This is a genomic window from Obesumbacterium proteus, from assembly GCF_001586165.1.
Taxonomy (GTDB): domain Bacteria; phylum Pseudomonadota; class Gammaproteobacteria; order Enterobacterales; family Enterobacteriaceae; genus Hafnia; species Hafnia protea.
Window position 1 is genome coordinate 2351576 of record NZ_CP014608.1, and the last position, 230686, is coordinate 2582261.

The 230686-nt window shown below is 49.2% G+C and carries 202 protein-coding genes, 11 tRNA genes, 2 other RNA genes, 7 pseudogenes and 1 other annotated feature (2 of these 223 cut by a window edge); of the genes and pseudogenes, 127 read left to right on the top strand and 95 right to left on the bottom strand.

Annotated features, from left to right (window positions below; translation table 11 throughout):
* The 24 genes from DSM2777_RS11190 to DSM2777_RS24960 form a co-directional block, all read left to right on the top strand.
* On the top strand, positions 1 to 962 hold the 3' portion of the coding sequence (locus DSM2777_RS11190; RefSeq protein ID WP_061553981.1) for a phage portal protein. It extends 298 nt beyond the left edge of the window; only the last 962 of its 1260 coding nucleotides appear in the window; its start codon lies beyond the left edge, outside the window; the stop codon is at positions 960 to 962.
* A complete protein-coding gene (locus tag DSM2777_RS11195; protein WP_061553982.1) occupies positions 952 to 1761 on the top strand; it encodes a phage head morphogenesis protein in 810 nt (269 codons plus the stop codon). The genes DSM2777_RS11190 and DSM2777_RS11195 overlap by 11 nt, the downstream gene beginning before the upstream one ends.
* A gap of 12 nt (positions 1762 to 1773) precedes the next feature.
* Entirely contained in the window at positions 1774 to 2874 is a 1101-nt protein-coding gene (locus DSM2777_RS11200; RefSeq protein ID WP_061553983.1) for a DUF2213 domain-containing protein, read from the top strand.
* Positions 2874 to 3389, top strand: a complete 516-nt coding sequence (locus DSM2777_RS11205) for a structural cement protein Gp24 (RefSeq protein WP_061553984.1) — start codon at positions 2874 to 2876, stop codon at positions 3387 to 3389. The genes DSM2777_RS11200 and DSM2777_RS11205 overlap by 1 nt, the downstream gene beginning before the upstream one ends.
* Before the next feature lie 9 nt (positions 3390 to 3398).
* Positions 3399 to 4337, top strand: coding sequence for a DUF2184 domain-containing protein (locus DSM2777_RS11210; RefSeq protein ID WP_061553985.1), 939 nt, complete (start codon positions 3399 to 3401; stop codon positions 4335 to 4337).
* 33 nt (positions 4338 to 4370) lie between these two features.
* A complete protein-coding gene (locus DSM2777_RS11215) occupies positions 4371 to 4574 on the top strand; it encodes a hypothetical protein (protein WP_004094691.1) in 204 nt (67 codons plus the stop codon).
* Positions 4574 to 4981, top strand: coding sequence for a DUF4054 domain-containing protein (locus tag DSM2777_RS11220; protein WP_061553986.1), 408 nt, complete (start codon positions 4574 to 4576; stop codon positions 4979 to 4981). The genes DSM2777_RS11215 and DSM2777_RS11220 overlap by 1 nt, the downstream gene beginning before the upstream one ends.
* Complete coding sequence (locus DSM2777_RS11225; protein WP_025796645.1) at positions 4972 to 5433, top strand: hypothetical protein; 462 nt, start codon at positions 4972 to 4974, stop codon at positions 5431 to 5433. Before DSM2777_RS11220 ends, DSM2777_RS11225 begins: the two co-directional genes overlap by 10 nt.
* Positions 5430 to 5777 (top strand): hypothetical protein, encoded by a 348-nt coding sequence (locus DSM2777_RS11230; RefSeq protein ID WP_004094694.1) that lies wholly within the window; start codon positions 5430 to 5432, stop codon positions 5775 to 5777. The genes DSM2777_RS11225 and DSM2777_RS11230 overlap by 4 nt, the downstream gene beginning before the upstream one ends.
* Positions 5770 to 6309, top strand: coding sequence for a phage neck terminator protein (locus DSM2777_RS11235; protein WP_061553987.1), 540 nt, complete (start codon positions 5770 to 5772; stop codon positions 6307 to 6309). Before DSM2777_RS11230 ends, DSM2777_RS11235 begins: the two co-directional genes overlap by 8 nt.
* An 18-nt stretch (positions 6310 to 6327) precedes the next feature.
* A complete protein-coding gene (locus tag DSM2777_RS11240; protein WP_061553988.1) occupies positions 6328 to 7668 on the top strand; it encodes a DUF3383 family protein in 1341 nt (446 codons plus the stop codon).
* Positions 7669 to 7670: 2 nt separating this feature from the next.
* Positions 7671 to 8117, top strand: coding sequence for a phage structural protein (locus tag DSM2777_RS11245; protein WP_061553989.1), 447 nt, complete (start codon positions 7671 to 7673; stop codon positions 8115 to 8117).
* A gap of 42 nt (positions 8118 to 8159) precedes the next feature.
* Positions 8160 to 8591 (top strand): phage tail assembly chaperone, encoded by a 432-nt coding sequence (locus DSM2777_RS11250; protein ID WP_061553990.1) that lies wholly within the window; start codon positions 8160 to 8162, stop codon positions 8589 to 8591.
* Positions 8592 to 8752: 161 nt separating this feature from the next.
* Entirely contained in the window at positions 8753 to 10396 is a 1644-nt protein-coding gene (locus DSM2777_RS11255; protein WP_061553991.1) for a tape measure protein, read from the top strand.
* A gap of 1 nt (position 10397) precedes the next feature.
* Complete coding sequence (locus tag DSM2777_RS11260) at positions 10398 to 11108, top strand: phage baseplate protein (protein ID WP_039189911.1); 711 nt, start codon at positions 10398 to 10400, stop codon at positions 11106 to 11108.
* Positions 11108 to 11449: a phage baseplate plug family protein gene (locus tag DSM2777_RS11265; protein ID WP_061553992.1), complete on the top strand. Its 342-nt coding sequence runs from the start codon at positions 11108 to 11110 to the stop codon at positions 11447 to 11449. The genes DSM2777_RS11260 and DSM2777_RS11265 overlap by 1 nt, the downstream gene beginning before the upstream one ends.
* Positions 11424 to 12359: a phage protein gene (locus DSM2777_RS11270; RefSeq protein WP_061553993.1), complete on the top strand. Its 936-nt coding sequence runs from the start codon at positions 11424 to 11426 to the stop codon at positions 12357 to 12359. The genes DSM2777_RS11265 and DSM2777_RS11270 overlap by 26 nt, the downstream gene beginning before the upstream one ends.
* Positions 12359 to 13033 carry a Gp138 family membrane-puncturing spike protein gene (locus DSM2777_RS11275; RefSeq protein ID WP_061553994.1) on the top strand — a complete coding sequence of 225 codons (675 nt, stop codon included), beginning with the start codon at positions 12359 to 12361 and terminating at the stop codon, positions 13031 to 13033. Before DSM2777_RS11270 ends, DSM2777_RS11275 begins: the two co-directional genes overlap by 1 nt.
* Positions 13033 to 13374 carry a contractile injection system sheath initiator gene (locus DSM2777_RS11280; RefSeq protein ID WP_061553995.1) on the top strand — a complete coding sequence of 114 codons (342 nt, stop codon included), beginning with the start codon at positions 13033 to 13035 and terminating at the stop codon, positions 13372 to 13374. Before DSM2777_RS11275 ends, DSM2777_RS11280 begins: the two co-directional genes overlap by 1 nt.
* A gap of 65 nt (positions 13375 to 13439) precedes the next feature.
* Complete coding sequence (locus DSM2777_RS11285; protein WP_061553996.1) at positions 13440 to 14858, top strand: baseplate J/gp47 family protein; 1419 nt, start codon at positions 13440 to 13442, stop codon at positions 14856 to 14858.
* Positions 14851 to 15606 (top strand): hypothetical protein, encoded by a 756-nt coding sequence (locus DSM2777_RS11290; protein WP_237087837.1) that lies wholly within the window; start codon positions 14851 to 14853, stop codon positions 15604 to 15606. The genes DSM2777_RS11285 and DSM2777_RS11290 overlap by 8 nt, the downstream gene beginning before the upstream one ends.
* A gap of 7 nt (positions 15607 to 15613) precedes the next feature.
* The gene (locus DSM2777_RS11295) at positions 15614 to 15850 is read left to right on the top strand and encodes a hypothetical protein (protein WP_061553998.1); all 237 of its coding nucleotides are present in this window, start codon (positions 15614 to 15616) and stop codon (positions 15848 to 15850) included.
* Positions 15850 to 16494 carry a phage baseplate protein gene (locus tag DSM2777_RS11300; RefSeq protein ID WP_061553999.1) on the top strand — a complete coding sequence of 215 codons (645 nt, stop codon included), beginning with the start codon at positions 15850 to 15852 and terminating at the stop codon, positions 16492 to 16494. The genes DSM2777_RS11295 and DSM2777_RS11300 overlap by 1 nt, the downstream gene beginning before the upstream one ends.
* Positions 16494 to 18527: a tail fiber/spike domain-containing protein gene (locus DSM2777_RS24960; RefSeq protein WP_061554000.1), complete on the top strand. Its 2034-nt coding sequence runs from the start codon at positions 16494 to 16496 to the stop codon at positions 18525 to 18527. Before DSM2777_RS11300 ends, DSM2777_RS24960 begins: the two co-directional genes overlap by 1 nt.
* 15 nt (positions 18528 to 18542) lie before the next feature.
* Here the strand turns inward: DSM2777_RS24960 and DSM2777_RS11310 are convergent, their stop codons facing one another.
* The 3 genes from DSM2777_RS11310 to DSM2777_RS11320 are packed head-to-tail and all read right to left on the bottom strand — an operon-like array spanning position 18543 to position 21257.
* Entirely contained in the window at positions 18543 to 19976 is a 1434-nt protein-coding gene (locus tag DSM2777_RS11310; protein WP_061554001.1) for a glucosyltransferase domain-containing protein, read from the bottom strand.
* Entirely contained in the window at positions 19969 to 20895 is a 927-nt protein-coding gene (locus DSM2777_RS11315) for a glycosyltransferase family 2 protein (protein WP_061554002.1), read from the bottom strand. Before DSM2777_RS11315 ends, DSM2777_RS11310 begins: the two co-directional genes overlap by 8 nt.
* Positions 20892 to 21257 carry a GtrA family protein gene (locus DSM2777_RS11320; protein WP_025796609.1) on the bottom strand — a complete coding sequence of 122 codons (366 nt, stop codon included), beginning with the start codon at positions 21255 to 21257 and terminating at the stop codon, positions 20892 to 20894. The genes DSM2777_RS11315 and DSM2777_RS11320 overlap by 4 nt, the downstream gene beginning before the upstream one ends.
* 241 nt (positions 21258 to 21498) lie before the next feature.
* Between DSM2777_RS11320 and DSM2777_RS11325 the strand changes: the two genes are divergently transcribed.
* On the top strand, positions 21499 to 21876 hold the full coding sequence (locus DSM2777_RS11325) for a HumD family translesion DNA polymerase (protein WP_061554003.1): 378 nt from the start codon (positions 21499 to 21501) through the stop codon (positions 21874 to 21876).
* Positions 21877 to 22291: 415 nt separating this feature from the next.
* Here DSM2777_RS11325 and DSM2777_RS11330 read toward each other — a convergent pair whose 3' ends face one another.
* From DSM2777_RS11330 to megL, 5 genes are all read right to left on the bottom strand, one after another.
* Positions 22292 to 24022 (bottom strand): flotillin family protein, encoded by a 1731-nt coding sequence (locus DSM2777_RS11330; protein ID WP_156088354.1) that lies wholly within the window; start codon positions 24020 to 24022, stop codon positions 22292 to 22294.
* A 35-nt stretch (positions 24023 to 24057) separates the two neighbouring features.
* Positions 24058 to 24696 carry an OB-fold-containig protein gene (locus tag DSM2777_RS11335; RefSeq protein ID WP_061554004.1) on the bottom strand — a complete coding sequence of 213 codons (639 nt, stop codon included), beginning with the start codon at positions 24694 to 24696 and terminating at the stop codon, positions 24058 to 24060.
* Positions 24697 to 25138: 442 nt separating this feature from the next.
* Positions 25139 to 26656, bottom strand: coding sequence for a sigma-54 interaction domain-containing protein (locus tag DSM2777_RS11340; protein ID WP_237087838.1), 1518 nt, complete (start codon positions 26654 to 26656; stop codon positions 25139 to 25141).
* A 135-nt stretch (positions 26657 to 26791) separates the two neighbouring features.
* Complete coding sequence (locus DSM2777_RS11345; RefSeq protein WP_061554006.1) at positions 26792 to 28075, bottom strand: amino acid permease; 1284 nt, start codon at positions 28073 to 28075, stop codon at positions 26792 to 26794.
* Between the two features lie 164 nt (positions 28076 to 28239).
* Complete coding sequence (gene megL, locus DSM2777_RS11350; protein ID WP_061554007.1) at positions 28240 to 29433, bottom strand: methionine gamma-lyase; 1194 nt, start codon at positions 29431 to 29433, stop codon at positions 28240 to 28242.
* A gap of 485 nt (positions 29434 to 29918) precedes the next feature.
* Between megL and DSM2777_RS11355 the strand changes: the two genes are divergently transcribed.
* On the top strand, positions 29919 to 30635 hold the full coding sequence (locus DSM2777_RS11355) for a GNAT family N-acetyltransferase (RefSeq protein WP_061554008.1): 717 nt from the start codon (positions 29919 to 29921) through the stop codon (positions 30633 to 30635).
* 104 nt (positions 30636 to 30739) lie between these two features.
* Here the strand turns inward: DSM2777_RS11355 and DSM2777_RS11360 are convergent, their stop codons facing one another.
* Positions 30740 to 31249 carry an RrF2 family transcriptional regulator gene (locus DSM2777_RS11360; RefSeq protein WP_025800590.1) on the bottom strand — a complete coding sequence of 170 codons (510 nt, stop codon included), beginning with the start codon at positions 31247 to 31249 and terminating at the stop codon, positions 30740 to 30742.
* A gap of 234 nt (positions 31250 to 31483) precedes the next feature.
* On the opposite strand from DSM2777_RS11360, the gene DSM2777_RS11365 reads away from it, so the two are divergent.
* Positions 31484 to 32686 (top strand): NAD(P)/FAD-dependent oxidoreductase, encoded by a 1203-nt coding sequence (locus tag DSM2777_RS11365; protein ID WP_061554009.1) that lies wholly within the window; start codon positions 31484 to 31486, stop codon positions 32684 to 32686.
* Between the two features lie 365 nt (positions 32687 to 33051).
* On the top strand, positions 33052 to 34506 hold the full coding sequence (locus DSM2777_RS11370) for an EmmdR/YeeO family multidrug/toxin efflux MATE transporter (protein WP_061554010.1): 1455 nt from the start codon (positions 33052 to 33054) through the stop codon (positions 34504 to 34506).
* A 55-nt stretch (positions 34507 to 34561) separates the two neighbouring features.
* Here DSM2777_RS11370 and lldD read toward each other — a convergent pair whose 3' ends face one another.
* The 4 genes from lldD to DSM2777_RS11390 form a co-directional block, all read right to left on the bottom strand.
* Positions 34562 to 35707: an FMN-dependent L-lactate dehydrogenase LldD gene (gene lldD, locus DSM2777_RS11375; protein WP_025800593.1), complete on the bottom strand. Its 1146-nt coding sequence runs from the start codon at positions 35705 to 35707 to the stop codon at positions 34562 to 34564.
* A complete protein-coding gene (gene lldR / locus DSM2777_RS11380) occupies positions 35704 to 36495 on the bottom strand; it encodes a transcriptional regulator LldR (protein WP_061554011.1) in 792 nt (263 codons plus the stop codon). Before lldR ends, lldD begins: the two co-directional genes overlap by 4 nt.
* Entirely contained in the window at positions 36492 to 38147 is a 1656-nt protein-coding gene (gene lldP / locus DSM2777_RS11385; RefSeq protein ID WP_046458603.1) for an L-lactate permease, read from the bottom strand. Before lldP ends, lldR begins: the two co-directional genes overlap by 4 nt.
* A 243-nt stretch (positions 38148 to 38390) precedes the next feature.
* A complete protein-coding gene (locus tag DSM2777_RS11390) occupies positions 38391 to 39284 on the bottom strand; it encodes a LysR family transcriptional regulator (protein ID WP_046458602.1) in 894 nt (297 codons plus the stop codon).
* Positions 39285 to 39469: 185 nt separating this feature from the next.
* Between DSM2777_RS11390 and DSM2777_RS11395 the strand changes: the two genes are divergently transcribed.
* Positions 39470 to 39865 (top strand): (R)-mandelonitrile lyase, encoded by a 396-nt coding sequence (locus DSM2777_RS11395; protein WP_061554012.1) that lies wholly within the window; start codon positions 39470 to 39472, stop codon positions 39863 to 39865.
* Between the two features lie 128 nt (positions 39866 to 39993).
* Positions 39994 to 40407, top strand: coding sequence for a hydroxyisourate hydrolase (gene uraH, locus DSM2777_RS11400; protein WP_061554013.1), 414 nt, complete (start codon positions 39994 to 39996; stop codon positions 40405 to 40407).
* A 61-nt stretch (positions 40408 to 40468) separates the two neighbouring features.
* Here the strand turns inward: uraH and DSM2777_RS11405 are convergent, their stop codons facing one another.
* A complete protein-coding gene (locus tag DSM2777_RS11405; RefSeq protein ID WP_061555385.1) occupies positions 40469 to 41083 on the bottom strand; it encodes a TetR family transcriptional regulator in 615 nt (204 codons plus the stop codon).
* A 579-nt stretch (positions 41084 to 41662) separates the two neighbouring features.
* Here DSM2777_RS11405 and DSM2777_RS11410 point away from each other — a divergent pair.
* Positions 41663 to 42826 carry an efflux RND transporter periplasmic adaptor subunit gene (locus tag DSM2777_RS11410; RefSeq protein WP_061554014.1) on the top strand — a complete coding sequence of 388 codons (1164 nt, stop codon included), beginning with the start codon at positions 41663 to 41665 and terminating at the stop codon, positions 42824 to 42826.
* Positions 42827 to 42864: 38 nt separating this feature from the next.
* Entirely contained in the window at positions 42865 to 45978 is a 3114-nt protein-coding gene (locus DSM2777_RS11415) for an efflux RND transporter permease subunit (RefSeq protein WP_061554015.1), read from the top strand.
* A gap of 722 nt (positions 45979 to 46700) precedes the next feature.
* Here the strand turns inward: DSM2777_RS11415 and DSM2777_RS11420 are convergent.
* The 6 genes from DSM2777_RS11420 to rhaB form a co-directional block, all read right to left on the bottom strand.
* Positions 46701 to 47306 (bottom strand): transglycosylase SLT domain-containing protein, encoded by a 606-nt coding sequence (locus tag DSM2777_RS11420; RefSeq protein WP_061554016.1) that lies wholly within the window; start codon positions 47304 to 47306, stop codon positions 46701 to 46703.
* Between the two features lie 188 nt (positions 47307 to 47494).
* A complete protein-coding gene (gene rhaM, locus DSM2777_RS11425) occupies positions 47495 to 47809 on the bottom strand; it encodes an L-rhamnose mutarotase (protein WP_061554017.1) in 315 nt (104 codons plus the stop codon).
* A 9-nt stretch (positions 47810 to 47818) separates the two neighbouring features.
* A complete protein-coding gene (gene fucO, locus DSM2777_RS11430) occupies positions 47819 to 48967 on the bottom strand; it encodes a lactaldehyde reductase (RefSeq protein WP_061554018.1) in 1149 nt (382 codons plus the stop codon).
* A gap of 78 nt (positions 48968 to 49045) precedes the next feature.
* Positions 49046 to 49870, bottom strand: coding sequence for a rhamnulose-1-phosphate aldolase (gene rhaD / locus DSM2777_RS11435; protein ID WP_046458596.1), 825 nt, complete (start codon positions 49868 to 49870; stop codon positions 49046 to 49048).
* A 25-nt stretch (positions 49871 to 49895) separates the two neighbouring features.
* Complete coding sequence (locus DSM2777_RS11440; RefSeq protein ID WP_061554019.1) at positions 49896 to 51152, bottom strand: L-rhamnose isomerase; 1257 nt, start codon at positions 51150 to 51152, stop codon at positions 49896 to 49898.
* Entirely contained in the window at positions 51149 to 52573 is a 1425-nt protein-coding gene (rhaB, locus tag DSM2777_RS11445) for a rhamnulokinase (protein ID WP_237087848.1), read from the bottom strand. The genes DSM2777_RS11440 and rhaB overlap by 4 nt, the downstream gene beginning before the upstream one ends.
* Before the next feature lie 392 nt (positions 52574 to 52965).
* Here rhaB and rhaS point away from each other — a divergent pair, with 392 nt between their 5' ends.
* The 22 genes and pseudogenes from rhaS to DSM2777_RS11555 all read left to right on the top strand — a co-directional run bounded on the left by rhaS (position 52966) and on the right by DSM2777_RS11555 (position 75552).
* On the top strand, positions 52966 to 53787 hold the full coding sequence (rhaS, locus tag DSM2777_RS11450; protein WP_061554021.1) for an HTH-type transcriptional activator RhaS: 822 nt from the start codon (positions 52966 to 52968) through the stop codon (positions 53785 to 53787).
* A 137-nt stretch (positions 53788 to 53924) separates the two neighbouring features.
* The gene (gene rhaR / locus DSM2777_RS11455; RefSeq protein WP_046458593.1) at positions 53925 to 54785 is read left to right on the top strand and encodes an HTH-type transcriptional activator RhaR; all 861 of its coding nucleotides are present in this window, start codon (positions 53925 to 53927) and stop codon (positions 54783 to 54785) included.
* Positions 54786 to 54920: 135 nt separating this feature from the next.
* Complete coding sequence (locus DSM2777_RS11460; protein ID WP_046458592.1) at positions 54921 to 55838, top strand: aldo/keto reductase; 918 nt, start codon at positions 54921 to 54923, stop codon at positions 55836 to 55838.
* Positions 55839 to 56379: 541 nt separating this feature from the next.
* Positions 56380 to 56919 carry a fimbrial protein gene (locus DSM2777_RS11465; protein WP_046458591.1) on the top strand — a complete coding sequence of 180 codons (540 nt, stop codon included), beginning with the start codon at positions 56380 to 56382 and terminating at the stop codon, positions 56917 to 56919.
* A 77-nt stretch (positions 56920 to 56996) separates the two neighbouring features.
* Positions 56997 to 57554, top strand: coding sequence for a fimbrial protein (locus DSM2777_RS11470; RefSeq protein WP_064645460.1), 558 nt, complete (start codon positions 56997 to 56999; stop codon positions 57552 to 57554).
* 64 nt (positions 57555 to 57618) lie between these two features.
* Positions 57619 to 60092, top strand: a pseudogene (locus tag DSM2777_RS11475) (fimbria/pilus outer membrane usher protein).
* A 114-nt stretch (positions 60093 to 60206) separates the two neighbouring features.
* Positions 60207 to 60907: pseudogene (locus tag DSM2777_RS11480) on the top strand (fimbrial biogenesis chaperone).
* Between the two features lie 19 nt (positions 60908 to 60926).
* Positions 60927 to 61550, top strand: coding sequence for a fimbrial protein (locus DSM2777_RS11485; protein ID WP_052958382.1), 624 nt, complete (start codon positions 60927 to 60929; stop codon positions 61548 to 61550).
* Complete coding sequence (locus DSM2777_RS11490) at positions 61550 to 62605, top strand: fimbrial protein (protein WP_061554022.1); 1056 nt, start codon at positions 61550 to 61552, stop codon at positions 62603 to 62605. The genes DSM2777_RS11485 and DSM2777_RS11490 overlap by 1 nt, the downstream gene beginning before the upstream one ends.
* 9 nt (positions 62606 to 62614) lie before the next feature.
* The gene (locus DSM2777_RS11495; protein ID WP_061554023.1) at positions 62615 to 63157 is read left to right on the top strand and encodes a fimbrial protein; all 543 of its coding nucleotides are present in this window, start codon (positions 62615 to 62617) and stop codon (positions 63155 to 63157) included.
* A 22-nt stretch (positions 63158 to 63179) separates the two neighbouring features.
* A complete protein-coding gene (locus DSM2777_RS11500; RefSeq protein ID WP_061554024.1) occupies positions 63180 to 63854 on the top strand; it encodes a LuxR C-terminal-related transcriptional regulator in 675 nt (224 codons plus the stop codon).
* Between the two features lie 96 nt (positions 63855 to 63950).
* Positions 63951 to 64145: a DUF4762 domain-containing protein gene (locus tag DSM2777_RS11505; protein WP_025800623.1), complete on the top strand. Its 195-nt coding sequence runs from the start codon at positions 63951 to 63953 to the stop codon at positions 64143 to 64145.
* Between the two features lie 91 nt (positions 64146 to 64236).
* Complete coding sequence (locus tag DSM2777_RS11510; RefSeq protein ID WP_061555387.1) at positions 64237 to 64905, top strand: DsbA family protein; 669 nt, start codon at positions 64237 to 64239, stop codon at positions 64903 to 64905.
* 5 nt (positions 64906 to 64910) lie between these two features.
* Positions 64911 to 65861, top strand: coding sequence for a lysophospholipid acyltransferase family protein (locus tag DSM2777_RS11515; protein WP_061555388.1), 951 nt, complete (start codon positions 64911 to 64913; stop codon positions 65859 to 65861).
* Positions 65862 to 65870: 9 nt separating this feature from the next.
* Positions 65871 to 68009 carry a peptidase domain-containing ABC transporter gene (locus tag DSM2777_RS11520; RefSeq protein WP_061555389.1) on the top strand — a complete coding sequence of 713 codons (2139 nt, stop codon included), beginning with the start codon at positions 65871 to 65873 and terminating at the stop codon, positions 68007 to 68009.
* Entirely contained in the window at positions 68006 to 69166 is a 1161-nt protein-coding gene (locus DSM2777_RS11525) for an efflux RND transporter periplasmic adaptor subunit (RefSeq protein ID WP_061554025.1), read from the top strand. Before DSM2777_RS11520 ends, DSM2777_RS11525 begins: the two co-directional genes overlap by 4 nt.
* Positions 69167 to 69180: 14 nt before the next feature.
* Complete coding sequence (locus DSM2777_RS11530; protein WP_025800628.1) at positions 69181 to 71124, top strand: MacB family efflux pump subunit; 1944 nt, start codon at positions 69181 to 69183, stop codon at positions 71122 to 71124.
* On the top strand, positions 71121 to 72518 hold the full coding sequence (locus DSM2777_RS11535) for a TolC family protein (RefSeq protein WP_061554026.1): 1398 nt from the start codon (positions 71121 to 71123) through the stop codon (positions 72516 to 72518). The genes DSM2777_RS11530 and DSM2777_RS11535 overlap by 4 nt, the downstream gene beginning before the upstream one ends.
* Positions 72508 to 73761: a beta-ketoacyl-[acyl-carrier-protein] synthase family protein gene (locus tag DSM2777_RS11540; RefSeq protein ID WP_061554027.1), complete on the top strand. Its 1254-nt coding sequence runs from the start codon at positions 72508 to 72510 to the stop codon at positions 73759 to 73761. Before DSM2777_RS11535 ends, DSM2777_RS11540 begins: the two co-directional genes overlap by 11 nt.
* Positions 73758 to 74534: a hotdog family protein gene (locus DSM2777_RS11545; protein WP_061554028.1), complete on the top strand. Its 777-nt coding sequence runs from the start codon at positions 73758 to 73760 to the stop codon at positions 74532 to 74534. Before DSM2777_RS11540 ends, DSM2777_RS11545 begins: the two co-directional genes overlap by 4 nt.
* A 27-nt stretch (positions 74535 to 74561) precedes the next feature.
* Positions 74562 to 74813, top strand: coding sequence for a phosphopantetheine-binding protein (locus DSM2777_RS11550; protein ID WP_061554029.1), 252 nt, complete (start codon positions 74562 to 74564; stop codon positions 74811 to 74813).
* A 1-nt stretch (position 74814) separates the two neighbouring features.
* The gene (locus DSM2777_RS11555) at positions 74815 to 75552 is read left to right on the top strand and encodes an SDR family NAD(P)-dependent oxidoreductase (protein ID WP_061554030.1); all 738 of its coding nucleotides are present in this window, start codon (positions 74815 to 74817) and stop codon (positions 75550 to 75552) included.
* 33 nt (positions 75553 to 75585) lie between these two features.
* On the opposite strand, the gene DSM2777_RS11560 is transcribed toward DSM2777_RS11555, so the two are convergent.
* The 3 genes from DSM2777_RS11560 to DSM2777_RS11570 are packed head-to-tail and all read right to left on the bottom strand — an operon-like array spanning position 75586 to position 78051.
* Positions 75586 to 76851: an HD domain-containing protein gene (locus tag DSM2777_RS11560; RefSeq protein ID WP_335340656.1), complete on the bottom strand. Its 1266-nt coding sequence runs from the start codon at positions 76849 to 76851 to the stop codon at positions 75586 to 75588.
* Positions 76836 to 77309 carry a hypothetical protein gene (locus tag DSM2777_RS11565; RefSeq protein WP_061554032.1) on the bottom strand — a complete coding sequence of 158 codons (474 nt, stop codon included), beginning with the start codon at positions 77307 to 77309 and terminating at the stop codon, positions 76836 to 76838. The genes DSM2777_RS11560 and DSM2777_RS11565 overlap by 16 nt, the downstream gene beginning before the upstream one ends.
* The gene (locus DSM2777_RS11570) at positions 77302 to 78051 is read right to left on the bottom strand and encodes a winged helix-turn-helix domain-containing protein (RefSeq protein WP_046458577.1); all 750 of its coding nucleotides are present in this window, start codon (positions 78049 to 78051) and stop codon (positions 77302 to 77304) included. The genes DSM2777_RS11565 and DSM2777_RS11570 overlap by 8 nt, the downstream gene beginning before the upstream one ends.
* A gap of 169 nt (positions 78052 to 78220) precedes the next feature.
* Between DSM2777_RS11570 and DSM2777_RS11575 the strand changes: the two genes are divergently transcribed.
* Both DSM2777_RS11575 and DSM2777_RS11580 read left to right on the top strand, forming a co-directional pair.
* Positions 78221 to 78586 carry a FaeA/PapI family transcriptional regulator gene (locus tag DSM2777_RS11575; RefSeq protein WP_061554033.1) on the top strand — a complete coding sequence of 122 codons (366 nt, stop codon included), beginning with the start codon at positions 78221 to 78223 and terminating at the stop codon, positions 78584 to 78586.
* 574 nt (positions 78587 to 79160) lie between these two features.
* On the top strand, positions 79161 to 79613 hold the full coding sequence (locus tag DSM2777_RS11580; protein ID WP_061554034.1) for a GNAT family N-acetyltransferase: 453 nt from the start codon (positions 79161 to 79163) through the stop codon (positions 79611 to 79613).
* Between the two features lie 27 nt (positions 79614 to 79640).
* Here DSM2777_RS11580 and rhaT read toward each other — a convergent pair whose 3' ends face one another.
* On the bottom strand, positions 79641 to 80675 hold the full coding sequence (gene rhaT / locus DSM2777_RS11585) for an L-rhamnose/proton symporter RhaT (RefSeq protein WP_061554035.1): 1035 nt from the start codon (positions 80673 to 80675) through the stop codon (positions 79641 to 79643).
* 505 nt (positions 80676 to 81180) lie between these two features.
* Here rhaT and DSM2777_RS11590 point away from each other — a divergent pair.
* Entirely contained in the window at positions 81181 to 81504 is a 324-nt protein-coding gene (locus tag DSM2777_RS11590; RefSeq protein WP_025800639.1) for a hypothetical protein, read from the top strand.
* 264 nt (positions 81505 to 81768) lie between these two features.
* Complete coding sequence (gene tatE / locus DSM2777_RS11595) at positions 81769 to 81966, top strand: twin-arginine translocase subunit TatE (protein WP_025800642.1); 198 nt, start codon at positions 81769 to 81771, stop codon at positions 81964 to 81966.
* A gap of 181 nt (positions 81967 to 82147) precedes the next feature.
* Here tatE and lipA read toward each other — a convergent pair whose 3' ends face one another.
* From lipA to leuS, 13 genes are all read right to left on the bottom strand, one after another.
* Positions 82148 to 83113: a lipoyl synthase gene (lipA, locus tag DSM2777_RS11600; protein ID WP_046458574.1), complete on the bottom strand. Its 966-nt coding sequence runs from the start codon at positions 83111 to 83113 to the stop codon at positions 82148 to 82150.
* On the bottom strand, positions 83106 to 83777 hold the full coding sequence (lipB, locus tag DSM2777_RS11605) for a lipoyl(octanoyl) transferase LipB (RefSeq protein ID WP_040045661.1): 672 nt from the start codon (positions 83775 to 83777) through the stop codon (positions 83106 to 83108). Before lipB ends, lipA begins: the two co-directional genes overlap by 8 nt.
* Before the next feature lie 153 nt (positions 83778 to 83930).
* A complete protein-coding gene (gene ybeD / locus DSM2777_RS11610; protein WP_025800645.1) occupies positions 83931 to 84194 on the bottom strand; it encodes a DUF493 family protein YbeD in 264 nt (87 codons plus the stop codon).
* A 109-nt stretch (positions 84195 to 84303) separates the two neighbouring features.
* Entirely contained in the window at positions 84304 to 85515 is a 1212-nt protein-coding gene (gene dacA, locus DSM2777_RS11615) for a D-alanyl-D-alanine carboxypeptidase DacA (RefSeq protein ID WP_061554036.1), read from the bottom strand.
* Positions 85516 to 85677: 162 nt separating this feature from the next.
* Complete coding sequence (gene rlpA, locus DSM2777_RS11620; RefSeq protein WP_061554037.1) at positions 85678 to 86784, bottom strand: endolytic peptidoglycan transglycosylase RlpA; 1107 nt, start codon at positions 86782 to 86784, stop codon at positions 85678 to 85680.
* Between the two features lie 8 nt (positions 86785 to 86792).
* Positions 86793 to 87905, bottom strand: a complete 1113-nt coding sequence (gene mrdB / locus DSM2777_RS11625) for a peptidoglycan glycosyltransferase MrdB (protein ID WP_061554038.1) — start codon at positions 87903 to 87905, stop codon at positions 86793 to 86795.
* A gap of 19 nt (positions 87906 to 87924) precedes the next feature.
* A complete protein-coding gene (mrdA, locus tag DSM2777_RS11630) occupies positions 87925 to 89820 on the bottom strand; it encodes a peptidoglycan DD-transpeptidase MrdA (RefSeq protein ID WP_061554039.1) in 1896 nt (631 codons plus the stop codon).
* 84 nt (positions 89821 to 89904) lie between these two features.
* A complete protein-coding gene (rlmH, locus tag DSM2777_RS11635) occupies positions 89905 to 90375 on the bottom strand; it encodes a 23S rRNA (pseudouridine(1915)-N(3))-methyltransferase RlmH (protein ID WP_004096425.1) in 471 nt (156 codons plus the stop codon).
* A gap of 3 nt (positions 90376 to 90378) precedes the next feature.
* Positions 90379 to 90696: a ribosome silencing factor gene (gene rsfS / locus DSM2777_RS11640; protein ID WP_046458570.1), complete on the bottom strand. Its 318-nt coding sequence runs from the start codon at positions 90694 to 90696 to the stop codon at positions 90379 to 90381.
* A gap of 176 nt (positions 90697 to 90872) precedes the next feature.
* Positions 90873 to 91544, bottom strand: a complete 672-nt coding sequence (gene nadD / locus DSM2777_RS11645) for a nicotinate-nucleotide adenylyltransferase (RefSeq protein WP_061554040.1) — start codon at positions 91542 to 91544, stop codon at positions 90873 to 90875.
* Positions 91534 to 92568 (bottom strand): DNA polymerase III subunit delta, encoded by a 1035-nt coding sequence (gene holA / locus DSM2777_RS11650; RefSeq protein ID WP_061554041.1) that lies wholly within the window; start codon positions 92566 to 92568, stop codon positions 91534 to 91536. Before holA ends, nadD begins: the two co-directional genes overlap by 11 nt.
* The gene (lptE, locus tag DSM2777_RS11655; RefSeq protein WP_046458567.1) at positions 92565 to 93302 is read right to left on the bottom strand and encodes an LPS assembly lipoprotein LptE; all 738 of its coding nucleotides are present in this window, start codon (positions 93300 to 93302) and stop codon (positions 92565 to 92567) included. Before lptE ends, holA begins: the two co-directional genes overlap by 4 nt.
* Positions 93303 to 93316: 14 nt before the next feature.
* Complete coding sequence (gene leuS / locus DSM2777_RS11660) at positions 93317 to 95899, bottom strand: leucine--tRNA ligase (protein WP_061554042.1); 2583 nt, start codon at positions 95897 to 95899, stop codon at positions 93317 to 93319.
* Positions 95900 to 96251: 352 nt separating this feature from the next.
* Here leuS and DSM2777_RS11665 point away from each other — a divergent pair, with 352 nt between their 5' ends.
* Positions 96252 to 96734, top strand: coding sequence for a zinc ribbon-containing protein (locus DSM2777_RS11665; RefSeq protein ID WP_046458565.1), 483 nt, complete (start codon positions 96252 to 96254; stop codon positions 96732 to 96734).
* Between the two features lie 51 nt (positions 96735 to 96785).
* On the opposite strand, the gene rihA (DSM2777_RS11670) is transcribed toward DSM2777_RS11665, so the two are convergent.
* The 12 genes from rihA (DSM2777_RS11670) to miaB all read right to left on the bottom strand — a co-directional run bounded on the left by rihA (DSM2777_RS11670) (position 96786) and on the right by miaB (position 109195).
* A complete protein-coding gene (gene rihA / locus DSM2777_RS11670; RefSeq protein WP_061554043.1) occupies positions 96786 to 97718 on the bottom strand; it encodes a pyrimidine-specific ribonucleoside hydrolase RihA in 933 nt (310 codons plus the stop codon).
* Positions 97719 to 97732: 14 nt separating this feature from the next.
* Positions 97733 to 98680, bottom strand: coding sequence for a pyrimidine-specific ribonucleoside hydrolase RihA (rihA, locus tag DSM2777_RS11675; protein WP_061554044.1), 948 nt, complete (start codon positions 98678 to 98680; stop codon positions 97733 to 97735).
* Between the two features lie 207 nt (positions 98681 to 98887).
* On the bottom strand, positions 98888 to 99613 hold the full coding sequence (locus DSM2777_RS11680; protein WP_061554045.1) for an amino acid ABC transporter ATP-binding protein: 726 nt from the start codon (positions 99611 to 99613) through the stop codon (positions 98888 to 98890).
* Positions 99613 to 100287, bottom strand: a complete 675-nt coding sequence (gltK, locus tag DSM2777_RS11685; RefSeq protein WP_061554046.1) for a glutamate/aspartate ABC transporter permease GltK — start codon at positions 100285 to 100287, stop codon at positions 99613 to 99615. Before gltK ends, DSM2777_RS11680 begins: the two co-directional genes overlap by 1 nt.
* The gene (locus tag DSM2777_RS11690; protein WP_025800660.1) at positions 100287 to 101027 is read right to left on the bottom strand and encodes an amino acid ABC transporter permease; all 741 of its coding nucleotides are present in this window, start codon (positions 101025 to 101027) and stop codon (positions 100287 to 100289) included. Before DSM2777_RS11690 ends, gltK begins: the two co-directional genes overlap by 1 nt.
* Before the next feature lie 259 nt (positions 101028 to 101286).
* Entirely contained in the window at positions 101287 to 102219 is a 933-nt protein-coding gene (locus DSM2777_RS11695; RefSeq protein ID WP_046458562.1) for an amino acid ABC transporter substrate-binding protein, read from the bottom strand.
* 415 nt (positions 102220 to 102634) lie between these two features.
* Complete coding sequence (locus DSM2777_RS11700; RefSeq protein ID WP_061554047.1) at positions 102635 to 103222, bottom strand: MSMEG_1061 family FMN-dependent PPOX-type flavoprotein; 588 nt, start codon at positions 103220 to 103222, stop codon at positions 102635 to 102637.
* Between the two features lie 150 nt (positions 103223 to 103372).
* Positions 103373 to 104896: an apolipoprotein N-acyltransferase gene (lnt, locus tag DSM2777_RS11705; RefSeq protein ID WP_061554048.1), complete on the bottom strand. Its 1524-nt coding sequence runs from the start codon at positions 104894 to 104896 to the stop codon at positions 103373 to 103375.
* 7 nt (positions 104897 to 104903) lie between these two features.
* Positions 104904 to 105788, bottom strand: coding sequence for a CNNM family magnesium/cobalt transport protein CorC (corC, locus tag DSM2777_RS11710; RefSeq protein ID WP_004096455.1), 885 nt, complete (start codon positions 105786 to 105788; stop codon positions 104904 to 104906).
* Between the two features lie 80 nt (positions 105789 to 105868).
* Entirely contained in the window at positions 105869 to 106342 is a 474-nt protein-coding gene (gene ybeY, locus DSM2777_RS11715) for an rRNA maturation RNase YbeY (protein ID WP_061554049.1), read from the bottom strand.
* Between the two features lie 26 nt (positions 106343 to 106368).
* The gene (locus DSM2777_RS11720) at positions 106369 to 107427 is read right to left on the bottom strand and encodes a PhoH family protein (RefSeq protein WP_025800665.1); all 1059 of its coding nucleotides are present in this window, start codon (positions 107425 to 107427) and stop codon (positions 106369 to 106371) included.
* 343 nt (positions 107428 to 107770) lie between these two features.
* The gene (miaB, locus tag DSM2777_RS11725) at positions 107771 to 109195 is read right to left on the bottom strand and encodes a tRNA (N6-isopentenyl adenosine(37)-C2)-methylthiotransferase MiaB (protein WP_061554050.1); all 1425 of its coding nucleotides are present in this window, start codon (positions 109193 to 109195) and stop codon (positions 107771 to 107773) included.
* Positions 109196 to 109438: 243 nt separating this feature from the next.
* Here miaB and ubiF point away from each other — a divergent pair, with 243 nt between their 5' ends.
* Positions 109439 to 110614 (top strand): 3-demethoxyubiquinol 3-hydroxylase, encoded by a 1176-nt coding sequence (ubiF, locus tag DSM2777_RS11730; RefSeq protein WP_061554051.1) that lies wholly within the window; start codon positions 109439 to 109441, stop codon positions 110612 to 110614.
* A gap of 199 nt (positions 110615 to 110813) precedes the next feature.
* On the opposite strand, the gene DSM2777_RS11735 is transcribed toward ubiF, so the two are convergent.
* The 12 genes and pseudogenes from DSM2777_RS11735 to nagB form a co-directional block, all read right to left on the bottom strand.
* A tRNA-Gln gene (locus DSM2777_RS11735) sits at positions 110814 to 110888 on the bottom strand.
* Between the two features lie 67 nt (positions 110889 to 110955).
* Positions 110956 to 111030 (bottom strand) — tRNA-Gln (locus DSM2777_RS11740).
* Positions 111031 to 111032: 2 nt separating this feature from the next.
* Positions 111033 to 111109 (bottom strand) — tRNA-Met (locus DSM2777_RS11745).
* 45 nt (positions 111110 to 111154) lie between these two features.
* A tRNA-Gln gene (locus DSM2777_RS11750) sits at positions 111155 to 111229 on the bottom strand.
* 40 nt (positions 111230 to 111269) lie between these two features.
* Positions 111270 to 111344 (bottom strand) — tRNA-Gln (locus DSM2777_RS11755).
* A 26-nt stretch (positions 111345 to 111370) separates the two neighbouring features.
* Positions 111371 to 111455, bottom strand: a tRNA-Leu gene (locus DSM2777_RS11760).
* Positions 111456 to 111483: 28 nt separating this feature from the next.
* Positions 111484 to 111560, bottom strand: a tRNA-Met gene (locus DSM2777_RS11765).
* Positions 111561 to 111800: 240 nt separating this feature from the next.
* Positions 111801 to 113468: pseudogene (gene asnB / locus DSM2777_RS11770) on the bottom strand (asparagine synthase B).
* A 354-nt stretch (positions 113469 to 113822) separates the two neighbouring features.
* On the bottom strand, positions 113823 to 114575 hold the full coding sequence (locus DSM2777_RS11775; protein WP_046457385.1) for an HAD-IIA family hydrolase: 753 nt from the start codon (positions 114573 to 114575) through the stop codon (positions 113823 to 113825).
* An 81-nt stretch (positions 114576 to 114656) separates the two neighbouring features.
* Complete coding sequence (gene nagC, locus DSM2777_RS11780; protein ID WP_025800670.1) at positions 114657 to 115889, bottom strand: DNA-binding transcriptional regulator NagC; 1233 nt, start codon at positions 115887 to 115889, stop codon at positions 114657 to 114659.
* A gap of 73 nt (positions 115890 to 115962) precedes the next feature.
* Positions 115963 to 117114 (bottom strand): N-acetylglucosamine-6-phosphate deacetylase, encoded by a 1152-nt coding sequence (nagA, locus tag DSM2777_RS11785; RefSeq protein WP_061554052.1) that lies wholly within the window; start codon positions 117112 to 117114, stop codon positions 115963 to 115965.
* 27 nt (positions 117115 to 117141) lie between these two features.
* Positions 117142 to 117942, bottom strand: coding sequence for a glucosamine-6-phosphate deaminase (gene nagB / locus DSM2777_RS11790; RefSeq protein WP_040045683.1), 801 nt, complete (start codon positions 117940 to 117942; stop codon positions 117142 to 117144).
* Positions 117943 to 118286: 344 nt separating this feature from the next.
* Here nagB and nagE point away from each other — a divergent pair, with 344 nt between their 5' ends.
* From nagE to DSM2777_RS11815, 5 genes are all read left to right on the top strand, one after another.
* On the top strand, positions 118287 to 120323 hold the full coding sequence (nagE, locus tag DSM2777_RS11795) for an N-acetylglucosamine-specific PTS transporter subunit IIBC (RefSeq protein ID WP_025800673.1): 2037 nt from the start codon (positions 118287 to 118289) through the stop codon (positions 120321 to 120323).
* Between the two features lie 250 nt (positions 120324 to 120573).
* Positions 120574 to 122241 (top strand): glutamine--tRNA ligase, encoded by a 1668-nt coding sequence (gene glnS, locus DSM2777_RS11800; protein ID WP_025800674.1) that lies wholly within the window; start codon positions 120574 to 120576, stop codon positions 122239 to 122241.
* Between the two features lie 557 nt (positions 122242 to 122798).
* On the top strand, positions 122799 to 124184 hold the full coding sequence (gene chiP, locus DSM2777_RS11805) for a chitoporin ChiP (protein ID WP_040045685.1): 1386 nt from the start codon (positions 122799 to 122801) through the stop codon (positions 124182 to 124184).
* A 57-nt stretch (positions 124185 to 124241) separates the two neighbouring features.
* A complete protein-coding gene (chiQ, locus tag DSM2777_RS11810; RefSeq protein WP_040045686.1) occupies positions 124242 to 124571 on the top strand; it encodes a ChiQ/YbfN family lipoprotein in 330 nt (109 codons plus the stop codon).
* A 19-nt stretch (positions 124572 to 124590) separates the two neighbouring features.
* Complete coding sequence (locus DSM2777_RS11815; RefSeq protein WP_061554053.1) at positions 124591 to 127263, top strand: beta-N-acetylhexosaminidase; 2673 nt, start codon at positions 124591 to 124593, stop codon at positions 127261 to 127263.
* Positions 127264 to 127533: 270 nt separating this feature from the next.
* On the opposite strand, the gene fur is transcribed toward DSM2777_RS11815, so the two are convergent.
* The 4 genes from fur to ybfF form a co-directional block, all read right to left on the bottom strand.
* A complete protein-coding gene (fur, locus tag DSM2777_RS11820; RefSeq protein WP_061554054.1) occupies positions 127534 to 127983 on the bottom strand; it encodes a ferric iron uptake transcriptional regulator in 450 nt (149 codons plus the stop codon).
* Positions 127984 to 128302: 319 nt separating this feature from the next.
* Complete coding sequence (gene fldA / locus DSM2777_RS11825) at positions 128303 to 128830, bottom strand: flavodoxin FldA (RefSeq protein ID WP_025800679.1); 528 nt, start codon at positions 128828 to 128830, stop codon at positions 128303 to 128305.
* Between the two features lie 121 nt (positions 128831 to 128951).
* Positions 128952 to 129227 (bottom strand): LexA regulated protein, encoded by a 276-nt coding sequence (ybfE, locus tag DSM2777_RS11830; RefSeq protein ID WP_025800680.1) that lies wholly within the window; start codon positions 129225 to 129227, stop codon positions 128952 to 128954.
* A 280-nt stretch (positions 129228 to 129507) separates the two neighbouring features.
* Positions 129508 to 130278: an esterase gene (ybfF, locus tag DSM2777_RS11835; RefSeq protein ID WP_061554055.1), complete on the bottom strand. Its 771-nt coding sequence runs from the start codon at positions 130276 to 130278 to the stop codon at positions 129508 to 129510.
* A 278-nt stretch (positions 130279 to 130556) separates the two neighbouring features.
* On the opposite strand from ybfF, the gene seqA reads away from it, so the two are divergent.
* Positions 130557 to 131096, top strand: a complete 540-nt coding sequence (gene seqA / locus DSM2777_RS11840; RefSeq protein ID WP_046457380.1) for a replication initiation negative regulator SeqA — start codon at positions 130557 to 130559, stop codon at positions 131094 to 131096.
* Positions 131097 to 131179: 83 nt separating this feature from the next.
* A complete protein-coding gene (pgm, locus tag DSM2777_RS11845; RefSeq protein ID WP_040045689.1) occupies positions 131180 to 132826 on the top strand; it encodes a phosphoglucomutase (alpha-D-glucose-1,6-bisphosphate-dependent) in 1647 nt (548 codons plus the stop codon).
* A gap of 169 nt (positions 132827 to 132995) precedes the next feature.
* On the opposite strand, the gene DSM2777_RS11850 is transcribed toward pgm, so the two are convergent.
* Positions 132996 to 136148, bottom strand: a complete 3153-nt coding sequence (locus tag DSM2777_RS11850) for a multidrug efflux RND transporter permease subunit AcrB (RefSeq protein WP_061554056.1) — start codon at positions 136146 to 136148, stop codon at positions 132996 to 132998.
* Between the two features lie 45 nt (positions 136149 to 136193).
* Positions 136194 to 137384, bottom strand: a complete 1191-nt coding sequence (locus tag DSM2777_RS11855) for an efflux RND transporter periplasmic adaptor subunit (RefSeq protein ID WP_061554057.1) — start codon at positions 137382 to 137384, stop codon at positions 136194 to 136196.
* A gap of 139 nt (positions 137385 to 137523) precedes the next feature.
* Between DSM2777_RS11855 and acrR the strand changes: the two genes are divergently transcribed.
* From acrR to mscK, 3 genes are all read left to right on the top strand, one after another.
* A complete protein-coding gene (acrR, locus tag DSM2777_RS11860; RefSeq protein WP_046457377.1) occupies positions 137524 to 138228 on the top strand; it encodes a multidrug efflux transporter transcriptional repressor AcrR in 705 nt (234 codons plus the stop codon).
* Positions 138228 to 138581, top strand: a complete 354-nt coding sequence (locus tag DSM2777_RS11865) for a DsrE/DsrF/TusD sulfur relay family protein (protein WP_046457376.1) — start codon at positions 138228 to 138230, stop codon at positions 138579 to 138581. The genes acrR and DSM2777_RS11865 overlap by 1 nt, the downstream gene beginning before the upstream one ends.
* 164 nt (positions 138582 to 138745) lie before the next feature.
* Positions 138746 to 142111: a mechanosensitive channel MscK gene (gene mscK, locus DSM2777_RS11870; RefSeq protein ID WP_061554058.1), complete on the top strand. Its 3366-nt coding sequence runs from the start codon at positions 138746 to 138748 to the stop codon at positions 142109 to 142111.
* Positions 142112 to 142257: 146 nt separating this feature from the next.
* Here mscK and DSM2777_RS11875 read toward each other — a convergent pair whose 3' ends face one another.
* The 4 genes and pseudogenes from DSM2777_RS11875 to priC form a co-directional block, all read right to left on the bottom strand.
* On the bottom strand, positions 142258 to 143766 hold the full coding sequence (locus DSM2777_RS11875) for a sensor domain-containing diguanylate cyclase (RefSeq protein WP_167669506.1): 1509 nt from the start codon (positions 143764 to 143766) through the stop codon (positions 142258 to 142260).
* Between the two features lie 482 nt (positions 143767 to 144248).
* The gene (rsmS, locus tag DSM2777_RS11880) at positions 144249 to 144428 is read right to left on the bottom strand and encodes a pleiotropic regulatory protein RsmS (protein ID WP_046457373.1); all 180 of its coding nucleotides are present in this window, start codon (positions 144426 to 144428) and stop codon (positions 144249 to 144251) included.
* Positions 144429 to 144437: 9 nt separating this feature from the next.
* Positions 144438 to 144686, bottom strand: coding sequence for a GlsB/YeaQ/YmgE family stress response membrane protein (locus DSM2777_RS11885; RefSeq protein ID WP_025799936.1), 249 nt, complete (start codon positions 144684 to 144686; stop codon positions 144438 to 144440).
* Between the two features lie 180 nt (positions 144687 to 144866).
* Positions 144867 to 145408 (bottom strand): annotated as a pseudogene (gene priC / locus DSM2777_RS11890) (primosomal replication protein PriC).
* A gap of 130 nt (positions 145409 to 145538) precedes the next feature.
* On the opposite strand from priC, the gene DSM2777_RS11895 reads away from it, so the two are divergent.
* The 11 genes from DSM2777_RS11895 to DSM2777_RS11945 all read left to right on the top strand — a co-directional run bounded on the left by DSM2777_RS11895 (position 145539) and on the right by DSM2777_RS11945 (position 158700).
* The gene (locus tag DSM2777_RS11895; protein WP_061554060.1) at positions 145539 to 145919 is read left to right on the top strand and encodes a DUF454 family protein; all 381 of its coding nucleotides are present in this window, start codon (positions 145539 to 145541) and stop codon (positions 145917 to 145919) included.
* 188 nt (positions 145920 to 146107) lie between these two features.
* Positions 146108 to 146659, top strand: coding sequence for an adenine phosphoribosyltransferase (gene apt / locus DSM2777_RS11900; RefSeq protein WP_025799929.1), 552 nt, complete (start codon positions 146108 to 146110; stop codon positions 146657 to 146659).
* Between the two features lie 346 nt (positions 146660 to 147005).
* Positions 147006 to 149006, top strand: coding sequence for a DNA polymerase III subunit gamma/tau (gene dnaX / locus DSM2777_RS11905; protein WP_061554061.1), 2001 nt, complete (start codon positions 147006 to 147008; stop codon positions 149004 to 149006).
* Positions 148339 to 148403: a sequence feature (DnaX frameshifting element), on the top strand. Its footprint overlaps the gene before it by 65 nt.
* Before the next feature lie 50 nt (positions 149007 to 149056).
* Positions 149057 to 149386: a YbaB/EbfC family nucleoid-associated protein gene (locus tag DSM2777_RS11910; RefSeq protein WP_004091772.1), complete on the top strand. Its 330-nt coding sequence runs from the start codon at positions 149057 to 149059 to the stop codon at positions 149384 to 149386.
* On the top strand, positions 149386 to 149991 hold the full coding sequence (recR, locus tag DSM2777_RS11915; protein WP_061554062.1) for a recombination mediator RecR: 606 nt from the start codon (positions 149386 to 149388) through the stop codon (positions 149989 to 149991). The genes DSM2777_RS11910 and recR overlap by 1 nt, the downstream gene beginning before the upstream one ends.
* A 295-nt stretch (positions 149992 to 150286) precedes the next feature.
* Positions 150287 to 152155: a molecular chaperone HtpG gene (gene htpG / locus DSM2777_RS11920; RefSeq protein ID WP_061554063.1), complete on the top strand. Its 1869-nt coding sequence runs from the start codon at positions 150287 to 150289 to the stop codon at positions 152153 to 152155.
* Between the two features lie 349 nt (positions 152156 to 152504).
* A complete protein-coding gene (locus DSM2777_RS11925) occupies positions 152505 to 154082 on the top strand; it encodes an MFS transporter (RefSeq protein ID WP_061554064.1) in 1578 nt (525 codons plus the stop codon).
* Between the two features lie 72 nt (positions 154083 to 154154).
* Positions 154155 to 155294 (top strand): beta-galactosidase BglB, encoded by a 1140-nt coding sequence (bglB, locus tag DSM2777_RS11930; protein WP_061554065.1) that lies wholly within the window; start codon positions 154155 to 154157, stop codon positions 155292 to 155294.
* A gap of 182 nt (positions 155295 to 155476) precedes the next feature.
* Complete coding sequence (gene adk, locus DSM2777_RS11935; RefSeq protein ID WP_025799917.1) at positions 155477 to 156121, top strand: adenylate kinase; 645 nt, start codon at positions 155477 to 155479, stop codon at positions 156119 to 156121.
* Positions 156122 to 156307: 186 nt separating this feature from the next.
* Complete coding sequence (gene hemH, locus DSM2777_RS11940) at positions 156308 to 157282, top strand: ferrochelatase (RefSeq protein ID WP_061554066.1); 975 nt, start codon at positions 156308 to 156310, stop codon at positions 157280 to 157282.
* A 116-nt stretch (positions 157283 to 157398) separates the two neighbouring features.
* The gene (locus tag DSM2777_RS11945; RefSeq protein ID WP_043494968.1) at positions 157399 to 158700 is read left to right on the top strand and encodes an inosine/guanosine kinase; all 1302 of its coding nucleotides are present in this window, start codon (positions 157399 to 157401) and stop codon (positions 158698 to 158700) included.
* A 553-nt stretch (positions 158701 to 159253) separates the two neighbouring features.
* On the opposite strand, the gene ybaL is transcribed toward DSM2777_RS11945, so the two are convergent.
* Positions 159254 to 160951, bottom strand: a complete 1698-nt coding sequence (ybaL, locus tag DSM2777_RS11950) for a YbaL family putative K(+) efflux transporter (protein WP_061554067.1) — start codon at positions 160949 to 160951, stop codon at positions 159254 to 159256.
* 351 nt (positions 160952 to 161302) lie between these two features.
* Complete coding sequence (locus DSM2777_RS11955; protein WP_025799909.1) at positions 161303 to 162526, bottom strand: MFS transporter; 1224 nt, start codon at positions 162524 to 162526, stop codon at positions 161303 to 161305.
* A gap of 312 nt (positions 162527 to 162838) precedes the next feature.
* Between DSM2777_RS11955 and ushA the strand changes: the two genes are divergently transcribed.
* The 3 genes from ushA to DSM2777_RS11970 all read left to right on the top strand — a co-directional run bounded on the left by ushA (position 162839) and on the right by DSM2777_RS11970 (position 166017).
* A complete protein-coding gene (gene ushA, locus DSM2777_RS11960; protein ID WP_061554068.1) occupies positions 162839 to 164500 on the top strand; it encodes a bifunctional UDP-sugar hydrolase/5'-nucleotidase UshA in 1662 nt (553 codons plus the stop codon).
* A 370-nt stretch (positions 164501 to 164870) separates the two neighbouring features.
* Positions 164871 to 165083, top strand: a complete 213-nt coding sequence (cspE, locus tag DSM2777_RS11965) for a transcription antiterminator/RNA stability regulator CspE (RefSeq protein ID WP_004091792.1) — start codon at positions 164871 to 164873, stop codon at positions 165081 to 165083.
* A gap of 214 nt (positions 165084 to 165297) precedes the next feature.
* Positions 165298 to 166017 (top strand): acid phosphatase, encoded by a 720-nt coding sequence (locus tag DSM2777_RS11970; protein WP_025799904.1) that lies wholly within the window; start codon positions 165298 to 165300, stop codon positions 166015 to 166017.
* A 44-nt stretch (positions 166018 to 166061) separates the two neighbouring features.
* Here the strand turns inward: DSM2777_RS11970 and ybaK are convergent, their stop codons facing one another.
* Entirely contained in the window at positions 166062 to 166541 is a 480-nt protein-coding gene (gene ybaK / locus DSM2777_RS11975) for a Cys-tRNA(Pro)/Cys-tRNA(Cys) deacylase YbaK (RefSeq protein WP_025799902.1), read from the bottom strand.
* A 259-nt stretch (positions 166542 to 166800) separates the two neighbouring features.
* Positions 166801 to 167613 (bottom strand): TraB/GumN family protein, encoded by an 813-nt coding sequence (locus tag DSM2777_RS11980; protein WP_061554069.1) that lies wholly within the window; start codon positions 167611 to 167613, stop codon positions 166801 to 166803.
* 271 nt (positions 167614 to 167884) lie between these two features.
* Between DSM2777_RS11980 and DSM2777_RS11985 the strand changes: the two genes are divergently transcribed.
* Positions 167885 to 168223 (top strand): DUF3861 domain-containing protein, encoded by a 339-nt coding sequence (locus DSM2777_RS11985; protein WP_061554070.1) that lies wholly within the window; start codon positions 167885 to 167887, stop codon positions 168221 to 168223.
* A gap of 3 nt (positions 168224 to 168226) precedes the next feature.
* Here the strand turns inward: DSM2777_RS11985 and kdpE are convergent, their stop codons facing one another.
* The 8 genes and pseudogenes from kdpE to DSM2777_RS12025 form a co-directional block, all read right to left on the bottom strand.
* Positions 168227 to 168916 (bottom strand): two-component system response regulator KdpE, encoded by a 690-nt coding sequence (gene kdpE / locus DSM2777_RS11990; RefSeq protein ID WP_040045709.1) that lies wholly within the window; start codon positions 168914 to 168916, stop codon positions 168227 to 168229.
* A 31-nt stretch (positions 168917 to 168947) separates the two neighbouring features.
* Complete coding sequence (kdpD, locus tag DSM2777_RS11995) at positions 168948 to 171653, bottom strand: two-component system sensor histidine kinase KdpD (RefSeq protein ID WP_061554071.1); 2706 nt, start codon at positions 171651 to 171653, stop codon at positions 168948 to 168950.
* Positions 171654 to 171683: 30 nt separating this feature from the next.
* Positions 171684 to 172280: a potassium-transporting ATPase subunit KdpC gene (kdpC, locus tag DSM2777_RS12000; protein WP_061554072.1), complete on the bottom strand. Its 597-nt coding sequence runs from the start codon at positions 172278 to 172280 to the stop codon at positions 171684 to 171686.
* 176 nt (positions 172281 to 172456) lie between these two features.
* A pseudogene (gene kdpB, locus DSM2777_RS12005) lies at positions 172457 to 173392 on the bottom strand (potassium-transporting ATPase subunit KdpB); the annotation flags it as partial.
* Between the two features lie 31 nt (positions 173393 to 173423).
* On the bottom strand, positions 173424 to 176393 hold the full coding sequence (locus DSM2777_RS12010) for a Tn3 family transposase (RefSeq protein WP_050110602.1): 2970 nt from the start codon (positions 176391 to 176393) through the stop codon (positions 173424 to 173426).
* 2 nt (positions 176394 to 176395) lie between these two features.
* Positions 176396 to 176953, bottom strand: coding sequence for a recombinase family protein (locus DSM2777_RS12015; protein ID WP_004213590.1), 558 nt, complete (start codon positions 176951 to 176953; stop codon positions 176396 to 176398).
* Positions 176954 to 177082: 129 nt separating this feature from the next.
* The gene (gene lspA, locus DSM2777_RS12020) at positions 177083 to 178162 is read right to left on the bottom strand and encodes a signal peptidase II (protein ID WP_050136658.1); all 1080 of its coding nucleotides are present in this window, start codon (positions 178160 to 178162) and stop codon (positions 177083 to 177085) included.
* The gene (locus DSM2777_RS12025; RefSeq protein ID WP_011638891.1) at positions 178159 to 180564 is read right to left on the bottom strand and encodes a heavy metal translocating P-type ATPase; all 2406 of its coding nucleotides are present in this window, start codon (positions 180562 to 180564) and stop codon (positions 178159 to 178161) included. The genes lspA and DSM2777_RS12025 overlap by 4 nt, the downstream gene beginning before the upstream one ends.
* An 85-nt stretch (positions 180565 to 180649) precedes the next feature.
* Between DSM2777_RS12025 and cadR the strand changes: the two genes are divergently transcribed.
* A complete protein-coding gene (gene cadR, locus DSM2777_RS23770) occupies positions 180650 to 181090 on the top strand; it encodes a Cd(II)/Pb(II)-responsive transcriptional regulator (RefSeq protein WP_071889901.1) in 441 nt (146 codons plus the stop codon).
* 43 nt (positions 181091 to 181133) lie between these two features.
* Here cadR and kdpB (DSM2777_RS12030) read toward each other — a convergent pair.
* The 3 genes and pseudogenes from kdpB (DSM2777_RS12030) to kdpF all read right to left on the bottom strand — a co-directional run.
* Positions 181134 to 182273 (bottom strand): annotated as a pseudogene (gene kdpB, locus DSM2777_RS12030) (potassium-transporting ATPase subunit KdpB); the annotation flags it as partial.
* Positions 182274 to 182284: 11 nt separating this feature from the next.
* Entirely contained in the window at positions 182285 to 183973 is a 1689-nt protein-coding gene (kdpA, locus tag DSM2777_RS12035) for a potassium-transporting ATPase subunit KdpA (RefSeq protein ID WP_061554073.1), read from the bottom strand.
* The gene (gene kdpF / locus DSM2777_RS25170) at positions 183973 to 184062 is read right to left on the bottom strand and encodes a K(+)-transporting ATPase subunit F (RefSeq protein WP_038502049.1); all 90 of its coding nucleotides are present in this window, start codon (positions 184060 to 184062) and stop codon (positions 183973 to 183975) included. Before kdpF ends, kdpA begins: the two co-directional genes overlap by 1 nt.
* A 258-nt stretch (positions 184063 to 184320) precedes the next feature.
* Between kdpF and DSM2777_RS12045 the strand changes: the two genes are divergently transcribed.
* The 6 genes from DSM2777_RS12045 (at position 184321) to DSM2777_RS12070 (ending at position 189663) form a co-directional block, all read left to right on the top strand.
* Positions 184321 to 184803, top strand: a complete 483-nt coding sequence (locus tag DSM2777_RS12045; RefSeq protein ID WP_061554074.1) for a hypothetical protein — start codon at positions 184321 to 184323, stop codon at positions 184801 to 184803.
* A 266-nt stretch (positions 184804 to 185069) separates the two neighbouring features.
* Complete coding sequence (locus DSM2777_RS12050; RefSeq protein WP_004096533.1) at positions 185070 to 185270, top strand: YbfA family protein; 201 nt, start codon at positions 185070 to 185072, stop codon at positions 185268 to 185270.
* A 202-nt stretch (positions 185271 to 185472) separates the two neighbouring features.
* Positions 185473 to 186420: a YbgA family protein gene (locus DSM2777_RS12055; protein ID WP_061554075.1), complete on the top strand. Its 948-nt coding sequence runs from the start codon at positions 185473 to 185475 to the stop codon at positions 186418 to 186420.
* An 18-nt stretch (positions 186421 to 186438) separates the two neighbouring features.
* Positions 186439 to 187869 (top strand): deoxyribodipyrimidine photo-lyase, encoded by a 1431-nt coding sequence (phrB, locus tag DSM2777_RS12060; protein ID WP_061554076.1) that lies wholly within the window; start codon positions 186439 to 186441, stop codon positions 187867 to 187869.
* A gap of 38 nt (positions 187870 to 187907) precedes the next feature.
* Positions 187908 to 188888, top strand: coding sequence for an MBL fold metallo-hydrolase (locus tag DSM2777_RS12065; RefSeq protein ID WP_043491874.1), 981 nt, complete (start codon positions 187908 to 187910; stop codon positions 188886 to 188888).
* A 31-nt stretch (positions 188889 to 188919) separates the two neighbouring features.
* The gene (locus tag DSM2777_RS12070) at positions 188920 to 189663 is read left to right on the top strand and encodes a type 2 GTP cyclohydrolase I (RefSeq protein ID WP_061554077.1); all 744 of its coding nucleotides are present in this window, start codon (positions 188920 to 188922) and stop codon (positions 189661 to 189663) included.
* A 79-nt stretch (positions 189664 to 189742) separates the two neighbouring features.
* Here DSM2777_RS12070 and DSM2777_RS12075 read toward each other — a convergent pair whose 3' ends face one another.
* The 4 genes from DSM2777_RS12075 to xapA all read right to left on the bottom strand — a co-directional run bounded on the left by DSM2777_RS12075 (position 189743) and on the right by xapA (position 193445).
* Positions 189743 to 190078, bottom strand: a complete 336-nt coding sequence (locus DSM2777_RS12075; RefSeq protein WP_025800696.1) for a zinc ribbon domain-containing protein YjdM — start codon at positions 190076 to 190078, stop codon at positions 189743 to 189745.
* 240 nt (positions 190079 to 190318) lie between these two features.
* Positions 190319 to 191254, bottom strand: a complete 936-nt coding sequence (locus DSM2777_RS12080; RefSeq protein ID WP_061554078.1) for a LysR family transcriptional regulator — start codon at positions 191252 to 191254, stop codon at positions 190319 to 190321.
* A 78-nt stretch (positions 191255 to 191332) separates the two neighbouring features.
* Positions 191333 to 192547 carry an MFS transporter TsgA gene (tsgA, locus tag DSM2777_RS12085; RefSeq protein ID WP_061554079.1) on the bottom strand — a complete coding sequence of 405 codons (1215 nt, stop codon included), beginning with the start codon at positions 192545 to 192547 and terminating at the stop codon, positions 191333 to 191335.
* Between the two features lie 61 nt (positions 192548 to 192608).
* Positions 192609 to 193445: a xanthosine phosphorylase gene (gene xapA, locus DSM2777_RS12090; RefSeq protein ID WP_061554080.1), complete on the bottom strand. Its 837-nt coding sequence runs from the start codon at positions 193443 to 193445 to the stop codon at positions 192609 to 192611.
* A 303-nt stretch (positions 193446 to 193748) separates the two neighbouring features.
* Between xapA and pxpB the strand changes: the two genes are divergently transcribed.
* The 4 genes and pseudogenes from pxpB to nei all read left to right on the top strand — a co-directional run bounded on the left by pxpB (position 193749) and on the right by nei (position 196915).
* Positions 193749 to 194405, top strand: a complete 657-nt coding sequence (gene pxpB / locus DSM2777_RS12095; protein WP_061554081.1) for a 5-oxoprolinase subunit PxpB — start codon at positions 193749 to 193751, stop codon at positions 194403 to 194405.
* Positions 194399 to 195328 (top strand): 5-oxoprolinase subunit PxpC, encoded by a 930-nt coding sequence (pxpC, locus tag DSM2777_RS12100; RefSeq protein ID WP_061554082.1) that lies wholly within the window; start codon positions 194399 to 194401, stop codon positions 195326 to 195328. Before pxpB ends, pxpC begins: the two co-directional genes overlap by 7 nt.
* Positions 195321 to 196052: pseudogene (pxpA, locus tag DSM2777_RS12105) on the top strand (5-oxoprolinase subunit PxpA); the annotation flags it as partial. The gene pxpC and the pseudogene pxpA, both read left to right, overlap by 8 nt.
* 71 nt (positions 196053 to 196123) lie before the next feature.
* Positions 196124 to 196915 carry an endonuclease VIII gene (gene nei, locus DSM2777_RS12110; RefSeq protein ID WP_025800703.1) on the top strand — a complete coding sequence of 264 codons (792 nt, stop codon included), beginning with the start codon at positions 196124 to 196126 and terminating at the stop codon, positions 196913 to 196915.
* Between the two features lie 122 nt (positions 196916 to 197037).
* Here the strand turns inward: nei and DSM2777_RS12115 are convergent, their stop codons facing one another.
* On the bottom strand, positions 197038 to 198318 hold the full coding sequence (locus DSM2777_RS12115) for a citrate synthase (RefSeq protein WP_040045725.1): 1281 nt from the start codon (positions 198316 to 198318) through the stop codon (positions 197038 to 197040).
* A 762-nt stretch (positions 198319 to 199080) separates the two neighbouring features.
* Here DSM2777_RS12115 and sdhC point away from each other — a divergent pair.
* The 27 genes from sdhC to ygjG all read left to right on the top strand — a co-directional run bounded on the left by sdhC (position 199081) and on the right by ygjG (position 223050).
* Positions 199081 to 199482: a succinate dehydrogenase cytochrome b556 subunit gene (gene sdhC, locus DSM2777_RS12120; RefSeq protein ID WP_025800705.1), complete on the top strand. Its 402-nt coding sequence runs from the start codon at positions 199081 to 199083 to the stop codon at positions 199480 to 199482.
* Positions 199476 to 199838: a succinate dehydrogenase membrane anchor subunit gene (gene sdhD / locus DSM2777_RS12125; protein WP_025800706.1), complete on the top strand. Its 363-nt coding sequence runs from the start codon at positions 199476 to 199478 to the stop codon at positions 199836 to 199838. Before sdhC ends, sdhD begins: the two co-directional genes overlap by 7 nt.
* 1 nt (position 199839) lies before the next feature.
* Positions 199840 to 201621, top strand: coding sequence for a succinate dehydrogenase flavoprotein subunit (gene sdhA / locus DSM2777_RS12130; protein WP_043491886.1), 1782 nt, complete (start codon positions 199840 to 199842; stop codon positions 201619 to 201621).
* Positions 201622 to 201672: 51 nt separating this feature from the next.
* Positions 201673 to 202389, top strand: coding sequence for a succinate dehydrogenase iron-sulfur subunit (locus tag DSM2777_RS12135; protein ID WP_025800708.1), 717 nt, complete (start codon positions 201673 to 201675; stop codon positions 202387 to 202389).
* A gap of 451 nt (positions 202390 to 202840) precedes the next feature.
* Positions 202841 to 205648, top strand: coding sequence for a 2-oxoglutarate dehydrogenase E1 component (gene sucA, locus DSM2777_RS12140; protein WP_025800709.1), 2808 nt, complete (start codon positions 202841 to 202843; stop codon positions 205646 to 205648).
* A 60-nt stretch (positions 205649 to 205708) separates the two neighbouring features.
* Positions 205709 to 206923 carry a 2-oxoglutarate dehydrogenase complex dihydrolipoyllysine-residue succinyltransferase gene (gene odhB / locus DSM2777_RS12145; RefSeq protein WP_025800710.1) on the top strand — a complete coding sequence of 405 codons (1215 nt, stop codon included), beginning with the start codon at positions 205709 to 205711 and terminating at the stop codon, positions 206921 to 206923.
* A 130-nt stretch (positions 206924 to 207053) separates the two neighbouring features.
* A complete protein-coding gene (sucC, locus tag DSM2777_RS12150) occupies positions 207054 to 208220 on the top strand; it encodes an ADP-forming succinate--CoA ligase subunit beta (RefSeq protein ID WP_025800711.1) in 1167 nt (388 codons plus the stop codon).
* Positions 208220 to 209089, top strand: a complete 870-nt coding sequence (sucD, locus tag DSM2777_RS12155; RefSeq protein ID WP_040045727.1) for a succinate--CoA ligase subunit alpha — start codon at positions 208220 to 208222, stop codon at positions 209087 to 209089. Before sucC ends, sucD begins: the two co-directional genes overlap by 1 nt.
* A gap of 857 nt (positions 209090 to 209946) precedes the next feature.
* Positions 209947 to 211509, top strand: coding sequence for a cytochrome ubiquinol oxidase subunit I (gene cydA, locus DSM2777_RS12160; protein ID WP_046457347.1), 1563 nt, complete (start codon positions 209947 to 209949; stop codon positions 211507 to 211509).
* Between the two features lie 14 nt (positions 211510 to 211523).
* On the top strand, positions 211524 to 212663 hold the full coding sequence (gene cydB / locus DSM2777_RS12165; protein WP_061554083.1) for a cytochrome d ubiquinol oxidase subunit II: 1140 nt from the start codon (positions 211524 to 211526) through the stop codon (positions 212661 to 212663).
* Between the two features lie 12 nt (positions 212664 to 212675).
* Entirely contained in the window at positions 212676 to 212789 is a 114-nt protein-coding gene (cydX, locus tag DSM2777_RS12170) for a cytochrome bd-I oxidase subunit CydX (RefSeq protein WP_020303871.1), read from the top strand.
* Positions 212789 to 213082, top strand: a complete 294-nt coding sequence (ybgE, locus tag DSM2777_RS12175) for a cyd operon protein YbgE (protein ID WP_025800715.1) — start codon at positions 212789 to 212791, stop codon at positions 213080 to 213082. The genes cydX and ybgE overlap by 1 nt, the downstream gene beginning before the upstream one ends.
* A gap of 146 nt (positions 213083 to 213228) precedes the next feature.
* Complete coding sequence (gene ybgC / locus DSM2777_RS12180; RefSeq protein ID WP_122974894.1) at positions 213229 to 213633, top strand: tol-pal system-associated acyl-CoA thioesterase; 405 nt, start codon at positions 213229 to 213231, stop codon at positions 213631 to 213633.
* Between the two features lie 5 nt (positions 213634 to 213638).
* Positions 213639 to 214313 carry a Tol-Pal system protein TolQ gene (gene tolQ / locus DSM2777_RS12185; RefSeq protein ID WP_202209954.1) on the top strand — a complete coding sequence of 225 codons (675 nt, stop codon included), beginning with the start codon at positions 213639 to 213641 and terminating at the stop codon, positions 214311 to 214313.
* A gap of 13 nt (positions 214314 to 214326) precedes the next feature.
* Positions 214327 to 214749: a colicin uptake protein TolR gene (tolR, locus tag DSM2777_RS12190; protein ID WP_004096609.1), complete on the top strand. Its 423-nt coding sequence runs from the start codon at positions 214327 to 214329 to the stop codon at positions 214747 to 214749.
* Between the two features lie 171 nt (positions 214750 to 214920).
* Positions 214921 to 216159: a cell envelope integrity protein TolA gene (gene tolA / locus DSM2777_RS12195; protein ID WP_025800717.1), complete on the top strand. Its 1239-nt coding sequence runs from the start codon at positions 214921 to 214923 to the stop codon at positions 216157 to 216159.
* A 182-nt stretch (positions 216160 to 216341) separates the two neighbouring features.
* Complete coding sequence (gene tolB / locus DSM2777_RS12200; RefSeq protein WP_025800718.1) at positions 216342 to 217634, top strand: Tol-Pal system beta propeller repeat protein TolB; 1293 nt, start codon at positions 216342 to 216344, stop codon at positions 217632 to 217634.
* A gap of 48 nt (positions 217635 to 217682) precedes the next feature.
* On the top strand, positions 217683 to 218198 hold the full coding sequence (gene pal, locus DSM2777_RS12205; RefSeq protein ID WP_025800719.1) for a peptidoglycan-associated lipoprotein Pal: 516 nt from the start codon (positions 217683 to 217685) through the stop codon (positions 218196 to 218198).
* 22 nt (positions 218199 to 218220) lie between these two features.
* A complete protein-coding gene (gene cpoB, locus DSM2777_RS12210; protein ID WP_046457346.1) occupies positions 218221 to 219024 on the top strand; it encodes a cell division protein CpoB in 804 nt (267 codons plus the stop codon).
* A 180-nt stretch (positions 219025 to 219204) separates the two neighbouring features.
* Positions 219205 to 219280 (top strand) — tRNA-Lys (locus tag DSM2777_RS12215).
* A 13-nt stretch (positions 219281 to 219293) separates the two neighbouring features.
* A non-coding RNA gene (locus DSM2777_RS12220) (RtT sRNA) lies at positions 219294 to 219415 on the top strand.
* 45 nt (positions 219416 to 219460) lie between these two features.
* Positions 219461 to 219536: transfer RNA gene (locus DSM2777_RS12225), tRNA-Lys, on the top strand.
* A 56-nt stretch (positions 219537 to 219592) separates the two neighbouring features.
* Positions 219593 to 219668: transfer RNA gene (locus tag DSM2777_RS12230), tRNA-Lys, on the top strand.
* Between the two features lie 28 nt (positions 219669 to 219696).
* Positions 219697 to 219772, top strand: a tRNA-Lys gene (locus DSM2777_RS12235).
* 44 nt (positions 219773 to 219816) lie between these two features.
* A non-coding RNA gene (locus DSM2777_RS12240) (RtT sRNA) lies at positions 219817 to 219941 on the top strand.
* 272 nt (positions 219942 to 220213) lie between these two features.
* Positions 220214 to 221281: a quinolinate synthase NadA gene (gene nadA / locus DSM2777_RS12245; RefSeq protein WP_061554084.1), complete on the top strand. Its 1068-nt coding sequence runs from the start codon at positions 220214 to 220216 to the stop codon at positions 221279 to 221281.
* A 368-nt stretch (positions 221282 to 221649) separates the two neighbouring features.
* Positions 221650 to 223050, top strand: coding sequence for a putrescine aminotransferase (gene ygjG / locus DSM2777_RS12250; protein WP_061554085.1), 1401 nt, complete (start codon positions 221650 to 221652; stop codon positions 223048 to 223050).
* A gap of 98 nt (positions 223051 to 223148) precedes the next feature.
* On the opposite strand, the gene zitB is transcribed toward ygjG, so the two are convergent.
* Positions 223149 to 224129 carry a CDF family zinc transporter ZitB gene (gene zitB / locus DSM2777_RS12255; protein WP_061554086.1) on the bottom strand — a complete coding sequence of 327 codons (981 nt, stop codon included), beginning with the start codon at positions 224127 to 224129 and terminating at the stop codon, positions 223149 to 223151.
* Positions 224130 to 224248: 119 nt separating this feature from the next.
* The gene (locus DSM2777_RS12260; RefSeq protein ID WP_061554087.1) at positions 224249 to 224902 is read right to left on the bottom strand and encodes a CPBP family intramembrane glutamic endopeptidase; all 654 of its coding nucleotides are present in this window, start codon (positions 224900 to 224902) and stop codon (positions 224249 to 224251) included.
* A 444-nt stretch (positions 224903 to 225346) separates the two neighbouring features.
* On the opposite strand from DSM2777_RS12260, the gene aroG reads away from it, so the two are divergent.
* Complete coding sequence (aroG, locus tag DSM2777_RS12265) at positions 225347 to 226399, top strand: 3-deoxy-7-phosphoheptulonate synthase AroG (RefSeq protein ID WP_040045735.1); 1053 nt, start codon at positions 225347 to 225349, stop codon at positions 226397 to 226399.
* Positions 226400 to 226469: 70 nt separating this feature from the next.
* On the opposite strand, the gene DSM2777_RS12270 is transcribed toward aroG, so the two are convergent.
* A complete protein-coding gene (locus tag DSM2777_RS12270) occupies positions 226470 to 226889 on the bottom strand; it encodes a Spy/CpxP family protein refolding chaperone (RefSeq protein ID WP_046457342.1) in 420 nt (139 codons plus the stop codon).
* Between the two features lie 225 nt (positions 226890 to 227114).
* Entirely contained in the window at positions 227115 to 227867 is a 753-nt protein-coding gene (gene gpmA, locus DSM2777_RS12275) for a 2,3-diphosphoglycerate-dependent phosphoglycerate mutase (protein WP_046457341.1), read from the bottom strand.
* 317 nt (positions 227868 to 228184) lie between these two features.
* Between gpmA and DSM2777_RS12280 the strand changes: the two genes are divergently transcribed.
* The 3 genes from DSM2777_RS12280 to DSM2777_RS12290 all read left to right on the top strand — a co-directional run.
* A complete protein-coding gene (locus tag DSM2777_RS12280) occupies positions 228185 to 228892 on the top strand; it encodes a GntR family transcriptional regulator (protein WP_046457340.1) in 708 nt (235 codons plus the stop codon).
* A gap of 8 nt (positions 228893 to 228900) precedes the next feature.
* Positions 228901 to 229872: a sugar phosphate isomerase/epimerase family protein gene (locus DSM2777_RS12285; protein WP_061554088.1), complete on the top strand. Its 972-nt coding sequence runs from the start codon at positions 228901 to 228903 to the stop codon at positions 229870 to 229872.
* A 103-nt stretch (positions 229873 to 229975) separates the two neighbouring features.
* Positions 229976 to 230686 carry the 5' portion of an MFS transporter gene (locus DSM2777_RS12290; protein WP_061554089.1) on the top strand. Its footprint extends 555 nt past the window's final position, so the window shows 711 of its 1266 coding nt (coding positions 1-711); the start codon lies at positions 229976 to 229978; the stop codon falls past the right edge of the window.

The window sequence follows — 230686 nt, forward strand, 5'->3', positions numbered from 1 at the left end:
AGCATTTCACTGATGCAGTGGCATGGGCTCGTCTCTATGGTGGATCGCTGATGTTGTTCGGCGTAAATGATGGCGGTGAGCTAACGTCAGAGATTGGCGAGGGGAGTCTAGAGTTTGTTCGGGTGTATGACCGCTATCAGGTTCAGCCTTTCCTCCGCGACTTAAATCCGGAAAGCCTGACTTACGGGGAAATCATCCAGTACCAGATTAACCCTATATCCGGCACACCGTACTACGTACACGCCAGCCGGTGCCACATCTTCGATGGTGAGCGGTTGCCAAACCAGATACGTCACCAGAACCAAGGATGGGGCGCATCCTGCTTACAGGGTATCTACGATGCACTAACCGATTACGGCATGAGCCATAACCATGCAACAAGTCTGCTGGAAAGAAAGCAACAAGGCGTATGGTCTGCTGCTGATTTGGCTGAACTGTGTAAAGACGGTGAAGGTAGGGACGTTGTTCAGGCACGTCTTAACATGGTGGATATGACCCGCAGTAACGGGAATACCATTGGCGTTGATGCTAATACTGAGAAGTATGAGCTATTGAATGGCGACTTGTCTGGTGTAGTTGATGTTCAGGATCGAAAGCAACTCCGTATCTCTGCATTAACTGGTATTGATGAGCAAATCCTTTTTACCAAGACACCAACTGGGCAAGGTGCTGACAAAACCACGGTGCCTGAGTCATGGAAGCAATTAGTTGGACGTAAGCAAAAAGATGAAGCGCGACCAGCTATTGAGAAAGCAGTTACCTTCCTCACGACAGATAAAACGTGGACTATCAAGTTTAACCCTCTATCTGTGCCGACCGACAAAGAGCGGGCAGAAACAGCTAATCAATGGTCACAGGCCGACGAGCGTTATGCTCAGCTTGGTTGGGTTAGTAATGATGAAGGTATTGCCACCCTCAAAAAACGCGGTGGGTATGTCTATCCGGAGATGAATGATGGCTAGAGTATGGCTTCATCCCTACGGTGTAGAGCGTGACTACACAAACGCTTTGGTAAAGGCTACACGGCAATTCAACAAAGAAATCGACTCATCATATGGTGACATACGTTTTGATGGGTGGCAGGACGATATGGCGGCTATTTTGGCTTATCTGCGCAATGCAGGTAACCGGATATTCCAACCAGTCATTGAAAGGCTTCCGTCCTTCTTCTCACTAACCAGCCAGTTCAACGATAAGCAATGGCGTTTAATCGTAAAGGGTGGGACTGGGGTAGAGCTACCCACATCACAAGCCATTATCGCAGGTCAAACAACGGTACCCACTTCATTCGGCGTACTCGGCGTTGACGCCTATAGAGCAGAGCCTTGGTTGCGCCAAATGCAAGAGCTATGGGTATCTGAAAACACTCGTCTGATTAAATCTATTCCTGCTGATGAGCTATCAGACATGGAAGGCATCATTCAACGTGGCGTGATGAACGGCTCCAGTGCTGACACCATAAAAAAGCAGATTCAGGAGCGCTACGGCGTCACTGAAAGGCGAGCAAAGCTTATCGCAGTTGATCAGATAGGTAAGGCCAACTCTGCACTAACAAAGCAGAGACAGGCAGACGCTGGAATAGATGGTTATATCTGGCGTGGCGTTCTCGATAATCGTGAAAGGCAAATTCATGTTGATCGGGAAGGGAAGCGCTTTAAGTGGTCAAGCCCACCATCCGATGGACACCCCGGGCAGCCAATCCGCTGCCGCTGTTATGCCGAACCTGACTGGTCGGGCTCAGTTTTCGATATCGGCGAATAAATAAGGCAATCAATGAAGACAGTATCTCGATTTGATGTGGGAGAACTCCGCGCGTCTGTAAATGAGGACAGATACCTTGAGGACACACCTGTAGTTGGGCGTGTCGGTATCCAAATTTACCGCAATCCAGACGGATCAGAACGTCGCGAGTTTCGCCCACCGGAGGAAGTGTTTAACGCAGACTCACTGGCAAGCTTCAAAGGAAAACCAATCACTATTGGTCACCCCGGAGCAGTCAACTCAAAAAATGCCAAAAAGCATATGGTCGGCACCATGCTGGAACCAGCTAGACAGGATGGTGAAAACGTTGTTGTGCCAATCATGGTGTATGACGAAAACGCCGTTACATCAGCGACCAGCGGAAAGACTAAGCAATTATCGCTTGGCTATCGCTTAGACCTCGATGAAACACCGGGTGAATGGAATGGACAGCGTTATGACGCCGTGCAGCGAAACATCCGCATCAATCATTTAGCTCTCGTCTCAAAGGCTCGCGCCGGAGACGTGGCAACACTAAATCTCGATGGTGATGAAGAAATCGCCCTAGATGATGACGACAACCAACCAAAAGGTAAAACAATGCAGAAGATCCGCTTAGACAGCGACCTTGAATATGAAGCAGCCCCCGAAGTGGTTGTTGCATATCTGGCGCTGAAACAGGATGCCGCTGACAAGCAGACAAAGCTTGATGAGGCTAATACCACAATCTCAACCATCACCGCAGAGCGTGACACTCTCAAGGCTGATGCAGCTGAGTTTGAAACGAAACTGAAGCAGGCTCGAGAGGATGCGGCTGTAACTATTAAAGCTCGCGCCGAACTGGAAGCTAAAGCAGAGAAGCACGGTATCAAGTGCGATGGGCTGGATGACATTTCCGTCAAGAAGTCGGTTGTAGCCAAGCTGAAGCCATCCATCAAGCTAGACGGTAAAGACGACACCTACATCAACGTCGCGTTCGATATGGCGATTGAGTCAGCTCCTATGGAGCAGCAGCGCAAAATCGTCAATCAGGATAAAGCGGAAACACGCAATGATGCATCTGAACTGAAAGGTTCTGCCGCAGCCCGCCAAAAGTATCTCGACCGCCTTCATGGCAAAAAGGAGGCTAAATAATGGCCGTTCAAACCTCATACGATAACAACATGCAGATCGCTATGCCGGGTATGCGTTCAGATGCAACTCATCAAATTACCGATGGTTGTAATGCTGCCCAAGGTGCTATTAAGCCCGGCTATGTTGTAGCTCGCGTATCAGTCGATAATGACAAGCGTGTAGTTAAACAGGTATCAGCCGCAGGCGGCGCCGCAAACCTGATGGGTATCTGCCGATTCAGCCACTATGGTTGCGTTACGGGTCAGTACGAGAATGGCGATGCCGTTAACGTAATGACATGGGGGCGAATCTGGGCGGTGACCACCTTGACAGCAGCGCCAACTATGGGGGCAGATGTAAATGTGCTTACCTCTGATGCTGATGCTGGGAAAGTGGCGGCAACTGGCGGCTCTCTGGCGCTTGGTTGGAAGTTCACAGGCCGATTCACCAACTACAAAAATAGCGCTGGTGAAACCATCCATCTGGCTGAAGTTCAGATCCGCAATCAAGCAACACAACCAGCAGCCTCAGAATAAGGAACGATAATGGAACAGATGAATTACGATGAAGCTGACTTGCAAGCTATTCAGCTTAGTGCAGCGGCTAATGGACTGCGACTTGACGAAGGGGAATCAATCTTCCTCGCTCGTGAGTTGGACTACGTTAAATCTAAGGTTTACGAAGTCGAATACCCTGCTTTGACAGCAACCACGCTTTTCCCAGTGACCTTTGAAATCCCTGCATACGCCAAAACATTCACTTACGGTGTAATGGACGCAACTGGTATGGCGCGAATCATCGCCGACTATTCAGATGATTTGCCAAACGTAGGGGTTAACTATCGCGAAGAAACAGGCAAGGTATTCAGCCTTGGTAACTTCTACGAATACGACCTGATGGAAATCCGCGCATCACAGGCAACTGGCAAAAACCTGCCAACTCGACTGGCCAATGCAGCCCGACGAGCTCATGACGTTAAAGTTAATGAGTTGGCATTCTTCGGTGATGACGCCTATCAGATTGTCGGGGTGCTTGACCATCCAAACATTCTAGTAACTACCTCTGCTGGCTGGACAACTGGTGAAATTGCGTCAGGTGAATTGGAAGATGCTGTATCTGCTATCGAGACCATCACCAAAGGATTGCATGCCGCTAACGTGATCGCACTTCCACCTAGCGCATTCAAAATCCTTTCTAAGCCGATGCCTAACACCAACACGTCTTACATGACCTACTTCAATACCCAATATCCGGGCATGCAGTGGATCCGTGTAAACGAATTGGAAGACATTGATGGAGCAGGTACTAAAGCTGCACTGGTAATGGAGCGTAACGCTGACAACGCCTCTATGGAAATTCCGCAGCCGTTCGAGCAATTACCTCCACAGGCGAATAACTTGGCAATCAAAATCCCATGCCATAGCCGCGCTACTGGCGTACAGGTATACCTGCCGCTGACTCTACATCTCATCAAAGGCATTTAAGAGGCTTCGGCCTCTTTTCTTTAAGGATTAACAATGAAGATCACTAACTCATCCGCACGTCTTTATTACATCGCTGGACAGAAACTGGCACCGGGTCAAACCGCAGAGATTGATGATAAATGGAAGGACAATAAAACCGTTCAGGCATCAATCACTAAAGGCGAACTACGTATTGCGGGAAAAGACGAAGAAGTAACCGCTACTGCTGTGGATAAGAAAGAGAAGGACAAAAAGTAATGAACATCGCCGCATTTGAAGGCCTAACGCCTCTGGAAATCTTCCGCAAGCTTGCGCCTGAATTTGCGGCTGTTCCCGATGAAGTGGTTCAGGGGTATATCGATTTTGCTACGTTTTATGTGTGTGTTGATGAATATGGAAAGGCCTATAACGTTGCACTAGCACTAATGGCAGCACATATCATGGCATCGCCGGGCGGATATTCTCAGGATGGATCATCTTCATCTGGTAAGGTTTTGTCACGCAAAGAAGGTGATTTGTCTATCACCTATGGCAATGTTTCCAGCGATTCCAGCTACCTCAGTGGCACCACATATGGAAACCTGCTCCAGTTGCTCCGTAAACGCATGGGGGCTGGTTTTTCTATTATGACGAGAGGAATAGTAGGAGGTTGCTTGTGTCCGTAAAGATAACGGATAACAAAAGGCTTTGGGATAACCTCAAGCAAGAGCTTAAAGCGACTGGAAGCAAAGAGGTAGTAACGGGCATTCAGAAGGGGGAGGTGAATGACGGCGTTCTTGTTGCCGATTACGCTACATGGAATGAGTTCGGGACTAGAAAGATCCCATCACGCCCATTCATGCGAACCTATTTTGACAATTCAGTATCACGACTTGAGAAATTCTCAGTGAATGGCGTTACTCAGGTATTGCTCGGAAAGGCCACGTTCATGCAATTTCTAAATGCAGCCGGTGTAGAAATGGTGAATGGAGTCAAGAAAAGCATTACTAATGGAGAGTGGGCTCCTAATGCTCCATTGACCGTGTCACTGAAGGGGTCATCAAAGCCGCTGATAGACAAGGGCGTGATGCTCAACTCAGTTACTTTCGCCATTCATCCTTATGGTAAATCGAAATGAGTAACCCATTCCGCAGACCTTACAAAGTGCTTACCCCTGCTCCATCTACGCTGGTTAACGGTGTGATTGTTGATGGTGAGATGGTGGAGTCTCAAGCCTATTTCAGCGTGCAAAGCATCAAAGACACGCAGGAGATTGAGAGTTTAGAGGCTGGGCGTAGGCTAACTGATTATCGCAGGCTATACAGCGATACCAAGTTGCAGATCACTGACGATTTCGACATGGCGCAGCCCGCCATTGTGGTGATTGACGGATTTAACTATGAGGTTAAGCACCGCGAACCATGGCAGAACGGCATCATCTCACACTATAAATATTATGTAGTAAGGAAGCGCGATGGCTGAAACCACGGTATCAAAATTTGTTCCTGATGCTGTTGAATCTGCCGCCTACCGTGTTCTATCTCAGTTAATCACCATCCCACTTTCCTACGCCAATCAGAATAACTCTCGCTTACAGCTACCCTATGCCACGTTGCGCGTATCCACACGCCTTACGGTCGGAAGGGATGAGCATGGAGAGGTTGATGATGGTGGCGTTATGCCCTCACATGGCGTTCGAGAGGGAACGGTGATGGTGAACGTTTACGGCGGAAGCGCCAGAGAGTATTGCGACGATCTGGTGAATAACATCAGAAAGACAACTAGCCGTTATCTCATGCGTAAAGAACGCTTCGTTATTAGCAACAATGCGCAGGTCAATGATCTGACAGGCCTACGTGATGAAGCAAACTTCGAAGCTATGGCAAACGTAGATTTAACATTTCGTTATACAGGCAAATATCTGGATGACGTTGGCCTTATTGAAACCGTTGATGCGAATGGCGACATCGGCGGCATAGAAACACACATCACTCTCGCCGTCACATCCGACTAATCAATACGGAGTTATCAAATGGCAGATTTGAGCCAAATCGCCAATGTGGTTATTTCGCTGGATACAGCGAGTATCGCTAAGGCGTCATTCGGTATTCCGCTCGCAGTATCGCCTACAACGGCTTTTAGTGAGCGGGTACGCAAATATTCAAGCTATAACGCAGCGCAACAAGATGGCCTAGATCCGCAAACGCTTAAGGCGCTTTCTGCTGTCTTTAGCCAAACACCAAGACCAAATCAGGCATGGGTTGGCCGTAGAAATGCTGTGTTAGTAAACCTAACGGTAACCATTCCATCGATTGTGGCAGGGAATATCTTTACGTTTAATGTAAACGGGACTGATATTACCTATACCGCGGCTAGCGGTGATGATGCTGAGGACGTTTATACCGGTCTGAATACAGCCCTTACCGCGCAATCTGTTATTGCTGCGCTGTTTACTGCAACGGCTAGTGCAGATGGGCTAAGTTTGACAATCAAAGCGCCAGACACAGCCACTGTTATTAAGCCGGTTACTAACTTGGGTATCTCATCCTCGGGGTCTGATGATGGATTAGCGGCTGATCTCAATGGCATTCAGCAAGAGGATTCAGGTTGGTATGGGTTTGCATTAGTAGAGCGAGGCGATGACCTCATCAGTGCAGCGTCGGCATGGGCAGAGACCCAAACAAAGCTGTTCTTTGCATGTAGTGACACTGCTGGCATTTGGGCTTCTGGTGATACAGATATCGCATCTCAACTGCAAGAACTGCAATATCTTCGCACTAGCTTGATCGCTCACAAGGCCGCAGCAACAGAATATCCAGAAATGGCATGGATGGGGCGTTGCTTTACTATCGCTCCGGGCGGCGAAACATGGGCGCTAAAAACTTTATCCGCAATCACACCAAGTAAATTCAGTGACACCGAACAGAGCTATGTATTCCAAAAGAATGCTAACGCGTATGAGAAATATGCGGAGAATACCTTCCTAATTAACAAAGGGAAGGTGGCCTCTGGTGAGTGGATTGATGTTGTGCGATTCCGTGACTGGCTGGTTGACACAATTCAGAAGAACATGGCGTCGCTGATGATCCGCCAGAAAAAAGTCCCTTATACCAACGGCGGAATTGCGCTGATTGTGAATAACCTGAACGGTTCGCTTATTCAGGGGCAGCAGGCTGGCGGTATTGCTCCTGATGAGCGGGATGCCGATGGCAATACAGTGCCAGGATTTAAAATCACCTATCCAAACGCGGCTGATGTGTCAGCAGATATTAAAGCAACACGCACTCTATACATTGAGTTCGTGGCGCTTTTAGCTGGTGCAATTCAACTGGTTGAGATTAACGGATCACTGACTTACAGCTATGAGGGCTAATTATGTCTGCTGAATTAACTGGCACTTATGACGGCTCTGAGGTGTTTGTCACTATCGGACCGCTACTGCTTACAGGGTTTAGTGATGGTGACTCTATCACTGCTCGTAAAAATGCAAACTTCTATGAATCAAAAGCGGGATTGGATGGTTCTGTCGGGCGCGCGCGCGTAACTGATAAGCGCGGTCAGATTGAATTACATCTTATGCAAACTTCAATTGCTAACGATGAAATCTCAGCACTGATGAATCTTGACTCGCTGACTGATGATGGCAAGGCCGTTTACCCAGTTTCGGTGACCGACTTCTCTGGTCGAACCGTTATTGCCGCAGGTCAGGCTTGGCTATACCAACTCGGTGATGTGGCTTTCTCAACCAATGAGGTTGGCGAACGTATTTACACCTTTGAGTGTGCAGACCTTAAATTCTCGCTAGGCGGGAACAACGTTTAAATAGGCCGCCTACGGGCGGTTTTTTATTGGGGATTAACGGAAATGGAATTAACCACATTTAGTATTGGCGATAAAGAGTTTAAGGCCGCGAAGATGAATGCTTTCGCCGCCGCAAAACATCTAGTGAAACTTAAGACACTTCTAGATAAAGGTCTGGCTTCAGGTGGTGATGCAAACGCCATTCAGTTGCTAGCCGGCATTGATGAAAAGACGCTGGAAGAGGTGATCATCCCAATTCTACGCGACTCATCCGTTATCAGTGTGAGCGATGAGAAGAAAATTGATAGCCCTAACGCGATTAACCTTGTGTTCACAGTAGACACGCTGTTCGACTTCTTCGAGCTGTGTTGGGAAGTGCTGAAGCTCAACTTCACCCCTTTTTTTACGAAAGTTCTCACCCTGTTTGGGTTAAGCCCAGAAGAGCTGGCAAATCGGGTTCAGTCACTGGCGAAAGGCGCGACACGGGAAAGCTAAGGGAAGATGTTGAAACAGAGCTATGGGTGTGGCGTCCAATAATGAGAAATATGTGTACGGTTGCAGAAGTGAAGTCAGGACTTATCACATGCGAAGACCTGCTCAAGCTTAATGCACTCATAGAGATGACCGACTATCTGAACACGCCAATGGAGAAGTAAATGGTTATTCGTGAATTACTTATCCGCCTCGGCCTTACCGGATCAGATAGCGTGGGGCGAGGACTGGACAGAGTAGACGGAAAGGTCGATAAAACCATTCAGTCATTCAATGCGCTTGGCGGTGTTCTTGCTACGGTATTCGGTGCTGTAACCATCTCAAACATTTCCAAAACTGCTGACACCATGCAATCGCTTGAGTCCAGGGTTGGCCTCCTTCCGCAAACTGTCGGTGATGTTGGTGAAGCTTTCGATGCGGTAGCTAAGAAGGCAACCGAAAACAGAATGGGAATACAGGCCTACGCGGAGGTATACACCCGTATTGGCAATGCAGCGCAGGACTACCTTAAAACCTCTGAAGAGGTCGAAAAGGTCACATCCACTCTGTCTCAGGCATTAGTAGTTGGTGGTGCTACCGCTCAAGAACAGGCATCAGCATTCCTTCAGTTTTCTCAGGCGCTAGGCTCAGGCACATTGCAGGGTGATGAGTTCAGGGCAATGGCAGAGGCTGCACCGCAGTATCTTGACCAGTTGGCTAAATCTCTGGGATACCCGAGAGGAGAACTGAAAAAATTAGCCAGCGAAGGGAAGCTGACAACCAAAGAAGTAATCCAGGCCACCATGAACATGAGTGATTACTTCAATAAGATGTACAAGCGGATACCAATGACCATTGGTCAGGCGCTCGTTCTGGTAAACAACAGGTGGTCGATGTTTATCAACAGGCTTAACCGCAGCAGCGGAGCGGTGACATGGGTAGCAAATAAGTTCCTGTGGATGGCAGACAAAGTAGAATATTCACTCGATATTGTTACCGACGCCCTCGGCGGCGCTGAGAACGCTGTAAAGATACTTGGGGTAGCGTTAGGCGCGGCTGGATTGGTCGGCGCTGTTTACCTTCTCTCTGCTGCATTTACTGCGTTAACTAGTCCTATCGCGTTAGCTGTTGGAGCAATAGCATTACTTTACCTTTTGTGTGATGATTTTGTTGCATGGTCGCAAGGTCGCCCTTCCATAATGGGCGATATTTTAGGCGATTATAATAATTATAAGAGTGGGATTGATAAATTCATAAATGCACTTGGCTGGATAAAAGACGCTGTTGGTGGGTGGAAGACGATATTTGAATCCTTTGCCGTATATCTTGCAGGTAAATGGTTAACTAGGGTGCTTGCTACGCTGGGTATAGCGACTAGAGCAGCCACTTCGACGGGAACCGCGATTGCTACAGCCGGTAATACTGGGGGGGCTGGAAAAGGAAGTGGATTTTTGAATAAAGCCTTGACAGCATCATTTTTATACCCAGCGGTTGAAGGGGCTATGGATAACTTGATCGGTGATACTTCATTCGGTAAATGGGCTAAAAATACGACTCTTGGTGATCTATACGGTAGTCGTGCTGTTGACTCTGCCACCTCAGTTAACCTAACTAGCCTATCCCCACCAAGGACGTATCTTGGTAATTCTATTGGCGGTGTTGGTGGTATTCCATCTATCGATTACAAACCAAACATAAACTTGACCGTGAATGCTGCAACTAGTGACCCGAATGATATCGCTGATGCCGTTGAAACGGCGATTGGAAATCAGGCTAGAGATTTTATTTCTGGATTTGGAAACACTCTAAACTTTAATACAGGGGGCTAGCATGGCGACTGATGTGCTTGGCTTTCTATGGAATACATCTGGAGACAGTACATTCCGACTTAATGACCCATCTATCGGCAATCTAGAATTCGACACGTTAGATCAGGAGACACACGAGTGGAATCGTGATGTAACAATGAACCCTGTAGAGAATGGTTCACCGATATCTGACCATATTATCAGGCAGCCAAGAAAGCTCACGGTTGCGGGCATGATCAGCAATGCGCCGGTAACCGGTGTTTTAACACAGCTATCAAATGCCTTAGCTAGCGGGTTTTCAGGTGAGGATCGGGTCAACACAGCAATCAAGCTACTTGATTCGCTTTACCAATCTAATGAATTAGTCACCATCTATACCAAAAATTACACCTACGAGAACATGCTTCTTCAAGCAATAAATATACCTCGTAGAGCTGGCGATGGGGATGCGGTTAACTTCACTATAGATGCCGTTCAATGCAATATCGTTAGCACTGCAACTACTGAACTTCCACCCGGTGTTGGCGTAAAAAAATCTGGCAATGGAACGTCTGGGACTTCGAAGGCTGGAACATCCAACTCATCAGATCCGGCAACGGCTAATCGAGCGACGCCCACTAAGGATAACGGTAAAAATACCGGTTCAATTCTCAAACAGGCATCTGATGGTTTATCTGGGGCTAGCGGAAAGTTGGGTGATTATCTAGGTAAAATTATAGGCGGTGTTACGTAATGACCCCATTAAATTTTCAAGCAGGGTTTACTGACCAGACGCTTCAGGCTGTGTTTGATGACACTCCTGTATCTCTAAGATTGCGGTGGAATGAGAGATTCGGATTCTGGTCGTTGGGTATTTATGATCGTGAATCTGTTCCCATCATAACTGGAGTAAAGCTTGTTCAGAATTACCCATTACTAAAGAACTTCAGTCTCGATAACTTTTCTGGCGATCTGTATTTCATTCGTACCTATGGCGAGAAAACCAGACCAGATATTGACTCCATTGGTGGAGATCACCTTTTGCTCTATGCCTCTAAGGAAGAGATAAATGAGTTTATTTCTACGAACGGGTGAGATAGTTGTTGGTCAGCCACAAGGCGATGCGGTTAGCATTAAAGACCTGAGATTTGAATTCGACATCACAAAAACAGCCAGCAAAACAGCCAATCAAGCCTCTCTTAAAATCTACAATGCAGCTCCAAGCACGATCACCATGCTCGAGACAATTAATAATATCGTTATCATCAAAGCTGGCTACGTAAACGATATTGGGGCTATCACCATATTCACGGGAACCAATTGCCGCAGCCTAACCTATCAGGACGGGCCAGATACCGTTACAGAAATGGAGCTGCTAGATAGCGTTATTCCTCTTCGTGACGCGAAGATCAGTGTTTCATTCCCCCCAAATACCTCTGCGATGACGGTACTTGATGGCGTCGCCAAAAACTTTGGATTACCCATTAAGAAAAGCATTAGCAAGGTACAGGATAAGCAGTATGTAGGAGGGTTCGCCTATAACGGCAGGGTGCGTGATGCTATGGATAGGATTTGTAACTATCTTGGGCTTGAGTGGAGCGCACAGGATGGGGAAATTCAGATCATCAAGAAGGGCGGAGTTTACGCAGATACGGCGGTTGTCCTGTCGAAAGACACTGGGATGATTGGATACCCACGCCGCGAAGCAAAGACGATGACCGAGAAGACTGCCGCTAAGCAGGGGATTAAGTACGGTCAAAAAGGGATTGTGCGCACCGTTGTTGATGTAGAAGACCCCACCGCGAAGTTGAAGGATAGGGTGACTCTTGAGGTGCAGGGCTACAGGGTGAAATCACTACTTAATCCGGCGATTTATCCAGGCGCTTATGTGCAGGTGAAATCGCGCGGGATTGATGGTGAGTTCTTTCGTGTGGAAGAGGCGCGTTATAGCGGTGATACACATGGGCAGGAATGGAGCGTAGAGGCGCTATTGAGGTTCATTTAATGGCTGATAACAGTGATGTGGTTGAAGCGTTAAGGCGGCTCGTAAGCACTGAAATGGACACGGTTAACACTGCATTGCCGTGTACAGTCGTCAGTTATAACGCTGGAAGGGTAACCGTAAAGCCGGATGGAGAGAAAATCTATTCAGATGGTGATACGAACGCTTACCCAGTTTTAAGCGACCTTCGAATGATCTGGCCACAGTTCGCCGGTGGTCAAGCTGGCATTAAAGGGCCAGTTATGGCTGGTGACCAGTGTTTCTTGATTGTTTGTCAGCAAGCAATAGATGGTAGTGATGATACTCGCCGTTTCGACATAATCGATTCTTACGTAATACCGGGAGCTGGCTATAGTGACGCCGTTCCAGGTAATGACGATATGCGCATGTATCATGGTGATGCATTTATAGCGATAGATGCCAATGGGAAAATAACGATAAATGCGCCGGGCGGAGTAGAGGAAACAACTCCACTTCATACCGTTAAGGGACAAATGACCGTTGAAAACATGTTCACATATCAAGGTGGAATGACTGGTTCTGGCGGAGTTGGTTCAGTGGCAAGCATTACTGGGACTATGAATGTAACTGGCGATGTAGTGATTAACGGCATCAAGATTGCCACACATAAACACCCTGGCGATAGCGGTGGAACAACAGGGGAGCCAGAAAACTAATGATTGATTTCAGACTAACCGACAACAAGATTGTATTCACTAATGGTCTTTTACAGTTTGTGGATGGTGCTGAGCGCGTCAGGCAGCAGGTCGAGTTCAGACTTAACATGTGGCGCGGAGAGTGGTTCCTTGATAGTCAATTCGGAACGCCGTACTTACAAGATATTCTCGGTAAGCAGGTAACGCTTAATGGTGCGCTATCAGCCATCCGTACAGAAATCCTCGCTGTAGAAGGTGTTACCGGCATAGTTGAGTTTACCTACAGCTTTGACCGGGCAGAGAGAAAGCTGAGTATCGAGTTTACAGCCAACACTGATTACGGGTTGGTGCAGTACCCCTGATAAATAACCCCTTCAATATGCCTCGCCATTGTGCGGGGCTTTTTTATGCCTGAAATAAGGTGCATATGGCTGATTACATTACTGCGACAGGCTTTGACAAGCCGACATTACCGGAGATGGTTCAGGAAATCGGTGATGCAATGGAGACGGTCGTTGGACCGATTAACAGAGAGGCTGATTCGACCACCGGACAGTGGATCGGAATTGAAGCTGAGCAAAATGCAATTCACTTTGAAACTGAAGAGGAGTTGTGGGCTAGCCGGTTTCTTGCTTCTGCTGAGGGATTCGCTCTTGATGCTCTTGGCGACTGGATGGGTGGCATTACCCGGCATGGTAAAACCACGACAAAAGTAAACGCCGTTATTTATGGCTCTGAATCACGACTTGTTCCTGCGGGCTCTTTAGCTTCTTTTGGTAATTACCAATTCAGACTGACGGCAGATTACACCATCTCACGCTCTACGCTTCTGGATGGAGAGGTGAGGGTGTCAAACAACACTCAAACCACCTACACGGTACGGATTGCCGGCGTTGACCATACCTACAACAAGATCGCTGGAGACACAGTAAACACTATTGCTACAGGCCTTGCTGCAGTAGTGGACTCAACAAGCCAGTATTCAGCTACAGCAAACGGCTCAGTAATCAGGCTCACCTCTGAAAACCTCATCGAAGGCTACGCAGTTTCGCTTAGCGCTGGACTGGCCTGGCAGCTTATTGGATCACCGGCAATCTTTGAGGCCACAGAAGCAGGTCCGATTGTCGTTCCTGTTGGCGGACTAAACAATCCGGTAAGTGCCATCACAGGATGGACTGCAGTTAACAACCTCGTTCAGGGGGCTACCGGTTCCGATCGGGAATCAGACACGGATTACCGCCAACGTTTATACCAGAGCAGAGCGTCATCAGGCGGCGCAGCAACCATTCCAGCAATTGAGACGCGCCTTATTACGGAAGTCAGCGGTGTAACCTTAGCCAAAGTCATTGAAAACGACACCATGGCTACCGTGGACAGCATTCCTCCAAAAGCCATCCACACTATCGTTTCAGGCGGGCTAGAGCAGGATATTGCTGACGCTATTTGGAAGTACAAAGGTGCTGGTATAGCGACATACGGCTCAATTGCGATCACTGTATATGACCGGTATGAAAGGCCGCATCTGGTTAACTTCTCACGACCCACTGAAGTAGATATTTACGTCAAAGTTGACGTTGTTCTCCTGGATACTGAGGAGCCTTTACCAGCTGCTGTTGTGGACGCTATTAAGCAGGGTGTTGTTGCTTACGGTGCGACTCTCGGCCTTGGTGATGACGTTATTACCCAGCGCCTTTATGGTTACATCTACGCCAATACAACCGGCATCGGGAAGATGACCATCACAGTCAGCACGGACGGAACTACGTTTGGCGAAGGTAATATTTCCGTAGCTGAAAACTCCTTTGCTTCGTTCTCCGCTGCCAATGTGGAGGTCACAGGTGTCTGATGAATGGATTGATATCGATTTCCTTGCGCTGATACGACAGAGGCCTACTGACTGGCTTAAAAAGGGCGGGCAGGTTCCTGACCTCTTTGCTGCTGTTGGTGTACTTCATCCTGAAATAGAAGCGCGCGCCAAATACATCTACCTGACACAAAGCATATACAACGCCCACGACATAGAGCTGGACAGGTTTGGTCAGTACGTTGATGTCGGCCGGGATGGAATGTCTGACGATGATTATCGACGGGCTATCATGCAGGCGAAACTGGCAACTTCCTTTAGCGGTACGCCAGATAACGTAATGGTCGTAACAGCGACAACCACTTCAAGTACGGATGTAGAGCTCGTCGAACTATCACCAGCAGCATTCAGTGTGCATGCAACAGGTCCATACGTACCAGAAAACATCAACGCTATCGTTGATCACGCTTCTGTTGCTGGCGTGAGAGCTTATTCGACCCATGATTACGGTCTAAATGGCTTTTCATTAGCTGGAATAGATATTTCCTCCGGACAGGCGCTTCAGGTCGGAACCAATACAGCAATGCAAGTTGGAGATGATACTGCGTTAGGTCTCAATCGCGGTTCGATTTTTATTAGTGGCTCTTATCTTGATGCTGCTGGCTCGGTATCCGGTGTGCTCGAAGTTAACGGATCATATCTAGGCGTAGCTGATGACGACTACCTTCTTATATTTTCCCGTGACTATGGCGTCACAGGAACAATGCTATGTGGCGCGATGCCTAAGTGAGTAATTAATGGCTATACCTTCCTTTGCTAACACAGATGTTACCTACCCTGATGGGCAGTCAAATAAAGAGCCTATTCCAGATGAAATTCTTGATAAAGGATTCGTTCCTCCGGTTCGTATGCCTGATGGATCCATTTCCGCAGGCAGCAAGTTGGCAGCTAATCATTTGAACACTTTGCTTCATGACCTTTACGCGCAGATAGCGGATCTCAATGCTCGTATTGCAGCGCTCGAGGGGGCTTGATGGCCGATATTACACTTAAGTACCTAACAGACCTTTCATCTGCCTCTGGAGCTGATGAAGGGGACTTATTGCATATTAATCAGAGCGGGAATGACCGATCTATCACCGTAGAAGTATTACTTAACGCAATGTTTAACATGCGTTATCCAGTTGGAAAAGTTGAATGGTTTTCTAATGGCATAAACCCTAACACGATATGGGTTGGTTCTACTTGGGCAAGATTACCAGGTGCAGGGAAAACTATTCGTCTTGCAAATGCAACTGGAAGCGATGTTCTGCAATCCGGTGGTAATGACTCGCTAAAAATCGCAGAGCAAAACCTACCGGCACATTCACACACAGTAAATCTAACTACGGATTTATATGACCATGGAACCATAGATACTACAAATAATGGCTCTCATATTCACACTGGTAATATTGGTCGTAGCGGAGGAAGTATCACAACAATAGCAGGCGCTACAGCTGACGTAGGATGGACGAGCAATGCCGTTATGAAAGCAGCAGGCGACCATGTTCACAAAACACAAATTGGTGCGCATTCTCACAAAGTAAAGGGGAACACCAATGACTCTGGGAGTGGCGAACAAGTAAATATAACCAATTCATTTATTAAACTTGCTGGCTGGTATAGGACCGCATAATGGCAGAACAAAAAGTAAAACTAACACAACTACCTGAAGCAACAGATACGATTGATGCAGCAGTACTACTAGTTAACCAGAACGAAACAGATCAGCGATTGCCGATTACCCACTTCTTGAGATCTAAAAATAACCTATCCGAACTTGAGAATAACGCACAAGCCAGAGCTAATCTTGGTGTGCCATCGGTTGAAGATGTAAACGACAAATTCGAGTATTTAATTGACGGTAAGAATACCTTCCTTAATGGAGCTACATTAGAGTCTGAAAGGGACTTTATCTGGGATGACAATAGTAAAAGCTGGTATTACTGGACTGGAGTGTTTTCTAAGGAAGTTCCGGCTGCATCTACACCGGAAAGCACTGGAGGGATTCAAGATGGCGCATGGAAGAAGGTGGGGTCAATAGAAAGCAATATTGATTCAACAATGGTGAGCGTCATGCCGCAAGGGAATCTTTCACAGCTTCTGATTTACGTCACTCCTGAGCAATTCGGCGCAATTGGTGACGGCACCGTTCATCCACTTTCCGAGCGTTATTCCACTCTTTCCGCAGCTCAGGCCGTTTATCCATTCGTCACTGCGTTAACTCAGACTATCGATTGGGCTGCGTGTCAGGCTGCTGAGAATTACGCTAGAGGGAAGTGCGAAATTAGGGTGGCAAAGTTCAAGAAATATCAACTTGGTGATAACTATTTGAAACTGGGGCCTTATTCATGCTGGATTGGCTCACCTATTAACGATTTCACATGGGAAACAGGCTTTATCAGGAATGTACCTTCTGACTATTCTGCGTATGCATTTGGACAACTTTGCATTGTGCGAGTAGGAGATGCATCTGAGTTTTCTGGTGCTGGCGTGACGGGAGAAAACGTCAGAAATATAACATTTAAAGGCTTCCAGTTGCGATGGAATGCCGCAAGGCATACCGCATCTAAAGGTATAGGGACAATGTGCCTACATCTTAATTATGCCATGAAAGCAAACCTAGATGTATCTTTATATGGAGGCGAATTTGCATGCTTCGGTTATGGGTGTTGGGGAACTCAAGGATCGATAAAGATAGACTCATGTCATAAAGGGGTTTATTGGGATGCTGTGAGTAAAACACCAGAAAAAACCAAGGAAGGTGGTAGCACTACCTCGCATAATATTGAATTACAAATAGACCATACAGTTTTCCCTGTTTATCTTCGAAACTGTAACTATGCTAAATTTCATGGCTGGTTTGAGGGGGCGCTTACATCAATGCCCCATTACGATTCTGCTAATGAAACCGCAATGGGGATAACGCTGGATACATGTGATGGTGTTATTTTTGATATGGGGGTGGAGGCGTGGCAAGGCTCCGTACTTAACTGCATCGGTTCGGTTGAGGCTAATATATCGTTTGGGATGCTTCCGGGGGAGGTTTTACCTGACGGGCTAGGTACTCAGGGTGTGGCGTATCGCATGCGCAGTCTTATGTCTCTACCAGATGAAACGGCAATACAAACTACAAACAGGAGCTTCACATATGTAAATGGGTACAGTACCGTAACCATTAATCATTTTATCCCCGCAGTATCCAACTGGCCTACGGGGCAAACTACTAAGTATGTAACTTCGGTTGATACTACTAGTAAAATTACGTTTCAGGACTGTGGGCTATATCTGGGAGGGGCGCATTCCCTCGGCGGTTCCGATGCCAGACTCAAGCTAGCCCCAGCAAACATCGCTAACATTGAGGCCATAGGTGGGATGTACATAGATCGCTATTTAAAGCCAAGCTCCTCATACGATTATGCAGGGAAATCTGTATCTGTGCATAATTCGTGGCAGGGCGCTAAGATTGCAGCGGATGGGACTGTTACCATAACCGCTCCTACAAACTTTAAAATAGTCGATTTTACGGCGATGGTAGGCGTCAGCACAAATAATCAGCCATCCGGTGTTGGCATAAAATCTAGCAGCGATACGTCTATAGTCCTCCAAACTACGGCTAACGCATCCTATGGTATTACCTATAAATTGTGGGTTAAACCTACACTATAAAGGCCCTTGCGGGCCTTATTTAAGATTTATGTAATAATGATCACCTGAGTAGATAATGAAGTAACGACTGTCCTTAAATGCAGGCATGTCTTTAATATCTTTTTTCAATAACCCCATCTCAGCATTTATTCCGTAATGTTTCAGCATTATCATTCCTGACCAGTTGTATAGCGGCATGACCATCCATTTAAGGGAAGGGAATCTCTTAAATTCCATGTCAGTAGCGACAGCGGTAGATATCTGGCCAGAGATATACACCTTTTTGCCATCCAGATTAGAAGGCAACGAAGATGCTATATCATAAAAAACCTTATCCTCTAGTGAGCGCTGAAGCTTGCTTGCATTCCCATATGCAGACGAGTAGGACAAGGAGAACATTACCGGAATAATGCATGCGATGGTGGTTATTCTTCTTGATGATAGCATGGAGGCAAGGTATCCAATCAGCAGCATAAACCCAGGCAAACCCATCATTACCCGAGGAGCAACCACAGTCTTATCGACAAAGATAAATGGTCCAACAATGGAGAACGTTGCCACTGCGATACCGAGTACCAAAACTGCAAAGCCAATGATTTTTGATACAAAGGAAAAATCAGACCTGATTAGCCTGCAAGCAAGCATTATCAAGCCAATAATCGCAATTGCAAGCGCCAGAAACCATGCCATGTATAGCGATTCATTAAACAGGCTTGAGGCAATGTTCCAGAATCTGCCAAAATTGTAAGAGAGGCTTTTTAGTGGGTCTTCTGCTTTTACAACAAGATCTGAGTGGACATTCTTAGACAAGAAGAATGGAGCCACACCCTTCATGTAGACTATCATCCCAATAATTGCGCTGGCTGCTCTTTCGACTGACATTCGCAATGCATCTGTTCCGCTTCCCCTACTGTAAAGCACGTAAGCTATTTCTATGGCGCACAAAGAAAGGAATACATTTATTGTTGCCTGATAGAGACTCAAGGCAAGCACAAGGCACACAGCCCCAAATAGCACCCTAACCGCCAACTTACATGACGCAGATATTTTAGAGTAAGGCAATACTGCAAGGAAAACTCCAAGCATCATGGGGAATGAATCAAAGTGATAAGAAAGATTTTGAAGGAAGAAAGGGCTTAATGAAAATAATGAAAAAACTAAGCCAGATGCAACTCCGCGGCTGATCGCGAACCGGCAATAAAGCATGACTGACGAAGCGGCAAGTAATGCGCCAGCCAGTACCAGAGATAACGGAAAGGAATCAACAACGAATCCCGAACCAAACCCAAGAGCCATGACAACAACGTCAGAAAGAGGACGGCCAAGTACACCCCAATACGCCTCGCCATTAGCTGCTCTAAGTATATCGTCCTGATACAAAACACCTGAAAGCAGGATAGGCAACACAAATAGAGCGGTAACACAAACAATTACCCAGCTCCCACTATCAAATCTATTCAACTTAAACATCTTTATTCCTTTTCTTCAGAATAAATCTCGGACGCTGCTTCGACTCAACATAAATCCTGCCAATATACTCACCAAGAACGCCAATACCGATCAATTGAACACCGCCTAAGAATAAAATTGCTGTCATCAAAGATGGATACCCCGGAACAGGGTTTCCCCAAATGAGTTTGTCAATAATCATCCATGCAGCATAAATAAAGGCGAAAGCAGATACACCGAGTCCAATATAAGTCCAGATACGGAGTGGAAACGTAGAGAAGCTTGTTATTCCCTCAAGGGCAAGGTTCCAGAGCTTCCAGCCGTTGAACTTAGATTCTCCCGCACATCGTTCGGCCCGAGAATACTCAACCACTTCAGTTTTACCACCAACCCAAGAAAGGATACCTTTCATGAACAGGTTACGTTCTGGAAGCTTCTGGATATTTTCGACCGTCTCACGAGACATCAGCCGGAAGTCACCCACATTATCTTCGATTTTTGGCGAGCTGATTTTGTTGTGGAGCTTATAGAACATTTCAGCAGATTTACGCTTCAGATGCCCGTCTGTAGATCGGTCAGTGCGTTTGGCTAGAACCATATCTGCGCCATTTTTCCACTTCTCAATGAGTAGCGGGATGACTTCAATAGGGTCTTGCAGGTCGACATCAATTGGAATGACTGCATCACCAGAAGCATTGTCAAGCCCAGCAAATAGAGCAGGTTCTTTGCCGAAGTTTCGCGTGAAGTTTAAGGATTTAACGAGTTTATCTGAAATAGATAGTGCATTAATAATGTCTTCTGTTGAGTCTTTACTTCCATCATTGATGAAAACAATCTCAACGTCATACTCTTTTAGCGGCTCATATTCACGAACTGCTTTATAGAAAATAGGTATCGTGTCTTCTTCGTTGAAGACAGGAACAACCAATGAGATTTTCACTGCTTTTCACTCCGGAAAACGATGAATTTAGAATAGAAGAACCCGCAAACTAGGCTAATCGCAGAGAAGGCGACTAGAGTAAATATTGGAGGCAATCCACATGCCTGAGACGCCCATCCTGTCGCGACGCTTAGCGCTCCCATAAACCCGATATAAAGCATATATCGCATGGTCGTAGTTTGAGCCTTGAATGTGAATCTGGCGTTTGCAAAGAAAGAGAAGGTGACAGCAACACAGAACGCAGCAAAGTTGCTGAGGGCTTGATCATCCTTAACACCATAGAAAATTATGGCAAAAACCATCCAATGAATGGCCGTGTTCACAACACCCACAGATATGTATCTGGAAAAAAGCTTAAGCATTTGTCAATAAGAGTAATTTTAAGTGATGGCAGAGTTTAGCATTTGAGAGGCTTTTGATCAGCTATTGATCGCATGTTGCCCTCACTTATGAGGGCGCCATCGGGTTCAGAGCTTATTTTGTGTACTGTATCTTTATTTCCTGCATATTCATAATCTTCCTAGATTTTACAACTGAACCCCTTCACAGCATCCCATTACATAAATACACTGTATATATGAACAGTTATTTTGTAGGTGACATATGGGCTTCCCATCCCCAGCAGCTGACTACACAGACAAGCCAATTAGTCTTGATGAGCTATTTATCAAAACACCGCACGCGATATACTTCATGAAGTGCCCAGACTATTGCCCAAGCGCTGGAATACTCAAAGATGCGCTACTGGTCATCGACAGCTCGAAGCGACCGGTCCATGGAAGTATTGTTGTTGCAGCGCTATGCGGCGAGTTCGTCTTGCGTCGATTACTGACTATGCCAGTGCCGTGTTTAGCAAAGCTGGAAAATTATGATGATGTGACGTTTGCAGATGAGGAGACGGGATTTGAGATATTCGGAGTGGTGACACATGTCGTCAATGATATGTCGCTGAGCGAGTTTGATGATAACCCGTGTATTTGAGAGAGCACTATCGCAGATCACCCATGAGTGGCCTGCGGTAATTCTCTGAGACAGATTTGGGACTGGTGACCAAAGGTTTCCTTCAGTCAGTTACCGTAACTTTCCGTGTATTGGGACGTGTGAGCGCAGTGTAGTGCGGTAAGTTACTGGTTTATAATGTAGATCTATGAACTTCTAAGCCGTAGGTCACAGGTTCGAATCCTGTAGGGCGTACCATTTAATTCAATGAATAGCCTTCCTTCTTCCCACTAAAAAATCCCCCATAGCAAAAGTTAATGTCACTGTTGGTATAAGCAAATTTCTCAAACCAGCTCAAGGCCAATTTGTCTCCTGAATTGAATTTAGGCCGCGTCAGACTCTTTTCTCACATGCTACTGATAAGCGAATGACACGGCCTCGTTGTGCTGAAAATAGCTTAAGCAGGTAGCGGGGGATTTTCGGTGCCAGCAACCGATATATTCTCTTGTACAGGATGTTCAGCCGTTGTCAGCTCTGCATGGCCAAGAGTGTTGGGTAATGCTGCTGTGAGCGCGGCTAACGAACCCCCTGAAAGGCCGACTTCTTTGAGCAGGGAGTCTACAATCGGCGCATGTGTACGGTAGGATAACGCGGCCGTCATCGCTTGTTCTGCAAGATTGCCGCCGCCATTGCTGTTTGATTCTGACGAACTACCGGCTGTGGCTGAACCATTACGGTTTAAACCGTCAACCTGAATTATTTTGATTCCGTCGATAGATTTCATTGGCTCAACGGATTTTTCAATGATGCTAGGCAGGGACTGTAATAGCGCCAATTTGAATTTTAAGCTGGTCTGATTATCAGACAGTATATTAACCGCATCATTTAACGCTCTCTGAGCTTCAGCTTCAGCAAGTCCTTTTTTCAATGTTGCTTCAGCAAGTTTAATGATGGCGGATGCCTGCAATTCTGCTGCTTCTTTCTCAGCTTGTGCCTTTAGCGTTAGCTGTACGGCTTCGGTTTCTGCTGATTGTTTAGCAACGATTAACGCAACCTGTTTGGCACGATCTGCCTCGGCAGTTTCTCTGGTTGTCACCACATGCTCTTCGGCTCGCACAGCCTCCGCTAAGGCGTCGTTTGCTCTTGCCTGAGCTTGAGATTGCTGTTCTGATTTACTGGCAATAGCAATATCTTTGTCCTGCGCAGCGATTTCGGTAACTTGCTGTTGTTCAATTTCTTTTATTCTAATTTCACGTTCAGCTTCCACCTTACGAGTACGAACAGCCTGTTCTCGCGCGATTTCTGCCTCTTGAATCTGACGTTCGGTACTAATACGGCTCTGTTCCGCTTCTCGACGACGTTCAGCCTCGAATACGGCAATATTAGCGCTTTGCTCAGCGCTACGGGTTTTGACCTGCTGCTCTTGGTCAAAAGTCATGAACGATTCTTGCTGCTCAATTTCTAGCTTACGTGACATGGCATCGCGGTTCTTTTCACGCACGGCAACTTCTATATCTTGTTCAACTTCATTACGTTCGCGGCGACGACGTTCGGTTTCCTGAGTTAACTTAGTTAAACCTTCGGCATCAAACGCATTGTTAGGGTCGAAGAACTCTTTTGAGGTTTGGTTAAAGTTGGTTAATGAAACGCTTTCCAGCTCAAGACCGTTCTTAGTTAAATCTTCAGCGACCGTATTTTGTACGCCTTGAACGAAGTGTTCACGGGTATCTTGGAGATCATGCATGGTCATTTGTGATGCCGTTGCACGCAGTGCATCTACAAATTTGTCTTCAATAAGGATACGCAGATCTTCCGGTGACAGCGTTCTTTGTCCCAACGTCTGTGCCGCGGTTGCGATGCCTTCAATGGTTGGTTTTACACGAACAAAGAATGCGACGACAACATCGACTCTCATGCGGTCTTTGGTGATCAAGCTGTCTTTCATCGAGCGACTGACTTCCAGCTTAAGGGTATTCATATTGATGTGAATAAGTTCATGAAATATAGGGAGTACGATAGCTCCTCCGCTCATGACAACTTTTATCCCACCCAAGCCGGTTCTAACAAACGATTGTTCTGCTGAAGCTCGCTCATAGAGTCGAGAAAAGATAATCCCGATAACTAATAATATGATTAATACACCAACTGCAACAAATCCCCAATAAGGGATATTATCCATTTCAAACATAAAATTTCCTTTTTATATCATTGAGTAATATAGATTTACAGTAAATTAGGCCAAGGGTTTTTGCTTGCTAAAAACCGCGCTGACGATATTTGGGCAATAATGAGTACGCGTTCTCCGCGGGTAAAAATGACATCTGAGCTTTCTGGCTCAATCAATAAATAGTGGGATTGCCCGTAGGCATCGATAATTTTGCACTCGGCTGACATCCCAGGCTTGCCTGCAGATTGAGTCACGAGAGCCATTGCGCCGACAAAGCTATCTTCTGACACCGCAAAGGATTCATCTTTGGGAAGATAGGGGGCAAGACATCGGCCAATGAAATGTAAAGTAGGCAGCGATAATACAAATGAAATTAGAGCCATCAACTCCGCTGATAACCGCGTTTGAAAAAGGCTTATCATCAGGTATTGCCCGCTGATGCCAATAATGGCAAAGCTACCAAGCAATAAAACAAGCGTTACCAGCAGCGGAAGCCTACCGATGTGCAACCAGCTTAGTGCTTGTACTAGCAGATTATCCCCACTAGCCAGATCAAGATGAGTGTCGATAGAGGAATCTATGTGGCTAAATGCACTAGCACCTATTAGTAGTGATAATATTTCTAATACACCAAGTGAAATGATGAACGCGAGTGCAAAGAGAAAAGGTGCGTTATAGGCAGAGATTAGTATCACTAGAGTATCCCTTCTGTGTATATTCGTAATATTGGCTATATTAACGTTATTTTTTTTATTTCTGATATGGAATGGCAGAGATATAGGGTAATTATGTGGATAGATAATCTTTAAGTATATTCGATGGGGAATCATTAAGTCTTAAAACAGCTTGTGCCAACTTTTCGAAATTCTAGGTATTAATAGATGGTTATTTTAATCTATGCCGGATAATCAAGATGAAATAATGCTTGTGATTATTCTCGCGATATAATATCAAGAAATTAATCAATGGGACGCTGAGATGGTTTAGGCTCAAACACTGGTTATGAATGAACTCCCCATATCTCCATTGTTAAAAGAGCAATTAATTCTGTAAATGTTAGGCGCATCAGTTGAGTGTGATGGCGATTTTATTCATATAAAACATGAATATAGTCAATGTATTTGAATCCTTAAGACGCTACTTTCTGTTCCGCGATAGCAAATGTTCTAAATGGTATTGCTTAATTTTATTGAGCACCGTGGTATGAGATAAACCGACTTGGCTTGCGACTTTCCTCGCAGAGCCCAGCGAAACAAGATATTTCCTAATAATGTCGCACTCTTGTTTCTCTATCATAGATTTAATGCTGCCATCGTGAGTATGTATCTCTAGATTATTATCTTCGGGTAGCGAAATATCGACGCCAGCGATCTCTGTTTTTTCAGCTAATAGCATCGTTCTAAGTAGGATATTCTTTAATTCACGCACGTTGCCAGGCCATGAGTACGCTGTCAGCGTGGCGAGCGCACTAGGTAATAGTGTGAGTTTTTTGTCCAGCTCATGGCTGTATTTTTGGAAAAAATAACTGACGAGGGGAAGGATATCCTCTTTACGATCTCTAAGTGGAGGAATGACGATAGGCAGAATATTTACGCGATAATAGAGATCTTCGCGAAACTGTTTCTGTTCAATCATGTGTTCTAGATTTTGGTTGGTGGCGACGATCACTCTCACATTAACATGCTGTGTTTTGAGTCCTCCTACTCGCTTAATCATTCCATCTTGCAGTACTCGTAGCAGCTTACTTTGAAGGGAAAGCGAAAGCTCACCAAATTCATCAAGAAAAATAGTTCCGTGATTGGCGCTTTCAAATAAGCCCATCTTGCCGCCTTTAAGTGCACCGCTAAAAGCGCCGTATTCGTAGCCAAATAGTTCGCTTTCAACTAAAGACTCTGGGATTGCGGCGCAGTTTATAGCTTCAAAAGCATTGTGCCGTCGTTCGCTGGAATCGTGAATAGATCGCGCAATTAACTCTTTGCCTGTGCCTGTTTCGCCCCGAATCAGGACGGTGTATTTGCTTTGCGCTATTTTGTGTGCTGCGGCTAAGCAGTCAGCCATAACGGGGCTTGCGTAGATGAGTTCATCGAAATCAGAAGATAGCTTTTTACTCTTGGACTTGTTTATCAGCGATGTCTTCTTGGCCTTACCAAGAATAATATTGGCACCAGTGATTTTGTTATTGTGTAATACCGGGCGGATGGTGCAGCTAATCATCTCACCGGTTATTTTGTTTTCTATTTCTTTGGTGCTGACTTTCCCACAGCGGAAATCCTTAACTTCTTCCCAATCAATCAGTGCTGATATATTTCTGCCAATCACTTCATGGCGCAATAAGCTGAACGCTTTTTCTGCGCTAGAGCTAAAGTCATTAATAACGCCGTAGTTTGAAATAATAATGTGGGCATAGTGCGAGTAGGATGATGCCGCAGGTTCGTTGTTAGCAGGGTATATGCTTAAAATATCATTGTTTATCAGCAGATTGCCGAGCAAGTATTGGAGTTTTGTTTCCGAGGGAATGCTAAAGCGAATAAAAATTTCACACGATGAAACGTGCATCGCATCAATATAAACATCCATGTTTCTGAATTCACTGATCACATCAGCAATCATGGCTGTGCGATCGATAGTTTTTATATTCCACCCAACGGTAAGCATGATAACCACCAGAGTCAAATGTATGGCGGCTATGGTAGCAATGTTTGCTCGTTGAGCAATTGCAGATTGTCCGGCGAGTGATTTGGTACCCGCCGGACATCACAATACTGAGAGATTTTTGGAATGGACTAATTGCTATTCGAAAAATTTAAGGAAGGGTGATATGACCAACAGGATGCCAAACGCCAACACACACCACGTTTGCACTCCTTTGAATTTATGTAACTTTTTAACTTTATAGACCAGATAGCATGGGATTAAGCATGATACGATGCCGTAGAGTGGGCTGCCGATATGGAAGAATATCACCACGGAGAAACCGAGAGAAACCCAAGCAAACAGTAGAAGAACAATAAAAATATAAACGCCTAGCCCAAGCGCTTTATGGTTGATTTTGTCTTCTGGAATGAAGCGCTGGATGAGGTTAACTAAAATGCCTTTAACGGCTTCTTGAAAACCTAAATAGATCCCCAAGAATGCAGTTAATACTGCGAAGATATTCAGCAGCGTTGTCATAATGTGGACAAGCGTGCCAGGGATAACTTTTGCTGCCATGGCGAGAGCAGAAATATTTAGGTTAAAGGCTTCTACGGCCTGCTCATGGCTCATTGAGAAGGTAAAAGAGAATGAAAAGAATATTATGATGCTAATGAGGATAATATAGGAGATACGATGTACGCGGATGGCTTTATAGGTGGCGAGCTGCTTGTCTTCCTCTCTTTTCCTATAGGCAATGTTCATTGGGTTTAAGATCTGTACGAACACCGCAGAGAAGAAGGCAAAAGGAGCCGTTAACAACACGTCTCGACAAAAAATACCCATCTCAGGGAATGCGGTAATATTTTTCAAATCCCAGTGAGGGATCATAACTAGGCCGAGCAGGATAATAATACCCACTTTTATGACAACCATTGGCCCTGATATTTTAAATAGCAGGCGTTCACCACGAGAAGCTATAAACACTAATACCATAAAAACGACCAGTTTATAGACAGCAGAGTCAGACAGAATCTGATCGGTTATCCCAAACGTTTTTAAATATGACGCGCTGTCGTAAATTACTGAAATAGAATAGATAAACATGCCGTGAACCAGCATGATGAAATAGATAATCCCCAGAGCGATCCCCCAGTTTTTACCAAGATACTGGGTGATAATATTAGAGTAGTCTTCACAAATGTCGCTCTCCGAGAGCGTTTTCATATAAAGGTTTTGTAGCATGTAGGTGGCAGGGTAGGCGATTAAAAATGCGACGATAAATACCCAAATGCCTTTCAGGCCGATTTGTACTGGCACTAACACGGTTCCTGCCCCAATTGCCATGCCGATGCACAATAATATCCAGCCAATATCATAGGCCGTGAGGGGAACACTTTTGTATTGCCGCTTTGTTTCACTTAGGGAAGCAATGGTCGACATGAGTTACTCCTGTCTGAATAATCGAGAGAGTCAAAATTGCAGCCGGTGCCTATCTGTTTTATATGCGCGCACTCGACTGTTTCCTCTTAAAGCAGCCACGGCATGATGATAGCTTTGACTATCGTGCTGATGCCGCGGCTGATAAGAGGATAAATTAGCTCAGGTTAATAAATCGCCTTATTAAACGCTTGTTCGAGGTCAGCGATGATATCTTCAGGATCTTCAAGTCCTACAGATATTCTTATTAGGCCATCGGTAATACCGGCTTTCATTCTTTCCTCTGGTAACATAGGTGAATGCGTCATGGATGCAGGGTGCTGAATCAAGGTTTCAGTATCGCCAAGGCTGACAGCAAGCAGGCAAAGTTCAACGGAGTCCATCACGGTTTGCCCTGCTTCAACGCCCCCTTTAATTTCAAAGCTAATCACAGCGCCAAAATTCGACATCTGTTTTTTGCCCAATTCATAGTTTGGATGTTCTGGCAGGCCGGGATAATAAACCTTTGTGACGGCTGAATGCGAGGATAAAAATTTCGCTACCTGCATGGCATTCTGACAATGGCGCTCCATGCGAACGGCCAAGGTTTTTAATCCACGCAGTGTGAGCCAAGCGTTGAAAGGGCTGATACAGCCACCGGTTATATCTTTAACGCCGACAAAGCGCGCTTGATTGATGAATTCTTGGTCACCAACGATCACACCGCCGATCACATCACCGTGGCCATTAATATATTTAGTCACGCTGTGAACCACGATGTCAGCACCAAATTTAAGTGGGTTTTGGCAATAAGGTGACATAAAGGTGTTATCGACGACTAATAATGCATCGTTGGCATGAGCGAGTTTGGCGCTTTGCTCGATATCGATAATGGATAAGGTAGGGTTGGCGGGAGTCTCAATATAAACCACTTTGGTATTTGGTTTTATTGCTGCCTTGATGTTTTCTATATTGGCAGCATCGACGAAGGTGACCTCTATCCCGAATTTAGGCATGCTGTGCGACAATAACGCATGGGTACAGCCATATATTGCCTCAGAAGCCACGATGTGATCGCCTTGTCCACACAGCGTTAGTAGCGTTGATGAAATCGCGGCCATTCCCGATGCGGTGGCTAACGCGGCTTCACCTCCTTCTAATATGGCAATTTTTTCTTCAAGGGCCGTTTGCGTTGGATTCCCAAGGCGGGTGTAGATATATCCCGGTTCCTCGAGGGCAAATCTGGCTGCGCCTTGCTTCGCGTTTTCGAATACGAATGTAGAAGTCTGAAAAATAGGTGTGGCTAGCGCACCGGTTGTTGCATCTGGATGCTGTCCTGCATGGATGGTTTTAGTGTTATAGCCTTTATCGTGCAGTTTCATACTTCGTTGCCTCATTAGGTTAGGTATTGTCCTAATGTATATAGCAATACGTATGCCAGAATTTATTTAATTGAAATGCATAGGTTTTTATATTTAAATGTTTTTCCGCGTAAATAACATTTCCAATACTGGAAATATTGTTTACAGTTTAAAAAATAAATTTTAAAAATTAAAAATACAAACTTCACTTTAAAATAAAAATGTATTTTTCAACACGATTTAGGTGGTCTTTTTTTAACGAGTAATTGATGCCTGAATTAAATATATGAGCAGGGTGTTTAAAGTTGTAAAAATGCACGAAGGCGATGATTGGATTTATTAAACTAGTTTGCGCGTATAATGCGTTGTTTCGCTTGTCGTGTTTTATTGCTATAGAAGATACAGTTAAATAAATATATACATTTTATTTTAACGATAGGACCTATGTTCTTATTTTAATAAGATACAATGTCGCTACGGCATTTTACACAGAGAAAACATGAGTTATGGATAATGACTATAATCAGTACAACCAGCCTATAGGGCACAGCTTACCTCATTGGCATGGATGTGAGGTGCCAACCCAATTAGTCCTTAACGGGCAGTATTGCCGGTTAGAAAGGGTATCCGCTGTTCATGCTGACGATCTGTTCGAAGCTTATCAATTGTCCGGCTCAGAAAAGGATTGGACGTATCTTCCTGCTGGCCCATTTAAGGATCGACAGGCGTTTGATCTGCACTTCAACGCAATCTTAGCTTCAGTGGATCCACTGCACTATGCGGTTGTTGATTTAGCGACGGGTAAGGCGATTGGTACCGTTGCGCTTATGCGCATTGATGCAAAAAATGGCGTGATTGAAATGGGATGGGTGGTTTATTCCAGAGCATTAATGCGCACTCGTATGGCGACGGAAGCACAGTTTCTGTTGATGTCATATGTTATGGATAACCTTCATTACCGCCGCTATGAATGGAAATGCGATTCCCTGAATGAAGGGTCGCGTAAAGCTGCGTTGCGCTTAGGATTCAAATTTGAAGGCCTATTCCGTAATGCCACGGTTTATAAAGGAAGAACCCGAGATACGGCATGGTTTTCGATTATTGATGAAGAATGGCCAGAAGTTCGAAATGCACTTGTCTCTTGGCTCAGCCAAGAGAATTTTGATGAGAAAGGTCAGCAACGCCGAAGCCTAAATGATTTTAGAAATAACAGCGTGGCATGAGATTATTCTTTTCTGAATATAACTCTTATTCGCAATAAACCTATAAGACGCTTTCGAGCGTCTTATATTTTTTAAAAAGTATTCGGCGATAATTTACTCAGCCTTTACCTCGAGCTGCGACGTTCTGAAATCCAATCCTGAATTTCGATGGCGAAAGTGTCTGGCGCTTTACGGAATGTACGTCGAGCCAAATCTAAAATCGTGTGACGAGCCAACTCTTCTTCCATGCGCTGCTGGGCGCTATCCATGACCGCACGAATGCTGCATGGACCTTCGCATGCCCAAGCTGGAGGTGTTTCCTCAAAAACAGCGAGGCGTTGACGAATTTCTTTGCACTCAAACACCGTCTTGGAGCCATCAATGGCCTGCGCAACGTCAAGCGCCGTAATGAGCTCTGGTGCTCTCGCTAAGCGGAATCCGCCACCTTTACCTTCAGTGCTGACCACTAGCCCAGCACGTGAAAGACGGGTAAAAATTTTGGCAAGGTAATCGAAGGGAACACCTTGCAGTTCAGCCATCTCACGCACATTCATTTCACGATCGTCACCTTTGCTATCGACCATGCATAACAGGCTATGAAGGCCATATTCCACGCCTGAACTATAGAATGCCATATCAAACTCCGCTTAGTAAATTCTTAGTAAGAATACATGGAACCGCACAATCTGCAAAGGTATGCGTAATAGATAGTCTTGGGTGTATTTTTAAAGACTTTAAAATCAAATAATTAGATAAATTTCCTTCATAAGAATTAACGTTAACTCCGAAACATGTTGTCGGAGTTAACGACGACATGTATAGTCGTAGTTATTGAAGTAGATGATCAAATAATCAAAAGGTAGCAAAGCATGAATAACCGTATTCTTATCGTTGGCGCTGGTTTTTCTGGCATGTGGGCCGCTATCAGCGCTGCGCGTTTAGCGCATCTGAATAATCGTCGTGATATCGAAATAACCGTCTTAGCGCCGCAGCCAGAACTGCGCGTTCGTCCGCGTTTTTATGAAGATAAAGTGGCCACGCTGGTTTCTCCTTTGCTGCCGTTGTTTAGTGAGATTGGTGTTAACTTCCTTCAAGGAAGTGCAGAACAGATTGATTATGAAAATAAAAAAGTTTCATATCGTGATGGGGCAGGGAATACCGCTTCGGTATCGTATGACCGTTTAGTGTTGGCCAGTGGTAGCCGTGTGAAGAAGTCATTGGTTGCAGGCGCGCAGAAATATGCCTTCGATATTGATCAATTGGAGTCGGCCCAGAAGTTTGAAAACCACCTGCAAAATTTAGCTAACCAAGAGCCGAGTGAAGCGCGTAATACCGTCGTTGTATGCGGTGGTGGATTTACCGGTATTGAGTTGGCAACCGAACTTCCTTCGCGTCTTAAAGCGCTATTAGGTGAGGATACGAAGACTAAAGTCATCGTAGTTGAACGTGGTGCTGAAATCGGCAGCCGGTTCAGCGCTGAATTACGCGATGTTATCGCTCAAGCTTCTGAAGAGTTAGGTATTGAGTGGAAGCTGAATGCGGAAGTCGAAGTTATTGATGCCAATGGCGTGACGTTGAAGGATGGAACGCGCATTGATACTTCAACCGTGGTCTGGACCGTTGGTGTAGAAGCCAGCGCTCTCACACAGCAGCTAGAAGCGGAGCGTGATAGCCAAGGTCGTTTGCTGGTTGACGAAAACTTACAGGTTCGTGGATTGCCGGGCGTTTATGCCACTGGAGACGTTGCCCATGCTGCAACCGATAATTTAGGGCATAAAGCGCTGATGACCTGTCAGCATGCGATTCAACTGGGGAAATTTGCCGGTAATAACGTGGCCGCCGATCTGATTGGCGTTTCTGGAGTGGCTTACCGCCAGGAAAACTACGTGACCTGCCTTGATTTAGGCGCGTGGGGCGCGGTCTTCACGCAGGGCTGGGAGCAAAAAGTCGACTCGGTTCGCGAAGAAGCTAAAAAGATTAAAATCTCAATCACCAATGAACTGATCTACCCACCAAAAGCAGAGCGCGATGTTGCTTTTGCGGCGGCAGATCCGTTGGCAGCGTTTGTATAATCACGCCGATGCGGGGCAAGCCTTGAGCTTGCCCTAACTTTTCTGAGCCATGCGGTGTTTTGTTGTTGAGTTTTAGCTTGGCTCAAAGATTGTTTTTTATTAATAATAAAAACGTATACCAAAAACCCATTATTGTTTTCTACGTTATAACCCTGCCAGCGAAATTATTATTTCCCTCACGCTAATTCTCTCTTTTTTACAATACCTTAGTTTATGTAAGCTCATTTTAATCAGCGTCTGTCTTAGCATAAATTGCCCCCAGAACGTTTTGCCAACAACAGTAGGATACAAAAAACACTTTGCAGAATAAGTATCTATAAATCATTATTTGAAACGTGGTTTCACTCCAATTTTGTAGGCTAATCTTGAACTTACATGCAGTACTGCGTCAACGCGTAGCTAATACGCGCTGGTATGCGAAAAGAAAAAGTTATCGGGTTCTATTTTGGCGAGAAATAACGCCGCTTGCCGTTCCTATCTTGATAGAAAATGCCTGCGTGTTACTGATGGGCGTCCTCAGCACTTTTCTCGTGAGCTGGATTGGCAAAGAAGCCATGGCAGGCGTTGGGCTTGCTGATAGTTTTAATATGGTGATTATTTCTTTTATTGCCGCCGTTGATTTAGGGACGACCGTGGTGGTCGCCTTTAGTTTAGGAACACGCGATCGCCGCCGAGCGCGCGCCGCCGCAAGGCAATCACTGGTATTGATGACGGTTGTTGCTTTGCTGTTGGCTGCGGGTATCCATTTGGCTGGTGAACACATTATTAATGTGATTGCCGGTGACGCGACGCCAGAAGTCAAAGCGTTAGCGCTTTCTTATTTGCAAACCACGGTGTGGAGTTATCCCGCCGCGGCCATTGCGCTCATCGGTAGCGGGGCGCTGCGCGGTGCTGGTAATACCAAAATTCCCCTGTTGGTTAACGGTGGAATGAATATCCTGAACATCATGATCAGTAGCGTTCTGATCTACGGTATTTTTGGCTGGGGCGGGCTCGGTTTTATCGGCGCAGGGCTTGGGCTAACGCTTTCTCGTTATATCGGAGCGGCCTGCATTATTTACGTGCTGTTAAAGGGCTTTAACCCTGCGCTGCGTATTTCGCTGAAAAGTTATTTTAAACCGCTGAAGCTGAATATTCTGTGGGAAGTTTTGGGCATTGGTATTCCAGCAAGTATCGAATCGGTGCTGTTTACCGGCGGCAAACTCCTAACCCAAATGTTTGTGGCGGGTATGGGCACCAACGTTATCGCGGGTAATTTTATTGCCTTTTCAGTGGCGGCATTAATCAACCTACCCGGTAATGCGTTGGGTTCTGCTTCAACGATTATCGTAGGACGACGCTTGGGCAAAGGGCAAATAGGCCAAGCCGAACGTCAGCTTCGTTATGTTTTCTGGTTATCAACTATCGTTTTGACCATCATCGCATGGGGAACAGTACCTTTTGCGGGCTTGTTTGCGTCTTTCTATACCCAAGAGTCCGATGTTATCGACGTGGTTAAAATACTGCTATGGCTCAATGCCGCATTTATGCCGATCTGGGCTGCATCGTGGGTGCTTCCGGCTGGGCTTAAAGGCGCACGTGATGTTCGCTTTGCCATGTGGATTTCGATGCTCGGAATGTGGGGCTGCCGCGTCGTGGCAGGCTATACGCTAGGCGTTGTGCTTGGCATGGGAGTTGTTGGTGTTTGGTTGGGGATGTTCTTTGACTGGGCGGTGCGCGGCGTATGCTTCTATTGGCGTATGGTCAGCGGTCGCTGGCTATGGAAATATCCTCGTATTCAGCCTGAACTCGTGGAAGTCGACGCCAATAAAACGGAATAAGTGTACCGTTAACGATATTGCTCCCCCCGTATTCGGGGGGAGATTGGTAAATCAATTAGCTCAATCCTTCCTGTACCAAAGAGTCGCGGCTAATTTCAGCGATAGATTTCGCGCCCGTGAGCGTCATCGCAACGCGCATCTCTTTTTCGATTAAGCCCAACAGATTTTCTACACCGGCCTGTCCGGCGGTGGCCAACGCATACAAATAGGCGCGGCCTAACAACACGGAATCAGCACCGAGGGCGATCATTCTCACCACGTCTAACCCGCTGCGAATACCGCTATCGGCAAGAATTTTAATTTCGCCTTTAACCGCATCAGCAATTGCGGGCAGGGCGCGAGCAGACGACAACACGCCGTCTAATTGGCGACCGCCATGATTCGATACCACAATGCCGTCTGCGCCGAAGCGGACTGCATCACGCGCATCTTCGGCATCCAAAATACCTTTAATCACCATTGGGCCGTCCCAAAAATCGCGGATCCACTCTAAATCGCTCCAAGAGATCGATGGATCGAAGTTCGTCGCCAGCCAGCCGATGTAGTCTTCAAGTCCCGTCGGCTTGCCCAGATAGGCCGAAATATTGCCTAAATCGTGTGGTCGGCCATTAAGCCCCACGTCCCATGCCCAGGCGGGATGCGTCATTGATTGCAGATAGCGACGCATCGCGGCATTGGGGCCGCTCATTCCTGAATGGGCGTCACGATAACGCGCGCCCGGCGTCGGCATATCTACGGTAAACACCAGCGTTGAACAGCCTGCGGCTTTGGCACGCTCTAAGGCATTACGCATAAATCCGCGATCTTTCAACACATACAATTGAAACCACATAGGGCGATTAATTGCCGGTGTAACTTCTTCGATAGGGCAAACGGAAACGGTGGAGAGGGTAAACGGAATGCCTTTATTATCGGCGGCGCGAGCGGCCTGAACTTCACCGCGACGTGCGTACATCCCGCATAATCCTACCGGGCCAAGCGCAACGGGCATGGCGAGTTTTTCATTGAACAGTTGAGTCTCAAGGCTCAGCGCCGACATATTTTTCAGTACGCGCTGCCGTAACGCTACCTGCGACAGATCTTCTACGTTGCGTCGTAGGGTGTGTTCGGCATAAGCGCCGCCGTCAATGTAGTGAAACAAAAACGGAGGCAGTTTGCGTTGCGCCGCGGCGCGGTAGTCGGTTGCAGCTGAAATAATCATGGATTTCCTTCCCTTGTTACATTTGTTTCTTCGTCGGGCAGGCGAGTGATACGGGCCTGCCGCGCTTCGTCTTCATGCAGATGTTTAATGGTGGAGTGAACGAAACCGAGGTGTGATTTTGCCGCTTTGCTAGCACGCTCGGGATCGCCGGCCAGAATGGCCTCAAGCAACTCGTTATGTTGCTTGGTGAGTCGAGAGAAAATGGTGGGTACGGTGTACATACGTTGTCGGCTATGCATCACCGACGACTGCATTAAATCGAAAAATCCGCGCATGGTTTGCAGTAACACCACGTTGTGTGAGGCTTCGGCAATGGCCAGATGGAAACGTACATCGGCCTGCGCCGCGAGATCGGGGTTATCGCTTTCTTTCAGTTTCAGCGTGGCATCAAAACAGTATTGGAGTTTTTCTTTGTCAGCGTCGGTGGCTCGCATTGCGGCGTGCCATGCGGTGCTGGCTTCAATCGCGTGTCGAGCTTCGAGGATGTCGTAACGATAGTTGGGATCCTCGGCAACCAGCGTTCGCAGAGGTTCGACGATACGTTGTTCCGACCAAGGCTGTAGCTCAAAGCGCACGTAGGTGCCGCCGCCGCGGCGGCTGATCAGAATATTTTCACTGATCAGCTTCTGAATGGCCTCGCGTAGCGATGAGCGAGATACGCCAAGTTCGGCGGCAAGCTGCCTCTCGGCGGGCAAACGCATGCCCGCCTCCAGATTACGTTCGTGAATAATCGCCTTAACGCGCTCGACTAAATGGTCGGCAAGGCGAGGTTGTGGCAATGACGTCATGGAATCATCCAAGTTAGCAGATACGCCTGTAGCGTGGTGATCACACCCACCATGCAGGTGAATATCAGGCTATGTTTCACCGTGAAGCGGAATAGATCCGATTCTTTACCAACCAGCCCTACGGCGGCGCAGGCGATGGCGATAGACTGCGGTGAAATCATTTTCCCCGTCACGCCGCCGGTGGTGTTTGCCGCAACGAGTAGAACATCTGAAACACCGATTTGCTGTGCGGTTGTTGCCTGAAGTGCCGCGAACAGCGCGTTTGATGAGGTATCGGAGCCGGTAAGGAACACGCCTAGCCAGCCAAGGAACGGTGAGAAGAAGGTGAATGCGTCGCCGGTGTGCGCCAAAGCCAGCGCCAGCGTTGCAGACAAACCTGAATAGTTAGAGATGAATGCAAACGCTAAAACCATCCCGATGGAGTAAATCGGCAGCGCCAGCTCTTTCATCGTGGAGAAGAATGTCGCTACCGCGGCCTGCGGTTTCATGCGCAGATAGATAACTGAGATAACCGCCGCCACCATAATGGCTGTGCCGGTTGCCGAGAGCCAATCGAGTTTATACACCGCGGCATAAGGCATGCTTTCCGCTACCACCGGCGGCATTTTTGCTACCAGCTTATCTAGCAGAGGAACGGAGAAGTTAAACACCCAATCCTGTAATGCGCCACCTTTGGCAAACAATGCCTTGAACGGCGGAATGCTCCAAATAGTGACCGTGGCGGTCAGGAAAATGAAGGGCATCCATGCGCGTATAACCTGCTTGGTCGTGTAGTTTTGGCGTGCGAGCGTTTGATCGGTAACTGATGCGCCCACATCGTTAAAACGGAAGATACGCTTTGGCTGCCATACGCGCAGAAACGTTGTGAGGCACACAAGCGACACTAACGATGAAATGATATCTGGCAGCTCAGGCCCGATAAAATTAGAGCTCAGGTACTGGGCGACGGCAAACGAACCACCGGCAACCACAACCGCAGGCCAAGTCTCTTTGATACCGCGCCAGCCATCCATGATAGCCATAATCCAAAACAGCACGATGATGGTCAAGAATGGCAGCTGGCGTCCCACCATCTGACCAATCTCAAAGCTGTCGAGGCCGGTGACTTGTCCAGCCACAATAATAGGGATGCCCATCGCACCGAAGGCAACCGGCGCGGTGTTTACAATCAGGCAAAGGCCAGCGGCATAAAGCGGATTAAAACCTAAACCCACCAGCAGTGCTGCGGTGATTGCTACGGGCGCACCAAAGCCTGCGGCACCTTCCAAAAATGCACCGAAGCAGAAACCAACAATCAGCATTTGCAGACGTTGATCCGGCGTGATGGAAAGAATGGAAGAACGGATGATGTCAAACTGCCCGGTTTTTACCGAGATCTTGTAGACGAAGACGGCGGCAATGATGATCCAAGCGATAGGCCACAGACCATAAAAAAAACCATAAATAACGGAAGCAAAGGCGCGGTCGGCGGGCATTTGGTAGAAAAATAGCGCCACCAAAAGTGCAATGCCGACCGTAATCGTGGCGGCAATATAGCCTTTGAGTTTGAGTTTTATTAACGCAAAAAAGAAGAACAAAATCGGTAACGCTGCGATGAGGCTGGATAGCCAGATATTCCCGATGGGGTCGTAAACTTGTTGCCAAACTTGCATGCAGGTATCTCCAGAGAACAGACACTTTATTGTTCCGCTCCATTGGTCTGACCAAATTGGGCGGGTCACTGTTATAGTGTTCAATGGTTAATCTTTTGTTAATTTCTTGCAACGATAGCGTTTACTTTTTTTATTTTTCTGCCGCGAATGCTCACGTTTTTAGTTGGATTGGTACGACCAAAGAGGGGCTGGGAGTGAAGAGATGAGCACCAGCGGACTGTGCCGCTGGGCAAATGTTAAATGTTAAGACGGGTAGCGCAGCGCATCGACAAACAAAGAAAATGCCGTGGTGTGTTGTTTGCGACTTGGGTAGTAAAGATAGTAACCCGGGAATGTGTTGCACCACGCGTCGAGCACTTGAACTAACCGACCATCGGCGAGCTCGTTTTGCACGGAATCCTCAGGCACATAGGCTAAGCCAAAGCCAACCACCGCTGCATCAATGCGCTGGCGTAGACTGTTAAACGTCAACTGTCCATCGACACGAACCCTAAGTTCTTGGCCGTCTTTTTCAAACTCCCACGCATACAGTCCACCCCGAGTGGGTAAGCGCATGTTGATGCAGCGATGGTTTTGCAATTCTTGTGGCGTGGAAGGGCTGCTGTGTTGCTGGAAGTACTGAGGCGATCCCACTACCACCATTCGCATATCTGGGCCAATACGCACGGCAACCATGTCTTTAGCCACTTGCTCGCCAAGGCGAACACCGGCATCGAAGCGACCGTTGACGATATCGGTTAGCGAATTATCAGCCACGATTTCAACGTTGATATCGGGATAGTTAGCGAGGAACGATTTTAAAAACGGCCACAGCACAGCATCTACGGCGTGCTCTCCGGCGGTAATGCGAATATTGCCCGCTGGGGTGTCGCGCATATCTCGTAGGGCATCTAGCTCGCTTTCAATCTCACGAAACCGCGGCTCAAGGCTGTTGGCAAGTTTCTCACCGGCTTCCGTTGGCGCTACGCTGCGGGTAGTGCGGGTGAGCAAACGAATATCAAGACGCTCTTCAAGCCCGCGAATGGAATGGCTAAGTGCCGACTGCGATACGCCTAATTTCGCCGCGGCTTTGGTGAAGCTGCGTTCTCTGGCGACGACGAGAAAAGAGATCAGATCGTTAAAGTTTTCTTTCAGCATTTTGCAGGTCTTTTGGATCAAGATAGCGCAAGTATAGGCCTATTTATGAATTTTTCTCATAGCTCCTTGCGTATTTAGCTATCTAGTTACGTTGTATGAATCGGGGTAACGTTTAGGTCAGACAGCATTCCGACGGCTACAGCGCTTGATCGGCTTGGCTACATGCGTTTAAAGAAGAGGACAATATGAAAATTATCCATAACGGCTCGCAGGCTTCACTGGTTGGCTCAGACGACTATTTCACCGGTCGTGTACGTATCGATGGCCTATTTCAGGCTGAAGACCCTGCGCGCGTAGGCGGTGCAACAGTCACCTTTGAGCCTGGTGCACGCACCGCATGGCATACACATCCACTAGGGCAAACGCTGATCGTTACCCAAGGCCGCGGATGGGTACAGGAATTAGGTAAAGAGATTCAGGAAATTAACCCAGGCGATATCGCTTGGATCCCAGCAGGCGTTAAACACTGGCATGGCGCGACATCAGAAACAGCGATGACGCACATTGCGATTGCTGAATCACTGAATGGTAGCGTGGTGGAATGGATGGAAAAAGTAACAGACGAGCAGTATCGCAAATAGCGCTACACACGGCAGAATTGCGGTTTCATCATGCTCATAAGCCCATTGTTAAACTTTTTGTGATAAAGGCAGATCGCGTTTTTTGCGTGCTAGATTCAATGTTCAAGACAAACAAAAAGGATTAACGGATGAAATTGTTGAAAATCGCGCTTCTGACCTCGCTTATCTCTTTGTCTACCACGGTGTTTGCGGAACAGGCTAAAAATCCGCTTAGCGTGCATATTTTAAATCAGCAGACCGGGCTGCCTTCTGCCGGTGTTGCCGTTACGCTAGAACATAAAGAAGGCGATCGCTGGGTGAATTTATCGACTGGAGTCACTGACAATGATGGGCGTATTCCTGCGCTGTATCCGCAGGGGCAAAGTATGGCGCTGGGCGATTATAAAGTGACGTTCAAAACGGGTGAGTATTTCTCAAAACTCAAACAAGAGACATTCTTCCCAGAAATACCGGTTGTGTTTCACGTGATCAAAGCTAACCAGCATTTACACGTGCCTTTGTTGTTGAGTCAATATGGTTACTCAACATATCGTGGTAGCTGATATATTTTATAGTTAGCATTCATATTTTTACTAGGTCGCATTTATCTGCGGCCTTTTTATTTTATTGTAGTTTAAGTAGCGTGATTAAGTTATTCACTAACCCTGATGCGTTACTGCCGAGGTCGTAGTTTTCTGAAGATAATAGCCAGTTCTCTATCAGTCCGCTCATATATGCACGGATTATAATTATTGATTGAGGGATATTTAATTTTGATGGCAATTGATTTAATGTAACGCAACGTTTTAAGGTGTTGGTTAAACGCTCCTCTTCAAAATAGACCATGCGGCGTATTTCATGTCTAGGTGTCATTTCTTTTGTGAATTCACATTTATGGAATATGATTTCCATTAATGATTTTTGTTGAGGGTCACTAACCACTGTGCGTAGAAGATAGGTGAGTGTTTCTTGTAACGCATTTAATGGATTATCTTTGTTTTCACTGTGTATTTTTTCAGATATATACAATGAGTAGTGTGCAGATTGCTGCCATATTTCGTTGAATAATTCTTCTTTGTTTTTAAAGTGCCAGTAAATTGCACCTCGAGTGACCCCCGCAGAGCAGGCGATATCTGCCAATGTTGTGGATGAAAAACCACGCGTTGAAAATTCACTGATTGCTACATTTATTATTCTCTGACGAGTAACAAATGCATCCTCTTTAGTTTTACGTGCCATAGCGATACCAAACACCCAAGAGTGTGATTTACAGGGAAGGATAGGATTTTGTACGATGAGCAACATTCTATTCGCTACTCATTCAGTTTGTCATGCTGATTTTATTATCTTGGCATCCATTAATAGCAGTAATAAAGCTAGCCTGCGTGTCTGTTCGGAATCATATTAGAGATGAAGGTGTGGAATGTATTGAATAAATAATTAGTATGATTTTGTTGTGACGTATTTGTTTGGCGAATTACTTAGGTTCAAACGTAAGGGTGAACGTAAAGATAAAGTGATTTTGATAATTAAATTTACACAATTAGTTGGGTGTTCTTGTTTTTTATCTGGATGTTATTCTCTTTTTCCTAAAAAATAGCGGGCTGCAATTCTGTTTTTCATACCGCTGGATGAGCTTGGTATTTATTTTTTAATGTTAACCATTTATGTGATTTATCAGTGGCGCTGTACTCACTGTTTTCTATCAGATTAAGTTGTCTATAACCATCAGAAAAATGATGTGTGAATTCTATCCATACAACTTAATACCATTTTATGTACGCCTGGCGTCGTGTCGAAATATATTAAGGAATAGTAATGAAGAAATACAGTGAGTTTATTCTCCTGCCCTCAGTGATCCTTCTTTCCGCCTGCTTCGTGTTGTCTGGGTGTGATGATAAAGAGGTCAAAGCGCCTCTGCCGCAACCCCATGTGGGGGTCGTGACGTTGAAAGCAGAACCTTTGCAAGTGACGACGGAATTACCAGGACGTACAGATGCTTACCGAGTTGCTGAGGTTCGCCCGCAGGTAGGCGGAATTATCCTCAAACGTAACTTCACAGAAGGCAGTGATATTCGCGGTGGCGAATCGCTGTATCAAATCGATCCCGCGTCCTATAAAGCCGCTTACGACAGCGCGCAAGGCGAGCTCGCCAAAGCCGTTGCCGCAGCAAAACTGGCACATTTAACCGTTCAGCGCGATAAACCGCTGGTTGGCGATCGCTATGTTAGCCAACAGGAATTCGACACGGCGGTGGCGAATGCACAGCAAGCCGATGCCGATGTTCAGGCGGCAAAAGCCAATGTTGAAACGGCTCGCATCAATTTAGCCTACACCAAGGTGACTTCTCCTATTGATGGGCGAATTGGGCAGTCTAACGTCACCGAAGGTGCGCTAGTGACCACCGAACAAGCCAACGCGCTGGCAACCGTGCAGCAGCTTGATCCTATTTACGTTGATGTTACTCAATCGAGCAACGACTTCATCCGCCTTAAGCAAGCCGTTATCCAAGGCAGCCTAGAAAAAAGCGCGCTGCAAACGCAGGTCACGCTGGTGATGGAAAATGGTCAGCCTTACCCGCTCAAAGGCCAACTGCAATTCTCAGACGTCAGCGTTGATGAAAGCACCGGTTCGATAACGATTCGCGCGTTGTTCCCAAATCCTCAGCACGATCTGTTACCGGGGATGTTTGTACGTGCTCGCATTGATGAAGGTATGCAAAAAGATGCGCTGTTGGTTCCGCAGCAGGGGGTAACACGTAACCCACGCGGTGAAGCCACGGTGATGCTGGTCAATGCCAAGAGTCAGGTTGAAGTGCGCAGTGTGACCGCCGCGCAGGCAATCGGCGACAAATGGCTGGTGACGGAAGGATTGCACAGCGGTGACCGCGTGATCGTCAGTGGGCTACAGAAAGTACGCCCTGAAATGACGGTAAAAGCGGAAGAGCAGAATCTGCAGGCGAATGCGTCTCAGGGACAGTAATCGCTGCGGCGATAATTCATAAAAGGTAAAACGAGCGTATGTCTAAGTTTTTTATTGAGCGCCCGATCTTTGCTTGGGTACTCGCCATTATCCTGATGTTGGCGGGAGGATTGGCGATTTTAAAACTGCCAATTGCCCAGTATCCAACGATTGCTCCTCCTGCGGTTGCGATAACGGCAACCTATCCGGGAGCGGATGCGCAAACCGTGCAAGATACGGTGACGCAGATTATCGAACAGAACATGAACGGCATCGATAATCTTATGTACATGTCGTCAACCAGTGATTCTGCGGGTGGTGTAACGATTACTTTAACCTTCAATTCGGGGACAGACCCCGATATTGCACAGGTCCAGGTTCAGAATAAGCTCCAACTGGCGACGCCGTTGCTGCCGCAGGAAGTGCAGCAGCAGGGGATTAGCGTTGAAAAATCCAGCAGCAGTTTCTTGTTGGTCGCAGGGTTTATTTCAGACAACAAAAGCCTCACTCAGGATGATATTTCTGACTACGTTGCTTCAAATATCAAAGATCCCATTAGCCGTAGCAGCGGCGTGGGGGATGTGCAGCTGTTTGGTGCGCAGTATGCCATGCGCATTTGGCTGAATGCCGAGCAACTGAATAAGTATCAACTGACCACGGTTGACGTTGTTAACCAGCTAAAAATTCAGAACGACCAAATCGCGGCAGGGCAGTTAGGTGGCACGCCCGCGGTGGGTAATCAGCAGCTTAACGCTTCCATCATTGCGCAGACGCGATTAAAAGACCCGGAAGAGTTTGGCAAGATCTTGCTGAAGGTGAATCAGGATGGCTCGCAGGTACGTCTGAAAGATGTGGCCCGCATTGAGCTTGGCGGTGAGAACTACAACATCGTGGCGAAAATCAACGGACAACCTGCGGCTGGCTTGGGGATTAAGCTCGCAACAGGTGCCAACGCATTGGATACCGCGGCCGCCATTAAAGCCAAGCTGGCAGAGCTACAGCCCTATTTCCCTCAGGGAATGAAGGTTGTCTACCCGTATGACACCACGCCGTTCGTTAAAATTTCGATTCACGAAGTGGTTAAAACCCTGTTTGAAGCCATTATCTTGGTCTTCTTAGTCATGTATCTGTTCTTGCAAAATATTCGCGCCACGCTGATCCCCACTATTGCGGTGCCGGTTGTTCTGTTGGGAACTTTTGCGGTGCTTTCCGCGTTCGGCTATTCGATAAACACCCTAACCATGTTTGGGATGGTGTTGGCGATAGGTCTGCTGGTTGACGACGCCATTGTCGTGGTGGAAAACGTTGAGCGCGTGATGGCGGAGGAGCATCTACCGCCAAAAGAAGCCACGATAAAGTCGATGGATCAAATACAAGGGGCGCTAGTCGGGATTGCGATGGTGCTGTCGGCGGTGTTTATTCCGATGGCATTTTTCGGCGGCTCAACCGGTGCGATTTATCGCCAGTTCTCCATCACCATTGTTTCGGCTATGGCGCTATCTGTGCTGGTGGCGCTTATCTTGACGCCAGCGCTGTGCGCCACGTTGCTCAAACCGGTTTCTGCCGAAGGGCACGGCGAGAAGCAAGGTTTCTTTGGCTGGTTTAACCGCAAATTTGAGCAAAGTACGCACCATTATACGGATAGCGTGGGTGGGATACTGAGAAATACCGGGCGCTACCTCGTCATCTACGTATTGATTGTTGCCGGTATGTGCGTGCTGTTCTTACGCCTGCCTACCTCATTCTTGCCCGAGGAAGATCAGGGCGTGTTTATGACGATGGTGCAGTTGCCGGCCGGAGCGACTCAAGCGCGAACCCAGAAGGTTTTAGATCAGGTGACGAATTATTACCTGACTAAAGAGCATGCCAACGTTGAATCCGTCTTTACGGTTAACGGCTTTAGCTTTAGCGGATCGGGACAAAACTCCGGCTTAGCATTCGTGAGTTTAAAGCCGTGGGACGAACGCTCGGGGAAAGAAAACAATGTGACATCGATCATTGGCCGTGCGATGCAATCTTTCACGCAGATCAAAGATGGTCTGGTCTTCCCGTTCAACTTACCGGCTATTATTGAGCTGGGTACCGCGACTGGTTTTGACTTTGAGCTTATCGATCAGGCAAACCTCGGTCATCAAGAGCTTACTCAGGCGCGTAATCAACTGTTAGGCATGGTCGCTGAGCATTCCGACGTGATGGTGCGCGTGCGTCCTAACGGGCTGGAAGATACGTCTCAGTACAAGTTGGACGTGGATCAGGAGAAAGCGCAGGCGTTGGGAGTATCGCTCTCAGACATTAACCAAACCATTTCAACCGCCTTAGGGGGAACCTACGTTAACGACTTTATCGATCGCGGACGTGTGAAGAAAGTTTATTCTCAGGCCGATGCACGTTTCCGTATGCTGCCAGACGACATCAATAATTGGTATGTACGTGGTAACAGCGGGAAAATGGTGCCTTTCTCCGCGTTCTCGACCGCCAGTTGGATTAAGGGCTCACCGCGTTTAGAGCGTTATAACGGCCTACCGTCGATGGAAATTCTAGGCGAAGCGGCTCCGGGTAAAAGTACCGGCGATGCCATGCAAATGATGGAACAACTTGTGACTAAGTTACCGTCAGGCATTGGCTACGACTGGACGGGCATGTCCTATCAAGAGCGTTTGTCTGGGAATCAGGCGCCTGCCCTGTATGCCATCTCGCTGGTGGTTGTATTCCTGTGCTTGGCGGCGCTGTATGAAAGCTGGTCTATACCATTCTCGGTGATGCTGGTTGTTCCGCTTGGCGTGGTTGGTGCCTTGTTGGCCGCAGCATTACGCGGCATGAACAACGACGTTTATTTCCAAGTCGGGCTATTAACCACCATCGGCCTTTCAGCTAAAAACGCCATCTTAATCGTCGAATTTGCTAAAGATCTGATGGATAAAGAAGGTAAGGGGCTGATTGATGCCACCTTAGAAGCGGTACGAATGCGTTTGCGCCCAATCCTGATGACATCATTGGCGTTTATTCTGGGCGTTTTGCCGCTGGTTATCAGTTCTGGCGCAGGTTCAGGCGCGCAAAACGCCGTGGGTACCGGTGTGATGGGGGGAATGCTGACGGCAACGCTGCTGGCTATTTTCTTTGTCCCGGTATTCTTTGTAGTTGTGCGCCGTCGCTTTAGTAAAAGCGAAAGCTAAAATAATCCAATCTGTTAAATCATAAAATAAAGGCCTGTGATGATGAGTCACAGGTCTTTATATCAACGCTTTCCACTCCGCTTTGCGTGTGTCTTCTGTGTACCGAGATCTATCTAGCAATACTGACAAAAGCCAAGTTATTTAGCCATGGCGGGCCATAATTGCGGTGGGGGTTTTGTTGTTAAAGTCGATCATACTTTATGACCCCACCCTAACCCTCCCCTTAGCAGGGGAGGGAACCGATTTGGTGTTTTAGGTAGGGAAAGCGGTGCAGCATAAGAATCCGATCAGGGGGAGGTTGTGAGGCAACCGATTCGGTGTTGGATGTGGGAACTCAAACCGTCCCTCTTTCAGATAGGGAAAGCGGTGCGGCATAAGAATCTGATCAGGGGGTGGTTGGGAGAGAACCGATTTGGTGTTTGATATGAGAACTCGATCTGTCCCTCTTTCAGGCAGGGAAAGCGGTGCGGCATAAGAATCCGATTAGGGGGGGGGAGGGAACCGATTTGGTGTTTGATGTGAGAACTCGATCTGTCCCTCTTTCAGGTAGGGAAAGCGGTGCGGCATAAGAGTCCGATCAGGGGGGAGGGAACCGATTTGGTGTTTGATGTGAGAACTCGATCTGTCCCTCTTTCAGGCAGGGAAAGCGGTGCGGCATAAGAATCCGATCAGCCCCTCCCCCTGCCAAGGGGGAGGTTGGGAGGGGGTATTACCCCCAACTATCACAAACTATTATAAACCTGCTCCACCTTCGCCATATAACGCGGAGCCTGCGCGGCAGGGTGATATTGACGAACGTGCCAGTGGAAGGCTTCTGGTGAAAGCTGATTGATCATCTGAATCGCGGTTTTGCGATTGCTTGAAAAAGTACGTAGCAGCGCGCCCGCGCCGTTAGCGTAAGCGACCTCAGTCGCATAGCGACGAGTCACAGGATCGTCAATCCAGTTCAGCTGTTGATGCTGGATTGCGCTGATGTAAGCGGCACCTAAATCGATATTGGTTTCGGGATCGAGTAAATCATCGTCGTCAGGGCAGCCACGTTTTCCCTTATAACGGTAGGCGTCGCACCCGCCGGTTGAGGCTTTAAGCTGCATGAGCCCGATGGCATTCGAAGGGCTAACGGCTTCTGGATTGAAGCTCGACTCCACCTGAATAATCGCGGCGATAAGTTTAGGATCGACCTTATAGTCATCGGCAGCATCTTCGATCACATCGTCGTAGGCATGGGTGTCGTACTTTTTATAATGATGTTTGCTTGAACAGCCCGCTAAGAAGAGCAATAGCAGCAATATGCCAAATCGCGAAGGGTGTTTGAGTATTGAAATCATTGGTGAGTACGCCAGCCTATATCCATTAAAATGGAATAGGACTCATTAGTTAGACGACCATGTCGAAGGGAATGCCTGATTTAAATAGACGGATCCCTGCGCCCGAAACAGACGCAGGGATCATATAGTCATCCAGCAAGTTGGTCACCTGCTGTTTTGCGCATTTTAAGTAAAAAAATAAGATCCTATCAGCGAAGGTAAAATACCTCTTTAAGCTCATCGCTTATTGGGCTGTTATCCGCATTGCTTGGCATCACATCGCTCATATGTTTCCACCAGCGCTGGCAGGTTTCGGTCTGCGCAATCGCATTCCAACGCGCTTCGGATTCAATTTCAACGAAGCCAAATAGCAGATGGCGTTTCTCATCCAAAAAGATCGAATAATTGTGCGCGCCATGCGCTTTTAATTCGGCTTCCAGCTCTGGCCAAATCGGCGAGTGGCGGCGCAGATACTCTGCGTGGGCATCTGGATTAACCTGCATGACAAAGGCTTTACGGATCATACTTTCTCCTTACATTGCCTCTAGATAGAGCGCTCGAACCTGTTCACGATCTGCGCTACGCGGGTTACACGGCGCACAGGGATCGGCCAGCGCTTTATCTAACCAGCCGTCGATATCGCTTTCTTTGATACCCAGCGCGTGGAATCCAGATGGAATACCAACGCGTGCCGAGAGCTCTCGAATGGCCGCGATAGCGCTATGGCTGGCCTGTTCTTCATTCATTCCCTGAGTATTAACTCCCATTGCCTGCGCTATTCGAGCGAAGCGGGAAACCGCATTAGGGCGATTAAAGGCTTCAACCACCGGCAATAAAATGGCGTTACATACGCCGTGTGGCAGATTATGAGTCGCCCCCGGTTGATGAGCTAATGCATGAACTAATCCCAGTCCGGCGCTGTTAAAAGCCATTCCTGCCAGATATTGCCCATAGGCCATCATTTCTCGTGCCTGAAGGTTCTGCCCATTGTCCACCGCCTGCGGTAACCATTCGGCGATCATGCGAATAGATTCCAGCGCGGAGTGATCGGTCAGTGGATGAGCACCCACTGAAACATAGGCTTCAATCGCGTGGGTCAGCGCGTCCATGCCGGTTGCGGCAGTTACCGAGGCGGGAATATTCAGCATTACCGCCGGATCGTCGACGGCAATATCAGGAATAATATTGCTGTCGATAATCACCTCTTTCACCTGACGTCGGCTATCAATGATCACCGCGTTGCTGGTGAGCTCAGCGGCAGTTCCCGCCGTGGTATTAATGGCGACCAGCGGCACACCGGCGTTTTTCACTTTGCCCACGCCCGAATAGGCAGTGGAAGGGCCGGGATTGGCCGTCAGAATTTTAATGGCTTTAGTGGTATCAATTGGGCTACCGCCGCCGAAGGCGATCAGGTAATCACACTGGTTTTGCTGATAGGCTTGAAAACCTGTCTGAACTAATTCTTCGGTTGGATTCGGAAACACATCTTTAAACAGTGCGTATGGCAGGTTTTGCTGCTGCATCGCACTAAACAGGCTGTCTAACAACCCCATTTCCACTAATTGACCATCGGTAACAATCAGCGCTTTGCCCCACCTTTTATCGCCAAGCAGTTTCACCATATCGACGATAGCGCCGTTGCCGTGCAGGCTGATTTTCGGTAATGCCAGCATGAAACTCATGATATTGCTCCTGAAAATGAAAAACCGTTGTAATGCGCTTCCTAAGGAGAAGCGCATGCGATCGGTCTTTCTCAGCAATTAATCTTCAAGTGCCGCAGCCATCGGTGTAACACCAAAGCGTGCGGCGAGCGCAATCAGCTCCTGCGTGGAGATCGTCTGTTTTTTCCCGCCCATCGACAGCACTTTCACCATAATCTCCGCTGATTTTTCTGCGGTATCGATCAGGCCGAAAGCATCGTCTAGCGTTGGGCCGCTGCCGAAAATTCCGTGGAAAGGCCACAGCACTAAACCGTGCTGGCGCATTTGTTCTGCGGTTTGCGTGCCGATGCCGTCGGTGCCCGGCACCATCCAAGGTACGATGCCAATGCCGTCAGGGAATACCACTAAACACTCGGTGCTGCCTTCCCATAACAGGCGGGTAAATTTGGCATTGTCCAAGTCATGCACGTAGCTAAGCGCAATCAAATTGGTGGCGTGGCAATGCATGATGACGCGGTTATCGCCGTTGGTAACCTGCATACGCACGATATGCGATTGGAAATGGGCGGCCAGTTCAGACGTTGGCAGACCGCCTTTGGTTAATCCCCAATGGATGTGGTAAGCCATGCCATCGGCGCTAACCTGTAGCAGCACCAGATTTTCCTGCGGTGCAATTTGCACATTACGGAAAAATTTGCCTGAGCCGGTCACTAAGAACCAGCTATTAGCGAGTTCGGTGGCGGGCTGCGTTAGCTCAACGCAGCGCGGCTGTGAGTTAAAATCAGCGCGAAACGGCGCCACTTCTTCCTCTAATAAACGCAGGCTAACGTTGCCTCCGTTGCGTTCATCCCAGCCTTTGAGCCACATGTCGCTGGTGGCTTTAATCATGCCCTGAACGAACCAGGAATCGATGATAGATTGCATGTTTTTTATTCCTTCTATTTATTGCTTAACGCTGAGATAAAATTTGTTCTTCATATTCGCGAATGGCTTTTAGCCAACTCGCATCAAAGGGAACGTCGTTACGCTGGCAGTACATTTCCCATACCGCCTGCCAAGGCAGCGATTTTTGTTCTTCTAGCAGAGCCAGACGTGCCGTGTAGTCACCGCTTTCTTCCAAATTACGCAGATGGTTAGTCGGTTCTAGCAATGCGCGCAGCAGGGCTTTTTTCATATTGCGCGTGCCAATCACCCACGCCGCGATGCGGTTGATGGAGGCGTCGAAGAAGTCCAAGCCGATATGCACGCGGTTAAACAGGTTGTGGCGGACGATTTCGCTGGCGATTGCCTGAGTTTCATCGTCGAGCAAGACCACGTGGTCACTGTCCCAGCGTACTGGGCGGCTAACGTGCAGCAGCAAACGAGGCACATAAAGCATGGCGCTGGAAATTTTGTCGGAGATCACTTCGGTTGGATGGAAGTGACCGGCATCCAGACACAGAGCGGTCTGGCGGCTGGCTGCGTAGCCGAGGTAAAACTCGTTCGAGCCCACGGTATAGCTCTCAGCGCCGATGCTGAAAAGTTTGCTTTCAACCGCGTCGATGTGGTGTGCAGGGTTAAGCTTTTCAGCGATCACCTCATCCAGCGCTGAAGCCAAGCGTTGACGAGGAGCCAAGCGGTCAATCGGCGTATCTTTCATGCCGTCTGGGATCCAGATATTCATGACGGACGGCGTACCCAGCTGTTCGCCAAAATAGGCTGAAATTCGGCGGCTGGCTTGGCAGTGCTCAATCCAGAACTGGCGTGTTTCAGGGTTGGCGGATGAGAGGGTAAAACCATCGGCGCTCAACGGATGAGAGAAACACGAAGGGTTAAAATCTAAGCCTAAATGGTGTTTCTTAGCCCACTCAACCCAGTTAGCAAAATGGCGCGGTTCGATTTTATTACGTGCGACCGGCGTATCAGATTCTAAATAAATCGCGTGTAGATTCAGTCGCTTTGGCCCAGGGATCAGCGTTAATGCCATTTCTAAATCGGCACGTAATTCTGCGGCGTTGCGCGCTTTGCCCGGATAGTTGCCGGTGGCTTGAATACCGCCGGTCAGTGAACCTTCAGGATTTTCAAAACCGGCAACGTCATCGCCCTGCCAGCAGTGCATCGAAACCGGCAGTCTCTCCATGGTTTTCAGTGCATTTTCGACGTCTACGCCCACGGCGTTAAAACGTTGTTTAGCCAGTTCCCAAGCCTGATCGATTGAAGTGGTCATACACATGTTCCTTTGAATTGGGCAGATGTTTGCGCACCGTTGTTGCTGAGCGATGCGGATAAAGAGTGGTGAGATGGGTTAGGTAAAAAATGTTCCAGCGGGAAGTTATGTGCCACTACGCTGCGGAAACCATGCACACTGGCGATATCGCCCAGCGCGATTAACTGGCAGCCAATATTGCCTAACGTTGAGGCTTCCACCGGTCCTGCGCTGACTTCGATGTTGCAAAGATCGGCGCACAGCTGATTGAGAAAACGGTTTTGGCTGCCACCGCCGACGATATGCAAATGGCTGATCGGCTTACCGCGCAGCTCGGAGAGTTCTTCGGCTACCTGCTGATAGAGCTTCGCCAAGCTGTCAAAAATACAGCGCGCCAGTTCTGCCGGTGTTTCGGGTACCGGAACGCCACGCTCGCGGCAGTCGTTTTGAATTTCCAAACACATATTGGGCGGATTGATGAAGCGCTCGTCGTTCGGGTTAATCAGAAAATGGTGTGCGGGTTGTTGAGCAGCCTCTGCAATCAGATCGGGAAGATACTGCACACCCAGTTCTTGGGTTGCGCGTTGCAGCAGCCATAAGCCCATAATATTTTTCAGCACCCGATAGCGGCCTTCTGCACCCCCTTCATTGGTGATATTGGCCTGCAACGCATGGCTATCGGTGAACGGTGTGCGGCTTTCAATGCCCATTAATGACCATGTTCCTGAGCTGAGATAGGCTGAGTCGCTATCTTGCATCGGGGCGGCAATCACCGCGCTGGCGGTGTCATGGGTGGCCACGGCAACCACAGGAACCTGTTGTCCTCTCGGGCTTTGCCAGCAGCCGATACGCTGACCCGGCTGGGTCGGTTTGCCAAACCAGCGAGCCGGAACACCGGCATAGTTCAGTAAATCGGTATCCCAATCGCCGCTATGGATATTCAACAGCTGTGTCGTACTGGCGTTGGTGTATTCCCAGTTCATTTGCCCGGTTAAGCGGTAATGAAGGTAATCGGGAATAAGAAGCAGATGCTCAACCCGATCCAGCAACTCAGGTTGCTGTTCGCTGAGCGCACGCAGCTGATAAAGGGTATTGAAGGGCAAAAACTGAATGCCGGTACGCTGATAGATAAACGGCTTACCTAAGTGCTCTTGTGCCTGTGTCATCAGGCCGTGGGTGCGATCGTCTCGATAAGCGACGGGATGGCCGACTCGCTCGCCGTTGGCATCCAACAACACAAAATCCACGCCCCAGGTATCGATGCCAATGCTGTCCAGCGGGATATTTTCAGCATCAATTTGCTCAAGCCCAGTACGAATTTCCTGCTCAAGGGTATCAAGATCCCAAGTATCAAAACCGTCACGGGGTACCAGCCGATTGGTAAAGCGGCGGATCTCTTTTAGCGTAAGGTGTTGAGTGCCGACGTGGTAACTCGCTAGCATCACTCGTCCGCTGGAGGCACCAAGATCGATTGCGGCAATATGGCGTGTCGTCATGTTGAACCGTCCGTCGTTGAACATTCTTATTTATCAATGACGGCCAGTGTAGAAACTTGCTCGGCAGGGCACCTTCTCATGAATGCCAGCGAAATTATGGCGATGGCAATACAGCAAAGGTGAAAGTGAAGTAGGTCACAGTTCTTAGATGCGCTGGCCTGTGATGTTCGCCGCATTTCTTAATATTGGTCGCGCATTCTTAAATAAACGAACGCTAAAAGCCGTTTTGACGTCAAAAGTTTAAGGTTCATTTTTCGGCCTTCTTCTACTATCGAGCCATAGCAAACCGCTGGAGAAATCACCCGCGTTGATACCCCGATAAGATAAGGAGTCTGACGATGACGGTTTTGCACAGTATTGATTTTTTCTCTTCTGGCTATGCACCTGTTGCCATTGAGCCTCGCGCTCCGCAGCCGGAGTTTCCTGAGCATCATCATGATTTCTATGAAATTGTGATTGTGGAGCAGGGCGCCGGTGTGCACGTTTTTAACGGCAATCCCTATACGCTCAACAGCGGCTGCGTATGCTTCGTTCGCGATCACGATCGTCATTTGTTTGAGCATACCGACGGTCTTTTTCTTACCAATGTGCTCTTTCGTGCGCCGGATGCGTTTAAGTTTTTATCGGGCGTTGAGCAATTTTTACCGCAAGAATCTGAAGGGGTTTATCCCTCGCATTGGCGTATCAGCCAGCAGGTGTTAGCGCAGGTAAAAATGCTGATGGCGAAACTCGAACAAACACCGGCCAGCGAGCGAGCGGAAGATATCGCGTTGCATGAAAGCGTCTTTATGCAGCTGATTGTGCAGCTTTGGCAGGGGTGTTCTGCTCAGGTGGGCGACGATCAGGAAGGGCGTTTGCGTCAGCTATTGGACTGGTTGCAGCATCACTACGCTGAATCTGTGGAGTGGACAGAATTAGCTGACCGTTTCTCGTTGCCGCTTCGCACCTTACACCGCCAGCTTAAGAACCATACCGGTATGACACCACAGCGTTATCTGACTCGCCTACGTCTTTTACAAGCCCGGCACCAGCTTTGTCACAGTGATAGCAGCGTGACGGATATTGCCTATCAGTGCGGTTTTGGCGACAGCAATCATTTTTCAACGCTTTTTAAACGCGAGTTTGACCAATCTCCTCGAGCCTTGCGTTATCAGGGGTAGTGGCCCCATCACGTTAAGCCAAGTGACATTTTGTTACTTAACGGCGGAATGCAATGTGCGGAATCGAGAAAGCCGTCAACGTAAAATCATGATGATTCTGTAATACTTTCTGGCTAAATAAGCGTGGGAGGCTGGGAATGCGAAAGCCGTTAGTGCTGGAGAGTCGGGATTATTTTCCTTCAGAACAGATGCCGGTCGCGGTGGCGGATCGCTATCCGCAGCAGGTTTTTGCCGAACATTCCCACCAGTTTTGCGAGATCGTGATTGTTTGGCGCGGCAACGGTTTGCACGTTCTCAACGATCGCCCGTATCGGATAACCTGCGGCGATATTTTCTATATCAACGCCGAGGATTGCCACAGCTACGAATCGGTTAACGATCTGGTTCTCGACAATATCATCTATTGTCCCGAGCGCTTACGCTTAAACGCCCAATGGAATCTATTACTGCCGCCGTTTGATGAATCTACGCGACAAAATCATTGGCGTTTAAGCACCGGCGGTTTAGCGCAGGCGAGGCCGATTATTGCTCAGCTGGCGCAAGAGAGTCGCAAAACCGACGCACTTTCTATTCAGTTAACCGAAGCGCTGTTGTTGCAGTTAGCCATTGTGCTAAAACGTTATCGTTACACGGCGGAGAGTGTCTATTTACTACCGGCTGGCGAACAGCTTGATTTGCTGATGGCGTCGCTGCAAGGCGGGCTCGACAGCCATTTCGATTTAGCCGCTTTCTGCGCAGAGCATCAGCTGGTTGAGCGCTCGCTGAAGCAGCTATTTCGCCAGCAAACAGGGATGTCGATCAGCCATTATCTGCGTCAGCTGCGTCTCTGTCAGGCTAAGCGATTGTTGAGGCGCAGCGAGTATCGCATCAGTGAAATTGCGACGCGCTGTGGCTTTGAAGACAGCAACTATTTTTCCGTGGTGTTTACCCGTGATGCAGGGCTAACACCGCGAGAGTATCGCCAACGCTTTGTGACTGAACCAGAGCGAGCGATATAGACCCTCCATACTTGAAGCCACGCCATTTATTTGGCGGATAAGCTCGAGTATGACATTGCATTTTTTGCGGCGATTTTCGTCATCATCAATAGCGGTGGCCGTGATTGTGCACCGTTAACCAGATAGGGCAGTTTGATGAAACAAATTAAATTAGGTGGTTCTACCCTGCATGTTCCCGCCATCGTGGTGGGCTGCATGCGTATGGATGAGTTGAAAGCCGCAGAGGCAGAAACTTTTGTGCAAACCGCGTTGGATTTAGGTGCGAACTTCTTCGACCACGCAGATATCTATGGCGGCGGCGAATGCGAGCGTATTTTTGCTCGCGCAGCCAAGCTCAATGATGACCGCCGTGAGAAGGTCTTCCTACAGTCTAAATGTGGGATCCGTAAAGGCCTGTTCGATTTCTCTAAAGAGCACATTTTAAAATCAGTCGACGGCATCTTAGAACGTTTAGATACCGACTATCTCGATATGCTGCTGGTGCATCGCCCTGATGCGCTGATGGAGCCGGAAGAAGTGGCCGAGGCGTTTGATCACCTACTCAATACCGGCAAAGTGCGCCGTTTTGGTGTTTCAAACCAAAGCCCAATGCAGATGGCCTTACTGCAAAAGTTTATGAGCCAAAAGATCTTGGCGAACCAGCTTCAATTAAGCATCACCAATAGCGGCATGATCCGCAGCGGCATTAACGTCAATATGGAAAATGCGTCGAGTGTCGATCACGACGGTGAAGTATTGAATTATTGCCGTTTGAATGACGTGACGATTCAGGCATGGTCCCCGTTCCAATACGGCATGTTTGAAGGCGTATTCCTCGGCAATCCTAAGTTCCCAGAACTGAATCAGAAAATTGATGAGATTGCAGCGCGTTATGGCGTATCAAACACTACTATTACCACGGCGTGGATTTTACGCCATCCGGCCAATATGCAGATGATTTCAGGCACGATGAGCACTTCGCGCCTCAAGCAAATTTGTCAGGCCTGCGATATCACGTTAACCCGTGAAGAATGGTATGAAATTTATCGCGCAGCCGGTAACGAGCTGCCGTAAGCGCCAACGCAGTGATGTGTTCTAGAGCAGCCAGTCATCTGGCTGTTCTCTAGAGACAAGAAACCTCCTCCTATTTTTATCACCACTCTTTATTTCTGCTTCTGATCTCTACTTTTTATCGCCACTTCTTTTAATGTTTCTCATTCTCTATTAATTATTAATGTACCTATGTGATGTTGATGCTAATTAGCTTTATAGGAAAAGCTATATACAAGTATTTTCCGATTTTAAAAAATTGCGCGACTAGGATGATTCCAAATACTTCGCGAGATTAAAATAGTGTATATAGCATTGTTGCGAGTTTTAAATACGTACTTAAACCTCTTTTGCTGTAAGGCTTTTAACGATTAATGGGATTTGATAGCATTTTGTTCGTCCGATGGAGCAGGATAATAATTATGATAAACACATGGCGTCTTTAATTATTTAAACGGATTTATACCCATAACACAGAGAGCTTCTATTGTCGCTTGGATTGCGTCCTGTGGCTTAAATGCTCTTTATATTTTTTTAGGATAGTTATATTACGCAGGAAATTTTTATGAAATTGAATAAAGTTGCTTTAGCCGTAGCATTTACCGCTGCTGTAAGTTCTATGTCTGTTCTGGCTGATACTACCAATGGCCAAATCCAATTCCAAGGTGAATTGGTGAATACTGCCTGCGGTTTATCACCTAATTCTAGCCCTGTATCTGTCGATTTTGGTCAGATCCCTGTTTCAGCGCTGGCTAACGGTGCTCATGCAGGTAACGTGCAGAAAAACATCGAATTGCAGGATTGCGATACTACCGTTGCGGCCAGCGCCGTTGTTTCTTACACCCCAACTAGTGTAAGCCCAGCTGATGCAACTCTGGCAGCGTTCACTTCAGGTACCGCGTCTAATGCGGGTATCGGTCTGAAAGACAGCGCCAGCCAGGATGTGGTTTGGGGCCAGGGCACTACGGCTGTACAGCTGGTTAACGGTGCTAACACCATTCCATTCGTTGCCTATGTTAAAGCAGACAGCGCGGATCAGACTGCAAACCCTGTAACAGCAGGTTCTTTCCAGTCAACCATCAACTTCCAGATCGCTTACCAGTAATCGTCTAGAAGTGGTGCATACGGGGGGAGTTTATCCCCCGTATTCTATCTGCGAAATATTCAGTAGGGATAGCGAGCATGATGTCAGGAATTAAGAAAAAATTATCAGTGATGTTTTTTTTATATGCGCTGTTTTTTTCCGCTGACACGCTGGCATCCAGTATTACACCAGGGAAAGTGGAAATGTCTGGTGAGCTTATTGAAACGGCCTGTGGCATTGATCCGCGTTCGCGTGAGATCTGGGTTGATTTTGGCGATGTATCTGCTCGTGACATTAATATGGATAGTGAAAGTCACCTAACTAAAGATTTTAATATTCATCTTACCGGGTGCAGAGTTATTAAAAATAAAACGGCTAATGATGACAGTTTTCCTTATGCCACTATCACATTCGTTGGGAATTCCGCCCCTCATGATTCTTCGGCTCTATTAGTTACCGGAGAAGGGGAAGGATTTGGTATTCATTTACGTAATCAGCATGGAAATATGCTGACAATAGGACAACCCTCTCCCGGATATGATTTAAGTAACGGGAGTAATATTCTGAGATTTACCGCCTCGCTGGTTCCGGTTAATAAACATATTAAAGCCGGTGAGTTTTATGCTATTGCTCGTTTTTTTATTGACTATAACTAAAAAATTAACCAATGCCATTTGGGGTATTCGGCGTATTCCGTCGATTAATTCGGGATAAATTGTCATGTCGGTAACACTAAAAACAAAATTAAAAATAGTGGCCTTAAAGGTGATTATTTTCTGCTATGCCAATACGGTATATGCAGACGATCTCGTTGAGTTTAATACCGACGTATTGGATGCGTCCGATCGCACCCATGTTGATTTATCCCGTTTTGCTTCAGACAACTATGTTGCCGCAGGTAATTACCTGTTGGATATCAAAATTAACAGTCAGCCGATAGGCCAAGACAAGGTGCATTACGCGCTGTTACCCGATGGTAAAAGTACGCAAGCCTGCATCAGTCAGGCCGTGCTGGATAAGCTGGCATTGAAGGAAGAAGCCAGACTCAAAGTTGAGCAGGTTGCGGAAAACTGTTTTGTCTTGCAGAGCCTGCCAGGGGCTAAGCTCAGCAACTATGCGGGAACGCTGGATATTACGGTGCCGCAGGCGTGGATGAAATATAACGATCCCAATTGGACGCCACCGGAGCGCTGGGATAACGGCATTGCTGGCGTCATTTTTGACTACAGTCTGACGGGGCAACTCACCCATCAACTCGATCACAGTGAAGATTACAACTCTTTGTCAGGCTACGGTCAGGCTGGGTTTAATTTGGCTGGCTGGCGTTTTCGCAGTGAGTATCAGACCAGCTACTACAACTCAACTCACCAATTTGATTTTGATTGGAACCAGATTTATGCCTACCGTCCGCTGCCCATGATGGCGGCCAAACTGACGCTGGGCGAAATCTACCTTAACTCGCAGGTCTTCGATACGCTGCGTTTCACCGGCGTCAATCTGTCCAGCGACGAGCGCATGTTACCGCCAAGCCTACAGGGCTATGCGCCAGAAGTGCACGGCGTGGCGCGTACCAGCGCTAAAGTGACGGTAAGCCAGAGCGGCAGAATTATCTATCAAACCACCGTGCCAGCCGGTCCATTCAACATTCAGGATCTGAGCAGCTCGGTGCGTGGAACGCTGGACGTTAAGGTTGAAGAGCAGGATGGTTCGGTGTCTACCTTTCAGGTGAATACCGCCAATATCCCTTACCTCACGCGTCCAGGCTACGTGCGTTACAACATTGCCGCGGGGCAGCCTTCTCGCTATACCCACCAAACTCAGGGGCCGGGCTTTGCCTCGGGGATTTCTCGTGGGGGATTTCCAACGCATGGTCGCTGTACGGTGGCTTGCAAACGGCGGGTGAAGAGTACAACGCCATGTCGATGGGGATTGGGCGCGATCTCAGCATGTTTGGGGCTATTTCCGTGGATGCCACCGAATCATGGAGCCAAAACCGTGACGGGGAGCGCCTGAAAGGAACGTCGTACAAACTCAGCTACGCCAAAACCTTCGACGAATACAACAGCTCCATCACGTTTGCGGGCTATCGATTCTCGCAGCAAGACTTCCGCTCGATGGCGCAATACATGGATGAACGCTATCAGGATTACGACCATGTCGGCCGTGAGAAAGAGCTATACACCATCACCGGTAACAAAACGTTCTGGGCTGATGAGCCGAGCAAAACGCTGACCACGTTCCTGACCTATACCCACCAAAACTATTGGGATCGAAATAGCCAAGATCGCTATGGCGTATCACTGGGACGAACTTTCCGCGTCGGCGAAATTAACGGTATTACGGCCAATCTCTCTGCGTATCGCACCGACTATAAAGATCGGCGTGATGACTCGATTGCGATTTCAATCTCTGTGCCGGTTGGCGATAGCCGCTGGGCCGGTTTGGATATGCAAACCAATAACGGCAAAACCAGCCCGATGATGTCGTACACCGACAATAGCGACAACAACAACCTATGGCGAGTGCGTGCAGGGGCAAGCCAGAGCGGCAACGCCAATATGGATGGCTACTATCAGCACCGTTCGCAGATGGCAGAAATCAACAGCAACCTCAGCTATCAGCAAAGCCATTATGTGGCGCTGAGCAGCACGCTGCGCGGTGGTTTCACGGCGACACGACACGGCGCCGCGCTGCATAACAGCGGAGCCACGCTCAACACGGCTCGCATGATGGTCGATACCAACGGTATTGCAGGCGTTCCGCTAAACGGAAGCAAATCGCGAACCAACCGATTTGGCATCGCGGTGGTGCCCGACGTTGTCAGCTACAACAGTTTTGATACCCGTGTGGATGTGGATGCGATGGACAGCGATATCGAGCCGTCGAAAGCCATTAGCACCACCACGCTGACCGAAGGCGCTATCGGCTACCAGTCCTTTGGAATGGCAAAAGGGATGAAGATGATGGCAAACATTCGTCGCTCAGATAGCAGCACACCGCCATTCGGCGCTGAAGTCTTTAATGACGACGGTGTCAGCGTAGCGATGGTGCTTGATGACGGTCAAGCGTGGCTTGCCGGTGTTAATCCTGATGAAACGCTCAAGGTGGTTTGGAACGGGAAAACACAGTGCAAAATCACTATTCCGGCAAAGGCGTCGAATTATTCGAATTCTGTTTTGCTGCCTTGCCATTAAGCGATGCGGCTAAAGCGAAGCAACAAATCTATGGCGAAGCAATAAATCCATAACTGTCATAAAAGGCTAAAAATGAGCATGAAGAAAAAAAGCGGATACGGCTGGATAGCGGCGATGGCTCTGACGGTTCTGACCGGCTACGCGCAGGCGGGCGTTTCATTGGATCGTACGCGGATCATTATTACCGAAAAAGAGAGCTCATCAAGCGCCAACCTATCCAACACGAGCCCCGATATTCCTTTTTGGCTCAGTCATGGGTAGAGGACGCGGAAGGTCACAAGATTACCTCGCCGTTAATGGTTTTACCGCCGCTACAGCGAATCAACGGTGGGCAGAAAGGGATTGCACGCGTAACCAAAACCAGTGCGGTGAACACGCTGCCGCAGGATCGCGAAAGCCTGTTTTATCTCAACGTGCGTGAAATCCCGCCTAAGCCGAATAAGCCCAACATGCTGCAGCTCGCTATGCAGTCACGTATCAAGCTTTTCTATCGTCCGGCGGCAATTATCCCCACCAGCAAAAACGAGATCTGGCAAAACCAAGTGGTGTTCCAGAAAAGCGGCAGCACGATGACGGCGCAAAACCCAACGCCGTACTACGTCACCATCATTGGTTTAACGAATAGCGCGGGCAGCAAAATTACGCGCTTCCCAGGAATTATGGTCGCCCCGAAATCGAGCCTTGATTTTGCGGTTACCGATGCGTCGGTGAGCGCGTTCTCCATGATGTATGTCAATGACTATGGCGGCCACCCAGAACTGAAGTTCAACTGTTCCGGCAGCACCTGTAAAGCGTTGCCTAGCGCGCAGCAGTAATAACCATAAGGACCCGACAATGCAAAATCGATTCGCGTTATGCGCATTTCTGGCACTGGGTGTCGTATTTCAGGCTCAGTCTACGGTGCCGCTGTTGCCACAACATCAAGATCGGGATCATGCCGGTGAAGACGGTGGCATTGTTCGGTTCCATGGTTCTGTGTATGCCTCTCCGTGCGTGATGGCGGGGGAGAGCCGAATGCAAGATATCGATATGGGCGAAATGACGGCGCGTAGTTTTCATCGTGCTGGCGATCACAGCCAACCGGTGCTGATCAAAATCTATCTGCGCGATTGCCTAAAAGGGGCATCAATGGCGCGGAGTAGCTTGGCTTCTAAGACGACGGGAAGCGATTGGCGCGCCTATAGCACCGGCGAGCAAGCCGTACAGATGACCTTTATCGGTGAATCCGACGTGGCCGATCCTGCGCTATTACACACAGCCGGTATGGTGCAAGGGGCTGGCATTCGCTTGATGGATATGTCTGGCAATAAGCTGGCGATTAATCAGACCCAGACGCCTTCTTTAGTGAAATACGGCGATAGTGTACTGACCTTTATGGCCGCGTTGGAATCGACGGGAAATACGGTCACCGCCGGTGAATTTCAGGGATTACTGCGCGTGAAAATGGAGTATTTGTAATGAAACTGTCGGGCTTATTTCCACGCCAAGCGTGCGTTACGTGCGCGCTCGCTCTATCGCTACTTCCCGTTGGCGCGCAGGCCTATATTGATGGCGAAATTATCCCGGTCGGTGGCCCGCATCAATACAACATCGATGTGGGAAATCAGGATATTACCTCTAACGTGGCGGGCTCTCTGATTAGCTCGGAGTTTGCATTAGGTGGGCTTTATGCTGGCACAGCCTATTGCAATACGCCGATGACGAATCAGCCGGTATTTTTCACCTCGCGTGCAACGTTGGCTGAATCAGGCAATAACCCCGGCTATCTGCGTTTGAACGACTATATGGATGTCAAAATTGAAATTTACATCCGTGGTAACCGTCTCGAATACCTGCCGGTTCCGTTCAACAATGAAAGCAACCGCGCATATCAGAACACCTGTGCGCCGCCATCGGTGCAGTACACCGATTTTGAGTCTGGGTCGAAGGGGCGTGTCACTTTTATGATCACGAAACCCATTATCAACGGGGTCAATCTGGTCGGGACGCAAATAGCTGAGTTATATGGCCGCATTGGCTCAACGGCCTCCGGTATTGGCTCAGTGCCGATGTCGGTGATTTATATCAACTCAGGCGTTCTTACCGTACCCGATAAATGCGTGGTGAATCAGGGAACGCCTATCGTGGTGGATTTCGGCACCATTCCTGGTACGGGCAGCAAGCTCAATGGCAATAACTACAGCCATAACGTGCCGATTCACGTGAAGTGTGAAGGCGGAAGTTTTACCACCGGCAGCCTGAATATCAAACTGGCTATTCAGCAGGCCAGCCCAGCCAGTTTCAACAGTGATTATCTGGGAACCACCGGCTCGGGCGATCGCTCAAATTTGGGCATCAAGCTGACAGATCAGAGCGGTTCGACCATCACGCCGAATAGATTTTATAACGTCCCCGGTTTTAACAATAACGAGGGAGATTGGAACCTCATCGCCGCGCCGATTGCAAACGCCGGAACCAACATTGAGGAAGGTGATTTTCAGGCTTCCGCAACCGTTGTTGCAGAGTTCCAGTAAGGAGAAATTATGCGTCTGATGGAACTGGCTGTACTAGCAACGCTGACGTTCAGTAGCGCGGTTGAAGCGGCGGGAGAGCTGGTGGGCGGCGCAATGACGTTTAAAGGCGTGGTTGTCGCTTTGCCTTGCAGCATCGCTCCGGGCTCGGAAAAAGTGCCGGTGGATTTTGGTGAGATTTCAACCAAGTCGCTTTATGCCACGGGGAAAACTACACCCATTGCGTTTTCGATTGTTTTAGAAGACTGCAACCCAAGCGTATTTGACTCGGTAACGGTCACCTTTGATGGCGACCGAAATTCGAACATGACCGATCGTTTGGCCATTAAGTCCGTGGCGCCAAGCGGTGCGAGCGGCGTAGGTATTGGCTTAGAAGAAAGCGATGGCTCACCGATTCGACTCAATACGCCAACCAACGCAACGGCGATCACCGATACCGTGATGCAGTTGAACTTCCAAGCCTTCGTGGAGGGTGAACCACAGGCGTTAGCGAATGGAACGTTAACGACCGGTGCTTTCACTGCAACAGCTAACTACACGTTAAATTATCAGTGATTTGCTGAGAAGGTATTTATAAATGAATTACCAGTGCTTTTTCTTTGATAAAAATATCTTTTTCTCTCAAGGCTTGAAGTCCGTTATTCAGGATGCTTGTGATGACTCAATGCGAGTCCAATTTACCAGCTCTAATAATATACATCAGCTTGTTGAGGTGCTTAAACAGCAAAGGAATGAACGAGAACAACGCTGGGTGATTTGTGATTTTGAAAGCTTTCCTCAGGGCCGGTTTAATGTGCTCAATATGATCAAGATGTACTACCGTCATCATAGACAGAAATTAGTCATCTTACTGAGCGAAAATAACATCCCACTGTTCTTTGCGTTGCACTCGTTATTGCCCGGTGCGCATTGGCTATTAAAAAGTGAATCTAAACAGAATGTGAGTCTGTTTTTTAATGAGCTGAAATGTAGCGAGATAGGACAAAATGTTTTTAGTCCCTCATTGGTGAGCTATACCCGAATGAAATGGTTAACCGCCGATGCGGGGTGCTATATATCAAGCGATGAGTGGTGGCTAATGGAAGAGATATTTAAAGGTAAATCACTTTCGCAGATTGCGAACGAAGTCAATATTAACGTTCGAAGGCTAAGTTATTACAAAAGACGTTTAATGAAGCGGCTTAATGTCACTAGCAATGTCGCTTTATTTAATGTTTTTAAATGTATTGTGGCAACGCCTCGTAACGACTGAGTTATCAACGATTTTTAAAGATTACTGGTGCCATGTTCATCGGTAGGTACATGCAATTCATTGCATATTTTTAATAAACTAAGGTAAGGATTAAATATGAAACACATTAATGCAGCGGAAGCCGCACAGATCGTTGGTGGTAACTGCAAAACGTGTAGCAGCTCTTATGAAACCGTGGTAATCGGCGGCGTGGCGTCTTGTAAATTAGTGACAGTTTGTACTGATAAACATGGCTCAACGACCACCATGAAAGATGCCGATATGAACCTGTGCCGCGTGCCAAATCGTTAATCTCTCTGGTTTGCTAAATAAATAGTCACCAATACATGGAGAGTTGCTCTCCATGTATTTATTCGACGATCAATTTTGGGGCATTAAAGTTATGCAGTTTAAACGCACAACGGTTATTAGTTATTCATTACTGCTTGTCATTGTCTCATCGTTGATGACCGTGTTGTTTTACCATGTGTTTGTGTTCAAGTCGTTTTCCAGTGATAGCGATAATCAAACCTCGCCGCAGAAAGAGTTAACTATTGCGCAGGCAGAGAAAAGCCCAATAAAAGAAAATAATAGCATTATTGAAGTGATGTCCTATGGCTGTCATTACTGCGCGGCGAATGAGGATAATGTAAGGGAGTTCGTTAAAAAACTGCCCGAAGGCGTAGTATTTGAATCAATACATATCAATACGGAAAAAAGTGGATTATCTGCCTTTGCCCCTATTTTTGCCACACTGCAAGAAATGGGCGTAGAACCTGCCGTGCGTGATAGTGCGTATAACGCCATTATTGCTCGAGGGATTAATCTGACGGATGCAGCGGAACTAGATAAATGGCTGGTTAAAAATAGCATTGATGTTGCTGAATATAAAAAAGCGCGAGCCAGTGAAGCCGTTAAAAATCGATTAGATGAAATGTCAGCTATTACAGATTTTTACGATATTACGGCAACGCCGATTTTCATTATTAATAAGCGTTTTGTGGTCGCACAAGATAGTTCTTTCCCTGAATTCTCAAAACGTATGCTGAATTTGCTCGAAAAGGATAAGTAATGGCGATGACCCGGTTTCTGCTGGGGTGGATAGTTTTCAGCACCAAAAATATCGGTGGGTATTTGCATCAAGTGACTCATCGCTTATTTTCCGCGCTGAAAACATTCTTTTGCTGGGTGCTGCGTTTTTGCAACGTGCGCCTTGTGTTGGCTATCGCTCGCGGGCTCTGTTTTTTGGGCGTGCTTGGGCGTGAGTTTCGTCATCAGAATCCGGTTGCGACCCAGAACTTCCACTGCTTAACGGGGCAAAAAGGGCGCATCGATGCGTCATGGATTGCGGTTCGGCGCAAAATTTTAGAGGCCAGCGCAACGTGGGCACAAAACCCAAAAGTGCTGCGGCAGCTTGCCGCCTGTACTCAGCAGCTTGATGAGGCCGTGGCGCCGCTTCGCCTGCGAAAAAACGCGGTCATACTGGCGCCGCTGCACAGCATTTCGGATGTGCTCGCAGCGATGGTTGGCGCTGGCGTAACGCCGGGGCGTGCTAGCGTTATCGTTTCTTCCAGCGCTGAACAGTACAACGCCTGCGCGCGCGCCTTAGGGGGCGTTAATCTTTCTTACTGCTCTATTCATCAAGATAGCAAACAGCTGGCTTCCAGCCTGACCTCGTTGCTAAGCGACGTCGCGATGGGGCAGCAGAACCTCATTATTTTCCCTGATATTACGCCGGACTATACCGTGCAAACCGAAGAAGCCGCATCGGGAAAATTACGCTGCCGGTTGTTTGGACGCGTCGCGGGGCTGCATAGCGGCATTGCGCGTTTGGCGCGGGCAGTTTCTGCTCAGGTGGTTTTCTACCATCTCTACTATCAAGACGGGCTGCGTATCCATATTCATGCGCCGGTAAAAGCGCGAGATGTGGCGGAGAAACTGCCAGAGGTGATCGAGCAGGCGCTGCAAGAATATCCACATGATTGGCTGCTTTGGCATAGCCACTCTCTGTATTTTATCAATCAATAACTGATGATGATGAAACCAATAATACCCGATCTGATTTTTCAGGAAGAGACTAACGAATGCGGGCTAGCGTGCATTGCCATGCTGGCGCAAACGCAGGGACGAAAAACCGATCTGGATACGCTGAGAGCGCGTTTCCCCGCGTCGGATCATGGAACTTCGCTGAACGATTTATCCACCATTCTGGCCAGCCTTGGCATTGCTTCGGCCCCCGTGCTTTTTGAGCACCATGAGCTCAGTGAATTGCCCCTGCCGGCCATTTTGCACTACGGCGCGAGCCACTATGTGGTATTGGCCTATCGCAAAGGTCATCAGGTGTGTGTGATGAATCCCGCGATTGGCCAACAATGGCTGCCCTTTACCTCGTTGAAAACTGAAATCAGCGGCTATGCGCTCATTCTCGATCCACAAACGCGGGTTACTGCTGAACAGAGCGCCGAAACAGGCACGACGAAAAGCGCATTGCCTCATGCGATGAGTTTGAAAGAAACGGCAGCGGTGCCCGGTATGTATGGGCTGATGCTGATAACGTTTTTGGTTTCTCTCACGTTATTCCTCATGCCTTCGATGGTCAGTAACGCCATCAATCAGGCGTTTGCTGAGGTGGGTAACAGCCGCTTCCCTTATGGGTGGTTTATTGCCGCGTTTATTGCCTCAACGCTGCTGGCGCTGGGTGTGCGCGTGATCAGCGAGCGCTTTATCAAACGTTTTGTCCTGCTCAATAGCAGCGTGGGTTTTTCGCGGCTGCTCGCTAATCCACTGCGATTTTTTGAAAAACGCGCGCCGGGCGACATCTTTAGCCGGTTTATCGCGTGGCAGGGCGGCCTGTTGCAGAAAATCGAGCTGGATAACGGTTTGCGTAGTGACTGGGTTATCTGCCTTATCGCGCTGGGCATTATGTTTTGGATTGCTCCCGTGCTGGCGCTGATTTCAGGCGTGGGGGTGATAGCCATGGGAATGATCAGCATTTGGGCGGTTCTGCGCGATCGTTGGTATACCCAGCAGCTGCAGCTCAAAAGCGCAGTGCTCAATGACTTTTTCATGGAAACCTTGCAAGGCGTTTTAACCATTAAAACAGCCGGGCTTGAAAGCCAGCGCAAGGCACAGTTTGCATGGTTCAGCCGCGATCTGTTTAGCTGCCTGCAGCGGCAGAAGGTCTATCAACAGGTCAAAGAGGGGCTGTATCAACTGGTTGGCAGCCTTGAGATGGTGGTTTTCATGCTGGTGGTTCTGCCGATGGTGAACAATAAGCAGATCTCACTGGGTGATTTTTTTGCCTATAGCTTCTTACGTCAGATTTTTAGCTCTTATGTGACGCGTATTTTCTTTTCGATTATTCAAAAATCACAGCTGCATGTGATTGATACCCGCGCCCACAGCCTGTTTTCGGCCGAGGAAGATCAACATGCAGTATCGCAAAGCAACGATCTAAGTACGGTCGCGCCGCATGTGCGCTTCGAGCGGGTACGTTTCTATTACGATCCGGCGAAAACCATTTTCGCGGGCATTTCTCTCGATCTGCCAGCGGGCTCGCAAATCGCCATTGTCGGTGAGTCGGGGGCAGGCAAAAGTACCTTATTGCGGCTGATCGCTGGGCTGTTCTCTCCTCAAGAGGGTGACGTGCTGGTTGATGGAAACGCCGTTCTCGCTCAGCAACTGGCATCATTAGTGTGTCTGCAAAGCCAAGAAGACATTCTGTTTAATGCATCCGTTTTGGAAAATATCACCCTGTTCGACCCGCATTATCGCGACAGCGACCGCGGGCGCATTGAGGAATTACTTACCTCGCTGGCGCTGTATCCGGTGATCCATCAGTTGCCCGGTGGTATCAATGCGCTAATTCGTGAAAGCCATGCTGCGCTTTCGCTTGGTCAGCGTCAGCGTCTGCTGCTAGCGCGTTCGCTGTATAGCTCGCGTCCCATTTTGCTGTTGGATGAACCCACGGCCAATTTGGATAACGAAACGGCGCGCACCGTGATGGCAGCGGTGCAACAACATTGCCGTAAAACCGGCAAAACCTTGATTGTGGTCACTCACAGCCAGCACATCCTTCCGCAGTTTTCGCAGGTTTATCACCTGTCCGACGGTGAACTGACACCTGTAGCGCCGGTTGAGGCCAAACCGATGGTTAACGTGGAGCTTTTGGCATGAAGCATTGGCGCTCTTTTGTCACCTCGCGCTGGCTGCTCGCGCTGCTTGCCGGAGCGATCATATTGCTGGCGGCGATCGGCCTGTCGCGCGGATTTTCCACGCCAGAACCGGTGATGACCGAGCAGGTTGATCGGGGGGATATTGAAAAAGTGGTTTTGGCGACCGGTACACTTAAGCCATCGATGCAGGTCAACGTCGGGGCGCAGGTTAATGGGCAGCTCCGAAAGCTGTATGTCCGTCAGGGCGACAAAGTGGAAAAAGGGCAGTTGCTGGCGGAGATCGATCCCACGCTGCAAGAGTCCGATCTGAGCAATGCAACGGCGCAGTTAGCCAGCGCTAAAGCACAAAAACTGGCCTCGCAGGCCATGCTGGTGCGCTATCGCCAAGAATTGAACCGCCAACAAGCCATGATGCGCGATGGTTCCGGCGTGCGAAGCGATGTGGAGCAGGCGCAGGCGCAATATGACGCTCAGCGCCAGCAGGTCGAGATGAATGATGCACAGATTGTACAGGCCGAAATGGTTGTTAAAACCGCCAATGCGAATCTGAGCTATACCCGCATCATTGCGCCTATCAGTGGCGAAGTGCTGGGCATTGTGACCAATGAAGGGCAAACCATTGTGTCATCACAAACGGCTCCCACCATTCTGGTATTAGCCGTACTCGACAAAATGCTGGTTCAAACGCGGATCTCAGAGGCGGATATTCAGAAAATACAGCCCGGTCAACCGCTGTGGTTCTATGTGATTGCCAACCCTGAGAAACGATACACCAGCCGGATGGGCTTTGTTCAGCCTGCTCCTCAAGAAGCCTTGGAAGAGCAGGCCAACGGGAATAGTGCGGCAAGCCAGCAGGCCAACGCGGTGTATTACAACGGCACATTTGCCGTCGATAACGCACAGCGCGAGCTGAAAACCTCCATGACGGCTCAGGTGTTTGTGCGCGTTGCCGAGGCGAAGAATGTGCTGCGTGTGCCTGTTTCGACGCTGGGACGGGCATTGAGCACCGACAGCTACCTGATTAGCGTACTTGAAAACGGCAAGCCACAGCAGCGCAAGATCCGTATTGGTATCAACGATCGTCAATTTGCTCAGGTGCTCGAGGGATTGCAGCTGGGCGATCGTGTGCTGATGCCAGCGGATGGGGCTCAGGGATGAGTGCGATGGCGAAGATGAACCCCATTATTGAGCTGCGCCACGTGTACCGCGAATTTGTTGCCGGTAACCAAACTCACGTAGTGCTCAATGATATTACGCTGACGATTGCGCAAGGCGAGATGGTTGCCATTATTGGCGCCTCGGGCTCCGGAAAATCGACGCTGATGAACATCATTGGCTGCTTGGATAAATCCACGCGGGGCGAGGTTCTGATCAACGGGATTAGCGTTAACGAAACGGATAGCGATCGGCTTGCTGAGCTACGCAGCTGCTATCTCGGGTTTATATTCCAGCGCTATCACTTAATGCCCTACCTGACCGCAGAAGAAAACATCGCTATCCCCGCGTTGTATACCGCTATGCCCGAAAGTGAACGCAAAGCGCGTATTCAAATGCTGGGGCAAAAATTGGGTCTGAAAAGTCGCTTAGGCTATCGCCCAGCGCAGCTTTCTGGCGGGCAGCAGCAGCGCGTAAGCATTTGCCGCGCGTTAATCAATGGCGCGCAGGTGATCCTCGCGGATGAGCCTACCGGCGCTTTGGATAGCGTTAGCGGTAAGGCTTTAATGGGGGTTCTTCACCAGCTGCATGCGGATGGTCATACGGTCATTATTGTTACGCACGATCACGGCGTTGCTAAACAGGCGCAGCGCATCGTTGAAATCAGCGACGGCCGCATTATCGCGGATGAAATCAATCAGTCCTGCCCCGAAGATCGTTTAGCGCAGCACATTCCCGTGGTTCGAGATAACGGGCGAGCTTCGCTGTGGCGCAGCATTCATGAATCGATGCGGATGGCTTGGCGTTCTTTGTTAGGGCATCGCATGCGCACGTTTTTATCCATGCTCGGCATCATCATTGGCATTTCATCGGTGGTGTCTTCAATGGCCGTGGGGGAAGGGGCGCGCCAAACCATCATGAATGAAATTGGCAAGTTAGGTAACACCACGCTAGAAATTCGACCGGGTACTGGCTGGGGTAGCAAGCGGCCCGATATGGAACGTGCGCTGTCGCTCAATGACGTGGTGAGTCTGCAAAAGCAGCCGTGGGCTGAGGGCGTATCTCCGCAGGTGAGCAGCATGGCGACCGCAGTGCGCAAAGGCTACGACTCGTCGATGATGTTATCCGGCGTATCACAGGATTTCTTTGCGCTACAGGGCATTCGTTTTATTCAAGGCAATGGGTTTACCGCTCGTGATGTCGCCGAAGGTGAACCGGTTCTGGTGCTGGATGAAACCAGCCGCGACACCCTGTTTCAAGATGGCGAAGATCCTCTCGGCCAAATTGTGCAGATTGCTGGCGCATCATGGCGCGTGGTGGGGGTGGCGGTGAAGCCAGGGCCAAAGGTGGTGGGTGGATTTATGGCGGGATGGCTGCCCTATACTTCGCTGCAACAGCGTATTTCCGGCGACAAACCTTTAGAAGCCATCGTTCTGCGCTTTCAGGAGTCCTTAACGCCTCAGGATGCGATGCAGACCGTTGAGCATCTGCTGACGCGTGAGCACGGGAAGAAAGACTTCTTTTCTCAAACCGACGATCAGCTCACCAAGGCGATGCAGAAAACCTCCGATTCGATGTCGCTGTTAATCACCGCGATTGCCGCTATTTCACTGCTGGTGGGCGGCGTCGGAGTGATGAATATCATGTTGGTTTCCGTAACGGAAAGAACCCATGAAATTGGGATCCGGCTTTCGGTAGGCGCGCGTCCTTCCGACATCATGCATCAGTTTTTAATCGAAGCCGTGATGATTTGCACCTTGGGTGGGCTGGTCGGCGTGGGTGGTTCGTGGATTGCAGCTCAGATATTTGCCCTGATCACCGATGAATTTTCGATGGCGTTTACGTGGCTTCCCGTGGCGATCGCGTGCGCGTTCTCTGCGCTCATCGGTTTGACCTTCGGTTATTTTCCAGCGCGCAGTGCGGCGAAACTCAACCCAACTGAGGCGCTGGCTCGCGAATGAAACTTCATTACGTTATCTCCATTATTTTGCTGTTATCGGGCTGTGGCAACCTGACGCGCAGTGACTATCAGCGCCCACAGATCTCTTATCCGACGCAGTGGCAGAAACACATGGCGCAAGATCCCAACGTGTTGGCGTCTGGCTCGGCAAACTGGTGGCAAGGGTTTAACGATCCGCGTCTGACGCGGGTGGTTAATCAAGTTCTTGCGAGCAATAACGATTTAGCCGCCGCGGCGATTACGCTTCAGCAAGCACGGGTTGCCGCTGGACTCACCAATACCAATTTAACCCCAGACGTTTCGCTCGGGGGATCGGCCAGTAATAGTCAATCGGTGCGTCATCATTCGGCGGCGCAGGAGAGCTACGCGGCGTCTTTGTCGATCAATTATGAGCTGGATTTGTGGGGGAAATTAGCTCGGGTGCGTGAGCAAGGCGAGTGGCAGGCCACCGCGAGCGAGCAAGATTATCGGGCGACGGTGCTATCAACCATTGGCACAACCGCGCAAATTTACTGGACCATCGCGTTGCTCAATCAGCAGATCGGCAATTTGCGCGATAGTTTGGGCATTGCCGAACAAACGCTGGCGCAGATTGAGTCTTGGCATGCGGTGGGCAAAGTCGGTTTGCTCGACGTATTACAGGCGCGCCAAACACGCTTAAGTCGCCAGAATTCATTGCGGGCGCTGTTGCAGCAGCGTGAAGCCTCTCGCAATGCGTTGGCTCTGCTTCTTAACCGCCCCGCAGAACAGCATACCGATGAACTCGCCACGCTTAATACCGATCAGCGGGTAACCATAGCCGCGGTAACGCCGCTGGCGGTTATTAGCCAGCGTCCTGATATTCAGGCGGCTGAGTCTCGGCTGCGTGCGGCGCTGGCGGGCTACGATGCTGCGCGCCTGAGTTTTTATCCCTCGCTCTCGCTGGACGCGACCATGAACGCCGGAAGTCAGGTTTTCAGCCAGTGGTTTAACAACCCGACCCGCACCGTTGGCAGCGCTGTCGCCTTGCCGTTTATTCAGTGGAACACCGTGCAGCTCACCATCGAACAGTCGAATTTGCAGATCAAGCAGGCGGCGGTGGCGTTTCGCCAGACGGCTTACACCGCGCTTTCTGAAGTGGATAACGCCATGGAGCAGCGGCTGAGTGCAGATGAGCAGCGTGGCCGTTTACAGCAATCGATAGCGTTAGGAAAACAGCGTTTAGCGTTAACTGAAAGTCGTTATCGAGCAGGCGCAGTGGACTACCAAACGTTGCTCGATGCGCAGGATGTACAGCTCACATTGGAAAACAGCCTGACGCAGGCGCAGTACGACTATCTCTATGCCACGCTACAGCTATGGCTGGCACAGGGCGGTGGAAATTCACAACCAAGGACAATCAAAAATGCAGCGTAATAATGAGATGAGACGCGTTGTGGTGACCGGCTATGGCGCAATTACACCGCTGGGCTCAAATGCGCAGGCCAGCTGGCAGGCCATCATGGATTATCAGTTGGGCTATGGCTACGTGGATAAAACTGAACTGGGTATCAAGGCGCATTTTCTGGGGCTTATTGCGGAAGAGCCGAATTTAAAAGGCGTTCCAGCCGCGATCCGTCGGCGCTTACCGCGTTTTGCTCGGCTGACGCTAGGCGCTGCGCGTGAGGCCATGAGCATGGCGTTTGGTGAAAATTCGCCGCTCGATTTTTATTCACCCCTGATGTGTGGTGCCATTATGGGAACCGGCTGGGGCGGGCTCGATGAAAGCTATTATGCTGCCAGAGAGTTTGCCTTACAGGGCGTTTCCTCTCCGTTCAACTGTTTTTACACCATGCCGAACGTGACGTCGGCTGCATGCAGCCAATATTGGAATCTGCGTGGCTATCAGAATACCGTTGTGGCCGCGTGCGCAACGGGAACTGTCGCTATTGGTGATGCTTTCGAGGTTATCCGCAGTGGCCGCGCCAATATGATGCTCGCCGGTGCCGGTGAATCTTTAACGGGCGACGGTGCTGTGTGGAACATCGACGTGCTCGGTGCGCTGTGTCACGAGCCGAGCGATCCCCTGCGTGCGAGCTGCCCATTTAGCGCCCAGCGTAACGGTTTTGTGCTTTCAGAAGGCGCCAGCGTGCTGTGCTTGGAAGAGCGAGAAAGCGCGTTAGCACGAGGGGCCACCATTTTAGGCGAAGTCACCGGATACGGTAATTTCTCCGATGCCTTTGATTTTACTTCTCCGGCGGAAGACTGCGTTGCCCGTGTGGCCACGATCAAGCATGCGCTAGAGCAAGCGGGGCTGGCACCGGAAGATCTGGACTATATCAATGCCCATGGCACGTCTACGCCGCTTAACGATCTCAATGAGACCCAAGCGCTGAAGCTGGCTTTAGGCCAAACGGCGTATGCGATCCCAACCTCGAGCACCAAATCTTATTCAGGCCACCTGATTGCTGCCGCTGGCGCTTTTGAGGCCATTATCTGTTTACAGGCGATGCAACACCAGATTATGCCCGCAACCGCGCATCTGACGGAGCCTGATCCTTTGTGCGATCTCGATTATATCGCTGAAGGGCATCGCGCTGGGCGAGTGACGCGTGCGCTGAATCTGAGTTTTGGCTTCGGCGGCGCGAATGCGGCATTGATTCTGGAGCAGCATCCGTGAATTCCGTTCAATACACCTTGGCAGATGCCAACCGCTGGGCCGAATTCTCCGGTGACTATAACCCGATTCATTTTGACCTTGAGCAGGCTCGGCGGCGTGGTGAAGGTCTTCGGGTTCATGGCATGCGAGCGCTGTTGGATATCAAGCAGGAGATTGCGCGTGCGGCGTTGAGCTTGGATGAGTCGGCGGCTTATCTACGCTGCGTCGCGCGATTACGCCAGCCGGTGTGGTGCGATACGCCTTATCAACTGATCCGTGCGGGACGAAAGGCCTCCATTGTTCACTCAGATTCAGGAACGGCGAGCATGTCATGTCAGGTGAGCGCCGTACAGTCTTTGGCTGATAGTGATAAGGGAGAAAGTGGAAGGCTTGAGGCCGCGGATATCATCCGCCACGGGCAGACGTTTTCTGCCTTACAGCCGCATGTCCAGCAGTGGCAATTTTTAGACGCGCTGCTGTTTCGTTACCTGATCCATGATAGCGGGCTGCTGCGCCAGCAGGTGCTTTGCCACTATTTCCCCGAGAATACGCAGGCATCATTTGAGGCGATTTTTACCCAGTTTCCTGTGGTTCAGACTCATCAAGAATTGGTGTTCGATCGTCGCTTGAACGCGTCATGGGAACCCCCGATTTCACCTGAAGCGCTGGTTATCCACATTGAGCCCGCGCTACTCATCAACGATGCACCGGGCAGCGCACTGGTGCGAATTGCCGCATATACACACTATCAGCATGCATTTATTAGCAATGCGATTACGTTAAAAATTGGCTAATTAGCCGCTGAATAATAAGGAAAAAATATGAGCCAGTATGATGTTATCTATGCAAAAGTCAGTGAGATGATTGCCGATGCCAAAGATTTAGAGTGCGAAGATATTCAGGCCGATGCGCCTCTTGCGCTTCTTTCTCTGGATAGTTTGGACTACGTAGAATTGATTATCTTAGCCAAGCGAGAGTTCGGCGTGACCTTAACCGCCGAACTCTTTATTCAGCATCCCAATATTACCTTGCGCGAAGTGTGTGAGTTTATTGATAAGGAGTCAGTGGCCTAACATGACGCAGAAATGGGTATTGATCACCGGCGGAAGTCGCGGAATCGGGCAGACGCTGGTCACTGAATTACTGCCGCGGTGGAATGTGGTATTTACGGGCCGCAGCGCGGAAAGCTTGGTGGGAACGCAGAGACGTGCCGAAAATCTGCACACGGACACCTGGGTACAAGGTCATGTCTGCGATGGAAAAAATGAACAGCAGGTTGCGCAGCTGGCTCAACGATTAATCGATAAGTTTGGCGCGCCGAGCGCCGTTATTCACAATGCTGGCGTGACGCGAGACGCACTGCATATCCATCAAGATGCTGAGATTTGGCGAGATGTGCTGGAGACGAATCTGGTGGCGATTATCAATTGGAACCGCGTATTACTTCCGGCGATGATGCTGCAAGGGCAGGGGGCGATAGTATTGATGTCTTCAGTGAGCGCGATTAAGGGAAATCGTGGGCAGACGGCCTATGCAGCGAGCAAAGCGGCGATGATGGGACTGGCTCGTTCGTTGGCATGCGAAGTAGGGCGTTTCGGCATTCGAGTTAACTGTTTGGCACCGGGCCTTATCGATAGCGGTATGACGCAAGCAATTCCTGAATCTAAGCTGAAAGCAATGCGTCAGGAGATCCCGCTGCGCCGCTTGGGGCACCCGCACGAAGTCGCTAAAGCAGCAGAGTTTTTAATTGGGGAAAATAGCCATTACTTAACGGGACAAACGCTTATTCTCGATGGTGGAATGTCCGCTTAATGGCCTGAGCGTATTGATTGTGTGAGTATGCCTTTATTCATGCTTCTCGCGATTCAACGCGTGGTTGAGCTTATCGATATGTTGCACCAATGCTCGTCTTTCACGCGTTGTTACCTGATAGATTTGCATCAACATGGCGGCGTGGTCGTTGGTTAGGTGAAAAATGGCGGGTGAGATTTCATTTTGCCGCACGGCGAGTTTTAAATCGGCGATAAGCCCATGAGTAGAAAGTTTTTTTTCTAGTGCTAAAGCGGTTCGGTGGCTGACATATAAAATTTCTTGCTCGGCAGGACCGCTGGCTCTTTCTTCTTTCGAGGATGATTGCAGCATGCACCATTCAGCAATATCGCTCATGCCTTCAATCGGCTGAAGTATCTCCCAAATATGCCGAGGGGAGTGTGGTGAGCTTCGATCGAGGCTGCCAATATTGTGTAAAAATCCAGCGATTTCTGTTTTTAAGCACTGAGTGGGGGTAATACCCGATTCTTTTGCTAGATAACCCGCGAGACGTCCTACCGCCAGTGAATGGCAATCATCATCCGCGCTGAATTGATCGATGATGAAAGCCAGTAAGTTCATAATATCGCGGAAGTTATGCAGCGAGATTGTATTGTTGTGGATCCGAGAAATTTCTCTAATGTAATCAAGGTAGTTAGAGGATTGAATCACTGACCAAAAGCCATCGCGCGCCGCGATTTTTGTAAAGGCTTGAATAAATTCAGGTTTATACAATACATTGACACCTTCCTGAATTTTCTTTGTTAGCATATCGCGTAAAGCGAACAGATCCTGATGGCGATATTGCGCCAGTAGCACATCAATACGATCGGCCAAGTAGATAATGTGGCTTTCTTCGGGTACCTGCTCACCGTCAATAACGCTGCCGGTACCGTAATCCCAGCAGGTGTGATGGTAGCGAACAAAATCGCTAAGTGGTTTGAATAATGGAATATGAGCTAAGAGTAACCCACCTATAAGAGCATGATTATTATGGTCATTATCATAATAACTGAGCGGGGCTAATCTGGACTGCTCATTCAGGCCGCCGATATCATGTAACAGCGCGGCAAGCAGTGTTTGACGACAGCTTGCAGGTGAAAACGACGCTTCTTTGGCTAAATGCCAAGCAATGAAAGCGGTTCGAACATGATGCATGTTCAGTTTCGGGTTTATCATATCAATGGTTTTAGATATGCAGGCTAATGTTTGTATTAGGTTTATATCCATGATTATTTTTATTTGAGGTGAATGGTTTTTAGGTATTTTTATTAAATAATATAAACTTATCTTACATGGCAACCATACTGCGGAAAAATCGAGTTACCGAATAGCATGACGCCATCATAAGATTTATTAATGTATATGATGCGATTTTTGTCACTGTTACTAAAAAAAAGGTCAGAGGCGGTACTATCATCAATGTTATCTGAGTCGTACCGCGAGGTGTTTATCGCAGTAACTTTATAGAGATGAAAGGCTTTATTGTAGGCTTTGTAGGTAACCTGAATACTTCGGGAAATAATGTATCGTTCATCGTTGCGGGTTAATAAACCATCAATATTGATAAAGAGATAGTTTTGTGATGTCTCTATCGAAAGGATACCGGTTGAGACGGTATGTATATCGTTAATGTTTTGCTCAATAGAGAAATCCGCGTCGCAGATAAAACTATCGGGTGCGTGATATTTTAATGCTGCCCATAAAATCACCACTGTAGAGCAGAGAAATATGATAGATATATAAATTTTCTTATGCATTTTTCTTTTCTCTATAATAGTGGCTTGTGCACCTATTCTTTTCTTCATCACATTCGGTAATGAAAATTTGGATGTTGGTTCCTAGAACACTATTTCTCTGTTTTTTATAAATATAGAGCTTTTTTTTACTAGAACAGTCTAGTTTGTCTAATGACAAATGTCCCAGTTGCTCGTTATTCATCACATCATTAAATGGGAGGTTTGAAGGTATAAATATAATGCAGCTTTCTTTTGTGAACTCTTTTATTCCTACCTCTTTATTGTTATTTGTGCATTTAATAATAACCGTGAGTAACAAAAAAAGAAGGGTGATTATTGTTGCTGATATTGGTATAGGGCGCAACCAAGAATCCAATTTTTCAGTTTTTTCTTGCTTTATAGGTATGGGAGTAAAAAATGAACTGTATTCTTGATCGCAGGTAATGATGGCGTCCTCAGCAATTTTAAAACCAATTCTTGGCACGGTAATGATGATGTTTTTTTGAATGCCAAGATGGCTCATATTTTTTCTTAACGTAGAGATATACTGATTGAGATTGCTGTTAGATGCTCTAGCTCCATATTTGTCAAATACGGACTGGAATATTTCCCCGCGAGAGAGAATATCACTACGGTGATACAGTAACTCAGTAAGTAGACGATTAGAGGTTTGAGATAGTTCGATACAATCTCCGGTAATAATATTGACCAGCGACGCATCTTCAGTATCAAAGGTGACGAATCCCTCTATATCGAACCTCATGTTAATCTCCATACTAAATCAAGTTTTTTTAGCTTGGTTGGGTTTTTTATATAAAAAACACATAAATAGTGGATAAAAATATCGTTATTATTGATTTTTTGGACTAATCTTGCTGCTCATGTGGGCGAGAAGCATACTGGGGTTCATTTGATAACAAGGAGCTCGGCAAATGAAACTTGAATCTTATTCTTCTCATCCTTCTTTATTGTTCCAAGGACAACATGTTCCACAGGATAATCTTAGAGTGTTGGCGGCAGCAATGAATTTAAGTAACCACATGATGGTTAGCGTGCCGGAACAGGGATTGATTCTCCGTTTATTAGAAAGAGATAGAACAGAGGGACTATCTACAAGGCAATTAGCCGAACTATGCGAAATCTCGATTTATAGAGTCAGGCATTTGCTTCTTCCTTTGGAAAAAGAGGGGAGAATTGCTAGGGATAAAATGCAAAAACACCATCGGTGGTTTTTATCTGAAGAGTCTGTAGAAATTGCAAACGATTCTAACAAGGAGGTTTTTTGTTTGCAACAATGAAGGTTAACTCGGAATCATCACCTTAATATAAAAAAATTAAATAATAAAGATCTCGCAGATTTACAAGAATGTTCTTATTTTATGGTTTTTGCCACGTGACGCAATGTCGTTAGCATTTTTTAATCGCATTTAATATTGTCATTATGGGTTTTTTCTGAAATGTAAACATTAAAAAATGCCATTTTTATTTTTTTTCATCAGCCGAGATAAAAATGCAAACTAGAGTTGCCAACTTTTATTCATGATTTACAGATTTCATTTGATGATTTTGATAAAAATCGAATACAGCGTTCATGTTAGAATTGCTAAGTAAGAACTCGTTTAACTTTTATAATGCTGAGTTAAAGGATGTTTCTGACAAGGCATGATAGGTTATCTTTTTTATGACAACGTGCGCGATGAATATGACCACTGCGCACGTTGTTATGAATACGGGTAAAGGCTTGCCATTAGTTGGGGGATAGCGCTGTATGTGCATCAACTAAAGATTAACCTTTTAGGCTGTTTTTTATTTCTCTTTCAACCAATGCGGCGTAATATTCTCGTCTTGATTATTTTCTAACCACGATTTTATATGATCCAAATATTGCCGCTGTCTGAAGTTCCAGAACACTGCGAATTGATAACTGATTGGTTATTCACGTCTTTTGGCAGTGAAAATAGCCGAGATTTTTTTGCTAGCATTGTGCGTAGCAGCTTACGCCCTGAAGGTTTGCCGATAACCTTTGTTGCTTTGCAAAACGATAAGCCAGTGGGGACGGTGGGATTATGGCGTTGTGATTTGATTAGCCGCCAAGACCTGTTTCCATGGCTGGCTGCGCTCTATATTGATGAAGGCCAACGCGGCCAAGGATTAGGCGTTCAGCTACAGCGCTACGTGGAAGACTTTAGCCGCTGGGCTGGATTTAAAGAACTTTATCTTTACGCGGCCTTTGCCGATTATTATGAACGTTTTGGTTGGCAATATATTGGCGACGGACTGGACTACCCTGACCAGCCCGTGCGTTTGTATCGGAAAGAAATCTAACTCAAACAGCTTTTCCTGATGGTCTTTTTAAGCCGCCATGCCAAGGCCGACAATATTGGCTGCTAATATGATGATAAGGCAGCCAATACACAGCACGCTGACCGGCTTTTTGCTCTGGCACTTCCACTCTTTCAGCAACAGTCCCACAATGCCGCCGCACAATACATAGAAGCTCATGTGTAGCATCCGGCTCATATAGTCGTATTGGGCTGGAATTTTGGCGTGTCCCCAAGCATAGAAGAAGAATTGCAGATACCACATGGTACCGCCCAGCATGGAAAACAACACGTTAACCACGATAAGTCTTTTCGCCAAAGAGAAGTCTGCTTTGATTGAGATGTTTTTCATGGTGGCTAAGCGAATAAAGCAGTAACCGAGGTTGATGACGGCCCCGCCACCCATAATGATCACGTAGCTCGGCAATGCGACATAAAGAGAATCAATCCCCAATGCCGCCGCCGCTTCATGCATTGGCTTCGCTGCATCCATGGCAAACGACATTCCCGCAGAAAAAATTCCGCACATGACGGCGAGTATTAGACCTTTTTTCAGGTTGAACTCTTCGGCACGGATCCCCAATGCGCGTTCTTTGAGTAAACCAGCATAGCTCACCGTTGCGACCCCAATCAGTGCGACTAAAACGCCCAGCAAGGTCATTCGTCCACCCGGCGTGCCGAACAGGACGTCGACACGGCCTTGAATAATCGGCGTCATCAAGGTGCCAATAATGAGTGTAATACCGATAGCAATGCCGATCCCCATCGACATGCCGAGGTAGCGCATCGTTAGGCCGTAGTTGATGTTGCCAATGCCCCACATAGCGCCGAATAAAAAGACGGGAAGCAGCACCGAGAAGCTAAACGATCCGTAATAAGCCCAAAAATTTGGCAGCAAGATATAGCTCACTAACCAAGGCAAGACCAGCCACGATACAAATCCGCCAATGGACCACATGGTTTCCCACGACCAATTTTTTACCTGTTTAAATGGCGCATAAAAGCATGCGGCACTGGCCGCGCCAACCAGATGCCAGATGATTCCCAAAACAATAGAGTCGTTCATTCGTCCTATCCTTTTTGTTATAGATGAGAAGTAGCAATGGGATGCATCAGTGTGTAGGGCGCCACTTCTCTGACGATAGGAGTCTAAATAGTGTGCAGATTTCACACCTTCGGATAGCTGCCGTGCATGGCTCAGGGATGGCAGAATTTAGCAGGTTGAACCGATGGCGATCACAAAAGCATTTAAAAGCAGAGGGTTATTACGGTGCGCGTGGCAGCCAACGTAAATCGACGTATATTGAAGGAATGCTATGAAATATAAGAACTTTCTTATGAATATAAATTTCCTTAATCAAAATTAGCTTTTAAGGGATAAGCTATTTATGATTGCCAACGTACACCTGTCGTACTTCAAACTGCATTTTTGTTGGCTGCGTTCACACTCTCGAACCGCTGATGTGCCGCTTCAATGCAATTCGAATTATGTTGGGTACAATCTATTTTTTGGTGCGTCGGAGGCCATTAGGTATACTCTATGGCTAACCTGTCGAGGGATGAGAAACGCGATGTCTGATTTGGAAGTGCAACTGCGTAATTCGCTAGCGGCTTTAGATGATCTTAAAGAAAGCTTTGAGCAACAGCGTCTCGTATGGCAACAAGAATGCGAAGGAATACGCATGCAGCTCGAACAGGCGCGTCAGCGCGAAGCTGCTCTCCTGCTTAAGAATGAACAGCTGACACGCAAGCTGGTTGAAATGGGCTCTTTGCCAGAAAATAATCCGTTGTTAAAGCAGTTCAAGATGGTTGGAGCGCATATTGAGGCTTTAGCTCAGGAGGCGACTGCATTTAATAATTATATTTCTTCGGTGTCGGCGCCAGAAACCCACTAAGGGAAACCCTGACTGACGTGATACCCAAGCCGCTCATCATGAGCGGCTTTTTACGTTACATCCTGTCAAAAATGCAGCAGCTCGCGTGTGTGTCGTCTATGGTTGACTGAGGTTGAGAACGACGTATATGGGTTAGAGCACGTCTAACTCTGTTACATATTCACATTGCTAATAGGGGCAAATTGGATATTAATAGACACATTATTACGAACGTTTTTTAGTCAGTCGGTACTGCCGTCTGATGTATTCATTAAGAAGGTGTTTATGGAAGGTATCAGTATTACCAAATTGTTGGTGATTGCGGTTCTGGTTATTCTGCTGTTCGGTACAAACAAACTGCGTACTCTGGGCGGTGACCTCGGTGCTGCCCTGAAGGGCTTTAAGAAAGCCATGAATGACGACACAGCTAAACCAAGTGCGGATGCCGATAGCGCCGCACCTCGCGTTGACCATAAAGACTAATTCGGTTTTTCAGCGTTCGCTGAGCGACCAATAAAAAAACCGTAGAGAGTGAGCCCTCTACGGTTTTTTCTGTTTTGTTTGCCAAGTATTGAGGTTTCAGCAAGTCTTGCCAATACCTCTGAATTTTGGCTGTCAGTCTGTTCTCTTGTAAAAAAATATTTCTACGGAAACAGACTTATCTTTACTTAACTTCCACGCCCTTGGCTTGCAAATCAGCATGGTAAGAAGAGCGTACAAACGGGCCACAGGCTGCGTGAGTAAAGCCCATCGCCATCGCTTCGGCTTTCATCTCTTCAAACTCATCAGGGCTGACATAGCGCTGCACCGGCAGGTGATGGCGACTTGGCTGCAAATACTGGCCCAGCGTTAACATCGTCACGCCGTGCGCACGCAGATCGCGCATCACTTCAATGATTTCCGCATTGGTTTCACCCAGGCCAACCATCAGACCCGATTTTGTTGGGATCTCAGGGTGCGCCGCCTTAAAGTTTTCCAGCAGTTTCAACGACCAGTTATAGTCGGCACCTGGGCGCACTTGGCGATAGATACGCGGTACGTTTTCAAGGTTATGGTTGAATACGTCCGGCGGTGTTTCCGTCAGAATATCTAATGCGCGTTCCATACGACCACGGAAATCAGGCACCAGCGTTTCAATGCGGATGGTTGGATTTTTGGCGCGGATGGCACGAATGCAATCGGCAAAATGCTGAGCACCGCCGTCGCGCAGATCGTCGCGGTCAACGGAGGTAATTACCACGTAACGCAGGCCCATATCGGCAATGGTTTGTGCCAGCTTTTCAGGTTCGTTAGCGTCTGGCGTTACTGGACGTCCATGTGCCACGTCGCAGAATGGGCAACGGCGGGTACAAATTGCGCCGAGGATCATAAAGGTTGCCGTGCCGTGGTTAAAGCATTCCGCCAAGTTAGGGCAGGAAGCTTCTTCACAGACCGAGTGCAGGCCATTTTTACGCATGGCAGCTTTAATGCCTTGAATACGACTGGAATCCGCAGGGAGCTTGATTTTCATCCACTCAGGTTTGCGCAGCAGCTGTTCTCTTTCGACGGCCACGGTTTTTACCGGGATCAGGGCCATTTTGTCTGCGTCACGGTATTTGACGCCGCGTTCCATCAGAATTGGTTTACTCATAATCTTGCGGGTTCCAGTTGCTTGACTCGACTGATTGATAGCCAAGTATTTGAATAAATTGCTCGACCAGTACCGGCTGTACATCTTCAAGCGTAACGCCGGGGTTGAGTGCGCTGATCTGTGTCATTTGCATACCTGCATAACCACAGGGGTTAATTCGGCTAAACGGGTCGAGATCCATGGTGGTGTTCAGTGCAAGCCCGTGGAATGAACAGCCTTTACGGATGCGCAGTCCCAGCGAGCAAATTTTTTGTTCTCCAACGTAAACGCCGGGGGCGTCAGCTCTTGCATGAGCATCAATATCGAATTTCCCCAAGGTGTTAACCACGGTTTGTTCAATAGCCGTCACCAGTTGGCGCACGCCGAATTTGTTTCGTTTTAAATCGACAAGAACATACATAACCTGCTGACCGGGGCCGTGATAGGTGACCTGTCCTCCGCGATCGCTTTGGATCACGGGAATATCACCAGCGGCTAATACGTGCTCGGCTTTGCCAGCTTGGCCTTGGGTAAATACCGGATGATGTTGAACCAACCATAGCTCGTCGGGCGTGCTCTCCGTTCGCTGGTCGGTAAAGGTGTGCATAGCTTGTGATACGGGAACATAGGGTTGCAACCCCAGTTGACGCAGTATGATCTTGTCTTGTTGCAAACGAGTCATCATCCGGTTACAGAATTGGTAAAGCCATTATACCGAGATGAACCCTCAGCGACCAGTGCTGATCACCCAAAAAAGAACGGCCCGATAGGGCATCTGTGCCATATCGGGCCGTTTCTCCTTCATGTTTGAAAGGAGGTAATCGTTAAAGAACTGTAATTACAATACCATACGGACGATTTCGATTTTGCCCAGTTCTTCGTACAGCGTTTCTACCTGTTCAATATGGGTCGCATTAATGGTGATAGCGACAGAATGGTAGTTACCTTTGCTGCTTGGTTTAACCTGCGGCTGATAGTCACCGGGTGCATGGCGCTGCACCACTTCGACCACCTGATCGACCAGCTCAGGCTGCGCTAAACCCATGACTCTATAGGTAAAAGAGCATGGAAAATCGAGCAGTTCATTCAGTTTAGTTTTCATGTTGCGCTCCAGCGTTTTACTTCAATCTATAAATTATAACTCCCGCCGAAGCGGGAGTTATTGTTATTCATTATATGGGGATGGATTATCCCCATTTCAAGAGGCCGGATTAGCCGAACCAGCGATGGAACATCAGTTTGATGTGATCGACCATACGGCTGAAGAAACCACCTTCTTGAACTTCATTCAGAACCACCAATGGACGCCGCTCGATGGTTTTGCCATCCAGTTGGAAGTTAATGGTACCGACTACCTGATTTTTAGCTAAAGGCGCATCAAGCTCGGTTGAGTTCAGCGTGTAGCTGGCTTTCAGATCTTTCATGCGACCGCGTGGGATCGTCAGGTAAACATCTTTATCAACGCCTAACTTCGCACGATCGGTATCGCCGAACCATACTGGCTCAGAGGCGAACTCGCGGCCTGCTTTCAGCGGAGAAACGGTTTCAAAGAAACGGAAGCCCCAGGTCAGCAGTTTTTTGCTTTCGCTTTCGCGGCCTTTGCTGGTGTGTCCACCCAATACCGCCGAGATCAGACGCATCTGGCCTTCGGTAGCGGAAGCCACTAAGTTGAAGCCAGCGGATTCAGTATGACCGGTTTTGATGCCGTCAACGTTCATGCTGGTATCCCACAGCAGGCCGTTGCGGTTCATCTGGCGAATGTTGTTAAAGGTAAATTCTTTCTCTTTGTAGATAGAGTATTCATTTGGCACATCGCGGATCAGCGCCTGACCAATCAGTGCCATATCGCGCGCGGAGCTGTACTGACCATCGGCATCCAAACCGTGAACGGTCTGGAAGTGGGTGTTCTGAAGACCTAACGCTTTCACGTAGTTGTTCATCAGGCCCACAAAGGCGTCTTGGCTACCGGCAACGTAATCAGCCATCGCCACACAGGCATCGTTACCAGATTGCAGGTTGATACCACGGATCAGCAAGGAAACCGGTACGCGATCGCCTGGTTTCAAGAACATCAGCGATGAACCTTTGAAAACAGGGTTGCCGGTTGCCCAAGCATCTTGGCCTACGGTTACAACGTCCTGCTCGGTAAATTTACCGGCTTTCATTGCCTGACCGATAACATAGCTGGTCATCATTTTTGTCAGGCTGGCAGGGTTACGGCGTGCATCGGCGTTAGATTCAGCCAAAACTTTGCCTGAGTTGTAGTCAATCAGAATGTAGGCTTCCGCATCGATCTGCGGCACGCCTGGGATCATAGTCTTAAGGTTGACGTCATCAGCATGGGCAACATTGATCATACCAATGGCAAGAAGGCTGCTGAGCGCAATGCGTTTCATCGAACGGGAAGTGAGATTGTATTTCATGATAAGGACTACAACATCCGTGAATTAAGTGAAAAAAACGAGCCACACTATAACAGAAGCCGATTTATGGTTCATGCCTGAACGGGCACCAATCGAGCCTCTTTACATAAGCAATGTGTGACTAATTATTGCATAGCCCGCCGTTTCGGCGGGCATTTGAGTTTACTGTGCGCTAGCAATGAACGACTGTTGCTGTGCTTCGCTGGCTAAACGTTGCTGAAGTGCCGCTGCTTCTTGGCGGCTTGCGAACGGCCCCAATTGCACGCGGAACATGGCACCGTTGGGCGATACTTTCCCCGGTACACCAAACTGCTGGCTTAATTTCTGCTGCCATTGTTGAGCACGAGCACCGTCGCTTACCGCACCCACCTGCACCACAAATTTACCATTAGCAGATGCCGCTGGCGCTGAAGATGCTACCGGTGCCGCAACGGCCGCAGGGGCTGAAACAGGTGCTGGCGTCGCAACGGGTTCGCTGCCTTCTAACACGCCGGTGCGCAATGGCTGTGGAGCACCGAGGAAGCCGCTGGTGTTACTGGCTGGCGCAGAAACCGGCATATCACCGTCTGACTCCAGCGCTGCTGGCGTTGGATTTGCGACGGGGCGCACCGCAACCGGCGTATCCGAAGGCGACGGGCTCATTGATACCTGCGTGGTTTCTTGGCCGATAGTGGGGCGAGAAGGTAGCGCGTAGCTCTGTTTGGCGATCGTCGTACCAATTGTTCCTGGACCAGACATGGTGCCGTCTGGCGCAACGTTGATGAAGTCGATGCGAACTTTGGTGTTATTCGAGATGTTTAAGCGATCGGCGGCGGCACGTGAAAGGTCAATCACCTTGCCGGAAGTGTAAGGGCCACGATCGTTCAAACGCACCACGAGGCGACGCCCGTTAGCGAGGTTGGTGACGCGGACATAGCTTGGCAGAGGCAGCGTGGCGTGAGCCGCAGTCATCGCATTAGGATCAAACTGTTCGCCGATAGCGGTCATATTGCCACCGTTTTCTTCACCATAGGACGTTGCATAGCCTACCTGTGAGAAGTTCGACGGATCCTGCACGACTTTGTATTTCGTACCGTTAACGCTGTAATCCTGACTGGTTGCAGGATTAAAAGGCTCATAGCGGGGTTCTGCGCCGCTAATTTCTTCTACCGGGCCGTTATACGCAGGCTGCTGAGGAGCCGGGGTCTCGGTGGTTGTGGTGTTGGTACAGCCCGCCAAAAACAGACTGAGTAAACCAGCACTAAGCCATGATTTATGCGCCATTCGCATCGCGACCTCTATAGGTTCTTAGATAACATTTTTCTGTGAGTATGGATCGACATAACGATACCAAACCCGGCCATGAGAACGATCAGGGCGGAACCGCCATAGCTGACCAGTGGCAAAGGTACGCCAACCACGGGCAAAATTCCACTGACCATACCGATATTCACAAAAACATAAACGAATAAAATCAACATTAAACCACCAACCATCACGCGGCCAAAGGTGGTCTGCGCTTTGGCGGCAATCATCAGCCCACGCATGATGGTGAGCAGATACAGCCCCAGCAGTACCAAAACACCCACTAAGCCCAGTTCTTCCGCCAGTACGGCAAAGATAAAGTCGGTGTGGCGCTCAGGCAGGAACTCAAGCTGTGACTGGGTACCGTGCAGCCAGCCTTTTCCGCCAAAACCGCCGGAGCCAATCGCAATCTTCGACTGAATAATATGATATCCCGCGCCCAGCGGGTCACTCTCAGGATCCAGCAGCATCATAACGCGAGCCTGCTGATAATCGTGCATTAGGAAGAACCACAAGATAGGGATAAATGCGGCAACCAGCACGACGGCGACCAAAATCAACCGCCAGCTTAGACCCACAAGGAACAGAATAAACAGCCCTGAAGCGGCAACCAAAATTGAGGTTCCGAGGTCAGGCTGCGCGGCAACCAGCAGCGTTGGCATGAAGATTAAGATTAAGGCGATGCCGGTATTCTTGAGCGATGGCGGACAGACGTCACGGTTGATAAAACGCGCCACCATCAACGGCACCGCAATTTTGGCAATCTCAGAAGGCTGAAAACGGACAAAGCCCAAATCTAACCAGCGCTGCGCCCCTTTACTGATCTGACCGAAGGCATCAACCAGAATCAACAAGATAACGCAGAATACGTAAAGGTAGGGTGCCCAGCTTTCATACACGCGCGGGGGGATCTGGGCCATGACCAGCATGACGCACAATCCCATGAAAATCTGACCGATTTTACGTTCCATCATGCCAACGTCTTGGCCGCTGGCGCTCCACATTACGAAGGCGCTATAGGCCAGTATCGAGAGAATGCAGAGCAAAAAGGGCAGGTCGATATGCATCTTCGCCCAGATAGAACGTTTCTGTTGGTTGTCTGTCATGATTAACCTGTATGCCTCATCAGTCGCCTTCAACGCCCGGAGGCGGTGCGTTTTCACTTGGGAGCGTCGTATTGTTATCGCCTAACATGATGTGGTCGAGGATCTGACGCACGATAGTCCCGACGGCCGGTCCTGCGCCACCATTCTCAAGAATGATTGCGACTGAAACCTGCGGGTTATCGTATGGCGCAAATGCCGTCATCAGTTTATGGTCGCGCAAGTGCTCGGCTAAGGTGTGGGCGTTGTAGGTCTCATATCCAAAGACCTGCGCGGTACCTGATTTAGCGGCAATCTTGTACGGTGCATTGGCGAAATACTTATGTGCCGTTCCGTTGGCGCGATTGGCGACGCCATACATTCCATCTTTAGCTATTTCCCAATAACCGGAATGTATATCGCCAATCTGTACTGCATCCTGCTGTTTGTACGGCACCAACTGTCCGTTGATACGCGTGCTGTTCAGCAGGTGAGGAACTTTCATATTCCCATCGTTGATCAGCGTGTTTAACGCTTTGGACATTTGGATTGGCGTTGCCGTCCAATAGCCCTGACCGATACCGACTGGAATGGTATCACCCTGATACCATGGTTTCTTATAGCGTTTCTGTTTCCATTCGCGCGTTGGCATCAGGCCAGAACGCTCTTCTGACAGATCGATGCCGGTGTACTGTCCGTAGCCAAATTTACTCAGCCACTCAGACAGACGGTCGATGCCCATATCGTAGGCAACCTGATAGAAGAAGGTATCCGCAGACTCTTCTAGCGCTTTGGTGACATTCAGACGGCCATGGCCCCATTTTTTCCAGTCACGGAAGCGTTTCTCTGAGCCTGGCAGTTGCCACCAGCCGGGGTCGAACAGGCTGTAGTTTTTGGTAATGACGCCAGCGCTAAGCGCTGAAACGGCGATATACGGCTTAACGGTAGAGGCCGGTGGATAGAGGCCTTGCGTGGCACGGTTTATCAGCGGACGATTAGGATCATTCAATAAACGCTGATATTCCTTGCTGGAAATTCCGTCGACGAACAGGTTCGGGTCATAGCTTGGGTTTGACACCATCGCCAGAATTCCACCGGTGCGAGGATCGCTCACGACCACGGCGGCACGGCTACCGGCGAGCAACTGCTCGAGGTAACGTTGCAGATTCAGATCCAGCGTCAGATAAATATCTTTACCCGCCTGCGGTGGCTGCTCGTGCAATTGACGGATCACGCGCCCACGGTTGTTAACTTCAACTTCTTCATAGCCGGTTTTGCCGTGCAGCACGTCTTCATAATAACGTTCAATGCCCAGCTTTCCGATGTTATGGGTCGCGGCGTAGTTGGCCAGCTTGCCGTCTTTATCTAAACGTTCGACGTCTTTGTCATTGATTTTAGATACGTAGCCGATGACGTGAGTCAGGGCTGAGCCGTAAGGGTAGAAGCGGCGCTGATAGCCTTTGACTTCAAATCCAGGGAAGCGGAATTGGTTGACGGCAAAGCGCGCAACCTGAACTTCATTAAGCGCTGTTTTGACCGGTATTGAGGTAAAACGACGCGAGCGTTTGCGCTCTTTCTGGAAGTTATCGAGATCCTCGTCGGTAAGATCGACGATAGAACGTAAAGCATCAAGTTCTGCCTTCAAGTCATCGACTTTCTCTGGCATCACTTCAAGCTGATAAATTGTGCGGTTAAACGCAAGAGGAGTGCCGTTTCGGTCATAGATCATGCCGCGGCTTGGTGCAATCGGCACCAGTTTGATTCGGTTCTCGTTGGAACGGGTTTTGTAATCCTCAAAGCGCAGGATCTGAAGATGGTACAGATTAAAGACCAAGACGCCAGACAGAATCAATATGCCGAGAAACGCAACGAGAGCACGGCGTATAAACAGGGCGGACTCTGCTGAATAATCACGAAAAGGGTTGCGGTCTATTTTCATTCCATTCCGTCGTGTTCTGGGTGATTGCTTGGATAAATAAGAGAGCTCAACGGCGAAGCCAGTGGCTAGCGCCGTTGATACTGGCTATTCACGATGATACGGATGGTTCGTCGTAATGCTCCATGCGCGATACAGGCTTTCTGCAACCAGAACGCGCACCAGTGGATGCGGCATCGTCAACGTGGATAGCGACCAACTTTGCTCGGCGGCAGCCTTACACGCAGGCGCTAATCCCTCAGGACCGCCGATGAGAAGGCTCACATCACGTCCATCTTGCTTCCAGCGTTCTAGCTGCGAAGCAAGCTCTGGCGTATCCCACGGTTTTCCTGGAATATCGAGCGTGACGATACGGTTACCTTTACCCACGGCGGCTAACATCATCTCGCCTTCTTTTTCCAGAATGCGTTTGATGTCGGCATTTTTACCGCGTTTGCCTGCCGGAACTTCAATCAGTTCGAACGGCATATCCTTAGGAAAACGTTTCAGGTAGTCGGTAAATCCCGTTTGTACCCAGTCTGGCATTTTGGTACCCACGGCGACCAGTTGCAGCTTCACCGATTAGCTCCAGAGCTTTTCCAGTTCGTACAGGCGACGACTTTCTTCCTGTAAAACGTGAACAATCACGTCGCCCAGATCGACCACGATCCACTCAGCGCCGTTTTCGCCTTCGATACGCGGAGGCAACAGACCAGCCATACGTGCTTCTTGTACTACGTGAGTAGCAATAGAGTGCACATGACGGCTAGAAGTACCGGTGCATACGATCATGCAGTCAGTGATGCTTGATTTGCCAGCGACATCAATAGCAACGATATCCTGAGCCTTCAAATCATCAATTTTATCAATAATAAAATCTTGGAGCGCTTTACCTTGCAAAGGTTCCCCCTCGGGTTGGAGCTAGTATTGCTCGGAATAACGTTTTCAAATCAAACCGTTTATTCGGGCAATCAAATCTTTAAAGTTAGAACCATGGCATATCACATAACGAAATGGATTCGGCTGTGATATCGGTTCTGCGAAAATAGGCCGCGGAGTATAACACGCGACCAGAGCTAACGGTACAGCCCCTGCAATTCGATGTAGCGCTGAACCGCACGCGGGAGGAGATCGTCACAGCTGATGCCTTGATGGCGACGCTGGCGAATGTCCGTTGCTGAAATAGCAAGTAGAGGCGTATCAGCGAGATAAATACAGCCATGAGGTTGCTGACTGAGTTGCTGCGCGTCATAAACGCGATGTTGCTCGAGCCAGTTTTGCAGCTCAGGCGTATCCAGACGATCGGAATATCCCGGACGCGCACATACCAGTAAGTGGCAGTAATGCAGGATTTCTTCCCAACGATGCCATTTATGCAGCGTCAACAAAGAGTCTTGGCCGATGATAAAGGCCAGCGGTGCACCAACACCTCGTTCTTGGCGAACTTCAATCAACGTATCAATGGTGTAGGAGGGCGTAGTGCGATGCAGCTCCCGCTCATCAACCGAAAACAGTGGGTTGCCAGCGATAGCCAGTTCAACCATGGTTAAGCGCTGTTGCGCATTGGCTTCTGGCTGAGGGCGATGCGGAGGAACATGATTGGGCAACAGGGTAACATTCTGTAGGCCAACTTCCTGCGCCATCGCGGTGACCGGCTTAAGATGCCCATAGTGAATGGGATCAAAAGTACCGCCAAAGAGCGCGGTTAAGCGATGTTTAGCGGCAGCCTGAAGGTGTTCATTCGGCATTAAGCATGCTCTCCGGCAACGATTTCCCGCAAAGCAGCAGCGTCAGTGACTCCAGTTCACTCCACACGGATTGACCGTAGTCTTGTTTGAGAACGACTTCAATGTGTGACAGCAATGCGACGGCCTGATGAAGCTGCTGAAGACTAAGAAGCTGTAACGCCTGAGTCATCGCTGGCCTACGGTTCTGCCAAACTTTGTGCTGATCAAACAGACTGCGCAGTGGGGTATGGCTCATCTGGCTTTTTAGCGTCATCAGCAGCAAAACTTCCCGTTGGACGGTGCGCAGTAAGATCACGGGCTCCATGTCTTCTTGGCGTAGCTGCTGCAAAATATGCCATGCACGTTTGCTTTTACCGGCAAGAATCGCATCTACCCAGTGGAACGGCGAAAAATGGGCCGCATCGCTAACGGCTTCCTCAACGCGAGGTAGCGTTAATTTTCCGTCTGGATAGAGCAATGAAAGACGTTCTAATGCCTGAGAAAGCGCCAATAAATTGCCTTCATAGCAGTAACAAATCAGCTGGTTGGCTGCTTCGTCTAACTGCAAATTCCTCTGCTTGGCTCGGGTCGCAACCCAGCGCGGTAGCTGAGCCTGCTCTGGCGTTTGGCAACTGACCATAACCGCATTTTGGCTCAGTGTTTTAAACCATCCGGCATTTTCTTGTGCTTTGGTTGGCTTATTACCACGGATAATCAGTAACAGGTCGGAATGCAGCAAGGTAGATAGCTTAGTCAGCTGTTCGCCGATTGCGGCATTAGCGCCGTTTTCTGGCAACGTCAGAGAGATAATTTGGCGGCTGGCAAACAGGCTCATGGCCTGAGAAAGGCTAAAGATACTCTCCCAATCGGTATGAGCATCGAGAGTAAAGGTGAAATATTCAGTAAAGCCATGCTCCTGCGCCTGTTGGCGGATAAGATCAAGGCTTTCCTGTAAGAGCAACGGTTCGTTGCCCATAACTAAATAACAAGCGCGCAGCCCCTCACGGAGCTGCGCGGCAAGTTGCTCAGGATAAACGCGAGTCATTGTGCGCTAATACTGCCTGTAGATTTAATCGCGGTGGTTGGCACAGTGGCACCGGTGTTGACTGAGTTAAAGTCATTGGCGCTTTGCACTTTTGGCGCAGCCACTTCTGCATTCATACGGTTGTCGTTGTTTTGCAACTCGGCAGCATGAACAGAAAGCAGTTTACGAACCAGCTGTTGTGCCGCCTGATCGCGCATTTCTTGACGGATCATCTCCTGCTCGGCATCTTTCGCCAGCGCAGTTAATGGGTTGTCGAAGAATGAACGATAAACACGCACGGTCAATGGATACAGATCGTGTCCACGCACCAATACCTGCGCATTCACATTCAGCACCATCTGGTATTCAGCCGTTTTACCATCTTTAAAGATCGACACGGTTTCTTTGGACTCGCCGCTGCCAACGATACGCAGTGAAGGCAGTTTATCTGAACCATCAGCCGGTTTTGCTGCCGTCGCAGAATTATCCACGATGCTGGTGCTGCTGGTTGTTGTAGCGTCCGCTGTTTTCGAGTCGTCAGCTTTAGGATCGACGATAGTAATACCGCTTAGGCGGAGCTGTTCACGAATAGAACGTGACAGTGGGCCATACGGGTCGCTAGTGTCAAACGTGATTTTCTGGAATTCGGTTGGCACCGACGTGTTGCCACGCAGATGGAAACCACAGCCAGCGGTAAGCACCGCCAGCCCCAGAACAGCAACTTTTAACAACGACGTCATAGTACGATGTCGCACAATTCCTCCTCGGCTCAACCTACAACTAGGTTCAGCAGTTTACCCGGAACGTAAATCACTTTACGAATGGTCACGCCGTCGAGATATTTGGCGACCTGAGCTTCTTGACCTGCAAGTTCGCGAACCTGCTGTTCAGTGGCATCAGCCGCAACGGTGATCTTGCCACGGACTTTACCATTAACCTGAACCACGATCAGCTTAGAATCTTCTACCATCGCTTTTTCGTCGGCTTGTGGCCACGGAGCAACGTCGATATCGCCTTCGCCGCCCAACGCCGTCCACATTTCGAAGCTGGCGTGCGGGGTGAACGGATACAGCATACGAACCACGGCCAGCAGAGCTTCCTGCATCAGCGCACGGTCTTGCTCGCTCTCTTGTGGAGCACGAGCCAGCTTGTTCATCAGCTCCATAATCGCCGCGATAGCGGTGTTAAAGGTTTGACGACGGCCAATATCATCGCTGACTTTAGCAATGGTTTTATGCAGATCGCGACGCAGCGCTTTCTGATCTTCGTTCAGGCTAGCTGTGTTCAGTTCTGCGCATGCGCCTTTCTGTGCATGTTCGTAAACCAGTTTCCAAACACGTTTCAGGAAGCGGTTAGCACCTTCAACGCCTGATTCCTGCCATTCCAGCGTCATTTCAGCCGGAGAAGCGAACATCATGAACAGACGAACGGTATCTGCGCCGTAACGCTCAACCATGACCTGAGGGTCGATGCCGTTGTTTTTAGACTTGGACATTTTGCTCATGCCAGCATAAATAACTTCGCGGCCTTCGTTATCAACGGCTTTGGTGATGCGGCCTTTCTCATCGCGCTCAACGGTAACGTCAACAGGGGAAACCCAGTTACGCTCGCCGTTTACGCCGGTGTAATAGAAGGCATCAGCCAGCACCATGCCCTGACACAGCAGACGTTTAGCAGGCTCATCAGAGTTCACCAAACCAGCATCGCGCATCAGTTTATGGAAGAAGCGGAAGTACATCAGATGCATGATGGCATGTTCGATACCACCAACATACTGATCAACCGGCAGCCAGTAGTTAGCGGCTTCTGGATTCAGCATGCCTTCATTGTACTGAGGGCAGGTGTAGCGTGCGTAATACCATGAAGATTCCATAAAGGTATCAAAGGTATCCGTTTCACGCAGCGCTGGTTGGCCGTTGACAGTGGTTTTTGCCCAGTTTGGATCGGCTTTGATTGGGCTTGTGATCCCATCCATTACCACATCTTCAGGCAGAATAACCGGCAGCTGATCTTCTGGCGTTGGAATGACGCTACCGTCTTCCAGAGTGACCATTGGGATTGGTGCGCCCCAGTAACGCTGACGAGAAACACCCCAGTCGCGCAGACGATAGTTCACTTTACGCTCACCAACGCCTTTCTCGACCAGTTTGTCAGCGATGGCGTTAAAGCCAGCTTCGTGGCTCAGGCCGTCAAATTCACCGGAATTGAACAGCGCGCCTTTATCGGTCATAGCTTCTGCCTGAACGTCAGGCTCGCTACCGTCCAGATTCAGGATAACAGGCTTAATCTGTAAACCGTATTTGGTGGCGAACTCCCAGTCACGCTGATCGTGAGCAGGAACGGCCATTACGGCACCGGTGCCGTATTCCATCAGAACGAAGTTTGCTACCCAAACAGGCAGTTTTTCGCCCGTCAGTGGGTGAATCGCAAACAGGCCGGTGGCCATGCCTTTTTTCTCCATGGTCGCCATTTCTGCTTCGGCAACTTTGGTATTACGGCATTCGTCGATGAATTGAACCAGTTCAGGGTTGTTAACCGCACCAAGCTGAGCCAGAGGATGACCCGCAGCGACGGCAACGTAAGTTGCACCCATGAAGGTATCTGGACGCGTTGTATAAACGGTCACTTTCTCATCGCTGTCTGCGACGTCGAAAGTAATTTCAACGCCTTCAGAACGGCCAATCCAGTTACGCTGCATGGTTTTGACCTGCTCAGGCCAGTTTTCCAGCGTATCCAGATCGTTTAGCAGTTGGTCTGCATAAGCGGTGATTTTAATGAACCACTGAGGGATTTCTTTACGTTCGACTTTGGTGTCGCAACGCCAGCAGCATCCATCAATAACCTGTTCGTTAGCCAGTACGGTCTGGTCATTCGGGCACCAGTTAACGGCTGAGGTTTTCTTATAAACCATGCCTTTTTCGTACAGCTTAGTGAAGAACCACTGTTCCCAACGATAGTAATCAGGATCGCAGGTCGCGATTTCACGGCTCCAATCGTAGCCGAAGCCCAGCAGTTTAAGCTGGTTCTTCATGTATTCGATGTTGTCGTAAGTCCACGGAGCAGGTGCTGTTTTATTCTTAACCGCAGCGCCTTCTGCTGGCAGACCGAATGCATCCCAACCGATTGGTTGGAGAACGTTTTTACCCAGCATGCGTTGGTAGCGGGAAATCACATCACCGATAGTGTAGTTACGCACGTGACCCATGTGGAGTCGGCCGGATGGATACGGGAGCATAGAGAGGCAGTAATATTTCTCTTTACTTGCATCTTCGGTAACCTGGAAGGTTTTCTTTTCATCCCAATGGCGCTGGACGTGTGATTCTATGTCCTCTGGACGATATTGCTCTTGCATGGCAGCTGGGGGTCCTGTTGGTTAAAAACAGCAATACCTCTTTTCTTTCGGGTCAGCGCTGTTGGCTGTTACCGAAAGACGTTGGGTATACGACTGTGATCTTTTAAAAAACGTTTTTTTATGAAGTTTGGCTTTAGTACCGATCGCCATAGAATAGCCGATAAGCGCGGCGTGCAACAACCAAGAAGCGTCAACAAGAGGGCAATTCTTTGTGATTAAGGACAAAAGCGTTGCGTTGCGATGCCGATCACAGCCTAAACATCGTAGAGACTCAGGTATTTACGTCTAAAATGATTGTAGGTTAGGTTAGGGGTACGAATCAGATCACATTCACGTCACGCGGAGGTTTGGTATGAACAAGGTTGCTCAGTATTACCGTCAATGGGTCGCGGCATTAACCGAACGATTAAAAAACGGTGAGCGTGACATTGATGCGCTGATTGAGAGCGCTGAAAAGCACTTAAACAAAGCTGAAGATCTCACGCATGATGAAGTTGAGCAGATTAAACTCGCCGTGCGGCGCGATCTGGAGGAGTTCGCCCGTAGCTACGAAGAAAGCAAAGACGAGCTGACCGATAGCGTATTTATGCGCGTCATCAAAGAAAGTTTATGGCAGGAACTCGCCGATATTACCGATAAAACTCAGCTCGAATGGCGTGAAGTCTTCAAAGACGTCAGCCATCATGGCGTTTATCACAGCGGGGAAGTGGTTGGGCTTGGACATCTCGTCTGCGAAAAATGTCACTACACGCTTGATTTCTATACCCCTGAAGTTTTGCCGCTGTGCCCAAAATGCGGCCATGATCAGTTCCACCGTAAGCCGTTCCAGCCTTAAACTCTGGGAAACGTCATCCCCATTTTTCTGGGGATGACGAATAGCCAAACATCAATACAGAGAAACTCGCTCCATCAAAAGTTTCACAAACCCTTCTCGATCGACGTTGAGCAATACTTCGGTATTGGGCGTGTTCCCAGTTAGGTTATAGACGTCTGCCACGGTCATGCCCGTGGTGTATTTCCCCTGTGTTTCTACGCCAACCCAGTAGTGTGCCGAGGTAAATAATTCAGGTTTAAGCAGCCATGCCACGACGCAAGGATCGTGCATCGCTGCGCCCGGCAGTTTACGTGGCCCGCTAAGATAGAGCGGTAGATAGAAATCAAGCATCTCGGCCACGGCCTTCGCCACCGGATTATTTATCGCGCGAATTTGTTCGACTTCATCCGCCATCACTAACGCCTGATGGGTCATATTTAGCCCAGCCATCACTAGCGGCACGCCTGATTGCATCACAATTTCAGCGGCTTCAGGGTCAACGATGATATTGAATTCTGCCGCCGGAGTGGCGTTACCGCCGTCGATGCCGCCGCCCATAAAGACGATGCGTGAAATCTTGGCTTTCAGCTCCGAGTACTGTGATAGCAATAGCGCGGCGTTGGTCATTGGTCCTGTGACCACTAGCGTTATCGGCGTATCTGATTCGCGAAGAATTTTTGCCATCAGTTCAACGGCATTGAGTGGATGAGGCTGAATGGTGGCGGTTGGGAGCTTGGTGGTTCCCATTCCTGTTTCGCCATGCACGTGGTCAGCAATCATTAATTTGCGCATCAGCGGCTGGTGCGCGCCGCCTGCGACAGGAATATCGGTGCGCTGCATGAGCGTGAGTAAACCCAGCGCGTTGTGCAGCGTTTTCTCCGGAGTCTGATTGCCCGCTGAGGTGGTGACGGCTTTGATATCCAGCTCTGGCGAATGTAAGGCCATCGCCAGTGCAATCGCATCGTCAAGGCCCGGATCGCAGTCAAAAATGATAGGGGTTGGCATCGGTTTTTCCTCCGTTAGCGCAGATTGGCGTAGGCGGTGCCGACGCGTTCAACCAGTAAATCGACGAATGCCTGACGATCGATATCCATCATCACAGTGGTATTCGGAGCGTTGTTGGTCAGGCCGTAGTAATCCACTACGGTCATCCCTTGTGTGTATTTACCTTGCGTTTCAACACCGACCCAGCGTTCAACACAGGTAAACATCGATGGCTTAATCAACCATGCGATAGTGCAAGGATCGTGTAGCGGAGCGCCCTGGAATCCCCATTTTTCCTGTTTGTGATATTCCATGAAGAAATCCAGCAGGTCAGCGACTACCGCGGAGACGGGATTACCCAACTGACGGAAACGTTCAATATCTTCGCTCATGATTTGGGCTCGATGGGTGACATCAAGTCCGGCCATAACCATCGGTAGCCCTGATTGGAATACGATTTCAGCCGCTTCAGGATCGACATAAATATTAAACTCGGCGGCTGGCGTCCAGTTGCCGAGCCCAGCAGCACCGCCCATGATCACGATACGCGCAATTTTAGGCTGTAATTCGGCATGTGAGGTGAGGAGTAATGCAATATTGGTGAGTGGCCCGGTCGCAACAATCGTCACCGGCTCTGTGCTCTCACGCAGGGTTTTGGCGATAAGCTCAACGGCATGGCATTGTTGTGGTGCGAAGTTGGGTTCTGGAAGTTCAGGACCGTCTAAACCACTTTTACCATGCACGTTATCGGCGATGATCAGCTCGCGCATCAGAGGTTTCACTGCGCCGCCAGCCACTGGAATATCGCTTCTTTGCAGCAGGGTTAAAATGCGCAGAGCATTGCGCAGCGTTTTCTCTGGCGTTTGGTTGCCTGCTGAGGTGGTAACGGCTTTGAGTTCGAGCTCTGGTGAGGCAAGGGCAAGGATGAGCGCAATAGCGTCATCATGGCCGGGATCGCAATCAAGGATAATAGGTAAAGGCATTCGAGAAGACTCCTGTCATCAGCTGGTTTTATTGTTTGAGCTTTTTTGTTTGAAGATGATCGTTTGACGATGATTGTTGAAAATGGTTGTTTGAAAATTATTGTGTGACCAGCTTAACGCGCAGAAGAAATTTGGAATAGAAATGTGAGTGGAAAGCGTGAGGTAATGCGCAATCCCACGAGATTGTGGGAATTGCGCACGAAAACATTAATGAATGATTTTTGCGAGGAAATCTTTGGCGCGATCGGATTCTGGATTATTGAAAAAGTCGTCTTTATTGCGATCTTCCACAATTTTACCTTCATCCATAAAGATCACACGGTTGGCCACTTTACGCGCAAAGCCCATTTCATGTGTTACCACCATCATGGTCATGCCTTCTTTTGCCAGCTCAACCATAACATCCAGCACTTCGTTGATCATTTCAGGATCGAGCGCCGAGGTGGGTTCATCAAACAGCATCGCGACAGGATCCATACACAACGCACGAGCAATCGCCACGCGCTGTTGTTGCCCACCAGAAAGCTGGCTAGGGAATTTATCAGCATGAGAGCTAAGCCCTACGCGCTCCAGCAATTTTAGCCCTTTGCTTTTTGCCGCTGATTTTTCACGGCCTAGCACTTTCACCTGGGCTAGCGTGAGGTTTTCGATAATCGACAAATGTGGAAACAGTTCAAAGTGCTGAAAAACCATACCCACTTTCGAGCGTAGCTTGGCTAAATCCGTGCGTTTATCGTTAACCTGAATTCCGTTCACTGTGATCTCGCCTTTTTGAATCGGCTCCAGACCATTAACGGTTTTTATCAGCGTTGATTTACCTGAACCAGAAGGGCCGCATACCACCACCACTTCGCCTTTTTTCACTTCCGTGGAGCAGTCTGCCAGCACCTGAAAGTGACCATACCACTTAGAAACATTTTTCAGGGAAATCATCAAACAGTCCTTTTTTTCAAGTAATTAACCAGCGCCGAAGCGGCTAGGCTGATAATAAAATAGACAAAACCGGCAAACAGAATCATTTCTACCTGCGTTCCATCACGTTCCCCAATGGTTGACGCGGTGCGGAAGAAATCGGCCAAGCTGAGCACGTACACCAGTGAAGTATCTTGAAAGAGTACAATTCCCTGAGTGAGCAGCAGCGGCACCATGGCGCGGAACGCCTGAGGCAGGATCACCAAACGCATCGATTGCCAGTGGGTCATGCCTAACGCCAGTGACGCGCCGGACTGCCCCTTGGACACGCTTTGGATGCCCGCACGAATGATTTCTGAGTAATAGGCGGCTTCGAATAGAGAAAACGCTACCATGGCTGAGATAAGCCGAATATCGTTTTTTGGTGATAGGCCTAGAACTTGTTGTAATAAGCTTGGAACAACAAGATAGAACCAAAGTAAAACCATCACCAACGGTACGGAGCGGAACAGGTTGACGTAGAGCGTGGCAAACCAGCTAATCGGTTTGAACGACGATAAACGCATGACGGCTAAAACCGTGCCCCAGATAATGCCAAAGACCACGGTGATGACCGTAATTTTTAGCGTAATGACCATCCCATTCATCAGATAGGGCAGGCTGGGAACAATAGAACTCCAATCAAATTCGTACATTATTTGCTCCCCATATTCCCTGGTAGCTGAATCTTGCGCTCGACGAAGTGCATGATCAGCATGATCACCGCGTTGATGGCAATGTAGGCCAGCGTGATGGCGGTAAAGGATTCGTAGGCATGAGCAGAATAATCGAGCAGCTTGCCTGCCTGAGCCGCCATGTCGACCAGCCCAATGGTTGATGCAATAGCCGAGTTCTTAACTAAGTTAAGCATTTCGGAAGTCATTGGTGGAACGATCACGCGATAGGCGTTAGGCAGCAAGACATAACGGTAGGTTTGCGGCAGCGTTAGCCCCATAGCTAAACCGGCGCTTTTTTGCCCGCGTGGCAGCGATTGAATGCCTGAGCGTACCTGTTCACACACGCGTGCAGCGGTGAATAATCCCAAACATAGCATTGATGAAACGAAGAACTGGATGTTGGGATCGAGTTCGCTCTTAAACCACATGCCGATATCGGCGGGCAATAATTCGGGTATCACCAGATACCACGTAAAGAATTGCACGATCAGCGGAACGTTGCGGAAAAGCTCGACGTAACACATGCCGAGGCTTGAGAGAAAACGGTTAGGGACGGTGCGTAGGATACCGAAAATAGATCCGACGAAAAACGCGATGATCCAAGCGCAGATAGACAGGGCTACCGTGACCTGAAAACCAGACCAGATCCACCCCAGATACGTTGTGTTGCCGAAAGGTGCCTGTTGCAAAAAGATGCCCCAGTTCCAGTCAATAGACATAGATAGCTCCCTAAAGTGAGATACGGCAATAACCTATTCAGACGTCAGGCTGGGTAGATAACCGCACACACGAAAATTGATGACAGTCACTTTTGAATTGGAGACAAGACAACTGCGGCGAGAAAAAGGGGGAGGGAACGATCTCCCCCAATCCCGTCTGCCTAAAGTTTTGTCAGCAATCTAGCGCCTTTGCGTAACTCTAATGACAATGGCGATTGTCTCCGTCTCCTTAATTTTTACATCGTGCGGAGACTGGGACTTATTTAGCGATTTGGTCGTTAGGGGCTTTGAACAGCGCTTTCATGTCATCAGAAAGAGCAAAGTTCATATTCATATTTTTTGGTGGAATTGGCTGATTGAACCAACGTTCAAACCATTTAGCGGCTTCGCCAGAGGTTTGCGCTTTGGCAATGGTTTCATCCATCAGCTTTTTAAAGGCTGGATCATTTTTACGCAGCATACAGCCGTAGGCTTCATGCGACTGAGGAGTGCCTACGATTTCCCACTGATCCGGTTTCTTCGCTTTAGCACGCTCACCGGCCAACAAAGCGTCATCCATCATAAAGGCCACTGCGCGACCGCTTTCCAGAGTACGGAACGAGTCACCGTGATCTTTGGCGCTGATGATGCGCATTTTCATATTGTCTTTTTCGTTCAGCTTATTAAGCAGGATCTCAGAGGTGGTGCCTGATGTGACCACGACCGGTTTGCCCGCCAGATCTTTGAAATCTTTAATATCGCCGCCTTTTTTCACCAGCAGACGAGTACCAACGACGAAGATCGAGTTAGAGAAAGCCGCCTGCTGCTGGCGCTCTGCGTTGTTGGTGGTGGAACCACATTCAAAATCAAAGGTTCCGTTTTGCAGCAGTGGGATTCGGTTCTGCGAGGTGATTGGCAACATTTTCACCTGCAAATTAGGCATGTTCAGCTGCTTTTTAACCGCATCAACGATTTGATTAGAATAGTCTTGGGAATAGCCCACCACTTTCTGCGCGTTATCGTAATAAGAGAAAGGTACAGAAGATTCGCGATGACCAACGACGATAACGCCGCTGCTTTTAATCTTTTGTAATGTGTCTGCAGAGGCTTCAGCTTTCTGGGCGTCTGCTGCTTTTGCTTCATCTGCGGCGTGAGCCACGGTGCCAGACATACCGATTAGCAGCATTGATAACGCCAGTTTGCGCATTTGCATTCGCGTACTCCTTTGATTGTTGTGTTACAAGTTTCATATTTAATTGTTATATAAAGCTTTTGTTACTGCTTTTTATCTGTTCGCACGTGAGTGCCGGAACGATGGCACCGCTGCACGTTTACCCATTGTCGAAAGTGGTTGTCTCTACTTTGTTTGGCGTGCAAAAAACGTCTGCACTTGATAGCAAAATAGCCTAATGTAACTAAATTGATATCTTTATGTTTATATTTTGAGACATAAACCGCACCATTTAGTGGCATAAAATTCTCGATGCACAAAAATAATGCAGCTAATGCATCAAATTTGTGCAGCGTTTTTATGGATTAACGCCAACGCATGAGTTTCGGTTGTTATGTGGGAAATACTGCAAGAGGTGTGCCATAAATTGAGCTCCGCGAGGGAGCTCATGGCGATATTAGGCTTGAGAGTCTGCTTGAGATAGTGCGATGTGGGCGCGGACAATTTCCATGATAGAAGGCAGTGACTTAGGATCAATATGGCGTTCAGCGTTCCATAAGCCCCCAAAGGTCACGGCTCTGCCGCAGTGAATAAAGGCTTCTTCAACGTTAATCACCAGCACGCTACGAGCGGCATTTTCTTGCACATTGAAGCGCTGGCATAATTTAGGATCGACGCTGATTTGTGCGGTGCCATTTACACGGAAGGCTTCACTCCAGCCCGGGATTAAAAACAGCAGCCCGATCGTTGGGTTATTCAGCAGATTACGAATGCCGTCTAAGCGGTTGTTACCCGGTAAGTCGGGCAGCAACAGCGTCTTTTCATCTTCCACTACGACAAAGCCCGCATCTCCGCCTTTGGGAGAGCAGTCCATTCCGTTTTCACCAACCGTTGAAATCACGACAAATGAAGAAGACGCGATCAGCTGACGGGCGTAGCTATCAATGTGATCAATTTGCTTCTGCAGCACCATCTTATTGGGCTGAGCATAGTGTTCACGCAATTTTTGCTCATCGGCAATGATAAATTCAGGATTTAGCTGCATCACTTTCTCATTAATGACTAGGGAAATTGCGGGCACATTAACAGCAGTAAGTATGATTCGCAATCGCGAAAATAACCCTATTTCATTGAGGGAAAGGTGTTCTGGGGAGTTGATAAGTACCTCCCCCGAGAAGGGGGAGGTGGTGCGGGATTAACGGCGTTTACGTCCGGCAATCAGCGCAAGACCGGCCATGACAAAGGTAATAATCCATAATGGGATAGAACCAAAGCGGGCGTAAGGCGTGATGCCAGTCGTCGGTGCAACGTTAACTTCGAGTACTTTGCGTTCAAACTGTGGAATTTCCGCAATCACATTCCCTGAAGCATCAACCGCAGCGGTAACGCCGTTGTTGGTGCTGCGCAGCAGTGGACGACCAAGTTCTAACGCACGCATCCGTGCCATTTGGAAATGCTGCCATGGGCCAATGGAGTGGCCGAACCACGCATCGTTAGACACGGTGAGCAAGAAGTTAGTGTCCGGGCGGAAGTTAGCGCGTACCTGTTCGCCAAGCACGATTTCATAGCAAATAGCCGCGGTTAGGTTATATCCCTGCACGCTGAGCTGTGGCTGGATATAGTCTCCACGGCTAAAGGCTGACATTGGCAGGTTAAAGAACGGCGCTAGAGGACGCAGCAAATCTTCCATCGGCACAAATTCGCCAAAAGGAACCAGATGGTGCTTGTTGTAGCGGTTTTTGCTCGGATAAACGTAGGGTTCTTTCTCACCCAAGACAATTACGGTGTTGTAATAACGTGGGCCATATTCGCCCATGCGGTCATCAACAATACCGGTAATCAGGCTGCTGTGGTGGGAGCGGAACAGGCTGTCGAGCATGGTTAAGAACTGGTTCTGATTCTTCTCAGTATCTGGGATTGCGGATTCCGGCCAAATAATAATCGGCGCTTTCCCCAGATAAGGACGTGACTCATCCAGATAGGTTTGCAGCGTGGTGATCAGCGCGTTTGGATCCCATTTCATGGATTGCTCAATGTTACCCTGAACCATCGCCACGTTAACCGCTTTGTCTGTTTGGTTCTGATACCACTGAATGCCGCGTAGCGGCCAAGGTAATAACAACAGCGCGAGAGCAACAATCGCGGGAGCAATTTTGCGCAGGCAGACTGAAAGCACAACCAATCCACTGATAATCATCAGTAAATAGGTGATGGTGTCCATACCAGCAATGGGGGCAATGCCTTTCAGCGGGCCGTTGATCTGGCTATAGCCAAACTGAAGCCATGGGAAGCCGGTTAATACCCAGCCGCGCAGGAATTCAGTCAATTGCCAAAGCGCTGGAGCTGCAATAACTAAACGCCAAACGTTCGCCTTAGGCCAAAAACGATTGAGCACACCGGCAAAAAGCATCGGGTAGAGCGCAAGATAGGCGGCCAGCAGCACGACCAGTGACATACTCACCGGCGTTGGCATGCCGCCAAACTGTTCAATACTCACATAAACCCAGTTGATTCCGGTTCCGAATAACCCCATTCCCCACAGAAAACCCAAACCGACGGCTTGTTTCGTGGTGCGGTTAAGCGTAACGGCAAGCAGGCCAATCAGTGAAACGAGAGCCGCGGGCCAGAAATCATAGGGAGAGAAAGAGAGGGTGCCAGCGGCACCCAAGATAAGCGCCAGCAGGGCGCGAACCCACTGGCGTTGAAGTAATGAACACATGTTGTTATTAATCTTCCAGATCCAATTTCGGTTGAGGGGACTCATCCGGGATTTTGACATGAACCTGTATAATGCGTCGACTATCGGCCATGGCTACTTTGAATTGGTAACCATCAATGTCAATGGTTTCGCCGCGTGCCGGGAGATGGCCAAAGGCTTGCATTACCAAGCCACCCACGGTATCCACTTCTTCATCGCTGAAGTGAGTACCGAAGGCTTCGTTAAAGTCTTCAATTTGAGTCAGCGCACGCACGGTATACATGTGGCGGCTGATCTGGCGCACATCGCGATCTTCAACTTCGTCATATTCATCGTCGATTTCACCCACGATAAGCTCGAGGATATCTTCGATGGTGACCAAGCCGGAAACGCCACCGAATTCATCGATAACGATCGCCATGTGATAACGCTGTGAACGGAACTCTTTGAGCATACGGTCAACACGTTTGCTCTCTGGAACAACCACGGCTGCGCGCAGCACTCTGTCGATGCTGAACGGCTCAGAATCGCTGCGCATAAACGGCAGCAAATCTTTCGCCATCAGGATCCCTTCGATGTGATCTTTATCTTCGCTAATCACCGGGAAACGAGAGTGGGCAGAATCAACAATCACGTCTAGACACTCTTCCAGAGTCTGATTACGTTTCAAGGTGACCATTTGGCTACGTGGGATCATGATGTCGCGAACGCGCTGCTCCGCGATATCCATCACGCCTTCCAGCATGTCACGGGTATCGGGATCGATCAGATCGTTTTGTTCGGAATCACGGATCAGTTCAACTAAATCTCCACGGTTTTTAGGTTCTCCGTGGAACAGCTGATTGAGAATCAGAGAGAAAAAACCCTTTTTGGGACTGGGGCTATCGTTGTTTTGTGAATGGTCGTCGCTCATGGCGTTAGTGTGTGGTTACTCATATAAGTGGTCAATAATTCACGTCATACGGCGCGATTAGGGGCCGCATGACGCAATATTTAATCGGATTCTTTTTCCGCCGCGTAGGGATCGGGATACCCGAGTTCCTGCATGATTTCGGCTTCTAAAGCTTCCATTTCTTCTGCTTCTTCATCGATGATGTGGTCATACCCTAGCAGATGTAGACTGCCGTGAACAACCATATGCGCCCAATGCGAGAGCAGGGAAATCTCTTGTTCTTTTGCTTCTGCTTCAACTACCTGCCGACAGATAATCATATCACCCAGCAGCGGAAGCTCAATGCCCGGAGGCGCTTCGAACGGGAAGGATAACACGTTGGTCGGTTTATCCTTACCACGATAGGTCATATTGAGCTCGTGACTCTCTGCTTCATCAACCAAACGAATGGTGACTTCCGCCTCTTCTTGAAACTTAGGTAGCACCGCTTCAAGCCATTGACGGAAATCGGCCTCAGTTGGCAACCCTTCCGTGTTTTCACAGGCGATTTGCAGATCTAATATTACATTGCTCATAGTGTGTTGCTCATAATACTTCCAGCTTAGTGTGATTCTTGCCCTGAGGCTGACGTTTGGGCTTCGCGCTTACGCTGTTCCGCCAGCTCATCTTTACGCTTTTGCTCCGCCAGTTCCCATGCTTCATAGGCCATCACAACTTGGGCAACGACCGGATGACGTACCACGTCTTCGCTGGTCAGGAAGTTGAAGCTGATCTCTTCGACGGAAGAAAGCACTTCAATGGCATGGCGTAATCCCGACTTCTGCGCGCGCGGTAAGTCGATCTGGGTGACATCACCGGTAATCACCGCTTTCGAGTTAAAACCGATACGCGTCAGGAACATTTTCATCTGTTCGATGGTGGTGTTTTGGCTTTCATCCAGAATGATAAACGCGTCATTCAATGTGCGTCCGCGCATGTAGGCGAGCGGGGCAACTTCGATGACGTTGCGTTCCATCAGTTTTTCTACGCGCTCAAAACCGAGCATCTCGAACAGTGCATCATACAAGGGACGCAGGTAAGGATCGACTTTTTGGCTCAAGTCACCGGGTAAGAAGCCCAGCTTTTCACCGGCTTCCACCGCAGGGCGGGTAAGCAAAATACGGCGAATTTCTTGGCGCTCTAAAGCATCAACCGCGGCAGCAACGGCAAGATAGGTTTTACCGGTACCGGCAGGACCAACGCCAAAGGTAATATCGTGATCCAATACATTGGCGATGTACTGCGCCTGATTGGGCGTGCGCGGTTTGATGACGCCACGCTTGGTTTTGATATTAACGGCTTTGCCGTATTCAGGCACATGGTCAGACACCTGCTCCAAAATGCCACTTTCTTTGATGGCCAGATGGATTTGTTCAGGAATAATATCCGGGATATGACCGCGCATTGGCGCCGTATCAACATACAGATGGCGCAGGATATCTTTGGCGGCGTTGACGCAGGCCGCTTTACCCACCAGTTTGAACTGGTTATCGCGATGGCTGATTTCTATACCTAAACGGCGCTGTAGTTGCTTAATATTGTCATCAAACGGGCCACACAGGCTGTTTAGTCGCTGATTATCCGCCGGTTCTAATGCAAGTTCTTCAGTGATAATGTTCAAACTATTCCTCTGAGCTTATACCCATAACTAATAGCGTAAATGATACATGGCATTACGCCATTATTCTTCATCTGCGGGCTATTGTGACCAGAATTGCCAATACGCTTCGCAATTTCTCATTATTCAATGGGGGAGGAAGTGCGCTATTTCAACAGTGAATAATAAAAAAGCACCGTAGAACGATAATGAGCGTTATTGAAGCCTGATTTTAGGGGAATCGTAGGAATGGGGTCGTAGCAGCTTTAGCTGCCGGAGCGCCCCACCCTACGGTAAACCCATGTATCTCGATCTTATAAACAACTCACATTATCGGCGCATGGCGCTTAATTTTGAGAACCAAATACTAAGGCTGATAACTCCCCACCCCCAACGCATCCTCTTTACGCGTGCGTGCAATAACCGACTCTGGTGACTCATGAACGCGCAAATCCATCTGATCTTCGGTACGCACTAATACGCCACGCAGCGAGTTGGTTCTGACTTCGGTAATTTCTACATCCACGAAGGTGCCTACTAGCTCCGGTGAACCTTCGAAGTTCACTACGCGGTTATTTTCAGTGCGGCCTGAGATTTCCATAACATTTTTGCGTGATACTCCTTCCACCAAAATGCGCTGCACGGTGCCAACCATTTTGCGGCTGTAGTTCTGTGCCTGCTGATTGATGCGATCTTGCAAAATATACAGACGCTGTTTTTTCTCTTCTTCAGAAACATCGTCAACCATGTCGGCGGCTGGCGTGCCCGGGCGCGGCGAGAAAACAAAGCTGTAGCTCACGTCGAAGTTGATTTCAGCTATCAGCTTCATCGTTTGTTCAAAATCTTCCTGCGTTTCACCGGGGAAGCCGACGATAAAGTCTGAACTGATGAGAATATCCGGCCGCGCTTTACGCAGTTTGCGAATGATGGATTTGTATTCAAGTACCGTATGGGTACGTTTCATCATATTCAGAACTCGGTCTGAACCGCTTTGTACCGGCAGATGCAGGAAGCTAACGAGCTCAGGCGTGTCTTCATACACGGCGATGATATCGTCGGTGAATTCAATAGGGTGGCTGGTGGTGAAGCGAATACGGTCGATTCCATCAATGGCGGCAACCAAGCGCAGCAGCTCGGCGAAAGTACAAATATCGCCGTCGAAGGAAGGGCCGCGGTAGGCATTCACATTTTGCCCAAGCAGGTTGACTTCGCGCACGCCTTGGGCGGCGAGCTGAGCAATTTCAAACAACACGTCGTCGCATGGACGGCTGACTTCTTCACCGCGGGTATAAGGCACCACGCAGTACGTGCAGTACTTATTACAGCCTTCCATGATGGAGACAAAGGCACTTGGGCCATCGGCACGCGGCTCGGGAAGCCGGTCGAATTTTTCGATTTCAGGGAAGCTCACGTCCACGATAGGGCTTTTGCTACCGCGAACCTTATTGATCATTTCTGGCAAACGATGCAGCGTTTGTGGGCCAAAAACGATGTCGACATAGTGGGCACGCTGGCGCAGCAGTTTGCCTTCCTGCGAGGCCACGCAGCCGCCAACGCCGATAATGACGTTTGGATTCGCTTCTTTGAGCAACTTCCAGCGACCGAGTTGGTGGAAAACCTTCTCTTGTGCTTTTTCTCGAATCGAGCAGGTATTTAGCAGCAAGACATCTGCCTCTTCGGCATTCTCGGTCAGTTCGAAACCGTGCGTGCTGCCCAGTAAATCTGCCATTTTAGATGAGTCATACTCATTCATCTGGCAGCCCCAGGTTTTAATATGCAGTTTTTGTGTCATCGATTTGCCATTGCTTTATGCAGGTGGATTTCGGACAGACCGGCACTGTTATCTAAAGCGGATAAAGCATCGGGTGAAAATCGCGATAGATATTAAAAGGTAGAGGTGTCGGAACAAGCCCATACGCAGGTCGGCTATTGTAATCTTTGCCTTAAGTCATGACTACCCTATAACCTCACGCTTTGTGGACGGAATCAAAGGTAAAATCCGGTACAATGGCGAAATATATAAGCGGGAGGATTTATGGCCGAGCATAAAAGTGATGTTGTCGTTATCGGTGGCGGCATGGTGGGCGCTGCCGCCGCGTTGGGGTTGGCTCAGGCCGGTTTTACTGTCACGGTTGTGGAAAACCGTAAGCCTCGCCCATTCGATGCGTCGCAGCCACCTGATTTACGAATATCGGCTATTAGTGTTTCATCGGTGGCGTTGCTAGAAAGTATTGGCGTATGGAAAACCTTACGTCACATGCGCAGTGCGGCCTATCGTGGTTTAGAAACCTGGGAGTGGGAAGCATCCCGCGTCAGTTTCAGCGCCCAAGAACTGGGTATTCCAGAGCTCGGCTATATGCTAGAAAACGAAGTGCTGCAGCTTGCGCTATGGCAGCACTTAGAGCAGATGCCTAATATTTCGCTGATGGTTCCTGCTGAATTAAAAACCATCGCACAGAGCCAAGACGTGTGGAACGTAGAACTGAGCGACGGGCGTGAAATTGAAACCAAGTTGGTTTTAGGTGCCGATGGCGCGAACTCTTTAGTGCGCGCTCAGGCGGGCATAGGCGTGCGTGGCTGGCAATATCGTCAATCTTGCATGCTGATAACCGTTCAAACGCAGGAAGACCCCTTAGACGTCACGTGGCAGCAGTTTACGCCGCAGGGCCCGCGCGCTTTTCTGCCGCTGTGGGATAACTGGGCTTCGCTGGTCTGGTATGACAGTCCCGCTCGGATCCGTCAGCTTATGGCATTACCTATGTCGCAGCTTACGCAAGAAATCAAACAAACGTTCCCCGCTCGTTTAGGTGATGTGACGGCAGTAGCCGCTGGATCTTTCCCTCTGGTGCGTCGCCATGCGAACCGTTACGTGCAAAGTGGTTTGGCTTTACTTGGCGATGCGGCGCACACCATTAATCCATTGGCAGGGCAGGGCGTTAATCTGGGATATCGCGATGTAGATGCGCTGTTGGATGTGGTGATCAATGCGCGCCAGCAGGGTGAAATTTGGCACAGCGAAGAAATCCTGAAACGTTATCAGCACCGTCGCCGTCCAGATAATTTATTAATGCAGGCCGGTATGGATCTGTTTTATAGCGCTTTCAGCAATGAACTTAAGCCTTTGCAACTGGTACGAAATTTAGGATTGATGGCAGCGGAGCGCTCAGGAGAGTTAAAAAAACGTGCGTTGAAGTATGCGTTGGGGTTGTAGACCTCTAGCAATGTGTTGACTGCCTATGAGATCGAGATACACGGGGGCGACCGTAGGGTGGGGCGCTCCGGCAGCTAAAGCTGCTACGACCCCATCCCTACGATTCCCCCTAAAATCAGGCTTAATTATTGATAACGACTATTCACCGCTGAAGAAAATCAAGACGAAAAAAAGCTCGCTAAAAGCGAGCTTTTTTTATTGGCTGGGGTACGAGGATTCGAACCTCGGAATGCTGGTATCAGAAACCAGAGCCTTACCGCTTGGCGATACCCCAATTGTTTGGGTGTTACTACATTGCGTCTTTTGACGCGTAAACCTGTTTAAAACAGATTTAAGAAATTTGGCTGGGGTACGAGGATTCGAACCTCGGAATGCTGGTATCAGAAACCAGAGCCTTACCGCTTGGCGATACCCCAAATGGTGGCTACGACGGGATTCGAACCTGTGACCCCATCATTATGAGTGATGTGCTCTAACCAACTGAGCTACGTAGCCAACTCAAGGAAACTCTATATTGCGTAATACTATTAGCCAATTCTATGGCTGGGGTACCAGGATTCGAACCTGGGAATGCTGGGATCAAAACCCAGTGCCTTACCGCTTGGCGATACCCCAATTGGGAATAGAATTCACTAGACCTTTTCGAGGAAAAGGATGGCTGGGGTACCAGGATTCGAACCTGGGAATGCTGGGATCAAAACCCAGTGCCTTACCGCTTGGCGATACCCCATCCGCTGCAAAACCGAGTCGTTTAAATGGTGCGGGAGACGAGACTTGAACTCGTACACCTTGCGGCGCTAGAACCTAAATCTAGTGCGTCTACCAATTTCGCCACTCCCGCTCATTTAATCGAAGGTGTTGAAAATATATGGTGGCTACGACGGGATTCGAACCTGTGACCCCATCATTATGAGTGATGTGCTCTAACCAACTGAGCTACGTAGCCATCTATTTTTCGCCAACCTTCATCGGCGTTGCGGGGCGCATTATGCGTATATGAGAAAGTTGCGTCAACCCCTTTTTTATCGGAAAAGGGCATCTGAGGCACGTTTGCGCGGGGATTATACAGCTCGGCGAGAAAATCAACAAAATTCAGGCTTATTAATAGGGTAAAACGGCATTATCGATAAAAAAACGGCGAACCTAAAAAGTTCGCCGTTTGGTGGATGTGTGAATTTTTAAATCTCTACTTTTGATAAGCCGACTGATGCACGCCTACAGCACGACCTGACGGGTCATCCATTTTTTTGAAAGATTCATCCCATTCAATCGCTTTTGCTGAGGAACAAGCGACGGAAGGGCCGCCCGGAACACACTCTGCGGCGCTAGGCATAGGGAATAACTCTTCAAAAATTTCACGATACAAATAGCCTTCTTTCGAGTTTGGCGTGTTGTATGGGAAACGGAAGTGCGCATTTGCCAACATTTGATCGCTAATCTGCTGATTCGCGGTTTCTTTTAAAGTATCGATCCAGCTATAACCCACGCCGTCGGAGAACTGTTCTTTCTGACGTCATGCTACGCTGGCTGGCAGATAGGATTCAAAACATTCACGTAAGATGTATTTCTCCATTTTGCCGTTGCCGCACATTTTATCTTGTGGGTTTAGGCGCATAGCGACGTCGAGGAATTTTTTATCCAAGAAAGGAACACGCGCCTCAACGCCCCACGCGGACATGGCTTTGTTCGCGCGGGCGCAGTCATACATATGCAGAGCCAGCAGCTTACGCACGGTTTCTTCGTGGAACTCTTTGGCGTTCGGTGCTTTATGAAAATAGAGATATCCGCCAAAGACCTCATCGGCCCCTTCGCCGGAAAGCACCATCTTGATGCCCATGGCTTTTATCTTACGCGCCATCAGATACATTGGCGTTGAAGCACGGATGGTCGTCACGTCATAGGTTTCGATGTGATAAATCACGTCGCGAATTGCGTCTAAGCCTTCTTGCACAGTGAAATGAATTTCGTGATGCACCGTGCCAAGATGGTTAGCCACTTCCTGCGCGGCTTTTAAATCCGGAGATCCTTCCAAACCTACGGCGAAAGAGTGCAGCTGTGGCCACCATGCTTCGCTTCGTTCATCGTCTTCAACGCGGCGAGCGGCAAATTTTTTGGTAATCGCAGAGATTACTGAAGAGTCGAGCCCACCAGACAGCAGCACGCCGTAAGGGACGTCAGACATCAGATGGCTTTTGACCGATTCTTCCAAGGCTTCTTTCAATTGAGCGGCGTCAGTGTGGTTCTCTTTAACGTTATCGAACTCAAACCAGTCGCGCTGGTAGTAGCTATGAATTTCGCCATCGTCGCTCGACATGTAGCTGCCTGCCGGGAATTCTTTGATGGTGCGGCAAACCGGTACCAGAGCTTTCATCTCTGAAGCGACGTAGAAGTTGCCGTGCTCGTCATAACCCATATACAGCGGAATAATTCCGAGATGATCGCGGCCAATCAAATAGCTGTTTTTTTCTGCGTCATATAAAACAAAGGCAAACATGCCCTGCAGTTCGTCTAAGAACGCAGAACCTTGCTCTTCGTATAACGCCAAAATAACTTCACAGTCAGAGGCCGTTTGGAATTCATAACGCCCTTCAAAACGTTGGCGCAGAGCCTGATGGTTATAAATTTCACCATTCACGGCAAGAATATGGGTGTGCGCGGCATTGTACAAAGGCTGGGCGCCGTTGTTGACGTCAACGATAGACAGACGCTCATGCGCCAAAATCGCGTTGTCAGAAGCGTAAATGCCGGACCAATCTGGGCCACGATGACGCATCAGGCGTGACAGCTCGAGCGCTTTTTTACGCAGCTCAACAGGATCGGTTTTTAAATCAAGCACACCAAAGATAGAACACATAGATTTCTCCCATACTGCATTGTCTAGTTGTGACGTTGTGAGTCAGTTTAAGGCGGTAAAAAATTATTGATTTACGACTCAGTGAGGCGTTTACCGCTGCTATAAATAACAAATTGCGTCAAAACCTGAATAGAATGCAAGCGCTTTAGCTTAATGGTGAGAAATAGTCTGCTGGTGTACTCTAAATCTTAACGATTATTCATTTTTTAAAGTGAATTATTGATGAATCGATAATTTTTTAGCATCCGATGAGTAATCGAGAAAAAAAGCAGCGCAGAAAAAATAAAGTAAAAGCGGAGAGAAAAAAGAGGGAAGTTGCGTCTGACCAAGCTGACCAGACGCAAAGGAGTAACGTTAGATGATGTCGATATCGGCAACGGAGGGATAAATGTAGTTAGGGCGGAACGGCATGTTGTCCACGTCGTTTAACGTTGAGACACCGGACAGCACTAATACCGTTTCCAGCCCCGCTTGGAAGCCTGCCAAAATATCGGTATTCAGATTATCACCGATGATCACGGTGCTTTCTGAATGAGCCTGCATCTTGTTGAGCGCGGCACGAATAATCCACGGGCTCGGTTTGCCAACGTAGAACGGCTTGCGGCCTGAAATCAGCTCAATTGGTGCACATAACGCGCCACAGGCAGGGTAAAAACCACGGCCGTGTGTATCTGGGTTTGTCGCGATAAACCGTGCGCCGTTGACCACGAAGTAAGAGGCCTTGTGGATCATTTCCCAGTTATACGAACGGGTTTCACCAACGATAACAAAATCAGGGTTGATATCGGTAATGGTAAAGCCTGCTTTATACAATTCGTGAATTAACGCACCTTCGCCAATCACATAGGCTTTTTTGCCTTCCTGACGTTTGAGAAAATCGGCGGTGGCCATGGCTGAGGTGTAAAACACGCTTTCAGGAACATCAAGTCCGGCGGCTGCGAAGCGGTTGGCCAGATCCTGCGCGGTTTGAGAAGGGTAGTTGGTCAGAATGACGAGAGGAATGTCTTTTTCTTGAATACGTGCCAGAAATTTATCTGCACCCGGAACCGGAGTGTTGTCGTGCATCAAAACGCCGTCGATGTCACAAATAATACTTTTGATTGTCATGGGTTTATTACTCGTTAAGTTGACAAGCACAAATCATATCATGCTTGTCAGCTAACGCAGCAGCTTCAAATAAGCAGAGAATTAGTGCGGATGTTGCCCTTCCAGCAGGCGCTGAAGCAATACACCGTTGAGCATGGCTCGTTTCACCAGCGCAAATGCCCCAATGGCTGAACGATGATCTAATTCAGAGGTGACCACCGGTAGATTAATGCGGAAATTCTTCAACGCCTGAGTATTGATGCAGCTTTGAATCGCAGGCAGCAGCGTTTTTTCTGCTTCAATAATTTCGCCTGCGATAACCACTTTCTGCGGGTTAAACATGTTAATCGCAATCGCAATGGCGCGACCCAGATAGCGGCCAACCAATTCAATCACTTCTGTTGCTAGCGCGTCGCCTTTGTTTGCCGCTTTGCAGATTGCGCTGATGCTGCAATCGTCCAGCGTGAGTTTGCTTGGATAGCCTTGTTCGAGCAGATGACGAACGCGTTGTTCAATGGCGGCGTTGGCGGCCACGGTTTCCAAACAACCGAAATTACCGCAGTGGCAACGTTCGCCTAATGGATCGATTTGGATGTGACCAATCTCACCAACGTTTCCCTTGCTGCCGAGAAATATTTTTTCATTCACGATGATACCCGCACCGGTTCCTCGGTGTAGGCGTACCAGCATTGAATCTTCACAGTCGCGGGTGGCACCGAAATAGTGTTCAGCTAAAGCAAGGCTACGAATATCGTGACCCACAAAGCTGGTGACGTTAAATCGATCTTCCAGCGCATTAACCAACGGCCAATCATTAACGGTAATATGCGGCATGTAGCGCACGATCCCATGTTGAGGATCGACTAATCCGGGCAGGATCACCGCAATGGCAATCAGCTCGCGGATTTTACGCTGATAGGTGAGCATGAACTGCTCAATGTTATTCAGCAGTGCATTTTCCACTGTTTCCTGAGTGCGTTCAGGTAACGGGTAGTGCTCTTCGGCCAGCGACTTTCCACTCATATCGTACAGCGTGATGGTGGCGTCGTGACGCCCTAAGCGGATGGCAATGGTATTGAAGAGGCGGGTTTCTGTCACAATGGAAATGGCACGACGGCCACCGGTAGACGCTTGCTGATCGACTTCTTTGATCAGCCCGCGCTCCAGTAGCTGGCGGGTAATTTTGGTGACGCTGGCGGGAGCAAGCTGGCTCAGCTCGGCAATCTGAATGCGCGAAATAGGGCCTTGCAGATCGATCAAACGGTAAACAGCGGCGCTGTTAAGTTGTTTAACCAGATCTACGTTACCAATTTGTCCTTGTCCGCCTGTGGTCATCAATTTATTACCCGCTTATAAAAATAGAGCTCAAGTTAATAAAGAAAGCGCGCAGACTGATGTACGTTCTCTCTTATTTATTTTCGTAAACCGTTTCGCCGTTCACGATGGTTTTGATCACGCGATAGTCTGAAGTGAAAGCGGTTAAGTTTGCCACTTTACCCGCTTCGATGCTGCCCAGACGGCTATCAACACCCACCGCGCGCGATGGATAGAGCGTTGCCATACGCAATGCTTCATCCAGAGCAATACCGATGTGCTCAACGCTGTTTTTGACGGCGTCGATCATGGTCAGCGCAGAACCGCTCAGCGTACCGTTTTCATCAACGACTAAACCGTTGCGGTAATATACTGTTTTTCCGGCGAAAATGAAGTGATCTATGTTAGCGCCTGCCGGAGCAGTTGCATCGGTGACCAGCACCAGATGTTCGCCTTTCAAACGTTTAGCCAGACGAATGCTTGGCCAAGCAACGTGGTGACCATCGGCGATGATGCCGGTGTACACTTCCGGGGTATCGAAAATAGCACCCATCAGACCCGGAGCACGGCCAGAAATGGCTGGCATCGCGTTATAAAGGTGAGTCGCAAAGCTCATGCCTGCGGCGAAGCCTTTACGCGCTTCTTCATAGGTAGCGTTGGAGTGACCTGCAGAAACCACGATTCCGGCGGCTTTCAGCTGCTGGATAGATTCCTGAGTCGCGACTTCTGGAGCCATCGTCACTTTGGTGATGGCGTCTGCGTGCTCGCACATGAAATCGATCATTTCATGATCCGGTTTACGGATGTATTTCGGATTGTGCGTGCCTTTCTTTTCTAAGCTGATGTATGGGCCTTCAATATGCAGACCTAGCGCCTGATTCTGGTGCTTGGTCAGATAGCTGCGCATCACATCGATACCGTGCTTCATTAAATCGTCAGCACTGGTGATAAGCGTAGGTAAATAGCTGGTACAGCCTGATTTCTCGTTGGCGTGCTGCATGATTTCGAGCGTTTCTTCCGAAACCGCTTCGACAGAATCATTAAACTGAACGCCGCCACAGCCATTAAGTTGCAGATCGATGAAACCAGGAGCAAGGATTGCCCCGCCTAGATCGTGAGTTTCAATGCCTGACGGAAGTTCAGCGACAGGACAGATCTTTTCAATTAAGCCATTGGCGATCATTACTGCATGGTCGTCGAGAATATCGTGGCCGGTATAAATCCGACAATGGGTCAAAGCGTACATCACATACCCCTGGTTACAGGTTGAAAATTACAGATTCTTCATGTTTTCCGCTTCTAACTCGCGGAAGTACTTAACTGTTTTGACTTTCAGCTCCATCGTTGAAGGCTCATCGCATACGATGACGGACTTCGGATGAAGTTGCAGAGCGCTGATCGTCCACATGTGGTTGACGCTGCCTTCAACGGCGGCCTGCAGGGACAGCGCTTTCGCGTGGCCAGTGACCAAAATCATCACTTCTTCAGCGTCCAACAATGTGCCAACGCCAACGGTGAGCGCGTATTTTGGCACTTTCGTCATGTCGCCATCAAAGAAACGAGAGTTTGCAATACGAGTTTCTTCGGTCAGCGTTTTGATGCGAGTGCGAGAAGCTAAAGATGATGCTGGTTCGTTAAAAGCAATATGTCCATCGTTACCTACACCACCCATAAACAGATTGATTCTGCCGTAGGATTTTATCTTTTCTTCGTAGCGGCGACATTCGGTATCAACGTCAGGCGCATTGCCGTTCAGCAAGTTAATGTTTTCGCGTGGGATATCCACGTGATTGAAGAAATTATTATACATGAAGCTATGGTAGCTTTCTGGATGCTCTTCTGGCAGGCCGATGTATTCGTCCATGTTGAACGTAACAACGTTTTTAAAGCTGATTTCGCCAGCCTTGTGCAGCTCGATCAAACGTTTGTAGGTTTGCAGAGGGGTGCCGCCGGTTGGCAGACCGAGAACAAATGGACGCTCAGCCGTTGGTTTGAACGCATTGATACGGTTAACAATATGACGGGCAGACCACAAGCCAACGTCTGCAGCATTACTTAGAGGGATAAGTCTCATAGGGCACCTTTAGTGAATATAAATCTATATTATAAACGGGGGTCCACATTGCTCTTTGCTCAGAGTATAAGGCGTAATGCTTGCTAACGACTAATGTGTGACCTAACGCCGCTTTGATTTTTCGAATGATAAAATAAGTTTTGTATGATGGCTAGCAATTAGGCATGTTTAGAGCCTCCTTTGGTGATATTTATCACAAAACTGGAGGTTTTAATTTGCGGAGAAAAATAATTTTTTTACACTCCTGATTGTAGTCCATACTGTCAACTTAATAATTAAGTCAGTTATGACGTGACCATGAGCAGTGCCAATTCGAGCAATGACGGGTCCACAAGGGGGAAATGGTGAGTATTTTAGGTTATCTGCAAAAAGTCGGCCGTGCGCTGATGGTACCGGTGGCGACGCTACCGGCTGCCGCGATATTAATGGGTGTCGGTTACTGGATCGACCCGGTAGGTTGGGGGGGCGATAATGCGTTAGCGGCCTTCTTCATCAAGTCGGGCTCTGCCATTATCGACAACATGTCAGTACTGTTTGCGATCGGTGTCGCTTACGGTATGTCAAAAGATAAAGACGGCGCTGCCGCATTAACTGGCTTTGTTGGCTTCTTGGTACTGACTACGCTGTGCTCTCCGGCCGCGGTAGCCATGATCCAGAAAATCCCTGCGGATCAGGTTCCAGCTGCATTCGGTAAGATTAACAACCAGTTCGTGGGTATCTTGGTTGGTATTATCTCTGCCGAACTGTACAACCGCTTCAGCGGCGTTGAGCTGCCGAAGGCGCTGTCCTTCTTCAGCGGCCGTCGTTTGGTGCCAATTCTGACCTCCTTCGTCATGATTCTGGTGGCGTTCATCCTGATGTACATCTGGCCGTTAATCTTTGACGGACTGGTTAACTTCGGTGAACACATTCAGAAAATGGGCTCTGTTGGCGCAGGTATCTACGCGTTCTTCAACCGCTTGCTGATCCCAGTGGGTCTGCATCACGCCTTGAACTCCGTATTCTGGTTTGACGTTGCAGGTATCAACGACATTCCTAACTTCCTGGGTGGCGCACAGTCTATCGAAGCGGGTAAAGCCGTTGTGGGTATCACTGGTCGTTATCAGGCTGGTTTCTTCCCAATCATGATGTTTGGTTTACCGGGTGCTGCGCTGGCGATTTACCACTGCGCACGTCCAGAAAACAAAGCCAAAGTGGCTGGTATCATGATGGCCGCTGCGTTTGCAGCCTTCTTCACCGGTATTACCGAACCGTTGGAATTCTCCTTCATGTTCGTGGCACCAGTACTGTATGTTCTGCATGCATTCCTGACCGGTATTTCCGTATTCATCGCAGCTTCTATGCACTGGATTGCGGGCTTCGGCTTCAGCGCCGGTCTGGTGGATATGGTGCTGTCTTCACGTAACCCGCTGGCAACTCACTGGTACATGCTGATCCCTCAGGGTCTGGTGTTCTTCGTGATTTACTACGTGGTGTTCCGTTTCACTATCACCAAATTCAACCTGCTGACTCCAGGCCGTGAACTGGCTACCGACGCTGACGAAAGCGCTGATGGTTACGATCTGGATCTGGACAATGCGAAAGGTGGTAACGAAACGGCAAATCTGGCACGCAACTACATTGCCGCTGTTGGTGGCTCTGCCAACATCACCGGTATTGATGCTTGTATCACACGTCTGCGTCTGAGCGTTAAAGACTCTGCTATCGTCAACGATAGCTTGGCTAAACGTTTGGGTGCCTCTGGTGTTATTCGCTTGAACAAACAAAGCGTGCAGGTCATCGTGGGTACACGTGCCGAAGCAATTGCGACCGCAATGCGTGGCGTGATGGCATCTGGCCCAATTGAGGCTGCCACTGCACATGCTGCTCCAGCAGCCGCTGAAGCAAAAGCACAGGCAACGCCAAACGCCGCTGCGGTAGTCAAAGCGACGCTGGTTTCTCCAATCACCGGTGAAGTGGTTGCGCTGGATCAGGTTCCTGATGAAGCGTTCGCTAGCAAAGCCGTGGGTGACGGTGTGGCGGTTCGCCCAACGGATAAAACCGTGGTTTCCCCAGCACGTGGCACTATCGTTAAGATCTTCAACACCAACCATGCGTTCTGTTTAGAAACGGATGAAGGTGCGGAAGTCGTTGTTCATATGGGCATCGACACCGTGGCGTTGAATGGTCAAGGCTTCAAACGCCTCGTTGAAGAGGGTGCAGAAGTGAAAGCGGGTCAGCCAATCCTAGAAATGGATTTGGAATATCTGAACGCCAATGCACGCTCAATGATTAGCCCAGTTGTTGTCAGCAACATCGATGATTTCGGTGGTCTGAAAGCGCTGGCGGCGGGTCATGTCGTGGCGGGTGAAACCAAGCTGTATGACATCACTGCAAAATAACTTGTCGGTGAACGGTTAACTGATTTATCAGAAACTGTTTTAAGCAAGCAGAACGGAGAAGGGGTGACCTTTCTCCGTTTTTTTGTTTTTGGCGTCCGCTGATATACAGTGTCACTTAGCAGATCTGTCATCTTTTGACATAACCATGGAAAAAACGCCGTGATAATGGCAACAAACGGTTGTTTCCCGCCACAGGTTGTAAGATCATTACTGGTTATGAGTCGCGTTTTTAGGCATAGAGGAATAGAAAATGAGTGAGGCTGAAGCCCGCCCAAGTAACTTTATCCGTCAGATCATCGATGAAGATCTGGCCTCAGGTAAACATAATTCAGTTCATACCCGTTTTCCGCCGGAGCCAAACGGCTACCTGCATATTGGCCACGCCAAATCCATTTGCCTGAACTTTGGCATTGCCAAAGACTATCAAGGCCAGTGCAATCTGCGCTTTGATGACACCAACCCGGTGAAAGAAGACATTGAATACGTTGAGTCAATTAAACGCGACGTACAGTGGCTAGGTTTTGAGTGGAGCGGCGCAGTGCGTTACTCTTCTGATTACTTCGATCAACTGCACCAGTACGCCGTAGAGCTGATTAGCAAGGGTCTGGCTTACGTTGATGAGCTTACTCCTGAACAGATCCGTGAATATCGCGGTACCCTGACTTCTCCGGGCAAAAATAGCCCGTATCGCGATCGTAGCGTTGAAGAGAACTTGGCACTGTTCGAAAAAATGCGTAACGGCGAATTTGCCGAAGGCACCGCGTGCCTGCGCGCCAAAATTGATATGGCTTCTCCGTTCATCGTGATGCGCGATCCGGTTCTGTACCGTATTAAGTTTGCTGAACATCACCAGACCGGCAACAAATGGTGCATCTATCCGATGTACGATTTCACCCACTGCATTTCCGATGCGCTGGAAGGGATCACCCATTCACTGTGTACGCTGGAATTCCAAGATAACCGCCGTCTCTACGACTGGGTTTTGGATAACATCACTATTCCAACGCATCCACGTCAGTACGAGTTTTCTCGTCTGAACCTCGAATATGCCATCATGTCTAAGCGTAAGCTGAACCAGCTGGTGACCGAGAAGATTGTGGAAGGTTGGGATGATCCACGTATGCCAACGATTTCTGGTCTGCGTCGTCGCGGATACACGGCGGCTTCTATTCGTGAATTCTGCCTGCGTATTGGCGTGACCAAGCAAGATAACAACGTTGAAATGGCGGCGTTAGAATCTTGTGTGCGTGATGACCTGAATGAAATCGCACCGCGTGCGATGGCGGTTCTGGATCCGGTTAAAGTGGTTATTGAAAACATGTCTGCGGATAGCGTAGAAATGCTGGCGATGCCAAACCATCCAAACAAGCCAGAAATGGGCAAACGCGAAGTGCCGTTTAGCAACGAAATCTATATCGATCGTGCCGATTTCCGCGAAGAAGCCAACAAACAATACAAGCGTTTGGTATTGGGCAAAGAAGTTCGTCTGCGTAATGCCTACGTGATTAAAGCCGAGCGCGTTGAGAAAGACGCTGACGGTGAAATCACTACCATTTATTGCACCTACGATGCGGATACGTTGAGCAAAGATCCTGCTGATGGTCGTAAAGTGAAAGGCGTTATTCATTGGGTATCTGCAAACCACGCAGTACCTGCTGAATTCCATCTGTACGATCGCTTGTTCAGCGTTGCCAACCCAGGCGCAGCGGAAGACTTCCTGTCTACGATCAACCCTGAGTCATTGGTTATCCGTAAAGGCTTTGTTGAACCAAGTCTTGCTGTAGCGACTTCAGAAGTCACCTATCAGTTCGAACGTGAAGGCTACTTCTGCGCTGATTGCCGCTATTCCGCGCCAGACCATTTAGTGTTTAACCGCACTGTGGGTCTGCGTGATACGTGGGCAAAAGTGGGTGCATAACCCGAGATAGTCCTCGCTAAATTGCAGTCATTAAAAAGCCGCTTACCTATTCTGTAAGTGGCTTTTTTTATACCTGTCTCCAACATTCCCCATCAGTTTTTAAATCCTAATTGTAAATAGTTTAGTAATACGATGTTATTTCTCGAAGTGCATAAACACACTCTGAATATTCGTTTCACGAATTAATTAATTGCCAGAGATTTACCTCGATATAAAAATAGTTATCCCATCAGCGTTTGTTTTCTAAGCATTTTCCTCTGAATTTACAATGCATTTATAAATATATTGCTGTTTTTAAAAGATATTTTTAGTTGCTCACAGCAAAAGTGTGTCACATGTAACAAAACATTAAAATATGTGCACTCGGTCAAGAATTGACACAATTGTTTTACTTTTCATTTGATAATTCGCGTCGCGAAAAATAGTCTAAGACGGTAGATGAGCAATTGAGTTATTTACTCTACTACGAATTAACTTTTCCCCATTTTAGGGGTTTTGCGTCCTAGACCGGTGAACGTCGAGGGTCGCGTTTTTCAAAGTCAAAGAGGATCGATTTTATGGTTACGCATCGTTTGAAGCGCAACGCGCTAACGCTCGCCATAACTGGGGTGTTGTTGGGTAGTGGTTTTTATGCAATGCCAGAAGCTAAGGCTGAAGGTTTTGTTGATGATTCAACGCTGACGGGTGGTGTTTACTACTGGCAACGTGAGCGTGACCGTAAAGATGTCACCACTGGAAACTACGAAACCAACCTTAATCATTCCACGTGGAACGCCAACCTAGATTTCTCATCCGGCTATGCAGCCGACATGTTTGGTATTGATGTTGCCGCATTTACCGCAATCGAAATGGCAGAGAACCATGATAGCGGACATCCAAACGAAATTGCTTTCTCCTCGAAAAACAAAGGCTACGACGAAGACTACTCGGGCGATAAGAGTGGCATAAGCCTGTACAAAGCTGCTGCGAAATTTAAGTACGGCCCTGTCTGGGCGCGTGCTGGCTACATTCAGCCAACAGGCCAAACTTTACTGGCACCACACTGGAGCTTTATGCCTGGTACCTATCAAGGTGCTGAGGCCGGTGCAAACTTTGACTACGGTGATGCGGGTGCGCTGAGCTTCTCCTACATGTGGACCGACAAATATAAAGCACCATGGCATACCGAAGTTGACGGTTTCTATCAAAACGACAAAAAAACCGGCGTTTCTTATCTGCACTCATTAGGCGCCAAGTATGACTTCAAAAATGATTTCATACTGGAAGCGGCCTTTGGTCAGGCTGAAGGCTATGTCGATCAATACTTTGCTAAAGGCTCCTACAAGTTTGATGTCGCGGGTAATCCGATGACAACTAGCTACCAATTCTATGGCACGCGTGACCGCGTACATGACGGTGGCGTGAACGATCTTTACGACGGCACCGCATGGTTGCAGGCGCTGACTCTGGGCTACAAAGTTGGACAGTTCGACTTCCGCTTGGAAGGTACTTACGTCAAAGCTGAAGGTAATCAGGGTTACTTCTTACAGCGTATGACTCCAACCTACGCCTCTTCAAACGGACGTTTGGATATTTGGTGGGATAACCGCTCTGACTTTAACGCCAACGGCGAAAAAGCCATTTTCGGCGGCGTGATGTATGACCTGAGCAAGTGGGATATGCCTGGCTTCGCTATCGGTGGTTCTTATGTCTACGCATGGGATGCTAAACCAAGCACCGATCCTCAGTACGATCAAAGCCAGCGCGTGAAAGAAAGCGCCTACAGTCTGGATGCGATGTACACCATTCAGGACGGCCGTGCGAAAGGCACGCTGTTCAAACTGCACTTCACTCAGTACGACAACCATTCAGACAACCCAAGCTGGGGCGGCGGTTACGGCAACATGTTCCAAGACGAACGTGATGTTAAGTTCATCGTTATCGCACCGTTCACCATTTTCTAAGCCAAAGACTCGGCATGTTGAGCTAAACATGCCGAGTCACTTTGACGAGATAAAAACATGAAAAAAATTCTATTGGTTGTCGCTGCCGTTGTTGGGCTAAGTGCCTGTGTACAGCAATCTACTGCCCCTCAAGAAGATGCAAAATTAAAACAAGCCTACAGCAACTGCATTAATACCGCTGAAGGCAACCCAGATAAAATCTCAGCCTGCCAATCAGTGCTGGACGTGTTGAAGCAAAGTAAGACGCATCAGGCCTTTGCCGAAAAGGAAAGCGTGCGCGTATTTGATTACCAAAACTGTATTCAGGCGGCTAAAACCGGTGCTGGAGATAACTACCAGCAGGCCTGTGGCAAAGTTTGGCAGGAAATTCGCAGCAACAATAACTGATTAAGGATGGGGCTTTAGGATGAGCAAATTTAAATTAAACACGTTGGCCGTTGCCGTTTCTGCACTGGGCATGCTCGGATTTTCCGCAGCAAGTCAGGCAGATCAGCAAATCGTTGACCAACTGAGTCAGCTAAAAGTTAACGTGAAAGTCACCGATAACCGTGCGGCAGAGAATGGCGTAGATTGTGCCGCGCTGGGTGCTGATTGGGCGTCGTGTAATCAATCCGTTATTACGTTAACCAGCGATAGCGATATTAAAGGCAACGACTGGGCGATCTATTTCCATAACCCACGTCAGGTTCTAGACGTGAAAAGCGAACAGTTCAAAATTACGTTTGTGACCGGTGACCTACACAAAATTGAACCTACCGATAAATTTAAAGGGTTTACTGCCGGTCAATCGGTGGAAATTCCTCTGATTGGTGAATACTGGCAGTTGTTTGAAAGTGACATTATGCCGCGTTGGTACGTCACTTCTCAGGATGCTAAGCCTAAAGTGATTGCCAGCACCGATACGGAAGATTTGCGCCAGTTTGTGACGCCGTTTGCGGGCGATCTGTGGAAGCGTACCAAAGACGACAAAAATGTTCTGATGGTGCCTGAAACCCGCTTCGACAAAAACGCCGATGTGAAAGAACTGCCAGCGCAGAGCCTGCGTGGCCAAATTATGCCAACGCCGATGGAAGTAAAAATCCATCAGCAGGACGTTGACCTCAGCAAAGGCGTCGCGCTGGATCTTACCGTTCTGAACAACGCCACGGCAGAAGCCGCGCAGCAGCGTTTCGCCTTGTTAGGTGTGAAAAGCGATGCCAAAGGCTACCCAATCAAAACGGCGATTGCGGTTAATAACTTCAAAGGCGATTTAGCGGTTCCAGGGGCTTACGAGCTGATGATTGGGCCGAAGGGCGCAGAAGTTATTGGTTACGATCAGGCTGGCGTATTCTACGGCTTACAGTCCATTCTTTCGCTGGTGCCAAGCGATGGCAGCATGAAGATTGCAACCTTAGATGCGAAAGACGCGCCGCGTTTCCAATACCGTGGCATTTTCTTGGACATCGGGCGTAACTTCCATTCCAAAGAAGCGGTACACCGTCTGCTAGATCAGATGGCGGCGTATAAGATGAACAAATTCCACTTCCATCTGACCGACGATGAAGGCTGGCGTATTGAGATCCCCGGTCTGCCAGAGCTTATCGATGTGGGCTCAAAACGCTGTCACGACCTGAGCGAAAAAGAGTGCCTGCTACCACAGCTAGGTTCTGGGCCTGATGCTAACAATAATGGCACTGGCCATCTGACCCGCGCCGAATATATCGATATCGTGAAATATGCTCAGGCGCGTCAGATTGAAGTGATCCCTGAAATCGATATGCCTGCGCATGCGCGTGCCGCTGTGATTTCAATGGAAGCGCGTTATGACAAACTGAAAGCCGCTGGTGACGAGAAGGGCGCTAACGAATTCCGTTTGGTTGATCCAACGGATACGTCAAACACCACGTCTGTGCAGTTCTACGATCGTAAGAGCTATTTGAACCCATGCTTAGATTCTTCTAAGCGCTTTGTCGATAAAGTGATTGGCGAAGTAGCGCAGATGCACAAAGAGGCGGGGCAGCCGTTAACCACGTGGCACTTCGGCGGTGATGAAGCTAAAAACATCCGCTTAGGGCCGGGTTATCAGGATAAGAATGGCAAGATTGAGCCGGGTAAAGGCATTATCGATCAAAGCAAAGAAGATAAACCATGGGCGCAGTCTCAGGTTTGTCAGACCCTAATCAAGAGCGGCAAAGTGGAAGATATGGAACATCTCCCAAGCCACTTTGCGATTGAAGTTAGCCAGATCGTCAATAAGCACGGCATTGAAAAAATGCAGGCGTGGCAGGATGGTCTGAAAGATGCCAAAGATGCGAAGGCATTTGCCACCAAGCGCGTGGGCGTCAACTTCTGGGATACGCTCTATTGGGGCGGTTTTGATACCGTCAACGACTGGGCGAACAAAGGCTACGAAGTAACGGTTTCTAACCCAGACTACGTCTACATGGATTTCCCGTATGAGGTGAATCCACAGGAAAATGGCTACTACTGGGGAACTCGCTTTAACGATGAGCGTAAGATCTTCAGCTTCGCGCCAGACAACATGCCACAGAACGCGGAAACTTCCGTAGACCGTGACGGCAATTTCTTTACCGCGAAAAGCGATAAGCCATGGCCGGGCGTTTATGGACTCTCAGCGCAGCTGTGGAGTGAAACTACGCGCACTGACGAAATGATGGAGTATAAAATCTATCCTCGCGTTATGACGGTGGCGGAGCGTGGATGGCATCGCGCGGGCTGGGAGCAGGACTACAAAGCGGGCCGCGAATATAAAGGCGGTGAAACCAATCTGGTAGATAAAAAATCTCTGCTGAGCGATTGGCAGCGCTTTGCAAACCTGATGGGGCAGCGTGAGCTGGCGAAAATGGATAAAGCCGGTGTGGAATATCGCCTGCCGGTTCCTGGGGCAAAAGTCGTGGGCGGGAAATTGGAAGCCAACATTGCGCTGCCAGGGCTGGGGATTGAATACTCCGTAGACGGCGGCAAGCAGTGGCAGCGTTATGATGCTAAAGCTCAACCGACCGTTTCTGGTGACGTTCAAATTCGTTCAGTGAGCCCAGATGGTAAACGCTATAGCCGCGTAGAACCGGTACAGGCGTGATATCCAAATAGGTAAGTTCGGTATTTCCTGCCCCGGTGGGGTAGGGAATAGCGCAATAACGTATTAATGCAGTGGTTCTTAATACCGTTTCATCATCATTATTGTTGCTATGGTATCTGCCGAAGCCATATGAGTGATTTAGTTGTGAGTTGCTTAGCCCCCTGCCTGAGGGGCTTTTTTTTGTCTGTTTTTTGCCGAGAAAACGGATTCTTTGGATTTCAGGCAATAAAAAAGCGACCCTCAGGTCGCCTCATTTACACTCGCGTGTTTTTACTCTCTGCCATCGTGCAGACTTTCGTCTTCGCGGCAATCACCCTCAGCGCAGTGACCATACAGGTACAGGCTGTGGTTGGTCAGCTGGATACCATATTTTTTAGCAATTTCGTGCTGACGTTTTTCGATGGAATCGTCGCTAAACTCGATCACTTTACCGCAGTCTAAGCAGATCAGATGATCATGGTGATGCTGTTGGGTCAGTTCAAATACAGATTTTCCGCCTTCAAAATTGTGACGAGTCACAATTCCAGCCTCGTCGAACTGGTTCAGTACACGGTAAACGGTGGCTAAGCCGATTTCTTCACCCATATCGATCAGCTTCTTATACAGGTCTTCTGCGCTGACGTGATGGCAAGTTGGATCTTGCAGAACTTCCAGAATCTTAAGACGCGGAAGCGTGACTTTAAGTCCAGCCTTCTTTAAAGGAGTGTTGTTATCTGTCATTCGGATTCTGTCCCGTTACTTAGCTCGAAGACGTTTAGGATAGCCTGCATTTGCTGCCAGCGTTGCCCTAATTGTCACCGAACTGAAAATATAATTGAGATTCATTATAAAGCTGATGGCGGTAAATGGAAACCGCAGTGTGTTAACAACTTGGACGGAACTACAGGGTGGAAATAAAACGTAACACACTGACAAATATGTAACTCTGCTGGTGGCGGGGGCTAGAGCGAGAAAAATGAGTTACATAGATGTTGCAAATTGCTTTCGCCAATCGCTGAAATACCCGCTGGCTTATGCAGTCAGCGGGTTCAATTTCATGTTAGCCAGCCAGTTCAGCCAAGCTCATCTCTTCGGAGATTTGTTTCACCCACGCATCAACACGCGTTGCGGTGAGTTCAGGCTGGCGATCTTCGTCAATAGCCAAACCAACGAAGGTTTTGTCATCAACCAGCGCTTTAGACGCTTCAAAATGGTAACCCGCAGTTGGCCAGTGACCAACGATGGTCGCGCCGCGTGGCTCGATCAAATCACGGATGGTGCCCATTGCGTCGCAGAAGTACTCTGCATAGTCTTCTTGGTCGCCGCAGCCAAACAGAGCAACCAGTTTACCGTTGAAGTCGATCTCTTCCAGAGAAGGGAAGAAATCATCCCAGTCACACTGAGCTTCGCCGTAATACCATGTTGGGATGCCAAGCAGAAGAATATCGAATGCTTCGATGTCTTCTTTGCTGCTTTTGGCAATGTCATGAACTTCAGCAACGTCTTTTCCGAGTTGCTTTTGGATCATCTTAGCGATGTTTTCCGTGTTGCCCGTGTCGCTGCCAAAGAAAATGCCTACGATTGCCATGTCGCGTTTATACCTTTTATATCAAATAATTAAACTAGAATCTTGAGAAAGACCAGTACGTACTTTACGCACTATAGCACTTTAAACCGTATCGATTTGTCGTCATTGTGTGCTGGTGGCGTTAAGATTTTAAAATCTGATTGAGTAAAATTTGTTCAATCAATTCACTGCGGCTAATGTTTTGTTCTTGAGCCAAACGATTCAGCATTTCAACCGCTTCTTCGTTAATTTTTAGCTCGACGCGACGCAGTCCTTTCACTTTATCGCGGCGCAGTTGGTTGCGTTTGTTAATTCTTAGCTGTTCATCCCGAGATAACGGGTTGGTTTTCGGGCGACCCGGACGACGTTCATCTGCGAACAGATCCAGAGTCGTGCGGTCCGTTTGTTCTTTGGCCATATCAGGTAGCGGTACTACAAGGAGAATTTTGAATCTGCGTAACGAATCAGATCATGATTAACATACTAGGGCCATTCACCCTTTACCGGCACTATCCTTGAACAGCAAAACTGCCTGCCAGAATAATAGCGCGCCATAATACCCTAGCGCCCCCAGCCGCGACAATCCTTAATCTTACTTACCTCACTGATGAATGGTGTTTTTTTCTACAGTGAGGCGGCGGTGAGGCTGAAGTTTGGGTTAAGTTAGGTCGTGAAGACGACAAATTAAGTGGTTTGGCTTATTCATCGCTGTCGAGAAAACGATGCAGCGTGCGTAGCACCAGCTCGGGTTTTTCCGCATGCAGCCAGTGGCCCGTACCGGCAATCACGTGAGCTCTGGCATGGGGAAACTGGCGAGCAATGGCTGCGCGATGAATATCTTGAATATAGGGCGATGAGCCACCTTTGATAAACATCGCAGGGCCTTGGTAAGGCGTGACTTCTTGCCAGCCGACGATATTTTCGTATTGATCCCACAGCACCGGCACGTTAAATAGCCACTCGCCATCCTGAAAAGACTTCAGCAAAAACTGTATCACGCCTTCTTCGTTGATATAGCCGCGCATGATTTCAGCGGCCTCTTGGCGGCGCGCCACCTGTGCCTCCGTCACCGCGTTGATGGCAGCAAAAATCGTATCGTGACGACGAACCTGATAATCAACGGGCGCAATGTCCAGCAAGGCAAGGCGACGAATACGTTCGGGAGCAAGCGCGGCCAGCGTCATGGCGGCTTTTCCACCCATTGAGTGCCCAATGACATCCAACTGTGACAAAGAAAGATCGTCAATCAGCGCCAGTAAATCCTCGGCCATCGCGGCATAATCCATGCGCTCTGAGCGCGGTGAGTGCCCGTGATTGCGCATATCAACCTGAATCACACGGCGATCGTTGCGCAAATCTCGGCCTAATATGCCAAGATTATCCAAACTGCCGAATAAGCCGTGGATCAGTAATGCCGGTGGAAACAGGGCTTGTTGAGCCGGAATATGTTCGCGGTAGTTGAGTTTCATATCGTTAAGTCTATTCGTTGCGTCTATTCGCATGAACCCATGCGCTAAACATGCGGCAAGAGAGAGTGCGAAGAATCTTATGTTGTAACAAATAGGTTACCACGACTAAGCATGATTGTTAGTCACCGAGTGTTATCCAGCAAAAATTAAGGGTATTCTTTCCATAAGTTTGGGAAAAAACTCACTGAATTGATCAGAGCATCGGGTTTACGCTATCCGCATGAGGCGTTTGACTTTATAATCCTGCTGATTAAGTCGTAAACCTGTATTGGATAATGATGAAAACTATTGAAGTCGACGAGGAGCTGTACCGCTACATTGCAAGCCACACGCAAAGTATCGGTGAGAGTGCTTCTGACATATTGCGCCGCCTGCTGAAAGTCTCTGAACATAAAGCGACTGCTGCTCCGGCTGTGACGCCTGCCGTCATCGCTGCGCCAGTGGCTGCTCCGGTGTCTACCCGTCCGGTAGACCGCGTTCGTACCATGCGTGAGCTGTTGCTGTCTGATGAATATGCAGAGCAGAACAAAGCGGTAAACCGCTTCATGCTGGTACTTTCAACGCTTTACTCTATTGATAACCAAGGATTCGCTGCGGCAACGGAATCCTTGCATGGCCGCACGCGTGTCTATTTCGCAGGCGATCAGCAAACGCTGCTGCAAAACGGCACGCATACCAAGCCTAAACATGTTGCGGGCACGCCTTACTGGGTGATCACCAACACCAACACCGATCGCAAGCGCAGCATGATTGAACACATCATGCAGGCGATGCAGTTCCCAGCCGAACTGATTGAAAAAGTTTGCGGGACCATCTAATTCAAGAACTGCCTAATCGCAAGTATTAGCTGCGCGATTAGGCACTCAACCATATAAGCGTAATAGCGTAGGGAGTAGTGACCATGGCAAATCACCCCCGTGCCGGGCAGCCTGCCCAGCAGAGCGATTTGATTAACGTGGCTCAACTGGTTTCTCAATACTATGTATTGACGCCGGAAGTGGGTAACACGTCGCATGCGGTAAAATTCGGGACTTCTGGTCACCGTGGCAGCGCTCAGCGCCATAGCTTTAACGAAGCGCACATTTTAGCTATTGCGCAGGCAATTGTTGAAGTGCGTAAAGCGAATGGCATCGAAGGTCCGTGTATCGTGGGTAAAGATACCCATGGTTTATCTGAACCTGCGTTTATCAGCGTGCTGGAAGTTCTGACGGCAAACGGCGTGGATGTCGTGGTACAGCAGGATAACGGTTTCACGCCAACACCTGCGGTTTCTCACGCTATTCTGACTCACAACAGCAACAAGAATGCGGCATTGGCTGACGGTATCGTCATTACGCCTTCGCATAACCCGCCTGAAGACGGTGGTATCAAATACAATCCGCCAAATGGTGGACCGGCAGATACCGACCTCACCAAGGTGATTGAGCAGCGCGCCAATGAACTGTTAAGCCTTAACTTGCAGGGCGTGAAGCGCCAAACACTCGACGCAGCGTGGAAAAGCGGCTTGGTGCATGCCAAAGATCTGGTGCAGCCTTACATTGAAGGTTTGGTTGATATCGTTGATATGCCAGCCATTCAGCGCTCAGGCCTGCATTTAGGCGTCGATCCATTAGGCGGTTCCGGCATCGAATACTGGCAGCGAATTGGTGAGCATTACAAACTTGATCTGACCTTGGTGAACGATCACGTCGATCCGTCATTCCGCTTCATGCATTTAGATCACGATGGCGTGATCCGTATGGACTGCTCATCGGAAAGCGCTATGGCGGGCTTGCTGGCGCTGCGCGATCAGTTTGATTTAGCGTTCGCTAACGACCCAGACTACGATCGCCACGGTATTGTTACGCCTTCAGGCCTGATGAATCCGAATCACTACTTAGCGGTTGCTATCAATTATCTGTTCCAGCATCGCCCTCAGTGGGGCGCTGATGTTGCCGTAGGTAAAACGCTGGTATCCAGCGCCATGATTGACCGCGTTGTAAATGATTTAGGCCGCAAGCTGGTGGAAGTTCCTGTCGGCTTTAAATGGTTTGTTGATGGTCTGTTTGACGGCAGCTTTGGTTTTGGTGGCGAAGAAAGCGCGGGTGCTTCCTTCCTGCGCTTTAACGGTACGCCGTGGTCAACGGATAAAGACGGCATCATTATGTGCCTGCTTGCCGCTGAGATCACCGCGGTAACCGGCGAAAACCCACAGCAGCATTACAATAAGCTGGCTGAACGTTTTGGTGCGCCAAGCTATAACCGCATTCAGGCACCGGCTACGCATGCGCAGAAAGATGCACTGTCGAAGCTCTCTCCTGAGATGGTTAAAGCGGACAAACTGGCGGGCGATCCGATTACCGCGCGTTTGACTAAAGCACCGGGCAACAACGCGTCTATCGGCGGGCTGAAAGTGATGACTGACAACGGCTGGTTTGCCGCACGTCCGTCTGGCACAGAAGAAGCCTACAAAATTTACTGCGAAAGTTTCTTGGGTGCTGAGCATCGCCAGCGAATCGAGAAAGAAGCGGTGGATATTGTGAGTGCCGTGCTCGCTAGCGCCAAATAAGCTCTTCAGAAATTCTAAAAAGCGCCTTTAACGGCGCTTTTTTTATGTCTCCGATTTGCCGGTAAATAGCGGTGACGTTTTCAATATAAAAAAACGCCCGATGAGATTCATCGGGCGTTTTATCAGGCTGAAAAATATCAGCCTATCGAGGACGACTCAGGGAAATAAACTATTTCACCTGATGGTCAACAGGGTGGCTATGTTCGATATCTTCACCGCCTTTATTAAAGCGACGACGAACAACCACAAAGAACATCGGTACGAAGAAGATAGCCAGAATGGTTGCTGTAACCATACCGCCCATTACGCCTGTACCTACCGCATTCTGTGCGCCAGAACCTGCACCCGTACTGATAGCCAATGGCAGAACACCCAGCATAAATGCCAGAGACGTCATCAAGATTGGACGTAGACGCATGCGTACCGCTTCTAACGTCGCTTCAATCAGCCCTTTACCTTCTTTATCCATCAAGTCTTTAGCAAACTCGACGATAAGTATGGCGTTCTTGGCCGAAAGCCCGATGGTCGTCAACAAGCCTACCTGGAAGTAAACGTCGTTGTTCATACCACGCATCGTTGCTACCAACAGTGCACCGATAACGCCCAATGGAACGACGAGCATAACGGAGAACGGAATTGACCAGCTTTCATACAATGCTGCCAGACACAGGAAGACCACGATGAGCGAGATGGCATACAGCGCCGGAGCCTGGTTACCTGATAGACGTTCCTGATAGGACATTCCTGTCCAGTCAAAACCGATACCGGTAGGCAGCTTGGTGACCAAATCTTCCATCAGAGCCATGGCTTCACCGGTACTTTTACCCGATGCAGCTTCCCCAAGGATTTCCATGGATGGCAGGCCGTTATAACGTTCCAGACGCGGAGAACCATATTCCCATTTTGATGATGAGAACGCTGAGAACGGTACCATTTGTCCTGCATCACCACGGACGTAGTAGTTATTGATATCGTTCGGCAGCATACGATATGGCGCATCAGCCTGTACGTAAACTTTCTTCACACGACCACGGTCGATGAAGTCGTTCACATAAGTACCACCCAGCGCGGTAGACAGCGTTTGGTTGATGTCTGAAATCGAAACGCCTAACGCCTGTGCTTTTTCCTGATCGACGATGATCTTGAACTGCGGCGTATCTTCCAAACCGTTTGGACGTACACGAACCACGGTGTCGGGATGCTGTGCGGCCATGCCTAACAGCTGATTACGCGCTTCGGTCAGTTTTTCGTGGCCAAGGCCAGCCTGATCGATAAGTTCAAAGTCAAAGCCGGTTGCCGTACCCAGTTCGATAATCGCTGGCAGGTTGAATGGGAACACCAAGCCATCTTTAATCTTACTGAATGCGCCAGTTGCACGGGCGATAATGGCCGGAACCTTATTATCGGCACCGGTACGCTCATCCCAAGGTTTCAAGCTGACGAAGGCCAAGCCGTTGTTCTGGCCTTGACCGCTGAAGCCGAAGCCGCTGACGGTAAAGACGGATTGAACGTTAGCTTTTTCTTTATCCAAGAAGTAATCAGTGACTTCTGCCAGAACCTTGTTGGTACGTTCTTGCGTTGCACCAGCCGGTAACTGAACCATGGTCAGAGCAATACCCTGATCTTCATCCGGTAAGAATGACGTTGGCATACGGACAAACAGCAGGCCCATACCGACAACGATAATCAGGTAAATCAGCAGATAACGACCGGTACCACGCAGAATGCCCGCAACGGAATTCGTATAGTGCTCGGTGCTCTTATCGAACATGTTGTTAAACCAACCAAAGAAGCCGGTGGTTTTACCGTGGCCGCCTTTTTCGATCGGTTTGAGCATGGTGGCACACAGAGCCGGTGTCAGGATCATCGCCACCAGTACTGACAGCACCATCGCGGAAACGATAGTGATGGAGAACTGACGGTAAATCGCACCGGTTGAGCCACCGAAGAATGCCATTGGGATAAATACTGCGGACAGTACCATCGCAATCCCCACCAAGGCGCCCTGAATCTGCTCCATGGATTTACGCGTTGCTTCTTTTGGTGGTAGGCCCTCTTCGGCCATAACACGCTCAACGTTTTCCACCACAACGATGGCGTCATCCACCAAGAGGCCTATCGCAAGCACCATACCAAACATGGTTAGGGTGTTTATCGAATAGCCAAAGGCCGATAGCACAGCAAAGGTCCCTAACAGAACCACCGGAACCGCGATGGTTGGGATCAGGGTTGCACGAATGTTCTGCAAGAACAGATACATAACCAAGAACACCAGCACGATAGCTTCCAGCAACGTTTTCACAACTTCGTTGATGGAAATCTTAACGAACGGCGTGGTGTCGTATGGATAAACAACCTTCATGCTGGCAGGGAAGAAGGGCTGTAACTTAGCCAGCTCTTTTTTGACCCCTTCAGCGGCATCCAATGCGTTAGCGCCGGTTGCCAGTTTAATCCCCAGACCTGCGGCAGGTTTGCCGTTAAAGCGAGCGATAACGTTATAGTTTTCGCCGCCTAGCTCAATCTTGGCTACGTCACGCAGCAGCACGCGAGAACCGTCGGTTTGAACCTTCATCAGGATCTTGCCGAATTCTTCCGGTGTCTGTAAGCGCGTTTGCGCAATGATTGAGGCGTTCAACTGCTGCCCAGGAACCGGAGGAGCGCCACCCAATTGGCCAGCTGCAATCTGGTTGTTCTGGATTTTGATCTGGTTGATCACGTCCAGAGGAGTCATCTGGTAGTTGTTCAGCTTATTTGGGTCTAACCAGATACGCATCGCGTACTGGGCACCAAACAGCTGCACGTCACCAATCCCTTCGGAACGGCTGATCGGATCTTTAATGTTGGAAGCCACGTAGTCGGCGATATCATCCTGAGACATGCTTCCGTCTTCAGAAATAAAGCCAGCAACCATCAGGAAGCTACTACTGGATTTCTCAACGCTGATCCCTTGCTGCTGAACTTCTTGCGGCAGCAACGGCGTTGCTAGCTGCAATTTGTTCTGCACCTGAACCTGTGCGATATCCGGGTCAGTACCAGACTGGAAGGTAAGCGTGATCGACACGCTACCCGATGAGTCGCTGGTTGAGGACATGTACATCAGATTATCGATACCGTTCATGTTCTGTTCGATAATCTGTGTGACCGTGTCCTGCACCGTTTGCGCATCAGCACCAGGGTAGACTGCGGAGATCGACACCGCCGGCGGGGCAATCGTTGGATATTGCGCCACCGGTAGTTTCATAATCGCTAGCGTACCGGCCAGCATGATTATGATGGCGATAACCCAGGCGAATATAGGTCGATCTATAAAAAACTTAGCCATGAATTACTGGCTCCTTTTTATCAATGTATCAGCAACGAGCATCACTTAAGACTTCTTCGGTTCGCTAGCCGCTGCATCTTTTGTTGAAGCGTTCCCTGCAGAAGCTTCTTCTACTTTCACTTGCACGCCTGGACGAACTTTCTGCAAGCCAGTCACAATCACTTTGTCACCGGATTTCAGACCATCAGTCACCAACCATTTGTCACCGATGGCTTGCGCTGCGGTTACGGTACGGTTTTCAACTTTGTTGTCAGCACCGACTAACATGACGGTTGCTTCACCGCGAGGATTACGGGTGACGCCTTGCTGAGGAACGAGCAACGCATTGTTTTTGATACCTTCATCCAGACGAGCGCGCACAAACATGCCAGGCAACAAATCGCCTTTAGGATTCGGGAACACGGCGCGAATAGTGATTGAGCCCGTGCTTTCATCAACGGTGACGTCAGAAAACTCCAGAGAGCCTTTCTGTGCGTAGACCTGACCATTTTCCAATACCAGTTCAGCCTTAGCCTTACCGCCTTCCTGTTCTAAAGTACCGTTAGCCAGCTCTTCTTTTAAACGCAGGAAGTCGTTGCTTGACTGAGTGACGTCGACATAAATCGGGTCAAGTTGCTGAACGGTTGCCAGCGCATTAGCCTGATTTGAAGTCACCAAAGCACCCTCGGTCACGCTGGATTTACCAATACGACCGCTGATTGGTGAAGTCACTTTGGTATACGCCAGATTGATACGTGCAGTTTCTACTGCGGCTTTTGCAGCGGTAACGGCTGCATCGGCCTGACGCGCATCGGCAACAGCTGTATCGTATTCTTGCTGACTGATGTACTTAGTACCGACTAATGTCTTATAGCGATTTACTGTCAGGTGAGCGATGTTTGCAGCGGCTTCAGCTTTAGCCAAATCGCCACGCGCGCTGTCATAAGCGGCCTGATAAGTTGCTGGATCGATTTGATACAGGGAAGAACCGGCCTTAATGTCGCTGCCTTCCACGAAGTTACGCTTAAGGATGATGCCGCCAACCTGTGGGCGAACTTCTGCGATGCGATATGCAGATGTACGTCCAGGAAGCTCAGTGGTGACGTTCAACGGCTCAGCTTTCAGCGTCACAACACCCACCTCAGGTGCGCTTTGCTGACCTTTTTGCTCGTTTTCGTCGTTACATCCTGTAAGAAGTAAACTACCAGAAAACATTAGCGCGGCCGCCAGAGGCGTTAACCCTCTGTTTTTATTCATAGATAACCTCAAGAGTTCGATTGTTAAATGGGTATTGATTCATTTGTGAAAACCCATTGCTGCGCTAATTAAAACTGCATGTTATGGTACATACATTCATGAATGTATGTAAATCAAAGCACATTAAAAATATAACGCCATGGCACGAAAAACCAAAGAGCAAGCTCAAGCAACCCGACTGCAAATACTTGAAGCGGCAGTATGTGAGTTTTCCGCACGCGGTGTGTCCGCTACCTCGCTAACGGATATTGCCAACGCGGCTGGTGTAACGCGTGGCGCGATTTATTGGCACTTTAAAAATAAAGTAGACCTTTTTAATGAAGTCTGGAACCTGACCGAATCAAAAGTCAGTGACTTAGAGATAGAGTATCAAGCAAAGTATCCAGATAATCCACTTAGGATTTTACGCGAAATCCTAATTTACATCTTGGTCGCAACCGTGGACGACCCACGCCGTAAAGCGTTGATGGAAATTATATTTCATAAATGCGAATTTGTCGGCGAGATGCGTTCTTTAGCTGATATTCGCAAGATTTTGTACCTCGAAAATTTTGAGCGCATTGAAAATGTGCTACGTAACTGTATTGAGTGTCAACAGTTGCCCGCTGAACTTAACACTCGGCGCACAGCGGTAATGATGCGCTCGTATATAACAGGTATAATGGAAAGCTGGTTATTTTTGCCAGAAAGCTTTGATTTAAAAGCAGAAGCTTCATTTATGGTCGACAGCTTTATCGACATGATCAAGTACAGCGAACATCTCCTGCATGGCGCTGTTAGCATGCCGTTTGAAGCGCCGGCATGTGCGGTGGCGATGACGCCGCTTAACAGAGGGAAATCCTGATGCAGAAAATTGTTTTGATCGCCAATGGGGCCGGTTATGGCCAAGAATCGTTGTTTAATGCGCTGCGCTTGGCTATTGCGATGAAAGAACAGCAGGGCGAGATCGCGCTGAAAATCTTTTTGATGTCTGATGCCGTCACATCGGGTTTAGCCGGACAGAAGCCGCATGAGGGCTATAATCTCCAGCAGATGATTGAAATTCTGACCGCTCAGCAGGTGCCTTTTAAACTGTGTAAAACCTGCGCCGATGGTCGTGGAATCAGTACGTTACCTTTGATTGATGGCGTTGAGATTGGCACGCTGGTTGAGCTGGCCCAGTGGACGCTAGCCGCAGATAAGGTGCTTACGTTCTAATTTTATATTGAACCGTCATGGGGACGATAGGGGTTAATTCCCACATAAATATCGTCCTTATTTATTGTACAAAAAATAGATTTCATTTTCGGTCTTTGCCTATTCATTGTCTTAATATCTTCGTGCTACGCTAATCTACTCTTCCCGTTAAACGATCTCTTTCCATGATGGCTGGCTGCATTACGTTACGCTCTGTTCAATTAACTCGGCGCGCACAGTTTTATTTAATTTCACTAATTATTAGCGTGCTTATCTTATTGGTTCCTGATTATGCTTTAGCGCTGAGTGGCGATATATCGACGCGGGCTGAAGTACAGAATCAGTTAGATTCTTTAGGTAAACAGAAATCTTTGTCGCCGGGAGAAAAGCTCTCGCAGCAGGATTTGATGAAAACGCTCGAGTACCTCGACGGTATCGATCGTATCAAGCAAGAAAGCCAGCAGCTCAAACAGCAGATCCAGCAGGCTCCACTCAAGCTAAATCAGGCACTCAGTGGGTTAGAATCTATTCAGCAAGCCGATAGCGAAGCCGTTACGCGTTCGTCGCTGTCGACGCTTTCTCTGCGCCAGCTAGAAAACAGAATGGGCAGCACGCTGGATGATCTGCAAAGCGCGCAGGAAGATTTAGCGAATTTTAATAGTCAGCTTATTTCCCTACAGACCCAGCCAGAGCGTGCGCAAAGCAGCATGATGGCGACGTCACAGCAGATTCAGCAAATCCGAAACGCGCTATCCGATCCCAGCAATATGCGTCCAACGCAGCAAAATATGCTGAATACGCAGATGGCGATGCTGAATATGTCACTCGACTACCAGCGCCAAAGCTTATCGGCTAATACCGCGTTACAAGACTCGCTGCAAAAGCAGCGTGACTATGCCAATGCCCGAATCAATCAGTTAGAGCACATGGTTCAACTGGTTCGCGAGGTAGAAAACGGCAAGCGGTTAACGCAGTCTGAAAAGACGGCGCAGGAAGCGCAAAATCCCGATGATGCGACTCAAGATATTCAGCAGGATCCTATTATTGGGCGTGAACTCGATATTAACCGCCAATTGAGTAAGCGGTTAATTGAAGCGACTGAAGGCGTGAACACGCTGGTTCAGGAAAATATCCGCATCAAAAACTGGCTAGATCGCTCTCTACAGGCAGAGCGTAATTTGAAAGAGCAGATAACGGTGCTGAAGGGCAGCTTGCTGCTGTCGCGCATTCTCTACCAGCAGCAACAAAATCTGCCTACGGAAAAACTGACCAACGATGTTGCTACGCAGATTGCCGATCTCCGTTTGGAACAGTTCGACATCAACGAAAAGCGAGATGCGCTGTTCCAAGGAACGGATTACGTCACTCAGTTGCTGAGCCAAAATAAGGATAAGCCGTCTGATGATGTGGTTAGCGCGCTCGAAGATATTGTTGATGCTCGCCGTGAACTGCTGGATCAGCTCAATAAGCAGCTCGGCAGCCAGTTAACCCTAGCCATTAGCCTGCAAATCAATCAGCAACAGCTGCTGAGCGTAAATGAATACCTTCAGCATACGCTGACTCAGCAAATTTTCTGGGTGAGCAGTAATAAGCCCATGAACCTCAATTGGTTTATGGATCTTCCTAATGCGTTAAAAGTTCAGGCCCAATCCCTGCACTTCGATCTCAAGCCGGGAGCGCTGGCGGAAGGCGCTCTGAGCTCCATGTTCGTTTTCATTCCCTTGCTGATCCTCTTTGGCCTTTTCCGTTGGCGCTATCGTCGAATTAATGAGCTTCTGGAAAAGCTTGGTAACGAAGTCGGCCAGTTGAAACGGGACACACAGCTGCATACGCCAAAAGCCATCGGGCTGCTGATGGTGAAAGGATTACCCGGTACGCTATTGATACTGGCGGTGGGTTTTTGGTTCTATCGCTCAGATATTAGTATTAATAATTTTATGTGGGCGCTGTCGTTGCAGTTTGCCATGTTCTGGATGGTTATCAGCACAACATATCGCCTTTTAGCGCCGGAAGGCGTGTCGGAAAAACATTTTAATCTCTCTCCGCTGCTGTGCGCGCACTATCGCCGCGTAACACGTCGAGTTGGGGTAACGTTAATTCCGCTGATTTTCTGGTGTGTATTGGGTGAAAAAGCACCGTTGCGTCTGAGTGAAGATGTGATTGGTCAAGTTGCGGTGCTCATCACCCTAGCGCTGATTACCGCTTTTGTTTTCCCCATTTGCCGCGACGCATGGCGGGAGAAAAACTCTCACACAGTACGACTCATCATGGTGACGTTATTAGCCATGACGCCGCTGGTGCTGATGGTTCTTACCGCGTTCGGCTACCTCTATACAACGCTCAGTCTAGGCCTGCGCTGGCTCGACAGCCTCTATTTAATGATCCTGTGGACCATTATTTATGCGGCGGCTATCCGTGGACTAAGCGTTGCCGCACGGCGTTTAGCCTATCGACGTGCTTTGGCTCGCCGTCAGCAAAATACCGCACGTGAAGGCGCGGAGGGTTCAGAGCCGGTGGAAGAGCCGCCACTGGCGATTGATCAGATTAATAGCCAATCATTGCGCTTGACGACAATGGTGCTATTCCTCATCTTTGGCTGTGTTTTGTATTGGATTTGGTCCGATTTGGTTACGGTGATCTCCTACCTCGACAGCATCACTCTGTGGCATTACAGCAGCGGTTCAGGTGCAAATCAGACCTTACAGGCCGTGACGTTAGGCAGCGTGCTCTTTGCTTTGGTATCGGTGGTTATTGCCTATATCTTAACGCGCAACTTACCCGGTCTTCTCGAAGTGCTGGTGCTCTCGCGTATCCAAATGCGCCAAGGCTCTTCCTATGCCATCACCACGGTTCTGACCTATCTGATCATTGTGGTAGGGACGATAATCTTCTTCGGGTCGCTGGGGGTGTCATGGGACAAGCTACAGTTCCTTGCCGCAGGGTTATCGGTTGGTCTGGGCTTTGGTTTGCAGGAAATTTTCGGAAACTTTATCTCTGGCCTAATCATCCTCTTTGAACGCCCAATTCGCATTGGCGATACCATTACTATCGGGACGTTCTCAGGCACGGTAAGCCGAATTCGTATTCGCGCCACCACAATCATCGATTTTGACCGTAAAGAGGTGATTATCCCGAACAAGGCGTTTGTGACTGAACGGCTGATTAACTGGTCATTATCTGATACCACCACCCGCTTATTGATAAAAGTGGGCGTTGCCTATGGTTCCGATCTGGATAAAGTGAAGCATGTTCTCCTGCAAGCGGCCAAAGAAAACCCACGCGTAATGACCGATCCTGAACCGCAGGTGTTTTTCTTGGCGTTTGGGGCGAGCACATTAGATCATGAGCTGCGTTTATACGTCCGTGAACTTCGCGACCGCAGCTATACGGTTGACGAGTTGAATCGCCGAATCGATCAGCTGTGTCGTGAAAATGACATTAATATCGCGTTTAATCAGTTGGAAGTGTATCTGCATAATCAAGAAGGCAAAGAAGTTCAGGTAATTAAAAAAGATCTGGACGGCAAAGCCAACGATGAATCATTGGCATAATCACGTTGCTATTATGATTTGATTTCGGCTCTGCTGGTTTTAATGGAAGCTTACAGCGTTTGTCTAAGCATTGAATAGCACGCTTAATTAACGCTATAAGCTTCGATTGTTAACTGAGTGCGTAACTTGAGAACTATATTTAAGGATTAGGCCTTAGTGACAATATTGTTCTTTCCGTTATGCTTCGCGGTATATAAATAGTCGTCAGCGATTTTCAATATTTCCTCTGCGGTTTCACCCTGCCATTGAGTGAGTCCACCGCTGAAGGTGACATGCAATCCTGCCTCGTGCCATTGTTTCTTTTCAATGGCGATACGCCATTTATCGAGTAGATGTACCACGCTGCTGGTATCGCTATTCAAAATCAGCATCACTAATTCCTCACCGCCATAGCGGCACAGCAATCCTTGAGGCCCCACAATCTCTTGGCCTGTTTTACCGATATATTTTAAAACTTCATCGCCCACGGGATGACCAAAGCGATCGTTGATTTGTTTAAAGTTATCAATATCAACCATGGCCAAAAAGAAAGGAACTCTATTTTCAATCAGGCTCGGTAAGCGCTCATCAAAATAGCGGCGATTAAACAATCCTGTCAGGCTGTCCTCAATCGCGGCTTTATTTGCTTCAGCTCTGGCTCGGTGCTGCTTTTTAATTTCAGAATAGACGCTGGCAAGATCGGAGGTTTTTTCATCCATGCTGCCACTGCGTATTGTGGCTAGTAGCTCGCTTAGCATGCGTTGCAGACTCGTATTCCAAAGTACCGCCACGGTGATATAGAGCATCACAGTGACAATCGCCAAGATCAGCATGGGTTGCGTCGACTCAGCAATTAAAGCCTCAATCTTATTCTCTTCTACCGTAAGAATAAGGTGCCAATCTGGGTTGGTAAACGAGTGATAGTAAACATGAATGCCTGCTTTTTCGTCATAAAAATAGCCTTCAGCATCAGTCATTTGCTTCAACCATTCTGGATGAGCAATCTGCAAGGTAATCTCTTGCGGATTCGCGTGCATGACAATCTGCCCAGAATGATGGACTACGGCCAATTTTCCATTTAAGGGTAAGGCGATCTCTTTTAACGGCAGGCTCATTGCGGCCAGATCTAAATCCATCGATAACGCGCCATACCGAACACCCTGCTCGTCGTTCAGATTTTTCGAGATAGTCAAAACATTATGATGAGTAAACTCATCACTATAGGGCATCGAGAAACGCACCCAATTGTTCTTTAGGGTATCGCGTGGAAACCAAGGGCGCTCTTTAGGATCGTATGATGGAGATTCTATTTTAGGGATACTGTTAAACCCTGCACCCTCTACCCACACCAGGATATTGGTAAAATGGCGATTAGCATTAATGGCATAAGCAACAATTTTCTTTAGATTGCTCTCATCTGAATTAACGAACATCAGTGATTCGCTGGGTGATGCTTGGGTCGCAAGCGCAATAGCGCTATTTTTGATATCTTTTATTTGACGATCGACTGACTGCATAGCCGTATTGTGCGCAATGAAGGCTAATGTTTCATCGATATTATGATACGTCTCTTGCTTCACGTGCTGATAGAACCAAACATAAAGAACGATCAGTGGAAGTGCTAGCGTGAGAATCGCTAAGTGAACCTGCTTTTTAACTGACCATGGTTTTTGCAAAGTAGAAATCATAAATTAAGAGGCTTATGTTGCATTGAGTAACCAGAATAGCTCTCTGGAGGTAAGTCCTTTACCAAAATAAATAAAACACTTTTATAATAAAACTTTATAGGAGTAATGAATATATCAACATGAATAATAATATTTCATCGATCATAAAATGATCTTGAGGGAAATCAAGTTAACGTATCAAGGAAGCAAATATTCCTGCATTAATTAGGCCTATGGAATGACTTCTTCCCAGAAAATAAACGTGATTAGGAAGTTTCTTTTCCAAGGTAAAAAATTAAGGGTAATAAGATATTTCTCACTATGGTTAGCATGATAAATATAATATAACCAATAAGTGTTAATGGTATAAATAAATAGGATTTTTATAAAAACAAACCAAGAAATATATTAATTATAATAAGATAATTTAATTCGGATTATTCTACAATAAAAAAGGAGCCATTTGGCTCCTTACAATATGACTCGAGATGCTATACGTTGCTGAGTGGCGAAATTGTCTGCTGTTTTTTGAGCAAGAGTTTAGCTTTATAGTCGTTTTGGACGATTTCTAAGGCTGCTAACACGACTTCAGGACCAAGATCGTTGCTTTCCAGCAGATAGATCAAATCGACGGCAAGTTGCACTTCAGGTGCTGCTTTCTCGAGTGACATAACCTTTCCTTAGTTTTTCAATTTGCGATAGATGAACAGCAGCAGCATAGCACCCAAAATTGAAATGATCAGGCTCACGAAATTAAAACCAGTGACGCTTCCCATTCCAAAGAATGAGCTAATGTAGCCGCCGACTAATGCACCTGCGATACCCAAAATAACGGTCATAAAGAAACCGCCGCCATCTTTACCCGGCATGAACCATTTAGCCAAAATGCCGACAATAAGACCAAGAATGACCCAAGAAATAATGCCCATGATACGTCTCCCTTAAACAAACATTTAGCGTTAGCTCTGATGACATCGAATGCGATATCAGAGAAGAAAGCTTTGATAATTATAGATAGAAATAAGCCCTCACAATGAAGGCCACATCATTTTATTTGTTTGTAGGATGAATAGAACGACTTTCTGCATAAATGGCTTATTTTCAGAATTTTAGGAAAACCCGAGCTCCATTTGTTCTATTTGTTTTTCAATTTTTTCAGCGCTTGGCGACAGCGACTTAAACGTCCCTCTAAGGCCACGAGTTCTTGCTGAATCCCTTGTTGCTGCTGCAACGTTTGACACTGTCCAAGCTGGCTTTCACGTTCATAGAGCATGTCATTTAAGCGGCGCTCATAGCCCTGATTTTCTGCCAGTTTCTGTTGCATAATGGCAAGCGGTGAGCGCCGACTTTTAGCATCTTGGCGGCGTAACTGCTGTGTGGCGAGCTCCCGCTGCAGCGCTTCAATCTGGGCAACTAACCGCTCAGCTAAAAAATTGACCTGCTGTGGATGGTTACGCTTTACGGCATCCGTGAGTTTTGCAAAATTACCGCGCAGCTCATGTAAATAATCTTTCAGGCCTGTTTCGGCGCTGGCAAAAAGAGCACGGTCAAAGCGTGGCTGTCGGGTCGGTATATAACCGCTATTTTTCAGCGAGAGTTCCAGCTGGATGATGCGCTGTTCTAACACCTGTAGAAGCTGTTGGCTTGACATCAGAGATACCTTAGCGGTGATTATCGGGCTTAGAGAGGAGGGCGGGATGGTTATCACCCATGACTTTCGGTGCAATGCTCATGTAACATCAGATGGTAATGGAGTCGTGGGGAGTAGGGCAAGAGACATCATGCAACGCATATTACTCATTGTTTTGGGCTGGATCGCATTTGGTCTGGCTTGCCTAGGCGCCATTTTGCCTTTATTACCGACCACGCCGTTCCTGCTGGTGGCGGCTTGGTGTTTTTCCCGTTCGTCGCCGCGTTTTCACCATTGGTTATTGTATAACTCTTGGTTTGGCAGCTACTTACGTCACTGGCAAAAACATCGTGGTTTGCCATCAGGAGCTAAGCCAAAGGCCATTATTTTTATTATTCTGACCTTCGCGCTTTCGTTGTGGTTGGTGAACATGTGGTGGGTACGCATTTTGCTGCTGGTGATTTTGGCCTGCCTGCTATTCTTTATGTGGCGCCTGCCGGTAATTGATGCAGAGCAAGAAAAAACACCGTGAAATGAACTCTACAGTTGCATTTGTTCGCCAGTTTCAATAGATTTGAGCGTTTTCGTGCGCGGGTTACCTCCCTGTCCCTTTGCTCTATATACCGAACACCGCAGGTCTGAGACTACAGGCCACGTATCGGGGGAAGTTCAGGTGGCTTGCGTTAGCCCGGACCCGCTGTTTTATCAGGCAACAATTTTATGACCGCTACAGCACAACAAATCGAATTCCTTAGAGAAAGCATTAAGACTATCCCGGACTACCCAAAACCAGGGATTTTGTTCCGCGACGTCACCAGCATGCTGGAAGACCCAAAAGCCTATGCACTGAGCATCGAGCTGCTTGTTGAACGCTACCGTAACACCGGTGTAACCAAAGTCGTGGGCACCGAAGCCCGTGGTTTCCTGTTCGGAGCTCCTGTGGCGCTGGCGTTGGGCGTAGGCTTTGTTCCTGTGCGTAAGCCGGGCAAGCTGCCGCGTGCTACGTTAAGCGAAAGCTATGAACTGGAATACGGTACCGACACGCTGGAAATCCATCAGGATGCCATCCAGCCTGGCGATAACGTTTTGGTGATTGACGATCTGCTGGCAACCGGTGGCACCATCGAAGCCACGGTGAAACTGATCCGTCGTTTAGGCGGCGTGGTGACCGATGCAGCGTTTATCATTGATTTGCCAGAATTGGGCGGCGAAGCACGTCTGACTGCGCAAGGCATCAACTGCTATAGCCTCGTTGACTTTGCCGGTCATTAATTACCGGTGACAGGCTTCGACAATTGCTGAGATAAAGCCCCGTTAATACGGGGCTTTTGTATTTTTCAGACAGTGAGATAGACAGAACGCGTCAGGCTACAAAAACCTCTCGTTCACCGCGCCGAAAGTAATTAGGAATCAGCATAAAGCTGCTGTTACAATACAAAGATAGCTCGTCATAATGCGGCTGAGCGTAATCATAAGTTGAGATCTTTCTGTTTAACGCCATATATAACGAGTTCGTTGAACAGAATGAACCCCCGGTCGGTATATGATAACCCCGATCAGCATCGCGGTTTTTGCAGTCATACTGAAATTACCCCTTACAAATCAATGATGAGTATCAATGAGCTATCAGGTACTTGCCCGTAAGTGGCGTCCACAAACGTTTTCTGACGTCGTGGGTCAGGAACATGTTCTGACCGCGCTAGCAAACGGCCTTTCTTTAGGGCGTATTCATCACGCCTATCTGTTTTCCGGCACCCGCGGCGTGGGTAAAACCAGCATCGCGCGCCTATTGGCGAAAGGGCTTAACTGCGAAACCGGCATCACCTCAACGCCTTGCGGCGTGTGTGATAACTGCCGTGAGATCGAGCAGGGCCGTTTTGTCGATTTGCTGGAGATCGACGCCGCCTCGCGAACCAAGGTTGAAGATACCCGCGATCTGCTGGATAACGTTCAGTACGCGCCTGCGCGTGGCCGTTTTAAAGTCTATTTGATTGACGAAGTGCACATGCTTTCCCGCCACAGCTTTAATGCGCTGTTGAAAACGCTGGAAGAGCCGCCTCCGCATGTCAAATTCCTGCTGGCGACGACGGATCCTCAAAAACTACCGGTAACGATTTTGTCTCGCTGCCTACAGTTTCATCTCAAAGCCTTGGACGTTGAGCAGATCCGCACCCAGCTGGAAAAAATTTCCACCGCGGAAGGATTTACCGCCGAGCCGCGCGCGTTGCAGCTATTGGCGCGTGCCGCCGAAGGCAGTATGCGTGATGCGCTAAGCCTTACCGATCAGGCGATTGCGATGGGGCTGGGGCAAGTCACGGCAGAAACCGTTGGCCAAATGCTCGGCACCTTAGATGACGAGCAGCCACTTGCGATTATTGAAGCGCTGGTGGATGCCGATGGCGAAAAAGTCATGGCGCTGGTTGAGCAGGCGGCTTCACGCGGAGTGGATTGGGAAAACCTGCTGATTGAAACCCTGACTCTGCTGCACCGCATCGCGATGTTGCAACTGCTGCCGAATGCGTTAGATAGCCATTATATTTCCGTAGAGCAACGCCTGCGTGAATTGGCACGAACGCTGCCGCCGTCAGATTTACAGCTGTTCTATCAGGTGTTACTGACAGGCCGCAAAGAATTAACCTATGCGCCAGATCGTCGCATGGGCGTGGAAATGACGCTGCTGCGCGCGCTGGCGTTTCATCCCAAAGCTGTGATTGCTGAACCTGTTGCCGCACCGCAAACGGCGTTGCCAACTATGCCTGCGCAAGGCGGAGCTCATTCGGCGTCTGGCTACATGCCAGCACAAAATACGGCACCACAGCAGAATACCATGCCGCCAGCTGGGCAGTTTCAATCACAGAACGTGACTCCGGCACAACCTGCGGCAAAACCGACTGGGCTTTCGGATGCCACCGCCCAACTATTGCAGGCTCGAAGTCAGCTACGGCAGAAGGCGGGTGGGGGAACTGACCCAAAAAAGAATGAGCCGGCAGCGCCAGTAACCGCGCGGCCGGCAAGCTCAGCACTGGAGCGTTTGGCATCAGTGACGGAGCGCAGCCAGCAGCGTCAAGCTGCCGCGGCAGAAGCGAAACCGCCGAAGAAAGAAGCCTATCGCTGGAAAGCACAAACCAAGGCGGTAGAAGCCAAGCGCGAGGAAATTGCTACGCCGAAAGCGTTGCGCACCGCGCTAGAGTATGAAAAAACGCCTGAGCTGGCCGCTAAACTGGCTGAGGAGTCGTTGACCCGTGATGAATGGGCGGCCGAGCTAAATCAGCTACGCCTGCCAAAACTGGTTCAGCAGCTGGCGTTGAATGCGTTTCGTGAACCGGCAGAAGAGGGCAAAGTGCTTCTGCATTTACGTTCTTCGCAACGTCATTTAAACTCCGCTTCTGCGCAGCAGACTTTGTCTCAGGCGCTGAGTGAACATTATGGTCGCCCGGTTGAACTGACGATTATCGAAGACGATAACCCAGAACGACTCACGCCGCTGGAATGGCGGCAGGCGATTTACGAAGAAAAACTGGCGCAGGCTCGCCAGTCCATTGCTGCGGATAGCAACATCCAGACTTTGCGACGTTTCTTTGACGCCGAACTGGATGAAGAGAGCATCCGCCCTGTTTAACCGCTGTGTCAGCACGAGGCCGACACAGCCCCACGCAAAGAGAGAACACTATGTTTGGTAAAGGCGGATTGGGCAACCTGATGAAGCAAGCCCAGCAAATGCAAGACAAAATGGCGAAAGTGCAGGAAGAGATCGCTCAGCTGGAAGTGACCGGCGAATCTGGCGCGGGTCTGGTAAAAGTGACCATTAACGGTGCGCATAACTGTCGTCGTATCGAAATCGATCCAAGCCTGATGGAAGACGATAAAGAGATGCTGGAAGATCTGATCGCTGCGGCGTTCAACGATGCGGCGCGCCGTATTGAAGAAACTCAGAAAGAAAAAATGGCTTCAGTTTCCAGCGGTATGCAGTTGCCGCCGGGCTTCAAGATGCCATTCTGATGCAAACCAGCCCGCTTCTTGAATCATTAATGGAAGCACTGCGCTGCCTGCCGGGCGTTGGCCCGAAGTCGGCGCAGCGCATGGCATTCCACATGCTGCAGCGCGATCGCAGCGGTGGAATGCGTCTGGCGCAGGCGCTCACCCGAGCGATGTCGGAAATCGGCCATTGTGAAGACTGTCGTACATTTACCGAACAGGATGTATGTACGATTTGTTCTAACTCGCGTCGTAAAGAAAATGGACAAATCTGCGTGGTCGAAAGCCCAGCAGACATCCATGCGATAGAGCAAACCGGGCAATTCTCAGGTCGTTACTTTGTTCTGATGGGGCATTTGTCTCCGCTGGACGGCATCGGCCCACAGGATATCGGTTTAGATCGCTTGGAAGAGCGTTTGGGGCAGGAGTCACTCACCGAGGTGATTTTGGCCACTAACCCAACGGTTGAAGGCGAAGCCACCGCGAACTACATTGCTGAAATGTGCAATGCTCACGGCGTATTGGCTTCCCGCATTGCCCACGGTGTCCCCGTTGGCGGTGAGCTTGAGATGGTTGACGGCACCACGCTGTCACACTCTCTGGCCGGACGTAACCCCGTTCGTTTTTAACCTCTGCCTGACCGGCGTGTAATTTAGCCACTGATAAAGTGATCTAAGTTACACGCCGTATTTCTTTTTTCCTCGATTGTATTTTTTACCCTTGAAATTCAACATCCCATCCCCATTTTTTAACCACTCTACCCAAAATAGTTCAAGTTGTAGGAAGGCAGCAAGCTTATGAGTCCCTAGGCGCATAGATAACTATGTGACTTGGGCGAATAAACGCAGCTAACGCACATACAGCTTGAACAATGAAGGGAAAACATTTTGTCTGAGTGCTATCCATTGAGGTAAAAGCAAAATTATGAAAGGCCAAGAAACCCGTGGCTTCCAGTCAGAAGTCAAACAGCTTCTGCATTTGATGATCCACTCACTCTATTCAAACAAAGAAATTTTCCTGCGTGAGCTGATTTCCAACGCATCCGACGCGGCCGATAAACTGCGCTTCCGCGCGTTATCAAGCCCTGAGCTGTATGAAGGCGACGGTAATCTGCACGTTCGCATTTCAGCAGACAAAGAAAAGCGCACCCTGACTCTGAGCGATAACGGTATCGGGATGACTCGTGACGAAGTTATCGACAACTTGGGGACAATCGCTAAATCGGGCACTAAGGCATTCTTGGAGTCTATCGGTTCCGATCAAGCTAAAGACAGCCAGCTGATTGGTCAGTTTGGTGTTGGTTTCTATTCTGCTTTCATCGTGGCAGACAAAGTTACCGTTCGCACGCGTTCAGCCGGTGCTAACGCCGATCAAGCGGTATTCTGGGAGTCAGAAGGCGAGGGTGATTACACCATCGCTGATATCGAAAAAGTCGAGCGCGGTACTGAGATCACGCTGCATCTGCGCGAAGGCGAAGATGAGTTCCTGGATGATTGGCGTCTGCGCAATATCATCAGCAAATACTCTGACCATATCACACTGCCGGTTGAGATCCTGACTACTGAAGGTGAAGACGGCGAGCAGAAGTGGGAAAAAATCAACAAAGCGCAGGCTTTGTGGACGCGAACCAAGTCTGAAGTTACCGACGAAGAGTACAAAGAGTTCTACAAGCACATTGCCCATGACTTTACTGATCCGGTCACTTGGAGTCACAACCGCGTTGAAGGTAAGCAGGAATACACCAGCCTGCTGTACATCCCTGCGCAGGCACCGTGGGATCTGTTCAATCGCGACCATAAACACGGGCTGAAACTGTATGTGCAGCGCGTATTCATTATGGATGACGCTGAACAGTTCATGCCGAACTATCTGCGCTTTGTGCGTGGTCTGATAGATTCTAACGATCTGCCATTAAACGTTTCGCGTGAAATTCTGCAAGATAGCCGCGTGACGCAAAGCCTGCGTGCTGCGCTGACCAAACGTGTGTTGCAGATGCTGGATAAACTGGCCAAAGACGATGCTGAGAAATACCAGAAATTCTGGCAGCAGTTTGGTCTGGTGCTGAAAGAAGGTCCAGCCGAAGACGGTAGCAATGCTGAAGCCATTGCTAAGCTGCTGCGCTTTGCATCAACTCACAATGACAGCGCCGTGCAGAACGTCTCTCTGACCGACTACATCAGCCGCATGGTGGAAGGCCAAGAGAAGATTTACTACATCACGGCTGACAGCTATGCCGCAGCGAAGAGCAGCCCACATCTGGAGCTGCTGCGTAAGAAAGGCATCGAGGTCCTGCTGCTTTCCGATCGCATCGACGAATGGATGATGAGCTACCTGACCGAGTTCGATGGTAAGCCATTCCAATCCGTCAGCAAAAAAGATGAATCTCTGGATAAGCTGGCTGATGAAGAAACTAGCGAACAGAAAGAAGCTGAAAAGGCGCTGGAACCGTTCGTTGAGCGCGTGAAAACCCTGCTGGGCGATCGTGTGAAAGACGTGCGTCTGACGCATCGTTTGACCGAAACCCCTGCGGTAGTCACTACCGACGCGGATGAAATGACCACTCAGATGGCAAAACTGTTTGCCGCTGCGGGTCAGGATGCGCCTGAAATTAAATATATCTTTGAGCTGAATCCTGACCATGCGCTGGTGAAACGTGCCGCTGACGAGCAAGATGAAGCCCGCTTTGGTGAATGGATTGAGCTGCTGCTGGATCAGTCACTGTTGGCTGAACGCGGTAGCTTAGAAGATCCGAACCAGTTCATTAAACGTGTGAACGATTTACTGCTGGCTTAATCGTTGTTAATCAAGTCATAACTTATGCCGCCCCGCGAATACGGGGCGGCACTTTTTTATCCTGCCATTGCCGTTTTTCTCTTCTATTTCCCGCTATTTTTGCGCCTCGCATTGCATTTTTGAATATCCGCTTTGATAAAAACAAAACGCTGTTTTATAAAAACGGAGAGGTTGATCGGTAATCTCTTTATATTTTTGCCATTCACCGTCATCAGGTGGCAAAAGCACAAAGGTTTTCAGTCGGTCATAAACCTACTTTAGACCCATAGGAAGAGTGCCCTCCGCGATTTCGTGAGTGACAGAAATATCGATGGGGTGCTCAGATAAGACACTACGGGGAACGAAAGTGATGACGATGCCATTGCAAAAGACACGCAAAATAGGGCTGATGAATTATTTAGCCTACGGCTCCGGAGATTTTCTCGGTGCGGGCACCACGGCCCTGACGGCGGCCTGGCTCCTCTATTTTTACACCACGTTTTGTGGCCTAAGTCCAATTGAAGCCACGTTTATTTTTGCCATGGCGAGAGTACTTGATGCGGTAGTGAGTCCTTTAATGGGCTTTTTAACCGACAACTTTGGCTCAACGCGTTTGGGTAAGCGCTTTGGCCGCCGTAAGTTCTTTATTCTGCTCGGTATTCCATTAGTGTTCAGCTACAGCCTGATGTGGGTTGGCGAGATGCATTATTGGTACTACCTGCTGACCTACCTTTTCTTTGACGTTGTTTACTCGATGATTTTGGTGCCATACGAAACGCTGGTACCGGAAATGACCGATGACTTTAAACAGAAAACCAAATTTTCCGGCGCTCGAATTGCCTTGGCACAGCTCTCTGCCATATTGGCGGCGTTTCTACCGGGCATTCTGCTGGCTTATTTTGGCAAAGATAACGCCATCTCTTTTTTCTACGCCAGTTTAGTGTTCTCCGTTATCTGCGCGGGCGTGTTAACGCTGGTCTATTTCTATACCTGGGAACGACCACGCGAAGAGATGTCTGAAGCTCAACTCAGAGCCGAGCAAGAAAAGCAAAAACTCACCTTGCTACAAAGCCTGAAGCGTTTAAACGTGGAACTGACCTCAACGCTGCGTATTCGCATCTTCCGTCAGCATCTGGGGATGTACCTCGGTGGATATATCGCGCAGGACGTATTCAACGCGGTGTTCACCTACTACGTGGTGTTTGTGTTGATGCAAAGCGCTACCGTGGCGTCTAGTTTGATGGGAACCATGGCCATCATGCAGTTTATTGCGGTCATCGGCATGATCCCGCTGTGTATCCGTTTTGGCCCCGCACCTTCATATCGTTTGGTGGTGGTGCTGTTCGGTCTGAGCGCCTTGTCTTACGGCGTGCTGTATTACGCGGGCATGAATGACGCGATGTCGCTGTTGTTGCTGATTTCCGCGGTAGCAGGGTTGGGGCGCGGTGGTATCAACTATGTGCCGTGGAATACCTACACCTATATTGCTGACGTTGATGAAGTCATCACAGGGCAACGCCGTGAAGGTATTTTTGCCGGCATTATGACGCTCACCCGTAAAGCCTCTCAGGCCTGTGCGGTGATGTTAGTCGGGATTGTAATGCAGCTTTCCGGTTTTGTATCTGGTCAAGCACAGCAGGCTTCCGCAGTCAGCCATACCATTCTCATGATCCTCAGCGTAGGCACCGTTTGTGTACTGTGCGTCGGTTTTTATATCTCCTTACGTTTCAAACTCAACCTGCAAACGCACAGCGTGCTGCGCGAAGAAACCATCAAAATGCGCGAGGCAGGGCATATCGTGCCAGAGCAAATCACGCCAGAGGCGAAAGCGACCGTCGAACTGCTGGCAGGTATGCCATATGAATCGTTATGGGGTAACAACAATATTGGCTATCTCAACCGTGACAAACCTGCGCCTAAGGCGTTGCATATATTAAAAAATGCCTAATCCGCACGGCGCAGCGAAATGACACAGTGAAATGAATTTGAATTATTTTCTGAATTAATTAAGGGAGTTCCCATGCTCGTATATCCGGTAAAACATAGTCCATTACTGCGTCAGCCTGAGCGCTTTATCGCTCGCGATGAGCTTAAGGGATTAATCTGTAAGATGACTGACAATCTGATTAATATCAGCGACGAAACCGGAGAGTTCCTGCTGCGCTTGGATGATGGGAGAGTGATTGATACCAAAGGTTGGGCTGGCTGGGAGTGGACGCACGGTATTGGCCTCTACGGCATTTATCAGTATTACCAGCAGACCGGCGATCAAGCGATGCGCGCCATTATTGATGACTGGTTTACCGAGCGCTTTGCCGAGGGAACACCGACTAAAAACGTGAACACGGTGTGTCCGTTTCTGACACTGGCTTATCGCTATGAAGAGACTCAAGATCCGCGCTGGCTGCCTTACTTAGAACGCTGGGCCGAATGGGTGATGTATGAAATGCCGCGCACCGAACGTGGTGGCATGCAGCACGTCACGCTGGCAGAAGAGAATCATCAACAGCTGTGGGATGACACTCTGATGATGAGCGTGTTGCCGTTGGCAAAAATAGGCAAACTGCTGAACAAGCCTGAATATATTGAAGAAGTGAAGTATCAGTTCTTGGTGCATACCCAGCATCTGATGGAGCGTGAAACCGGTCTGTGGTTCCACGGTTGGACGTTTGAAGGCCACCACAACTTTGCCAAAGCGCGTTGGGCGAGAGGGAACAGCTGGTTGACGATGGTGATCCCTGAATTTATCGAACTGCTGGATCTCCCTGAATATGACGCCACGCGACGTTTCTTGATTCAGGTACTGGAAAGCCAAGTTTCAGCATTGGCGAAATGTCAGGATGAAAGCGGTTTATGGCATACCTTACTCGACGATCCTGATTCCTACGTTGAGTCGTCGGCCACCGCCGGATTTGCCTACGGCATTCTCAAAGCGGTGCGCAAACGCTATATCAGTGCAGACTATGCGCACACGGCGGAAAAAGCGGTGAAAGGTGTGATCAAGCATATTAATGCCGAGGGTGAATTAACTAACGTATCGTTTGGTACGGCGATGGGGCGAGACTACGACTATTATCGCCAGATTCCGCTGACGTCGATGCCATATGGTCAGGCGATGGCTATTTTATGTTTGTCAGAATATATGCGCGTTTATCTGTAACGTTTATTCACTGAGAAGTAGGTCAAAAACGGGTGCCGGTGAGAGAAAAATCACCCGCGCCCGTTTTATTATGCGAGTTTCACGTTTCAGCAGCGGCCCGATTCCTTGAGGTAGCGGTCACAAAAATGGTAAGGTTTAGTGTTTTTGAATTTTATAAAAAATAATTTAAGAGGATTTACGCGATGCGTATCATTCTGCTTGGCGCTCCTGGCGCGGGTAAAGGCACTCAGGCACAGTTCATCATGGAGAAATACGGCATTCCGCAAATCTCTACGGGTGACATGCTGCGTGCAGCAGTGAAAGCCGGTACCGAACTGGGCAAAAAAGCAAAAGAAATCATGGATGCGGGCATGCTGGTAACTGATGAACTGGTTATCGCCTTGGTTAAAGAACGCATCACTCAGGAAGATTGCCGCAATGGTTTCCTGCTAGATGGCTTCCCACGCACCATTCCTCAAGCTGATGCTATGAAAGAAGCGGGCATCAACGTTGATTTCGTACTGGAATTTGATGTTCCTGACGAGCTGATCGTTGAACGTATTATCGGTCGTCGCGTACATCAGGGTTCTGGCCGTGTTTACCATATTAAATTCAACCCACCTAAGGTTGAAGGTAAAGACGATGTGACCGGCGAAGAACTGGTTACCCGTAAGGACGATCAGGAAGAAACCGTACGTAAGCGCTTGGTTGAATATCATCAGCAGACTGCTCCGCTGATCGGTTACTACAGCGCAGAAGCCGCAAACGGCAAGACTAAGTACGTCAAATTAGACGGTACTCAGTCTGTTGCAGCCGTTCGTGCTGAGCTGGAAACTATCCTAGGCTAAGAAATAAGAACGATTTTAGGCGAGTTTGGCCTAGAAACGATGAAAGGCGGCTAATAAATAGCCGCCTTTTCTATATCCACCTTTTGATGGTGTTGACCAATAAGAGTAATTGGTTGGGATTTGCAGCATTTTGGTTACAATATCAAAACTTCCAATCTATCAAGATAATGCATAACCGAGGGCAGCATGAGGCAAGAAAAGTTCGGCGTACTGTTAGTTAATCTGGGCACGCCAGAGGCTCCAACCTCGTCAGCGGTTAAACGTTACCTAGCCGAGTTCCTCAGCGATAAACGCGTGGTCGATGTTTCTCGCCTGATCTGGTGGCCGGTTTTAAACGGTATCATTTTGCCGATCCGCTCTCCTCGCGTCGCCAAACTGTATCAATCCGTCTGGATGGATGAAGGCTCGCCGCTGATGGTGTATAGCCGTCGCCAGCAGGCAGCTTTGCAGGCACGTTTGCCTAATATTCCGGTTGAATTGGGCATGAGCTATGGTCAGCCCGCGCTGAAAAGCGCAATTGATAAACTGCATGATGCCGGTGTCGATCGCATTATTCTGCTGCCGCTTTATCCGCAATATTCCTGTTCGACGAACGCCGCGGTGTTTGATGCGGTTGCCCGGCATTTTGCTCAGATGCGCCGTATTCCGTCGCTAAACTTTATCCGTGATTATGCGGAGCATCCTGCTTATATCGCGGCGCTGAGCCAGACGATTAAAACCAGTTTTGCCCAACATGGCGAACCTGACATGCTGCTGTTCTCATTCCACGGTATTCCACAGCGTTATGCCGATCAGGGCGATGATTATCCGCAGCGTTGCCGTGTGACTACCCGCGCAGTGGCCGATGCATTAGGGCTTAGCGCTGAGCGTTACATGATGACTTACCAGTCACGATTTGGCCGTGAACAATGGCTAACTCCCTTCACTGACAAAACGATTGAACAGCTTCCCGCTAAAGGCGTGAAGCACCTTCAGGTTATCTGCCCAGGATTTTCCGCCGATTGTCTGGAAACGCTTGAAGAGATCAAGGTGCAAAACAAAGAGTTCTTTATCGAAGCGGGGGGAACGCAGTTTGAATATATTCCTGCGCTCAACGACGACGCGTTGCATATCGAACTGTTTTATCAGCTGGTGATGGAGCAGATGACGCGCCCTGCGTGATCGCCATTGGCTAAAGTTAATCGTCAGAGTCTTGGGCTCTGACGATTAAGCAAGTGATGTGTTAGAATTCTCGGCTTCCCGTTAATAACAACGCTTCATAACTGCTGACGACACTGATGAAATTCCCTGGCCAACGCAAATCTAAACACTACTTTCCTGTAAACGCGCGCGATCCGTTGTTGCATGCAACGCAAAAAAGCGAGATTGATACCTCCTACGTGGTCGGCATCGACCAAACGCTGGTGGATATTGAGGCGAAAGTCAGCGACGAATTTATTACCCGTTATCGTCTGAGTCAGGGACATTCTCTGGTGATTGAAGACGATGTTGCGGAAGCGCTGTATCAAGAGTTGAAAGATAACGAACTGATCACCCATGAGTTTGCCGGTGGCACTATCGGCAACACCATGCACAACTACTCCGTTTTGGCTGACGATCGTTCCATTTTACTGGGCGTGATGTGCAGCAACGTGAAAATTGGTAGCTATGCCTATCGCTATCTGTGTAATACCTCCAGCCGTACCGATCTCAACTATCTGCAAGGCGTTGATGGCGCGATTGGTCGCTGTTTCACCTTAATTAGTGAGAACGGCGAACGTACCTTTGCTATCAGCCCTGGAATGATGAATCAGCTGCGTCCTGAAAGCATTCCGGAAGAGGTTATTGCTGGCGCTTCTGCACTGGTGTTGACGGCCTATTTGGTGCGCTGCAAACCGGGCGAGCCGATGCGCGATGCCACGATGAAAGCCATTGAATACGCGAAAAAGCACAATGTACCGGTGGTGTTGACGCTGGGGACTAAGTTTGTGATTGCTGACGATCCGCAGTGGTGGCGTGATTTCCTGCGCGATAACGTCACAGTTGTGGCGATGAATGAAGAAGAAGCTGAAGCCTTAACTGGATTAAGCGATCCGCTTGCCGCATCAGATAAAGCATTGGAGTGGGTTGATCTGGTTCTGTGTACCGCGGGGCCGATTGGCTTATATATGGCGGGTTACACTGAAGAAGAAGGCAAACGTAAGACTCAGCATCCATTGCTGCCGGGTGTTATTCCCGAATTTAACCTGTATGAATTCAGCCGTCCGATGCGCAAAAGCGCCTGTGAAAATCCGTTCAAAATTTACTCGCATATTGCGCCATACATGGGCGGCCCTGAGAAAATCATGAACACCAACGGGGCTGGCGACGGTGCTCTTGCCGCCTTGCTGCATGACGTGGCTGCCAACGGTTTCCACCGTACCAACGTGCCAAACTCCAGCAAACATCAGCGTACTTACCTGACGTATTCTTCGCTGGCACAGGTCTGTAAATACGCGAACCGCGTGAGTTATCAGGTGCTGAACCAGCATTCACCTCGTCTAACGCGCGGCCTGCCGGAACGAGAAGATAGTTTGGAAGAGTCGTACTGGGAGAGGTAAGTGGTTATCTCTGCTGATTGATTTATGTCGCTGGAGTGTAACGTTCCGCCCGCCAGTCAATATCGAGCATTATTGCCACATCAGTGAAGGCGTACGGGCAGAGACCACCAGCGCGTGGTCTCTGCACTCGCGCGCTTTTATCCGAGATGCCATCTCCGCTCTGGTTTGGTATCGTCCATCCAGGGCGTCCCAAACTCCGCCGGTACATCCCTATACCGGCGGCTCTCCCTGCCAATACTTAAACTAAAAACCAGACACGCGTTTTGCTTTAACTTTGACTTTTTTCGGCACGTTGTTCTTCAGCCAAATCGAGGAGTGTAGGCTAGGATTCGCCGACAGGGACGTCGGCGAAAGAACGGAGGAGCCAGGATGGCGATTGCCGTTCGTTCCGTTAAAGCCGGAGTGACGAGATGCGGGCACCTGCGAAGCAGGCTGAAGGGCGGTGCCAAGCTGGGGAGTCGGGGGGCAGCGATTGGCCCCCCGACTCGGACGCCTGTAAGGTGTATATGTAGATTTCGGTGTATTAGGCGTACGAAACCTACACAGTTCTCATTCAGATCGGGCACTCCTGCATCTTATCCGCATCCGTCATCTTATCGACCTGTAGCAATTCCAGCATGCTGTTGGCAATTTCACGCTCTCCCATCACCACCTGATTGGCGCCACGGTCTGAAATGTAGGCCACTTCATCGTCGTAGTGCGCACGGGCAATAATATCCAGCGTATCGCGTTTGGTTCGGGCGAAGGCCACAATTTCACCGGCTTCATAGCCGTTCGGAATGGTGAGCAGCAGCCAGCGTGCGCAGTCAATTCTTGCCAGCTCCATGATTTCAGGATTAGCCGCATTCCCTAGCACGGCATGAATGCCTTGCTCACGCAGCGCTTCAACGCGTGGGCGTGAGTTCTCGATAACCACCAAAGGAACGCCCGCATCGTGTAGCTTAGCCCCAATCAGGCTGCCTACGCGCCCGTAACCAACCAGGAGCACGTGGTTGCATAGGTCAACGGGGATCTGCTTCTCTTCTTCCTCTGTGACCTCTTGTAGGCTCTGATCTTCGATAGTCTCGGTTTTGGCGAGATAGCGTTCTAACAGCGTAAAGAGCAGTGGGTTAATCATGATGGAAAGGATAGCGCCCGCCAGCACCAAATTCCGTCCTTCTGGCGACAGCATATTCAACGAGATGCCTAAACCCGCCAGAATAAAGGCGAACTCACCGATCTGCGCCAAGCTCACTGAAACGGTTAGAGCAGTACGCTTGGAGTAACCAAACATTTTAACCAGTAAGAACGCAGCAACGGATTTACCAAAGACGATAATCGCCAAGCAACCCAACACCGCCAGCGGCTGTTCAACCAGAATCATCGGATCAAACAGCATCCCCACCGAAACAAAGAACAGAACCGCAAAAGCGTCGCGCAGCGGAAGCGTGTCGTGAGCGGCGCGATGGCTAAGCTCAGACTCGTTCAGAACCATCCCGGCAAAGAACGCGCCCAGCGCGAAGGAAACGTCGAAGATTGCTACTGCGCCATACGCCACGCCCATCGCCAGTGCTAAAACGGAAAGCGTAAACAGCTCGCGAGAACCGGTGCTGGCGGTTTTTGCCAGAATCCACGGCACCACACGGCGACCCACCACAATCATAATGGTGATAAAGGCCACGACTTTACCCAGCGTAATACCCAGCTCGATCAGCAGGTCTTTGAGCTGCATATCTTGGCCTTCGCCCATAATTCCAGCAAAAGCAGGTAGCAGAACCAGCGTAAGCACCATGGCGAGATCTTCAACGATCAGCCAACCAATGGCGATTTGGCCGCGTTGGCTGTCAATCAACTGCCGCTCTTCCAGAGCGCGCAGCAACACCACGGTACTCGCGGTGGATAAACATAAGCCAAACACTAAACCAGTCACTAAATCCCAACCCAACAACGACGAAAGCCCCATACCCAACAGCGTCGCTACGGCAATTTGTGCAATAGCGCCGGGTATGGCGATATTTTTAACCGCCATCAAATCTTTTAAGGAGAAATGCAAACCAACGCCGAACATCAGCAGGATAACGCCAATTTCGGCCAGCTCAGGGGCAAGCGAGGTGTCTGCCACAAAACCGGGGGTGAATGGACCAGCAAGCACGCCTGCAACGAGATAGCCCACCAATGGGGATATTCGCAGACGATTTGCCAGCATACCTAAAAGAAAGGCGAGAACTAAGCCTCCAACGATTGTCGTAATAAGCGGGGTTGAGTGATGCATCTAGACTCCTTCTAGCACTGCACGAACAGCTAAATAATTAATACCCTTCTTAACTTGAAGCAGCGCTGGATAGCTCGCCGCAACTTCAATTAATGTGTGTATAAATCCGGCGTTTTCCACTCTTTTATGGCAATCAATGTGTATTGGTTGAGTGAAACCCACAGGTATCTGTAATAAGTTTATTGTATTTATCGGAATTCTGCTGAGTTAATTTTGGGAAATAGGTCTGAATTTAGAAAAAAACGCGCCAACGGCAGTAAAGAGAGGTTTTGTGATACGACCGCATGCAGCACGCGGCTTTGAGGAAAAGCAAACCCGACCAATCCTACAGGATAAGTCGGGTTATTAAGTCTAATTAGCGTCTTTATGTTCTATATTTGGCAATAAGGCCGTCAAGATGCCGAGTAATGGTAGGAATGCGCAAATCTGATAAACCAAGTCGATGCTGGTTAAATCGGCAACATAGCCTAAAACTGCGGCACCTAAGCCACCCATACCAAAGGCAAAACCAAAGAAGAGGCCTGATACCATCCCAACTTTGCCTGGAATCAACTCTTGCGCGTACACCAAGATGGCTGAAAACGCTGAGGCCAGAATTACACCGATAATCACGGTTAAAACCCCAGTCCAGTAAAGGGATGCATAAGGTAAAGCCAGCGTAAACGGTGCAACGCCTAGAATAGAGCCCCAAATAACATATTTACGTCCTATCTTATCGCCCAGAGGCCCGCCAATAATGGTTCCGGCGGCAACGGCAAACAGGAAGGCAAACAAATGTATTTGCGCACTTTGTACTGAAACACCGAACTTATGGATAAGATAAAAGGTGTAATAGCTGCTAATACTGGTGAGATAGAAGTATTTCGAGAAAATCAGCACCAGCAGTATGGATAAGGAAATCACCACGGTACGGCGTGGAAGCACTTTCACGTTGCCGTGGCCTTTAGGCTTACCTTTGCTTTGTCGGGTTTGCTGCTGATACCACTTGCTGACCTGAAGCAAAACAACGATAGCCAGCAGCGCCGCTAGAGAAAACCATGCAATATTTCCCTGACCATAAGGTGCAATGACCGCTGCCGCTAGCAAGGGGCCCAGCGAGCTACCAAAGTTACCGCCCACCTGAAACACCGACTGCGCGAGGCCGTGGCGTCCGCCAGAGGCCATACGTGCGACACGAGAGGACTCTGGGTGGAAAATAGACGACCCTGTACCCACTAATGCGGCGGCGATCAGCACAATTTCAAAACTAGGCGCAACGGAAAGCAGTAAAAGCCCCGCTAAGGTGAAGCCCATGCCGATTGGCAGGGAGTAGGGTTTCGGATGCTTGTCAGTGTACATACCGATCAACGGTTGCAGCATAGAGGCAGTCAGTTGATAGGTCAGTGTGATAAGGCCTATTTGTGCAAAGTTCAGCGAAAACTCACCACGCAAAATAGGGTAGATCGCCAGAATCAGCGATTGAATCATATCGTTTAGCAAATGGGACACGCTGATAGCGCCCAGAATGGAAAACGAGGTGCGATTGACGGGCTTTTGTGTCACGGAGTCGGACACCGGATCGATGCGGTCAGTCATAGTCTGTTTTTATGATTTCGTCAGTTAAGGAGCTATTTATGCAGGCAGATAAATAGGGATAGACATCACGCTAACAATGACAAAGTTTATCATTCTTGGTCAACCGTTGTTTTTACCTTCCGATGGACTATTTACCGGATATTGAGCCTAAATGAACGGCGTAATTTGAAATGGCTCGCAAAAAAATGAAAAGATCTCCTTATCTTGCCGTTAGAATTTTAGACTTGGTATCACACACAGTGATTTGAATTTGATAATCATAATAATGAGAAAGTCTTTGGGATGATGAATATGACGACACGGAGAATCCGTATGAAATTGGCTTTAAAAGGCAGTGCATGTGCGTTAGCGGTCACTCTGGCAATGGTGCCTACGTGGGCAGCAGCATGGGAAAAAGATAAAACCTATAACATCACCATTCTGCATACTAACGATCATCACGGCCATTTTTGGCAGAACGCTAACGGTGAATATGGCTTAGCGGCACAAAAGACGCTGGTGGATCAGATTCGCCATGAAGTGGCTGCGCAGGGCGGCAGCGTGTTGTTGCTTTCCGGTGGCGACATTAATACCGGCGTTCCTGAATCAGATTTACAGGATGCCGAGCCTGATTTTCGTGGCATGAACCTCGTGGGCTATGACGCGATGGCTATCGGTAATCATGAGTTCGATAACCCACTGTCGGTCCTGCGCCAGCAGGAAAAATGGGCCACGTTCCCGTTACTTTCCGCCAATATTTATCAGCAAGGTACAGAAAAGCGTCTGTTTAAACCGTATGAAATATTCGATAAGCAAGATATCAAAATTGCGGTAATTGGCTTAACCACCGACGATACGGCCAAAATTGGTAATCCTGAACTGCTGAAAGGTATCGAGTTCCGCGATCCCGCTGTAGAAGCAAAAACGCTGATCCAGCAGATCAAACAAAATGAAAAACCGGATGTGATTATTGCCGCCACCCATATGGGACATTATGACAACGGCAACCACGGTTCGAACGCGCCGGGCGACGTTGAAATGGCGAGAAAATTGCCAGCGGGGTATCTCGATATGATCGTCGGCGGCCACTCGCAGGATCCTGTGTGTATGGCATCTGAGAACAAAAAACAGGCCGATTATGTACCGGGAACGCCGTGCGCGCCCGATCGTCAAAATGGAACGTGGATCGTACAGGCGCATGAGTGGGGGAAATACGTTGGGCGTGCTGATTTCAGCTTCCGTAACGGTGAGCTGACTTTGCAACACTACCAGCTCATTCCGGTCAATTTGAGTCAGAAAGTGACGAAAGACGATGGCACGACGGAACGCGCTTACTACACCCACAAGATTGACGAAAACCCGCAGATGCTCAAGCTGCTAACGCCGTTTGAAGAAAAGGGCAAAGCGCAGTTGGAGGTTAAGGTCGGCAGCGTGGATGGCAAATTGATGGGCGATCGTAGCAAAGTACGCTTCGAACAAACCAATATGGCGCGTTTACTGCTTGCTGCACAGATGGAGCGCACGCAGGCAGATTTAGCCGTGATGAGCGGTGGAGGAGTACGAGATTCCATTGAGCCGGGTGATATTACCTACAAAGATGTGCTGAAGGTTCAGCCTTTTGGCAATCTGGTGGCCTACGTCGAGATGAACGGCCGCGATCTTGAAAAATATCTGGCGGTAGTTGCTAATAAAAAAGTCGATTCTGGCGCGTATGCGCAGTTTGCTAACGTGAGCCTCGTGGCCGACGGGCAAGGTGTCAGCGATGTGAAAATCAAGGGAGCACCTTTGCAGGCAGACAAAACGTATCGTTTAGCTTTGTTGAGTTTTAACGCCACCGGCGGCGATGATTACCCTATCGTGAGCGATAGACCAAGCTATGTGAACACGGGGTTTGTCGATGCTGAAGTGCTGAAGCAGTACATCGAAAAACACTCTCCGCTTAAAGTCGCAGACTATGAGCCGAAGGGCGAGATTGTTTATAAGTCGGCGAATTAATCTGTAGAAACCAAGCTGATTCAGAGGGTAGATTTCTGCCCTCTGACCAGCACAAAGATCGCGGTCACCTAAACTTCCACCAGTCTAGCCGTCTAGATGAGAAAATTATTATTTGAAAATAGTTCTTGATAAGCAAGGGTGGGTGTGAGTAAATAGCGTTATCGGTTTGAAACACAGACCTTATGAACGCAGTTTTAGTAAAGCAGTCCTCAGTTCAAGCGTTATCCGCATAGATACCTCTTCTTCTTGTGAGTCTTCTCCTAAGTGCTAAGTAAGAACTTTTCAATAAGTAACTCTTTGAAGACGACCACCTTCGCTGCACGATTTATATGAATCATAGCGGCACACAAAACAAATAAAGGAAGTATCTATGTCTAATAAAATGACTGGTTTAGTAAAATGGTTTGACGCTGGTAAAGGTTTTGGTTTTATCTCTCCTGAAGATGGCAGCAAAGATGTATTCGTACATTTCTCTGCAATCCAGAGCAACGATTTCAAAACTCTTGATGAAGGCCAAAAAGTTGAGTTCTCTATCGAGAACGGCGCTAAAGGTCCATCAGCAGTAAACGTTGTTGCGCTGTAATAGCCAACAGCCATCGCAGTAATCTCTGAGTTACTGTGAACCAAGAACCCGCCTTGTGCGGGTTCTTGCGTTTCTAAGGATTGTCATCTTCCGTTTTGCAGCACTTTTACTCTAGTTATCAAATATCTATTTTCATTTGTGGCGCAAATGTTATCGCTGTCACGGTCAGATGAAATAAGAGTGACTAAGATGCCAAACAGGAGGAAACACACTGATGAAGAAAATTGTTTTAGCGACGTTAGTTGGTTTATTAGTTTCTGGTTACGGCATGGCTGCCGACGATCACTATCTTAAATATGAACAAGCCCCCGACAGCTTAAAGCTGTTACCACCGCCGCCGTCTTACACCAGCATTGATTTCTTGAGCGATAAAGCTCATTACGATGAAGGTAAAGCGCTGCGCAGTACCGAACGTGGTAAACAGGCTTATGATGATGCAGATGTGTCTAAAGATAGCTTGGCGAGAAATTTCTCCACCGCTTTTGGCATTCCTATTTCTAAAGAAAAAACCCCTGAGACTTTCACGCTGATCACGACGATGAAAGAAGATGCGGGTGAATACGCCACGCGTTCCGCGAAGCAGCACTACAATCGTGTGCGTCCTTTTGCTTTCTATAAAGAAGCAACCTGTCGCCCAGAAGATGAAAAAGAGCTCTCCACCAATGGGTCATATCCTTCGGGCCATACCACGATTGGCTGGTCAGTGGCGCTGGTGTTAGCGGAAGTGAACCCGGCAAGACAGAATGAAATTCTCAAGCGTGGTTATGAGCTTGGGCAAAGCCGTGTGATCTGTGGTTATCACTGGCAGAGCGACGTCAATGCTGCGCGTGTCGTAGGAAGCGCGGTTGTTGCCACTCTGCATAATAACCCAGCGTTTGAAGCTCAGTTGGCGAAGGCCAAGGCTGAAGTGCAAAAGCTAAATACTCAGAACTAATCCTGCCTTAAATATTTAACGAGTCTTGCCGCATGCGAGGCTCGTTAATCTCGCTTGGCAATTTCTGCAAAGCTGCCGCTGGTCATACGGCTAAGATCCTGAGCCGCAAGTTCGATATCCAGACCACGCTTTCCGCCTGAAATAAAGATCGTGGCAAATTCTTGAGCGCCGCTGTCGATCACGGTAGGTAAACGTTTCTTTTGCCCAAGTGGACTAATGCCGCCAACCAAATAGCCCGTTACGCGCTGAGCGATCTGAGGATCGGCCATATCAGCCTTTTTAGCCGACAACGCTTTAGCGACCTTTTTTAAATCCAGCATTGAAGCAACCGGCGTAACTGCAACGGCTAAATTCTTGCTATCGCCGTTGAGCGAAACGAGCAGGGTTTTGTAGACCTGTTCGGCGTTCAAGCCTAATTTACGGACGACTTCATCGCCGAAATTAGTTTCGTCGCTATCGTGGTGATACTGATGGAGAGTAAAAGGAACCTTGTTTTTTTCAAGAAGAAGAACTGCGGGAGTCATTTTCTAAGCCTCTACGATGACGAATCACGCAATGATAGCGCTGTTAATTCGCGGAGTCAGTTTCGGAGAGTTATTTATTCGTGCGTTATATGCATTAGTGCAACACCATGTGATGAATAACCATTGCCAGAATCACTGCTGCATTGTTAATCTATGCGGGAAACTACAGGGGCAAACGCCATGTTTGCACTTGTAGCATAACGATAATAATGAAATTCCTCTTTGACTGGCCAATAGAAATATTGGCCATTTTTTTCGTCTAATGAATCACATACGGCGCCAGCAGCTCGGGCAAGTTTCCTTCGCTGTAAAGGTGCAATGCGCCAACCGCCACCACATAATTTCCGGCCGGCAGCGTGAGCAACATTTTTTGCCATTTGTGATTTCGTTCGCCCATCAGAATCTGATAAAGATCGTCACTAAAGGTCGCAGGTAACTCTGTCGTTGCCATAGATTCCTTGGGTGAAATCCACCAGCCGATCAGCGTTTGCAGCAGTCGAGCGTTAGTATGCCAGTGTGCCAAGGTATCTTTTAACAGGACGATCCCGTTGTCGGGCAGCGCATGCAGCAGCGCCATTTGGGTGTCGGCACCTTCCAGCTCAATGGTTTTTAGCGACGTTTGCTGGGCAAAGCGCAGCATTTGATAGTCGATACCATATTCAGAACGCAAACCGAGCTGGTGCGCCTGCTGTGCCTGAAGGGTCAACGCCGTTCGCCACGCCGGATAATGTTGAATCGCGTTAGCGGGAATGCCGGTTTCCTGACAGCGTTGTAAGACTTGCTGCCAAAGCTCTGGTGAAAGCTGTGACTCCAACGTTTCAGCGACTTCAGCGGTATCAAACGAGGGCGATGCTTGGGTTATGTCCGCTTCAACAATCAGCGCATCCGCGCGTTTAAGACGCTGAATTAATGCCGCGGGTAGGGGCGACATGTTTTCAGTGCCCATGTGAATACTTCCCACCAGATGCAAGTGGATACCGCCTTGAAGGTGGATATCAAGCGCTGGATAGGCATAAGTGGTTGTCGGAATAATTCCCAACCAGAGAGCGAGTTTTCGCAGCCATTGAGTCATAAGTCACCTTTGCCTTTTTTTCTATGCTACGTGCAGTGTGGCGGTAAAGGCAAAAAAAAAAGCACTGAAAATTCGATGCTTTTTGTGTCTTTTCATTGCTCTCGTCCTTTTTCATTGTCCATTTCATTGCCCATATAGTGGGTTCGTGAACTGGCTGAAAAAGATGCAAGATCACGCGTTTGGCTCAAAGCGGCTACACAAAATGTGAAGCTCAATTCGACCGAATATGATAAAAGTTATCATTATCAAAAAAACTTAAAGAGGGAATACTATGCCTGGATACCGCTACCGCATCACCGTTGAGCCGATTGCCGATCGCAAAGGCGACCCGATTGATAAAGCGCCAATCAGCTTTGAAGTTGAAAACCATGATGAGATTTTATCTATTGTCGAAAGATTGGGCGCCCGAGAGGATTTACCGTTCACCGGCGATAAATCGAAAGCTTTTGCCGTTGGTTTAAAACTGTTTTCTGAGTCGCTGTTGGAGAACCGTAAACACCCGCTGTTTGACGACCTGCGTGATTCATTCCGCGCTTTTATGATGACCTTAAAAGGTATCAAGCGCGGTGAGAGCGCCGAAGAAGCAAAAGAAGAGCCAAAAGAAGGTTAAAAATTAGAGCATAAACCGGTAACCCACGCCGGTTTCAGTCAGTAAATGCTTGGGGCGTGCAGGTTCAGCTTCTAGTTTCTGCCGTAAATGCCCCATATATATCCGCAGGTAGTGGCTGTGCTCAACGTAGTTTGGCCCCCAAACCGTGCTAAGCAGCTGGCGCTGCGTGAGCACTTTCCCCGCGTTGGCAATAAGCTCAGTCAGTAAACGGAACTCCAACGGCGTGAGGTGTAAGTCCTCACCGGCTCGAGAGACTCGGCGGTTGATCAAATCCACTTCAACGTCTGAGAATTGAATCAGCGGGCTTTCCTGATTTTGCTGAGCATGCCGACGCAAAGAGACGCGCACCCGTGCCAATAACTCCGCCACGCCAAAGGGTTTACTCAGATAATCATCGGCTCCGGCGTCGAGTGCTAACACCTTGTCCGACTCCTCGCTGCGAGCAGAAAGCACAATCACCGGAATCGAACTCCACTGGCGTAAATCGCGGATAAAATCCAGCCCATCTCCATCCGGCAGACCTAAATCGAGAATAATAAGATCCGGTTTGCGCGTGCCTGCTTCGATCAGTCCACGCTGTAATGTATCGGCGTCGAAAACCCGCCAGCCTTCATTCTCAAGCGCAGAACGAACAAAGCGGCGGATCTCTTTTTCATCTTCAACGATGAGTACATTTATCGGAGTTTGATTCACGTTATCTCTCTGTTTCGCCGCTCGCTGTTTCTCAAGAACTTGGATGATCAAGTTCATCCTCAATATCAGGCGGTGCTTCTAGCGGTAGGGTGAAGTGGAAACAGGCCCCACCTTGGGCAATATTTTCTGCCCATATTTTACCACCGTGTACTTCTATAATGGCACGACAAATGGCTAAGCCCAAACCGACGCCGGGAATAGCCGACTCTTTATCGCCGCGGGTAAACTTATTGAATATCAGCTGCAGCTGCTCGGCGGGAATACCGTTGCCGCGATCTTCAATTTCTACTTCTAGCCAATCTTCTGAGGCTTTGGCCCGAATCGCTAAGGGCGATTCCAATCCAGCATATTTCCCCGCGTTTTCTAGCAGGTTTTGTATCACACGCTCAATCAAGCTGCCATCGCAGTTCACCAAGGGAAGAGCTGCGGGTAAATCAATGGTGAGCGGATGTGAGTTCAGCATCGGTTCTAACGTATTAACGGCGCTGCCTACGATTTCCTCCAGCGATTGCCACTCTTTGCGCAGGTTAAATCCGCCGGACTGAATGCGTGCCATATCCAGTAAATTATTCACTAGCCGAGTGGTGTTGAGGATCTGCTGGCGAATTTGATTAGCCTGTTGGGCATGCGGCGATTTTTCAGCGGCCAGATCGAGCGTTAAAATTTCAGCCTGACCAAACAATACGGTGAGCGGGGTTCGTAGGTCGTGCGAAAGGGCGGCTAACAGCGAGTTTCGGAGTTGTTCGCGCTCAGTGTCCATACGCGCACTCGCCGCCGTTTGAGCCAGATGCAAACGCTCAAGCGCGCTGGCAATCATCACCGCATAGGTTTGTAACAGACGCTGCTGTTCCGGCACCATCAACTGGCGCATGTTCATGGGTTCGATAGCTAACACGCCAAAGGTCTGCTGTGGGGTGCTTAAGGGCAGTAGTTGATAGGGAACACCGGGCAGCGTATCGGTGCCAGCCCCTGCCGGTTGCTGCTTATCGAAACACCAGTGTGCAATAGCAAAATCAACGCCCGATACCCCTTCCTGCGGCGGTGTTACCTGAACTAACGGCGTATCATCGCTGGGAATTAATACTGATGTCCGTGCGTTGAAACTGCTGTTAAGAAAATAGCTGCCGCTGCGAGCGATATCCTCATTTGTGATGGCATTGCTCAGGGCTTTGGACAGTTCATACATATGGCGTGCACGCTGCTCGCGATAACGTGCCACTCGTGCCTGATAGCGCACACCGGCGGTCAGATTACCAATCACGATCCCAACGGTTAACATCACGCCAAAGGTCACGAGATACTGAACATCGCTGACCGCGAACGACCACTGAGGTTGGATAAAAAACAGATCGAAACTGGCAACGCTCACCACGGCGGAGAGAACCGAAGGCCAGCGGCCATAAAACAGCGCCACGATCACAACCCCCAGCAGATAGACCATCACGATATTGGCCTGATCGAAGTTGGGGAAAATCATTCGTGCCAGCAGCGTGATCAGCGCACACAGGGCAATGGCAACCAGACAACCGCGAATTTGCACCCGCCATTTTTCGCTGAAAGGGCGACTATCGGACTCTTTGCTGGTGGTGCGAGGCTTGTCTTCAACGGCGACGATAATTAAATCCAGATCCGGCCCGAGTTTAGCCAGCCTGTCAGCAAAGCTTTCATGCCACCACCAACGTCGCTCTTTCTTATTGCGTCGGCCAATAATAATCTTTCCGAGATTATGCTCACGGGCGTAGCGCAGAATGGCTTTTTCTTCATTCGGATCGGATAGCGTGGTGGTTTCCGCGCCTAATTCTTGTGCCAGTTTGACGCTGCGTAAAATGGCCCGCCGCTGATTTTCCGGCAATCGATGCAGACGCGGTGTTTCCACATAAACCGCATGCCAGATACAGCCAAGGCGAGCCGCTAATCTAGACGCGGTGCGAACCAGCTTGTCGTTATCAACGTTGTGGCCAATACACAGCAAAATGGCATCGCGAGTATGCCAAACGCGTTCTTTATCTAGGCTATTACGAAACTCGCGCATTTGCTCATCAACGCGGTCTGCGGTGCGACGCAACGCCAATTCGCGCAGGGCAATCAAGTTTCCTTTACGGAAAAAGTGCTCAATGGCTCGCTCTGCCTGCCCTGGAATATAGACTTTTCCTTCATTGAGACGCTGACGTAAATCGTCTGGCGGTAAGTCCACCAGCACGATTTCACTGGCGTCATCGAAGATGCGGTCAGGCACGGTTTCGCGCACGCGAATGCCGGTTACGGAACCGACAACGTCATTGAGGCTTTCAAGATGCTGCACGTTTACGGTGGTGAGCACGTCGATGCCCGCATCCAGCAGCTCTTCGACGTCTTGCCAGCGTTTAGGATGACGCGAACCGGCGGCGTTACTGTGCGCCAGCTCATCCATCAGGATCAGCGCAGGGTGGCGAGCCAGCGCCTGATCGAGCGCGAATTCCCGCACTTGACGACCGCGATGATGAATTCGCTTGAGGGGCAGGATATCCAGCCCCTCAAGCTGCGCGGCCGTTTCCGCTCGGCCATGGGTTTCCACCACGCCAACCAGCACGTCTAAGCCTTGGGCACGAAGGCGCTGCGCTTCTTGCAGCATCGCGTAGGTTTTTCCAACGCCAGCGCAGGCGCCGAAAAAGACTTTTAGTTTTCCGCGAGGTTTTTCGCAAACCTGAGCCAGTAAGGTATCTGGATCGGGGCGGCGCAGCTCTTCATCGTCTAGCATGTCGTTCTCTTTATGATCGGGCTTTTGGCATTATGAACGCGTGTTAGATGCATTGTGGGGCAATAATGCATCCAGTGCCATGTTCAGTTCTAATACGTTAACCACCGGCTGACCAATAAACTGCGGCAGGCTGTATTGGGTGTTAGCGGCGATCAGCTTCTCAACGCTGGCCTGTGGCAAATTGCGTACTTTGGCGATGCGTGCCGCCTGATAATAAGCCGCCTGCGGTGAAATGTGAGGATCTAATCCACTGGCTGAGCTGGTCATCAGATCGACCGGAATCGCCGCTGGCGCTGCGGGATCTGCCTGACGCAATAGTGCAGCGCGCGCCTGCAAATTTTTATCCAACTGTGGATTCGATGCTGCCAAATTGCTACCGCCGGAAGCCTGTGGGTTATAGGCTGCGTCAGCGGTCGCGGATGGACGATCCCAAAAGTATTTAGGCTGAGTAAAGTTTTGGCCAATCAAACGTGAACCCACGATGACGCCATCGTGTTCAATCAACGATCCTTCGGCCTGAGAGTGAAACATCACCTGCGCTAACCCCGTGGTCAGCAACGGATAGGCTATGCCGGTGATGGCGGTCAAAATCAGCATCATCATGATAGAGGGACGTAGTAGAGACATTATCTGATCCTTTTCCCCTTCATACTTGAAGCGGTATCTGCGTTGGCTGCGTTCATTCACCCGAATCACTTACTAGAGTAAGCTCATCGGGATGAACTCGCTTGCCGCCTTGATACCACTCCAATTATTTTGGGGATGTTAAAGTATTACTGCTCTTTTGAGCGGTTCTATATGGACTAAGCCAAACCACAAACGGTCAGCAACATATCGATCAATTTGATCCCGACAAACGGCACTAACAGCCCGCCTGCGCCATAAACCCATAAATTTCGACGCAGCAATGCGCTGGCGCTTAGCGGTTTATAGCTCACGCCTTTCAACGCCAGCGGGATCAAGAACACAATGATCAACGCGTTGAAAATAACCGCTGACATAATGGCTGACGCCGGTGACGTTAGGTGCATGACGTTGAGCGCATTCAACTGAGGATAGGTGGCAGCAAAGGCCGCAGGAATAATGGCGAAATATTTCGCCACGTCATTGGCGATGCTGAAGGTGGTTAGCGAGCCACGCGTCATCAGCATCTGTTTGCCGATATGCACCACTTCAATCAACTTGGTTGGGTTAGAGTCTAAATCAACCATGTTGCCCGCTTCTTTGGCGGCCTGAGTACCTGAGTTCATGGCAACCGCCACGTCGGCCTGTGCCAGCGCTGGCGCATCGTTGGTGCCGTCGCCGGTCATGGCCACTAAGCGACCTTCGGCCTGATACTGGCGGATCAGCGCCAATTTGGCTTCGGGCGTAGCTTCCGCCAGAAAATCATCCACGCCAGCTTCGGCCGCAATAGCCGCAGCGGTTAAGCGGTTATCACCGGTAATCATGACCGTTTTGATACCCATGCGGCGTAGCTCGGAGAATCGCTCTTTAATGCCGCCTTTAACGATATCTTTTAGCGCGACAACGCCGAGAATTCGCCCATCCTCTGCCACTACCAGCGGTGTGCCGCCGGTACGCGCAACGCTTTCCACGCGCTCATCAACCGCACGTGGGAAGTGGCCTTGGTTAGATTCCACGTGGCGGCGTATCGCATCCACTGAACCTTTGCGGATCATTCTTCCCTGTACGTTCACGCCGCTCATGCGGGTTTGCGCCGAGAAGGGGACAAAGGTTGGGGTCGTCTCAGAAAACGGAAAATAAAGCACGTTAAGCCGGTGGCAGTGGTCGCAACGGTCTGAACTTGCCTGCGCCGACCTTGGTGCTGCTGCGCCAGAGGTAATCGCCGGTCAGATTGATGTGTTCCCACCCCAGCGGTGACAGGTATTGAAACAGCGTCTCGTCTACCGGTTTGCCGTGCCCGTTCAAAGCATTGGTTGCCCGTTCCAGATAGGCCGTGTTCCACAACACGATGGCCGCCGTCACCAGATTGAGGCCGCTGGCTCGGTAGCGTTGTTGCTCAAAGCTGCGGTCGCGGATTTCACCCAATCGGTAGAAAAAGACAGCCCTGGCCAACGCGTTGCGCGCTTCGCCCTTATTCAGTCCGGCATTAACGCGGCGACGCAGCTCCACGCTTTGCAGCCAATCCAGTATGAACAGCGTGCGCTCAATGCGCCCCAGCTCGCGCAGTGCAACGGCCAGTCCGTTCTGACGCGGATAGCTGCCGAGCTTGCGCAACATCAGCGAGGCCGTCACCGTACCCTGCTTGATCGAGGTCGCGAGCCGCAAGATTTCATCCCAATGGGCGCGTATCTGCTTGATGTTCAGCCGGTCGCTGCTAATCATCGGCTTGAGCGCGTCATAGGCGGTATCGCTCTTTGGGATGAATAGCTTGGTGTCGCCCAGGTCTCGGATACGTGGCGCGAATCGGAAGCCCAGTAGGTGCATCAGGCCGAAGACATGATCGGTAAAGCCCGCTGTGTCGGTGTAGTGCTCCTCGATCCGCAAGTCCGACTCGTGGTACAGCAGGCCATCGAGCACATAGGTTGAATCACGCACGCCGACGTTGACTACCTTGGTGCTGAAGGGCGCGTACTGGTCGGAGATATGGGTATAAAACGTCCGGCCTGGACTGCTTCCATACTTCGGGTTGATATGCCCGGTGCTCTCCGCTTTGCTGCCGGTTCTGAAATTTTGGCCATCCGACGATGACGTGGTGCCATCGCCCCAGTTTCCGGCAAAGGATTGCCGGAACTGCGCGTTGACCAGTTCGGCCAGCGCCGTTGAGTACGTTTCATCCCGGATGTGCCAGGCTTGCAGCCACGACAGCTTGGCGTAAGTCGTGCCTGGGCAGGACTCGGCCATCTTGGTTAGCCCAAGATTGATGCCATCAGCCAGGATCGTCGTCAGCAGCAAGGTTTTGTCCTTGGCCGTGTCGCCGGTCTTCAGATGCGTGAAATGCCGGGTGAAGCCTGTCCACTCATCAACTTCCATCAGCAGTTCGGTAATCTTGACGTGTGGCAGCAGCATCGCCGACTGGTCGATTAGGGCTTGTGCGGTCTCCGGCACCGCCGCGTCCAGCGGCGTGATCTTCAGGCCGGACTCGGTAATGATGGCATCCGGCAGATCATTGGCCGCCGCCATGCGGTTGACGGTGGCAAGCTGCTGTTCCAGCAATGCCAGTCGGTCGTGCAAATACTGATCGCAATCGGTGGCCACTGCCAGCGACAATTCGTTGGCCAGCTTCAGAGTAGCGAACTTCTCGGCCGGCACCAGGTACTCATCAAAGTCCTTGAACTGGCGCGAACCCTGCACCCAGACATCGCCTGATCGCAGCGCGTTCTTTAGCTCTGACAGGGCGCACAGCTCGTAGTAGCGCCGGTCAATGCCATCGTCCGTGAGCACCAGTTTCGCCCAGCGTGGCTTGATGAATGCGGTCGGCGCGTCGGCGGGCACCTTGCGGGCGTTGTCGCTGTTCATGCCGCGAAGCACCTCGATGGCATCGAGTACGCCCTTGGCGGCTGGTGCCGCCCGTAACTTAAGTACGTCCAGGAACTGCGGCGCGTAGCGGCGCAACGTGGCGTAGCTTTCACCGATGCGATGCAGAAAGTCGAAGCTCTCCGGCTGCGCGAGCTTTTGCGCCTCCGTGACGCTGGCGGCGAAGGTATCCCACGGCATTACGGCCTCGATGGCGGCGAACGGATCGCCGCCGCTCTGTTTGGCTTCCAGCAAGGCTTGGCCGATGCGGCCATACATCCGCACCTTGTCATTGATCGCCTTGCCGGAAGCCTGAAACTGCTGCTGATGCTTGTTCTTGGCGGCGTTGAATAGTTTGCCAATGATGCGGTCGTGCAGGTCGATGATTTCGTCGGTGACGGTGGCCATGCCTTCAATGGCCAGCGAAACCAGAGTGGCATAGCGTCGTTGCATCTCGAACTTTGCCAGATCGGCAGGCGTCATCTGCCCACCCTCACGGGCGATCTTGAGCAGGCGGTTCTGGTGAACTTGTCGCTCGATGCCTGCGGGAAGGTCAAGCGCCTGCCAAGCCTTGAGGCGCTCGATGTGTTCAAGCATATGCCGAGAGTTCGGCTTGACGGGCGACTGGCGCAGCCATGCCAGCCACGTCAATTTGCTGCCGTCCTTGCGCTTGAGAAGTTCGTCCAGGCGCTGACGGTGGAGCGATAACAAAGAATCGGTCAACGCCGCGTAAATGCGCCGGTTGGCACGGGTGATGGCCTCGGCGCTCGCGCGCTCGATGGCATTCATGGCGGGCAGGATGATGCTCTGGCGCCGCAGGTTTTCGACAAGGGCGCTGGCCAGCACAATGCCTTTATCGGTCTGCAAGGCCAGCTCGGTCAATGTATGCACGGCTTGCCGGTAGTGACTCATGGTGAAGGGCTTGAACCCGAACACCGTTTGCAGCTCGACCAAGTGCTCCCGCCGCGTCTGCTCGCGCTGGCCGTAATCGTTCCAACTTTCCACCGGCACCTTGAGTTGTGCGGCCACCATGCGCAACAGGGGCGGAAACGGAGGCTCATCGATGCCCAAGAAGATGCCAGGGAATCGCAAGTAGCAAAGCTGCACGGCGAAGCCCAATCGATTCGCAGCGCCGCGACGCTGGCGGATCACCGATAGGTCGGTTTCGTTGAACGTGTAGTGCCGTATCAGTTCGTCTTTGGCATCTGGTAGTGCCAGCAGGCTTTCGCGCTCGGTGGCGGACAGGATTGAGCGGCGCGGCATGATCAGTCTTCCCGCAGGTACTGGTACAAGGTTTCGCGACTGATGCCGAAGTCACGGGCCACCAAGGTTTTTTGATCGCCTGCCGCGACTCGCTGTTTCAACTTGGCAATTTGTTCGCTGTTCAGCGATTTCTTTCGTCCCCGGTAGGCACCGCGCTGCTTGGCCAGCACGATTCCCTCGCGCTGGCGTTCGCGGATCAGTGCGCGCTCGAACTCCGCAAAAGCCCCCATGACCGACAGCATCAAATTGGCCATCGGTGAGTCATCGCCGGTGAACGCCAGCCCTTCTTTGACAAACTCCATCCGCACGCCCCGTTGTGTCAGCCCCTGAACGATGCGGCGCAGGTCATCGAGATTGCGTGCCAACCTGTCCATGCTGTGCACCACCACGGTGTCGCCCTCGCGCACAAAGGCCAGCAGCCTTTCAAGTTCGGGACGTTGCGTGTCCTTGCCGGAAGCCTTATCGGTGAATACCTTACCGACTTCGATTTGCTCCAGTTGCCGATCAGGGTTCTGGTCGAAGCTGCTGACGCGGATATAGCCAATGCGTTGACCTTGCAAGGTGCCTCCAAAGGTAAAAGTGTCAGGATGAAATCTATTACCCTTGGCGGCTTGTGTCAATAAATACAAACTACAACTCTATTCTGACGTGCTTTGCGCCAAGCATCTGACATCAGGTTAGGGTATAGCTTAACCGGACACCTCGGCCTCTGTGCCTTTACTGCTTTTCGGTACAACCGTCAAGAACAGGCAGAGCGCTCCGATAGTTATCGCCACATCAGCGAGGTTGAAGGCGGGCCAGTGCGCAAGTCGCCAATGGAAGTCAAGGAAATCAACAACCTGTCCACGCAGCACACGATCCGCGACATTGCCCAGCGCACCGCCGAGGATCAGGCTGTATCCCATCGCTTCGAGACGGGGCAATTGCTGGCACAGCATGCGTCCCAGCCAAGCAGAAACGACCAGGCCCAGCGTGATGAAAAAGTAACGTTGCCAGCCGCCAGCGTTCGCCAGAAAGCTGAATGCCGCGCCGGGATTCAGGACATGGACGAAGTTGAAGAAGGGCGTGACTTCGACCTGTTCACCGTAGGCAAACGTGCGGGTGATGGCGAACTTTGCGAGCTGATCTGTCATGACAGCACTGGCGGCCACTGCGAACCAGACCCAAGTCGATGTGCGGCGAGCCGATTGCCACACAGGGGCGGCCAGCGGCATCAGCCACCCGGCGAGCGCCGTGCAACTCAATCCAAGTACCCACCCCGCCAGCACATCGGCAGGAAAGTGCATTCCGGCTGCGATGCGTGACCAACCGACCAATGCGGCGTACAACACCAAGCCGATGCGGCCACGACGGCCTATCAAAGGCCAGAGCGCGCCGACCACCAGCGCGGCATAGGTGGCATGCCCGCTGGGCAGGCTGTAGTGTCGTTCGATGCCCCCGATAACGCGCACCATGTCGCCAAAAACGGCAGGCGGGCGTGGAAAGTCGATCCATGGCTTCAAGATGGTGGCGACGAGAAATGCCAACGCAAAGGCCACGCTAAAGACTCTGAGTCTGTACCGGATGGCATCGGCCCGCGTTGGGTCAGGTGCCGACTTTGACCATCCCCACATCGCCAAGAGCATCAGTGGTGCAGTCCAGTAGTTGCCTATCACAAGGTTGAAGAACGATGCCAGCGGTTCCAGCGCTGCAGGTGTGCTCATGTTGATGGCTTGGAACAACGCGATGTTCAGACCACCCCAGTCGTAGAGAAAGAATTTCCAGCTCATTTGCGCAACAGCCTCAAGCCATTGCCAACGACGAGCAAGCTGGCCCCCATATCAGCAAACACCGCCATCCACATGGTCGCTTGACCCGTGAAGGTCAGCACCAGAAATACTGCCTTGATGCCAAGGGCCAGCACAATGTTTTGCATCAGCACCTGCGCCGTCGCACGCGACAGGCGCACGAAGGTCGGAATCTTGCCCAGGTTGTCGTCCATCAGGGCCACGTCAGCGGTCTCGATGGCGGTATCTGTGCCAGCCGCTCCCATGGCAAAGCCGATGTCCGCACGCGCCAAGGCCGGGGCATCGTTGATGCCATCACCGACCATGCCGACCTTGCCCTTTATGGCCAGTAGCTCAACTTCGCGCAGTTTGTCGTCTGGGAGCAGATTGCCTTGCGCACGGTCGATCCCGGCTTGTGCGGCAATGGCCTGTGCCGTGTGGGGGTTGTCGCCGGTCAGCATCATGGTGTTGATGCCCAGTGCATGAAGCTCGGCAATGGCGCTCCTGCTGCTTTCCTTGATGGTGTCCGCTACGGCAAATAAGGCATGAACCCCTTTTGCGCTGACCAACATCACGACAGTTTTACCCATGGTTTCCAGCGCCGCGATGCGCTGTTCCAGCTCGGGAGTACGCTGCCCCAGCTCTTCTAGCATCCGCTGGTTGCCAAGATGGTAGGTTTCACCGTTGATTTGGCCCTGCACACCCCGACCGGGCAGCGCGTTGAATTCGGCCACGTCGAGCAAGGCAACCCCGTCCGTCTGCGCGGCCTGTGCCACCGCCTTGGATACAGGGTGGTCCGAGCGGGCCGCCAGACTGGCAGCGATGCTGCGGCTGTCCGAGGCGAGTGCATTGCCCCATGTGACAAAGTCGGTCTGTGCGGGCTTGCCGTGCGTGATCGTGCCGGTCTTGTCCAGAGCCAGCCAGCGCAGCTTGCGGCCTTCTTCCAGATAGACGCCACCTTTGATGAGAATGCCGTGGCGGGCGGCGGCGGCCAGGCCGCTGACGATGCTGACCGGTGTAGAGATCACCAGTGCGCACGGGCAGGCGACCACCAGCAGAACCAATGCACGGTAGATCCAGTCGAGCCATGCCGCACCCATGAACAGCGGCGGCAACAACGCGACGGCGATGGCAACGCCGAATACAACGGGGGTGTACCAGCGGGCGAACTGATCGACAAAACGCTGAGTCGGCGCACGACTACCTTGCGCAGCCTCTACCGCGTGAATGATCCGGGCCAAAGTGGAGTTGTTGGCCAAGGCGGTGACGCGGTACTCGAACGAGCCGGATTCGTTGATCGTGCCAGCGAACACCGAATCACCGGGGGATTTTTCGACCGGGAGGCTTTCACCCGTGATCGGGGCTTGGTTGACGGCAGAGCGGCCTTCCAGCACCTCACCATCAAGGGCGATGCGCTCACCTGGTTTGACCCGGACGCGGGCGCCGATGGTGATTTGCTTGGCGCCCACCTCGCGCCATGTGCCGTCAGCCTGCTGTACCGTGGCCTGTTCCGGGGTCAGGTCGAGCAGGCCACGGATAGCGTTACGAGCGCGATCCAGCGATTTGGCTTCGATTACCTCGGCCAGCGCGAACAGTACCATCACCATTGCCGCTTCGGGCCAGTGGCCGATCAACATGGCACCCGTGACCGCAATCGACATGAGGGCGTTCATGTTGAGATTACGGTTCTTGAGCGCAATCCACCCCTTCTTGTAGGTGGAGAGGCCACCCGTGAAGACCGCGACAAGCGCCAGAACGACAACCGACCAGTGATTGCCGTTGTGGAGCCAGTAGACCGCCTCGGCCGCCGATGCAGTGACCAAGGAGATGCCCAGCGGCCACCAGTTGGTCGGCGTGGTCACAGGGGCGGCGGATGGAGATGCGACCTCTGCCGTGTCCACGACCTGCGCCTCGAATCCAAGCGCTTGCAGTGCCACGAGCACGTCTGGCAGAACCTGGTTCGCATGGCGTACCGACAGCGTGCGCTGCATCAGGTTGAAATCGAGATCAGCAACACCGGCCACGGTGCCGAGCTTGTTGCGGATCAACGTCTCTTCGGTCGGGCAATCCATCTTGGCAATGGACAGCTTGGTCGTCTGCTCGGCCGACGCCTGATCCATGCGCACAGCTTGCATGCCGATGGCCTTCAGCGCCTGCTCGACGGGAGACAACGAAGGCAATTCGTGTCGCACGGCCAAGGTACGTTGCATCAGGTTGAATTCAAGACCCGCCACCCCCGCCAGACCGGCCAGTTTGCTTCGGATCAGCGCCTCTTCGGTCGGGCAATCCATGTTCTCGATGCGGTACACCGCTTGAGCCGATCCGGTTGCCAGCGGGGCCGGTGCCGTGGGTTGGATGATCGGCTCAGTCGTGCAGCCACACCCCTTTGAAGCGCATTCGCTCATGAGTAACTCCTGAAAATCTTCTATTCAGCCTCCATTAAAATCTCTATAGTCACTATAGAGTCAAGTGATAATTGGAGATTGATGCATGGAAATCAGAATTGGCGACCTCGCCAAGCGCTCTGGGTGCGAGGTCGTGACCATCCGCTACTACGAGAAGGAAGGGCTACTGCCGAAGCCAGCGCGAAGCGGTGGCAACTTCCAGCTGTACGGTGAGGTGCACATTGAGCGCTTGCAATTCATCCGTCATTGCCGTTCGCTCGACATGACGTTGAGCGAGATTCGCGCATTGCTGGGTCTGCGAGACAACCCGATGCAGGACTGTGGGGAGGTCAACACGCTGCTGGAGGCCCATATTCAACAGGTGGAAATGCGTGTGTCCGCGCTGTTGCAGTTAAAACGGCACTTGGTTGATTTGCGCGAGAAGTGTTCTGGCTCTCGATCTGTAGAGGCGTGCGGCATTTTGCAAGGGTTGGGCAATTGCAATTGCCATGGTGAAAGTGCCACGAACAGTCAAACATCTGGGTAAGTAAGGGCTTAGCGTGCTTTATTTTCCGTTTTCTGAGGCGACCCCAGGTTGCGCCTAGGCTTGCTAAATCACGTTCGCGCAGATTGAAACGCTGCTTTGCCAGCACCACAATGCTGCGGCCTTCCGGCGTTTCATCGGCCAGCGAAGCGAGCTGTGCCGCGCTGGCAAGCTCTTCCTCACTCACGCCGGGAACGGGTAAAAACTCGGTCGCCTGACGGTTGCCCAGCGTGATGGTGCCCGTTTTATCCAACAGCAACACATCGACGTCACCGGCGGCTTCCACGGCGCGCCCGCTGGTAGCAATGACGTTTGCGCCCAGCATGCGGCTCATACCCGCCACACCAATGGCTGACAGCAGGCCGCCAATGGTGGTTGGAATTAAACAGACCAACAGAGCAACCAGCACGGTAATGGTGACCGGAACCCCAACGTGGCTGGCCTGCGCGCTAAATAGCGAGAAGGGATAAAGCGTTGCCGTAGCCAGTAAAAACACCAGCGTTAACGCAATAAGTAAAATGGTCAGCGCGATTTCGTTCGGGGTTTTACGCCGTTTGGCACCTTCAACCATCGCAATCATGCGGTCGAGGAAGGTTTCACCAGGGTTAACGGTGCATTGGATCACCAGCCAATCCGACAGAATACGCGTGCCGCCGGTGACGGAAGAAAAGTCGCCGCCGGATTCGCGAATGACCGGCGCTGATTCGCCGGTTATCGCGCTTTCGTCAACTGAGGCACCGCCTTCCAACACTTCACCATCGCAGGGAATGGTGTCACCGGCTTCAACCAGCACAATATCGCCTTTGCGCAGAGAGTCAGCGGATACTTTTTCCTGCTGAGAATCATGCTGCTGCGAGGCCAGTTTTTTAGCCCAACTGGTTTTTTTCACGCCTTTGAGACTTTCGGCCTGCGCTTTGCTGCGTCCTTCTGCCAGAGCTTCGGCAAAGTTAGCAAACAGAACCGTAAACCAAAGCCAAATCGCTACGCTTCCAGTAAATGCGGCGCTGCCGTCACTTTGCCCGCTGAGAATGGAGATCCAGATAATGGTGGTGAGAATACTGCCCAAATACACCACGAACATGACCGGATTGCGCCACTGCACGCGGGGATCGAGTTTTTTAACAGCATCTTTGATAGCGGTACGGACCAGTTTTGGTTCGAACAACGCGCGTTGTTTACGAGTCATTATTTTATCTCTCAACGTGTTAACCAAACTTGCAGGTGTTCAGCTACCGGCCCCAGCGCCAGTGCTGGAATAAACGTTAATGCGCCGACCAATAAAATGGTGCCAACCAGCAATCCAATGAACAGTGCACCTTGAGTCGGGAGCGTTCCGTTTCCGGCGGGTTGACGTTTTTTTGCGACTAAAGAACCTGCAATCGCCATCACCGGAATGATGACGCCGAAGCGGCCAAGGAACATGGCAATCGCTAACAGAACGTTATAGAACGGCGTATTCACACTCAGACCGGCGAAAGCGCTGCCGTTGTTGTTAGCCGCTGAAGAAAGGGCATAAAGCACCTCGCTAAACCCATGCGCGCCCGGATTAAGAATGCCGGCGCGGCCTGCGTCGGTCATCAGCGCAACGGCAGAGCCAATCAGCACCAGCGCAGGGGTAACCAAAATGGCCACCGCGGTCATTTTCATATCGAAAACTTCGATTTTTTTGCCGAGATATTCAGGTGTACGGCCAATCATCAAACCGGCAATAAATACCGTCAGCAGCACGAAGAGCAGCATGCCGTAGAGACCAGAACCTACGCCGCCAAAGACGACTTCACCGATCTGCATCAGCCACATGGGCACCATGCCGCCGAGCGCCGTGAAGGAATCATGCATGGCATTCACCGCGCCGCAGGATGCGGCGGTAGTGACAACCGAATACATCGCCGTTGCCAGAATGCCAAAGCGCGTTTCTTTCCCTTCCATATTGAAATTACTGGCCGCGCCAAAATCGGATAAATGCGGGTTTCCCTGTAGCTCTGCGTACATCACCACGATAACGGCCACCACAAAAATCAGGCTCATGGCCCACAGCAGCGTGTGGCCTTGGCGGTTTTCTCCCACCGCTTGTCCGAAGGCAAAACAGAGCGCGGCAGGGATCAAGAAGATCGCCAGCATTTGCACCATATTGCTCAGTGCGGTTGGGTTTTCGAATGGATGTGCTGAGTTTGCGCCAAAGAAACCGCCGTCGTTGGTGCCGAGTAATTTAATGGCTTCCTGTGAGGCCACCGGCCCCATAGGCAAAAGCTGAGTACCGCCCTCCAGCGTATGCACTGTGATATAGCTATGTAGGTTTTGCAGCACGCCTTGGCTGACGAAAAACAGTGCCAGAATGAGCGACAGCGGCAGAAGAACGTAAAGCGTCACGCGGAACAGATCGACCCACGCATTACCTAACGTGCTTGCCGAGTGGCGAGCAAACCCGCGGATCAGCGCAAAGACCACGGCAATTCCCGTTGCGGCAGAAAGGAAGTTTTGTACGCTCAATCCAACCATTTGGCTGAAATAGCTCAAGGTGTTTTCGCCGCTGTATGCCTGCCAGTTGGTGTTAGTCACGAAACTGACCGCGGTATTCAGCGCGAGGTGCCAAGACATTCCTGGCATCTGCTGTGGGTTCAGCGGCAATATGCCTTGGGCCATGAGTAGAGTGAAGAGCAGCAAAATGCCCAGTAGGTTAAAGGCGATTATCGCGAGCAAATACTGTAGCCAGCTCATTTCCTGTGGCTGGATGCCACAGCAACGCCAAAAACCATTTTCAATGCCGCGTAGGGCAACAAAGGGTTCGCCATCGATCAGGCGAGCCAATACCCTTCCCAAAGGCAATGCCAAGGCAAAAAGCACCAGCAGAAATACCGCGATCATCAGAAACGCAGAAGCAGCCATCAGAATTCCTCCGCGTTAAATAATGCATAAATCAGATAAGCCAGCAGCAATACAACTAAGACTGCACAGGCAATCACCCCGATATTCATACAACCTCTCCAAAGGCATTTTTGATACTGCTTAGCCTAGGTAACTTAGGGAATAAATAGCGTAAAAAGGCAGGGGATGGGTGTAAAAAAAGTATAAAAATGATGAAAAAACAGTCGATATCTGAGTGTTTTGCAAGCGTAGTGTCGTTCAATGAAAAAGCGTGGAATGCGTTTCGCAAATCTTATTGGAGCCGCTGGCATCGCTTTTCACCTGCTACTAGGGTGATGCAAATCCGTGGAGTGATGAGGAAAGAAGGGATGCTGACGGCTTATCAGATAAATACATTTTTATATGCGGTATTACAGCAGGCGCAGGCCGCTCTGCAACAACAGGATATCCAACGCTTTGTTTGTGATGCTGTGGAGGCGTCTCGACATGGGGCGGTGGCTGAACGTGCGCCAACGGCGCAGCTGCTGTCTGCGTTACCTTTTAACCGTCAGCTAAAAAGGCTACAGGCTAGCGGCAAAGAGCAGGCTTTTTTTGTCTGGAAAATGCTGTGCCTTCCTTTGAAGCAATTCCCGAGCTCAGGAAGGCTGGTGTTAAATCAGCAAACGGATGAACCTGAATTAAATCGGCGGTTAAAAAATCTCGCCGTAGAGCTGGGCCCTGTTGAGCTGCGGATACTGAGGGGCACTCCATGGCTCGTACTGTATTTATTTAATGGTCGCGAAGTGTGTTTGCTGCGTTTACTCGATGCGTCGCTGTTTAGTGACGCCTTTTTGAATAGCTATTTTTCATAAGCGAGGCATAAATGTTAAATAAAAGTATCAATAAAATAACTAATGTTAAGTTTTTATTTAACCATAAAGTAACAAAATTACATAAAGGCACAATGAAGGCGAAAAAAACAGCAAATATAGTGGTCGGATGAGTGGTAAACTTTCAGCGGATGGGGTAATATTTTGTTCAGATTACAGGCAAACTTAAATTTGAAACATTTTAATTTATAACGTCCGCTGCTTTAGTGCTCCCTTTGGGGAAACAGCTACGTTTTAAGGAGGACTCAATGTACCAACAGTATTCATTATCTCGCATTCTCCTGCGTCGTTGTGGCGTTGTTATTGCCGGTGTTTTGGCTCTGCCAGTGATGTTATTCCGCAGCGATCGCGCACGTTTTTATAGCTATCTGCACCGCGTTTGGTCTAAAACCAGCGATAAGCCGGTTTGGTTGGCGCAGTCGGAGCAGGTCACCGCTGATTTTTATTAATCGCTGCTAGCGAAACGGCAAACGTGAAGAAACCACCTCAATGCAGGTGGTTTTTTGCTATCTGGAACGATTAAAAGCAATTTTCTGCATCTGGTTTATCTTCGATTGTCCATATCCCTATCTTTTCTTGGTGTAATTCCTTCTCTTCAGCACCTACACTGAAAGTGCACAACCCATAAATATCAATAAATAGAGGTGCGCGATGTCAGATAAAATACCCGTTGGTGTGAGCGCCTGTTTGCTGGGCGAAAACGTTCGTTTTGATGGTGGCCACAAACGGTTACCGTTTGCGGTGGATGAGCTGTCTCCCTTTGTGCGTTTCGAAGCTGTGTGCCCCGAAATGGCGATTGGGTTACCGTCGCCACGCCCAACACTTCGTTTGATCAAACAGGGCGATGATGTGGCACTGGTTAACAGCCGTGATGGGGAAGGGGATGTGACGCAAAAAATGCGTGATTTCTCCAAACAGAAAGTGGCGAGCCTTGAACATCTGTGCGGCTACCTTGTTTGCGCTAAATCGCCCAGCTGTGGCATGGAAAGAGTGAAGGTGTATACCGAACATGACGCGCGTAAAAGCGGGGTCGGGATTTTCACCCAGCAGCTGATGGCGCATATGCCTTGGCTGCCGGTAGAAGAGGACGGCAGATTATATGACCCCGAACTACGAGAAAATTTTGTTGAGCGTATTTACGCGCTACACGAGTTTAACCAGCTGTGGAAAAGCGGTTTAACCCGTGGTGCGTTAGTGGCTTTCCACAGTCGCTATAAGCTATCTCTGCTGGCTCACTCACAGCCGGAATATCGCGAACTGGGGCGTTTTGTTGCGGCGATGGAGCAGTGGGAATCCTTAGATGAATACGCGCACGAATATCGAAATCGTTTTATGGCTTTGCTTAAGCATAAAGCCTCGCGCCGTAATCATACCAACGTGTTACAGCACGTTCAGGGCTATTTCCGTCGCCAGCTCACCAGCAGTCAGCGGCAGGAACTGGCCGATCTGATCCTGCGTTATCGGCAGGGAACTCAACCGCTGTTGGCGCCTATCACGCTGCTACGCCATTACCTCAAAGAATATCCAGACAGCTATTTAGCCGGGCAGCGTTATTTTGACCCTTACCCTGAAGTACTGCGTTTGCGGTATGGCCACTAGCATTGACAAGGAAAGGTAATGACTGTCACACATTTAGTTTGGTTTCGTAACGATCTACGGATAACGGATAATCGTGCGCTGCATACCGCCTGTCAGGATATGCACGCTAAGGTGATCGCGGTTTATATCGCGACGCCTGAGCAGTGGCAGCAACATGATATGGCGCCGCGTCAGGCGGCGTTTATTCAGCAAAATCTTGATTGCCTAGACGCTTCACTAGCAGAAAAAAATATCCCTCTTTTCTCTCATCAATGCGCGGATTTTGCCGAGAGCGTTGAGTGGCTCAGTGATTTTTGCCAGAAAAATAGCGTCACCGATCTATTTTACAACCGCCAATATGAACTGAATGAGCGACACCGTGACGACCGAGTCAGTGAGTTACTGCAAGGAAAGTGCACGCTGCATGCCTTTGATGACAGTTTGCTTCTGCCTCCCGGTAGCGTGGTGACCGGCAGCGGCGAAATGTATAAAGTGTTTACTCCGTTCCGTAAGTCTTTCCTACAACGCTTAACCCATTCAGATACACGCTGTTTGCCTGCCCCCAAACCGAGAGCGGATAAGGCTGAACGGCCGCCGATAGTGTCTATTGATTATCCCTTCGAGCAACCCGATCCGTCACTATTCCCTGCGGGAGAGGACGCCGCGTTACAGCGGTTACGGAGTTTCTGCCGAGAACGCGTGCAGGACTATCAGCAGCAGCGTGATATTCCGGCCATTGATGGCACGAGTTGCTTGTCGCCCTATCTGGCCATCGGCGTGCTGTCGCCACGCCAGTGCTTTAACCGGCTTTTGGCTGAATGTCCGCAAGCGTTGGAAGACGATCAAAGCGGCGCTTTTGTTTGGCTCAATGAGCTGGTTTGGCGCGAGTTTTATCGCCACCTGCTGGTGGCTTATCCCAAGCTGTGTCGGCATAAACCGTTTATTGCGTGGACAGACAATGTGCGCTGGAGCGGTGACGCCGATCATTTAGCGGCGTGGAAAGCGGGGAAAACCGGTTTTCCGATTGTGGATGCTGCGATGCGGCAATTAAACCAAACGGGGTGGATGCATAATCGACTGCGCATGATTGTCGCCAGCTTTTTAGTTAAAGATCTGTTGATAAACTGGCGAGCGGGAGAGTGCTATTTTATGTCTCAACTGCTGGACGGAGATTTGGCAGCGAATAACGGCGGTTGGCAGTGGGCGGCATCTTCAGGAACCGATGCGGCACCCTATTTTCGTATTTTTAACCCGACTACGCAGGGCGAGCGCTTTGACAAAAAGGGCGATTTTATTCGTCGCTGGCTGCCAGAGCTTGCGGATGTACCAGACAGTGATATTCATCACCCCCATCAATGGGCGATTAAACAAGGTCGCGTGTTAGACTACCCTGAACCACTGGTGGATCATGCCGTTGCACGTAAGCAAACCCTTCAAGCTTTTGAAGAGGCTAAGCGAGGCGCGGGCTGATATTTCCAGCCGCTTTTACTGCAAGGAGCACATAACAAATGCGAAAGACACTCATAGCTGTGGTGCTGGCGGGCTATTCCGCATTTACCTGGGCCAGTTTTGACGTTGTGGCGTTAGGCACTCAGGGAGGATTATCGGGAGATAACCTGACTTCGTACCTTATTCGCACCGAAGGGGATGCCCGCTATATTGCGTTAGATGCGGGCAGCACTTTACCCGGCATTGCGAAAGGCATTGAAAAAGGGAGTTTCCCAGACGTCACGCCAGAAAAAGCCGCACCGCTCACGCCGCAGGGCTACATTTTCCGTGAGCAGATTAACGCCTATTTCATCAGCCACCCCCATCTGGATCACGTTGCCGGTCTGATTTTGGGCTCGCCCGATGACAAAAAGAAGACTATCTATACCCTTGCCGACAGTGCGAATACGCTGCATAACCACTATTTCAACTGGAAAAGTTGGCCAAATTTCAGCGATGCAGGCAACGGTGAACGATTAGGCACTTATCGAATTAATTCGCCGCGTGTAGGCCAGACCTTTACGTTGGGCGTAACGCCGATGCGCGGAGTAATTTATCCGCTGAGCCATAATGGAACGGCATCGTCGATGCTATTGATTAGCGCGCGCGGGGAGTCTTTTGCCTACTTTGGCGATACCGGCGCTGACGCTGTAGAACGCTCTAAAAATCTGGATGCGATTTGGCGTGTTTTAGGGCCTCTCATCCAGCAAAAAGCGCTCAAAGGGATGATTATTGAAACGTCCTATGATGACGCGCAGCCTGACAATAAACTGCTTGGACATCTAACGCCCAAGTTGCTGCTTTCCGAGCTGACTCAGCTGGAGAAATACAGCGGCGGCGCAGGTTCGTTGAAAGATTTACCGATTGTGATTAGCCATATTAAACCCACGCTGGTGGCGGGGAAGGATCCGCAAGCGTTGATTCAGCAACAGCTGAGCGCAGGGAATTCATTGGGCGTGAAGTTTATGTTTATGCAACAGGGCGACAAAGCCGTTTTCTAATGATTAATCAAAATTTTTGTGACTAGACACTATGAATAATATTGAACTGGAAAAACTGCTCGATCAGCATCTTAGCGTTAATGATTTCCGTGACTATGCACCCAATGGTTTGCAGGTTGAGGGGCGACAGGAAATTAAGAAAGTCATTACCGGTGTGACCGCCTGTCAGGCTCTGCTCGACGCCGCCGTGGCGGAGCAGGCCGATGCTATTTTGGTGCACCACGGTTATTTCTGGAAAAACGATGCGCCAACCGTGCGCGGTATGCGTCGTCATCGTTTGAAAACGCTGCTGATTAATGACATTAACCTGTATGGCTACCATCTGCCGTTGGATGCCCATCCGGTGCTGGGCAACAATGCGCAGCTGGCGCGCGTGATGAAAATCAAGCCATTAGGGATGATCGATCCTTTGCTGCCTTACGGTGAGTTTGAGCAACCGATGAGCGCGGGTGAGGTGATTGGTCGTTTGGAGCGTAAGCTACAACATGCCGTGTTACACAGCGGAGATAATGCGCCACAGGAGATCCGTCGCGTTGCGTGGTGTACTGGCGGTGGTCAGAGCTATATTGAGCAGGCCGCTGAGTTTGGCGTTGACGCGTTTATTAGCGGTGAGGTTTCAGAGAAAACCATTCATATTGCACGTGAGATGGCGCTGCATTTCTTTGCGGCGGGTCATCATGCCACAGAGCGTGGCGGCATTCGTGCGTTAGGCGAGTGGTTAGCGGCGGAACATGGATTAGATGTGAAGTTTATTGATATCCCTAATCCAGCGTAAAAGCGTCATGCAGTAATGAGAAACACTCCGTTGCTATCGGTATTTGTTCGATAAAACCGATAACAACGGAGATAGAAATTTAGCTCTTTTTCACAAACTCAGATTTCAGCTTCATTTGGCCGAAACCGTCGATTTTACAATCGATGTTGTGGTCGCCTTCAACCAGACGAATTCCCTTCACTTTGGTGCCGATCTTCAGCATAGACGAGCTGCCTTTTACCTTCAGATCTTTGATTACGGTGACGGAATCGCCATCCACCAGCAGATTGCCGTTAGCGTCTTTCACCACCAGTTCATCGCTTTCTTCTGCCGGTGCGCTGTCATTCCATTCGTAAGCACATTCAGGGCAAATGTACATATCGTTGTCCTGATAGGTGTATTCAGAGTTGCACTTCGGGCAGTTTGGTAATTGCATGCTAAGGTCGCCTTTAACAGAAAATAAAAAAATGCAGCGCTGCTATTGTGATGATTGATCCCCACGGTCTTGGTGTCGTCTCAAGTCGGCTGGGGATCTAGCAGTGATTCCGCAGGGCGGATCTGCAAAGCGCGCGATCATACAACTTTTGACCAATATCGAAAATGATTTATGTTAAAAAGATCGCAATTAGAGCGCTTCTTATAACCTAAATAGCGTAAAGAGTCTATTTTATCGCCGTTAGGCCGCAATGTGTCCGAGCGCTTGCAAAAAAGCATGCGCAATCGGTGATTGCAGTTCGCGATGGTAGAGCGCATAGAGATCGGCGGGGATCGGCTGTTTTAGGGGAACAAACGTTACGCCTGGCCAGTGAATAAGCGAGCAGGTTTCCGGTAATAGCGCGATGCCCAAGCCTGCGCTGACCAACGCCAGCACAGTTTGCGGCTCCATGGCCTGTTGGGCAATGAGCGGATAGAAACCAGTTTGTACACAGTAATCATAAAGCTGTTGGGCAAAATCGCTGTGGCTGAATGAGAGTGAGATAAATGGGCGTTCGGCAAGCTGCATGAGGTCGAGGCTAGGGAACTGGCATAAAGGATCGTGCTCGAGCAACGCAACCATGACAGATTCGCGTGCAATATGCTGGTAGCAAATATTGGGCGTGGACTCTACGGCCACATTTCGGTTGATGCCGATATCAATGGTGTGTTGCATGATCTGCTCAATTTGTCGCTGCTGTGGCAGCTCATGCAACGTCCACGTGGCGTGGGGGTAATCCATGCGAAATGATTTTAGTGCGGGCAGCAGTGCGCCCCACAGCGCGGTACCGATAATGCCGATATTCAAGTGTTGGTTTTCATTGCGTCCTATCTGACGCACATAATTCAATGAGGTTTCTGTCGCATTCAAGATGCGATCGACCTCGGTCTTAAGCACGCGGCCAGCGTGCGTTAACGCCACTTTTCGGCTGTTACGTTCGAGCAGCTTCACCTCAAGAATGTCTTCCAGCTCTTTAATCTGCGTGCTGAGCGGCGGCTGGGAAATGTTCAGCAGTGCAGCGGCGCGGCCAAAATGCAGTTCATCCGCCAGTACCTGAAAATAGCGCAGCATACGCAGACTGATACGACCGTTGCTGTGTACGTGATGGGTGAGTTGGGCGATGGGCGTGGTTGGCATGAGGCACCTGAATGAAAAAAGGCAGTACTGCATGATGCAGACCGCCTTGGAGGGAGTCAAATAATCGGAAAAATATCGCTAGGCCGAGGCTTGGGTTGCTTTGGCATGAGAGATTTTTTCAGCACGGCTGAGTGCGATGGCGGCCAATAACGCAATCAGCAATAAACCATATGAAATTGCAGCAGTTCCCAATGCCCAATGCAGCCCGTAGTAGGAGTTCATCAGCGATGACACGGTTGCAAACAGCAATGTCCCCACGGTGCCACAGGTGAGTAGGGCAGAGATAAGGGTTGGCGGGCTGTGGCGCACCTGAAGTGAACCATAGCTCATCAATCCAGAGAATAAACCGGAGTTGAAGAAGCCAAATACGCCGCAGGCGACCATGATGAGCTGGGTATTTGTGCTGGTGGTAATCACTAAAATGGAGGCCATTCCGATCAGCGCGCAAGCCAGCAGGAAGGTGCGTAGTTTCATCAATTTGACGGTGAACTGGTTAACGAATAGACCCGTGGCTTTCGCCCACCAATAACAGGCCGTGAACAGCGCCGCGTTTTCCGGCGTGATGTGGAAACGATCTTGCAGATAGGTTGGTGTCCACATGGTGAAAATAGGTTCAGCCAATAAGAAGGCGAACAGCGCAAAGCAGAGCAGATAAATGGCCGCTCCCCAAGGTTCTGCCGTGGTTTGGACGGCGTTCGTTGAGGTTTCAGCCGGTGCTTCGGTGGTTGGGAAGCGGCTGCGCAAGGTGATGGACAACATCAAGGCACCGATTGCGCCCATAATCGCGTACATGGCTAACCAGTTTGCACCGAGTTTAAACATCCATGCGAGCACGACCGAGAGCGTTGCCCCCGCTAAACTGAAGAAAAAGTCGGTAAAAATCAGGCTAGAAGAACGTTTTTTCTCTTCAGGATTGATGCGAACCACCAAATAACTGCCGATTGTCATAAATACGCCCCCGCAGGCCCCAATCAAGGTGACGGCGACGCTGAATACGGTAAGCGTGGGGCTAAGAAACAGTACGATGCTGACGATCACGGTGACGGCGGATGCGACCACCAATGGCTTTTGCAGACCCCATTTTTTCATCAGGAGCCCGCCGAGCATGATTGGCAGGAACATCCCCAGATTCATCAGCGTAAACACCTGACCAATGAAGCTATAGTCTTTATGAAATGCGTCGCACAGCGGACCGAGTACGATACCCAAGGTAGAAACCAGTGCGCCCACAAAATAGTAACTGAGGTAGGAAATCGCGTTCATATTTACGCGAGAGAAAGATGACTCTGTCATAGCAAAACTCCAAGCCGGAGAATGAATAAGGCGGGCTTATGCTGCCCGCTATTGGCCTAAATTACTGCGCATAGCCCGCAACAAATGTACCGATCAGGCGGACAAAATCGTCGGTTACCATGGCGGCGCATTTCAACGTTTGTTCGTGCGAAAGCTCGACGTCGCTCAGACCCTCTGCCATGTTGGTGATGGCGGAAACCGCCAGCACTTTCAGGCCACAGTGGCGAGCCGCAATTACTTCTGGCACCACTGACATCCCGACTACGTCGCCGCCGATCATTTGCATCATGCGAATTTCGGCGGCGGTTTCGAAGTTAGGCCCCGGATAAGAAACGAATACGCCTTCGTGCAGTTTTAGTGATAAAGACTCGGCGGTTTGATGCAGGCGACTACGCAGATCGGCGTCATAGGCGTTGGCGAGGCTAAAGAAGCGCGGGCCAAAGCGTTCATCGTTGGGGCCTACCAGCGGCGTGGAAGGCATGGTGTTAATGTGATCGTTGAGTGCCACCAAGCTCCCAGCGGGAATACCGGTATTCAGAGAGCCGGCTGCATTGGTGCAAAACAGGAATTCACAGCCCAGCAGTTTGAAGGTGCGTACCGCTGGCGTCATGATCCCCATGCCTTTGCCTTCATAGAAATGACCGCGCCCTTTCATACAGACAACGTCTACGCCGTTGATGGAGCCCAACACTAACTCTCCCGCATGGCCGACGACGGTGCTGATGGGAAAACCGGGCAGATCCTGATAGGAAATAGCGACTTTGTTATCAAGCTGGTCGGCAAATACGCCTAAACCAGAGCCGAGAATGAGCGCAATGCGTGGTTTGAATCCGGGCTTAGCCGCGCGGATGATCTCTGCGGCATGAAAAGGGAAATTATCACAATGTGAGAAAGACATAGTCGACTCCAGAACAGGAAAGGTATGCCCGCATTGTGTGTATGGCTTCGATTGGCAATCCAATATTAAAAATGCTTTGATTGATTCGAAAATCGAATTGATAGCGCGTTTAGGCAATTTATATTTCAGATTCAGCGCATTGTGAAAGCGCCGAGGAAGAGGTGCTTGCAGACGGGTGCCAACTCAAATTGCCATTCTGTGATCGGAATCTCATTGGGGGATTCATTGACGGCAGTGTTGTCTTTGCGCATAAGTTAACGTAGTGATTGATTATTTGTGGGTGAAATCCATAGGGAGGCGGTCTTGCAAAAAGCACGATGTTATCTGTTAGGTGAACGCGCGGCGGTGTTAGAACTTGAGCCCCCTTTGTCTTTAGAAAGTCAAAAGCGTATTTGGTCGTTAACGACGCGCCTGCGTGAGTATCCGAACGTAGCGGAAGTCATTCCCGGCATGAACAACATTACGTTGTTGCTATCGGTACCGCAGGCCGATCCGGTTGGAGCGCTGGAAAAACTACAGCAGTGGTGGGAAGAGAGCGAGTCAGCCCAACCTGAAGTGCGCCACATTGATATTCCCGTGATTTATGGCGGAGCAGAAGGACCCGATCTCGAAGAGGTGGCTCGATTGCATAATCTGACTGCGCGTCAGACCGTTGAGCTGCACAGCAGCGCCGAATATGTGGTCTATTTCCTCGGTTTTCAGCCGGGATTTGGCTATTTGGGCGGGCTGCCTGAGGCGTTGCATACGCCACGGCGCGCCGTTCCCAGAGTTAAAGTGCCGCAGGGTTCGGTGGGCATCGGCGGCAGCCATACCGGCGTTTACCCGTTAGCGTCCCCCGGTGGCTGGCAGATTATTGGCAATACGCCGCTGGCGTTATTTGATCCTCAGGCTTCGTCATCAACCTTGCTACGCCCCGGTGATAGCGTGCGCTTTGTACCGCAGAAGGAGGGAGTATGTTGAAAATTATTCGTGCGGGTCTACAAACGACGGTACAGGATCAAGGGCGTCATGGTTTTCGTGGTCAAGGCGTGAGCTTAGGCGGTGCCTTGGATGCACCGGCGCTGTACGCCGCGAATATCTTGGTGGGAAATAAAGGCACTGACGCAGGGCTTGAGATTACCCTCGGTGAATGTTCGGTGGAGTTTGCCCGCGATGGCTGGATGGCATTAACCGGCGCGGGATGTGATGCCTATCTGGACCAGCAACGTATTTGGACCGGCTGGAATTATCCGGTTCGGGCAGGGCAGCGCTTGGTATTACACCGCCCTAAGCGCGGCATGCGCAGCTATCTTGCCGTTAGCGGAGGGATTGATGTACCCGAAGTGTTGGGATCGCGAAGCACCGATCTCACCGGGGGCTTTGGCGGATTGGAAGGGCGGAAATTAAAGGATGGCGATAGCTTGCCTTTAGGCGACATTCACTTTGTGCCGAAAAAATCGCAGGGTATTAAGCAACTGCTCTTCAACAACTATATCCGTGTATTACCGGGGCCAGAGTTTCAGGAATTTAGCCCGCAGGAACAGGACTTTTTCTGGCGTACTCCGTGGCACCTGAGCCCGCAAAGTAATCGTATGGGTTATCGCTTAACCGGACATTCGTTGAAGCGCGAGAGTTCACGCGAGATGTTTGCGCATGGTTTATTACCCGGCGTTATTCAGGTGCCTCACGGCGGTCAGCCGATTGTGTTGATGGCTGATGCGCAAACCACCGGCGGATATCCGCGTATCGCCTGTGTGATCGAAGCCGATCTCTATCATTTGGCACAGATCCGCCTAGGTGAGCCGATTCACTTTATTCGTTGTACGCTGGCACAGGCCCAGCAGGCTTATAAAGAGCAGAAAATTTATCTGCGCCAGCTTGAGCGAGGGATTCAGGGTGATTGATCTCAATGCGGATTTAGGCGAAGGCGGGGTGAATGACTATGCGCTGCTAAAGCTGGTCAGCTCAGCCAATATCGCCTGTGGATATCACGCCGGTGATGATGCGACCATGCGACAGTCGGTGATTTGGGCCAAGGAGTTGGGCGTCGCTATCGGCGCGCATCCGAGTTTCGCTGACCGAGAAAATTTTGGCCGCAGCCGTCAAAATCTGCATCCTGATGAAGTTTATCAGTTGGTCACTGAACAGCTTCATGCGCTCAATCGGCACTGTCTGGCACTGGGTGCAACTCTGCGGCACGTGAAACCCCATGGCATGCTCTACAACCAAGCCGCGGTTGAACCCGCGCTGGCGCATGCCATTGCGCGTGCCGTGCTGGATTTCAACCCTGCACTGCGTTTGGTTGGTCTGGCGGGTAGTGCGCTGATAAGTGAGGGGCAAGCCTTAGGCTTAACCACATGGCAGGAAGTTTTTGCCGATCGTAACTATCAGGCCGATGGATCTTTAGTTCCGCGCAGTGAACCCGATGCGTTGATCACCGATGACCAACAGGCACTACGACACACTATGATGATGGTGCAGCATCATCAGGTGGTGACCCCTAAGGGCGATATCGTGCCTGTTCAGGCTGACACCGTCTGTTTGCACGGCGACAATGCGCATGCGTTGGATTTCGCACGTTTACTACGCGCCCATTTTTCACAGCAAGGGATTAAGGTCAGCGCCGAGTGCGGTTTGGCACGCTATGCCGATCGCGCTATTCTGGCCTTAGGTTTTAGCCAGATTAAGAGAGTTCAGTGATGCCAGAAGGCCCAGAGATTCGTCGCGCTGCGGATAAGCTCACCGATGCCGTAGTAGGCAAAACGCTGACCGAGGTGTGGTTTGCGTTTCCGCAGTTAAAGCATTATCAATCACAGTTGGTTGGCGAAAAAATAGAAGATATTGAAACGCGTGGTAAAGCGCTGCTGACACACTTTTCCAATGGCTTAACCATGTATAGCCATAACCAGCTTTATGGGGTGTGGAAAATTGTTGATGCGGGCGAAACGCCGGATACCAAACGCGATCTGCGTGTTCGTCTTGAGACTGAAGATAAAGCCATTTTGTTGTATAGCGCGTCGGATATCACCATCGCACCGCGTGAGGAGATTGCGCAGCATCCCTTTTTACAACGCGTTGGACCGGATGTTTTAGATTTGCGACTGAATGCGGCGCAGGTCAAAGAGCGCTTGATGCAGCCAGCGTTTCGTCGTCGTCAGTTTGGCGGGTTATTGCTGGATCAGCGCTTTTTAGCGGGATTAGGTAATTATCTGCGGGTTGAGATTTTGTGGGATGCCGAACTGGCCCCAACGCATAACGCTCAGTCGCTGCGTGAAGATCAGCTTGAGCACCTATCTCATGCGCTGTTGGATATTCCTCGCCTTTCGTATAACACCCGTGGAACGATGGATGACGATGTGCATCACGGTGCACTGTTTCAATTCAAAGTTTTCCACCGCGCCGGTGAACCTTGTTTGCGCTGCGGCGAGATGATTGAGAAAACGATGATTTCGTCTAGACCGTTTTACTGGTGCCCGAATTGCCAGCGATGATGGTTAGGAATGATACGCCATCCCAGTCCTCCCCTTGGTCGGGGAGGGAGCAGATCGGAATAGGTTCTCGGTATGCTTCTCCCCCTGAAAAAGGGGGAGTCTAGGAGGGCGTTTTAGCGAAGTTATTTCTTCAACTGAGACTCAAACGGACGTTTGTCGTAACCGGTGTATAGCTGACGAGGACGCGCAATTTTAATGCCGTCGTCGTGCATTTCGTTCCAGTGGGCAATCCAGCCTACGGTACGTGCCATAGCGAAGATAACGGTAAACATGGAAGACGGAATACCCATGGCTTTCAAAATGATGCCTGAGTAGAAGTCGACGTTTGGATACAGTTTTTTCTCGATGAAGTACGGGTCGTTCAGCGCGATGTGTTCCAGTTCCATCGCCACTTCCAGCAGGTCATCTTGCAGATTCAATTCTTTCAGCACTTCGTGACAGGTTTCACGCATGACGGTAGCGCGTGGGTCATAGTTTTTATAAACACGGTGACCGAAGCCCATCAGGCGGAAAGAGTCGTTTTTGTCTTTGGCACGGCGAACGAATTCTGGAATGTGATCAACTGAGCTGATTTCTTCCAGCATTTTCAGTGCCGCTTCGTTTGCACCGCCGTGCGCAGGTCCCCACAGCGAGGCAATACCCGCAGCGATACAGGCAAACGGATTAGCGCCGGATGAGCCCGCAGTACGAACGGTCGAGGTTGATGCGTTTTGTTCGTGGTCAGCATGCAGGATCAAAATACGATCCATTGCGCGCTCAAGAATTGGGTTGACCACATACTCTTCACACGGCGTTGAGAACATCATGTTCAAGAAGTTGCCGGAGTAAGACAGGTCATTCTTCGGATAAACAAACGGTTGGCCGAGTGAATACTTGTAGCACATCGCCGCCAGCGTTGGCATTTTAGACAACAGACGATAAGCCGCAATCTCACGATGGCGCTCGTTATTAACGTCTAAAGAGTCGTGATAGAACGCCGCCAGAGAAGCGGTTACACCGCACATCACCGCCATTGGGTGAGAGTCGCGACGGAAACCGTGGAACAGACGGGTAATCTGTTCGTGGATCATGGTGTGGCGCGTGACCGTGGTTTTAAAGGTTTCGTACTCTTTTGGCGTTGGCGCTTCGCCGTAAAGCAGAATGTAGCAAACTTCCAAGTAGTTGGAGTTTTTTGCCAGCTCATCGATTGGGAAACCGCGATGCAGCAGGATACCTTCGTCACCGTCGATATAGGTGATTTTGGATTCGCAAGAGGCCGTGGAGGTAAATCCTGGGTCAAACGTGAAGTAGCCTTTTGAACCGAGGCTACGAATATCAATCTCTTCCGCGCCCAACGTGCCCGAAAGTACATCAAGTTCAATTGTTTCGGAATCGAGCGTCAGCGTCGCTTTCTTGTTAGCCATTACAGTCTCCTTAGCGCCTCTAGATTTAAGAACCATTAACGACCGACACCGTTAGTGTGTACCAGCCTCCCTGTTAGCGGTTCTTCGCGCTCTGTTGACCACCGTCGAATGTCGTGGGGGTCTTAAATTATAGGGTACAGAGTGCAATTTATCCTGCTAACGGCCAGTTTGTCGTTCGACGACTACTCGCTCGTCGATGTTTAGAATGTTAATGATTCGTTGGTATTCTTTATAACATAATTAATTATTGCCTACGTTAAACCCATGGGTATTCACATATCCCACTGTTGCATAACTTTGCACTGGGGGAAAGAGTTTGCTCATCAATAGTACAACGTAGGTCTATTCGCCATCCTGTTGTAACGGAAATGTTGATTCCTTGTCAAATCATGTAATTAATTTTGGCGTATTTGTTACTTTCGTGACTCATGTCACTGTTCCGGTCAAATGTCTTTAATCAGGTTGTATTCGAATTGTAATCAAATTGTGATACTTCTATACTGCCGCCAGGTCTCCGGGACTTATTGTTTTTTAGGGTTGTACCCTCTAAGAAACTGCCCTGAAGTAGGAGCACCCAGCGTGAATATGAAACGCGCCGTTTTAGCACGGTGGAAGCTGTAGGCGCGTGACGTGAAGGATTACCCAACTTATTGGGTTGCGATAGGTAAACGCCGAAGCAACTTTAATCAGATAGGTAAAGCGCTGCTTGACCCCGCCCAGGCCCGGAGGAAGGAAAAATAATAAAAGAGCTGTGTGGGCGCTATGATAAAAAATGTCAAAAAGCTTTCAAAAAAACAAAGACCCGTCAATCTGGATCTGCAAACGATCCGATTTCCCGTCACTGCGATAGCCTCCATATTACACCGCGCTTCAGGTGTGATTACCTTTGTATCACTCGGTATTCTGCTTTGGTTACTGGGACTTTCCCTCTCTTCTCCAGAAGGGTTCGTTCAGGCCGCAGCGGTTATGGATAGCTTTATCGTTAAATTCATCGTGTGGGGGATCCTCACCGCATTGGCGTACCACATCTGTGGTGGTATTCGTCACATGCTGATGGATTTTGGCTACATCGAAGAGAGTTTCGCCGCAGGTAGTCGCACAGCTTATGTTTCATTTGCGATCACCGTCGTACTTTCTATTTTAGCTGGAGTCCTCGTATGGTAACCCCAAACTCAAAAACCAGTGCATCAGCCTTAGGCCGTAATGGTATTCATGATTGGTTACTGCTGCGTGCGGCGGCCATCGTTATTACCTTATATGTTCTCTACATTCTCGGTTTTATCTTCACCGCAGATTCCTTGACCTATGAAATCTGGCGCGGATTCTTCGCCTCTAACATCACTAAAGTCTTTACCGTGCTCACGTTGGTATCCATTTTGGCTCACGCCTGGATTGGTATGTGGCAAGTGTTAACGGATTACATTAAACCGCTGGCATTACGGCTGATTCTTCAGCTCGTTATCGTTGTCGCGCTGGTGGTTTATTTGGTTTACGGAACATTAGTTGTGTGGGGTGCCTAACATGAGTCAGTCAGTTAGTGGTCTTGAAGTAAGAGAATTTGATGCTGTTGTTATCGGTGCGGGTGGCGCAGGTATGCGTGCCGCGCTGCAAATTTCCCAGATGGGACTGTCTTGCGCCCTGTTATCTAAAGTATTCCCAACGCGTTCTCATACCGTATCCGCTCAGGGCGGTATTACGGTTGCACTGGGTAACACCCATGAAGATAACTGGGAATGGCATATGTATGACACGGTGAAAGGTTCCGACTATATCGGTGACCAAGACGCCATTGAATATATGTGTAAAACCGGCCCAGAGGCGATTCTAGAATTAGAACACATGGGGCTGCCATTCTCGCGTTTGGACGATGGCAAAATTTATCAGCGTCCGTTTGGTGGCCAGTCTAAAAACTTTGGCGGCGAGCAAGCGGCACGTACCGCAGCGGCGGCTGACCGTACTGGTCATGCGCTGTTGCATACGCTTTATCAGCAGAACCTGAAAAACCACACCACGATTTTCTCCGAGTGGTACGCGCTGGATCTGGTGAAAAACCAAGACGGCGCCGTGGTTGGGACAACGGCTATCTGTATCGAAACCGGTGAAGTCGTTTACTTCAAAGCAAAAGCCACTATTTTGGCGACCGGCGGTGCAGGACGTATTTACCAGTCAACCACTAACGCGCATATCAACACCGGTGACGGCGTGGGTATGGCGCTGCGTGCTGGGGTTCCGGTACAGGATATGGAAATGTGGCAGTTCCACCCAACCGGTATCGCCGGTGCGGGGGTTCTGGTTACCGAAGGTTGTCGTGGTGAAGGCGGTTATCTGCTGAATAAACACGGCGAGCGTTTCATGGAGCGCTATGCGCCAAACGCGAAAGACCTTGCAGGCCGCGACGTGGTTGCACGTTCCATCATGATTGAAATTCGTGAAGGCCGTGGCTGCGATGGTCCTTGGGGTCCGCATGCCAAACTGAAACTGGATCATCTGGGCAAAGATGTGCTTGAAGCGCGCTTGCCGGGGATCTTGGAACTGTCGCGTACCTTTGCGCACGTGGATCCGGTGAAAGAGCCGATCCCTGTTATCCCAACCTGCCACTATATGATGGGTGGGATCCCAACCAAAGTGACGGGCCAAGCATTAACCGTGAATGAGAAGGGTGAAGACGTCGTGATCCCTGGACTGTTTGCGGTTGGCGAAATTGCCTGCGTATCGGTTCATGGTGCTAACCGTCTAGGCGGTAACTCACTGCTCGACCTCGTGGTATTTGGCCGTTCTGCTGGCCTGCATTTACAAGAGTGTCTGACCGAGCAAGGTCCAAGCCGCGATGCGAGTGAATCTGATATCGAAGCTTCTCTGGATCGTATGAATCGTTGGAACAACACCCGCAGCGGTGAAGATCCAGTGCAAATCCGTAAAGATCTCCAGTCTTGCATGCAGCACAATTTCTCGGTATTCCGCGAAGGTGATGCGATGGCGAAAGGCTTGGAAGAGCTGAAAGTGATCCGTGAGCGCCTGAAAAATGCGCGTCTGGACGATACTTCTAGCGATTTCAATACCCAACGCGTTGAGTGCTTGGAATTGGATAACCTGATGGAAACTGCTTTTGCGACCGCAGTTTCAGCGAACTTCCGTACCGAAAGCCGTGGCGCACATAGCCGCTTTGACTTCCCGGATCGTGATGACGCCAACTGGCTGTGCCATAGCCTGTATCTGCCGCAAACCGAGAGCATGACACGCCGCAGCGTGAACATGGAACCTAAGCTACGTCCGGCGTTCCCGCCGAAGATCCGTACTTATTGATTGTTCCATCAATCACTCGGTTAGTTACCCATTTTTTGCGGAGAAACGGTCATGAAAGTAGAGTTTTCTGTATATCGCTATAACCCGGACGTCGATAACGCGCCACGGATGCAAGATTACACCCTAGAGGCCGAAGAAGGCCGCGACATGATGCTGCTCGATGCGCTGATCTTGCTTAAAGAGCAGGATCCAACGCTGGCCTTCCGTCGCTCTTGCCGTGAAGGGGTTTGCGGTTCTGACGGTGTGAATATGAACGGTAAGAACGGACTGGCTTGTATCACGCCGGTTTCAACCCTACAGCGTTCAGGCAAAAAAATTGTGATCCGTCCGCTGCCAGGTTTGCCTGTCGTGCGCGATCTGGTCGTCGATATGGGGCAGTTTTACACCCAATACGAAAAAATTAAGCCTTATCTGCTTAACGACGGTAAAAATCCTCCGGCACGTGAGCATTTGCAGATGCCGGAACAGCGTGAGAAGTTAGATGGTTTGTACGAATGTATTCTTTGTGCATGCTGTTCAACCTCATGCCCATCGTTCTGGTGGAACCCAGATAAGTTTATCGGCCCAGCGGGTCTACTGGCATCGTATCGTTTCTTAATCGATAGCCGTGACACCGAAACGGATAGCCGTTTAGACGATTTAGATGACGCTTTCAGCGTATTCCGCTGCCACAGCATCATGAACTGCGTCAATGTGTGTCCAAAAGGCTTGAATCCGACCCGTGCAATTGGTCATATTAAGTCTATGTTGCTCCACCGCAGTGCGTAAGGCTTTCCCCGTCGTACTTCAAGCTGCGTGGGTGTTGGCTGCGTTTGTTCACCCTAGTCACATAGTTATCTATGTTGCTAGGGCTTCACAAACTTGCCGCCTACATGCAACTCGAATTATTTAGGGGATATTTATTTAAAATTCCAGCGCTTAGCGTTGGATTTATGCGAACCTCTCCCTCCTTGAAAAGGGAGGATGAGAGGGGTTGCAATAGGTAGTACTAAGACGCAAGACACATTTTTGCAACAGGTGATGTATCTTCGTCACAAAAAGCACATAGAGTCATCTGACGATAGGTGCAATTACTATAAGATAGTTACGGTAAAGTAATTGCGATGTATGTAATTACGATAAATGTTTTTAATAACACTCGGTTGGATGCGAGCATTTGTTAAAAGCATGATGTTTATCACGGCGAAAACTAAAGCTGAAAACAGCTTAAGGGATCATGATGCAGAACGGCGCAATGAAGGCCTGGCTGGATTCCTCCTATCTGGCGGGCGCAAACCAGTCCTACATAGAGCAGCTCTATGAAGACTATCTCACCGATCCTGACTCGGTGGATCTGAGCTGGAAGGAAATTTTCCAACAGTTGCCGACGATCGGCCTGAAATCGGAACAATTCCACTCTCAAACACGAGACTACTTCCGCCGTCTGGCGAAAGACCCGTCCCGGTTTAATCTCTCTCTAAACGACCCTGATACGGATGCTAAGCAGGTCAAGGTGTTGCAGATGATCAACGCCTTCCGTTTCCGCGGTCATCAGCAAGCCAATCTGGATCCATTAGGTTTGTGGAAGCAGGATGCGGTGCCCGATCTGGAACCGTCCTACCACAACCTGACCGAAGAAGATTTTGATCAGACGTTCAACGTTGGTTCTTTTGCCATCGGCAAAGAGACAATGAAGCTGTCCGATCTGTATCAGGCGCTTAAGCAGACTTATTGTGGTTCCATCGGTGCAGAATATATGCACATCACCAACACGGAAGAAAAACGTTGGATTCAGCAACGTTTGGAATCTGTTGTCGGTCAGCCTTCCTTTACTCAAGAAGAAAAACAGCGTTTCCTGCGTGAGTTAACCGCAGCGGAAGGGCTGGAGCGCTATCTGGGAGCAAAATTCCCTGGCGCGAAACGCTTCTCACTGGAAGGCGGCGACGCGTTGGTGCCTATGCTCAAAGAGCTGATCCGTCATGCCGGTAAGAACGGCACGCGTGAAGCCGTTCTCGGGATGGCGCACCGTGGCCGTCTGAACGTGCTGATTAACGTGCTGGGTAAAAAACCGCAGGATCTGTTCGACGAATTTGCCGGTAAACATAAAGAACACCTCGGTGCCGGTGACGTTAAGTACCATATGGGCTTCTCGTCTGACGTTGAAACCGAAGGCGGTCTGGTGCATCTGGCGTTGGCGTTTAACCCATCGCATCTGGAAATTGTGAGTCCTGTGGTCATGGGGTCGGTACGTGCCCGTCGCGATCGTCTGGATGAAGCGCGTAGCAATATGGTTCTGCCAATCACCATTCACGGTGATGCGGCAATCGCAGGCCAAGGCATTGTGCAGGAAACGCTGAACATGTCTCAGGCGCGTGGTTACGAAGTGGGCGGTACCGTTCGCATCGTTATCAACAACCAAATCGGGTTTACCACCTCTAATCCGAAAGATGCGCGTTCAACTCAGTACTGTACTGACATCGCGAAAATGGTTCAGGCACCAATCTTCCACGTTAACGCGGATGATCCTGAAGCCGTTGCCTTTGTAACGCGTTTGGCCCTCGATTTCCGTAACACCTTTAAACGTGATGTGATGATCGATCTGGTGTGCTACCGCCGCCATGGTCATAACGAAGCTGATGAGCCAAGTGCAACCCAGCCGGTTATGTATCAGAAAATCAAAAAACATCCGACCCCGCGTAAAATTTACGCAGATAAGCTGACCGAGCAGAGCGTTGCCTCTCTCGAAGATGCCACGGAAATGGTTAACCTGTATCGTGACGCGTTGGATCGCGGCGAGTGTGTGGTGGACGAGTGGCGTCCGATGAACATGCATACCTTCACATGGTCTCCTTATCTGAACCATGAGTGGGATGAAGTTTATCCAAGCACCGTTGAGCTGAAACGCTTGCAGGATTTGGCTCGTCGTATCAGCCGTGCACCAGAATCGGTTGAAATGCAGTCGCGTGTGGCCAAAATTTATGGCGACCGTGCCGAGATGGCTGAAGGTAACAAACTGTTTGACTGGGGCGCAGCTGAAAACTTGGCTTATGCCACCTTAGTGGATGAAGGTGTTCCAGTACGTATTTCTGGCGAAGACTGCGGGCGTGGTACGTTCTTCCACCGCCATTCAGTGATTCATAATCAGAAAGATGGCTCCGTTTATATTCCGCTAGAAAACGTGCATAACGGCCAAGGTGATTTCAAAGTTTGGGACTCCGTGCTGTCTGAGGCCGCTGTTTTAGCCTTTGAATATGGTTATGCCACCGCAGAACCTCGCACGCTGACCATCTGGGAAGCGCAGTTTGGTGACTTTGCCAACGGTGCGCAGGTGGTGATTGACCAGTTCATCAGCTCTGGCGAGCAGAAGTGGGGTCGTCTGTGTGGTTTAGTGATGCTGTTGCCACATGGCTATGAAGGCCAAGGCCCTGAGCACTCCTCTGCGCGTTTAGAACGCTATCTGCAGCTGTGCGCTGACCAGAATATGCAGGTTTGTATTCCGTCTACGCCGGCTCAGGTTTATCACATGCTACGTCGTCAGGCGCTGCGAGGAATGCGTCGCCCTCTGATTGTGATGTCGCCTAAATCCTTGCTGCGCCATCCGTTAGCAGTATCTTCTTTGGAAGAACTGGCAAACGGCAGCTTCCAGCCGGTGATTGGCGAGATTGATGAAATCGATCCAAAAGACGTTAAGCGTGTGGTGATGTGTTCCGGCAAGGTTTACTACGACCTGTTGGAACAACGTCGCAAAAACGAACAGAAAGACGTGGCGATTGTGCGTATCGAACAGCTGTATCCATTCCCTCACCAGGCGATTCAGGATGCATTTGCCCCTTATGCCCACGTACACGATTTTGTCTGGTGCCAGGAAGAACCACTGAACCAAGGTGCTTGGTACTGTAGCCAGCATAACTTCCGTGAAGTGATTCCTTTTGGAGCATCGTTGCGTTATGCGGGGCGTGCGGCATCGGCTTCGCCGGCTGTGGGTTATATGTCGGTTCACCAGAAACAGCAGCAAGATCTGGTTAACGACGCGCTGAACGTGGAATAAGAGTCTGGGCGCATAAGCGCCCAGTTCTGCAAAAAAATTGGTTATAAAAAAGGATATAGCATGAGTAGCGTAGAAATTCTGGTCCCTGACCTACCTGAATCCGTTGCCGACGCTACGGTTGCAACGTGGCACAAAAAACCGGGCGATACCGTTGCCCGCGATGAAGTGATCGTTGAAATTGAAACCGACAAAGTTGTTCTGGAAGTGCCAGCGCCGGAAGCCGGCATTATGGATGCCATTCTGGAAGAAGAGGGTGCAACCGTACTTTCTCGCCAGCTGCTGGGCCGTTTGCGCCCGGCTGATGTATCCGGCAAACCGACCACTGACAAAGCGCAATCGTCTGAATCAACACCGGCTTCACGCCATACGGCGGATCTGGAAGACGGTAGCAGCGATGCACAAGGCCCAGCCATTCGCCGCCTGTTAGCCGAGCATTCTCTGAATGCCGCTGACATCAAAGGCACCGGTGTGGGTGGCCGTCTGACCCGTGAAGACGTTGACAAACATTTAGCTTCAGCACCAAAAGCAGCCAAAGCGGCTGAGCCAGAAGCACCAGCTGCGGCTCCGTTAGGCGCTCGTACTGAAAAACGCGTTCCGATGACTCGCCTGCGTAAGCGTGTGGCTGAGCGTTTGCTGGAAGCGAAAAACAGCACTGCGATGTTGACGACCTTTAACGAAGTCAACATGAAGCCAATCATGGACATGCGTAAGCAGTACGGCGAAGCGTTTGAGAAACGCCACGGTGTGCGTCTGGGCTTTATGTCGTTCTACATCAAAGCGGTGTTGGAAGCGCTGAAGCGTTACCCAGAAGTGAACGCCTCTATTGATGGCGAAGATGTGGTTTATCACAACTACTTCGACGTCAGCATTGCCGTATCCACGCCGCGTGGCTTGGTAACGCCGGTGCTGCGCAACGTTGATACGTTGGGTATGGCTGACATTGAGAAAAATATTAAAGAACTCGCGGTGAAAGGTCGTGATGGCAAACTGAAAGTTGAAGAACTGACCGGTGGTAACTTCACTATTACCAACGGCGGCGTATTCGGCTCTCTGATGTCTACTCCGATCATCAACCCACCGCAGAGCGCGATTCTGGGCATGCACGCTATCAAAGATCGTCCGATGGCGGTGAATGGTCAGGTTGTGATCCTGCCAATGATGTATCTGGCTCTGTCTTACGATCATCGCCTGATCGATGGACGCGAATCCGTAGGCTTCTTGGTTACGGTGAAAGAGATGCTGGAAGATCCGGCTCGTCTGCTGCTGGACGTATAAGCCAAGTCTCCTCCCCGTGCTCCTTTCAGGTGTGCGGGGGATGGAGAACCCCTACTGAAGTAAAGACGCTATGCACTGATTCGCTAACAGCGGGTCATATCCACAAATATAATTAAATGGATAGAACATCATGAATCTACACGAATATCAGGCCAAACAACTGTTTGCTCGGTATGGTCTACCGGCACCGGTCGGTTATGCCTGCACCACACCTCGCGAAGCAGAAGAAGCAGCATCCAAAATCGGTTCCGGCCCGTGGGTGGTGAAATGTCAGGTTCACGCTGGTGGCCGCGGTAAAGCGGGCGGCGTTAAGCTGGTTAAATCTAAAGAAGAGATCCGTGCTTTTGCTGAGAACTGGTTAGGTAAGCGTTTAGTCACTTACCAGACAGATGCGCTGGGTCAGCCGGTTCACCAGATTCTGGTGGAAGGCGCAACGGACATTGATAAAGAGCTGTATCTGGGCGCGGTTGTCGACCGTGGCACGCGTCGCGTGGTGTTCATGGCATCCACCGAAGGCGGCGTGGAAATTGAGAAAGTGGCTGATGAAACGCCACACTTGATCCATAAAACTGCACTGGATCCATTAACGGGTCCACAGCCTTATCAAGGCCGCGAGCTGGCATTTAAACTGGGTTTGACGGGCAAACAAGTCGGTCAATTCACCAAAATCTTTATGGGCTTGGCAACGCTGTTCCTTGAGCGCGATCTGGCTTTGGTTGAGATTAACCCGCTGGTTATCACCAAGCAGGGCGATCTGATCTGTTTAGACGGCAAACTGAGCGCTGACGGCAATGCGCTGTTCCGTCAGGCTGAGCTGCGTGAAATGCGCGATCCTTCTCAGGAAGATGCGCGTGAGTCTCAGGCTGCACAGTGGGAACTGAACTACGTTGCGCTAGACGGCAACATCGGTTGCATGGTTAACGGTGCGGGCTTGGCGATGGGTACCATGGACATCGTTAAATTGCACGGCGGCGAACCGGCTAACTTCTTAGACGTTGGCGGCGGTGCAACGAAAGAGCGCGTGACCGAAGCGTTCAAAATTATTCTCTCCGATGAGAAAGTGAAAGCGGTTCTGGTCAATATCTTCGGCGGCATTGTGCGCTGTGACCTGATCGCCGATGGGATTATCGGTGCTGTGGCTGAAGTGGGCGTTAACGTACCGGTTGTGGTGCGTTTAGAAGGTAACAACGCTGAGCTGGGTGCGAAAAAACTGGCTGACAGCGGTCTGAATATTATTGCAGCGAAAAGCTTAACGGATGCTGCGCAGCAGGTTGTTGCTGCCGTGGAGGGGAAATAATGTCCATTTTAATTAATAAAGATACCAAAGTGATCTGCCAAGGTTTTACCGGCAGTCAGGGCACCTTCCATTCTGAACAGGCTTTAGCCTACGGTACCAAATTAGTTGGCGGTGTTACGCCAGGTAAAGGCGGCACCGAGCATCTGGGCCTGCCGGTATTTAATACCGTGCGTGAAGCGGTTGAAACGACAGGTGCAACGGCGTCGGTTATCTATGTTCCTGCGCCTTTCTGCAAAGACTCTATTCTGGAAGCGATTGATGCAGGCATTAAGCTGATCATCTGTATCACTGAAGGCATCCCGACGCTGGATATGCTGGTGGTGAAAGCGAAGCTGGAGCAGAGCGAAGCACGCATGATCGGTCCAAACTGCCCAGGCGTTATCACTCCGGGTGAATGTAAGATCGGTATCATGCCTGGTCACATCCATCTGCCGGGTAAAGTGGGTATCGTGTCTCGTTCTGGCACCTTGACCTATGAAGCCGTTAAGCAAACGACAGATATCGGTTTTGGCCAGTCTAGCTGTGTCGGTATCGGCGGCGATCCAATCCCAGGCTCTAACTTCATCGATATCCTGAAACTGTTCCAGGAAGATCCGCAGACTGAAGTGATTGTGATGATTGGTGAAATCGGCGGTAACGCTGAAGAAGACGCTGCTGCATACATTAAAGAGCATGTGACTAAGCCAGTTGTGGGCTACATCGCGGGTGTTACTGCGCCTAAAGGTAAACGTATGGGCCACGCTGGTGCCATTATTGCCGGTGGGAAAGGCACTGCGGACGAAAAATTTGCAGCGTTGGAAGCGGCTGGGGTGAAAACCGTTCGCAGCTTGGCCGAAATTGGCAACGCAGTGAAAACAGTATTGCGTTAAGTCTTGTTCAAACATCAGGTTTGAACGCTGTTTTATTGAAAGAAACAGAAAAGTTTCGACATGTTGGGTCACTTCGGTGGCCCTTTTTTATACCCAGAACAACGATATCTCTTATCGTGGCGAAATGAGCTCGGTCATTATTTACCACACAGTGAAAGTGGCGATATTTTATGCTACATCAACTCCTGTTTATCACTTCTTCCATCATTAACTTCTCACCTGTTTACGTAACGTTTCCGCTTTGCTTACTGACGATTTGTCACGTTGCTTTATTACTCTGTTATTGAAAATGGTATGCAATGAAAATAAAAAATCACGCAAAAGAAACAGCGCATCGAATAAATAACAATAAATTAACAATAAGTAACCATGGATACGTTTATGATACTTTTACTTAACATAGATCAATGAAATTCCTATAAAAAAATGCCAGAAATAGTGCCTTAAACAGTGTGTTTTGCTAATCTTGTCGCAGATCAATTTTAGGTAATTATAATCATTTGCCTAAAACGTGACCTAAATACACAAATCTAATTCCTAACATGAAAATACCTATTTATTGTGTGGGAATGGCGGGGTACTATTTACTCGTCTGTAATACTGAGTCGTTTTTATTGTTATATTTGTTATCTTCCTTCGGTTTTTCGTTTCAAACGTTTTCTGAACTATGCTGATGGAGAGGTTTTTACCTCAACATCCGTTGCTAAGATTTGGAAAGCGTAGGCTGCCGAGAATTGGGGGAGGTTCCAATTTGTTGTTGAAGGGCATTCACTGCTGGTAGTTATGTGACTTCCGTACTCGAACGGGAGCCGTGTTGCCGCAAGTCGGAGTCTTCCTGCGAGGAGCAAGGAGTCAAGATGTTGGATATTGTCGAACTGTCACGGTTACAGTTTGCCTTAACGGCGATGTACCACTTCCTGTTTGTGCCACTAACGCTGGGTATGGCGTTCTTGTTGGCCATCATGGAAACGGTATACGTTCTTACGGGCAAGCAAGTTTATAAAGATATGACTAAGTTCTGGGGCAAGTTGTTTGGTATCAACTTTGCGCTTGGGGTTGCCACGGGTTTAACCATGGAATTCCAGTTCGGGACTAACTGGTCATACTATTCCCATTACGTTGGAGACATCTTTGGTGCGCCGCTGGCCATTGAAGGGTTGATGGCGTTCTTCCTTGAATCTACCTTTGTTGGTCTGTTCTTCTTTGGCTGGGATCGTCTGGGCAAAGTACAGCACTTAGCGGCCACTTGGTTAGTTGCGTTAGGTTCCAACCTGTCTGCACTGTGGATTCTGGTCGCTAACGGTTGGATGCAGAACCCAATTGCATCGGATTTCAACTTTGAAACCATGCGTATGGAAATGGTGAGCTTCTCTGAGCTGGTATTAAACCCAGTTGCTCAGGTGAAATTCGTTCACACCGTTTCTGCGGGCTATGTTACCGGCGCCATGTTCGTTCTGGGCATCAGCTCCTACTACTTGCTGAAAGGCCGTGATTTCGCCTTTGCTAAGCGTTCATTTGCTATCGCCGCGGCATTTGGTCTGGCAGCGTCTCTGTCTGTTATCGTTCTGGGTGATGAATCCGGTTACGAGATGGGTGACGTACAGAAAACCAAACTGGCAGCGATTGAAGCAGAGTGGGAAACCCAACCGGCCCCAGCATCGTTTACTCTGTTTGGTATCCCTAATCAGGAAACCATGACCAACGAATATGCGATTCATATTCCTTACGCACTGGGTCTGATCGCGACGCGTTCGCTTGATCAGCAGGTGACTGGCCTGAAAGAGCTGATGGCTCAGCATCAGGTTCGTATCCGTAATGGTATGAAAGCTTACGAGTTGCTGCAGGAACTGCGGACCGGTAACACCGATCCTACCGTGCGTGATGCCTTCAACAAAACCAAGCAGGACTTGGGCTACGGTATGCTGCTGAAGCGTTATACCGAGAACCCATCTCAGGCGAGCGAAGAGCAGATTCAGGCCGCAACTAAAGACTCTATTCCTAAAGTTGCTCCGTTGTACTTTGCCTTCCGCATCATGGTGGCATGTGGCTTTGCGCTGTTGCTGATCATTGCGCTGTCCTTCTGGAGCGTTGTCCGCGGTAACGTGGGTAAAAAACGCTGGTTGCACCGTGCGGCATTGCTGGGTATTCCTTTACCTTGGATTGCCTGTGAAGCGGGCTGGTTCGTTGCTGAGTACGGCCGTCAACCATGGGCTATCGGTGAAGTATTGCCGACCGCGGTGGCGAACTCTTCTCTGACAACGGGCGATCTGCTGTTCTCCATTATTCTGATCTGCGGTCTGTACACGCTGTTCTTAGTCGCAGAAATGTATTTGATGTTCAAATTTGCTCGCCTGGGGCCAAGCAGCCTGAAGAGCGGTCGTTATCATTTTGAACAGACGAATGCAGTAGAAGCGCGCTAACAGGAGTCCACGCTATGTTTGATTATGAAGTATTGCGATTTGTCTGGTGGCTGCTCGTTGGTGTGCTGCTGATTGGATTCGCAGTCACCGATGGTTTTGATATGGGGGTAGGTGTGCTCTCCCGTATCATCGGTAAGACCGATACCGAACGCCGTATTATGATTAACGCGGTTGCCCCTCACTGGGAAGGTAACCAAGTTTGGCTGGTGACCGCGGGTGGTGCGCTGTTTGCTGCATGGCCAATGGTTTACGCGGCTGCATTCTCCGGCTTCTACGTTGCTATGATTTTAGTGCTGGCGTCATTGTTCTTCCGTCCGGTTGGCTTTGATTACCGCTCTAAGATCGAGAGCACTCGCTGGCGTAACATGTGGGACTGGGGCATCTTTATTGGTAGCCTCGTGCCTGCATTAGTTTTCGGCGTGGCATTCGGTAACCTGCTGTTGGGCGTTCCGTTCCATATTGATGAATACCTGCGTCTTTACTACACAGGCAACTTCTTCCAACTGCTGAATCCGTTTGGTCTGTTGGCAGGTGTGGTTAGCTTGACGATGTTGCTGGCTCAGGGCGCAACTTATTTGCAAATGAAAACCTCGGGCGAAGTGCACTTGCGCTCTCGTACTGCGGCGCAGATTTGTTCTCTGGTGATGGCGGTAGCGTTCTTGCTGGCAGGCGTTTGGCTGGTGAAAGGCATCGATGGTTATGTGATTACTTCGGCTATCGATACTACGGCACAGTCTAACCCGCTGCGTAAAGAAGTGGCTCATCAGGCCGGTGCATGGCTGTTGAACTTCAACAAGTATCCAATCCTGTGGGCTCTGCCTGCGCTGGGTGTGGTACTGCCGTTGCTGACAACGTTGTGCTCACGCGTTGAGAAGGGGGGCTGGGCGTTCCTGTTCTCCTCTCTGACCATTGCCTGTGTGATCCTGACCGCCGGTGTGACTATGTTCCCGTTCGTGATGCCTTCTATCACCAACCCAAGCATGAGTCTGACCATGTGGGATGCGACGTCTAGCTTGCTGACTCTGCAAGTGATGACCGTGGTTGCGATTATTTTTGTTCCAATTGTGCTGCTGTACACCATCTGGTGTTACTACAAAATGTTCGGCCGCTTGGACAAAAAATATATCGAAGAAAACACGCACTCACTTTATTAAGGAGCGATAACCATGTGGTATTTTGCCTGGATTTTAGGAACGCTTCTGGCTTGTTTCTTCGCTATCATCACTGCGATGGCGATTGAAAACAGCGAAGCCAAGGCAACGGCGAAAGACGCCGAGTAATGGCTAACTTATCTGATAAGCTCTATCAGATCATGGACAAGGGCCCGTTACGGGCCCTTTCATTGGTTCTGGCATTAGTGGTGGCGTTTTGTGTTTTTTGGGACCCATCGCGTTTTGCCGCCAAGACCAGTGAGCTTGAGATTTGGCAAGGGCTATTAATTATGTGGGCGGTTTGCGCTGGTGTGATACATGGCGTAGGTTTTCGTCCTTACCGCAGTCTGTGGAAAGCCGTGTTTTCTCCATTGCCTGCCGTGATTATTCTACTGGCCGGTTTGTTACACTTCTTCAGTTAACGTCAAGAACGGTTAGTAATTCTTCAAAATAATTATGGGTCCATGATTGATCCATAATTATTTTCGTTCTCATCTACCTCCCCCATTCCCAACCCGTTTTCAAGTGAGTATAGTAACCGCGTTAATTTGCATTTCTGAGATGTAGAGTGAGCATTATGATGTTCCGATGGCCGGTACGTGTATATTACGAAGACACGGACGCCGGGGGCGTGGTTTATCACGCACGATACGTCGCTTTTTATGAAAGAGCGCGCACAGAGATGCTGCGCCAACATAATTTCAGTCAGCAACAATTGCTGAGTGAGCATGTCGCTTTTGCTGTCCGTCGCATGACGGTAGAGTATCTGTCACCTGCACGTCTGGATGACATGCTGGAGGTAGAGACTGAGATTACCGCCATACGAGGGGCTTCTCTCACGTTTGCCCAACGTATCATCAATTCGCAAGGCAAAATTTTAAGCCAAGCTGATGTGTTGGTTGCATGCATCGATCAAAACCAAATGAAGCCTATTGCGCTTCCCAAGTCTATTGTCGCGGAGTTTAAGCAGTGACTGACATGAACATGTTCGATTTATTTTTGAAGGCGAGCCTGCTGGTAAAGCTTATCATGCTGGTTTTGGTGTGCTTCTCTATCGCCTCTTGGGCCATCATCATTCAGCGTACTCGCATCTTGAATGCGGCCACGCGTGATGCTGAAGCCTTCGAAGATAAATTCTGGTCGGGAATTGAGTTATCTCGTCTGTATCAGGAAAGCCAAACTCGCCGTGATAGCCTGACTGGCTCAGAGCAAATCTTCCATTCTGGTTTTAAAGAGTTTGCGCGTTTACACCGTGTAAACAGCCACGCTGCGGATGGCGTGATTGAAGGCGCAACGCGTGCGATGCGCATTTCATTAAATCGCGAAGTTGAAGGTTTGGAAACGCATATCCCATTCTTGGGTACCGTCGGTTCAATCAGCCCGTATATCGGCCTGTTCGGTACCGTTTGGGGGATTATGCATGCCTTTATCGGTTTGGGTGCTGTTAAACAGGCAACCCTGCAAATGGTTGCTCCAGGTATTGCAGAAGCATTGATCGCAACGGCGATCGGTCTGTTTGCTGCAATTCCAGCGGTTATGGCCTACAACCGTCTGAATCAGCGTGTGAATAAGCTTGAACAGAATTACACCAATTTTATGGAAGAGTTCATTGCCATTCTGCACCGTCAGGCTTTTGCTACCGAATCTAAATAAGTAGGAGGTTAGCATGGCGAGATCAAGTGGCCGTCGCGAGCTCAAATCTGAAATTAACATCGTTCCGTTACTGGACGTGTTATTAGTTCTGGTACTGATTTTTATGGCGACAGCGCCAATTATCACCCAGAGCGTAGAGGTTGATTTACCCGACGCAACGGATTCAAAAACGGTAAGCACTAACGACAATCCACCGGTTATCGTTGAAGTGTCTGGCATCGGCCAATATGCGGTTGTGGTTGATCATAATCGTATGGAACAGCTGCCAGCGGAGCAGGTTGTTGCGGAAGCGCAATCTCAGCTTAAAGCTAATCCAAAAACCGTATTTTTGATCGGTGGTGCTAAAGATGTACCTTATGACGAAATCATTAAGGCGCTGAATCTTTTGCATCAGGCAGGCGTAGCCTCTGTAGGGTTAATGACGCAGCCGATCTGATTGCTGTAAAAAAGCATGAAATCCGTGTTGGAATTCCTGTACTAAAGCGCTAGCATGCAGCCTGTTTATAGGCTGCGTGTTGCATTTTGCGCAGAGGATATTTGGCACTTAATTTGTTTAACTGAGCTTTTGGAAACCGGCTCCGGGATACTGGCTCTTGGAAACTGAATCGTGGTAAAGGCATCTGAGAAAAACGATAAGCTAAATCGCTCTGTCATCGTTTCAATCATTTTGCATATTGTCCTGATAGCGTTATTAGTCTGGGGCTCAATGATGCAGGATTCAACGATAAGTGCTGGCGGCGGCGGTGGCGGCGGTTCTGCCATTGACGCGGTCATGGTTGATTCCGGTGCAATGGTTCAACAGTATAATGATCGCCAGCAACAGCAGCAAAGTGATGCGCGTCGTGCAGAACAGCAGCGTAAAAAACAAGCCGAAAAGCAGGCTGAAGAACTACAACAAAAACAGGCTGAGGAACAGCAGCGTCTAAAAGAGCTGGAAAAAGAGAGAATTCAGGCGCAGGAAGATGCTAAACAAGCTGCAGAAGACGCCAAACAGGCGGCTGAAGAAGCTAAAAAGCAGGCTGCGGAAGAAGTGAAAAAGGCAGCAGAAGAAGCTAAGAAAGAGGCTGCTTTAGCAGCGGCTAAAGCGAAACAGGAAGTTGCCAAAGAGGCGGCGGTTGCAGCCGCTGCCGCGAAGAAACAAGCGGAAGAAGAAGTTAAGAAAGCGGCAGCAGAGGCGAAGAAACAGGCCGAAGCTGAAGCAAAAAAACAAGCTGCAGCTGATGCTAAGAAAGCCGCTGAAGAAGCCAAAAAACAGGCTGCTGATGAGGCGAAGAAGGCGGCTGAAGACGCTAAGAAAGAAGCCGCAGCTGAAGCGAAAAAACAAGCTGCCGCGGATGCTAAAGCGAAAGCAGATACTGAAGCTAAAGCTGCAGCCGCTGCGAAAAAAGCCGCAGATGCCAAGAAAAAGGCCGATGCTGCCGCCGCTGCGAAAGCCGCAGAAGGTGTTGACGACCTGTTTGATGGCCTTGCTGATGGCAAAAACGCGCCGAAGGGTGGGGGAGCCGCAGGTGCTGCGGGGACTTCTGGCAAAGCTGGCGCGGCAGGAAAAGGTAATAGCAAAACGAGTGGAGCTTCTGGCGCAGATATCAGTAACTACGCTGGACAGATTCAAGCGGCGATTGAAAGTAAGTTCCATACAGATCCGAGCTTTAGCGGCAAAGTATGTAACCTGCGTATTAAGCTCGCGTCGGATGGCATGCTGTTAAGCGTGACTTCTGAAGGTGGCGATCCTGCGCTTTGTCAGGCGGCGGTTGCAGCAGCGAGAATGGCGAAATATCCTAAGCCGCCAAGTGACGCCATTTACCAGATATTTAAAAATGCGCCCGTTGATTTTAAACCGAATTGATTTGACTAATTTTGTTTGAATAACAGTGCATTAGATAAAGCCAAAGTAAAGCAACATATAGTGAACGTAAAGTTTCGGAATTATATGATGGTTACACTGGGCAATATGTAGTTTTGTGTGCGTTGGTTTGTTAAAATTCTGCTAAATTATCGTGGCCATCGGGGTCAGATAAGGGAGATATGATGAAGCAGGCGTTTCGTGTAGCGATGGGGCTATTAATCCTGTGGGCCAGTGTGCTCCACGCGGAAGTCCGAATAGTGATTACTCAGGGTGTGGATACCGCTCGTCCGATTGGTGTAGTGCCTTTCAAATGGATGGGACCGGGTTCTGCTCCTGAAGATATCGGTGGAATTGTCGCGGCTGACTTACGCAACAGCGGTAAATTCAACCCGATTGATACCAACCGTATGCCACAACAGCCAACTACGGTTGCTGAAGTGACTCCGGCAGCGTGGACGGCATTGGGTATTGATGCGGTCGTGGTGGGGCAGGTTCAGCCAAGCGCAGATGGTGGCTATATGGTTTCTTATCAGATGGTTGATACCTCTGGTAACCCTGGTAGCGTTCTGTCCCAGAATCAGTACAAAGTGACCAAGCAGTGGCTACGCTATGCGGCACATACCAGCAGCGATGAAGTCTTTGAAAAGCTGACCGGTATTAAAGGCGCATTCCGTACTCGTATTGCCTACGTTGTGCAGACTAACGGCGGCCAGTTCCCTTATGAACTGCGCGTTGCTGACTACGATGGCTATAATCAGTTTGTTGTTCACCGTTCGCCGCAGCCATTGATGTCTCCGGCGTGGTCGCCAGACGGTAGCAAACTGGCTTACGTAACTTTCGAAAGCGGTAAATCAGCGCTGGTGATTCAGACCCTGTCTAACGGTGCAATCCGTCAGGTAGCGTCATTCCCACGCCACAACGGTGCTCCATCGTTCTCTCCAGATGGCAGCAAGTTGGCGTTCGCGTTGTCTAAAACAGGCAGCTTGAACCTGTATGTTATGGATTTGGGCTCTGGCTCAATTCGTCAGGTGACTGATGGCCGTAGCAACAATACGGAGCCTTCATGGTTCCCGGATAGTCAAACTTTGGCATTTACATCTGACCAAGGTGGACGTCCACAGATTTATAAAGTGAATATTAATGGTGGTGCGCCTGAACGTCTGACCTGGGAAGGTTCTCAGAATCAGGATGGCGACGTAAGTTCTGACGGCAAGTTCCTTGTCATGGTTGGCACAAGCGGCGGTTCACAGCACATCACTAAACTGGATCTCGGATCGAATGCGAATCAAGTTTTGACCAGCACGTTCCTAGACGAAACGCCGAGTATCGCGCCAAATGGTACCATGGTTATCTATAGTTCTACTCAAGGACTGGGTTCCGTGTTGCAGCTAGTCTCGACCGACGGGCGTTTCAAAGCGCGTCTTCCGGCAACCGATGGTCAGGTGAAATTCCCTGCCTGGTCGCCGTATCTGTGATGCATGTATAAAAAGATATGTATAGCAAATTATAAAAGGATCAAAGAGATGCAACTGAACAAAGTTCTGAAGGGGCTGATGTTGGCACTGCCTATCATGGCTGTAGCTGCTTGTAGTTCACATAAAAATGCGAACGACGATCAATCAGCAATGGGTGCTGGCGCTGGTAACGGTATGGAAAACGGCAGCAGCAACCTGTCTTCTGAAGAACAGGCTCGTCTGCAGATGCAAGAACTCCAGAAAAACAACATCGTTTACTTCGGTCTGGACAAGTACGATGTGAGCTCTGACTACGCTCAGATGCTGGATGCGCATGCTGCTTTCCTGCGTAACAACCCATCTTACAAAGTGACTGTAGAAGGTCATGCGGATGAGCGCGGTACTCCTGAGTACAACATCGCCCTGGGCGAACGTCGTGCTAACGCAGTTAAGATGTACCTGCAAGGTAAAGGCGTAGGCGCTGATCAGATCTCTATCGTTTCTTACGGTAAAGAAAAACCAGCAGTACTGGGCCACGACGAAGCAGCCTATGCTAAAAACCGTCGTGCCGTACTGGTTTACTAATAGTTAGTAAGACGAGTATCGCATGAGCAGTAACTTCAGACTTCACTTGTTGAGTCTGTCGTTACTGGTTGGAATAGCGGCCCCTTGGGCCGCTATTGCCCAAGCCCCAATCAGTAGCGTCGGCTCCGGCTCGGTAGAAGACCGAGTCACTTCACTTGAGCGTATTACCAATGCTCAGGGTCAACTATTTTCTCAGCTCCAGCAGCAACTCTCCGATAACCAGCGCGACATTGATTCTCTTCGTGGTCAAATTCAAGAAAGTCAGTATCAGCTGAATCAGGTTGTTGAGCGTCAAAAACAGATCCTCTTACAGTTAGATAGCCAAGGTAGTGCCAATACAGGTGCCGCAGCCGCAGATTCGGCCGCTTCAGCCTCGACGGGCTCTGATGCTTCTAGCGCAGCAGCAGCTGCAACGACAACCCCTGCGGCGGATACAGCGCCAGCCAGCAGTGGTGATGCCAACACGGATTACAATCGTGCGGTAGATTTGGTGTTGGTGAAAAAGCAGAACGATCAGGCGATTACGGCCTTCCAAAGCTTTGTTAAGCAATATCCAGATTCGACCTATCAGCCAAATGCAAATTATTGGCTGGGGCAGTTGTTTTATAACAAAGGTAAAAAAGACGACTCGGCGTATTATTTTGCCGTAGTTGTTAAAAATTACCCTAAATCCCCGAAAGCGCCTGACGCGATGTACAAGGTTGGGGTGATCATGCAAGAGAAAGGTCAGGCTGATAAAGCCAAAGCCGTCTATCAGCAGGTCATTAAGCAGTACCCAACGAGTGATGCTGCGAAGCAGGCTCAAAAACGTATTGCTGCATCATAAGCGTATTTTCAGGCTCAGAAGTAGACGATTTGTTTAATTTATGGGCCTGAATGTACGAAGTGCAATCAATTGAACTGATTATTAAAATTTTTGGTTGCGCTGTCCTGATAAATGGGTAATATATGCCGCCGTTGCCCAGACAAACTGAAACAGAGTGATTCAGGCAACAATTTTTGAAATGGGTCGTTAGCTCAGTTGGTAGAGCAGTTGACTTTTAATCAATTGGTCGCAGGTTCGAATCCCGCACGACCCACCATTCAAAAATAGTAGAAATAGGTAAGACGTGTGGGTGAGAACCGTAAAGGTTCGAGTCGAGCGAAAGCGAGACAACGTTGCGCAGCAACGGCCCGAAGGGCGAGGCGAAAGCCGAGTCATCCCGCACGACCCACCATTTCAAAATGATTTAGTTTTAAGGTAGTAAGCCAGATAAATAAATGGGTCGTTAGCTCAGTTGGTAGAGCAGTTGACTTTTAATCAATTGGTCGCAGGTTCGAATCCCGCACGACCCACCATTTATTTATTATGTTTGAGCATCAAATGGTTTTCTACTGAAGTAGCACTCTCGAATGGGTCGTTAGCTCAGTTGGTAGAGCAGTTGACTTTTAATCAATTGGTCGCAGGTTCGAATCCCGCACGACCCACCATTCGAAGAGAGTTACACTCCGCTACAGCGGGTCGTTAGCTCAGTTGGTAGAGCAGTTGACTTTTAATCAATTGGTCGCAGGTTCGAATCCCGCACGACCCACCATTTCTTTTAGTACCTCCATTGTTTCAAATAATCTAGATACATACAGAGTTCGCTTGTCGTGTGGGTAAGAACCTGTGTTCAGGTTCGACAAAACACGTTAGTGTTTTGAGCGTCGCTTGCGACGACCCGAAGGGCGAGGCGCAGCCGAGTCATCCCGCACGACCCACCATTTCTTTTAGTATTTCGCAATTTCTGCAAACCAAACCAAAGCAAACCAAATCAAACCAGCAGACGATATACGTAGCCGAGTTTCCTCGAGCGAACATCATTTTCGTGTCACTTCTCACCGATACTAAACAATCTCACGTTAACCTATTATTTTTTGCCTGAATTTGGCCTGTCTCAGCTAACTCTGTTTAGTATACAAAACAAAAAGTCTAATTAGTGCTCACCTGTGTTAATCATTTGTTGTATACTCGCCAAACAATCAACCCACCCAAGATGAGCTATAGCGCGATGTTTGACCCAAATGCTGCGGTATACCCTTTTCCACCCAAGCCAACACCGCTGGTTCCAGATGAAAAACGCTTCTACCGCGAGAAAATCAAAACGCTGCTTAAGCAACGTAATGCGGTTCTAGTTGCACACTACTACACTGACCCTGAAATTCAGGCGTTAGCAGAAGAAACGGGTGGCTGCGTATCTGATTCATTAGAGATGGCGCGCTTTGGCCGTGATCATCCAGCAACGACTTTGCTTGTCGCCGGTGTTCGCTTTATGGGGGAGACGGCAAAGATCCTCAGCCCTGAAAAGCAGGTATTGATGCCTACGCTTCAGGCCGAGTGCTCGCTCGATCTTGGCTGTCCCGTTGATGAGTTTAGTGCATTCTGCGACGCGCATCCGGATAGAACCGTGGTGGTCTATGCCAACACGTCGGCCGCAGTGAAAGCGAGGGCAGATTGGGTTGTCACATCCAGTATTGCAGTCGAGCTTATCGAGCATCTCGATAGCTTGGGTGAAAAAATCATCTGGGCTCCCGATCGCCATTTAGGGCGCTATGTTCAGCGTCAAACCGGCGCGGATGTCCTGTGTTGGCAAGGGGCCTGCATTGTTCATGATGAGTTTAAAACTCAGGCATTAGAGCAAATGAAGCTGCTTTATCCTGATGCAGCCATTCTTGTTCATCCTGAATCGCCTCAGAGCATCGTTGATATGGCAGACGCCGTCGGTTCAACCAGCCAACTGATTCAAGCTGCTCAGCGTCTGCTTAACCCGCAGATGATCGTGGCGACTGACCGCGGCATTTTTTATAAAATGCAGCAGGCGTGCCCAGATAAAATTTTGTTAGAAGCGCCAACGGCAGGCGAAGGCGCAACCTGCCGAACGTGTGCCCACTGCCCATGGATGGCGATGAATGGCCTTCAGGCCATTGCTACGGGATTGGAACAGGGTGGAAGCATGCACGAAATCAATGTTGATGCTGCGTTGCGTGAGCGCGCTCTGATGCCGTTAGATCGTATGCTGCAGTTCGCAAGCGATCTCAAGCTCAAAGTGAAAGGTAATGCCTAAGCGATTTTGTCCCTAACGGCTACAACAAGATGTGAGTATTAACTATGGCCTGAGCACCGTGTCTCAGGCCTTTTTTATGAATTTTTATTTACACGCTTTCCAAAAAAGAGCAAAACCGAAAATGCGCTGCTATAGTTCATGCTTGCACTGTGATGGTGAGCACACACTCCGATTGGCAATTTCATGCCGTTAGACTATTTAGCGTGTCGATTTTTTCTGCCAGTATTCATTTTCTTAAACAGCGTTAATTCTGTTGGTTCTATTAAATAACTATTTTCTTTCGAAATGCGTTAGCGGCCTGCATTTGGTGCAATTTGTGCAATATTTAAACTGACGTCATGTGATGTCGACGAATTCAGGAGCACATTTTGTCTCGAACAAACGTGGTACTTAACCCGCTAGAGTGTACTCAGCAGGCATTGAACTGGATTGAAAAAAAGTCGCTAACGCATGATGAAATGGTGGCTTTAAACAAAGAAGTCCTGAGCAACTTCAGGGAGTACGTCAATCCTGGTTTCTTGGAATATCGGAAATCAGTCACGGCAGGCGGGGATTACGGAGCCGTAGAATGGCAAGCGAGCGGTCTTAATACGCTTGTCGACACTCAGGGGAACGAGTATATCGATTGCTTGGGTGGATTCGGTATTTTTAATGTAGGGCACCGTAATCCAAAAGTCATATCCGCCGTAGAAAGTCAGTTGGCGAAACAGCCGCTGCACAGCCAAGAACTCCTTGATCCATTACGTTCTATGTTGGCGAAAACCTTGGCAGCGATTACGCCGGGCGATCTCAAATATACGTTCTTCTGCAATAGCGGAACCGAATCCGTTGAGGCCGCGCTGAAGCTAGCCAAAGCGTATCAATCGCCACACGATAAATATACTTTTGTCGCTGCGACCGGTGCGTTCCACGGTAAGTCGTTAGGCGCGCTGTCCGCAACTGCGAAGTCTATTTTCCGCCGTCCGTTTATGCCTTTGTTACCCGGCTTCCATCATGTTCCTTTTGGGGATATTGAAGCACTGCGCACTCAGTTGCATGAGTGCAAGAAGACCGGTGACGATGTTGCCGCTGTTCTGCTTGAGCCTATCCAAGGTGAAGGCGGGGTTATCTTGCCACCGAAAGGTTACTTACCGGCGGTAAGAGCGCTTTGTGACGAATATGGCGCATTACTGATATTCGACGAAGTGCAAACCGGTATGGGCCGTACTGGCAAGATGTTTGCCTGTGAGCATGAAAATGTCACTCCTGACATTCTGTGTCTCGCAAAAGCCCTTGGCGGCGGTGTGATGCCTATTGGTGCAACGGTTGCGAACGAAAAAGTCTTCTCTGTTCTGTTCGATAACCCGTTCCTGCACACTACGACTTTCGGTGGTAACCCGTTGTCCTGTGCGGCAGCGCTGGCGACATTCAATGTGCTGTTAACGGAAGATCTTCCTGCAAAAGCAACTGAACGTGGTCAGCAGTTAATGGATGGGTTCCGTCGTTTAGCAACGCAGTATCCTGAGTTTATGATGGAAGTGCGTGGACAGGGGCTTATGCAGGCGATTGAGTTTATCAAAAGCGAAGTGGGCTATGCGTTTTCTCGCGAGATGTTCCAGCGCAACGTGCTGGTTGCGGGAACGCTGAATAACTCTAAGTCTATTCGTATAGAACCGCCGCTCACCATTACGGCAGAACAATGTAAGCAAGTGCTGACTCGCGCTGAAGAGGCGTTAAAAGCGATGCGTGCATTGAGTCCCACCCAGCAGCCAACGATGAGCGTGGCCTGATAGGGATGATATAACGATAAAAAAGGGAACCTTGCAGCTATTTAGCGGGGTTCCCTTTTTTCATTTTGCTTCTTTCTTAGATGTTTGTGATCGCTTACTTAGTCTGTGTGTTCGTGTGTGTGCCCGGTGCTATGCGAATGGCTATGTGAATGGCTATGCCCTGAAGGCATTTGCACATGAGTCATAAGATCACAGTCATGTTCCTCACAGCCGTTATATTCCATTTGAATGGTTGCATGCCCAATCTGATAGTGCTCCGCAAGATAATGCTGAATTTGGTCTAACAGCCCGTCATGATCGTGTGGCGGTATAACTCGCACGTGCAGCGTCATTAAGCGCTGTTCGCCAATTTGCCAAATGTGCACATGATGTACATTGCGCACCTCGGGAAATGCGTTGCACAGCGCTCGCTGTAGCTGCGGTACATCCACATCTTCTGGTGTACCTTCTAAAAGTTCGTTGGTGCTTTCTTTGAGTAAGTTCCATGCGCTGTGTAAAACCAAACACGAGACGACGACGGAAAGAATAGGGTCAATAGGTGTCCATCCCGTCCACATGATGACCAACGCCGCAACAATGGCGCCAACAGAGCCTAAAAGATCGCCCATAACGTGCAGCGCGGCAGCGCGAACGTTGATGTTTTTCTCTTCAGAACCGTGATGAAGCAGCCAGAATGAGAGAATATTCGCCAACAAACCCGCAATCGCGATGGCTAGCATCGTCCCGCCCATCACGGGTTCGGGTGACATAAAACGCTTAACTGCTTCCCAAACGATGATGAAAACAATCACCACCAACGCAGCGGCGTTAACGAATGCTGCAAGCGTGGTGAAGCGAAGAAAACCAAATGAATGCTTCAAGGTTGGCGAACGAGCGGCAAAACGCACGGCGATAACTGCAACAAACAGGGCCGCAGTGTCCGTTAACATATGGCCAGCATCGGCGAGCAGCGCCAGCGAGCCTGAAATAAGCCCACCAATAACTTCGACTACCATGAAGATGGCGGTGACGGCCAGAGCCAGTATCAAGCGCTTACTATCGCTGCTTTGTGGTGAGTGAGAATGTTGATGAGCTGGCATCGTTTGTCCTTAATACGCTTCAGATTTTAACTCTATAGCTATAGTTTAAGCACAGGACGGCTGATACGGAACGTTCTCTAACGTTTTTTACCTAAGAAGGCGTCAAAAATATTTGCCATCTATCGACTTAATGTGACCAATAAAGTTGCAAATGAATTGAAAACACAATGCAGAAATATAGGAAGTACTAATCCATTTTTGTATATTCTTGCATAACATAATATGACGGAAAAAGTGAACAGTTCGATGAAGGTCGTAGGCGAGTTATATTGAGTATGCATAAGACTGAATAAGAGAGAGGTTAATACTATTCCATAGATTTTTACTTTAGGCCCCCATAAAAGAAATGCATTGAGAAGAAAACCACGAAATACGATCTCTTCATAAATAGGGGCTAACAAGCAAACACAAAAAGAGAATAGGAAAAAAGAGAAGCTGGAATAAGTAACTATCGATTCAGTCCATACTTCTGGCTTATCATAAAAAGCAGATATTACCCTTAGTGTGATGATAAACAAGATAAAAAATAGCGCGCTTTTTATGTCGATACTGCCCTTGTTGATGTCCTTGTAGTGAAGCGAGTATTTTTTTATTGCGATGTAAGAAAAGGGTGTCCAAAGTGCAAAACTCATAAATGGAATAAGATATCCACTTTGATAGAGCGCTTTATAGTTACTAAGTAATAGTGAAATATAAGAAATAAAATACCAAAGTATAAAAATGCTAAAGCATATAAATGATTGGGTTATTTTACCCAGTGTCTTGCTGTCCATTGCGCGGTATTTCTCTATGATGTTTGTGTCTGATTATAAATGCGGCAGTGAAAACTAAGCAAGCATCCAACCTGAAACCGCAGCTGAATTATAAATTAAGATTTCTATTAAAAATAATAATAGTGAATGAGTGGGCTGCTAATCTTTGCACAATTGATTACTTGTAACATGATGAAACTATTTTATGCGGCAAAGATTTTATGTCAGGCGGAAATTTTGTTGCTGGAAGTGCTTTTGCTCCGGCTGTTCAATATCCACCTATGCTGATTAATGCGTTTAAAATCATCATCAATGATGGCTCATGATGAAGTGATGACCGTGGTTGTTAGGCTGTGGTGGACTTAAATCAAGAAATTGTTGAACAAAGTCCGTTTACAATTGCCGCGTAAAACGGCTAGATTGGAGATTCGCCTATTAATCCCCTTCGACACCAACGGAATAGTTATGAATTACCAGAACGACGATTTACGCATTAAAGAAATTAAGGAACTCCTGCCACCTGTTGCCCTGTTAGAGAAGTTTCCGGCAACGGCGTTTGCAGCCGAAACGGTGTCGCAGGCTCGTGGTGCAATTCATCAAATCCTCAAAGGCAAAGACGATCGCCTGCTGGTTATTATCGGTCCATGCTCAATTCACGATATTGAAGCCGCCAAAGAATACGCTCAGCGCCTGCTCAAACTGCGCCAAGAACTCAACGGTGAGCTTGAGATCGTGATGCGTGTCTATTTTGAAAAACCACGCACCACGGTAGGTTGGAAGGGATTAATCAACGACCCGCATATGGATAGCAGCTATCAGATCAACGACGGTTTGCGTATTGCGCGTAAATTACTGCTGGATATCAATGATATCGGTATGCCAACGGCGGGTGAGTTCCTTGATATGATCACGCCACAATATTTGGCGGATCTCATGAGCTGGGGCGCTATTGGCGCGCGTACTACGGAATCACAGGTCCACCGCGAGCTGGCTTCAGGTTTATCTTGCCCAGTTGGATTTAAAAATGGCACCGATGGCACCATCAAAGTGGCTATTGATGCGATCAACGCCGCAAGCGCGGCACATTGCTTCTTGTCAGTCACCAAATGGGGTCACTCAGCGATTGTGAACACCAGCGGTAACGGCGATTGCCATATTATTCTACGCGGTGGCAAAGAGCCAAACTATAGCGCTGCACATGTACAGGAAGTGAAAGCGGGGCTGAAAAAAGCCGGTTTGGCTGAGCAGGTGATGATTGATTTCAGCCATGCAAACAGCAGCAAACAATTCAAAAAGCAGCTAGAAGTCTGCACTGACGTTTGTCATCAGCTCGAAGCTGGTGATAAAGCCATTATGGGCGTGATGATTGAGAGTCATCTTGAAGAAGGTAACCAGAACCTAGAAGGCACCGAGCCTTTGGTTTATGGCAAAAGCGTGACTGATGCATGTATTGGTTGGGATGATACTGAAACGGTACTGCGCCAATTAGCTCAGGCAGTGAAAGCACGCCGCGGTTAATTCAGCTGTTCACAAAAAAAGCCCACTTCACAGAGTGGGCTTTTTACTAGAGAAAATCCGATCACAATTTTTATTGCTGCTGCATTTCTTGTGCTAAATCGCTTTTAACCTGTGCTTTTTGTTCTGGGGTTAAAATTTTGCTCAAATTAAAGAAATACTGCATACGATAATAACGCGCTTGTTCTTGTGCCTTGCCGAAAGCCGCAATTTGTTTCTTAACCGCAGTTTCATCCCACTTGCCTGAATCAATAATATCGATAAGCAGACCATTTTGAATATCTTTAGTATCGATGGTAGCCATCTTTTTATCGGTATCGCTGCGCAACGTTTTTATCTGTTCAACTTGAGATGGTGTTAAATGCAGATGTTGGATCATCGGGTCTTGCTGCTGCTCAGGTTGAATACTGGTGCCTGTATTACTCGATGCTAATGCGAAGCCTGAGAAAATAAGCGCTGAAGCCGCAAGAGTTAACTTAGAAAGTTTGTTCATTTAATAGATTCCATCTAGTAAAAAGAGTGGTGAATACAAAATACTGTAAACCATTTATGAATTAGTGTTGTAATGAAGTGTGTGAACTCGTGAACGCAGAATATTTTATTATGTGTGATTGTTATTTATTGGTTACATGAATTTCTGTAATTTTTCACGCTGAGTTTCAGTCATAGAAAAGTAAAAAAGCGCCCGAAGGCGCTTAATAATAAAGTACGTTGGTGATTATTTTGCTTTGCCTTGATTGGCAACCGCGGCGGCTTTGGCGGCAATTTCAGCGGCATCGCCAAGATAGTAACGTTTTAACGGTTTAAGATTTTCATCAAACTCATAGACCAACGGTACGCCGGTTGGAATATTCAGCTCAAGAATTTCATCTTCGCTTAGGTTATCTAAGTATTTAACCAATGCGCGCAGTGAGTTACCGTGTGCTGCAATAATGACGCGTTCGCCGCTCGCGATGCGTGGCTTAATCACATCGGTCCAGTAAGGAATAACGCGATCAATAGTGGTTGCCAAGCTCTCGGTAACCGGCAGTTCCTGCTCGCTGAGTTTGGCGTAACGAGGATCGTGGCCAGGATAGCGCTCATCTTCTTTGGTTAATTCAGGAGGCGTAACGGCAAAACCACGGCGCCACAGTTTTACCTGATCGTCGCCATATTTTTGTGCGGTTTCAGCCTTGTTCAGCCCCTGCAAAGCACCGTAATGACGTTCGTTCAGCTTCCATGATTTTTCAACCGGCAGCCATTGCTGTTCCAGCTCATCCAGCACATTCCACAACGTGTGGATCGCACGTTTCAGCACTGATGTGTATGCAAAATCAAAGGAGAAACCTTGTTCTTTTAAAAGCTTACCCGCCGATTTTGCTTCGGAACGTCCTTTGTCAGAAAGCTCAACATCCGTCCAGCCAGTGAAGCGGTTTTCTTTGTTCCACTCGCTTTCACCGTGTCGTACCAAAACTAATTTAGTCACAGCCATGGGTAAACTCCTTAGCGTAATTTATTAAATGATAACTATTATCATTATATTGCCATCACACAGCAAACAGCAATAGCTGAGTCTAAACATAGCTAATTTCAGCGCATATGTGTACGTATGAAGTGGGGGATTCGTGCGGATAGTGCCCGTTAGCTGCATTTTCAATGCGTTTTTCCATTGCGCAATAAGCCTACATTTCGCACAGATTATGGGAGTAAGTTCACAATTAATTGTTAACGCAGAGGGCAGTGATTGTCTTCATTGCAGAGTCAATGTAATGTCATTTTAAATCTGGTTTAAACCAAATGGATTAAGTCATGCAGAACAATTCCACGGTAGAATTTGCGAAACAGAAACTCAATGATTGGCTAAAGATGGGGGTGATTACTCCAGGGAGTAAGCTTCCTTCTGAGCGAGAGCTCGAGGAACTCTTAGGGATTAAACGTATGACCCTGCGTCAGGCGTTACTGTATCTCGAAGGTGAATCAAAAATATTCCGTAAAGATCGCCGAGGCTGGTTTGTTGCGTTGCCACGTTTCAATTACAGCCCTAGCAGCTCGACCAGCTTTAAACAGGCTGCGATAGAGCAGGGGCGTTTGCCGTCTTGGGGATATTTAGAAAAAGAGAGTGTTTACACTGCGCCAGCAGACGTATTGTCATTACTCGGGGTCAGTGAAGGGGAAACGCTCTACAAAATCTCAGGCTGGGGCGCGCTCGATAGTCACAAAGTTTTCTACCATGAAACTTTTATTAATGCACAGGTTGCCCCTGACTTTATTGGTCAGCTTGGTGAGCGTTCATTTGCCGAAGTATGGGAAAAAAACTATGCCAAAAAAACACATACCCAGCATTTGGAATTTAAACCTACTCGCCTTTCCGGCGGTGCATGCAAAGGCATGGGGGGAACATCGGGTACGCCGTCCATTCGAGTCAAAAAATATCGCGCCGACGAAGCAAATAAAATTGTTCAAATTGATATCGAATATTGGCGTTTTGAGTCAGTAGAATTTTTTATCGACTTATAGGAAGCATCATGAATCGTATACAAGCCACAAAGATATTGCAGCGTGCAGATAATATTCCGTTGTATCTACATGCCTATGCATTTCATCTTAATATGAGAGTGGAAAAGATATTACCTGAAAACCTGCTGGATATTGCCAGTCAGCATCAGCTTAAAGGTATAAAAGTTCATGTTTTAGATGGTGAGAGTCAGTCTTTAAGCTGTGCTAACGATGAACGATTGCAACAGTTTGGCGAAAAAGCACGTCGTTTAGGGCTGGATATTCATATTGAAACCAGCGCATCGGATGCTAAAACAATAGATCAAGCTGTAGCTATTGCAACAAAATCGGGAGCCTCCTCGGTACGATTTTATCCGCGCTATGAAGGGCATTTGAATGCCGTTCTCGCTCAGATTAGACAAGATATTCACTATATTAAAGAGAATTACCAACACAGCGGCTTAACATTCACGCTTGAACAGCATGAGGATCTGAAAGGCCATGAGCTGGTTAAATTAGTTAATGACGCTGATTTTCCTCAGCTGTCTCTACTATTTGATTTCGCTAATATGATAAACGCGAATGAAGAGCCACTTCCTGCATTAGCTGCAATGGCATCTAACGTTACACAGGTGCATATAAAGGATGCACTTATTGTCCGAGAGGCTAATGGGCTTGGGCATAAAGCCTGTATTTCTGGTCAAGGTGATTTGCCTTTTAAAGAGTTACTTTTCCAACTTGTATGCTTAGGAGAAGATAAGCCTCAGGTCATCGCCTATGGTTTAGAAGAAGAGGTGGATTATTATGCGCCGCCGTTTCGTTTCCAACATGAGGATAATAATCCGTGGATACCTTGGCGAGAAATGAGTGAAACACCGCTACCTAACAAAGAGTTAGATGTCAGACTAGAAAAAGAATTTAATGATGCATTAAATCAGATTGCCTACGTGAGAAATATATTACAAAAATTAAAACAAGAAGCGGTAGCTGTTTTAAAATAAATCAAAATAAATAACCAAAAGTAGCTCATCTAAATTTATATTGGATGGCTCTATTATCCAACACTATCAATAACATCATATGATTATATGGTGGGGTGAAACTATGTTAACAAAAAAGAAATGGACCATATTTAGTCTATTGGTTTTGTGTGGAGGAACGATATATAAACTTCCTTCATTGAAAGATGCATTTTATGTGCCCATGCAAGAATACTTTCATTTAACTAACGGTGAAATTGGCAATGCAATGTCAATTAACTCTATCGTTACGACGATAGGCTTCTTTTTATCTATTTATATCTCTGACCGTTTGCCGCGCCGTTTTACTATGTCAGTGTCATTAATCGCGACGGGGTTGCTTGGTATCTACCTCTCTACCATGCCGGATTATTGGGGAATACTGTTCGTCTGGGCATTATTTGGTGTGACATGCGATATGCTTAACTGGCCTGTTTTATTGAAGTCAGTCAGCCTATTGGGCGATAACACGCAACAAGGGCGACTGTTTGGCTTTTTCGAAACAGGACGTGGCATTGTAGATACTATTATTGCGTTTAGCGCTTTGGCTATCTTTGCTTGGTTCGGCGGCGGATATCTCGGGTTTAAAGCGGGTATCCTGTTCTATTCTGCTATTGCAATTTTAGTCGGTGTGGTTCTCTTCTTTGCGATGAAAGGATGTACCGAAGAACCGGTATCAACGAAAGTGAGCGAAGAGAAAAAAACAGAAAATGCAGGGCTAGGCCAAGTATTAAAAAACAAAACGGTTTGGTTAATTGCATTTAGCGTTTTTTGTGTTTACGCCGTGTATTGCGGG

Coding starts and splice junctions, on each gene's coding strand:
- DSM2777_RS11195 (WP_061553982.1), top strand. CDS start 952: ATGATGGCTAGAGTATGGCTTCATCCCTACGGTGTAGAGCGTGACTAC.
- DSM2777_RS11200 (WP_061553983.1), top strand. CDS start 1,774: ATGAAGACAGTATCTCGATTTGATGTGGGAGAACTCCGCGCGTCTGTA.
- DSM2777_RS11205 (WP_061553984.1), top strand. CDS start 2,874: ATGGCCGTTCAAACCTCATACGATAACAACATGCAGATCGCTATGCCG.
- DSM2777_RS11210 (WP_061553985.1), top strand. CDS start 3,399: ATGGAACAGATGAATTACGATGAAGCTGACTTGCAAGCTATTCAGCTT.
- DSM2777_RS11215 (WP_004094691.1), top strand. CDS start 4,371: ATGAAGATCACTAACTCATCCGCACGTCTTTATTACATCGCTGGACAG.
- DSM2777_RS11220 (WP_061553986.1), top strand. CDS start 4,574: ATGAACATCGCCGCATTTGAAGGCCTAACGCCTCTGGAAATCTTCCGC.
- DSM2777_RS11230 (WP_004094694.1), top strand. CDS start 5,430: ATGAGTAACCCATTCCGCAGACCTTACAAAGTGCTTACCCCTGCTCCA.
- DSM2777_RS11235 (WP_061553987.1), top strand. CDS start 5,770: ATGGCTGAAACCACGGTATCAAAATTTGTTCCTGATGCTGTTGAATCT.
- DSM2777_RS11240 (WP_061553988.1), top strand. CDS start 6,328: ATGGCAGATTTGAGCCAAATCGCCAATGTGGTTATTTCGCTGGATACA.
- DSM2777_RS11245 (WP_061553989.1), top strand. CDS start 7,671: ATGTCTGCTGAATTAACTGGCACTTATGACGGCTCTGAGGTGTTTGTC.
- DSM2777_RS11250 (WP_061553990.1), top strand. CDS start 8,160: ATGGAATTAACCACATTTAGTATTGGCGATAAAGAGTTTAAGGCCGCG.
- DSM2777_RS11255 (WP_061553991.1), top strand. CDS start 8,753: ATGGTTATTCGTGAATTACTTATCCGCCTCGGCCTTACCGGATCAGAT.
- DSM2777_RS11260 (WP_039189911.1), top strand. CDS start 10,398: ATGGCGACTGATGTGCTTGGCTTTCTATGGAATACATCTGGAGACAGT.
- DSM2777_RS11265 (WP_061553992.1), top strand. CDS start 11,108: ATGACCCCATTAAATTTTCAAGCAGGGTTTACTGACCAGACGCTTCAG.
- DSM2777_RS11270 (WP_061553993.1), top strand. CDS start 11,424: ATGAGTTTATTTCTACGAACGGGTGAGATAGTTGTTGGTCAGCCACAA.
- DSM2777_RS11275 (WP_061553994.1), top strand. CDS start 12,359: ATGGCTGATAACAGTGATGTGGTTGAAGCGTTAAGGCGGCTCGTAAGC.
- DSM2777_RS11280 (WP_061553995.1), top strand. CDS start 13,033: ATGATTGATTTCAGACTAACCGACAACAAGATTGTATTCACTAATGGT.
- DSM2777_RS11285 (WP_061553996.1), top strand. CDS start 13,440: ATGGCTGATTACATTACTGCGACAGGCTTTGACAAGCCGACATTACCG.
- DSM2777_RS11295 (WP_061553998.1), top strand. CDS start 15,614: ATGGCTATACCTTCCTTTGCTAACACAGATGTTACCTACCCTGATGGG.
- DSM2777_RS11300 (WP_061553999.1), top strand. CDS start 15,850: ATGGCCGATATTACACTTAAGTACCTAACAGACCTTTCATCTGCCTCT.
- DSM2777_RS24960 (WP_061554000.1), top strand. CDS start 16,494: ATGGCAGAACAAAAAGTAAAACTAACACAACTACCTGAAGCAACAGAT.
- DSM2777_RS11310 (WP_061554001.1), bottom strand. CDS start 19,976: ATGTTTAAGTTGAATAGATTTGATAGTGGGAGCTGGGTAATTGTTTGT.
- DSM2777_RS11320 (WP_025796609.1), bottom strand. CDS start 21,257: ATGCTTAAGCTTTTTTCCAGATACATATCTGTGGGTGTTGTGAACACG.
- DSM2777_RS11325 (WP_061554003.1), top strand. CDS start 21,499: ATGGGCTTCCCATCCCCAGCAGCTGACTACACAGACAAGCCAATTAGT.
- DSM2777_RS11330 (WP_156088354.1), bottom strand. CDS start 24,022: ATGTTTGAAATGGATAATATCCCTTATTGGGGATTTGTTGCAGTTGGT.
- DSM2777_RS11340 (WP_237087838.1), bottom strand. CDS start 26,656: ATGCTTACCGTTGGGTGGAATATAAAAACTATCGATCGCACAGCCATG.
- DSM2777_RS11345 (WP_061554006.1), bottom strand. CDS start 28,075: ATGTCGACCATTGCTTCCCTAAGTGAAACAAAGCGGCAATACAAAAGT.
- megL (WP_061554007.1), bottom strand. CDS start 29,433: ATGAAACTGCACGATAAAGGCTATAACACTAAAACCATCCATGCAGGA.
- DSM2777_RS11355 (WP_061554008.1), top strand. CDS start 29,919: ATGGATAATGACTATAATCAGTACAACCAGCCTATAGGGCACAGCTTA.
- DSM2777_RS11360 (WP_025800590.1), bottom strand. CDS start 31,249: ATGGCATTCTATAGTTCAGGCGTGGAATATGGCCTTCATAGCCTGTTA.
- DSM2777_RS11365 (WP_061554009.1), top strand. CDS start 31,484: ATGAATAACCGTATTCTTATCGTTGGCGCTGGTTTTTCTGGCATGTGG.
- lldD (WP_025800593.1), bottom strand. CDS start 35,707: ATGATTATTTCAGCTGCAACCGACTACCGCGCCGCGGCGCAACGCAAA.
- lldR (WP_061554011.1), bottom strand. CDS start 36,495: ATGACGTCATTGCCACAACCTCGCCTTGCCGACCATTTAGTCGAGCGC.
- lldP (WP_046458603.1), bottom strand. CDS start 38,147: ATGCAAGTTTGGCAACAAGTTTACGACCCCATCGGGAATATCTGGCTA.
- DSM2777_RS11390 (WP_046458602.1), bottom strand. CDS start 39,284: ATGCTGAAAGAAAACTTTAACGATCTGATCTCTTTTCTCGTCGTCGCC.
- DSM2777_RS11395 (WP_061554012.1), top strand. CDS start 39,470: ATGAAAATTATCCATAACGGCTCGCAGGCTTCACTGGTTGGCTCAGAC.
- uraH (WP_061554013.1), top strand. CDS start 39,994: ATGAAATTGTTGAAAATCGCGCTTCTGACCTCGCTTATCTCTTTGTCT.
- DSM2777_RS11405 (WP_061555385.1), bottom strand. CDS start 41,083: ATGGCACGTAAAACTAAAGAGGATGCATTTGTTACTCGTCAGAGAATA.
- DSM2777_RS11410 (WP_061554014.1), top strand. CDS start 41,663: ATGAAGAAATACAGTGAGTTTATTCTCCTGCCCTCAGTGATCCTTCTT.
- DSM2777_RS11415 (WP_061554015.1), top strand. CDS start 42,865: ATGTCTAAGTTTTTTATTGAGCGCCCGATCTTTGCTTGGGTACTCGCC.
- DSM2777_RS11420 (WP_061554016.1), bottom strand. CDS start 47,306: ATGATTTCAATACTCAAACACCCTTCGCGATTTGGCATATTGCTGCTA.
- rhaM (WP_061554017.1), bottom strand. CDS start 47,809: ATGATCCGTAAAGCCTTTGTCATGCAGGTTAATCCAGATGCCCACGCA.
- fucO (WP_061554018.1), bottom strand. CDS start 48,967: ATGAGTTTCATGCTGGCATTACCGAAAATCAGCCTGCACGGCAACGGC.
- rhaD (WP_046458596.1), bottom strand. CDS start 49,870: ATGCAATCTATCATCGATTCCTGGTTCGTTCAGGGCATGATTAAAGCC.
- DSM2777_RS11440 (WP_061554019.1), bottom strand. CDS start 51,152: ATGACCACTTCAATCGATCAGGCTTGGGAACTGGCTAAACAACGTTTT.
- rhaB (WP_237087848.1), bottom strand. CDS start 52,573: ATGCTAGCGAGTTACCACGTCGGCACTCAACACCTTACGCTAAAAGAG.
- rhaS (WP_061554021.1), top strand. CDS start 52,966: ATGACGGTTTTGCACAGTATTGATTTTTTCTCTTCTGGCTATGCACCT.
- rhaR (WP_046458593.1), top strand. CDS start 53,925: ATGCGAAAGCCGTTAGTGCTGGAGAGTCGGGATTATTTTCCTTCAGAA.
- DSM2777_RS11460 (WP_046458592.1), top strand. CDS start 54,921: ATGAAACAAATTAAATTAGGTGGTTCTACCCTGCATGTTCCCGCCATC.
- DSM2777_RS11465 (WP_046458591.1), top strand. CDS start 56,380: ATGAAATTGAATAAAGTTGCTTTAGCCGTAGCATTTACCGCTGCTGTA.
- DSM2777_RS11470 (WP_064645460.1), top strand. CDS start 56,997: ATGATGTCAGGAATTAAGAAAAAATTATCAGTGATGTTTTTTTTATAT.
- DSM2777_RS11485 (WP_052958382.1), top strand. CDS start 60,927: ATGCAAAATCGATTCGCGTTATGCGCATTTCTGGCACTGGGTGTCGTA.
- DSM2777_RS11490 (WP_061554022.1), top strand. CDS start 61,550: ATGAAACTGTCGGGCTTATTTCCACGCCAAGCGTGCGTTACGTGCGCG.
- DSM2777_RS11495 (WP_061554023.1), top strand. CDS start 62,615: ATGCGTCTGATGGAACTGGCTGTACTAGCAACGCTGACGTTCAGTAGC.
- DSM2777_RS11500 (WP_061554024.1), top strand. CDS start 63,180: ATGAATTACCAGTGCTTTTTCTTTGATAAAAATATCTTTTTCTCTCAA.
- DSM2777_RS11505 (WP_025800623.1), top strand. CDS start 63,951: ATGAAACACATTAATGCAGCGGAAGCCGCACAGATCGTTGGTGGTAAC.
- DSM2777_RS11510 (WP_061555387.1), top strand. CDS start 64,237: ATGCAGTTTAAACGCACAACGGTTATTAGTTATTCATTACTGCTTGTC.
- DSM2777_RS11515 (WP_061555388.1), top strand. CDS start 64,911: ATGACCCGGTTTCTGCTGGGGTGGATAGTTTTCAGCACCAAAAATATC.
- DSM2777_RS11520 (WP_061555389.1), top strand. CDS start 65,871: ATGAAACCAATAATACCCGATCTGATTTTTCAGGAAGAGACTAACGAA.
- DSM2777_RS11525 (WP_061554025.1), top strand. CDS start 68,006: ATGAAGCATTGGCGCTCTTTTGTCACCTCGCGCTGGCTGCTCGCGCTG.
- DSM2777_RS11530 (WP_025800628.1), top strand. CDS start 69,181: ATGAACCCCATTATTGAGCTGCGCCACGTGTACCGCGAATTTGTTGCC.
- DSM2777_RS11535 (WP_061554026.1), top strand. CDS start 71,121: ATGAAACTTCATTACGTTATCTCCATTATTTTGCTGTTATCGGGCTGT.
- DSM2777_RS11540 (WP_061554027.1), top strand. CDS start 72,508: ATGCAGCGTAATAATGAGATGAGACGCGTTGTGGTGACCGGCTATGGC.
- DSM2777_RS11550 (WP_061554029.1), top strand. CDS start 74,562: ATGAGCCAGTATGATGTTATCTATGCAAAAGTCAGTGAGATGATTGCC.
- DSM2777_RS11555 (WP_061554030.1), top strand. CDS start 74,815: ATGACGCAGAAATGGGTATTGATCACCGGCGGAAGTCGCGGAATCGGG.
- DSM2777_RS11565 (WP_061554032.1), bottom strand. CDS start 77,309: ATGCATAAGAAAATTTATATATCTATCATATTTCTCTGCTCTACAGTG.
- DSM2777_RS11570 (WP_046458577.1), bottom strand. CDS start 78,051: ATGAGGTTCGATATAGAGGGATTCGTCACCTTTGATACTGAAGATGCG.
- DSM2777_RS11575 (WP_061554033.1), top strand. CDS start 78,221: ATGAAACTTGAATCTTATTCTTCTCATCCTTCTTTATTGTTCCAAGGA.
- DSM2777_RS11580 (WP_061554034.1), top strand. CDS start 79,161: ATGATCCAAATATTGCCGCTGTCTGAAGTTCCAGAACACTGCGAATTG.
- rhaT (WP_061554035.1), bottom strand. CDS start 80,675: ATGAACGACTCTATTGTTTTGGGAATCATCTGGCATCTGGTTGGCGCG.
- DSM2777_RS11590 (WP_025800639.1), top strand. CDS start 81,181: ATGTCTGATTTGGAAGTGCAACTGCGTAATTCGCTAGCGGCTTTAGAT.
- tatE (WP_025800642.1), top strand. CDS start 81,769: ATGGAAGGTATCAGTATTACCAAATTGTTGGTGATTGCGGTTCTGGTT.
- lipA (WP_046458574.1), bottom strand. CDS start 83,113: ATGAGTAAACCAATTCTGATGGAACGCGGCGTCAAATACCGTGACGCA.
- lipB (WP_040045661.1), bottom strand. CDS start 83,777: ATGATGACTCGTTTGCAACAAGACAAGATCATACTGCGTCAACTGGGG.
- ybeD (WP_025800645.1), bottom strand. CDS start 84,194: ATGAAAACTAAACTGAATGAACTGCTCGATTTTCCATGCTCTTTTACC.
- dacA (WP_061554036.1), bottom strand. CDS start 85,515: ATGAAATACAATCTCACTTCCCGTTCGATGAAACGCATTGCGCTCAGC.
- rlpA (WP_061554037.1), bottom strand. CDS start 86,784: ATGCGAATGGCGCATAAATCATGGCTTAGTGCTGGTTTACTCAGTCTG.
- mrdB (WP_061554038.1), bottom strand. CDS start 87,905: ATGACAGACAACCAACAGAAACGTTCTATCTGGGCGAAGATGCATATC.
- mrdA (WP_061554039.1), bottom strand. CDS start 89,820: ATGAAAATAGACCGCAACCCTTTTCGTGATTATTCAGCAGAGTCCGCC.
- nadD (WP_061554040.1), bottom strand. CDS start 91,544: ATGCCGAATGAACACCTTCAGGCTGCCGCTAAACATCGCTTAACCGCG.
- holA (WP_061554041.1), bottom strand. CDS start 92,568: ATGACTCGCGTTTATCCTGAGCAACTTGCCGCGCAGCTCCGTGAGGGG.
- leuS (WP_061554042.1), bottom strand. CDS start 95,899: ATGCAAGAGCAATATCGTCCAGAGGACATAGAATCACACGTCCAGCGC.
- DSM2777_RS11665 (WP_046458565.1), top strand. CDS start 96,252: ATGAACAAGGTTGCTCAGTATTACCGTCAATGGGTCGCGGCATTAACC.
- rihA (WP_061554043.1), bottom strand. CDS start 97,718: ATGCCAACCCCTATCATTTTTGACTGCGATCCGGGCCTTGACGATGCG.
- rihA (WP_061554044.1), bottom strand. CDS start 98,680: ATGCCTTTACCTATTATCCTTGATTGCGATCCCGGCCATGATGACGCT.
- DSM2777_RS11680 (WP_061554045.1), bottom strand. CDS start 99,613: ATGATTTCCCTGAAAAATGTTTCTAAGTGGTATGGTCACTTTCAGGTG.
- gltK (WP_061554046.1), bottom strand. CDS start 100,287: ATGTACGAATTTGATTGGAGTTCTATTGTTCCCAGCCTGCCCTATCTG.
- DSM2777_RS11690 (WP_025800660.1), bottom strand. CDS start 101,027: ATGTCTATTGACTGGAACTGGGGCATCTTTTTGCAACAGGCACCTTTC.
- DSM2777_RS11695 (WP_046458562.1), bottom strand. CDS start 102,219: ATGCAAATGCGCAAACTGGCGTTATCAATGCTGCTAATCGGTATGTCT.
- DSM2777_RS11700 (WP_061554047.1), bottom strand. CDS start 103,222: ATGCAGCTAAATCCTGAATTTATCATTGCCGATGAGCAAAAATTGCGT.
- lnt (WP_061554048.1), bottom strand. CDS start 104,896: ATGTGTTCATTACTTCAACGCCAGTGGGTTCGCGCCCTGCTGGCGCTT.
- corC (WP_004096455.1), bottom strand. CDS start 105,788: ATGAGCGACGACCATTCACAAAACAACGATAGCCCCAGTCCCAAAAAG.
- ybeY (WP_061554049.1), bottom strand. CDS start 106,342: ATGAGCAATGTAATATTAGATCTGCAAATCGCCTGTGAAAACACGGAA.
- miaB (WP_061554050.1), bottom strand. CDS start 109,195: ATGACACAAAAACTGCATATTAAAACCTGGGGCTGCCAGATGAATGAG.
- ubiF (WP_061554051.1), top strand. CDS start 109,439: ATGGCCGAGCATAAAAGTGATGTTGTCGTTATCGGTGGCGGCATGGTG.
- DSM2777_RS11775 (WP_046457385.1), bottom strand. CDS start 114,575: ATGACAATCAAAAGTATTATTTGTGACATCGACGGCGTTTTGATGCAC.
- nagC (WP_025800670.1), bottom strand. CDS start 115,889: ATGACCACAGGCGGACAAGGACAAATTGGTAACGTAGATCTGGTTAAA.
- nagA (WP_061554052.1), bottom strand. CDS start 117,114: ATGTACGCTTTGACCCATTGTCGGATTTATACCGGCCACGATATTCTC.
- nagB (WP_040045683.1), bottom strand. CDS start 117,942: ATGAGACTTATCCCTCTAAGTAATGCTGCAGACGTTGGCTTGTGGTCT.
- glnS (WP_025800674.1), top strand. CDS start 120,574: ATGAGTGAGGCTGAAGCCCGCCCAAGTAACTTTATCCGTCAGATCATC.
- chiP (WP_040045685.1), top strand. CDS start 122,799: ATGGTTACGCATCGTTTGAAGCGCAACGCGCTAACGCTCGCCATAACT.
- chiQ (WP_040045686.1), top strand. CDS start 124,242: ATGAAAAAAATTCTATTGGTTGTCGCTGCCGTTGTTGGGCTAAGTGCC.
- DSM2777_RS11815 (WP_061554053.1), top strand. CDS start 124,591: ATGAGCAAATTTAAATTAAACACGTTGGCCGTTGCCGTTTCTGCACTG.
- fur (WP_061554054.1), bottom strand. CDS start 127,983: ATGACAGATAACAACACTCCTTTAAAGAAGGCTGGACTTAAAGTCACG.
- fldA (WP_025800679.1), bottom strand. CDS start 128,830: ATGGCAATCGTAGGCATTTTCTTTGGCAGCGACACGGGCAACACGGAA.
- ybfE (WP_025800680.1), bottom strand. CDS start 129,227: ATGGCCAAAGAACAAACGGACCGCACGACTCTGGATCTGTTCGCAGAT.
- ybfF (WP_061554055.1), bottom strand. CDS start 130,278: ATGAAACTCAACTACCGCGAACATATTCCGGCTCAACAAGCCCTGTTT.
- seqA (WP_046457380.1), top strand. CDS start 130,557: ATGAAAACTATTGAAGTCGACGAGGAGCTGTACCGCTACATTGCAAGC.
- pgm (WP_040045689.1), top strand. CDS start 131,180: ATGGCAAATCACCCCCGTGCCGGGCAGCCTGCCCAGCAGAGCGATTTG.
- DSM2777_RS11850 (WP_061554056.1), bottom strand. CDS start 136,148: ATGGCTAAGTTTTTTATAGATCGACCTATATTCGCCTGGGTTATCGCC.
- DSM2777_RS11855 (WP_061554057.1), bottom strand. CDS start 137,384: ATGAATAAAAACAGAGGGTTAACGCCTCTGGCGGCCGCGCTAATGTTT.
- acrR (WP_046457377.1), top strand. CDS start 137,524: ATGGCACGAAAAACCAAAGAGCAAGCTCAAGCAACCCGACTGCAAATA.
- DSM2777_RS11865 (WP_046457376.1), top strand. CDS start 138,228: ATGCAGAAAATTGTTTTGATCGCCAATGGGGCCGGTTATGGCCAAGAA.
- mscK (WP_061554058.1), top strand. CDS start 138,746: ATGATGGCTGGCTGCATTACGTTACGCTCTGTTCAATTAACTCGGCGC.
- rsmS (WP_046457373.1), bottom strand. CDS start 144,428: ATGTCACTCGAGAAAGCAGCACCTGAAGTGCAACTTGCCGTCGATTTG.
- DSM2777_RS11885 (WP_025799936.1), bottom strand. CDS start 144,686: ATGGGCATTATTTCTTGGGTCATTCTTGGTCTTATTGTCGGCATTTTG.
- DSM2777_RS11895 (WP_061554060.1), top strand. CDS start 145,539: ATGCAACGCATATTACTCATTGTTTTGGGCTGGATCGCATTTGGTCTG.
- apt (WP_025799929.1), top strand. CDS start 146,108: ATGACCGCTACAGCACAACAAATCGAATTCCTTAGAGAAAGCATTAAG.
- dnaX (WP_061554061.1), top strand. CDS start 147,006: ATGAGCTATCAGGTACTTGCCCGTAAGTGGCGTCCACAAACGTTTTCT.
- DSM2777_RS11910 (WP_004091772.1), top strand. CDS start 149,057: ATGTTTGGTAAAGGCGGATTGGGCAACCTGATGAAGCAAGCCCAGCAA.
- recR (WP_061554062.1), top strand. CDS start 149,386: ATGCAAACCAGCCCGCTTCTTGAATCATTAATGGAAGCACTGCGCTGC.
- htpG (WP_061554063.1), top strand. CDS start 150,287: ATGAAAGGCCAAGAAACCCGTGGCTTCCAGTCAGAAGTCAAACAGCTT.
- DSM2777_RS11925 (WP_061554064.1), top strand. CDS start 152,505: ATGACGATGCCATTGCAAAAGACACGCAAAATAGGGCTGATGAATTAT.
- bglB (WP_061554065.1), top strand. CDS start 154,155: ATGCTCGTATATCCGGTAAAACATAGTCCATTACTGCGTCAGCCTGAG.
- adk (WP_025799917.1), top strand. CDS start 155,477: ATGCGTATCATTCTGCTTGGCGCTCCTGGCGCGGGTAAAGGCACTCAG.
- hemH (WP_061554066.1), top strand. CDS start 156,308: ATGAGGCAAGAAAAGTTCGGCGTACTGTTAGTTAATCTGGGCACGCCA.
- DSM2777_RS11945 (WP_043494968.1), top strand. CDS start 157,399: ATGAAATTCCCTGGCCAACGCAAATCTAAACACTACTTTCCTGTAAAC.
- ybaL (WP_061554067.1), bottom strand. CDS start 160,951: ATGCATCACTCAACCCCGCTTATTACGACAATCGTTGGAGGCTTAGTT.
- DSM2777_RS11955 (WP_025799909.1), bottom strand. CDS start 162,526: ATGACTGACCGCATCGATCCGGTGTCCGACTCCGTGACACAAAAGCCC.
- ushA (WP_061554068.1), top strand. CDS start 162,839: ATGAAATTGGCTTTAAAAGGCAGTGCATGTGCGTTAGCGGTCACTCTG.
- cspE (WP_004091792.1), top strand. CDS start 164,871: ATGTCTAATAAAATGACTGGTTTAGTAAAATGGTTTGACGCTGGTAAA.
- DSM2777_RS11970 (WP_025799904.1), top strand. CDS start 165,298: ATGAAGAAAATTGTTTTAGCGACGTTAGTTGGTTTATTAGTTTCTGGT.
- ybaK (WP_025799902.1), bottom strand. CDS start 166,541: ATGACTCCCGCAGTTCTTCTTCTTGAAAAAAACAAGGTTCCTTTTACT.
- DSM2777_RS11980 (WP_061554069.1), bottom strand. CDS start 167,613: ATGACTCAATGGCTGCGAAAACTCGCTCTCTGGTTGGGAATTATTCCG.
- DSM2777_RS11985 (WP_061554070.1), top strand. CDS start 167,885: ATGCCTGGATACCGCTACCGCATCACCGTTGAGCCGATTGCCGATCGC.
- kdpD (WP_061554071.1), bottom strand. CDS start 171,653: ATGCTAGACGATGAAGAGCTGCGCCGCCCCGATCCAGATACCTTACTG.
- kdpC (WP_061554072.1), bottom strand. CDS start 172,280: ATGTCTCTACTACGTCCCTCTATCATGATGATGCTGATTTTGACCGCC.
- DSM2777_RS12010 (WP_050110602.1), bottom strand. CDS start 176,393: ATGCCGCGCCGCTCAATCCTGTCCGCCACCGAGCGCGAAAGCCTGCTG.
- lspA (WP_050136658.1), bottom strand. CDS start 178,162: ATGAGCTGGAAATTCTTTCTCTACGACTGGGGTGGTCTGAACATCGCG.
- DSM2777_RS12025 (WP_011638891.1), bottom strand. CDS start 180,564: ATGAGCGAATGCGCTTCAAAGGGGTGTGGCTGCACGACTGAGCCGATC.
- cadR (WP_071889901.1), top strand. CDS start 180,650: ATGGAAATCAGAATTGGCGACCTCGCCAAGCGCTCTGGGTGCGAGGTC.
- kdpA (WP_061554073.1), bottom strand. CDS start 183,973: ATGGCTGCTTCTGCGTTTCTGATGATCGCGGTATTTCTGCTGGTGCTT.
- kdpF (WP_038502049.1), bottom strand. CDS start 184,062: ATGAATATCGGGGTGATTGCCTGTGCAGTCTTAGTTGTATTGCTGCTG.
- DSM2777_RS12045 (WP_061554074.1), top strand. CDS start 184,321: ATGCTGACGGCTTATCAGATAAATACATTTTTATATGCGGTATTACAG.
- DSM2777_RS12050 (WP_004096533.1), top strand. CDS start 185,070: ATGTACCAACAGTATTCATTATCTCGCATTCTCCTGCGTCGTTGTGGC.
- DSM2777_RS12055 (WP_061554075.1), top strand. CDS start 185,473: ATGTCAGATAAAATACCCGTTGGTGTGAGCGCCTGTTTGCTGGGCGAA.
- phrB (WP_061554076.1), top strand. CDS start 186,439: ATGACTGTCACACATTTAGTTTGGTTTCGTAACGATCTACGGATAACG.
- DSM2777_RS12065 (WP_043491874.1), top strand. CDS start 187,908: ATGCGAAAGACACTCATAGCTGTGGTGCTGGCGGGCTATTCCGCATTT.
- DSM2777_RS12070 (WP_061554077.1), top strand. CDS start 188,920: ATGAATAATATTGAACTGGAAAAACTGCTCGATCAGCATCTTAGCGTT.
- DSM2777_RS12075 (WP_025800696.1), bottom strand. CDS start 190,078: ATGCAATTACCAAACTGCCCGAAGTGCAACTCTGAATACACCTATCAG.
- DSM2777_RS12080 (WP_061554078.1), bottom strand. CDS start 191,254: ATGCCAACCACGCCCATCGCCCAACTCACCCATCACGTACACAGCAAC.
- tsgA (WP_061554079.1), bottom strand. CDS start 192,547: ATGACAGAGTCATCTTTCTCTCGCGTAAATATGAACGCGATTTCCTAC.
- xapA (WP_061554080.1), bottom strand. CDS start 193,445: ATGTCTTTCTCACATTGTGATAATTTCCCTTTTCATGCCGCAGAGATC.
- pxpC (WP_061554082.1), top strand. CDS start 194,399: ATGTTGAAAATTATTCGTGCGGGTCTACAAACGACGGTACAGGATCAA.
- nei (WP_025800703.1), top strand. CDS start 196,124: ATGCCAGAAGGCCCAGAGATTCGTCGCGCTGCGGATAAGCTCACCGAT.
- DSM2777_RS12115 (WP_040045725.1), bottom strand. CDS start 198,318: ATGGCTAACAAGAAAGCGACGCTGACGCTCGATTCCGAAACAATTGAA.
- sdhC (WP_025800705.1), top strand. CDS start 199,081: ATGATAAAAAATGTCAAAAAGCTTTCAAAAAAACAAAGACCCGTCAAT.
- sdhD (WP_025800706.1), top strand. CDS start 199,476: ATGGTAACCCCAAACTCAAAAACCAGTGCATCAGCCTTAGGCCGTAAT.
- sdhA (WP_043491886.1), top strand. CDS start 199,840: ATGAGTCAGTCAGTTAGTGGTCTTGAAGTAAGAGAATTTGATGCTGTT.
- DSM2777_RS12135 (WP_025800708.1), top strand. CDS start 201,673: ATGAAAGTAGAGTTTTCTGTATATCGCTATAACCCGGACGTCGATAAC.
- sucA (WP_025800709.1), top strand. CDS start 202,841: ATGCAGAACGGCGCAATGAAGGCCTGGCTGGATTCCTCCTATCTGGCG.
- odhB (WP_025800710.1), top strand. CDS start 205,709: ATGAGTAGCGTAGAAATTCTGGTCCCTGACCTACCTGAATCCGTTGCC.
- sucC (WP_025800711.1), top strand. CDS start 207,054: ATGAATCTACACGAATATCAGGCCAAACAACTGTTTGCTCGGTATGGT.
- sucD (WP_040045727.1), top strand. CDS start 208,220: ATGTCCATTTTAATTAATAAAGATACCAAAGTGATCTGCCAAGGTTTT.
- cydA (WP_046457347.1), top strand. CDS start 209,947: ATGTTGGATATTGTCGAACTGTCACGGTTACAGTTTGCCTTAACGGCG.
- cydB (WP_061554083.1), top strand. CDS start 211,524: ATGTTTGATTATGAAGTATTGCGATTTGTCTGGTGGCTGCTCGTTGGT.
- cydX (WP_020303871.1), top strand. CDS start 212,676: ATGTGGTATTTTGCCTGGATTTTAGGAACGCTTCTGGCTTGTTTCTTC.
- ybgE (WP_025800715.1), top strand. CDS start 212,789: ATGGCTAACTTATCTGATAAGCTCTATCAGATCATGGACAAGGGCCCG.
- tolQ (WP_202209954.1), top strand. CDS start 213,639: ATGAACATGTTCGATTTATTTTTGAAGGCGAGCCTGCTGGTAAAGCTT.
- tolR (WP_004096609.1), top strand. CDS start 214,327: ATGGCGAGATCAAGTGGCCGTCGCGAGCTCAAATCTGAAATTAACATC.
- tolB (WP_025800718.1), top strand. CDS start 216,342: ATGAAGCAGGCGTTTCGTGTAGCGATGGGGCTATTAATCCTGTGGGCC.
- pal (WP_025800719.1), top strand. CDS start 217,683: ATGCAACTGAACAAAGTTCTGAAGGGGCTGATGTTGGCACTGCCTATC.
- cpoB (WP_046457346.1), top strand. CDS start 218,221: ATGAGCAGTAACTTCAGACTTCACTTGTTGAGTCTGTCGTTACTGGTT.
- nadA (WP_061554084.1), top strand. CDS start 220,214: ATGAGCTATAGCGCGATGTTTGACCCAAATGCTGCGGTATACCCTTTT.
- zitB (WP_061554086.1), bottom strand. CDS start 224,129: ATGCCAGCTCATCAACATTCTCACTCACCACAAAGCAGCGATAGTAAG.
- DSM2777_RS12260 (WP_061554087.1), bottom strand. CDS start 224,902: ATGGACAGCAAGACACTGGGTAAAATAACCCAATCATTTATATGCTTT.
- aroG (WP_040045735.1), top strand. CDS start 225,347: ATGAATTACCAGAACGACGATTTACGCATTAAAGAAATTAAGGAACTC.
- DSM2777_RS12270 (WP_046457342.1), bottom strand. CDS start 226,889: ATGAACAAACTTTCTAAGTTAACTCTTGCGGCTTCAGCGCTTATTTTC.
- gpmA (WP_046457341.1), bottom strand. CDS start 227,867: ATGGCTGTGACTAAATTAGTTTTGGTACGACACGGTGAAAGCGAGTGG.
- DSM2777_RS12280 (WP_046457340.1), top strand. CDS start 228,185: ATGCAGAACAATTCCACGGTAGAATTTGCGAAACAGAAACTCAATGAT.
- DSM2777_RS12285 (WP_061554088.1), top strand. CDS start 228,901: ATGAATCGTATACAAGCCACAAAGATATTGCAGCGTGCAGATAATATT.